Annotated in this window: 209 protein-coding genes and 1 riboswitch (1 of these 210 cut by a window edge); of the genes, 47 read left to right on the top strand and 162 right to left on the bottom strand. The window is 57.3% G+C overall.

Going from position 1 to position 230,686, the window contains the following annotated elements; translation table 11 throughout:
* The 8 genes from ELR57_RS19645 to ELR57_RS19610 form a co-directional block, all read right to left on the bottom strand.
* Positions 1-268, bottom strand: the 5' portion of a protein-coding gene (locus ELR57_RS19645) for an ABC transporter ATP-binding protein (protein WP_238162611.1). It extends 638 nt beyond the left edge of the window; 268 of the gene's 906 nt are visible here — the first part of the coding sequence; its start codon is at positions 266-268; the stop codon falls past the left edge of the window.
* 50 nt (positions 269-318) lie between these two features.
* Positions 319-1,014, bottom strand: a complete 696-nt coding sequence (tenA, locus tag ELR57_RS19640) for a thiaminase II (protein WP_370452307.1) — start codon at positions 1,012-1,014, stop codon at positions 319-321.
* A gap of 68 nt (positions 1,015-1,082) precedes the next feature.
* Positions 1,083-1,634 carry an NADPH-dependent FMN reductase gene (ssuE, locus tag ELR57_RS19635; protein WP_126960781.1) on the bottom strand — a complete coding sequence of 184 codons (552 nt, stop codon included), beginning with the start codon at positions 1,632-1,634 and terminating at the stop codon, positions 1,083-1,085.
* Positions 1,635-1,664: 30 nt separating this feature from the next.
* Positions 1,665-2,075, bottom strand: coding sequence for a RidA family protein (locus tag ELR57_RS19630; RefSeq protein ID WP_126960780.1), 411 nt, complete (start codon positions 2,073-2,075; stop codon positions 1,665-1,667).
* Positions 2,072-3,202, bottom strand: a complete 1,131-nt coding sequence (locus ELR57_RS19625) for an LLM class flavin-dependent oxidoreductase (protein ID WP_126960779.1) — start codon at positions 3,200-3,202, stop codon at positions 2,072-2,074. Before ELR57_RS19625 ends, ELR57_RS19630 begins: the two co-directional genes overlap by 4 nt.
* A 25-nt stretch (positions 3,203-3,227) precedes the next feature.
* Positions 3,228-4,505: an acetylornithine deacetylase gene (locus tag ELR57_RS19620; protein WP_126960778.1), complete on the bottom strand. Its 1,278-nt coding sequence runs from the start codon at positions 4,503-4,505 to the stop codon at positions 3,228-3,230.
* Positions 4,506-4,808: 303 nt separating this feature from the next.
* Positions 4,809-5,156, bottom strand: a complete 348-nt coding sequence (locus tag ELR57_RS19615; protein WP_158630084.1) for a Na-translocating system protein MpsC family protein — start codon at positions 5,154-5,156, stop codon at positions 4,809-4,811.
* A 786-nt stretch (positions 5,157-5,942) separates the two neighbouring features.
* Complete coding sequence (locus ELR57_RS19610) at positions 5,943-7,367, bottom strand: transposase (RefSeq protein WP_126960776.1); 1,425 nt, start codon at positions 7,365-7,367, stop codon at positions 5,943-5,945.
* Positions 7,368-7,851: 484 nt separating this feature from the next.
* Between ELR57_RS19610 and ELR57_RS19605 the strand changes: the two genes are divergently transcribed.
* Both ELR57_RS19605 and ELR57_RS19600 read left to right on the top strand, forming a co-directional pair.
* Positions 7,852-9,249, top strand: a complete 1,398-nt coding sequence (locus tag ELR57_RS19605; protein WP_126960829.1) for a SpoVR family protein — start codon at positions 7,852-7,854, stop codon at positions 9,247-9,249.
* Positions 9,250-9,302: 53 nt separating this feature from the next.
* A complete protein-coding gene (locus ELR57_RS19600; protein ID WP_126960775.1) occupies positions 9,303-10,196 on the top strand; it encodes an SDR family oxidoreductase in 894 nt (297 codons plus the stop codon).
* Between the two features lie 101 nt (positions 10,197-10,297).
* Here ELR57_RS19600 and ELR57_RS19595 read toward each other — a convergent pair whose 3' ends face one another.
* The 6 genes from ELR57_RS19595 to ELR57_RS19570 all read right to left on the bottom strand — a co-directional run bounded on the left by ELR57_RS19595 (position 10,298) and on the right by ELR57_RS19570 (position 16,233).
* Positions 10,298-10,693, bottom strand: coding sequence for a LytTR family DNA-binding domain-containing protein (locus ELR57_RS19595; RefSeq protein WP_126960774.1), 396 nt, complete (start codon positions 10,691-10,693; stop codon positions 10,298-10,300).
* 17 nt (positions 10,694-10,710) lie between these two features.
* Positions 10,711-10,836 carry a cyclic lactone autoinducer peptide gene (locus ELR57_RS19590; RefSeq protein ID WP_126960773.1) on the bottom strand — a complete coding sequence of 42 codons (126 nt, stop codon included), beginning with the start codon at positions 10,834-10,836 and terminating at the stop codon, positions 10,711-10,713.
* Entirely contained in the window at positions 10,833-11,366 is a 534-nt protein-coding gene (locus tag ELR57_RS19585; protein ID WP_126960772.1) for an accessory gene regulator ArgB-like protein, read from the bottom strand. The genes ELR57_RS19590 and ELR57_RS19585 overlap by 4 nt, the downstream gene beginning before the upstream one ends.
* A 935-nt stretch (positions 11,367-12,301) precedes the next feature.
* Entirely contained in the window at positions 12,302-13,495 is a 1,194-nt protein-coding gene (locus ELR57_RS19580) for an ornithine--oxo-acid transaminase (RefSeq protein WP_126960771.1), read from the bottom strand.
* Positions 13,496-13,680: 185 nt separating this feature from the next.
* Entirely contained in the window at positions 13,681-14,178 is a 498-nt protein-coding gene (locus tag ELR57_RS19575) for a hypothetical protein (RefSeq protein WP_126960770.1), read from the bottom strand.
* Positions 14,179-14,337: 159 nt separating this feature from the next.
* Positions 14,338-16,233, bottom strand: a complete 1,896-nt coding sequence (locus ELR57_RS19570; protein ID WP_126960769.1) for a PrkA family serine protein kinase — start codon at positions 16,231-16,233, stop codon at positions 14,338-14,340.
* Between the two features lie 216 nt (positions 16,234-16,449).
* Between ELR57_RS19570 and ELR57_RS19565 the strand changes: the two genes are divergently transcribed.
* Complete coding sequence (locus ELR57_RS19565; RefSeq protein ID WP_126960768.1) at positions 16,450-17,331, top strand: DUF2161 family putative PD-(D/E)XK-type phosphodiesterase; 882 nt, start codon at positions 16,450-16,452, stop codon at positions 17,329-17,331.
* A complete protein-coding gene (locus tag ELR57_RS19560) occupies positions 17,328-17,636 on the top strand; it encodes a Rieske (2Fe-2S) protein (RefSeq protein ID WP_126960767.1) in 309 nt (102 codons plus the stop codon). The genes ELR57_RS19565 and ELR57_RS19560 overlap by 4 nt, the downstream gene beginning before the upstream one ends.
* 30 nt (positions 17,637-17,666) lie before the next feature.
* Here ELR57_RS19560 and ELR57_RS19555 read toward each other — a convergent pair whose 3' ends face one another.
* From ELR57_RS19555 to liaF, 16 genes are all read right to left on the bottom strand, one after another.
* Positions 17,667-18,779 (bottom strand): aminotransferase class I/II-fold pyridoxal phosphate-dependent enzyme, encoded by a 1,113-nt coding sequence (locus ELR57_RS19555; protein ID WP_158630083.1) that lies wholly within the window; start codon positions 18,777-18,779, stop codon positions 17,667-17,669.
* A 340-nt stretch (positions 18,780-19,119) separates the two neighbouring features.
* On the bottom strand, positions 19,120-19,365 hold the full coding sequence (locus tag ELR57_RS19550) for an AbrB/MazE/SpoVT family DNA-binding domain-containing protein (protein ID WP_126960765.1): 246 nt from the start codon (positions 19,363-19,365) through the stop codon (positions 19,120-19,122).
* Positions 19,366-19,561: 196 nt separating this feature from the next.
* On the bottom strand, positions 19,562-20,029 hold the full coding sequence (gene trmL / locus ELR57_RS19545; RefSeq protein WP_126960764.1) for a tRNA (uridine(34)/cytosine(34)/5-carboxymethylaminomethyluridine(34)-2'-O)-methyltransferase TrmL: 468 nt from the start codon (positions 20,027-20,029) through the stop codon (positions 19,562-19,564).
* 109 nt (positions 20,030-20,138) lie between these two features.
* The gene (gene serC, locus ELR57_RS19540) at positions 20,139-21,227 is read right to left on the bottom strand and encodes a 3-phosphoserine/phosphohydroxythreonine transaminase (RefSeq protein ID WP_126960763.1); all 1,089 of its coding nucleotides are present in this window, start codon (positions 21,225-21,227) and stop codon (positions 20,139-20,141) included.
* 233 nt (positions 21,228-21,460) lie between these two features.
* Positions 21,461-22,885, bottom strand: coding sequence for a type I glutamate--ammonia ligase (glnA, locus tag ELR57_RS19535; RefSeq protein WP_126960762.1), 1,425 nt, complete (start codon positions 22,883-22,885; stop codon positions 21,461-21,463).
* Positions 22,886-23,293: 408 nt separating this feature from the next.
* Complete coding sequence (locus tag ELR57_RS19530) at positions 23,294-24,307, bottom strand: LLM class flavin-dependent oxidoreductase (protein WP_238162610.1); 1,014 nt, start codon at positions 24,305-24,307, stop codon at positions 23,294-23,296.
* A 147-nt stretch (positions 24,308-24,454) separates the two neighbouring features.
* On the bottom strand, positions 24,455-25,516 hold the full coding sequence (aroF, locus tag ELR57_RS19525; protein WP_126960760.1) for a 3-deoxy-7-phosphoheptulonate synthase: 1,062 nt from the start codon (positions 25,514-25,516) through the stop codon (positions 24,455-24,457).
* Between the two features lie 539 nt (positions 25,517-26,055).
* Positions 26,056-26,550 (bottom strand): DUF2062 domain-containing protein, encoded by a 495-nt coding sequence (locus ELR57_RS19520; RefSeq protein ID WP_238162609.1) that lies wholly within the window; start codon positions 26,548-26,550, stop codon positions 26,056-26,058.
* Between the two features lie 135 nt (positions 26,551-26,685).
* Positions 26,686-27,633 carry a 4-hydroxy-3-methylbut-2-enyl diphosphate reductase gene (locus ELR57_RS19515; RefSeq protein ID WP_126960759.1) on the bottom strand — a complete coding sequence of 316 codons (948 nt, stop codon included), beginning with the start codon at positions 27,631-27,633 and terminating at the stop codon, positions 26,686-26,688.
* Between the two features lie 49 nt (positions 27,634-27,682).
* Positions 27,683-29,233 carry a sensor histidine kinase gene (locus ELR57_RS19510; RefSeq protein WP_126960758.1) on the bottom strand — a complete coding sequence of 517 codons (1,551 nt, stop codon included), beginning with the start codon at positions 29,231-29,233 and terminating at the stop codon, positions 27,683-27,685.
* Between the two features lie 6 nt (positions 29,234-29,239).
* Positions 29,240-29,926, bottom strand: a complete 687-nt coding sequence (locus ELR57_RS19505) for a response regulator transcription factor (protein WP_126960757.1) — start codon at positions 29,924-29,926, stop codon at positions 29,240-29,242.
* A 94-nt stretch (positions 29,927-30,020) separates the two neighbouring features.
* A complete protein-coding gene (locus ELR57_RS19500; RefSeq protein ID WP_126960756.1) occupies positions 30,021-31,691 on the bottom strand; it encodes a S1C family serine protease in 1,671 nt (556 codons plus the stop codon).
* Between the two features lie 227 nt (positions 31,692-31,918).
* On the bottom strand, positions 31,919-32,332 hold the full coding sequence (locus ELR57_RS19495) for a YugN family protein (protein WP_126960755.1): 414 nt from the start codon (positions 32,330-32,332) through the stop codon (positions 31,919-31,921).
* A 57-nt stretch (positions 32,333-32,389) separates the two neighbouring features.
* On the bottom strand, positions 32,390-33,055 hold the full coding sequence (locus ELR57_RS19490; protein WP_126960754.1) for a response regulator: 666 nt from the start codon (positions 33,053-33,055) through the stop codon (positions 32,390-32,392).
* 26 nt (positions 33,056-33,081) lie between these two features.
* A complete protein-coding gene (locus ELR57_RS19485; RefSeq protein ID WP_370452306.1) occupies positions 33,082-34,092 on the bottom strand; it encodes a HAMP domain-containing sensor histidine kinase in 1,011 nt (336 codons plus the stop codon).
* A 4-nt stretch (positions 34,093-34,096) separates the two neighbouring features.
* Positions 34,097-35,173, bottom strand: a complete 1,077-nt coding sequence (gene liaF / locus ELR57_RS19480) for a cell wall-active antibiotics response protein LiaF (RefSeq protein WP_126960753.1) — start codon at positions 35,171-35,173, stop codon at positions 34,097-34,099.
* Between the two features lie 254 nt (positions 35,174-35,427).
* Between liaF and ELR57_RS19475 the strand changes: the two genes are divergently transcribed.
* Positions 35,428-36,711, top strand: a complete 1,284-nt coding sequence (locus ELR57_RS19475; protein WP_126960752.1) for an ammonium transporter — start codon at positions 35,428-35,430, stop codon at positions 36,709-36,711.
* 84 nt (positions 36,712-36,795) lie between these two features.
* Here ELR57_RS19475 and ELR57_RS19470 read toward each other — a convergent pair whose 3' ends face one another.
* The 6 genes from ELR57_RS19470 to ELR57_RS19445 all read right to left on the bottom strand — a co-directional run bounded on the left by ELR57_RS19470 (position 36,796) and on the right by ELR57_RS19445 (position 43,505).
* The gene (locus ELR57_RS19470) at positions 36,796-37,143 is read right to left on the bottom strand and encodes a hypothetical protein (RefSeq protein ID WP_126960751.1); all 348 of its coding nucleotides are present in this window, start codon (positions 37,141-37,143) and stop codon (positions 36,796-36,798) included.
* 95 nt (positions 37,144-37,238) lie between these two features.
* Positions 37,239-38,660 carry a methyl-accepting chemotaxis protein gene (locus ELR57_RS19465; RefSeq protein WP_126960750.1) on the bottom strand — a complete coding sequence of 474 codons (1,422 nt, stop codon included), beginning with the start codon at positions 38,658-38,660 and terminating at the stop codon, positions 37,239-37,241.
* Positions 38,661-38,875: 215 nt separating this feature from the next.
* Positions 38,876-39,415 carry an RNA polymerase sigma factor gene (locus ELR57_RS19460; protein ID WP_126960749.1) on the bottom strand — a complete coding sequence of 180 codons (540 nt, stop codon included), beginning with the start codon at positions 39,413-39,415 and terminating at the stop codon, positions 38,876-38,878.
* Between the two features lie 109 nt (positions 39,416-39,524).
* Positions 39,525-40,163: a 3D domain-containing protein gene (locus ELR57_RS28545; protein WP_305038237.1), complete on the bottom strand. Its 639-nt coding sequence runs from the start codon at positions 40,161-40,163 to the stop codon at positions 39,525-39,527.
* Between the two features lie 72 nt (positions 40,164-40,235).
* Positions 40,236-42,176, bottom strand: a complete 1,941-nt coding sequence (thrS, locus tag ELR57_RS19450) for a threonine--tRNA ligase (protein WP_126960748.1) — start codon at positions 42,174-42,176, stop codon at positions 40,236-40,238.
* Between the two features lie 444 nt (positions 42,177-42,620).
* A complete protein-coding gene (locus ELR57_RS19445; protein WP_158630082.1) occupies positions 42,621-43,505 on the bottom strand; it encodes a putative sporulation protein YtxC in 885 nt (294 codons plus the stop codon).
* A gap of 158 nt (positions 43,506-43,663) precedes the next feature.
* On the opposite strand from ELR57_RS19445, the gene ELR57_RS19440 reads away from it, so the two are divergent.
* The gene (locus ELR57_RS19440; protein WP_158630081.1) at positions 43,664-44,770 is read left to right on the top strand and encodes a GGDEF domain-containing protein; all 1,107 of its coding nucleotides are present in this window, start codon (positions 43,664-43,666) and stop codon (positions 44,768-44,770) included.
* A 90-nt stretch (positions 44,771-44,860) separates the two neighbouring features.
* Here ELR57_RS19440 and mqnC read toward each other — a convergent pair whose 3' ends face one another.
* From mqnC to metA, 5 genes are all read right to left on the bottom strand, one after another.
* The gene (gene mqnC, locus ELR57_RS19435) at positions 44,861-46,000 is read right to left on the bottom strand and encodes a cyclic dehypoxanthinyl futalosine synthase (protein WP_126960745.1); all 1,140 of its coding nucleotides are present in this window, start codon (positions 45,998-46,000) and stop codon (positions 44,861-44,863) included.
* 84 nt (positions 46,001-46,084) lie between these two features.
* Entirely contained in the window at positions 46,085-47,455 is a 1,371-nt protein-coding gene (locus tag ELR57_RS19430; protein WP_158630080.1) for an EAL domain-containing protein, read from the bottom strand.
* 92 nt (positions 47,456-47,547) lie between these two features.
* Positions 47,548-48,699: a trans-sulfuration enzyme family protein gene (locus tag ELR57_RS19425; RefSeq protein WP_126960743.1), complete on the bottom strand. Its 1,152-nt coding sequence runs from the start codon at positions 48,697-48,699 to the stop codon at positions 47,548-47,550.
* A 4-nt stretch (positions 48,700-48,703) separates the two neighbouring features.
* A complete protein-coding gene (locus ELR57_RS19420) occupies positions 48,704-49,864 on the bottom strand; it encodes a trans-sulfuration enzyme family protein (protein WP_126960742.1) in 1,161 nt (386 codons plus the stop codon).
* Positions 49,865-49,918: 54 nt separating this feature from the next.
* On the bottom strand, positions 49,919-50,842 hold the full coding sequence (gene metA / locus ELR57_RS19415; RefSeq protein ID WP_126960741.1) for a homoserine O-acetyltransferase MetA: 924 nt from the start codon (positions 50,840-50,842) through the stop codon (positions 49,919-49,921).
* 206 nt (positions 50,843-51,048) lie between these two features.
* A riboswitch (SAM riboswitch) is annotated at positions 51,049-51,170 on the bottom strand.
* Between the two features lie 351 nt (positions 51,171-51,521).
* Between metA and corA the strand changes: the two genes are divergently transcribed.
* Positions 51,522-52,457: a magnesium/cobalt transporter CorA gene (corA, locus tag ELR57_RS19410; RefSeq protein ID WP_126960740.1), complete on the top strand. Its 936-nt coding sequence runs from the start codon at positions 51,522-51,524 to the stop codon at positions 52,455-52,457.
* A gap of 66 nt (positions 52,458-52,523) precedes the next feature.
* Here corA and ELR57_RS19405 read toward each other — a convergent pair whose 3' ends face one another.
* Positions 52,524-53,525 (bottom strand): HRDC domain-containing protein, encoded by a 1,002-nt coding sequence (locus ELR57_RS19405; RefSeq protein ID WP_158630079.1) that lies wholly within the window; start codon positions 53,523-53,525, stop codon positions 52,524-52,526.
* 306 nt (positions 53,526-53,831) lie between these two features.
* Here ELR57_RS19405 and ELR57_RS19400 point away from each other — a divergent pair, with 306 nt between their 5' ends.
* The 3 genes from ELR57_RS19400 to ELR57_RS19390 all read left to right on the top strand — a co-directional run bounded on the left by ELR57_RS19400 (position 53,832) and on the right by ELR57_RS19390 (position 55,918).
* The gene (locus tag ELR57_RS19400; protein WP_126960738.1) at positions 53,832-54,950 is read left to right on the top strand and encodes a nitric oxide synthase oxygenase; all 1,119 of its coding nucleotides are present in this window, start codon (positions 53,832-53,834) and stop codon (positions 54,948-54,950) included.
* A gap of 27 nt (positions 54,951-54,977) precedes the next feature.
* Positions 54,978-55,274, top strand: coding sequence for a DUF3055 domain-containing protein (locus ELR57_RS19395; protein ID WP_126960737.1), 297 nt, complete (start codon positions 54,978-54,980; stop codon positions 55,272-55,274).
* Between the two features lie 368 nt (positions 55,275-55,642).
* Positions 55,643-55,918, top strand: coding sequence for a hypothetical protein (locus ELR57_RS19390; protein WP_126960736.1), 276 nt, complete (start codon positions 55,643-55,645; stop codon positions 55,916-55,918).
* Between the two features lie 26 nt (positions 55,919-55,944).
* Here the strand turns inward: ELR57_RS19390 and ELR57_RS19385 are convergent, their stop codons facing one another.
* The 18 genes from ELR57_RS19385 to ELR57_RS19300 all read right to left on the bottom strand — a co-directional run bounded on the left by ELR57_RS19385 (position 55,945) and on the right by ELR57_RS19300 (position 72,876).
* Positions 55,945-57,330, bottom strand: coding sequence for a phosphodiester glycosidase family protein (locus tag ELR57_RS19385; RefSeq protein WP_126960735.1), 1,386 nt, complete (start codon positions 57,328-57,330; stop codon positions 55,945-55,947).
* 71 nt (positions 57,331-57,401) lie between these two features.
* Positions 57,402-58,271, bottom strand: coding sequence for a 5'-3' exonuclease (locus ELR57_RS19380; RefSeq protein WP_126960734.1), 870 nt, complete (start codon positions 58,269-58,271; stop codon positions 57,402-57,404).
* Positions 58,272-58,948: 677 nt separating this feature from the next.
* The gene (locus ELR57_RS19375; protein ID WP_126960733.1) at positions 58,949-60,142 is read right to left on the bottom strand and encodes an aminotransferase class I/II-fold pyridoxal phosphate-dependent enzyme; all 1,194 of its coding nucleotides are present in this window, start codon (positions 60,140-60,142) and stop codon (positions 58,949-58,951) included.
* A 56-nt stretch (positions 60,143-60,198) separates the two neighbouring features.
* Positions 60,199-61,272: a site-2 protease family protein gene (locus ELR57_RS19370; protein ID WP_238162608.1), complete on the bottom strand. Its 1,074-nt coding sequence runs from the start codon at positions 61,270-61,272 to the stop codon at positions 60,199-60,201.
* Between the two features lie 68 nt (positions 61,273-61,340).
* Positions 61,341-61,700, bottom strand: coding sequence for an arsenate reductase family protein (locus tag ELR57_RS19365; protein ID WP_126960731.1), 360 nt, complete (start codon positions 61,698-61,700; stop codon positions 61,341-61,343).
* A gap of 55 nt (positions 61,701-61,755) precedes the next feature.
* Positions 61,756-62,712, bottom strand: coding sequence for an RluA family pseudouridine synthase (locus ELR57_RS19360; protein ID WP_126960730.1), 957 nt, complete (start codon positions 62,710-62,712; stop codon positions 61,756-61,758).
* On the bottom strand, positions 62,709-63,296 hold the full coding sequence (locus ELR57_RS19355; protein ID WP_126960729.1) for a cob(I)yrinic acid a,c-diamide adenosyltransferase: 588 nt from the start codon (positions 63,294-63,296) through the stop codon (positions 62,709-62,711). Before ELR57_RS19355 ends, ELR57_RS19360 begins: the two co-directional genes overlap by 4 nt.
* Entirely contained in the window at positions 63,268-63,957 is a 690-nt protein-coding gene (locus ELR57_RS19350; RefSeq protein WP_126960728.1) for a bifunctional adenosylcobinamide kinase/adenosylcobinamide-phosphate guanylyltransferase, read from the bottom strand. Before ELR57_RS19350 ends, ELR57_RS19355 begins: the two co-directional genes overlap by 29 nt.
* 79 nt (positions 63,958-64,036) lie before the next feature.
* Positions 64,037-64,306, bottom strand: a complete 270-nt coding sequence (locus ELR57_RS19345) for an aspartyl-phosphate phosphatase Spo0E family protein (RefSeq protein ID WP_126960727.1) — start codon at positions 64,304-64,306, stop codon at positions 64,037-64,039.
* Between the two features lie 109 nt (positions 64,307-64,415).
* Entirely contained in the window at positions 64,416-65,636 is a 1,221-nt protein-coding gene (locus ELR57_RS19340) for an aminotransferase class I/II-fold pyridoxal phosphate-dependent enzyme (RefSeq protein ID WP_126960726.1), read from the bottom strand.
* Positions 65,637-65,663: 27 nt separating this feature from the next.
* Positions 65,664-66,155: an Lrp/AsnC family transcriptional regulator gene (locus ELR57_RS19335; RefSeq protein ID WP_126960725.1), complete on the bottom strand. Its 492-nt coding sequence runs from the start codon at positions 66,153-66,155 to the stop codon at positions 65,664-65,666.
* A 195-nt stretch (positions 66,156-66,350) separates the two neighbouring features.
* Positions 66,351-66,794, bottom strand: coding sequence for a spore coat protein (locus tag ELR57_RS19330; protein ID WP_126960724.1), 444 nt, complete (start codon positions 66,792-66,794; stop codon positions 66,351-66,353).
* A 66-nt stretch (positions 66,795-66,860) separates the two neighbouring features.
* Positions 66,861-67,088 (bottom strand): hypothetical protein, encoded by a 228-nt coding sequence (locus tag ELR57_RS19325; protein ID WP_126960723.1) that lies wholly within the window; start codon positions 67,086-67,088, stop codon positions 66,861-66,863.
* 751 nt (positions 67,089-67,839) lie between these two features.
* A complete protein-coding gene (locus ELR57_RS19320) occupies positions 67,840-68,157 on the bottom strand; it encodes a hypothetical protein (protein WP_126960722.1) in 318 nt (105 codons plus the stop codon).
* Positions 68,158-68,440: 283 nt separating this feature from the next.
* Complete coding sequence (cysK, locus tag ELR57_RS19315; RefSeq protein ID WP_126960721.1) at positions 68,441-69,358, bottom strand: cysteine synthase A; 918 nt, start codon at positions 69,356-69,358, stop codon at positions 68,441-68,443.
* Between the two features lie 24 nt (positions 69,359-69,382).
* The gene (locus tag ELR57_RS19310; RefSeq protein WP_126960720.1) at positions 69,383-69,922 is read right to left on the bottom strand and encodes a hypothetical protein; all 540 of its coding nucleotides are present in this window, start codon (positions 69,920-69,922) and stop codon (positions 69,383-69,385) included.
* A gap of 107 nt (positions 69,923-70,029) precedes the next feature.
* Positions 70,030-70,431 (bottom strand): DUF350 domain-containing protein, encoded by a 402-nt coding sequence (locus ELR57_RS19305; RefSeq protein WP_126960825.1) that lies wholly within the window; start codon positions 70,429-70,431, stop codon positions 70,030-70,032.
* Between the two features lie 81 nt (positions 70,432-70,512).
* Positions 70,513-72,876: an endonuclease MutS2 gene (locus tag ELR57_RS19300; RefSeq protein WP_126960719.1), complete on the bottom strand. Its 2,364-nt coding sequence runs from the start codon at positions 72,874-72,876 to the stop codon at positions 70,513-70,515.
* A gap of 150 nt (positions 72,877-73,026) precedes the next feature.
* On the opposite strand from ELR57_RS19300, the gene ELR57_RS19295 reads away from it, so the two are divergent.
* A complete protein-coding gene (locus ELR57_RS19295; RefSeq protein ID WP_126960718.1) occupies positions 73,027-73,398 on the top strand; it encodes a phage holin family protein in 372 nt (123 codons plus the stop codon).
* A 131-nt stretch (positions 73,399-73,529) separates the two neighbouring features.
* The gene (locus tag ELR57_RS19290; protein WP_126960717.1) at positions 73,530-73,973 is read left to right on the top strand and encodes a cupredoxin domain-containing protein; all 444 of its coding nucleotides are present in this window, start codon (positions 73,530-73,532) and stop codon (positions 73,971-73,973) included.
* A gap of 67 nt (positions 73,974-74,040) precedes the next feature.
* On the opposite strand, the gene ELR57_RS19285 is transcribed toward ELR57_RS19290, so the two are convergent.
* The 5 genes from ELR57_RS19285 to pheS form a co-directional block, all read right to left on the bottom strand.
* Positions 74,041-76,059 (bottom strand): methyl-accepting chemotaxis protein, encoded by a 2,019-nt coding sequence (locus ELR57_RS19285; protein WP_126960716.1) that lies wholly within the window; start codon positions 76,057-76,059, stop codon positions 74,041-74,043.
* A gap of 154 nt (positions 76,060-76,213) precedes the next feature.
* Positions 76,214-76,918, bottom strand: a complete 705-nt coding sequence (locus ELR57_RS19280; RefSeq protein ID WP_238162607.1) for a hypothetical protein — start codon at positions 76,916-76,918, stop codon at positions 76,214-76,216.
* Complete coding sequence (zapA, locus tag ELR57_RS19275) at positions 76,915-79,836, bottom strand: cell division protein ZapA (protein ID WP_126960715.1); 2,922 nt, start codon at positions 79,834-79,836, stop codon at positions 76,915-76,917. The genes ELR57_RS19280 and zapA overlap by 4 nt, the downstream gene beginning before the upstream one ends.
* Positions 79,837-79,967: 131 nt before the next feature.
* Positions 79,968-82,424, bottom strand: a complete 2,457-nt coding sequence (gene pheT, locus ELR57_RS19270; protein ID WP_126960714.1) for a phenylalanine--tRNA ligase subunit beta — start codon at positions 82,422-82,424, stop codon at positions 79,968-79,970.
* A 24-nt stretch (positions 82,425-82,448) separates the two neighbouring features.
* A complete protein-coding gene (gene pheS, locus ELR57_RS19265) occupies positions 82,449-83,483 on the bottom strand; it encodes a phenylalanine--tRNA ligase subunit alpha (protein ID WP_126960713.1) in 1,035 nt (344 codons plus the stop codon).
* Positions 83,484-84,184: 701 nt separating this feature from the next.
* Here pheS and ELR57_RS19260 point away from each other — a divergent pair.
* Positions 84,185-84,931: an MBL fold metallo-hydrolase gene (locus tag ELR57_RS19260; RefSeq protein WP_238162606.1), complete on the top strand. Its 747-nt coding sequence runs from the start codon at positions 84,185-84,187 to the stop codon at positions 84,929-84,931.
* 333 nt (positions 84,932-85,264) lie between these two features.
* Here ELR57_RS19260 and ELR57_RS19255 read toward each other — a convergent pair whose 3' ends face one another.
* The 4 genes from ELR57_RS19255 to ELR57_RS19240 all read right to left on the bottom strand — a co-directional run bounded on the left by ELR57_RS19255 (position 85,265) and on the right by ELR57_RS19240 (position 89,268).
* Positions 85,265-85,885, bottom strand: coding sequence for a YcnI family copper-binding membrane protein (locus ELR57_RS19255; protein WP_126960712.1), 621 nt, complete (start codon positions 85,883-85,885; stop codon positions 85,265-85,267).
* Positions 85,886-85,992: 107 nt separating this feature from the next.
* On the bottom strand, positions 85,993-86,733 hold the full coding sequence (locus tag ELR57_RS19250; protein WP_126960711.1) for a response regulator: 741 nt from the start codon (positions 86,731-86,733) through the stop codon (positions 85,993-85,995).
* Complete coding sequence (locus ELR57_RS19245; RefSeq protein WP_126960710.1) at positions 86,730-87,569, bottom strand: sensor histidine kinase; 840 nt, start codon at positions 87,567-87,569, stop codon at positions 86,730-86,732. The genes ELR57_RS19250 and ELR57_RS19245 overlap by 4 nt, the downstream gene beginning before the upstream one ends.
* A gap of 22 nt (positions 87,570-87,591) precedes the next feature.
* Entirely contained in the window at positions 87,592-89,268 is a 1,677-nt protein-coding gene (locus ELR57_RS19240; protein WP_158630078.1) for a copper resistance CopC/CopD family protein, read from the bottom strand.
* 274 nt (positions 89,269-89,542) lie between these two features.
* On the opposite strand from ELR57_RS19240, the gene metE reads away from it, so the two are divergent.
* Positions 89,543-91,819 carry a 5-methyltetrahydropteroyltriglutamate--homocysteine S-methyltransferase gene (gene metE, locus ELR57_RS19235; RefSeq protein ID WP_126960708.1) on the top strand — a complete coding sequence of 759 codons (2,277 nt, stop codon included), beginning with the start codon at positions 89,543-89,545 and terminating at the stop codon, positions 91,817-91,819.
* An 840-nt stretch (positions 91,820-92,659) separates the two neighbouring features.
* Here metE and ELR57_RS19230 read toward each other — a convergent pair.
* The 3 genes from ELR57_RS19230 to pxpB are packed head-to-tail and all read right to left on the bottom strand — an operon-like array spanning position 92,660 to position 95,898.
* Positions 92,660-93,196: a gamma-glutamylcyclotransferase family protein gene (locus ELR57_RS19230; protein ID WP_158630077.1), complete on the bottom strand. Its 537-nt coding sequence runs from the start codon at positions 93,194-93,196 to the stop codon at positions 92,660-92,662.
* 29 nt (positions 93,197-93,225) lie between these two features.
* A complete protein-coding gene (locus ELR57_RS19225; RefSeq protein WP_126960706.1) occupies positions 93,226-94,020 on the bottom strand; it encodes a 5-oxoprolinase subunit PxpA in 795 nt (264 codons plus the stop codon).
* A 30-nt stretch (positions 94,021-94,050) separates the two neighbouring features.
* Positions 94,051-95,898, bottom strand: a complete 1,848-nt coding sequence (gene pxpB, locus ELR57_RS19220; protein WP_126960705.1) for a 5-oxoprolinase subunit PxpB — start codon at positions 95,896-95,898, stop codon at positions 94,051-94,053.
* A 117-nt stretch (positions 95,899-96,015) separates the two neighbouring features.
* On the opposite strand from pxpB, the gene ELR57_RS19215 reads away from it, so the two are divergent.
* Positions 96,016-96,336, top strand: coding sequence for a hypothetical protein (locus ELR57_RS19215; RefSeq protein WP_126960704.1), 321 nt, complete (start codon positions 96,016-96,018; stop codon positions 96,334-96,336).
* 7 nt (positions 96,337-96,343) lie between these two features.
* Here the strand turns inward: ELR57_RS19215 and ELR57_RS19210 are convergent, their stop codons facing one another.
* The 4 genes from ELR57_RS19210 to ssuE (ELR57_RS19195) form a co-directional block, all read right to left on the bottom strand.
* Entirely contained in the window at positions 96,344-96,937 is a 594-nt protein-coding gene (locus ELR57_RS19210) for a TetR/AcrR family transcriptional regulator (protein WP_126960703.1), read from the bottom strand.
* Positions 96,938-97,150: 213 nt separating this feature from the next.
* Positions 97,151-98,116 (bottom strand): aldolase catalytic domain-containing protein, encoded by a 966-nt coding sequence (locus tag ELR57_RS19205; protein WP_126960702.1) that lies wholly within the window; start codon positions 98,114-98,116, stop codon positions 97,151-97,153.
* 155 nt (positions 98,117-98,271) lie between these two features.
* Positions 98,272-99,282, bottom strand: a complete 1,011-nt coding sequence (locus ELR57_RS19200; protein ID WP_126960701.1) for a glycosyltransferase family 2 protein — start codon at positions 99,280-99,282, stop codon at positions 98,272-98,274.
* Between the two features lie 184 nt (positions 99,283-99,466).
* Positions 99,467-100,021, bottom strand: a complete 555-nt coding sequence (gene ssuE, locus ELR57_RS19195; RefSeq protein ID WP_126960700.1) for an NADPH-dependent FMN reductase — start codon at positions 100,019-100,021, stop codon at positions 99,467-99,469.
* A 242-nt stretch (positions 100,022-100,263) separates the two neighbouring features.
* On the opposite strand from ssuE (ELR57_RS19195), the gene ELR57_RS19190 reads away from it, so the two are divergent.
* The 7 genes from ELR57_RS19190 to ELR57_RS19160 all read left to right on the top strand — a co-directional run bounded on the left by ELR57_RS19190 (position 100,264) and on the right by ELR57_RS19160 (position 114,434).
* Positions 100,264-102,018, top strand: coding sequence for a sensor histidine kinase (locus tag ELR57_RS19190; protein WP_158630076.1), 1,755 nt, complete (start codon positions 100,264-100,266; stop codon positions 102,016-102,018).
* 248 nt (positions 102,019-102,266) lie between these two features.
* The gene (locus ELR57_RS19185) at positions 102,267-103,226 is read left to right on the top strand and encodes an ABC transporter permease (RefSeq protein WP_238162605.1); all 960 of its coding nucleotides are present in this window, start codon (positions 102,267-102,269) and stop codon (positions 103,224-103,226) included.
* A gap of 14 nt (positions 103,227-103,240) precedes the next feature.
* On the top strand, positions 103,241-104,140 hold the full coding sequence (locus ELR57_RS19180) for a carbohydrate ABC transporter permease (protein ID WP_126960698.1): 900 nt from the start codon (positions 103,241-103,243) through the stop codon (positions 104,138-104,140).
* Between the two features lie 95 nt (positions 104,141-104,235).
* On the top strand, positions 104,236-106,101 hold the full coding sequence (locus ELR57_RS19175; RefSeq protein WP_126960697.1) for a type 2 periplasmic-binding domain-containing protein: 1,866 nt from the start codon (positions 104,236-104,238) through the stop codon (positions 106,099-106,101).
* Between the two features lie 271 nt (positions 106,102-106,372).
* Positions 106,373-107,872 carry a response regulator transcription factor gene (locus tag ELR57_RS19170; protein WP_126960696.1) on the top strand — a complete coding sequence of 500 codons (1,500 nt, stop codon included), beginning with the start codon at positions 106,373-106,375 and terminating at the stop codon, positions 107,870-107,872.
* Between the two features lie 55 nt (positions 107,873-107,927).
* Positions 107,928-109,595, top strand: coding sequence for an extracellular solute-binding protein (locus ELR57_RS19165; RefSeq protein ID WP_158630075.1), 1,668 nt, complete (start codon positions 107,928-107,930; stop codon positions 109,593-109,595).
* Between the two features lie 1,185 nt (positions 109,596-110,780).
* Positions 110,781-114,434, top strand: coding sequence for a X2-like carbohydrate binding domain-containing protein (locus tag ELR57_RS19160; RefSeq protein WP_483296224.1), 3,654 nt, complete (start codon positions 110,781-110,783; stop codon positions 114,432-114,434).
* Between the two features lie 72 nt (positions 114,435-114,506).
* On the opposite strand, the gene ELR57_RS19155 is transcribed toward ELR57_RS19160, so the two are convergent.
* A complete protein-coding gene (locus tag ELR57_RS19155) occupies positions 114,507-115,172 on the bottom strand; it encodes a hypothetical protein (RefSeq protein WP_126960693.1) in 666 nt (221 codons plus the stop codon).
* A gap of 152 nt (positions 115,173-115,324) precedes the next feature.
* Complete coding sequence (gene fur, locus ELR57_RS19150) at positions 115,325-115,819, bottom strand: ferric iron uptake transcriptional regulator (RefSeq protein ID WP_126960821.1); 495 nt, start codon at positions 115,817-115,819, stop codon at positions 115,325-115,327.
* 182 nt (positions 115,820-116,001) lie between these two features.
* Between fur and ELR57_RS19145 the strand changes: the two genes are divergently transcribed.
* A complete protein-coding gene (locus ELR57_RS19145) occupies positions 116,002-116,670 on the top strand; it encodes a futalosine hydrolase (RefSeq protein WP_126960692.1) in 669 nt (222 codons plus the stop codon).
* Complete coding sequence (locus tag ELR57_RS19140; protein ID WP_126960691.1) at positions 116,667-117,497, top strand: 1,4-dihydroxy-6-naphtoate synthase; 831 nt, start codon at positions 116,667-116,669, stop codon at positions 117,495-117,497. Before ELR57_RS19145 ends, ELR57_RS19140 begins: the two co-directional genes overlap by 4 nt.
* A 132-nt stretch (positions 117,498-117,629) precedes the next feature.
* Here ELR57_RS19140 and ELR57_RS19135 read toward each other — a convergent pair whose 3' ends face one another.
* The 21 genes from ELR57_RS19135 to ilvB all read right to left on the bottom strand — a co-directional run bounded on the left by ELR57_RS19135 (position 117,630) and on the right by ilvB (position 142,551).
* Positions 117,630-118,094, bottom strand: a complete 465-nt coding sequence (locus ELR57_RS19135) for a Fur family transcriptional regulator (protein WP_126960690.1) — start codon at positions 118,092-118,094, stop codon at positions 117,630-117,632.
* A 160-nt stretch (positions 118,095-118,254) separates the two neighbouring features.
* Complete coding sequence (locus ELR57_RS19130) at positions 118,255-119,490, bottom strand: MFS transporter (protein WP_126960689.1); 1,236 nt, start codon at positions 119,488-119,490, stop codon at positions 118,255-118,257.
* 173 nt (positions 119,491-119,663) lie between these two features.
* Complete coding sequence (locus ELR57_RS19125) at positions 119,664-120,737, bottom strand: LacI family DNA-binding transcriptional regulator (RefSeq protein ID WP_238162617.1); 1,074 nt, start codon at positions 120,735-120,737, stop codon at positions 119,664-119,666.
* A gap of 126 nt (positions 120,738-120,863) precedes the next feature.
* Positions 120,864-121,826: a glycoside hydrolase family 113 gene (locus tag ELR57_RS19120; protein ID WP_483296223.1), complete on the bottom strand. Its 963-nt coding sequence runs from the start codon at positions 121,824-121,826 to the stop codon at positions 120,864-120,866.
* A gap of 22 nt (positions 121,827-121,848) precedes the next feature.
* Positions 121,849-122,805: an ABC transporter ATP-binding protein gene (locus ELR57_RS19115; RefSeq protein ID WP_126960688.1), complete on the bottom strand. Its 957-nt coding sequence runs from the start codon at positions 122,803-122,805 to the stop codon at positions 121,849-121,851.
* Positions 122,795-123,781 (bottom strand): ABC transporter ATP-binding protein, encoded by a 987-nt coding sequence (locus tag ELR57_RS19110; protein ID WP_126960687.1) that lies wholly within the window; start codon positions 123,779-123,781, stop codon positions 122,795-122,797. The genes ELR57_RS19115 and ELR57_RS19110 overlap by 11 nt, the downstream gene beginning before the upstream one ends.
* A 1-nt stretch (position 123,782) precedes the next feature.
* Entirely contained in the window at positions 123,783-124,685 is a 903-nt protein-coding gene (locus ELR57_RS19105) for an ABC transporter permease (protein WP_238162604.1), read from the bottom strand.
* 36 nt (positions 124,686-124,721) lie between these two features.
* The gene (locus ELR57_RS19100) at positions 124,722-125,684 is read right to left on the bottom strand and encodes an ABC transporter permease (RefSeq protein ID WP_126960686.1); all 963 of its coding nucleotides are present in this window, start codon (positions 125,682-125,684) and stop codon (positions 124,722-124,724) included.
* A gap of 86 nt (positions 125,685-125,770) precedes the next feature.
* Positions 125,771-127,942, bottom strand: a complete 2,172-nt coding sequence (locus ELR57_RS19095) for a peptide ABC transporter substrate-binding protein (RefSeq protein ID WP_126960685.1) — start codon at positions 127,940-127,942, stop codon at positions 125,771-125,773.
* 440 nt (positions 127,943-128,382) lie between these two features.
* Positions 128,383-129,765 carry a two-component system sensor histidine kinase NtrB gene (locus ELR57_RS19090; protein ID WP_126960684.1) on the bottom strand — a complete coding sequence of 461 codons (1,383 nt, stop codon included), beginning with the start codon at positions 129,763-129,765 and terminating at the stop codon, positions 128,383-128,385.
* Between the two features lie 152 nt (positions 129,766-129,917).
* Positions 129,918-131,300, bottom strand: a complete 1,383-nt coding sequence (locus ELR57_RS19085; protein ID WP_126960683.1) for an anti-sigma factor domain-containing protein — start codon at positions 131,298-131,300, stop codon at positions 129,918-129,920.
* Positions 131,297-132,127, bottom strand: a complete 831-nt coding sequence (gene sigI, locus ELR57_RS19080; protein ID WP_238162603.1) for an RNA polymerase sigma-I factor — start codon at positions 132,125-132,127, stop codon at positions 131,297-131,299. The genes ELR57_RS19085 and sigI overlap by 4 nt, the downstream gene beginning before the upstream one ends.
* A gap of 183 nt (positions 132,128-132,310) precedes the next feature.
* Complete coding sequence (locus ELR57_RS19075) at positions 132,311-132,736, bottom strand: hypothetical protein (protein WP_126960682.1); 426 nt, start codon at positions 132,734-132,736, stop codon at positions 132,311-132,313.
* A gap of 198 nt (positions 132,737-132,934) precedes the next feature.
* The gene (leuB, locus tag ELR57_RS19070) at positions 132,935-134,014 is read right to left on the bottom strand and encodes a 3-isopropylmalate dehydrogenase (protein ID WP_126960681.1); all 1,080 of its coding nucleotides are present in this window, start codon (positions 134,012-134,014) and stop codon (positions 132,935-132,937) included.
* Between the two features lie 246 nt (positions 134,015-134,260).
* Positions 134,261-135,268, bottom strand: a complete 1,008-nt coding sequence (locus ELR57_RS19065; protein ID WP_126960680.1) for a hypothetical protein — start codon at positions 135,266-135,268, stop codon at positions 134,261-134,263.
* Positions 135,226-135,780, bottom strand: a complete 555-nt coding sequence (locus ELR57_RS19060; RefSeq protein WP_238162602.1) for an RNA polymerase sigma factor — start codon at positions 135,778-135,780, stop codon at positions 135,226-135,228. Before ELR57_RS19060 ends, ELR57_RS19065 begins: the two co-directional genes overlap by 43 nt.
* Before the next feature lie 368 nt (positions 135,781-136,148).
* Positions 136,149-137,348, bottom strand: a complete 1,200-nt coding sequence (locus tag ELR57_RS19055) for an aminotransferase-like domain-containing protein (protein ID WP_126960678.1) — start codon at positions 137,346-137,348, stop codon at positions 136,149-136,151.
* A 92-nt stretch (positions 137,349-137,440) separates the two neighbouring features.
* A complete protein-coding gene (locus ELR57_RS19050; RefSeq protein ID WP_126960677.1) occupies positions 137,441-138,997 on the bottom strand; it encodes a 2-isopropylmalate synthase in 1,557 nt (518 codons plus the stop codon).
* A gap of 140 nt (positions 138,998-139,137) precedes the next feature.
* Positions 139,138-140,130: a ketol-acid reductoisomerase gene (gene ilvC / locus ELR57_RS19045; RefSeq protein ID WP_126960676.1), complete on the bottom strand. Its 993-nt coding sequence runs from the start codon at positions 140,128-140,130 to the stop codon at positions 139,138-139,140.
* Between the two features lie 193 nt (positions 140,131-140,323).
* A complete protein-coding gene (gene ilvN, locus ELR57_RS19040) occupies positions 140,324-140,809 on the bottom strand; it encodes an acetolactate synthase small subunit (RefSeq protein ID WP_126960675.1) in 486 nt (161 codons plus the stop codon).
* Positions 140,806-142,551, bottom strand: a complete 1,746-nt coding sequence (ilvB, locus tag ELR57_RS19035; protein ID WP_126960674.1) for a biosynthetic-type acetolactate synthase large subunit — start codon at positions 142,549-142,551, stop codon at positions 140,806-140,808. Before ilvB ends, ilvN begins: the two co-directional genes overlap by 4 nt.
* A 589-nt stretch (positions 142,552-143,140) precedes the next feature.
* Between ilvB and ELR57_RS19030 the strand changes: the two genes are divergently transcribed.
* Positions 143,141-143,737, top strand: a complete 597-nt coding sequence (locus tag ELR57_RS19030) for a GNAT family N-acetyltransferase (protein WP_126960673.1) — start codon at positions 143,141-143,143, stop codon at positions 143,735-143,737.
* Positions 143,738-143,823: 86 nt separating this feature from the next.
* Here the strand turns inward: ELR57_RS19030 and ELR57_RS19025 are convergent, their stop codons facing one another.
* The 6 genes from ELR57_RS19025 to ELR57_RS19000 all read right to left on the bottom strand — a co-directional run bounded on the left by ELR57_RS19025 (position 143,824) and on the right by ELR57_RS19000 (position 148,297).
* Positions 143,824-144,111 (bottom strand): 50S ribosomal protein L33, encoded by a 288-nt coding sequence (locus ELR57_RS19025; RefSeq protein ID WP_126960672.1) that lies wholly within the window; start codon positions 144,109-144,111, stop codon positions 143,824-143,826.
* Positions 144,112-144,332: 221 nt separating this feature from the next.
* Positions 144,333-144,692, bottom strand: a complete 360-nt coding sequence (gene rplT, locus ELR57_RS19020) for a 50S ribosomal protein L20 (protein ID WP_126960671.1) — start codon at positions 144,690-144,692, stop codon at positions 144,333-144,335.
* A gap of 51 nt (positions 144,693-144,743) precedes the next feature.
* Complete coding sequence (rpmI, locus tag ELR57_RS19015) at positions 144,744-144,944, bottom strand: 50S ribosomal protein L35 (RefSeq protein ID WP_126960670.1); 201 nt, start codon at positions 144,942-144,944, stop codon at positions 144,744-144,746.
* Positions 144,945-144,962: 18 nt separating this feature from the next.
* Positions 144,963-145,457 carry a translation initiation factor IF-3 gene (infC, locus tag ELR57_RS19010; protein ID WP_126960816.1) on the bottom strand — a complete coding sequence of 165 codons (495 nt, stop codon included), beginning with the start codon at positions 145,455-145,457 and terminating at the stop codon, positions 144,963-144,965.
* Between the two features lie 293 nt (positions 145,458-145,750).
* On the bottom strand, positions 145,751-147,013 hold the full coding sequence (locus ELR57_RS19005; protein WP_126960669.1) for a glycosyltransferase family 2 protein: 1,263 nt from the start codon (positions 147,011-147,013) through the stop codon (positions 145,751-145,753).
* A 108-nt stretch (positions 147,014-147,121) separates the two neighbouring features.
* Entirely contained in the window at positions 147,122-148,297 is a 1,176-nt protein-coding gene (locus ELR57_RS19000) for a glycosyltransferase family 4 protein (RefSeq protein WP_126960668.1), read from the bottom strand.
* 214 nt (positions 148,298-148,511) lie between these two features.
* Here ELR57_RS19000 and ELR57_RS18995 point away from each other — a divergent pair, with 214 nt between their 5' ends.
* Positions 148,512-149,039, top strand: a complete 528-nt coding sequence (locus tag ELR57_RS18995; RefSeq protein ID WP_238162601.1) for a phosphatase PAP2 family protein — start codon at positions 148,512-148,514, stop codon at positions 149,037-149,039.
* Here the strand turns inward: ELR57_RS18995 and ELR57_RS18990 are convergent.
* From ELR57_RS18990 to ELR57_RS18970, 5 genes are all read right to left on the bottom strand, one after another.
* Positions 149,036-150,712 carry an ABC1 kinase family protein gene (locus tag ELR57_RS18990; protein ID WP_126960667.1) on the bottom strand — a complete coding sequence of 559 codons (1,677 nt, stop codon included), beginning with the start codon at positions 150,710-150,712 and terminating at the stop codon, positions 149,036-149,038. The two genes, ELR57_RS18995 and ELR57_RS18990, sit on opposite strands and share 4 nt — an antisense overlap.
* A gap of 45 nt (positions 150,713-150,757) precedes the next feature.
* Positions 150,758-151,057 (bottom strand): phasin family protein, encoded by a 300-nt coding sequence (locus ELR57_RS18985; protein WP_126960666.1) that lies wholly within the window; start codon positions 151,055-151,057, stop codon positions 150,758-150,760.
* 90 nt (positions 151,058-151,147) lie between these two features.
* Entirely contained in the window at positions 151,148-151,744 is a 597-nt protein-coding gene (locus tag ELR57_RS18980; protein WP_126960665.1) for a sterol desaturase family protein, read from the bottom strand.
* 521 nt (positions 151,745-152,265) lie between these two features.
* Entirely contained in the window at positions 152,266-153,060 is a 795-nt protein-coding gene (trmB, locus tag ELR57_RS18975) for a tRNA (guanosine(46)-N7)-methyltransferase TrmB (protein WP_126960664.1), read from the bottom strand.
* 187 nt (positions 153,061-153,247) lie between these two features.
* Positions 153,248-153,433, bottom strand: a complete 186-nt coding sequence (locus ELR57_RS18970; protein ID WP_126960663.1) for a hypothetical protein — start codon at positions 153,431-153,433, stop codon at positions 153,248-153,250.
* A gap of 326 nt (positions 153,434-153,759) precedes the next feature.
* Between ELR57_RS18970 and mnmL the strand changes: the two genes are divergently transcribed.
* The 5 genes from mnmL to ELR57_RS18945 all read left to right on the top strand — a co-directional run bounded on the left by mnmL (position 153,760) and on the right by ELR57_RS18945 (position 157,329).
* Positions 153,760-154,725 carry a tRNA modification radical SAM protein MnmL/YtqA gene (gene mnmL / locus ELR57_RS18965; RefSeq protein WP_126960662.1) on the top strand — a complete coding sequence of 322 codons (966 nt, stop codon included), beginning with the start codon at positions 153,760-153,762 and terminating at the stop codon, positions 154,723-154,725.
* 1 nt (position 154,726) lies between these two features.
* Positions 154,727-155,383 carry a tRNA (mnm(5)s(2)U34)-methyltransferase gene (locus tag ELR57_RS18960; RefSeq protein ID WP_126960661.1) on the top strand — a complete coding sequence of 219 codons (657 nt, stop codon included), beginning with the start codon at positions 154,727-154,729 and terminating at the stop codon, positions 155,381-155,383.
* Positions 155,384-155,407: 24 nt separating this feature from the next.
* The gene (locus tag ELR57_RS18955) at positions 155,408-155,812 is read left to right on the top strand and encodes a VOC family protein (RefSeq protein WP_126960660.1); all 405 of its coding nucleotides are present in this window, start codon (positions 155,408-155,410) and stop codon (positions 155,810-155,812) included.
* A complete protein-coding gene (locus ELR57_RS18950; RefSeq protein WP_126960659.1) occupies positions 155,809-156,789 on the top strand; it encodes a type I phosphomannose isomerase catalytic subunit in 981 nt (326 codons plus the stop codon). The genes ELR57_RS18955 and ELR57_RS18950 overlap by 4 nt, the downstream gene beginning before the upstream one ends.
* Positions 156,790-156,852: 63 nt before the next feature.
* Complete coding sequence (locus ELR57_RS18945; protein ID WP_126960658.1) at positions 156,853-157,329, top strand: hypothetical protein; 477 nt, start codon at positions 156,853-156,855, stop codon at positions 157,327-157,329.
* Positions 157,330-157,421: 92 nt separating this feature from the next.
* Here ELR57_RS18945 and ELR57_RS18940 read toward each other — a convergent pair whose 3' ends face one another.
* Positions 157,422-157,793: a hypothetical protein gene (locus ELR57_RS18940; protein WP_126960657.1), complete on the bottom strand. Its 372-nt coding sequence runs from the start codon at positions 157,791-157,793 to the stop codon at positions 157,422-157,424.
* 403 nt (positions 157,794-158,196) lie between these two features.
* Here ELR57_RS18940 and ELR57_RS18935 point away from each other — a divergent pair, with 403 nt between their 5' ends.
* On the top strand, positions 158,197-158,793 hold the full coding sequence (locus ELR57_RS18935; RefSeq protein WP_126960656.1) for a hypothetical protein: 597 nt from the start codon (positions 158,197-158,199) through the stop codon (positions 158,791-158,793).
* Positions 158,794-158,930: 137 nt separating this feature from the next.
* Here the strand turns inward: ELR57_RS18935 and ELR57_RS18930 are convergent, their stop codons facing one another.
* From ELR57_RS18930 to ELR57_RS18900, 8 genes are all read right to left on the bottom strand, one after another.
* A complete protein-coding gene (locus ELR57_RS18930) occupies positions 158,931-159,125 on the bottom strand; it encodes a DUF4177 domain-containing protein (protein ID WP_126960655.1) in 195 nt (64 codons plus the stop codon).
* 37 nt (positions 159,126-159,162) lie between these two features.
* Entirely contained in the window at positions 159,163-159,849 is a 687-nt protein-coding gene (locus ELR57_RS18925; protein ID WP_126960654.1) for a hypothetical protein, read from the bottom strand.
* 11 nt (positions 159,850-159,860) lie between these two features.
* Entirely contained in the window at positions 159,861-160,250 is a 390-nt protein-coding gene (locus ELR57_RS18920; RefSeq protein ID WP_126960653.1) for a DUF2500 domain-containing protein, read from the bottom strand.
* A 76-nt stretch (positions 160,251-160,326) separates the two neighbouring features.
* Positions 160,327-160,473 carry a hypothetical protein gene (locus tag ELR57_RS27900; protein WP_158630074.1) on the bottom strand — a complete coding sequence of 49 codons (147 nt, stop codon included), beginning with the start codon at positions 160,471-160,473 and terminating at the stop codon, positions 160,327-160,329.
* A 16-nt stretch (positions 160,474-160,489) separates the two neighbouring features.
* A complete protein-coding gene (locus ELR57_RS18915; protein WP_126960814.1) occupies positions 160,490-160,735 on the bottom strand; it encodes a zinc ribbon domain-containing protein in 246 nt (81 codons plus the stop codon).
* A 153-nt stretch (positions 160,736-160,888) separates the two neighbouring features.
* Positions 160,889-161,368 (bottom strand): hypothetical protein, encoded by a 480-nt coding sequence (locus tag ELR57_RS18910; protein ID WP_126960652.1) that lies wholly within the window; start codon positions 161,366-161,368, stop codon positions 160,889-160,891.
* A 21-nt stretch (positions 161,369-161,389) separates the two neighbouring features.
* On the bottom strand, positions 161,390-161,644 hold the full coding sequence (locus ELR57_RS18905; protein ID WP_126960651.1) for a hypothetical protein: 255 nt from the start codon (positions 161,642-161,644) through the stop codon (positions 161,390-161,392).
* Between the two features lie 18 nt (positions 161,645-161,662).
* Positions 161,663-162,868 (bottom strand): hypothetical protein, encoded by a 1,206-nt coding sequence (locus tag ELR57_RS18900; protein WP_126960650.1) that lies wholly within the window; start codon positions 162,866-162,868, stop codon positions 161,663-161,665.
* A gap of 174 nt (positions 162,869-163,042) precedes the next feature.
* Between ELR57_RS18900 and ELR57_RS18895 the strand changes: the two genes are divergently transcribed.
* The gene (locus ELR57_RS18895; protein WP_126960649.1) at positions 163,043-163,582 is read left to right on the top strand and encodes a MogA/MoaB family molybdenum cofactor biosynthesis protein; all 540 of its coding nucleotides are present in this window, start codon (positions 163,043-163,045) and stop codon (positions 163,580-163,582) included.
* Here the strand turns inward: ELR57_RS18895 and mobB are convergent.
* The 5 genes from mobB to ELR57_RS18870 are packed head-to-tail and all read right to left on the bottom strand — an operon-like array spanning position 163,579 to position 170,230.
* Positions 163,579-164,091, bottom strand: a complete 513-nt coding sequence (gene mobB / locus ELR57_RS18890) for a molybdopterin-guanine dinucleotide biosynthesis protein B (protein ID WP_158630073.1) — start codon at positions 164,089-164,091, stop codon at positions 163,579-163,581. The two genes, ELR57_RS18895 and mobB, sit on opposite strands and share 4 nt — an antisense overlap.
* The gene (gene mobA / locus ELR57_RS18885; protein WP_158630072.1) at positions 164,081-164,698 is read right to left on the bottom strand and encodes a molybdenum cofactor guanylyltransferase; all 618 of its coding nucleotides are present in this window, start codon (positions 164,696-164,698) and stop codon (positions 164,081-164,083) included. Before mobA ends, mobB begins: the two co-directional genes overlap by 11 nt.
* Before the next feature lie 17 nt (positions 164,699-164,715).
* Positions 164,716-166,833, bottom strand: coding sequence for an assimilatory nitrate reductase catalytic subunit NasC (gene nasC, locus ELR57_RS18880; protein ID WP_238162600.1), 2,118 nt, complete (start codon positions 166,831-166,833; stop codon positions 164,716-164,718).
* Positions 166,820-168,940: a nitrite reductase large subunit NirB gene (gene nirB, locus ELR57_RS18875; RefSeq protein ID WP_126960646.1), complete on the bottom strand. Its 2,121-nt coding sequence runs from the start codon at positions 168,938-168,940 to the stop codon at positions 166,820-166,822. Before nirB ends, nasC begins: the two co-directional genes overlap by 14 nt.
* Positions 168,941-168,964: 24 nt before the next feature.
* Positions 168,965-170,230: a molybdopterin molybdotransferase MoeA gene (locus ELR57_RS18870; RefSeq protein ID WP_126960645.1), complete on the bottom strand. Its 1,266-nt coding sequence runs from the start codon at positions 170,228-170,230 to the stop codon at positions 168,965-168,967.
* A 462-nt stretch (positions 170,231-170,692) separates the two neighbouring features.
* Here ELR57_RS18870 and ELR57_RS18865 point away from each other — a divergent pair, with 462 nt between their 5' ends.
* Positions 170,693-171,922 (top strand): nitrate/nitrite transporter, encoded by a 1,230-nt coding sequence (locus ELR57_RS18865; protein WP_126960644.1) that lies wholly within the window; start codon positions 170,693-170,695, stop codon positions 171,920-171,922.
* Between the two features lie 70 nt (positions 171,923-171,992).
* On the opposite strand, the gene ELR57_RS18860 is transcribed toward ELR57_RS18865, so the two are convergent.
* On the bottom strand, positions 171,993-173,468 hold the full coding sequence (locus ELR57_RS18860) for a DHA2 family efflux MFS transporter permease subunit (protein WP_126960643.1): 1,476 nt from the start codon (positions 173,466-173,468) through the stop codon (positions 171,993-171,995).
* Between the two features lie 152 nt (positions 173,469-173,620).
* On the opposite strand from ELR57_RS18860, the gene ELR57_RS18855 reads away from it, so the two are divergent.
* Positions 173,621-174,235, top strand: a complete 615-nt coding sequence (locus ELR57_RS18855; RefSeq protein WP_126960642.1) for a TetR/AcrR family transcriptional regulator — start codon at positions 173,621-173,623, stop codon at positions 174,233-174,235.
* Here ELR57_RS18855 and ELR57_RS18850 read toward each other — a convergent pair.
* The 3 genes from ELR57_RS18850 to ELR57_RS18840 form a co-directional block, all read right to left on the bottom strand.
* The gene (locus ELR57_RS18850; protein WP_126960641.1) at positions 174,198-175,937 is read right to left on the bottom strand and encodes a B12-binding domain-containing radical SAM protein; all 1,740 of its coding nucleotides are present in this window, start codon (positions 175,935-175,937) and stop codon (positions 174,198-174,200) included. The two genes, ELR57_RS18855 and ELR57_RS18850, sit on opposite strands and share 38 nt — an antisense overlap.
* Before the next feature lie 384 nt (positions 175,938-176,321).
* The gene (locus tag ELR57_RS18845) at positions 176,322-177,668 is read right to left on the bottom strand and encodes a GH1 family beta-glucosidase (protein ID WP_192896597.1); all 1,347 of its coding nucleotides are present in this window, start codon (positions 177,666-177,668) and stop codon (positions 176,322-176,324) included.
* Positions 177,669-177,821: 153 nt separating this feature from the next.
* Positions 177,822-178,847, bottom strand: coding sequence for a hypothetical protein (locus ELR57_RS18840; RefSeq protein ID WP_126960639.1), 1,026 nt, complete (start codon positions 178,845-178,847; stop codon positions 177,822-177,824).
* A gap of 150 nt (positions 178,848-178,997) precedes the next feature.
* Here ELR57_RS18840 and ELR57_RS18835 point away from each other — a divergent pair, with 150 nt between their 5' ends.
* Positions 178,998-179,852 carry an alpha/beta hydrolase gene (locus ELR57_RS18835; protein ID WP_126960638.1) on the top strand — a complete coding sequence of 285 codons (855 nt, stop codon included), beginning with the start codon at positions 178,998-179,000 and terminating at the stop codon, positions 179,850-179,852.
* Between the two features lie 133 nt (positions 179,853-179,985).
* The gene (locus ELR57_RS18830) at positions 179,986-180,789 is read left to right on the top strand and encodes a Cof-type HAD-IIB family hydrolase (protein WP_126960637.1); all 804 of its coding nucleotides are present in this window, start codon (positions 179,986-179,988) and stop codon (positions 180,787-180,789) included.
* Between the two features lie 175 nt (positions 180,790-180,964).
* On the opposite strand, the gene ELR57_RS18825 is transcribed toward ELR57_RS18830, so the two are convergent.
* The 7 genes from ELR57_RS18825 to ELR57_RS18795 all read right to left on the bottom strand — a co-directional run bounded on the left by ELR57_RS18825 (position 180,965) and on the right by ELR57_RS18795 (position 188,399).
* Positions 180,965-181,966, bottom strand: coding sequence for a GNAT family N-acetyltransferase (locus ELR57_RS18825; RefSeq protein WP_158630071.1), 1,002 nt, complete (start codon positions 181,964-181,966; stop codon positions 180,965-180,967).
* 197 nt (positions 181,967-182,163) lie between these two features.
* Positions 182,164-183,252, bottom strand: a complete 1,089-nt coding sequence (locus tag ELR57_RS18820; RefSeq protein WP_126960635.1) for a sulfate ABC transporter substrate-binding protein — start codon at positions 183,250-183,252, stop codon at positions 182,164-182,166.
* Positions 183,253-183,356: 104 nt separating this feature from the next.
* Complete coding sequence (locus ELR57_RS18815; RefSeq protein ID WP_126960634.1) at positions 183,357-184,421, bottom strand: sulfate/molybdate ABC transporter ATP-binding protein; 1,065 nt, start codon at positions 184,419-184,421, stop codon at positions 183,357-183,359.
* Between the two features lie 33 nt (positions 184,422-184,454).
* A complete protein-coding gene (locus ELR57_RS18810) occupies positions 184,455-185,249 on the bottom strand; it encodes a sulfate ABC transporter permease subunit (protein ID WP_126960812.1) in 795 nt (264 codons plus the stop codon).
* A gap of 2 nt (positions 185,250-185,251) precedes the next feature.
* Complete coding sequence (gene cysT / locus ELR57_RS18805; RefSeq protein ID WP_370452312.1) at positions 185,252-186,058, bottom strand: sulfate ABC transporter permease subunit CysT; 807 nt, start codon at positions 186,056-186,058, stop codon at positions 185,252-185,254.
* Between the two features lie 221 nt (positions 186,059-186,279).
* A complete protein-coding gene (locus tag ELR57_RS18800) occupies positions 186,280-186,912 on the bottom strand; it encodes a YigZ family protein (protein WP_126960632.1) in 633 nt (210 codons plus the stop codon).
* A gap of 131 nt (positions 186,913-187,043) precedes the next feature.
* Positions 187,044-188,399 (bottom strand): glucose-6-phosphate isomerase, encoded by a 1,356-nt coding sequence (locus ELR57_RS18795; protein ID WP_370452303.1) that lies wholly within the window; start codon positions 188,397-188,399, stop codon positions 187,044-187,046.
* Positions 188,400-188,597: 198 nt separating this feature from the next.
* Between ELR57_RS18795 and ELR57_RS18790 the strand changes: the two genes are divergently transcribed.
* Positions 188,598-189,479, top strand: a complete 882-nt coding sequence (locus ELR57_RS18790) for an NAD(P)-dependent oxidoreductase (protein WP_126960630.1) — start codon at positions 188,598-188,600, stop codon at positions 189,477-189,479.
* Between the two features lie 236 nt (positions 189,480-189,715).
* Here ELR57_RS18790 and ELR57_RS18785 read toward each other — a convergent pair whose 3' ends face one another.
* From ELR57_RS18785 to ELR57_RS18770, 4 genes are all read right to left on the bottom strand, one after another.
* Complete coding sequence (locus tag ELR57_RS18785; protein WP_126960629.1) at positions 189,716-191,071, bottom strand: arsenic transporter; 1,356 nt, start codon at positions 191,069-191,071, stop codon at positions 189,716-189,718.
* Positions 191,072-191,487: 416 nt separating this feature from the next.
* Positions 191,488-192,333, bottom strand: coding sequence for a carbohydrate ABC transporter permease (locus tag ELR57_RS18780; protein ID WP_126960628.1), 846 nt, complete (start codon positions 192,331-192,333; stop codon positions 191,488-191,490).
* 3 nt (positions 192,334-192,336) lie between these two features.
* Positions 192,337-193,281: a carbohydrate ABC transporter permease gene (locus tag ELR57_RS18775; RefSeq protein WP_126960627.1), complete on the bottom strand. Its 945-nt coding sequence runs from the start codon at positions 193,279-193,281 to the stop codon at positions 192,337-192,339.
* A 103-nt stretch (positions 193,282-193,384) separates the two neighbouring features.
* Positions 193,385-194,689: an ABC transporter substrate-binding protein gene (locus ELR57_RS18770; RefSeq protein WP_126960626.1), complete on the bottom strand. Its 1,305-nt coding sequence runs from the start codon at positions 194,687-194,689 to the stop codon at positions 193,385-193,387.
* 443 nt (positions 194,690-195,132) lie between these two features.
* On the opposite strand from ELR57_RS18770, the gene ELR57_RS18765 reads away from it, so the two are divergent.
* Positions 195,133-196,050 carry an ArsR/SmtB family transcription factor gene (locus ELR57_RS18765; RefSeq protein ID WP_126960625.1) on the top strand — a complete coding sequence of 306 codons (918 nt, stop codon included), beginning with the start codon at positions 195,133-195,135 and terminating at the stop codon, positions 196,048-196,050.
* A 2-nt stretch (positions 196,051-196,052) separates the two neighbouring features.
* On the opposite strand, the gene ELR57_RS18760 is transcribed toward ELR57_RS18765, so the two are convergent.
* On the bottom strand, positions 196,053-197,702 hold the full coding sequence (locus tag ELR57_RS18760) for an FAD-binding dehydrogenase (protein ID WP_126960811.1): 1,650 nt from the start codon (positions 197,700-197,702) through the stop codon (positions 196,053-196,055).
* A 359-nt stretch (positions 197,703-198,061) separates the two neighbouring features.
* On the opposite strand from ELR57_RS18760, the gene ELR57_RS18755 reads away from it, so the two are divergent.
* Complete coding sequence (locus ELR57_RS18755; protein ID WP_126960624.1) at positions 198,062-199,282, top strand: IS256 family transposase; 1,221 nt, start codon at positions 198,062-198,064, stop codon at positions 199,280-199,282.
* A 1,658-nt stretch (positions 199,283-200,940) separates the two neighbouring features.
* Here ELR57_RS18755 and ppnP read toward each other — a convergent pair.
* The 4 genes from ppnP to ELR57_RS18735 form a co-directional block, all read right to left on the bottom strand.
* Positions 200,941-201,255 (bottom strand): pyrimidine/purine nucleoside phosphorylase, encoded by a 315-nt coding sequence (gene ppnP, locus ELR57_RS18750; RefSeq protein WP_126960623.1) that lies wholly within the window; start codon positions 201,253-201,255, stop codon positions 200,941-200,943.
* Positions 201,256-201,282: 27 nt separating this feature from the next.
* Positions 201,283-203,298 (bottom strand): transketolase, encoded by a 2,016-nt coding sequence (tkt, locus tag ELR57_RS18745; RefSeq protein WP_126960622.1) that lies wholly within the window; start codon positions 203,296-203,298, stop codon positions 201,283-201,285.
* A 223-nt stretch (positions 203,299-203,521) separates the two neighbouring features.
* Complete coding sequence (gene purU / locus ELR57_RS18740; RefSeq protein WP_126960621.1) at positions 203,522-204,418, bottom strand: formyltetrahydrofolate deformylase; 897 nt, start codon at positions 204,416-204,418, stop codon at positions 203,522-203,524.
* 40 nt (positions 204,419-204,458) lie between these two features.
* Positions 204,459-205,580 carry a deoxyribonuclease IV gene (locus tag ELR57_RS18735; protein ID WP_126960620.1) on the bottom strand — a complete coding sequence of 374 codons (1,122 nt, stop codon included), beginning with the start codon at positions 205,578-205,580 and terminating at the stop codon, positions 204,459-204,461.
* A gap of 129 nt (positions 205,581-205,709) precedes the next feature.
* Here ELR57_RS18735 and ELR57_RS18730 point away from each other — a divergent pair, with 129 nt between their 5' ends.
* The 3 genes from ELR57_RS18730 (at position 205,710) to ELR57_RS18720 (ending at position 208,177) form a co-directional block, all read left to right on the top strand.
* Positions 205,710-206,144 carry a DUF2621 domain-containing protein gene (locus ELR57_RS18730; protein ID WP_126960619.1) on the top strand — a complete coding sequence of 145 codons (435 nt, stop codon included), beginning with the start codon at positions 205,710-205,712 and terminating at the stop codon, positions 206,142-206,144.
* Positions 206,145-206,298: 154 nt separating this feature from the next.
* Entirely contained in the window at positions 206,299-206,751 is a 453-nt protein-coding gene (locus tag ELR57_RS18725; RefSeq protein ID WP_126960618.1) for a hypothetical protein, read from the top strand.
* 22 nt (positions 206,752-206,773) lie between these two features.
* Positions 206,774-208,177 carry an epimerase gene (locus tag ELR57_RS18720; protein ID WP_158630070.1) on the top strand — a complete coding sequence of 468 codons (1,404 nt, stop codon included), beginning with the start codon at positions 206,774-206,776 and terminating at the stop codon, positions 208,175-208,177.
* 42 nt (positions 208,178-208,219) lie between these two features.
* On the opposite strand, the gene ELR57_RS18715 is transcribed toward ELR57_RS18720, so the two are convergent.
* From ELR57_RS18715 to ELR57_RS18660, 12 genes are all read right to left on the bottom strand, one after another.
* Positions 208,220-209,038, bottom strand: coding sequence for a GNAT family N-acetyltransferase (locus ELR57_RS18715; RefSeq protein WP_126960616.1), 819 nt, complete (start codon positions 209,036-209,038; stop codon positions 208,220-208,222).
* Between the two features lie 84 nt (positions 209,039-209,122).
* Positions 209,123-210,919, bottom strand: a complete 1,797-nt coding sequence (locus ELR57_RS18710; protein ID WP_126960615.1) for a DUF6382 domain-containing protein — start codon at positions 210,917-210,919, stop codon at positions 209,123-209,125.
* Between the two features lie 21 nt (positions 210,920-210,940).
* Positions 210,941-211,525: an A24 family peptidase gene (locus ELR57_RS18705; RefSeq protein WP_126960614.1), complete on the bottom strand. Its 585-nt coding sequence runs from the start codon at positions 211,523-211,525 to the stop codon at positions 210,941-210,943.
* Between the two features lie 23 nt (positions 211,526-211,548).
* Positions 211,549-212,481, bottom strand: a complete 933-nt coding sequence (locus ELR57_RS18700; protein WP_158630069.1) for an Ig-like domain-containing protein — start codon at positions 212,479-212,481, stop codon at positions 211,549-211,551.
* A 13-nt stretch (positions 212,482-212,494) separates the two neighbouring features.
* Entirely contained in the window at positions 212,495-214,807 is a 2,313-nt protein-coding gene (locus ELR57_RS18695) for a hypothetical protein (protein ID WP_126960612.1), read from the bottom strand.
* Between the two features lie 32 nt (positions 214,808-214,839).
* The gene (locus ELR57_RS18690; RefSeq protein ID WP_126960611.1) at positions 214,840-215,514 is read right to left on the bottom strand and encodes a TadE/TadG family type IV pilus assembly protein; all 675 of its coding nucleotides are present in this window, start codon (positions 215,512-215,514) and stop codon (positions 214,840-214,842) included.
* 23 nt (positions 215,515-215,537) lie between these two features.
* A complete protein-coding gene (locus ELR57_RS18685; RefSeq protein WP_192896596.1) occupies positions 215,538-215,747 on the bottom strand; it encodes a Flp1 family type IVb pilin in 210 nt (69 codons plus the stop codon).
* A 20-nt stretch (positions 215,748-215,767) separates the two neighbouring features.
* The gene (locus tag ELR57_RS18680; protein ID WP_158630068.1) at positions 215,768-216,658 is read right to left on the bottom strand and encodes a type II secretion system F family protein; all 891 of its coding nucleotides are present in this window, start codon (positions 216,656-216,658) and stop codon (positions 215,768-215,770) included.
* The gene (locus ELR57_RS18675; protein WP_126960609.1) at positions 216,655-217,395 is read right to left on the bottom strand and encodes a type II secretion system F family protein; all 741 of its coding nucleotides are present in this window, start codon (positions 217,393-217,395) and stop codon (positions 216,655-216,657) included. The genes ELR57_RS18680 and ELR57_RS18675 overlap by 4 nt, the downstream gene beginning before the upstream one ends.
* Positions 217,392-218,633 (bottom strand): TadA family conjugal transfer-associated ATPase, encoded by a 1,242-nt coding sequence (locus tag ELR57_RS18670; protein WP_238162599.1) that lies wholly within the window; start codon positions 218,631-218,633, stop codon positions 217,392-217,394. The genes ELR57_RS18675 and ELR57_RS18670 overlap by 4 nt, the downstream gene beginning before the upstream one ends.
* Positions 218,596-219,774, bottom strand: a complete 1,179-nt coding sequence (locus ELR57_RS18665; protein WP_126960608.1) for a CpaE/TadZ family protein — start codon at positions 219,772-219,774, stop codon at positions 218,596-218,598. Before ELR57_RS18665 ends, ELR57_RS18670 begins: the two co-directional genes overlap by 38 nt.
* 197 nt (positions 219,775-219,971) lie before the next feature.
* Positions 219,972-220,946: an aldo/keto reductase family protein gene (locus ELR57_RS18660; RefSeq protein WP_126960607.1), complete on the bottom strand. Its 975-nt coding sequence runs from the start codon at positions 220,944-220,946 to the stop codon at positions 219,972-219,974.
* A gap of 164 nt (positions 220,947-221,110) precedes the next feature.
* On the opposite strand from ELR57_RS18660, the gene ELR57_RS18655 reads away from it, so the two are divergent.
* Positions 221,111-222,394, top strand: coding sequence for a WD40/YVTN/BNR-like repeat-containing protein (locus tag ELR57_RS18655; RefSeq protein WP_126960606.1), 1,284 nt, complete (start codon positions 221,111-221,113; stop codon positions 222,392-222,394).
* A 68-nt stretch (positions 222,395-222,462) separates the two neighbouring features.
* Here ELR57_RS18655 and ELR57_RS18650 read toward each other — a convergent pair whose 3' ends face one another.
* From ELR57_RS18650 to ELR57_RS18630, 5 genes are all read right to left on the bottom strand, one after another.
* The gene (locus tag ELR57_RS18650) at positions 222,463-223,398 is read right to left on the bottom strand and encodes an SPFH domain-containing protein (RefSeq protein ID WP_126960605.1); all 936 of its coding nucleotides are present in this window, start codon (positions 223,396-223,398) and stop codon (positions 222,463-222,465) included.
* Positions 223,399-223,836, bottom strand: coding sequence for an NfeD family protein (locus ELR57_RS18645; RefSeq protein WP_126960604.1), 438 nt, complete (start codon positions 223,834-223,836; stop codon positions 223,399-223,401). It abuts the gene before it with no gap.
* A gap of 163 nt (positions 223,837-223,999) precedes the next feature.
* Positions 224,000-225,037 carry a Gfo/Idh/MocA family protein gene (locus tag ELR57_RS18640; RefSeq protein WP_126960603.1) on the bottom strand — a complete coding sequence of 346 codons (1,038 nt, stop codon included), beginning with the start codon at positions 225,035-225,037 and terminating at the stop codon, positions 224,000-224,002.
* 207 nt (positions 225,038-225,244) lie between these two features.
* Positions 225,245-226,759, bottom strand: a complete 1,515-nt coding sequence (gene melA, locus ELR57_RS18635) for an alpha-glucosidase/alpha-galactosidase (RefSeq protein WP_126960602.1) — start codon at positions 226,757-226,759, stop codon at positions 225,245-225,247.
* Positions 226,760-226,870: 111 nt separating this feature from the next.
* The gene (locus ELR57_RS18630) at positions 226,871-227,794 is read right to left on the bottom strand and encodes an AraC family transcriptional regulator (RefSeq protein ID WP_126960601.1); all 924 of its coding nucleotides are present in this window, start codon (positions 227,792-227,794) and stop codon (positions 226,871-226,873) included.
* 133 nt (positions 227,795-227,927) lie between these two features.
* On the opposite strand from ELR57_RS18630, the gene ELR57_RS18625 reads away from it, so the two are divergent.
* On the top strand, positions 227,928-228,851 hold the full coding sequence (locus tag ELR57_RS18625) for a J domain-containing protein (RefSeq protein ID WP_126960600.1): 924 nt from the start codon (positions 227,928-227,930) through the stop codon (positions 228,849-228,851).
* Positions 228,852-228,916: 65 nt separating this feature from the next.
* Here the strand turns inward: ELR57_RS18625 and ELR57_RS18620 are convergent, their stop codons facing one another.
* Positions 228,917-229,510 (bottom strand): DJ-1/PfpI family protein, encoded by a 594-nt coding sequence (locus ELR57_RS18620; RefSeq protein ID WP_126960599.1) that lies wholly within the window; start codon positions 229,508-229,510, stop codon positions 228,917-228,919.
* A gap of 229 nt (positions 229,511-229,739) precedes the next feature.
* On the opposite strand from ELR57_RS18620, the gene ELR57_RS18615 reads away from it, so the two are divergent.
* Positions 229,740-229,844 carry a sporulation protein YjcZ gene (locus ELR57_RS18615; protein ID WP_126960598.1) on the top strand — a complete coding sequence of 35 codons (105 nt, stop codon included), beginning with the start codon at positions 229,740-229,742 and terminating at the stop codon, positions 229,842-229,844.
* Between the two features lie 305 nt (positions 229,845-230,149).
* Positions 230,150-230,686, top strand: a 537-nt coding sequence (locus ELR57_RS18610; protein WP_148125555.1) for an IS110 family transposase, incomplete at its 3' end; no start/stop codon positions are given.

Raw genomic sequence — 230,686 nt, 5'->3', positions numbered from 1 at the left:
GGCCGGAACGAATCGTAACGCTGCCGCTCTGCGGTTCGAGGAGCCCCGCGATCAAACGGAATATGGTACTCTTGCCAGAGCCGCTCGGAGCTAGCAACGATACAAATTCTCCGGGTTGAATGCGGAAGCTGACGTTATCAAGCAAGGTTCGTTCGACATTGTAGCCAAAGGTCATTCCATCGACCTCAAGCAGCGCGGGCGGCGCCTTCGTGCCTGTCGCTCCGGCGGAATCGCCCTTGTCCGCTGCTGCAGGATGGGATATGTTCATGAGCGTGTTCTCCTCCTTCACTCTTGCCGCTGCCCATTGGCCCGTTCGGCTTACTCGAGCCACATCATTTCGTTGTAAGCCATGTCCCAGAACATATGCTCGAACCGCGAGGCGTAAACAAAGTGCTCCTCCAGCTTCTTCTGGCGGTCCTCCGGCAGCCCGGAGCCCAGCCTCTCCATAAGCGAGATGAGCCACTCGGCCAGCTCTCCGAATTCGCTCGACGCATACGTCATTATCCAATCGCGGTACAACGGATGCTCGAGGGATTGCTCGATCGCCGAGAACCGAAGTCCGTACTCGTAATAGCTCCACGTGCAGGGAAGAAGTGCGGCCGTCAGATCAGCGAGCGAGCCGTTCTGGGCGACTCCGTACATATAATGGGTGTAAGCCAGCGTCACCGAGGACGGCTTCGTGTTCTCGAGCTCCTCCCGAGACACCCCGAATTTCTCCGAAAGCCTGCGGTGCAGTTCCATCTCCATGTTCAAGGTCGAATGGACGAGCTCCGCGAACTTCTCCATCGTCGGCAGGTCGTCCGCCTTCTGAACCCCGAGAGCGAAAAGCTTCGCGTAGTAAATCAGATACACGTAATCCTGCTTCAGGAAGAACGCGAACTTGCGCTCATCCAGCGTCCCTTCCTTCAGCTCCTTCAGGAACGGATGGTCCAGGCTTCCATTCCAGATCGGGGATGCCGCGGCATGCAATCTGCCGGTGAAGCCGCTCGTCCGGAATTTATCCAACATATTCATATAAGCTCACCTCGTATTTAATCGTGACAATCCATCGAAGCCTTCAGGTGATTCTCGTTCTTCGTTCCCTATTGGGGCTGCAGGCTCGGAGATTCGCCCAGCTCCTGAAGCAGGCTCTGCAGCGCTTCCCGCAGACGAGGCACAACTTCCTCCTTCAGCTCGAAGCCGCCAGCCTCAAGCCGATTCACCCATTGATCCACCGCGTATACGCCTTGGAGAATATGTGTGCCCCCCAACGCGGATATTACCGGCTTGAGCGCATAGTCGATCGACAGCAGATGGGCGATGGTGCCTCCAATGAAGAGAGGAAATACCTTCTTGTTCTGCAAGCCCTTCTGAGGAAGCATATCGATGAACAGCTTAAGCACCCCCGAGTAAGCCGCTTTATACACCGGGCTGGCGAGAATGACCGCGTCAGCCCGTTCAACCAGGGCAACGGCTTCCTTAATCGAAGGATCCGCGAAGTCGGCGCGAAGCAACCTCTCGGCCGGCAGATCGATCGGATACAAAACCTCGGTCTCGATCCCACGACTCTGCAAGTAGTTCAAGCAATAATCCGTGAGCCCCGTCAGCCTTGAGCTTTTGGCAGAACATCCGGATACGATCGCGATCTTGGGCATGGAAATCCCCCCTTCTACCTGTTGAAGTTATTACTCGGATGGAAGTACGGCTATCGCTTCGACCTCGATCAGGCAATCGGGATAGATAAGCGAATGCACCCTCACTCCCGTGCTTGCCGGACTGTAGTCGCCGAAGAACTGTCCTCGAACTTCCCAATAAGCCTTCACCGCTTCAGGCGTCATATCGCAGGCGTAATAGGTGACCAGCTTGACGATATCCCTCATGGACGCGCCGGCCCTCGCCAGAACCGCCTGGATATTGCTGAAGCACTGGAAGGATTGAGCCTTAAGATCGTCCCCGCCGACGATCGTTCCGTCCGGCCCCAACGCGATCTGACCGGAGAGATAAAGAGTGTTGCCCGTGCGGACAATTGAAGCGGGAGGCATGCTCCTCTCCCATTCCCACTCCGGCGGGAAGGTGACAATATGATCGTTCCTCATCTCGCAGCCTCTTCCTCGACCGAAGCGGCCTTCGAGGCGGCGAACGTCTCGATGCCGTACTTCCGAAGCAGAGGCGTAACTTCGCGACCGACCGTCTCCAGGTCGCCGATAAAGTCCGGCACGATCAGCGTAACGGAATCGATATCGCCTTCGTTCACCAGGTAAGCCAGCCGCTTCGCCAACGTCTCCGGCGATCCCGCCATCGTTCCCGGCAGCACGGCGCTGAACGTCTCGTTCTGCTTAAGGAAATTCTGCGCGGCCTGGTTGATGGTGACGCTTACGTCCGTGGAGTACTCCACCGCTTGAGTAGCCAAGGCGATCTTGTCGACTCCGGCGTTATAGTGATCCAGCCGCGCCTGGGCTTCTTCGTCGGTTCGCCCGGGAATGAGCGTTACGAGCGCATTCGTCTTGAAGTCCGGCTTGTTCATCTCCCTCGCGATTTCCTTAGCCCTTAGAGCCCGCTTGATGCTGGCGGGATCGTCGCTGCCCCAGAAGAACGCGACATCGCAATTCTCAACCGTGAAGCGGAAGCCGCGATCCGATTGGCCTGCGCAGATGATCGTCGGGTGTCGGCTCGGCTTGGGATACGACATGCAATCGTTCAGCTCGAAGTAAGTCCCTTTGTGATCCACCCGATCTTCCGTCCATAGCCGGCGAACGACCTTGATCCACTCCTCCCCGAGATCGTATCTCTGTCCATGGTTGAGGTCCTTCCAGAGCCCCATCTGGCTCAAATCGTACGGGTTCGAGCCGGAGACGAGATTCAATCCGAACCGGCCGCCCGATATTTGATCCAGCGTTGCGGACATCTTGGCTACGATCGCCGGCGGGAAAATCATCATGTGGACGGTTCCCCAAATTTTGATGCGTTGCGTCGCTTCGGCAAGACCGGCCATGGTCGTTATCGATTCCAGCGTCACATCCCAATGGTTCGTCTCTCCGCCGTAGCCTCGCCACTTCGCCATGCTGAGCGCGAAGTCGAGACCCAGCTTCTCCGCAAGCAACGTTACTTGCTTGTTGTATTCGTAGGTTGCCGGGAGCTGCGGCGAGTTCGTGGACGTAATCCATCCACCGTTGCCCACCGGGATAAACACTCCCAATTCCAGAGTTCGAGCCGATCCTGCCATATCCATCTCTCCCCGCTATCCGTTTCTATTTCCGCGTGTTCAACCATTCGTAGATGAAGGAAACCATAACCTTCGAATATTCGACTAATTGGCCGATCGACACTTGCTCGTTCACCGCATGGGCATGACGCAGATCCCCGGGACCGTAGATCACGGTCGGAATGCCCGCATTACCGAGCCACCCTCCATCCGTCACCGTTGGCGAGACATCGACGGAAGCCGCCTCGGCCGTTACGCATTCGTGCTTGGCAGCCAGAATCGCGACTCCCGGATGATCGGGGTCCACCTCCAGCGCCGGGAATACCTCTCCCCGATCCTCGATCATGGAGGAGCCTCCCCAGACAAAGCTCGGAGGGTGATCCTTCAGCCAGACGTCTCCCAGCGCGACATTCCGGATGTGCCGTTCAATATCTGCGGATACTTGCTCGAAGGACTCGTTCGGATAGGTATGAACGGTAATCCAGAGCCTGCATTCATCCGCGATAAAGGCGGCATGCCTTCCTCCCTCGATAACGGCCGGATTGATGGTCGTCATGCCCGGAGGACAGCCGGGATAGCTCTTCGTCACCGCCCAATGCCGTTCCAGCTCCTGCAGCCCTTGCACGATCTTCATCATCTTCTCGATGGCGCTAGCCCCGACAAGTTGGCCTCCCGCGTGAATCATGCTTCTTCGGTTCGCATCGTGGAACGTCTGGTCGCTCTTGACGGTAATCCATCCGGTGAACACCCCGCCTTGCCCCTGGATGTGCAGATCGGAGGTGTCCACGACGACCGCGAAGTCCGCCGCATAGCCCCGGTTGCAGCACTGCAGCGTACCCGCTTCTCCGACTTCCTCCCCGATAACGGACTCGAAGATCAGATCTCCCGGAAGCTCCAGCCCGCTCTCGCGGAGAAGCTTGATCGCGAACAGCGCGCCGGCGACTCCGCCCTTCATGTCTGCCGCTCCGCGCCCGATCACGACGCCGTCCCTAACAATCGGAGTGAAAGGTCCTCTCTCCCACACTTCTTCCTTCTCATTCACCTCGGCTACATCCACATGGCCGTTCACGATGAGGCTATTGTATCGGTCGGGCCGGGTTCCTTTCAGAACGCCCACGACGTTGGGATCGTTCGGATACACGTCCCATTGATCGATCGAGAAGCCGATCCGCTCGAGGTACTGAGCGATATATTGCTGAATGTCCTGCGTATTACGGGCCGGCGGAGCTGGCGTTCGGAAGGAGATCAAATCGCATAGTAGATCGATCATCTCCTGCTGTCTAAGATCGATTTGCTTCAGAATGTCCTGCAAGGTCGTCTCCATTTGTTTCTCCTTCAACCCCCATTCCAAGATTGACTTCACATCGGAGATAATCGCGAGCGGCTAAGTGAAAAAGAAAAGGACAAACCGTGTCTAAATAGGGACCTATTTAGTCACGGTTTGTCCTCGATCGTTCAATCAGTACCACCCGTGTTATCTTATATCAAACATGGGCTCATCACCCTTGTTCTTTGATGATATGAAGTTGTAATGTCAATATAAATTACATTTAATTCTCTGTCAACACTCATATTTTTACAAATAATTAACACAACAATAACATCGATAGTTAACCATCACTTCTGCTTACTTCTGCAAAACCACGAGCCCGATAGCAAGATCCTTATCGATATCCAGCGAGATATATTCATCGACGATTTTCTTCTCGACAATCTTCTCGAATGCTTCCAACCGCTTCGGCTTCCAGTTATTTACGATAAGAAGTCGCCCCGAAGTGACGACTTCCTTGCCTCCGTTCGTTTGCAGAATGCTTTTCTCAAGCGGGGTAAGGAGCCCCTCTACGAAGTAAATCATGATATTGTCGGTGAATTTGATCTCGACGTTGCGTGGCCCTTTGCCAATGTTGTCCTTGTAGAAGCGCGCGATAAAATTAGACAGTTCCAGCTCTTTAGCATTGATCTCTTTGCTCTTCATCCGCTTCAACTCCAAGTTATTATATTGTAAGTTATATACATAATTTTCCATTAATATTTATGGATTCCTAATAAATTTTATCTATATTATAGTAGGCCTGTCTTATCAAGCACAAGAAGGAATCGACAAAAAAATCGATATTCATGTAATTATTTATGACATGAGGTGTCGAACCTGATGATATCTTAACTTTGGACTTTTGCTAGAGTAAAGGGCTGAATTTTTTTCAGCCCCTCTGGGTAGAAGGGCCACCCAACTGGTGGCCCGAACCCCCACAGAACCCGGCGTGCAGATTTCCCGCACCGGGCTCTTCAGAAATGGATTCACAGCATAGCGTAGGTCTTCAATCGATTGTAGGGAATGAAGAGTTTCGGTCGCTTAAGGGGAAATAATGTACGAATGTGGCGGTATTCTTCCCAAGTTACATAGCTTTTCTGACTTCGCCTGCTCAGCACTTTACGCCAATAGGTAACAGCGGCGGCATAGACTTTGTTCAGACACCTCATGTTTCCCGCCATCCCGTAGTATGCGTAATGGCCCTGCAACATCTGGGTGAAAAGTAATAAAAATTTGCATGAAAACCATCATATTTGTCGAATAATGTATTTTTATGATTGAGGTGGCATCTCTCTAAATTTAACTTTTGCCTTTCGAAAATCAAATGTTTGCTTAGTTGAAATAATTAATTTTTCTCTTCCTATTATAACTTTATCTTTTTCTATCCATCTAACTAAGGGACTATAATCATAATCATTAAAATTACTGGACAGTAAAAAGTTCTAAAGCTTAAGAAGCCATTGAATTGGCGTCAAAATCGGACGAATTTTGCTTGGAACGGATTATTTTCGTTATGGATAACTGTGGATTTTGGGCAAACAGGCGAAAAATCGACTTGCGCAAGTATGCCGTTACCGTCGCCTCCGAGACGATGGACTTGGACGGCGTACGCAAATAACGGAAGAACAGTGCAGGCGTTTGACCGGAAAAGCGTAGAGCGATCAACTGTACGATGCCCGTGGCGATGACGCTGCACATGACGAAGCCTTCGATCGCCTGAAGGGTCAACCGAATCCGCTGCCGATCCGACTCGCTCGTCACTTGCTCCAGCGGATCGCTTTCGCCTTTGCGGCGGAAACGATTCACCTTGGGCATCGACGTACTCCAGAAGCGATAGCCGAACGCGCCGATCACTTGCTTCATTTCCCGAAACGTACATTCGATCTTGAACCGGTAGCCATACAATTCGACGATCTCCGCCGCCGTAAGCGACAGATCGGTACTGACGAGAATGGCAAGGCGATCACCGTGTCGAACGAGTACAAAGCGCAGTTCCTGGTAAAGGCCCAGCCCCCATAACAAATCCAGGGACAGGAAAGATACGGTCTCTTCCTTGCCGTAGAGCGTCACGGCGGCGGTTTGAAAATCGGCTGCGCGTGTTTGGAACAACTCGGCCAGTTTCAGCATCTTGCCTCTCTTCGGCGGACGTCCGCGCCCCGGCTTCTTCGGTGCAGGCTTTTCGTAGGCGACGGCATTCATTTTGGCTTTCGTGACGATGTGCATCGATCCATCGCCTTCGGCCAGCCGCTGCAGCGCGGGAATGGACAGGAAATACCGATCCAGCAGGAGCAGCGCTTCCCCAAAGGTACGCGCGGCGACGAAAGCTTGCTCGATCATCTGCACAACATGGGAGCCCTGGCGCTCCTCGGGTTCACCCGTCCACTTGAAGATGGCTTTCACGCCGTCCTGCAAGTTGAGGAACAAGGGCAGGCAGAACCACTTGTGCCGCGTGCCCGCCAGTATGCCGATGGCACCGAACAGATGACCGAAGATGTATTCGCCCTTGGCGACATTTTCGGATTCCTGGTGCAGCTTCTTCACGCCCGGCATATGCCGTCCTTCCTTGGCCTGCTTCACGCCGTCGCCGACGAACACCACTCGTCCGCGCACACGCAGAAGCGGAGCGAAACGGTGAACGACCCTCTGCCAGGCCAGTCGCAGTGATTCCAGCGACCATGCGGAAGAACGGAAGAAATGAAGCATCGATTCGTAATGACGCGGATTCAGCGCCAAATCCCGGACAATGGAAGTGACGCCGAGATGATCGGCACGGACCATCAAACCGACAACGATGACAACGAACCACTCGAAGGCGGCGGCGCGTGAGAAACAAGCACGAAAGGCAGATAAAATTTCATTGATAAATTTCAACATAGTATGGTCGGTCGCGACGAAATCGGGTAAACTAACAGAGTAACCCGATCTAGCGATCTGCTCTCCTTTCTGGCCTGAGAACCTTAAGGATACCACAGAATCGCTGATTGGGTTATTTTGCTATGCGACCATTTTTAGCGAGAACTTTTCACTGTCCAGTTCTCTAGAAACCGATAAATTGGCTCATTGTATATGAAAAATCGCATACATTACTGGTATTTTTCGTTATGCGGCCTGTTTATATATGATTTTTCGAATAGAATCTTAATTCCCGTCCTTCTTCGTCAATTAAACTCGAAAAATCAATTACATTCCCAAAAGAACTTCGGTTGACGTATGCCCCCGACCTCTCTCCGGAACGCAAGTTCGTCGCCGGGATAAGTTGAAGCGTTCCCCCTCGTCCACCTGTCACGACTTATCCGGTTCCCGCATATACATAGCGTGGTAGTACTATTGCCATCTGCGAGGGGGAACGGCCATGTACATGTCGCATCTAGACGACCAACACGAGCTGGAATCGGCGATTGCGGAGATCACCGAGATCGCTCAAGGCTTCGGACTGGATTTCTATCCGATGAGGTACGAGATCTGTCCGTCCGATATCATCTATACGTTCGGCGCTTACGGGATGCCGACCCGCTACAGCCATTGGAGCTTCGGCAAAACCTTCAATAGAATGAAGATGCAATACGATCTCGGCCTCAGCAAGATTTACGAGCTCGTCATCAACTCCAACCCCTGCTACGCCTTCCTGCTCGACGGCAACTCGCTCGTCCAGAATAAGCTGATCGTCGCCCACGTGCTCGCCCACTGCGACTTCTTCAAGAATAACGCCCGTTTCTCCGCGTCCAATCGCAACATGGTCGAGAGCATGTCCGCCACGGCCGAACGGGTGCGCCAATACGAGCTCGAATACGGCAGCGACGAAGTCGAGAAGTTCCTCGATGCGGTCATGGCCATTCAGGAGCATGTCGATCCCGGAATCGTAAGGCCTCAGGGGCTGGACAAAAGAAGATACATGGAGATGCAGAGCCGCGCGGAGAAGGAACGCCGAAACAAGAGCGGCCAATCGACTCCTTATGACGACCTGTGGTCCCTGGGAGAAGAGAACTCGGAGAAGAAAGCGGAGACCGCCCCTTCCGAAGCCCGCCGCTTCCCTCCCGAGCCGGAGAAGGACCTCATCTGGTTCATCCAGGAGTATTCTCCCTATATGACCGATTGGCAGCGGGACATCATGTCCATGCTGCGCGAAGAGATGCTCTACTTCTGGCCGCAGATCGAGACGAAGATCATGAACGAAGGCTGGGCTACCTTCTGGCATCAGCGGATCATCCGGGAGCTGAATCTGACGAGCGAGGAGACGATCGAGTACGCTAAGCTCAACTCGGCGGTCGTTCAGCCTTCCCGCAGCTCGCTGAACCCGTATTATCTGGGAGTCAAGATCTTCGAGGACATCGAGAGGAGATGGGGACGCGAGAAGATCTTCGAGGTTCGGGAGCTCGATTCGGACCCGTCCTTCCTGCGCAATTACTTGACCAAGGAACTGACGGGCGAGCTGGATCTGTATGTTTTCGAGAAAAAGGGACCGGACTGGACGATCACCGATAAGACGTGGGAGAGCATTCGCGATCAGCTTGTGTATTCGAGGGTGAACGGCGGCTTCCCCTACCTCGTCGTGACCGACGGCGATTATCAGCGCAACGGGGAGCTGTACCTGACCCATCGCTACGAAGGCTCGGAGCTGGACCTCAAGTACATCGAGCGCACGATGCCATTCGTCGTTCAGCTCTGGGGCAAACCGGTCCATCTGGAGACCAGCGTCGAGGGCAAACCCGTTCTCTTCAGCTGCGACGGCAAGAAGACCACTCGCAAGAATGTTTAAAAATGGCCATATGGTCGTAATCTACTCCGTAGGAAAGGAGTGGATTACGACCTATGTTTATTCCGAACGACCAACCGGGATGGGCTTCCCCGGCCAGACCGGATCACTTCCCGCCGCAGCATCAGGATCATCAGCCGGGACTGGAGAGCGATATGTATCCGACCCCCGAATCGGAGTCTCCGGTCTACCGGGCTGCCGGCAAGCTGTCTGGGAAAGCCGCCATCATTACCGGGGGCGACAGCGGAATCGGCCGCGCCATCGCCATTGCCTTCGCCAAGGAGGGCGCGGACGTCGCCATCGTCTATCTCAGCGAATACACCGATGCGAAGGAGACGCAGCGTCAGGTCGAGCAGGAGGGCAGAAAGTGCATCGTGATGGCCGGAGACATCGGAGACCCGGCGTTCTGCCAGGATGCGCTTAACCGGTCCGTTCAATATCTCGGCCGTTTGGACATCGTCGTGAACAACGCGGCCGAGCAGCATCCGGTCGACGGCCTGGAACTTATCAAGCCGGAGCAGCTGACCAAGACGTTCGCCACGAATGTGTTCGGCATGTTCTACCTGACCCAAGCGGCGCTTCCGCATCTAAAGTCCGGCGCAACGATCATCAATACGGCTTCGATTACGGCCTACAAAGGCAACCCGATCTTGCTCGACTATTCGGCCTCCAAGGGAGCGGTCGTCTCCTTCACCCGTTCTCTCGCCCTTAATCTGATCGGCAAGGGAATACGAGTGAACGCCGTCGCCCCCGGCCCGATCTGGACACCTCTCATCCCTTCTACTTTCAACGAGACGCAGGTGTCCAAGTTCGGCACGGAGACGCCGATGAAACGAGCCGGACAGCCGGACGAGCTGGCTCCCGCCTACGTCTATCTGGCGAGCGAGGATTCGTCTTACGTATGCGGGCAAGTCCTTCATGTCAACGGCGGAGAGATCGTGAACGGATAACCAGCAGTCAAAGGAAAAGAACCCCTCAGCCTAAGGTAAAGGCTTGAGGGGTTCTTTCCGATAAGTACACGTCTAAACATAGATGCCGGACGTCTGTGTTGTTATGTTCTACTCCTCGACCAGAACAGAGACGACTTCGGTGATGCTTGGTATTCGGACGAATCCTCTTTGACCAGGTGCATAACCTTGTGCATGTTGGCTTCGGATACGGTTGCGAAGAAACTGCCAGAAGTCCAAGCTTCTTCGAAGTACACTTTGCGCGACTTCTTGTCGAATGACTTGGCATGCGTCATGTTGACGAGATTGCCGCGGTCCAATCTCTCGAAGCCGGATTCGCCCAGCAGAGCCTGAAATTCTTCAAGCGTCGTCGGGTAGAAAAATACCCCCTGCTTGGTGTGGAATTCCGGGCCGTTAGAGGTCGGACGAATGTAGAGTACTTCATCGAGATTCACTTCGGCCGGTTGACCTTTCGCATCCAACAGGTGAAAGGTAGACATTACGCTCCCTCCACTTCTTATGCGCGCTTCAGTTCAGCAGGGATCTCCGGACGGTGCATGATCCACAGGCATGCCGTGCTTGCAACTACAACCGCAACCAAACCAAGAACCTTGCCAATCCCCAATGCCATTTGCTTTTTCATGATTGCTCAACCTCCTTTCCATTTTTAAATAAAAGAAGTACTGATTGGAATATGGAAACAATTGTGAGTGTTGGGTTCAAAATAAAGAGGTTAACCCCTACTATCACAATCGAAACCAACTTGAGAATAGGAAAATATTTCTCCGGGATTCGGGCATAGCCCTTGATATTCGATGGCGCAAAAACCGCCATCATGATAATGTTAAAGACATTTCCGAATATAATTAGTTGATTGTTCAAAGGAATAAATGGAGCGGTACACATTAAAAATACAGAAAGCAATGTACATAATAAGGAAGAATGTAAATGATATCCTCCAGAGAAAAAGCGTAATATCATAAAGTAAAGAAGACCATAGAAAGTAACCCAAGGTTCACCTAATATAAAGCTTACAATTACGATAATTATCATAGTAAACAACGTGTGCAAGATTGTAATAAGAGAGAACTTCATTACATCTATGCTTGGGGTCTGTTCTGCTTCAACTTTCTTAATAGAAGTAGCGATAGAAAGAGCTAATTTCTCGATCATATTATCGTTCCTTCCTTATTGAGAAATAGACTAGAATAAACAAAACCGCAATGATAGAAATAGCAACGATTGAAACCGAATCGATCAATTTAAAAGATGTCATATACAAAATATTGACAATGAACAGGATTATTAAGCCTAATACCAAGAATATAAAAAACAATTTATTACCTTTGATCGAATCTTTATAAAATCGGCTGCTTGATTGAATGTAGCTGAATCCGCCTTTACTCAAATAGATAAATCCAGAAATTAAGCAAACAAACAATGATGAAATGATTTGAAGTACATAGCCTGATTTCGTATAAGGAACAAAATCATTAAACACTTTAAAATAGATCAAAATCGCATACAACAACCATTGAACTAGAGCCACAGCTACGTAAACGATTACGACCATGATGAAGGAGTGAAACAACCTTACTCTAAGAATGATAATTGTTAAAAAAATTAAGATAAAAACGTTAACTACTGGCGATATATCTTGCAAAGACTCAGTTTGAATCGTATTCGACACGAAAGCAAGAATCAATGCACCAAGTACGAATTTAAAAATATTTTCCTTCACAGAAAAACGGAACAAAACCATTACAAAAATAAAAAACGAAATATACTCGAGCATGGAGGCAGCAATAAACATGATGAACGACATACGATCCCTCGCAACCTACAGTTGATAGTCCCATTTTACCAATGATGCAACATTTTTCATATCATTATTTCTGACCAACAGGCCTGAAAATGGCATTTCTCATCCCTATTTAGCCCATAATTCGATAAAATACGACTTCGGACCTAAGCAAGTTGCGTTAACGGTATGGTGCAAATTCGACGGGATGGGTCACAGAAATAAGAATAGCCGCAGTTCTCGAGTCTTTCGAGAGTCTGCGGCCCTGTTTACGAATAATCACAGAAAATCAGAAGCAAATCCAATTTTACGAAGCGAACACATGCTTGATCCGTTCCACCGCCCAGTCCAGATCGGCTTCCGAGACGACAAGCGGGGGAGCCAGCCGAATGACCCTGTCATGAGTCTCCTTGCAGAGCAGCCCGATCTGCTTCAGCATCTCGCAATAGGGCCGAGCTTGGCAGTTGAGCTCGATGCCGATGAAGAGGCCCCTGCCCCGAACCTCCGCGATATCCGGATGCCGAATGCCTTGCAACTGCCGGAGAAGTCTCTCCCCTAGAGCTAGAGAACGTTCGGCCAGCCTCTCTTCCTTCGTCACCTTGATGGCCGCGACCGCGACCGCGCTGGCTAGGGGGTTCCCCCCGAAGGTAGAGCCGTGCGAACCGGGCTCGAACACGTCGAGAATGTCCCGGTCGGCGACGACCGCCGATACCGGCAGCACTCCCCCGCCAAGCGCCTTGCCGAGGATATAGACATCCGGAGCGACGCCCTCCCAATCGCAGGCGAAGCGCTTGCCGGTTCGGCCGAAGCCGGTCTGTATCTCGTCCGCCAGCAGCAGCACCCGGCTGCGCTTGCACAGTTCGGCCGCCCCCCGAAGGTAGCCGTCCGGCGGAATGACGATTCCCGCCTCCCCCTGGATCGGCTCGACCAGCAGGGCAGCCGTGTTCGTCGTAATGGCCCGCTCCAGCGCCTTCAGATCGCCGTACGGAATCGCCGTGATTCCCGGCACGAAGGGCCCGAAGCGATCCCGATAGGCCGGCTCCGTGGAGAAGGATGTCGCAAGCAGCGTCCGACCGTGAAAATTACCCTCGCAAACGATAATCTCCGCACTTCCCTCCGGGATCCCCTTTTTCCGATAGCCCCATCTGCGCGCCGCCTTCACCGCCGTTTCGACCGCTTCCGCCCCGGTGTTCATCGGCAGCATCATGTTCTTGCCGCAATAGCGGGTCAGCGCCTTCATCAGCTCGGCGAGCGGCTCATTATAGAAGGCTCGGGACGTCATCGTCACCAGATCCGCCTGAGCCTTGAGCGCCTCGATGATCCGAGGATGCCGATGCCCCTGATTCAAGGCCGAGTAGCCGCTAAGCATATCCAGGTAACGCTGACCGTCCGGATCCTCCACCCAGGCTCCTTCCGCTCTCGCGATCACGATCGGCAAAGGATGATAATTGCGAGCGCCCAGCCGATCCGTCGTCTCCATCGCATCTTCTCGCGGACTCATAGAAGCTCATCTCACCTTCGTCTTCGTTGTCGGTGCCTTTACAGCTCCTTCGTTTACCGTTATTTAACACTTTATTCTTGAGGGGGATTTTGTAGAATTATTCCTTTGTATGAACCGCCTGCTTAAACGAAGGAAACAAAAAACCACATGGAGTTGTTTTACTCGCATGTGGCAAATAGTTTTAACTATACTTCTATTACAGTGGATTTTGGTTGGTATTCTTCTTTCGAATTATGAAGCCATTCCTCTTCCACCTCTAACCCTCCAATGTTTATTGCCAAGTAAGAAGGGTCCAAAAAAAGGACTTGGTTGTTCTGTAATTGTATTTTTAAAGCGTCACATATTAGTTGATCTATCTGCTCCTCTAGCTCATAAAATTCCATTCTGATTATCTTGTTTTTAGCTAATGGATTTTTAAAAATAAGGTAACTTATTCTTGCCTTAGACGGAACAAAATCATCCATATCAACATCGGTCAGTAAATTAGTGGAATATGTGATGCGAAGCTTAGAATATTGATCAACAGATTCAATTTTTATTAATTGTGCTGCAAACTCAAAAAATAAACAATGACTCCAAGGAGTAAACTCTACAACATCTTCCTCTTCAGGATCAATAAAACCGCTTAAATAAATATCATCGAAGCTACATGTAGAGATTATTTTTATTAATGAGTTTAACATATTACACCTCTAACTTTCCTATTACCATTCTCATTACAATTACCAACACTTCACAGTATAACTAATATTGGTAATTCCTTAAACTGTTCTAAATCATAACAAGACAACCAACGCCTCGACCTATGGTCAAGGCGTTCGCCGTTTTGTTTTCCCCTACCCTCACCGATTCAACAAGCTCCCCACGTACCGCATCAGCTCGTTGGAGCAGACCGGGCAGTAGCCGTGCTCGTCGATCAGTCGCTTGGTGACCTCGTTGATTCTCTTGAGCTGGTTCTCGTCCGGCGTCTTCGTCGAGGTCGTGATCTTCACGATATCCTTCAGGTCGGTGAACAGCTTCTTCTCGATCGCCTCGCGAAGCCGCTCGTGGGTGCTGTAGTCGAACTTCTTGCCCTTGCGGGAGTAGGCGGAGATACGGATGAGAATCTCCTCGCGGAACGCCTTCTTGGCGTTCTCGGAGACGCCGATCTGCTCCTCGATGGAGCGCATGAGCCTCTCGTCCGGATCCATCTCCTCGCCCGTCAGCGGGTCCTTCATTTTCGCCCAATTGCAGTACGCCTCGATATTGTCCAGGTAGTTCTCGAACAGCGTGCGTGCCGACTCCTCGAACGAATAAACGAACGCCTTCTGCACTTCTTTCTTGGCCAGGCTGTCGTATTCTTTGCGAGCGACGGCGATAAAGTTTAAGTACTTCTCCCGCTCTTCCTTCGTGATCGAAGGATGCTGATCCAACCCGTCCTTCAGCGCGCGCAGCACGTCGAGGGCATTGATGCACGGAAGATCGTGCTTGATCAAGGCGCTGGAGATCCGGTTGATGACGTAGCGCGGATCGATGCCCGACATCCCTTCGTCCGTGTGCTCGTTCTGCAGCTCCTTCAGGTCGGCTTCCTTGAAGCCCTCGACCTCTTCCCCATCGTAGAGCCTCATCTTCTTGACGAGGTCCATGCCTTGCTTCTTGGACTCCTTCAAGCGGGTGAGAATGGAGAAAATGGCGGCGGAACGAAGCGCGTGAGGCGCGATGTGGACATGGCTCATATCCGATTGGCCGATCAGCTTGGAGTAGATTTTCTCTTCGTCCGACACTTTCAGATTATAAGGAACCGGCATGACGATCATCCGCGATTGCAGCGCTTCGTTCTTCTTGTTGGAGATGAACGCTTTGTACTCGGATTCGTTCGTGTGGGCGATGATCAGCTCGTCGGCGGATATGAGCGCGAACCTTCCCGCCTTGAAGTTCCCTTCCTGCGTCAGCGAGAGCAAGTTCCACAGGAACTTCTCGTCGCACTTGAGCATCTCCTGGAACTCCATCAATCCCCGGTTGGCCTTGTTCAGTTCCCCGTCGAAGCGGTAGGCGCGCGGATCGGATTCGGAGCCGAATTCCGTGATCGTCGAGAAGTCGATGCTGCCGGTCAGATCGGCGATATCCTGCGATTTCGGATCGGACGGGCTGAAGGTGCCGATGCCGACCCGGTTCTCCTCGGAGAGAAGCACGCGCGCGACCGGGACATTCTCGATATCGTCGTTGAATTCCGTGCGAAGCCTCATCTGGCAAGACGGGCATAGGTTGCCCTCGATGCGGATGCCCAGTTCTTTCTCGAAGTCGGGACGCAGCTCGTGGGGGATCAGATGCAGCGGATCCTCGTGCATCGGGCAGCCATCAATCGCATAAACGGCACCCCGCTCGGTTCGGGCGAACTGCTCGAGGCCTCTCTTCAGGATCGTGACGATCGTCGACTTGCCGCCGCTGACCGGCCCCATGAGCAGCAGGATCCGCTTGCGCACGTCAAGCCTGCGAGCCGCCGAATGGAAGTACTCCTCCACCAGCTTCTCCATCGTTCGGTCAAGCCCGTAAATGTCCCTCTCGAAAAACTTATATCTTTTGTGGCCGCCGATCTCCTCTACGCCGTGCGATACGATCATGTCGTAAACCCGGGCATGCGCGGTCATCGCCGGAGCCGGATCGCGGCGCAGCAAAGCGATATAATCCCTGAAAGTTCCGGACCAAGCTAGTTTCTCGCTCTCTGTCCGATACTCCGCGAGACGTCTGAATAGATCCATGCCGCTACCTCCTCTACCCTAGTCCCTTCCCGTTACGAAACGTACTACATACCTATGCGGAGCAGAGGACGAAATTGCCCGGAAAAGCCCATGAAAACGCCACAGGACGTCCCATGGCAACGGCGTGTCAGGTTGGAAGCCGCGCCTCGCTTACGTTTGGTGCGTTCCATGATATAATTCGATAATAAGAAAATGTAATGGAGGGAGAGAAGCACGTTGGCTATCGAACGCGAGACCGAGCTGTACCCTCCGCTCAAAGCCCACTTCGTTTCTCTCGGCTACGAGGTGAAGGCGGAGGTTCGCGGGTGCGACCTCGTCGCCCTTCGTCCGGCCGATTCCAAGCTGATCATCGTGGAGATGAAGAAGACGTTCACGCTCCCTCTGCTGCTGCAGGGATTGGAACGCCAGCGCACGGGCGCCGAGGTGTGGCTCGCCGTCGAGCGGAACCGGACGAAGAAGGGCGCCCATAACCAGCGGTTCCATGAGCTCTCCTCCCTATGCGGAAGGCTGAAGCTCGGGTTTATGACCGTTACGTTCTACAAGACCAAGAAGCCGGTCATCGAGATCTGGCGCCAGCCCCGGGACGGCGCCGAGCTTCTTCCCGCGTCGGCTCCGCTTCGATCCGAGGAGCTCCTGGTCGCAGAGGCGACCGCAGCAGGCTCCTACGTCGTTAAGGAAGGCGGGCGCACCCGCCGGGGAGCGAAGAAGCTTCTGCAGGAATTCGAAGCCCGCAGCGGCGACTACAACGTCGGCGGCAGCTCCAAGCGCAAGCTCGTAACCGCGTATCGCGAGCGCTCGATTCAATGCGCGCTGGCTTTGGCTTGCGGGGGACCGATGTCGCCCAAGCGGGTTCGCGAGCTGACCGGCTGCCCGAATGCGGCGTCCATGCTTCGCGACAACTACTACGGATGGTTTCGCCGAGTGGAACGAGGCGTCTATTCGATCGCCCCGGAAGGCGTCTCCGGATTGGCTCAATTCGCCGAGGTGACTCAGGTCTGGACCGCCCGATTCGAATGGGCCTCGGGCTGGACGGCAAGAGACGAAGCCGCCGCCCACTCGGACGACGGGATAACGACAGGAGGAGCTGACCAACCATGACCATGACCCGCTTTGCGCTTGGCCCGATCGACGATTTTAAGACCTTCCCCGCCGAGGTGCTCGTGGACGGAATTCCTTATTGGCTTGTCCGCGGGGAGGAGAATCGGTACAAGCTGCTCATGGCGCTGTGTCCCCATGCGGGAGGGGAAGTCCGATGGACGGGCGAGCTCTTCTTCTGCCCGCTGCACTTCTGGACCTTCGACAAGCAGTCCGGAGACTGCCTGAACATTCGGGACGAGCGATTGGTGCGCAAGGATGTCGAGCTCCAAGAAGGCATTCTCTATGCGATCGGGGATGCCTATTGAATCCGGCAGCCTTCTTGGGCAAGACAAGCCTTATCCCCAACGGCCAAGGAAATCCGCCATCGTATCCCCCAGCTTCTGAACGCCGAGCCGGATCAGCCTCTCTTCGGTATGGACCGCCGTCGCCCTCAGCTTGAAGCGATCCGGATCCGACGCGTAGAAGGCCCCGCCCGGCTGGAACAGCAAACCGTTCATCCAAGCGGCGCGAAGCAGAGCGTCCGCGTCCAGCCCTTCGGGCAGGGAGATCCACAGATGCATTCCGTTCTGAGGCTCGTTCCAGCCAACCCCTTCCAGCTGCTGTCTCTTGAGGCATTCGACCAGCGCCCCCGTCCTAGCCCGATAAATGAACTTCATCGTCTTCACGATGGGCTCGATTCCTTCCTGCAGAAGCCCAAGAACGGCAGCCAGATCGGTTGGAGGGATCGCTTCCGGCCGAACCGCCGGCGTCGGAAGCAGCTCCCGGATCTTCTCGTCCTCGCCGTGCGCGCAGATCCAGCCGAGCCGCAGCCCCGCGACCATTCCCGGCGGGAATTCGCCTACTCTAAACACGACTCCTTCCAGGCCGGCATTCGCACTCCCCGAAGCGTATTTACCGCGAGGCGGCGCTTCGCATAGCAGCGCTTGGCGCTCATCCAGCAGAACGGCGACGTCTTCCTCCCGGCAGATCTGCAAGAGCAATTCCTTTCTTGCCTCGCCCCACACCCGCCCTTCCGGATCGGTGCAATCCGGGGCCGCATACACGAGCCGCGGGTGAAGCTGCCGGATCGATTCCGCCAGCTCGTCGGGATCGAGGCCCAGTCCGTCTCCCGGCACCGCATGGGGAATGATGCCAGCCCTGCGGAATGCCTGAAGCGCGAAGCGGCTCGTCGGCCTCTCGACCAGCACGGCGTCGCCCGGCTGAAGCCAACGCTTAATGATCCAGTCGATTGCCGCATCCGCGCCGGGCGCAAGCATCATCCGCTCCGTCCGGGTTCCCCAAGTAGGCAGCAACTCCGTTCCGGCCAGCGCTTCCTTCAGGCTCTCGGCGTCCTGCTCCAGCAGCTCTCGGGACCGTTCTGCGTACCTGCCCGAGCGCTCTTCCCATTCGGCGGCCGACACCACGCCCTCCTTCGGCCATCCGCCCATCCAATTAATCGTTTCGCCCATTGTCATGCCCTCCTCATCTTCCAGCGGCAGCGACATCTGGCTCCGTTAGTAGTCTATGCGAGGCGGCGTCAACATTTTGCGTTTTCTTTTTGGCTTGTCTTGGGTATAATAAAGGAAGTTAAGTGGAGGTGTGGAAAATGTTTCTGGGATTAACACATAATTTCTGGATCGTTATTCTCGTGTTCGTTATCCTCCTGACGGCCATCTTGACCGCCGCTTATAACGAGGACAAGACCGCAGGGATGTAATTCAGCTTTGAATGCTCCTCCTTCGTACAACAAACACCGCCCCTTCCCGTCGATCCGACGAAAGGGGCGGTGTTATTTTTGCCTTATATCGATTAGAGCATGCCTTGCATCTCGTTCATGCAGACTCCGCAGACATAGCGATCCTTAAACTCCGATACGTTGTCCATGGAAGTGCAGAAGACGCAACGCGGACGATAGCGCTCCAAGATGATATGGTCACCCTGCACGAGAATTTCGACAGGATCTCCTTCGTTCATTTGATATCTCTTGCGCAGAGACTTAGGCAATACGATTCGACCAAGTTGGTCTACTTTACGGACAACACCAGCGGGCTTCAAAACAGTTCCTCCTCGTTTTTCAAGCAATAATCTAAGTTGGTTTTCCTAATAGAAACCGTTGTACTCGTACTAACTTCGCCATCATCCGAGCATATCCTCTATAGTTAGTCGATTTGCTTAAAATTGTGTAAAGATTGGTCGGAAAATGCGGAAATTAGTCGAATTCACATTCTGCTGCCATGGTTGCAAAATGGAATCAGTCTTCAAGCCCGGGGAATCCGGTTTGACGGAGCGCCTCGTAGATCACGATGGCCGCCGAGTTCGCCAGATTCAGCGAACGGACCTTGTCCGTCATCGGCATGCGGATACCGGTGTCCGGATTCGCGTCCAGCAGCTCCTGGGGAAGCCCCTTCGTCTCCTTGCCGAAGACGAAGAAATCCCCGTCGCGATAGTCGAAGTCGCTGTAACGCCTGCTCACTCTCGTGCTGGCGAAGAAGAAGCGGGCCTCCGGATATTGCGCTTGCAGCTCGGCGAACGAATCGTGATAAGCGATCTGAACCGATGGCCAATAATCGAGCCCGGCTCTCTTCAGCTGCTTGTCGTCCGTGGAGAAGCCCAATGGACGAACCAGATGAAGATGAGTGCCGGTTGCCGCGCAAGTTCGAGCGATATTGCCCGTGTTCGCCGGAATCTCCGGTTCCACGAGTACGATATGAAACGCCATATGTATCCTCCTGACCTGGCATGGTGATTAGAACTAGGATTAACGGACCAGAGCAAAAAAAAGCGGCGAATGCCGCTTTTTCTCGTCGGTAGATCTCGCCTGGTGCCGATTACCCGTTGCGACGCTTGAAGTCCTCCATAAATTCGACCAGAGCCTTAACGCTCGCGAGCGGCACCGCGTTGTAGATCGATGCGCGAAGCCCGCCGACGCTGCGATGGCCCTTCAGGCCGACGAAGCCTTCAGCTTCCGATTCTTTGGCGAACTTCTTCTCGAGCTCCTCGCTGCCGAGGCGGAACGTGACGTTCATGATCGAACGGCTGTCCTTCTGAGCGAACCCGCGGTAGAAGTCTCCGCTCTCGTCGATCGCGCGGTACAGCAGATCGGCCTTCTCGCGGTTCGTCTTCTCGACCGCCGCTACTCCGCCTTGCTCCTTGACCCACTTGAGAACCAGGTTCGTCATGTAGATGGCGAAGGTCGGAGGCGTGTTGTAGAGGGAATCGTTCTTGGCATGAGTGCTGTAGCGAAGCATCGTCGGAACCGTCATCGACGGGGTGCCGATCAGGTCTTCGCGAATAATGACGATCGTCACGCCGGAAGGACCGAGGTTCTTCTGGGCGCCGGCATAAATGAGTCCGAACTGGGAGATCTCGAGAGGGCGGCACAGAATATCGCTCGACATGTCCGCAACGAGAGGGATGGAGCCGGTATCCGGGTATTGCGCCCATTGGGTTCCTTCGATCGTCTCGTTGGAAGTGACATGCAGGTAGGCCGAGTTAGCCGGAATGGCAATCTCGTTAAGGGAAGGAATCCGGTTATACTTGTCCGCTTCGGAGGATGCGGCAATCGCGGTATCCCCGAACAGCTTCGCTTCCTGAATGGCTTTGGTCGCCCAGCTGCCCGTTGCGACGAAGCTTGCCGTCTTGCCCGGTTGGAGCAGGTTCATCGGAACCATCGCGAATTGGGTGCTTGCTCCGCCCTGAACGAACAAGACCTTGTAGCCTTGCGGAATGTTCAGGAGTTCTTGGAGGAGGGCTTGCGCCTCTTGGTGCACGCCTTCATAAATCGCGCCGCGGTGAGACATCTCCATCAGGGACATTCCCGATTGTTCGTAATTAACGAATTGCTCCTGCGCTTGCTGCAGAACTTCCAGAGGCAGCGCCGCAGGACCGGCATTGAAGTTATAAGCTCGGTTCGTCATCTTATACCCACCTTGTCTGAGAATCATGATAGGCTTATCATATCAAAGCTATGGCTAAGCAAGCAACAAATATTCGGCCTAAAAAGGTGGCAATTGATTGAATATCCGAACAAAATCGATATTATGCATGAATAATTTTCGTCTTTGGTGGATAGGAGAAAGCAAAAAAACAGGGCCGCCCTGGAGTCATGACGACTCTCGGGACAGCCCTGTTGTCTAACAGCCGCTCGATCTTAGCAATCGTAGTAGAGGCTGTATTCGTGCGGATGAACGCGGATGGAGACGGCTTTCGCTTCAGAGCGCTTAACGGCTACATAGTTCTCGATGAATTCCTTCGTGAAGACATCGCCTTGCGTCAAGAATTCGAAGTCCGCTTCCAGAGCGTCGAGCGCTTCGTCAAGCGTTCCTGGAACGCTGCGGATTTCCTTCTTCTCTTCGTCGGAGAGCTCGTAGATGTTCTTATCGAAAGGACCATAGCCAAGAGCGCTAGGGTTGATCTTGCGCTTGATGCCGTCCAGACCGGCCATCAGCATAGCTGCGAAGGCCAGGTACGGGTTAGCCGTGGAGTCCGGAGTACGGAACTCGATGCGGCAGCCCTTCGGAGTAACCGCAGCAACCGGGATACGAACGGCTGCGGAACGGTTGCCCTTGGAATAAACCAGGTTAACCGGCGCTTCGTAACCAGGAACCAGACGCTTGAACGAGTTCGTGGACGGGTTCGTGATAGCGATCAGAGCAGGAGCATGGTAAAGGATACCGCCGATGTAGTTCAGAGCCACTTCGCTAAGGTTCGCGTATGCGCCCTTCTCCCAGAAGAGAGGAGTTCCTTCATTGAAGATGGACATATGAACGTGCATGCCGCTGCCGTTGTCGCCGAAGAGCGGCTTAGGCATGAAAGTAGCCGTCTTGCCGTATTGGCGAGCTACGTTGTGAACGATGTATTTGTACTTGAGCAGGTTGTCGGCCGTCTTCGTCAGCGTGTCGAAGCGGAAGTTGATCTCGGCTTGACCTGCCGTTGCGACTTCGTGGTGATGACGTTCAACGCGAAGGCCGGATTCTTGCATCAGGCGGACCATCTCGCTGCGGATATCTTGTTGGGAGTCAACCGGCGCTACCGGAACGTAGCCGCCCTTAACGCCAACCTTGAAGCCAAGGTTGCCGCCCTCTTCCTTGCGGTTGGAGTTCCAAGCCGCTTCTTCGGAGTCAACGAAGAAGGAAGAAGAGTTCATGGTCGATTCATAACGAACGTCGTCGAAAATGAAGAATTCGGATTCTGGGGCGAAGAATGCATCCGTACCTACGCCGGCAGCTTGCAGATATTCTTCTGCTTTGTGCGCGATCGAGCGCGGGTCGCGTTCATAGCGTTCGCCGTCCGGGGTGTGGATATTGCTCATGACGATCAAAGTCGCATGCGCAGTAAATGGATCTACGTATACGGATTCCGGATCCGGCATCATGACCATGTCGGATTCTTCAATGCCGCGGAAGCCCGTGATCGAGGAGCCGTCGAATGCTACGCCGTTAACGAAAGTATCAGCATCCACCTCGGTAGACGGAAGCGTGATGTGGTGAGCGCGACCAGCCAAATCAACGAAACGGAAATCTACGAACTCGATGTTTTTTTCCTTGATCAGTTCCAAAACTTTTTGTACGGACATTTTAGAATTTCCTCCCCATTCCCGAACATTATGAGTGTAAATCAAGAAGAACGTTCAAGTTTTACCCCAACTCACTGAAGCTATTATAATTCTCGATATAGGGAGCGTCAATAGTTATGTAAGGTATTTTTTGTGGAAGTGTGAGCTATTCTTACACTTTGACAAATGCGGATTATCCCCGTGGTTACGGCGTATTAGTGATTTGAGAAACTCAATAGCGGCGCGGGTTTTGGTTCGCTCATGTCAGGTTTGGACGTCAAAAAGAAAAGGCTTACATGACAATCTCGCCATTCGACCGTTCTTCCTTGTCATACTTAACAAAAGAAATCAAAAAGGCGAATTATTCGTCTTTCGTGTTTCTCGATTCGATAGACGAGTCCTCCTCCCCGGAATCGCGCCCATTCCCGCTCAGCGGCGATGGAAGAGTTGGGCCAGAAGCTCGTAGGAACGAAGCTTGAGCCGGAAGTCGGACATCATGCATACGGCCAGGACCTCGTCCGTTCGGTAGCTGTCCGCCAGCGACGACAAGGCGGCATGCACCTTGGCCGGCCCTCCGACGATCATCCGCTGCCGGTTCTCGGCAACCCTTGCGCGTTCCCAAGCCGTGTACGGATAGGCTGCCGCCTCTTCCGGGGTCGGGAAGGATCGGCGGCGCTCCCCCGCTTCTTGGGACAGCAATCGCAGATCCATCGCTCTCGCTTCCCGCTCCGCGACCTCATCGGTATCCGCGCAGATCACGAACACGCACACGTTCACCTGCGGCGTGCTTCCCAGCGGCCCTGAACGAAAGCTTCGCCGATAGTCCGCAGCCGCGCTCTGCCCGCCGGAGCCGTTGATAAAATGCGCGAAGGAGAACCTCGCCCCCATTCTTGCCGCCATCGCCGCGCTGAAGCCGCTTGACCCGAGCAGCCAGAGCTCGGGCGCCGTCTCCACCATCGGCGATGCCGTCAGGCCGGCAAGCGGATGATCCTTGCGCATCTGCCCTCCGGTTCCGAGATATGCTCCCAGCTCCTCCAGCTTCTCCTGCAACTGATCGTCCCGCAGCGGGGCGGGATCCCCGCGCAAGGCAAGAGAAGCAAGCGGCATTCCTCCCGGCGCCCTTCCGATTCCCAGATCGACTCTCCCCGGATACAGCCCTTCTAGGACGCGGAAGTTCTCCGCCACTTTATAGGGGCTGTAGTGAGGCAGCAGAACCCCTCCGGAGCCGATCCGAATCCGAGACGTGTGAGCGCCGATCGCCGAGAGCAGCACCTCCGGCGACGAACCGGCCAGGCTTCGGGAATCATGATGCTCGGATACCCAGAACCGGCTGTACCCGAGCCGATCCGCGAACCGAGCCAGCTCGATCGTGTGCCGCAGAGCGATAGACGCCGATTCCCCCGGTCCGATCGGCGATTGATCCAGTATTCCCAGCTTCAGCAAGAAGACCGCCCCCTCCATGGTATGCCCATTCTTTAGCATACTCGGGCATTCGGCAATCCATGAGCGGCGCCCGCAAGCAACAAAGCTGCCCAAGAACCCCTTAACAAAGAAGGTTCTCGAGCAGCCCTATTTCGATTGGATAAGTGATTAGATCTTCCAGCTGGCGAATGCCCCTGCCGGCTCCTTCGCCGTATCGAACCGCTTGCCGAGAAGCGGAGCCAGCTGTTCAAGCTCCTTCAGCAGGTTCGCGAATTGATCCGGGAACAGCGATTGCACGCCGTCGCCCGTCGCCGAGTTGTCCGGGTCCGTATGCATCTCGATGATCAGGCCGTTCGCGCCCGCGGCGACGGATGCCTTCGTCATCGTCTCGACCAGCTCGCGGCGGCCGGTCGCATGGCTAGGGTCCGCGATAACCGGCAAGTGGGACAGCTGCTGAATGACCGGAATGGCCGTCAGGTCGAACGTATTGCGGGTGTACGTCTCGAACGTGCGGATTCCGCGTTCGCACAGCATGACGTTCGGATTGCCGCCGGCCAGGATGTACTCGGCCGCGTTCAGCCATTCGTCGTAGGTTGCGCTGAAACCGCGCTTCAGCAGCACCGGGTTCTTGATCGTGCCTAGCTTGCGTAGCAGATCGAAGTTCTGCATGTTGCGCGTGCCGACCTGCATGATGTCCGCATACTCCGCGCAGATATCGACGAACTCCGGCGCCATGACCTCGGTGATGGTGATGAGGCCGTACTTGTCGCCGGCTTCCTTCATCCACTTCAAGCCTTCGATGCCGATGCCCTGGAAGCTGTACGGTCCCGTGCGAGGCTTGAAGGCGCCTCCGCGCAGAACATGGCCGCCCGCCGCCTTCACCAGGCGAGCGATCTCATCGATCTGTTCCGGCGTCTCGACCGCGCAAGGGCCGCCCATGACGACGAGGTTGTCGCCGCCGATCTTGACGCCCTTCACCTCGATAATCGTGTCGTCCGGGTGGAAGTCCCGGCTCGCGAGCTTGTAAGACTTGGAGATCTTGATGACGTTCTCGACGCCCTTCATCGAACGGATATGCTCCGCCAGATGAGGGTCCGCCTTGCCGATGATTCCGATAACGGTGCGATCCGTGCCGCGAGAGACGTGAGCTTGCACGCCGCCGGCTTCAATCTGGCGAACGATCTCGGCGATGCGCTCATCGGAGATGCTGGGAGAGGTTACGACGATCATAATAAGTTCATCCTCCTGTATTTGGCGATTCTATATTTTAATGCTTATACGCTTCGACGCTTATACGCTTTTAAGTGCTAAAGTAAATATAGCGAAAAAAATGCAGGCTGTCAATGCCTGCTCTATCTTATGTCGGGCAGCTCGGAGGAATGACAATTTCATACGCACGAGGATCGCCTCTTGATCCTTCCTGCTGAAGCTGTTGCGCTCCAATTGATATCCGCCCGCCGATTTATCGGAAGGTGCTGCGCAACCCCCATTCGAAGCTCTAAGGGAAATAACAGCCCTTATTTTCCCGAAAATCGGCTTTTAGAAAATCTAACGGAACCAGAGGCCCTTATTTTATCGTCAACCGCCTAATCGGGCGATAAACCCCCGAATAAGCGTCTCTAATTTCCGTTACAATTTGAAGTCCGTCTTTGGAAGCCGCTAAAGGTCTCTAACTTCCGTTAGAACTAATCGCGCCCTGTTCCCCAGTCCCGATCCAAACATTGCTGATGGGACGCCCCCTGGGAAAGCCTCTCTCCCGCATGCAAACCTTATCCGCCCACCGACATCCGGCGCAGCTTGCGGTTCTCCTTGCGCTTTCTCTTGAAGGCATTGACGCTGTAACGGATCGGGAAGTACAGCAGCAGCGCCAGGAGGGCGCCGTCGATCACGCCGCCGACGATCAGCTTCAGGTTCAGCAGCAGCGCGCGATTGATCCAGCCCGGCAGGAAAGAGAGCTGCACCGAGAAGTTGCTCGGCAGCACCGCTCCGGCTACGTAGGCGTTCAAGAACGACATCGGCACGTAGATGATCTTGCCGAAGACGAAGCCGACAAGCGCGGCCGCCAGGCTGCCCCGGAGCACGAAATTCAGCGGGAAGATCAGCAGGAAGGAAGTGCCGTACGTCGGAAGATTGAACATCTCCACGAACAGGCCGACGGCGAATCCCATCGCGATGACCGCCGCGCCTCCCGGCGCCCGGAGCAGCTTGTAGTATTGGAATTTCATATAACGCCACAACTTGCGAAAACGATTCTTGGGGTTCATGGGAGGTCCCTTTCTATCCGTTCGATTTCGATTGCCCCGCGGCGGATTCCACGACCGGAGCATAAGACAAGCAAGGCCGGAATCTCTGCAGCGTCGCTGGACACCGACAGATTCCGGCTTGAATGACCACCACTCTTATACGGACTTCTCCCTTACGGTCGGCAGCAACTTGTTCATATTAACCGTCCTGCGAATCTCCCAAGTATCGGGATTGGCGGGATCATATTGCTCCAGATACTGAATGACTTCCTTCGTAAGCGGAGTCGGAGTCGACGCGCCGGACGTTACGGCCACCCGTTCGATTCCTTCAAGCCACTCTTGCTTGATCTCCGAGACGTCCGATACCCGGTAGGCGGGAACTCCCGCGATCTCGGACGACACCTGCGCCAGACGGTTCGAATTGTTGCTTCGCGGATCGCCGACGACGATGCACAGCTGCGCCTCGCCGGCGTGACCGGCGACAGCCTCTTGCCTCACCTGGGTAGCCAGGCAAATCTCATTGTGGATCTCCGCGTTCGGGTACGCCTCGAGCAGCCGAGCCATCAGATTCTTGATATCCCATTGAGACATCGTCGTCTGGTTCGTGATAATGATCTTATCCGAATCCAGCTTCAGGGAAGCAATCTCTTCCTCGCGCTCGATCAGATGGACACGCTCGGGAGCGATGCCGATCGCGCCTTCCGGCTCCGGATGACCCTTCTTCCCGATGTAGATGACGTCGTACCCCTCCGCCACCTTCTCCCGGATCAGGTCATGCGTCTTCGTTACGTCCGGACAGGTTGCATCGATGACCGTCAGCCCTTTGTCCTTGGCGCGGCGCCGCACTTCCGGCGAAACTCCGTGAGCCGTGAAAATAACCGTGCCGGATTCGACTTGGTCCAGAATCTCGAGGCGGTTCGGCCCATCCAGCGTAATAATGCCCTCATTCTTGAACGAATCCGTCACGTGGCTGTTATGAACGATCATGCCGAGTATATAGATGGGGCGCGGCAGGTCCTGGTTGCGCGCCGTCTGAAGCGCCAAGACCATGGCATCCACCACGCCGTAACAATAACCTCTAGGAGATATTTTTACGACTTCCATTTTCGTTTAATGCCTGCTTTCCCGCCCATGAAGTGAGAAGCTGGAGCCATCATTCCGACTCCGTCGGGCGTGCTGATGGCTCTATTATATCGTATTCAACCGGTTCGGAAAAGTCGACAGGAAGCCAGACGATAAACTTGGTGCCTTCTCCCACCTTCGTGCGCACTTCCAATGTCGCGTGGTGCATGTCGGCAATCCACTTCGCGATGGACAGGCCGAGGCCGGTTCCCGGCGTTTGCCCGCGCGAGACGTCGACCCGGTAGAAGCGGTCGAAGATATGCGGGACCTCTTCCCGGCTGATTCCGATCCCGGTATCCGCGATCACGAGCGCCACCTTGTCGTCCTTGCGAAGCGCCTCCAGGCGGACTTCGCCAGCCGGCGTGTACTTGAATCCGTTCTCTATGAAAATAAATAGGAGCTGGACGAGATAATCCCGGTTGCCCTGCACCCATACGCCATTAAGCGCATCCAGCGAGCCCACCTTCCATTCCGCTTGGCGAGGGAGGAACACCGCTCTTCGGGCGGCTTCTTCCGCGAGCGGCTTCAGCTCGATCCGCTCTTTCTCCATGACGTACCCGGCATCCGCCCGAGCCAGAGACAGCATGTCGTTCACCAATCGGCTCATCCGGCGGGATTCGTCCGCAATGTCCTTAATGGCTTCCTTGGACAGCTGCTCCTTCTCCTCCGCCGTCAGCCGCGGCGAGCTGGCCATGCGGATGTTCTCTTCCTCTCTTGGTCCGCTTGGTTCGCTTGGTTCGTTCGTACTCGCAATAACGGGACTTTGCCATATTTTCTCCAAGAAATCCACGTTCCCGCGGATCGTCGTTAGAGGGGTCCGCAATTCGTGGGAAGCGTCGGACACGAATCGCCTCTGGGCAATGTTCGTCTCCTCGAGTCCTCGATAGGCTCCCTCGATCCGCTCCAGCATGTGGTTCAGCGTCTGCCGCAGCCTTCCGATCTCATCCTCGCTGTCTCCCGGAATCCGGGTGCTGAGGTCCGAACCGCTCTGAATCCGTTCCGCCGCCTCCGTCACCTGCTCGATCGGCCGAAGCGCCTTGCGGGACAGGAACATTCCGAGAAGGAACGCGACGACCAATCCGGCGAACGAAGTCATGACGAGAATCTGGCGAAGCTTGGCTAGCATGTCGACTTCCTTATTCATCAGCGTTGCGATCTGCATCAAGCCGACAATCTTCCCCGTGCTGATCTGCGCAACCGGTATCTCAAGCACGTAGATGGGCTCGTCTCCGATGGACCTCTGAATATAACGGTAATCAAAGTTTACGGCATCCAACGGAGGGTGGGAGAACTCCCATCCGAGCAGGTTGGTGGTTCCGTCGCTGACGATCCCGTCCGCATTATTGCGGTAGCTGATCAGTTGAGCATAGATCGAGTACCGGTCGAACCGATTGGAAGTCTGAATGATGAGCTGCGAACCGATGGAGTCCGCCTTGATTCCTCTGGCCTCCTGAGACAGTTTGGATTTAAGTTCGGAGAACGCATTATGGGCGACAATGTAATAGACAAACAAACTGAACGCCACCAGAGTAACGGCCAGCAGTCCCGAATACCATAAGGTGAGCCGGAGGCGGATCGACATGATGGATTAGCTGTCCCCTTTCAGAACGTAGCCCGCGCCGCGTACCGTCTGGATCAGGCGCTTGCCGCCATGCTCCTCCAGCTTCTGGCGCAGCATCGCTACGTATACCTCCAATACGTTGGATTCCCCGCTGTAATCGTACCCCCAGATCCGCTCCATGATCTGGTCGCGGGAGAGCACGCGCTTCGGGTTCTGCATGAACAGGTGGAGCAGGTCGAACTCCTTGGCGGTCAGTTCGACGCGCTTGTCGCCGCGGATCGTCTCTCTTCCGTCCACGTCCATGATCAGGTCCTCGAAGCGAAGCTGGTTATTGTCCTCCGCTTGCTCGGGACGGCGCCGAAGCAGCGCGCGAATCCGCGCCATCAGCTCCTCCAGGGCGAACGGCTTGACCAGATAATCGTCTGCGCCGATATCGAGCCCTTTCACGCGGTCCTGCACATCGTCCTTCGCCGTCAGCATCAGTACGGGCGATTGAATGCCCGCTGCCCGCAGGCGCCGGCACACTTCCCAACCGTCCAGCTGCGGCATCATCACGTCAAGCACCACCAGATCGGCGTGCCTCCCCTGCAGAATGCGCAAGCCTTCCGCCCCGTTCGGGGCCGTCGTCACCTCGTACCCTTCGAAGGCCAGGCTTCTTCTCAGCATGGAAGTGATTTTCTCATCGTCATCTATGACTACGATATGGGATCTCATGATTCTCTCCTTCTATTTGGAAGAATGATATCTTTTATTGTATAGAAAGAAGGGCAGCCTTGAAAGACTGCCCTTCTGACTGTTTAGCCGTTCATTATTTCTGGGATTGGGTAGCTTCCTGCTGCTGTTCGAACTCGTTCTTGTCGCCGATCTCGACGGAGATGTCGATCTTCTTGCCGGCTCGAATGACGTTCAGCGTGATCTTGTCGCCCACGTTCTTCTTCTGAATGGCGGCGATCAGCTCTTCGGTGTTCTTGTAGCTCTTGCCGTCGATGCCGGTAATGACGTCGTATTGGCGAAGGTCTCCCTTGTAAGCCGGAGAATTGTACAGGACGTTATAGACGGCTGCGCCGTTGGTGTCGCTGAGGCCGAGCTGTCTGGCCATCGATGCGGACAGATCCTGCAGCGTCGCGCCGATGAACGGAGCCGGCTTCGAAGGAATCTTCGTGTTCGTCTTCAGGTTATCGAGCACCTCGCTGATCGTGCTTGTCGGAATCGCGAAGCCGATGCCCTGCGCTTCGGAGCTGACGGCCGTGTTGATGCCGATAACTTCGCCGTTCAGGTTGAGCAGCGGGCCGCCGGAGTTGCCCGGGTTGATCGAAGCGTCCGTCTGCAGCAGATGCTCGTAGTTGCGCGTGCCGTTCGTATCCTGAATGCTGATCTCGCGCTCGTTCGAGCTCAGGACGCCGACGGTAACGGTATGGTCGAAGCCGTATGGGTTGCCGATCGCCACGACCCAGTCGCCCATGTTCGAGGCGTTGGAATCGCCTAGCTTCAGGGTCGGGAAGCCGCTGCCTTCGATCTTCAGCACGGCAAGGTCAAGATCGTAGCTGGAGCCGAGCACCTTGGCCGTGAACGGCTGATCGTAGCCGTTGACCGTTACGGTTACCTTGCTCGCTCCGTCGATGACGTGCTCGTTCGTCAGGATGTAACCCGTCGAATCGAAGATGAATCCGGAGCCCATGCCCGACTCTTGGAGCGAACCGTCGCTTCCGTTGGAGCCGCCGTTGTTATTGTTGCCGCCCTGTCCGCCTTGTCCTCCCTGATCATCGCCGAAGAATTGGCGGAAGAACGGGTCGTCGAACAGGCTGCTGCCGCCGGAAGACCGCGATTGGACCGAAGTGTACGTCTCGATCTTGACGACCGCCGGGCTGGCTTGCTCGAAGATCTTGGAGATGTTGTTCGGCCTTACCAGGTCCGTCGAGTTGCTTACCGTATTCGCTTTGGTCGCCGGCGATTGAGTCGCCGAAGCAGCGGAGCTCGTGACCGAGTTCACACCCGAGAACCAGTTGCCCCGGTCCGCCGCGAACATCAGGCCGCCTACCGCGACGACGCCTACCATGAAGGAGGCGAATACCGCGCGAAGCGAGGTGCCCTTGCGCCGAGGCGGCGCTTCCCAGTTACGTCCGCCGCCGGAGACGGTGAACGGTCTCGGTTCCCTGTTCGCGGGGACCAGCTCCGGCCGCGCGCTTCCGTTGCCCGAATCGGAACCTCCGGAAGAGCCGTTTCCGCCCGAGAACGGGCCGTACGTGTACGAGCTATTCGACGAGTTCGAATAGCCGGAGCCGTTCGAGCTCGATTCCGCCGTTCTCGGTTGGTTATCCGTCTGGGAGGAATACGGGGTATAGATCGTCTCTCCTTCGTCTTGACCGGATACGTTCACCGCGAAATCCGCCTTCTCCGCATCCGCTTCCTTATTGTCGTGGCCGTCGCCGGCATATCTGAATCCGTATAGATCTTCCGGTTTCTTGTCGTTGTTATCCATCGTCCAGTCCTCCTCGTTATCCACGCGGCTTCGGAATCGCCTAGCGTGCGTCAACTTCTTCTTGATCCTATAATCGCCTCTCAACCTTAAAACAAGATTAATCCAAAGTGAACAATATCTAAAAGATGAACGGAAGATGAACAATCGCTCTCAAGCGGACGCTCGTACAAGCTTAAATAACAGAACCCTCCGGAGGGCCCGGAGGGCGAACTCAAACTTCGCATGCTTTACGCCGGATAAATCCGCTCGACCTCTCGCAGCCGTGCCTGGGCCGCTTCCACCCATCTCGGCTCGATGCTCGCGTCCGGATCGACCGGATCCTGGAACTGGTCGAACATCGCCCCTAAAGTTCTGGGCTGCGCTTCCGAGTCAAGTCCTTCGTTGTACAAGTGCTTCAATACATAGGGTTCTTCGAAGCGTATTCTCGCGTGGTTGTCTTCGGTCTCGCTGTCCACGCTGCCGCTCGTCACGCGAAAAGGAAGCCGAAGCCACACTTTGTTCGCTTCATCGAGCGCGCAATCGAAGGAGCCGCGATCGTAATCCCAAGAACCGCCGAGAGAGAAGCCCTTCTCCGCTAGAGCGCTCTGCGCCTGAACGAAATCCTGCACATGGGAGGTTAAACGCGAAGTCAATGGAATCATGGGGAATCCCCCTTTTATTCCTTATCGTTGCCGGATTCCTCCGCTTTTATCCATCTCTTAGCGGGCCCAGCCCTTCCGGTGGGCATAAATCGCCAGCTGCGTCCGGTCCTCCGCGTCGCACTTCATTAATAGATTGCTGACGTGCGTCTTGACGGTCTTGATGCTGATATGAAGCTCGTCGCCGATCTCCTTGTTGGACTTTCCTTCCGCGATCAAGAGCAGCACCTCCCGCTCCCGGTCCGTCAGCCCTTCTTCCTCATGGTTCAAGGAGCGCTGGCGCAAGCCTCTCGTCAGCGCCTGGGACACCTCCGAGCTCATGACCGGCATGCTGCGCAAGGCGCCTTGCATCGCATAGATCAATTCATCCGCCGATACGGTCTTAAGCACGTAGCTGACGGCCCCGGCTTCCATCGCTTCAAGAACCTTGTCATCCTCGAGGAAGCTCGTCAGGATGATGATTCTCAGCTCGGGGTGTTTGGCCAGCAGCGCCTTGGTCGCTTCAACGCCGTTCATCTCGGGCATCATCAGATCCATCAGGATCAGCTGCGGCATCTGGCCGCCAAAGCCTCCGTTCGCCAGCTTCGATACCGCTTCCGCTCCGCTGCCCGCTTCCCCGATGATCTCGAATCTCGAATCTAGCATCAGATAAGTGCGCAGCCCGGTCCTCACCATCTCGTGATCGTCTACGATAAGCACCTTGCACGTTGTCGATTCCGCGTTCATTGCTTCTATCTCCTCCATGAATCCGATTAGAAATTCGGAAAACGAACCCGCACCCTTGTGCCCGTGCCCGGCTTCGTTACGATCTCCGCCTCTCCGCCAAGCTTCTCCGCTCTCTCGCGCATGCTGGTCAGCCCATATGATCCTGCCCTCACCTGCTCCGAAGTGAAGCCCGATCCGTCATCTTCGATCTGAAGGACGATCTGGCTCTCCGTCTCGCCAAGGATAAGCCGAACCTCGCTCGCCTTGGCATGCTTGACGACGTTCGCCATCGCCTCCTGCATGATAAGGAAGAGCTGATGCTCCTTGGCTTCCGAGATCGGTCGATTCACCTGAATGTCGAGCGTTCCCTGGAGGCCGTTCTGCCGGCAGAAATCCGGGAACCAGCGATCGAGAGCTTCCGTCAGGGAGCGGCCTTGGAGCTCCATCGGCCGAAGCTGCGCGATTAGCCCCCGCATCTGCTTCTGCGCGGAGGAGGACATCTCGATGAGCTGCTCCATGACCTTGCCGCCGTGCTCCGGGTTCCGCTCGACCAGCTTCGGCAGGGCGGACGCCGCCATATGGAGAGCGAAGAGCTGCTGGCTGACCGTGTCGTGCAGGTCTCTCGCCAGTCTCTTGCGTTCCTCTTGAACGGCCGCCTCGAGCGGAGGAGCTTCCTCCAATACCTTCTTCTCTCCCAACTGCTGAAGAAGCTTCATCCTCGTCTCCAGCTTATCGAGCATGTAATTGAATTCCTGGAAGGTCTCGCCGAACGCATCCCTCGATAAATCCGGCAGCCGCACGCTCCAATTGCTGGACGCGGCTTCCTTCATGGCGAGCTGCAGCTGATCCAGCCTGCGATGGATTCTCCTTCCCAACATATAAGCAACGGCGACATCGGCAACCCAGAGAGCGGCCGCCCAGCCTCCCCACCAATCGATGTTCGGGACGCTGCCGCGGATCGTCGTCCATGCCGCATAAACCAACCCGATCATGAATGCCGTAGACACGCCGGCGTATACCGCCCACTCCCACTTGCTGTTGCGCATGAGACGCATCATCTGGTTACCCTACCTTCTTGATTCGAACGTCGCCGATAAAGGTGCTGACAATGATGACGATCCGTTTCGCCGTGTCTTCGAATTGAGGGGACTGCAGGTTGATTTGGTTAAAAAATCCGCCTCGCTTCTGCTCCATCACCGTCACGTCTCCGATCAAGCTGCTCGATACGACACGGACCCCGACGGAGAAGTCGTTCGGAACGAACACCTTCACGTCTCCGATAAACGACGAAACGTAGATTCTCGTTTCTCCGACCGGAATCTGGGCCCGAGTCAGGTCTAGCTTCGTGTCTCCGATAAAGTGAGAGATGCTCATCGGACGCAGCTCGAAGTAATCGCTTCCGATGTCGAAGTCGCCGATAAACCGGGAATGGCTCCCGCGGCGGTTCGAACCGTCCCAATGGCCATGCCAATGGTGGCCATGGTGATGTTCCTTCCAATACCTGTGCTTCAAATTCGAGTCGTATCGGGAACCCGGCGCGTCGAACGGAACCTCTTCGAACTTCGTTCCTCTCGGCTGCTCGTGCTTAGACCCTCTCGGCTCTTTGAATCGGGGCTCTCCGGACTCTTCGAACTTCAGCTCTTCCGGTTCTTCGAATTTCGGCTTCTCCGGTTGCCCGAACGCTTTCTCCCATTCCGGCGGTTCCGGAGCCGGCGGCGGGCCTCTGTCGATCGGAGGCTCCGAAGGCGGCGCCGGCGGCGGATTCACGGTGTTCCATTGCGGCTCGGCCTCTTGCTTCTTCTTCGGGCGCGCTCCGCGGGCTATCAGATTGAGGCCGACAAGAATAAGGACGACGGGACCGATAAAGCGAAGCAGGTCATGCAGCTCCCAGTCGATCCACTCCAGATTGCGGGCAAGGAAAAACAAGGCTAGCAAAATAAGCAGCGGATTCCAACAGTAGCCCCCTTTTCTCTGCAGGAGCATTCCCTGGAACCCTACCAATATAAGGATGACCGGCCAATAGGTCGAGAACAGCTCTCCGATATCGATCGAGATGACTCCTGCCTGGTTAAGCAAGAAGACGCACCCGATTCCGACGAGCACGATTCCCCAGAATACCCGATGCAGCAAGGATTGCATAATGATTCCTCCGTAAGCAAACTTAGTCGCGTTAGTTCTCTTCTAATATCTACATTATAGCGGCTTTGTCACCATTGACCTAGCGGCGCGGGTTGGATGCACGCTTCCGTCTCGAGACCGAGGAACCGCTATACATGTCAGATGTAACGTATACTAACAATCTTCGTTGACATCGTTAACTTCCCACTATATAATGAGTCCGGTTTACGAGTTCTCATGTTAGGTTTCTACATTTTCCTCTCGGAGTTGAGCGCATGAAGCTAATAGAGGTCTCCAATGGTTTGGATACGGTGTGGGTTGTGCTGACAGCCGCGATGATTCTGCTGATGGAAGGCGGCTTCGCCTTGCTTGAAGCGGGCTTCGTCCGACAGAAGAACGCCGTAAGCATCATCATGAAGGTGTTCGTCGACATTGCCTTCGGCGCCCTTGTCTTCTATCTGATCGGCTTCGGCCTTATGCACGGCCGCGATCTCGGCAGCTTTATGGGATCGTCCGGCTTCCTCATGAAGGGCAGCTTGGATCATTTGCCAACAAACATTACATCCGATACCTTCTGGCTGTTTCAATGCGCCTTCGTTATCGCCGTTATCTCCATCGTTTCCGGCGCGGCCGCCGAACGGATTCATTTTCGCGCCTATATCCTGTACACCATCGTCATGACAGGCTTGATTTATCCGATCTCGGGCCATTGGATCTGGTCCGGGGAAGGCTGGTTGGCCAAGCTGGGCATGATCGATTTCGCCGGCTCCGCGGCCATCCACGCTCTTGGAGGCTTCGCCGCGCTTGCCGCCACCCTCTTCCTTGGGCCGCGCCTCGGCCGCTTCGGCTCCGACGGCAAGATCAACATCGTCCCCCCGTCCAACCTTCCTCTCGCATCCGTGGGAGCTTTTATCCTCTGGTTCGGCTGGTTCGGCTTCAACTCCGGCAGTACCCTCAGCGCGACGAACCCGGGAATCGGTCATATCGCCGTCACTACCATGCTAGCGTCGGCGGCCGGATGCGCCGCGTGCATCCTATTCACCATTCTCCGTTACCAGAAAGCCGACCCTCCGATGGTGATCAACGGAGCGCTGGCCGGTCTCGTCGGCATTACGGCCGGCTGCGCCTTCGTCTCCGACGCGGCTGCCATCGGCATCGGAGCCTTCTCCGGGATCGCCATGGTTCTGGCTTCCGAATGGCTGGAGAAGCGCAAGGTGGACGACCCCGTAGGCGCGTTCGCCGTTCACGGCGTCAGCGGGAGCATCGGAACGCTGGCCGTCGGCCTCTTCGCTCTGCCGGGAACTACCGCTCGCGCCGGGCTGTTCCACGGAGGCGGCTGGCATCTCCTGGGCGCCCAGGCACTCGGACTTATGGTCGTCGCCGCCTGGGGTTTCGGCCTGACCTGGCTCGCCCTTCGCCTGATCAACGCGTGGCGCCCGGTCCGCGTGACGGCGGACGAGGAGCGGATCGGCCTCGACGTCGCCCTTCACGGCGTTCCGGCTTACAGCAAGGACAAGGATTTTATCGATGTGGACGAGCTTCGCAATCCTTCTTCTTAAAGGCGAATACTCAAAAGAAAAAGCCTGGGATCCAAGCGCTCTTAACGAGTCTTCGATCTCAGGCTTCTTTATATGTCCGGTCCGTTATTCCGACAGGGTGACCGGCAGCGTTCCCTCTATCATCGCTTGGAGACGCTCGACCTCTTCGCGAAGCAAACGCACTCTCTCCTTCGGTTTCTTGACGTAATGAATGTACTCTACGGCAAGGTGGTGATCCGGCTTGCGTCCCGTCAGCATCCGGCGAAGCGGAGACATCGTCCGATAGGCTTGCTCTTCTCTCTGAACGCGCCGCTCGTACCGGTCAACCATCTGCTCGATCTCGCCGATCTCCGCCTCCTTCTTCTCGATCAGGGATTCCAGGAAGGAGAAGACCTCCGCGTTCTTCCGTTTGGAAGACGGAGTCGCGACTGTTGAACTTACCGGCTCATTCATGAACGATCACCTATCTATCCTTGTTAGCATTTGTGACAACTACACATATTGTACAGGATAAAAATAGGATTGAGAATGGCTATGTCAGGTTATTTTCATGAAATTGCGATATCGATCCCGATTACCCCGTTGATCCGGCCCATTTGGTCCTTAATCGGCACCGAAACCGTCAAGCAAGGCTTCTTCGTTATGGCAGATAAGTACACATCGGAGATGAAGACCTCCCCGTTCATCGCTCGTTTCCACCAATCCCTGCCCTTGGCGTTAAGAAGCCCGGCCTCCGGCTGCGAGAAGACGAAGCTGCCGTCCTCCCGATTCGACCAGATCGCTTCCAGCCCTTCCGTCTTCCTTAGCAGGGAACCTAACGTCAGCCGATGCTCCTCCTCCAGAAGCTCCGCCAAGGATGGATTCCGTTCCAGCAGTCCGGTGAGCAAGGACGTCCAAGGAGCCGTATCGACCTCTCCCTCCGCCGCCAGAACTCGCCCGCCGGCCTTCTGCACGGAGGCAGCCAGCTCATCGGCGGACTGCTTGACCGAGACGGAGACGCGGCCAAGCTTCGCGATCGCCTTGCGCTGCTGTTCGTTCTGCTGCAGGGTATCGTCCACGCCTCGCACCATCTGCCCGACGGATTCCACGACTTCCTTCAGCATTTCGTTCGCCGAGCTTGTCCGGTCCGTCTGTTCGACAGCCGCCGCAAGCGTCTTGCCGACTTGGGCGTCCACCTTCACGATATGGTTGAAGATCGAGTCCATCCGGTCCCGGGTAAGCTTCATCTCCTCCAGACCTTTGGAGACGGAGCTCTTCTCCTGATCGACGGACGCAACCACTTGACGGATGCCGTTCTCGATATCCTTCACGATCGTCGTCGAGCGCTTGACCGCGCTGCCGCTCTGCTCGGCCAGCTTGCGAATCTCCTGGGCGACTACCGAGAAGCCTAGGCCGTATTCGCCCGCATGAGCCGCTTCTATCGCAGCGTTAAGAGCAAGCAGCGAGGTCTGGGAGACGATCTCCTGAATCAGCGAGTTGATCTCGTTGATTCTGGAAGCTTGGTCGATCAGGCTGCGTACCGTCTCTTCCATCGTCCCGTGATGAACGGACAAGTCGTTCATCACTTCGTCCGTATGAGTTAACGAGCGCGCCACCTCGATAACGACGTCCCGGGCTTCCCGGCTCTGGGCGCTCATCTCTTCCGAGATCACGCGAATCTCTTCGGAGGAAGCCGATACCTCCTGCAGAGCCGAGAACGCTTCCTCCAGCTGCCCGGAAGCCAAGCGGCTCTTGTCCCGAAGCCGCTCTTCCTGCTCGGCGGAACGGCTGGCGATCAGCTCGAGCTGCCCCATGCTGGAATCGACCTCGGCAACGGCGGCCTGCAGGCGATCGGAGATGACCGAAGCTTCCTCAACCATGTGCTTGAGGGAACTCTCTTCCCCCGATTCGGATGCGGGGACCGCAGCGTCCGACGCTTGAATCCGAATGACGTTGCCGCGGTCTCGAATCCACTTCTGCCATTGCGCCATAAGGCACCTCCAGATCGTCTGAATTACCCGTTTTTTGTCATATTTTCTCATTATAAGCCCAACATCTGCAAAATAAAAGAGGAACCGCGGGGTTCCTCTCGTTCTCGCAGGGGCGCGATCCATCCGTAAAGATATCCGGTTGATCGATGGCCGAATCCGCGTTTATTCGGTTTATTCTTATTCCTCGCCGATCGCATTCGCAGGGAGAAAAATCGTTATGTAGGCCCGTTGTCTTCCTTAAGCTGCTCTTTTATTCTCTCCTTCTCCCGGTGAATCCGAGACTTGATCGTTCCTACCGGCATCTCGAAGGCTGCGGCAATCTCGGCGTCCCGGAACCCGTAATAGAATTTGTATAAGAGCAAGGTACGGGAGACCGGATCCAATCGCCCGAGCAGATCCGACAATTCCGTGAGCAGTTCGGGATCGTCATCGATCCGTCCCTTGGCCGGCCGTTCCGGTACGCTGTCATCGTATGGGGCATGCCTAGTCGAGCGGCTTCTCCCCGCCCGATTGGCATTGGAAGCCAAGTTGGACACGATAGTCTTCGCCCAAGGAATGAGCTTGTCCTCGTCTCTTAGCGTGTCCTTCTTCTCCAGGATGCGCACCCAAGCTTCTTGAACGATATCCACGGCGTCGTTCTTGCGGATGAGCTTGTGCCTGGCGACTCGCAGCATCTGCTTGTAGAGCTCCTGAAGGAGCTCCTCTTCAGAGTCCATGCTGCCGGAAGAATCTAAATCTCGAAGGAAGAACTTCATTCGGAGAGGTCACTCCTCGGAGTAACATATTAATCTTCCACAATTGTAGCATAGTCTCAATAAAAAGAGAATATTTGACATATAATAGGAATATATCGACAGACTCGTCTCAACCGGATGTCGGGTTCTCCGAATTCGGGACAATGACCTCGCTTATGCTGTCCAGCATCGATTCCGTGATCTTGCCGCTGCCCTTCTTGATGACCCTAACGTCGACGGTCTTCTTGCCCCACTCCTGGAACACTTGGCGCTTGGAGGGGAAATACAGATCGATCTTCCTGCCTTTGATCTTGGAACCCGTGTCGGCAACGACGCCGTAACCGTACCCCGGGATAAACAAAATCGTACCGATGGGAAAAAGCTTCGGATCGGCTGCGATCGTCGACAACTTGCCGCGCCTCACCTTGACTCCCGAATAAGTGATCCCGTATTGCGGATGGCCCGGACGCTTGCCCGTGGATTCCACTCCCGCCGTGTAGCCCGTTGCCACGACCCGGATAATCTCCTCCTGCCGCTTCTCCCGGCTCGCAGAAGCCCCTCGCCTCTCGGCAGCTTTGGGCGCTTGCTTCGAACGCTCCGATTCCTTCTTCTGCGCTTGCGCATGGATCTCCCGAGGCGGATGCTTGCCGTCCGGCGTCCCCGCGGCATAGGCCTGCGCTTCCGCCGGGCCGACCAGCGCGAGCATGGCGGACAGGAGCATCATTCCTCGAACGTATCGGCTGGAAAAAGGCAAAAAGCTTGCTGGCATCTTAGCACACTCCCCTGAGAGGAAGGGTACCCAGAGCCAACAAGCTTTATGCGGAACGGAATAAGCTGTCCGTTAGTCTACGCGCTTCGAAGCGATCTCTCCCGTGATGCGGGCGATGAAGTCCGAGGCCGCTTGCGCGCCCAGGTCTCCTTCGCCGCGCCGGCGGACGGAGACGGTGCCGTTAGCGGCCTCGTTCTCGCCGACGACCAGCATGTAAGGGATCTTCTCCAGCTGGGCTTCGCGAATCTTATAGCCCATCTTCTCGTTGCGAAGGTCGGCTTCCGCGCGAACTCCGGCCGCGAGGAGCTTGTCGTTCAGCTCGCGAGCGTAATCTTCGTATGCCAGGCTGACCGGAATAACCTTCGCTTGCAGCGGGGACAGCCAAACCGGAAGAGCGCCGGCGAAGTTCTCCAGCAGGAAGGCCGTGAAGCGCTCCATCGTGCTGATGATGCCGCGGTGGATAACGACCGGACGATGCTTCTTGCCGTCGTCTCCGACATATTCCAGCTCGAAGCGTTCCGGCAGGAGCACGTCGATCTGCGCCGTGGAGAGCGTTTCTTCCTTGCCGAGAGCCGTCTTGACTTGAACGTCCAGCTTCGGACCGTAGAAGGCCGCTTCGCCTTCCGCTTCGAAGAACGGAAGTCCCAGCTCCTCGACAACCTCGCGCAGCATGCGCTGGGAAGTCTCCCACATGTTGTCGTCCGGCCAGTACTTCTCCTTGTCCTGCGGATCGCGATAAGACAAGCGGAAGCGGTATTCCTTGATGCCGAAGTCCTCGTATACTTGTTGGATCAGTTGAACGACCCGCTTGAATTCTTCCTTGATCTGATCCAGACGGCAGAAGATGTGGGAATCGTTGAGCGTCATCGCGCGAACGCGGTGCAAGCCCGTCAGGGCGCCGGACATCTCGTAGCGATGCATCATGCCGAGCTCGGCGATTCGGATCGGCAGGTCGCGGTAGCTGCGCATCTCGCTCTTGTACACCATCATGTGGTGAGGACAGTTCATCGGACGAAGCACAAGCTCTTCGTTATCCATCTGCATCGGCGGGAACATGTCTTCCTGGTAATGCTCCCAATGGCCTGAAGTTTTGTAAAGCTCGACGTTAGCGAGTACCGGCGTGTAGACGTGCAGGTAACCCAGCTTCTCCTCGAGATCGACGATGTAACGTTCGAGGGTGCGGCGTACCTTGGCTCCGTTCGGCAGCCAGAGCGGAAGGCCTTGGCCGACTTCGCGGGAGAACGCGAACATGTTCAGTTCCTTGCCCAGCTTGCGGTGGTCGCGCTTCTTCGCTTCCTCGAGGAAGTGAAGGTGCTCATCCAACTGAGCCTTCTTCGCGAACGCCGTGCCGTAAATCCGCTGCAGCATCTTGTTCTTGCTGTCCCCGCGCCAGTAAGCCCCCGCGACGCTCAGCAGTTTGAACGCCTTGATGCGGCCCGTGGAAGGAAGGTGCGGCCCGCGGCACAGATCGAAGAACTCGCCTTGGTCGTAGATCGTGATCGTCGAGCCTTCCGGCAATCCTTCGATCAGCTCCAGCTTCAGCGGATCTCCTACTTCCTCGAAGATCCGGATGGCTTCTTCGCGGCTGACGACGCGGCGCACGATCGGAAGATCTTCCTTGACGATCTTCTCCATCTCTTTCTCGATGCTTGCCAGATCTTCCGGAGTGATCGATTGCTCCAGATCGATGTCGTAGTAGAAGCCGTCCTCGATGACCGGACCGATGCCCAGCTTCACCTTGCTGCCGCCGAACAGACGCTTGATCGCCTGAGCCATCAAGTGGGCCGAGCTGTGGCGCATTACTTCGAGACCTTCCGGCGAATCGAGCGTCAGGATCTCGAGGGAGCTGTCTTCTTCGATAGCCGTGTTCAGATCGACGACCTTGCCGTTTACCTTGCCTGCGACGGCGTTCTTCTTCAGTCCGCTGCTGATGGAGCCCGCGATATCTTCTACCGTCGATCCTTGCGGGAACTCTCGAACGGCTCCATCGGGGAATTTGATTTGCAGTGCCATGCTGTTTGGCCTCCTTGAATGGTTTACCTTGATCGGGAAGGACAATCGGCAAGGGACGAGCGCGGGCCTTATAACGCAAAAAAGCACCCGTCCCCGCAGGGACGAGCGCTTGGATTGATCGCATCTCGTGGTTCCACCCTTATTCAATCGGATACGGCTCAATCTCCGCATGGAAGAAAGAAGTTCCGATTCTCAGGCATGAGTAACGGTCATGACCCGGCAAGGCTTACTGATCCGACAAGCGGAATCGCGTTCGGCCTTGCAGCTCGAAAGGGGTAGATGCAGGTCGGTATCGGAAGGAACTTGCAGCCGGGGTTCCTCTCTCTGGGCCGTCCATAACGAGCATCGTTGTCTTTCTCATCGCTGTTGGTTATATCCCCGGAGCATGCTCCAGGTTCAATCAAGGTTAATTAACGGCATTATAACGCTTGCTTGACTGAATCGTCAAGTCGGCATATCCGGACATAAAGCGGCCCTCTCTCCGAAAATGCCCAGAATGGTGCGAATAACCTGAGCTTCCGGATCGGTCGTGTGAATGTAGAGATATCGCGGAGAAGCGGCAAGCAGCCGACTGACAAGCAGGCTTTCCTCTTCCTGATCGTCACGCTCTGTCGGCGGCTCCTCTTCCAGCGCCGGATCGCCCGCCGCCTCCGCTTCCTTCTCCAAAGGACGCATCTTCTCGTCAAGCAGCTTAAAGGCATGTCCTCCGGAGTGGAGAACGTGGACGGCCGGCACCCGGACTTCCTGCCACTCCACCATGCTTTGAAGCAACGACATGAATTCCTGGTATTGGCGCTCCATGATTCGCTCTTCGATCGTCGTCTCCGCCGCTTCCTTGACCTCGTCCTGATACTCCTTCATACGGAACCGAAGGAAGCCGTCGAGATGGATAAAGCCGTTCTCCAACATGAAGTCGGCGAAAGGCTGCCCCCAGCGCTTGATTCTGCGCGACCGCCCCCATCCAGCCAAGTCGGGTTCGAAATCCGTCTCCCCGTCAAGCAAAGCGATCGCTTCCGAGATCATGACGTCGGCCTCCACCTGATCGCCGCGCGGGCCGTACTTCTTATGCATCCATTGCCGCAGCAGGCAAGGTTCCCTCTCAGACACGATAAACTCGGCCAGCGCAATGCCCGTTCTGGCGCAGAAATCCTCTCTTCCCTTCTCGATGGTCAAGCTGCAGCGAACGCGGTTATCCTCCGGCGATACTTCCCAAGGACCTTCTCCCCGGCTCCCGGACAATCCCGCGAAAGATTGGTTCAGCATGGCAGCCAATCGTTCGGATGAATCGCGGCAGGAACCCGTATCGATCGTCCACTCATCCTTCTTCACCTGATCACCCCCGGCGTCTCCTTTACTTACTATATGGTGACCGAAAAAGGGATATACGATCGACAATTCGATATGGTATATTTTATAAATCGACAACAAGCGCCAATGGTACTCCAGGCAAATTCTGCTCATTCATTTGAGGAATGCGAGGCCAACCAATGATGGCATTTCCCCATGTCGAACAGGATCAGAACCAGCTGAACCGATATGTCTTGTCCGTACTCGGTTCCGTCATGCTCCTCTCTCTTGCCATCGAGATTTACATCCTGATCTTCTACATCGAGGATTCCGTCTCTTTCCTGATACAGGAAGTGCTGAAGCCGACCGCCTTGCTCTCCGCCGTGCTCTTCGTCGCCGCGCTTGCCGTTTACAAGCTGCAGAAGAATCAGGAGTTTATCCTCCTCTCTTCCGCGACCTTGATGATCGACATTCTGATCGTCAGCCACACCCCCGTTCCTTTCCTGTTAATCTCCCTTCACTTGCCCGTTCTGCTCAGTCTGATCTATTACCATCTTCCCAAACTGCTTTATGCCATTCTCAACTCCGCCGTCTCCCTGGTCGTTCTTCTGATCTTCAATTCCGATATTCGGCAGCATATTCGTTCGGACACTCTTCTCGGAATCCTCATTACTCTTCTCATCTTCAATATCGTCGCCATTGCGGTCCTCAGAAGGGCCAGAGCGCTATATGATTACTACATCGACGACAAGAACCGCGAAGGTTCGAGACTTCTGGAAAATTATCTGGAGGATCTGCGCAGCAAGACCGATCCGTTGACCGGCGCCTGCAACCATACCGCCTTCCACCTTCACCTGGAACAGATGGTCCGTCAGAGCGACTCGGGACTCATGCCGCTCTACCTGGCCTTTATCGATATCGATAACTTCTCGGGAATCAACGAATGCTACGGGCATAGGCAAGGGGACGAGGTTCTCCGCTCGATCTCGAATATCCTCGCTTCGCGTCTCGGACCTCATGATACGGCAGCCCGGTACGAAGGCGATAAATTCGCGATCCAATTCCTTCGGCCATCCAGCCAAGAAGCGTTCGACTCAATGGAGAACCTCCGCAAGAGGATCGAGAAGCTTCGCCTTCCCGGTATGGACGAAGGGAAAGTTACGATCAGCATCGGCCTCATCCCCTACGCCGCCGGTCTGGGCAAGACCGAGCTGATCGGCAATGCCGACCGAGCTTTGGCCGAGGCGAAGTCCAAGGGCAAGAACCGAACCGCGATCTCGTCTTCGCTGCACGCAATGGATGTCTAAATGATGATGGTAAGGTTAATATGCATAATAAAAAGGCGGCATCGGGTGGATTGAAACTGCATCCCGATGCCGCCTTTATTGAGATATAGATTAGTTCTGCATGACGAAATCCTTGGCGATCTTCTCGTTCTCGTCGTCAAACACCTTGAGAATGTTATACTGCGTATCGCGCTGGGCAGGAATGCGTCCCGCTTCGCGAATCAGCTTCAGACACAGCTCGATATTGACCTTGTGCGTCGTGCCCGCCGCGGAGACGACGTTCTCCTCCATCATCGTGCTCCCGAAGTCGTTCGCGCCGTATGTCAGAGACAGCTTGCCGATCTCCGGTCCCATGGTTACCCAGCTGGATTGGAAGTTCGGAATGTTATCGAGAGCGATCCGGCTGATCGCCAGCGTCTTCAGGTATTCCTCCGGCGTCGCTTTCTCGCGCTTCATGTTGGTATTATCCGGCTGGAATGTCCAAGGAATAAAGGCAAGGAAGCCTTTGGACGGATAACCGTTCTGAATGCACTCGTCCTGCGCCTCGCGGATCCGCAGGAGATGCAGCGCGCGTTCCTCCATCGATTCCCCGAACCCGATCACCATCGTACCGGTCGTCGTCATGCCTTCCTTGTGAGCCGCCGTCATGACGTCCATCCAATCGCGCCAAGAGCCTTTAAGCCGGCTGATCTTCTTGCGCGTGCGGTCGTCCAGAATCTCCGCTCCGCCGCCGGGCAGGGAATCGAGGCCCGCCTCGTGAATCTGGCGCACGACTTCCTCCAGCGTCAAGCCGTCGGAGACGTCGACCATCTTGCGAATCTCCGCCGGGGAGAACGAATGCATCGTGATGTTCGGGAACCTGGCTTTGATCTTCCTCAGCAGGTCCGTGTAATAGGAGAACGGCAGGTTCGGATTCGTTCCGCCTTGCATGAGAATCTCCGTGCCGCCCACGTCTACCGTCTCTTGAATCTTCTGCAGGATCGCTTCGTCGGGAAGCACGTAGCCCTGCTCCGAGCCCGGCGCGCGGTAGAAAGCGCAGAACCGGCAATAGACGTCGCAGATATTCGTATAGTTCACGTTGCGCCCCACCACGAAGGTCGTGATCGGCTCCGGATGCCACTTCTTCATGATCTCGTTGGCGGTCCTGCCCATCTTCTCGATCTCGTCGCTCTCGAACAAGGCGATTATCTCCTCTTGCCCGAGGCGTTCGCCGCGCAGCGCCTGTTCCAAAATACGATCGATTCCACTCATCGTCTTGCTCCTCTCCGGTTGCCCAGTTATGTATCGTTAAACCTGTCATTGCTTATGGTAGCATAAAAAGACCGCCGCAGTCACCTAGGAGGCGACTTGATCGCGGCGGTACTGGATACGTTGTTTGGTTTCTTGGAAGACATGGCGTTCATGCTCATGCAGAAGCACGTTCGGTCTGGCGAAGTAATAGCCCTGCCCCATACCGACGTTCAATCGGAACAGCACGTCCGCTTCCTCCTCGCGTTCGACGCCCTCCGCCACGACCTCGCAGCTCATCTCTCCGGCCGCCGTCACGATCGCCTTCAATAGGCTTTCCTTGACCGAGATCCGATCGACGTGTTGGATGACGGAACGATCGATCTTGATCAGTTCGGGAGCCATCTCGCCGATCCACTGGAGGCTCGAATAACCTGCTCCCATATCGTCCACCGCGAAGCGGAATCCGTGGCTGCGGAAGGATTTAAGAATGGCCAGCATCTTCTCGAAGTCCTCCACGGCATGCCTCTCGGTAATCTCGAAGATAATCTGCCGTGGAGAAAGCGAAGGATGACGCGACAGGCATTCCAGAACATGCTCGAGGAAGGCCGGATTGTTAAGCGTTACCGCTGTGATGTTCAGGAAGACGGGCTCCTGAATCTTCCGCGTGGCCACTTCCTCCAACGCAAGCTTCACGACCATGAATTCCAGTCGGCCAAGCTGCTTGCTCTGGCTGGCGAACTGGAACAGCTCGTCCGGACGGTGGAAGATGCTCCCTACGGGGCCTCGCGTCAGAATCTCCCAGCCGAAGACGTCCCCGTTCTTCAAGTTCATGATCGGCTGAGCGAGCACCGAGATGTCGCGATTCTGAAGGATCTGCTCCAGCAGGCGTCTCGCCGCGATGACCTGCGGAGATAATTGGCGGGTCGCAAGAGCCAGGGCGAAACGGTAGGACTCCTGCAGCAGCTCTCCGTTCGTCATTCCTTCCTGATAGGAAGCCGACAGCGGAACGTAGCTTCCGGTTAAAGGAATGTTCGCGTTCATTCCTTTGACGCAGCTGACTTTCGATTCGACGGAGAGCCGGAGAGACTCCAATCTATGGTAGAGCGCGGCCGGAATGAATTCCGTGCCGGCATGGCGCTCCCCCTTGATAATCATAACGAATTCTTGCGGGCCGAATTGATCCATCCCGATGATCTCGGAATCGTCCCATTGCGCGCCGGCCAAGGAAGACAAGCTTCTTCTCGTCTCCAGCTTCAGATAAGGCTGAAGCGCCTTGAACGGAACGTGATGCGATTCCGGGCAGTCCCATCGAAATAACGCAAGATAACATAAATCGCCGCGATTCAGATGTTTGTCCAGCATAGCCTCGATTGGCTTGCGGAGAGTGAAGTCGGGCGGGAATATTCGGAGCGAACGGTCGGTCATCAACAGTTTGGCACCGATAAGAAGTCGATCCAAGAAACCGCGTACTCTCACAACAGATCAGCCACCCTCGTCATGTAACCGCACCGTCATTGTAACATGAATGAAAGAGATCTGAATAGAATATCTTGACAATTTGCGGCGAATTAAATGTCGAGAGCTTGGGCTAAATCGCGAATCAAATCGTCAACATCTTCCAATCCGACCGAATACCGGACGAGTCCGTCCGTAATGCCTCGCGCCAGCCTCACCTCGCGCGGCATGGCGGCATGGGACATCATCGCCGGGTAAGAGAGAATGCTCTCGACCGCGCCTAGGCTTACGGCCACGATCGGCAGCTTCACTTTGCCCAGCAGCTTGCGGGCGCGTTCTCCGCTGCCCACATCGAAGGATACGACGGCTCCGAAGCCTTTGGACTGCTTCGCATGGATTTCGCGGCGCGGGTGATCGTCGAGTCCGGGATAATAAACTTTCTCGACGCCGGGGTGATCTTGCAGCCAAGCGGCCAGCTTCGCGGCGCTCTTCTCGCTTCCTTCCATGCGCACTTGCAGCGTCTTCATGCCTCTCATGAGCAGCCAGCTCTCCTGCGCGCTCAGCACGGTGCCGAGGCCGTTCTGGAGCTGCTTCACGCGGCGGCCCAACGCTTCGTCCGCCGTGACGACGAGGCCCGCGAGCACGTCGCTGTGCCCGCCGAGGAACTTGGTGGCGCTATGGATGACGATATCGACGCCAAGCTCGATCGGACGTTGATGATAAGGGGTCATGAACGTATTGTCCAGCATGGTCAGCAGGCCATGCTCCTTCGCCCAAGACGCGATCTCGGCGATGTCCGTGATCTTGAGCGTCGGGTTGGAAGGGGTCTCCATGAATACGGCCTTCGTATTCGGTTGAAGAGCCTGCTTCACTTGCTCGAAGTCCGTCATGTCCACGAAGGTCGAATCGATGTTCAGTCGATTAAGCACCGTCGTCAGGAGACGATAGGTTCCGCCGTATACGTCTTCGGTCACGATCACATGGTCGCCCGCCGACAGCAGCAGGAACGACGTCGAGATCGCCGCCATGCCGGAAGCGAACGCGAAGCCGCGCGCGCCTCCCTCCAGGAGGGCGATATAGTTCTCCAACGCTTCGCGCGTCGGGTTGCCCGAGCGGCTGTAGTCGTGCGCCGGAGGGTTGTCCAGATCGAAGTGATGGAAGGTCGACGCCTGGTAGATCGGAACGCTCGAAGCGCCGGTCGCCTTGTCGATCTCGCCTCCGAAGTGGATCAGCTTGGTCGAGAATTGCTTGTCTTCATGGGCCATGGGGTTACGCCTCCTTGATTTCTTGCAGAGCCGCGTCAATGGCTGCGCCCAGGTCTGCGATCAAATCTTCGATGTGCTCGATGCCGACGGAGAACCGCAGCAGGCGGTCGTCTACGCCGACCTTCTTGCGAATCTCGATCGGAATGTCCGCATGCGTCTGAACCGCAGGGTAGGTCAGCAAGGATTCGACGCCGCCCAAGCTCTCGGCGAAGGCGATCAGCTTCAGGTGGCGCAGGATCGGCTCAACCGTGCGGGCGTCCTTCATGCGGAAGGAGAAGATCCCCGTGTTGCCGGAAGCCTGGCGCTTCTGGATCTCATAGCCCGGGTGATGAGGCAATCCGGGATGATAGACTTCTTCAACGGCCGGGTGTGCCTTCAGCCACTCGGCCACCTTGATGGAGTTGTATTCATGCCGCTCCATGCGCAGCGCGAGCGTCTTCATTCCTCTCATTAACAGGTAAGAATCCTGAGGCCCGAGTACCGCTCCCAAGGAATTATGCAGGAAGGCCACTTGCTTGGTCAGCTCTTCGCCCTTGGTCATGATCAACCCCGCGAGAACGTCGTTATGCCCGCCCAAGTACTTCGTCGCGCTATGGATGACGATGTCCGCCCCGAGATCCAGCGGCCGTTGCAGGAACGGCGTCAGTAGCGTGTTGTCCACGATGGTCAGGTAACCCTTGGCCTTGGCCCAAGATGCCACCTTCTCGATGTCCGTGATCATCATCAGCGGATTCGTCGGCGTCTCGATCAGAACCGCCTTGGTGCCGCCTTGACAAAGTTCTTCCATCGCTTCGATATCGTTGGTATCCACATAAGAAGCGGTTATCCCGTAGCGGGACAGAATCTGCTCCAGCAGACGGTAAGTGCCGCCGTACAGGTCCAGCGAGACGATCAAGTGATCGCCTTGGCCGAACAGCGCGAAGATCGTCGTGAGCGCGGCCATGCCGGAGCTGCAGGCGAAGCCTCCGTCCGCATTCTCGAGATCGGCTGCGGCTTTCTCCAACACCGAACGGGTCGGGCTCTTTGTCCTGGAATAATCGAATCCCGTGCTCTGGCCGAGACGCGGGTGGCGGAACGCCGTCGAGTGATAGACCGGGAAGTTGACGGCTCCCGTATTAGGATCCTCTTGGGACCCGATTTGGGCTAAGCGGCTTTCAATGTTCATGGGTGGTTGTCCTCCTGCACTCGGCTTTATAAGGAATATCAAATACTCGCTTGGTTAGATGCCTGCTCCCATATCCAGATCATATGGCGTCGCTTGGTACACATAATAATTCAGCCAGTTGGAGAACAGCAGATTGGCGTGCGCCCTCCAGCTCGACAGCGGCATTTTGCTCGGATCATTTCCCGGAAAATAATTCTTGGGAACGTCGATACGCAAGCCCTTGGCTTTATCCCGGTCATACTCCCACTTGAGGGTAAGGGGATCGTATTCCGAATGGCCCGTAACGAAGATTTGCCGCCCGTCCTTGGTTGCCGCAAGATAGACGCCGGCCTCCTCCGATTCGGACAGAATCTCAAGCTCAGGCACCTTCTCGATATCTTCGCGGCGCACCTCGGTATGTCGGGATTGCGGCACGTAGAACATTTCGTCGAAGCCCCTGAGAAGAGGAACGTTCCGCTTCTCGATCGTATGAGGGAACACTCCGAACAGCTTGCTGTCGAGGTCGACCTTCGGAATTCCGAAATGATGGAACAGCCCGGCTTGAGCCCCCCAACAAATATGGAAAGTCGAAGTGACGTTCTTCTTGCTCCAGTTCATGATCGTCTGAAGCTCATCCCAATAGTTGACTTCCTCGAACGGCAGCTGCTCGACGGGCGCGCCGGTAATGATCATTCCGTCATATCGCTGATGGGCGATCTCGTCGAACGTCTTATAGAATGCCTCGAGATGCTCCACGGACGTATTCTTCGAAGTGTGCGTCTTGGGATGGATGAGCACCACTTCCACCTGCAGAGGCGTATTCCCGATCAGGCGAAGCAGCTGCGTCTCCGTCGTCTCCTTCGTCGGCATCAAATTTAAGATCGCGATGCGTAGCGGCCGAATATCCTGACGATAGGCCACACTCTCATCCATGACGAATATATTTTCTTCCGCCAGTATTTCCCTGGCAGGCAACGAATCCGGCACTTTAATCGGCATGCCTATAACCCCCTTCTGTCTTTGGCCATCCGGAACCGTGCGCGAATGATGCAAGCCTCAAACGCTCTCGGTTCGGCGATTTACGGGCGCTAAGGAAGCTTAGCGCGGGTTGTTCGGAATCGGATCGACATGAGCTTAGTCCGTCCGAATAACCTAAAAAGACCCTTCTGATGAGAAGGGTCGCCGCAGGTATTCTTACGTCGCCTCTCTCATCTCCCAGTGTCGCGAACGTTCATCGCGAACCGCAAGAATTAGCACCGTGCGTCTGTGATCGACGCCGGTTGCCGGGCTTCATCGGGCTAGTCCCTCCGCCTGCTCTTGATAAGGATGGCAAATCTTATTCAGTTGTAATCCATCGTTGAAACTCCTTCTAATGTAAACCAAAAGGGCTTTACCGTCAAGGAGCGGAATTGTCCTTAAATTGTCCTTGTATGGGACTTAAGAGAAGATTATACTTAACACGAATTGCGCTTATTCAACAAGGACATCGATAAAGGGGGGAGCCGGTCATGGAAGGAGATCAACCTGGGCCAAGTTGCAGCTTATCCGGGATTGAGGCAGGACGACAGGTTGCCGTTTGGCGCTCGGGCGAAGCCGGCTCCGCCGACTTATAGACTGAACTCGCTGAGCGGACGTTCGCCCTGCATGATTCACCTGTCATGCAAAGGAGCGGATTCCATTGAAAATTCGGCTGGTTAACAAAGGCGTATTCACGCCGATCGAGAACATTGAAGAAACCCTTCTCCCGCCGGAGCAGGGTTTCTACTGGATTGACGCGGACGTAGACGACCTGCTGTCGCTGCAGCCGCTGTTCGGCATTCACGATCTTGCCGTAGAGGACTGCTTGACGGAAGAAGAGCAGCGTCCGAAGCTTGAAGTGTACGAAAGCCATTATTTTATCGTTATCAACAGCATCCGGTTCGACGACGAGGAGATCTTCCTTCGGGCTCTTAACATGTTTCTCGGCCGTCATTATCTGATAACGGTCACCCGCCAGAAGATCAACGAGCTCCGCACGATCAAGCCGATCCTATGGGAGCAAGAAGTAGACAGCGCCGACCGGCTTCTATACCACCTCGTCGATAACGTCGTCGACAACTACTTCCTCGTCGGCGATCGGATCGAAGCTCGGATCGAGAGCCTGGAAGAAGACATTCTCATGCACACGAAGAAATCCCACCTGACCGAGATCATCGGACTTCGAAGCGAAATCCTGTGGCTGAAGAAGGTGCTCGGCCCGCAGCGCGACGTCATCGGCGCTCTGAACAAGAAAGAGCTTAAGCTGTTCGACGTGCAGCTGCAGAAATACTTCGGGGATATTTACGAGAACGCCGTGAAGATCACGGAAACCTTCGAGACTTACCGGGATCTGATGGCGAACTTGCGAGAAGCTTATCAATCCAGCGTCGCGAACCGCGCGAACGAAATCATGCGCGTCTTCACCGCGCTGACCACGATCTTCATGCCATTGACGTTCATTACCGGGATCTACGGGATGAACTTCGATTATATTCCCGGCATGCACGACCGAAGCGGATCCATCGTTCTTCTCTTCATCATGGCCGCCCTCGGCTTCGGCATGTTCTATATCTTCCGCAAGAAGGATTGGCTATGAACGATCCCATATGGCTATGACGCCCCCTGCTCGGCCCGATTCGGCGAGCCAGGGGGCGTCTTTGTTTTAGACGGCCGCGGTCGTGCGCTTGCGGCGGTACCGGATGCGGATCATCCGCAGGCGCTCGTAATGCTGTTCGGCTTGCCCGCCGCCCGCTGCCTCGGAGGAGTACAGTCGCTGGTACAGCGGCTTCAGGTAGCGGTCGCCAAGCTCCTTCATCGCGATCTCCGCCTGCTCGATCTCTCCCTCGGCCACGGAGGCAAGCTCCTGGTCGACGATCGGCAGGACATCGTAACCTTCTTCGTCCAGCCGATCGATACGCTCCACGAGCATCCTGCGCGAGAGACCGAGCTCCTGCTCCAGATCCGCCAACGAGCTTCCTTGGCGTATGCCGGTCAACAGCTTCTTCTTCTCCTGAACGAGTGAGACGCTCTTGCCGTACTTCTCCTCCTTCTGCAGGAAGAGCCATTCCTCCAGCTGTTCCTCGGACACCGCGTTCTCCACCCATTGAAGGGGGAACTCATGCTCTCGAGGCAGAGAGGAGACAAGCTCCAGCAGCTCCGCGCCGTACTTCTCCAGCTTCGTCTTGCCGAATCCCGGAAGCTGGGCCAGCTCTTCCGGCGTTCTCGGAACGAAGACGGCCACCAGTTGAAGCTCGCGATTGGTCGCAATCAGATAGGCGGAGCGCTTCTCTTCCGTCGCTTTCGCCCGCCGCCACTGGCGAAGCGGCGCCACTTTCTCTTCCGAGCCGTGGTGATCGGCGTAGCATTGCAGCACGGAGGCCAGCTGCTGGCGCCTCTCCCAGAACGGGGAGTCCTCCAGCATTCCGTCCAGCAGCGGACGGAAGCCAACCTTCATCTTCCCGGCCACGCCGTGACGGAAGGATGCAAGCAGCTCCTCCCAGCTCGTCCCCTCATACCAGATCTCCTGGTTATCGGGCCCTTGTTCCGGGATGGGGTGCCAGCCGGCGCTCCAGATCCCCTGATGCTCCCCGATAAACACTTGACCGCGTTCCGGTTCCGCTCTGCCCACTGCCTGTTCGAACCGATTCAGAAAAACAATCTCCATCCTGATTCCTCCTTGGCGCATGCCTGCGCGTATTCCACGTTCCGGAGCCTCCGAGGCGAGGGATGAAGACGGCAGAATAACAAAGAAGCACCCCTCCGCACTTGGCGGTGAGGTGCTTCCTCATCACGGCTACCCGAACAATGTAAGAACAGATTAGCAGATCGCCCTTATTTTGGCAATAGAGAATAGCCGTGCTTGTCACATGTTCTTCTTTTGCTGAATGGAAGGCTGTATGATACTGTTAACTTAACGACTGAGAATGGACGTTCGGACGGGTTCGGACGGAGAGGAAGTTGAAGGCACTTCATGGTTCAGCATACGGAGAAAAGGTGCCCGTTCTCGGGGGCGCTTTATAAGGAGGCGGAAGCTTTCGTCCGGACCGGGCACGGCGAGCTCGGAACGCCGGAAGCGGAAGTCGCAAGAAGGCTAGGGCAAATAGAGGCCGCCATTCGGCAAGAAGGGAACTACGCTCATTCGACCGAGGAGCTTGCCCATGGAGCCCGAATGGCTTGGAGGAACGCGAACCGCTGCATCGGAAGGCTGTTCTGGAACCGGATGCACGTTTTCGACGAGAGAGGGTGCGAGACGGAAGGGCAAGTATACGAAGCGCTTCTGAGGCATATCGAATTCGCGACGAACGGCGGGGAGATCCGGCCGGCGATCACGCTCTTTAAGCCGGAGGATTCAGACGGCGGCGAGCCGATCCGCATCTGGAACCACCAATTGATCCGCTATGCCGGTTACGAGACGGAGAACGGGATCGTCGGCGACCCCGCTTCTCTCTCCTTCACCAAAGCCTGCATGGAGTTGGGTTGGTGCGGCGAGGGAACCGACTTCGACGTGCTTCCGCTGGTCATCCAAGTCAGAGGACGGACTCCCCGCTGGTTCCCCATTCCGCCCGAGCTTGTGCTCGAGGTGCCGCTGACCCATCCGTCCGCGGACCTGTTCGGATCGTTCCGGGCGAAGTGGTACGCGGTTCCGATCATCTCGGACATGGCGCTGGAGATCGGCGGCATCCGCTATCCGGCCGCGCCGTTCAACGGCTGGTACATGGAGACCGAGATCGGCGCGCGCAATCTTGCCGACGAGTTCCGTTACAACTTGATTCCGCTCGTCGCCCGGCAATTGGGATTGGATATGAGCAGCAACTCGACTCTCTGGAAGGATCGGGCGCTCTTGGAGCTGAACGTCGCCGTTCTGCACTCCTTCCGCCAAGCGGGCGTCAGCATCGTCGACCACCATACCGCCGCCCAGCAATTCAAGATGTTCCAGCGCAACGAGGAGAAAGATGGCCGAGAAGTGACCGGACGGTGGTCCTGGCTGATCCCGCCTCTCTCCCCCGCGCTGACGCACGTGTTCCACAGCAGCTTCGAGGATAAAACGGTGATGCCGGGCTTCCTCGCCCAGAAGCGGCCTTATGAATAAGATCATTCGATCAGGGAGGTACAGACCATGCAACTGAAGGATTTCGATTTTCTGTCCGACAGCACCGAGCAGACGTCCACCCGATTCGTCACCTTCATCACCCCGGGCTTCCACCGCTTCGATCTCGCGATCGTGACGACGAATCGCTTCTACGGCAAGAAGCTGGTCATCGACCTGCAATCCGGACGCAGCGGCGTCCTCGCGGCCGACGACCTGGAAGAAGAGGGCGTCCTCGAAGCCGCTTATCGCATCGACGAGGAGCAGGCGAAGGAGCTTGCCCAGTTCCTGCACATGGTTCTGGGAGAGGTCCATTTTACGGATTGACCGGATGCTTTTTTGTTGTCTGCATAGACACCAAACTTTGAGTAACCAGTACTCATTTGGCGGCCTTATTCGACGATTGGCGGGCAATTAGGGTAACCATTACTCGTTTGTTGCCCTCATGCGGCGGTTGGCAGACATTTTGAGTAACCATTACTCATTTGTTGCCCTCATGCGACAGTTGGCAGGCATTTTGAGTAACCAGTACTCATTTGGCGGCCTCATGCGGCGATTGGCGGGCATTTTGAGTAACCAGTACTCGCTCCCGAGTCGACTGCAAGCCGGCTCTTTTTGGCGTTCCCGGCTACGACGATTGAGACCGACTTCCGCTGGGCAACCTACCGGAATCCGTATAAGGAAGGAGGTTGACCATGCCCCTGTTCCGCTCCGGAAAGAAACCGCAGCCGCTTGCCGAACTGGCGACCGTCGAATCCCAGCGCAACGAGATTATTCCCGAGGAATTCCCCGAAGGACCGTACGGGATGAGCCTGGAGTCGCCAAGCCTTGGCAAAAGCACGCCATGGGGAGAAGGCCAGCGCTCCGCCAGCGCGTTCGCCTGGGAGAACCGCGAGCTGCACGCCGGACTCGACCGCGACTATCCGGGCGACCACAAGCCCGACGACGAAGCCGATCCCGAGATGCACTAATCCAGAGCGGCTCGCGAGTCGGCTAGCTACCTGTAGCTCAGCTTGGTTCCGAACACGAGCGCGTTGCTCAGGTTCCTTCCCGGCGTCGTGATCATCTTGCCGTCCGCCGCTAATCCCGAGGAAGCTCCGCCGTCCAGGTTCATCGCCTGCACGGCTCCGAGCTTCTGCATGATCGCGCCAAGCTCCTTCACCGTCGCGCCGTTTACCGTTGCCAGAACAAGGCTTCCATCCGCCTTGATGCCGATTCCGCTTCTGGCTGCGCTTAAGCTCAGAATCTTCGTTTCCGAGAACCCTTCCTTGACCGCGTCTACCTCCACTTTTCCATCCTTAACGACCCTCGGCCCCGCTCCGATCGCCGTCGCGACTTCGCTCCAATCGACCGCTTTGCCGTTCATATCCTTGAATTCCGTCTTGTAGCTTGCCGGCCGGCCGACGCCGAAGCTGTCCGCTTGCGATTGCAAGGTGCCCGTATACACGACGACGAAGCCGGTCTTCGGAATTTGCACGTTCTCGTTCTTCGCGATTCGCGTCACGATCCCACGTTCGACTACGACGGCGGTTCCCCAGGCGAAGCCGATTCGCTCTCCGCGCTTAGACGTGAACAGCACCGCAGAGCTGCTCTTCTCCGCCGGCGTCCGGTTGATAAAGTAAGCGTACCAGCCGCGCTGTCTTCCGTCCGGGTTCACCGATTGCCCCGAGACGGAGATTCTCAGCGAGTCCATGAGCGCCTTCCCGTCCCAAGTAAAGCCGATCGTCGTGCCATAGTTGCCCGAATGAGCAATCTCGCCGTCCGCGATTACCGTGCCCCAAGGCTCCGGAATGCCGCCATAGGCTTCGAAGAACGTCCCGTTGATCGCGACGGATGCATTCTTGCGTTTGACGATCGCCGCCAGCGGCTCCGTTCCCCCGATTCGACCTCCTCCAAGCCCGACGTCGACGGGCATTCCCTTGGGAATGGCAACCGTGCGGACGGCGAACTTCTTGCCCGCGGCGGTTATTTGCTTAGACTCCGCTTTGGGTTGAAAAGCAAGTTTGAGAGGCTGAGCGGCCGTTACCGTAAGAGGTACGACGCAGGTTACCGGCTTCCCGTCCTCTTCCGCGTATACGGCTCGCAGATTCGTCTTGCCCGCCGAGACGGGGATGAGCAATCCGGTGGACGAGATACGCGCCACTTGGGGATTGCCGGTCTCGTAGTACGAGTAAAACGAGTTGTCGGGAATCTGCAGAAGCTCCTTCATGAAAATTCGAGTCCCGACGGATAAGCCCATCGAAGCCGGTTGGCAGAAAGTCGATGGGATCGACGAGCCGGCCGTTCCCTCTCCTCTAGAAACCGCAGGGACGCTGACGCCCCCAAGCGAAACGACGAGCGCAATAACCAGAAGCCGACGTACGAACGCTGAAAATAAACGCAAAAAAAACGACCCTTTCTTTTATCCGATTGTCTACCTTATTGTCGGAAAAAAGAGGGTCGTTCGTTAGCCGTTCAACTCGCGGAATCGATCATCTGCAGCAGAGTCGTCAGGCGGTACTGGTCGAATAGAGGCTTCGCCTGCTCGATCGAGACGTTCCACAGGCAATCGTCCAGCACGCAGTCGATCGGACTGTCGACATTGATCCGCGCCAGCGTCCGGGAGAGATGCAGCATGTCCAGATCGTTCTCGATCTTCGTCTTGATGCTAGCCGAGAGCGAAGACAGATTGGCCAGGATGCCGTCGATCGTCTCGTACTCCAGCAAGAGCTTAAGCGCCGTTTTCTCGCCGATGCCTTTGACGCCGGGGTAGTTGTCGCTCGTATCGCCGGTCAAGCCTTTGAGCTCGACGATCTGGAACGGCTGAATGCCCTTGTCTTCCTTAAGCAGATCCAGATCATAAACCGCGTAATTCTGCCTGCCCTTCTTCATGATAACGACGTGAACCCGCTCCGACACGAGCTGAAGCATGTCCTGGTCGCCGGTAAGCACGTAGACGTGGCCTTGCTCGCACAACCGGGTCGCCAGCGTCCCGATGCAGTCGTCCGCTTCATATCCCTCGATCCCGAGATTCGGAATGCCAAGAGCGGCAACGACATCCTTCACGAGAGAAAATTGAGGCACGAGGTCCTCCGGGGCTTCCGGACGGTTTGCCTTGTATTCGGTGTACATCTCCGTGCGGAACGTCTTGCTCCCCATATCCCAGCAGCAGAGAACATGCGTCGGCCGGAACGTATTGACCGCGTCGAACAGGTATTGCAGGAACCCGAAGATAGCGTTGGTCGGCGTTCCGTCCGGGGTCCTTCTTGCGCTGTAGGATTGGGCGAAGAACGCCCGGAACAGCAGGGCCATGCCGTCTACGATCAAAATTTTGTTGTTATTCATCGAATGGGTACCGTCCAATCTCCATAGGTTTTGCGGGCAGTCGTTTCTATCGTCACTCTCTATCTTAAAGGAGAGCCGCAGCGGTGACAATGTCCCGGGGATGGTGAATTGTGTAAGGCGGCGGGATCGTCACCAAATTGATGACTATCGGCTTACCAGTGGATTGCGTTAGCCCTGTAAAGACACTTCTGTATGTTGCCAACAAGCACGCCGAAAAGTCTACAATCGCACGTTGTCCTATACTGAGCCTGAAAAGAAGCCCCTTAACGCTTGCCCTACTTCATCGGCACTAGCAATCGGTCGATTAGCTTTGATTCTCGGCTAACGGAAATATCAGACCCTTACACGCCAGAAATTGACCAGAAAAAATTCTAACGGAAATACGCGACGCTTAGACTGTCTATTTGCCTCGAAAAGAGGGGTGTTGTCCATATAAGGGTCTGTAATTTCCTTTAGAATGCAAAATACGCCGATACAAGCCTCTAAGGGTCTCAAATTTCCGTTACATTTCGGGGCGGTGAATCCAATAAAAAAGCGAGGGATTGTCCCTCGCTCATGAATCCTCCATCTGGAGCCTGCCCTCGTCAGCAGGCCTCTACGGCCTCTTCAACCTCTACAAGCATCTCCAGCATCCCCGGAATCTCCCGCGCATCCGGATCTCAGACCTCTCAGCCCTCTCAGACCTCTCCGGCTTCCCTCAGGAACCGGCCGATCCTAGCGGCCGCCTCGAGCAGCCGTTCCTCCGGCTCGACGAGTGCGAGGCGCACATAGCCTTCGCCGCGCGAGCCGAACGCGTTGCCGGGAATGACGGCGACGCCCGTGCTCTCCAGCAGCTGCTCGGCGAAGTCCCGCGACGTCCAGCCCGAAGGAACCGGCGCCCAGACGAACATCGTCGCCTTGGAGCGCGGAATGCTCCAGCCGTGCTTGTCCAGCTCAGCCAAGAACAGGTCCCGGCGGCACTCGTACAGCTCGAAGGCTGGAGCCGGATCGGTCATGTCCTTCTCAAGCGCGGCAACCGCCGCTTCTTGAACCGCCTGGAACACGCCGAAGTCGATGTTGCCTTTGAGGCTGGCCAGCGTCTCCAGCACTTCCCGATTGCCGACGGCGAAGCCGATGCGCGCTCCGGCCAGATGGAACGACTTCGACATCGAGTGGAACTCGATCGCCACGTCCATCGCACCCGGCACCTCCAGGACGCTGGGCGGACGGAACCCGTCGAAAGCCATCTCGCTGTAGGCATTGTCGCTTACCAGCAGCACGCCCCGTTCCTTCGCCACCCGAACCGCTTTCTCATAGAACGCCAGGTCCGCCACCGCCGACAAAGGATTGCTCGGATAGTTGAGCAGCATGAACTTCGCCTTTCTCCACGCCTCATCCGGCACCGAATCAAAGTCCGGCAGATAGCCGTTCTCCTCCAGCAGCGGCAGCGGAATCGTCTCGACGCCCGCGACGGCCAAGCCTGCCTGGTATACCGGATAACCCGGATCGGGCAGCAGCGCGCCGTCTCCCGGATCGGTCACGGCCAGCGCAAGATGCGCCAGGCCGTCCTGCGTTCCCATCAGGGACAGAATCTCCTTGTCGGGATCCAGCTTCACGCCGAAGCGATGCTCGAACCAGGTCGCCACCGTTGTCCGGAAGCGTTCGGAGCCCTGCGTTCCCGGATACCCGTAATTCCTCTCGTCCATGCTGGCCGAAGCCAGAGCGGAGCGAACCTCCTCGGCCGGAGGAAGCGCCGGAGTCCCGATATCCAGCGAGATCACGTCGATCCCCCTCTGCCGCGCCTCGCTCTTCCCTCTTGAGATCTCCGCGAAGATCGACGATCCCAATTTGTCCAATCGGCTTGAACGCCACTTGCTTGCGCTAGAACTCATCCCGTTAACGTCTTCCTTCCGTTTCTGTCTATCTGGTTATGCCCTTGCTCAAGAGCTTAAGGATTCGTAAGCCCCATCTCGTGAATCGCCCACATCATATACCCGAGGAAAGCGGCCAAGCCTCCGTACGTCAAGCCGAAGCGCCAGCGAACGCTTAACGGCACTTCGTAATAGTGGTCGGATTGATAAGCCTCGCCCTCCAGCCGTACCTTGAACCGCACCCGGTTATCCTCGCTTTGGTTCTCCACCTGTACGATGCGAACGCTATGAATCGTGCAAGGCGTATCGATCTCCAGCTCGCCGCGGAACGACAACGGCTCCCACCGGAACTCCGCCACATGCTGGCCGTCCATCCGGCAGTACGCCGTGAAGGGCAGCTCCCGCCGATGGGATTGGCCGGAGAGGTACCAATCGGGCAGATCCGGATCCACGTCCGCTTCATAGATTCCTTCCACGTACACCGGCCGCTCGGCTTTCTTGCGGAAGAACTCCCGGTACATCTGCCACAGGAACCAGACCCATATGAAAGCGAACAGGATGCTATGCGTATACCAGATGACGAGAGGCGCGAGTACCGCCCCCGCGACCCACAGCCAGCGGCTGACCGCCTTGGTGATTCGTCCTCCGTCGAGAGGATGAATCGGAAGCAGATTTAATAGATTAAGGAAGAATCCAACGTAAGCCAGGGCATACCACACCTCGCTGCCGGTCCATTCCGCGAGCAGGAAGCAGAATAACGCTCCGACCGTTCCCAGAATCGGGCCGCCTATCGCAACGTACGCCTCCGTCTCCGCGTCCTTCGGATGCCTTTTCATCGTGATAAGGGCTCCCAAGAAAGGAATGAATAGCGGAGAGGATACCGGCAAGCCCCGCCTTTTCGCCGCCCATACGTGGCCCATCTCGTGAACGAAGAGAAGAGCGACGAAGCCGAGCGCGAACGTCCATGGATACAGAAGAGCGTAAGCGCCGACCGTGACCGCCATCGAGAGCAGCGGCTTGCCGAATTTAAGCAGGAGCAGCAGCAGCGTCTTGCCTTTGGACAGCAGAACCATCAATCCGGCTCCCCATGCCCATGAGCCTCGGCCTCGCTTGGTCTCCGGCTGCGTCTCTTCCTTGACTTCCAGCGACACCGGGCGTTCCCCCTCCTCGTGCACATTCCTTGGGTCCGAACGTTTATCGTCCGGCTCTTTAGGCTCGTTCACCATACTTTGGACAGCTCTTCCTCGCGGAAGCCGACCGTCGCTTGCTCGTCGTTATAAATAACGGGACGCTTGATCAGCTTGCCGTTCGAGGCCAACAGCTTGATTTTCTCCTCTTCCGTCATCGAAGGCAGTTTGTCTTTAAGGCTAAGCTCCTTGTAGACTTCGCCGGACACGTTAAACCACTTCTGGATCGGCAATCCGCTAAGCGGGATCAGCTTGCTCAGTTCTTCCGCGCTTGGGGGCGTCTCCACGATATGGCGAAGCTCCAGTTCATGCCCTCTCGAACGCAGCCATTGCACGGCTTTGCGGCACGTTCCGCAGGTTGGATAATGATAGACGACGAGCGGCTTGCTCATGCTGTAAGTTCCTCCGATACTTGTTTTCAAAAAAAAGGCGTGGACGGCTCCAATGTTACAAAGGCGGAAGCTCTTCAAGAGTGCGTTCCAGCTCCCGCAGATCGGGCGGAAGCTCGGCTCTGAGCTCTAATCTCTCTTCCGTAATCGGATGCCGGAACGCGAGCAGGGACGCGTGCAGCGCCTGCCTGTCGATCGCTCCGGCCAGTCTTGAGGCGAGCTCCGTCGCCTCCCACTTCGGATCGGCATAATACGTGTCTCCGATGAGGGGGCATCCGATCCAGCCCATATGCACGCGAATCTGATGAGTTCGACCGGTTCCGAGCTTGATGTCGAGAGCCGAAGCTCCGCAAGGGTAGGCTTCGGCGACCGTGTAATAGGTGAGGGACGGCGCGCCGTCTTCCAGAACGGCCCTTCGATGAGGGTCCGTCGGGACCCGGCCGATCGGCTCGTTCACTTCCCCCGATTCCTGCGGAGGACGGCCGTACGCGTAAGCCCGGTAGCGCTTCTCGATCGTCCCCTCCATCATCTGCACGGAGAGCTGCTGATGCGCGTACGGGTGCTTCGCGATGACGACAAGTCCCGACGTATCCTGGTCCAGGCGGTGCACCGGGCGGAAACGGCAGTTCTCGCCTTTCTCCCGCCAATAATGAACGACGCCGTTCGCGAGAGTATTCGCGTAATGGCCGGTCGTCGGGTGCACGATGATGCCGGCCGGTTTATTCAATACCAATAGATGCTCATCTTCAAATACGATGTTCAGCGGAATTGGTTGCGGAAGGATGTCGTCCGACATCTCCTGCTCCATCCGGAATTCGACGACGTCGCCAACCGCCAGCCGGAAGCTGGGGTAGGCCTTCTCGCCGTTGATGGTGAGGCCTTCCTCCGATTGCTTCAGCTTGACGAACAGCCTTCTGGAGACGCCAAGCCGGTTGCGAAGCACGTCCCGAAGCATCTTCCCTTCGTCTTTCTCGTCTGCGATGTGGACGACCGGGGCGTAATAGCTTTCCTTCATTCCGTCTGCGACCTCCGGGAGAATACGTTGGCGCCCCGCGCGTATTCCACGTCGGGAACCGACAGAAGAACGTTCGCCTTGCGGGCTGCCGTGAAGAAATAGTCCGACAATCGATTCAAGTAGCGAACGACCTCTTCGGGACAAGCTTGAGAAGAAGCCATCGTCACCGTTCTCCGTTCCGCTCTGCGGCAGACGGTGCGACAGACGTGAAGCTGGGCGGCAAGCGGACTGCCGCCGGGCAGAATGAATCGCTGGAGCGGCGGCAATCCTTCTTCATGCCGATCGATCCACTCCTCCAGCCTTGCGGCCATGGAAGCTTCGACTTTCAGCTGTTCCGGCTTCGGATCGGCGTAGGAGAGATCGGAGCCGCAATCGAACAGCTCATGTTGAATTTGGTAAAGCTGCTCAAGCAGCTCGCCGCTTCCGTTGATCTCCCGCTCCGCCAGCCAAGCCGCCGCTTGTCCGACCAAGCTGTTCAGTTCATCTATCGTTCCGTAAGCCTCGACCCTGGCATCGTCCTTGGACACGCGCGCTCCGATTACGGAGGTCGTGCCTTTATCGCCGGTTCGGGTATAAATTCTCATCGTCATGGTTCCCCCGTTTCGTTCGTGCGCTCTTTATCTCCATCGCCGTACCGGAGACGATCATCCTCATCTCCGTGCAGCGCTCCGCCAGCCGGAGGTTCGCGGCCGCAAGCTCTCGCGCGTACCATCGCTCCCATGGGTCGTCCGCAAGCCCGAGCGCCGGCTGCTCCGTGACGACGATCCTCCTGCCGTGAAAACGCAGCAGCGCGTCGACCACGGCCTGAAAATCCCTTGCGACCTTGCCGGCTCGCAAGGCGAATACCTCTTCCGTCTCGGGAAGCCTCTTGCGGCGCCCTCGGCGCGGAGGTTCCTCCGGCGGCGCCATGTAGGCTTCTTTTCTCGCTTCAAGAATCGATCTCCTAAGCCAGCCGGACAAGCTGTCGAGCACGATGACCCGATGGTCCGCCCGGAACGGATTCGATCTCAGGTTGATTTGATCCAGCCGATCGGATAGGCTCTCGTCGGCTTCCCATTCCTGCCAAGCAGCCTGGACGGCGCTCGGCCTGATTGAAGATCGCTTGTCCGCTTCCGATGCCTTATGATTCTCATAGGGCCAAGCGGGGCAGCTGAGCAGGATTGCCTCCCGTCCAAGTGACGCCGCCCACCTCTCGGCATACGCCGATTTTCCGCAGCCAACACCCCCGGTGACCATCCCCAGCATGCGCGATCCCCTCCTCGGACCCTTTCCTGAGATTTACTATAGCACAAAAGAAAAAGCCCGGTCACGGGAATGACCTGGCTTATCGGGCAGAAGACACAAGCTTCATGTATTCGATAATTTTCGTATCCAGCAATCTACTAATTTCGATAACAGATTCGGATAGGAAGGACTCTTCCTTAAGAAAAGCCTCCGTCATCCGGCCTCGAAGATCATCGATCTCATCTGCGAGATTCCCGAGATATGCGGCATATGCCGGTGCGATGTCTTTCTCTTCTTCTGAATTGGTCGAGATAAGATGGACCGCGGCATTCTGACTCGTAATGGATGATTGCTGTTCCGCCATCGCCATGCTCTCTCCCCTTTCACATGATGAATCAACATCAAGCGGGATAAAAAACAAGGGTAATTATAGCAGAACATAGAGAAAAAGCCTAACTATTTTGGAGGTTTTTGCAAGATTATCGCAATTTGTTCAAAAATTCGCCGATTCTATCCAACGCCTCCGTTAACTGTGTCACGGATGTGGCATATGAACAACGAATGAATCCTTCGCCTCCGCGTCCGAACACGTAGCCCGGTACGGCGGCTACTTTCGCCTCCAAGAGAAGCCTGGACGCGAACTCCTCCGAGCTCAAGCCCGTCGATGCGATCGAAGGGAACGCATAGAAGGCTCCTTGCGGCTCGTGGCACTCCAGCCCGATCTGGCGGAAGCCTTGAACGACAAGCCGGCGGCGTTGATTGTAGGACTCGATCATCTTCGCCATCTCTTCCATTCCGTTCGTCAGCGCTTCGAGCGCCGCCACCTGCCCCATGATCGGAGCGCACATCACGGTATACTGGTGAATCTTGAGCATCGCGCTGATCAGCTCCGGGTGCCCGCAAGCGTAACCCATGCGCCAGCCGGTCATCGCGAACGCCTTGGAGAAGCCGCTGACGACGATGGTGCGATCCTTCATGCCCGGCAGCGACGCGAAGCTTACGTGCTTTGATCCATACGTCAGCTCGGCGTAAATCTCGTCGGAGATGACGATCAGGTCATTCTCTTCGACGAGCTTGGCGATCGGCAGCAGATCCTCGTAGCTCATGATCGCTCCGGTCGGATTGCTCGGATAGCAAAGGACGAGAACCTTGGAACGCGGGGTTAGTACCGCTCTGAGGCTTTCGGCCGTCAGCTTGAACTGATCCTTGGCGAACGTCTCGATTCCGACAGGCACGCCGCCGCTTAAAGACGCGATCGGATTGTAAGGCAAATAGGTCGGCTCGGGAATGAGGATCTCGTCTCCCGGCTCGATAAGGGCGCGGATCGCGAGATCGATCGCTTCGCTGCCTCCTACCGTAACGAGAATTTCGTCGGCGGGGTTATAGTTCAGCTCGAAGCGGTCATTCAGGTATTGCCCGATCGCTTCGCGTAGCTCCGGCATGCCGGCGTTCGACGTATATTGGGTCTTGCCCTTCTCCAGGGAGTAAACGGCGGCATCCCGGTAACGCCACGGCGTGACGAAGTCGGGCTCGCCTACGCCAAGAGAGATGATGCTGCTGTCCTTGCTTGCGCTCACCAAGTCGAAGAAGCGCCGGATCCCGGATGGAGGGATGGCGCGTGCGCTGGCTGCCAAGTAATCCTGCATGCGGCTGCGCGGCGACCGGTTCATCGACTCGGGCTGTTCCACATTTCTGATCATCGGAATACGATCCTTCTTTCAGTAGGTTTACGGCGAGATTGGGAGACGATGATCGTCTTCGAATTCCTCGAAAATGATGCCGTCCTGTTTGTATTTTTTAAGGATGAAAAAGGTCTTGGTCGAGATAACGGATTCGATGGTGGACAACTTGTTCGAGACGAACGAAGCGACCTCCTTCAGGTTCTTCCCGTCGATCTCCACGCAGAGGTCGTATGCGCCGGACATCAGGTAGACCGATTTGACTTCCGGATACAAGTAAATCCGCTCCGCGATGCTCTCGAAGCCGCGTCCTCTCTCCGGGGAACATTCCACTTCGATAAGGGCGGTTACCTTCTCGTCGTCGACCTTGCTCCAGTTAACGACCGCCGCGTATTTGACAATAACGTGATCCTTCTCCATCTCGTCGATGGCCTGGGAGACCTCCGCTTCGGCTGTTCCTAGCATCGTTGCGATGGTGGCCGGAGACAAACGTGCGTCTTCCTTGAGAAGATCCAAGATTTTGGCCTTTAGTTCGTTCATTGAGATCCCTCCTGAATACCTCTCATATTACATCAAATACAGGCTTAATGGAAAGGTTGAATTCGAAGGGTTGGGCAAACGAACAAAAACGCCCGAGCCTTGGAGAAGCCTGGCGCTTGATCGTTGCATGCTTCGCATCCGCGTTATGCAAAGAAGTCCCCCGCCAAGCTTTCTTGCTCGGACGAGGGACCCCTCTTACATAAAGTAGCCCGTAGACGGTTGCGTATTCGGGTGCTGACCCTGATGGCCCGCGCTCTGCGGAACGTAGTTCGGGATCGGCCATGGAGGCGCCTGCTGATAGCCCCATTGCTGCTGGGACGGCTGGGACGCGCTTCTGCGCTGCTGGACGAACTGGTTCGTCTTCTGCTGCGTTTGCTGATACTCCTTGAGCTGCTTGTCGATCTCCTGGCGCAGCGCCGGCGAAGCCGTGTTGTACATGTTCTGCTGGCTCATCGCGTTATAGAGCTCGCCTTGCATGATCAAGGTCGTATTCAGCAATTGGGTAAAATGCTGACGGACCGTCGGGCAGACCGATTCCGTCGCCGCGGTCGCATACTCCCTCGTCACTCGCTTCAAGTCGGAGAGTACCGTATACGCCAGATCCTCATCGGGCATAAACTGTTGGTTCTGCGGGTACATGACGTTATTGCCTCCTTGTCGGGAAAATGGGGTTGGGCGTTAGTTGCGGCTGAGCGATTGGGCAGCTTAGCCTTGCGGCTGCGTCGGCGCGATCGACTGATGCTGCTGCAGGCAGTTCAACAGCGACTGATAGTGCTGCTGATGGACTTGAGCTTGATGCAGCAGCACCTGCTGAATCTGCGAATTCGTGCAGCTCATGGCGCCGGCCGTGCATTGCTTGATCAGCAGATCCTCATTGGACATCGAATCGGCAAGATATTCGAGTTCCTTGGCCGATATCGGCTTCATGTTCATGGTGTCGGTCCCCTCCTCCGTAAGTGTCCATTCGTAGGCAACACGGCTATTGTGGCTGTTGCCGGAATGGATTATTCGGGGGATTCACTGTACACCTCTTCCCCCTCCCGCTGACCGCCGATTTAGTCTCATCCGAGACTAACTCCTCCCCTAACCCTCCGCTCACCGCCGATTTAGTCTCATCCGAGACTAACTCCTCCCCTAACCCTCCGCTCACCGCCGATTTAGTCTCATCCGAGACTAACTCCTCCCCTAACCCTTCTCTCACCGCCGATTTAGTCTCATCCGAGACTAACTCCTCCCCAAATCCTCCGCCCGCCGCCGAGTTAGTCTCATCCGAGACTAACTCCTCCCCAAATCCTCCGCCCGCCGCCGATTTAGTCTCATCCGAGACTAAATCCTCCCTATGTATCTCCAGGCATGCGCACGGGATGGCCCTCCACCGACTCTTTCCATCAGATTACGCTCCGTCAGCCCGTCAAGTAAGCGGCGAGCCTTTCTGTGCCCGCATTTGAGAAAATTCTCAACTTCCGCCAACCTCACCGGACGCTCCAGCCTATGGCACAACCGCAATATTTCCTCCTCGCGGCTGTAAAGTTGATGCTTCTCCGCTTGTTCCTCGTGACCGTAGAGCTTGCCGATTAGCTGTTGGAGATTCTGCTGCCACATCCGCGGGCGCTCCTTCAAGTCGGCGTACACGATCCGGATGACGATCCATCCGTCCATGACGAGATGGAACGCACGCAAGCGCTCATTGCAGAAATCCCGCTGGGATGCATCCTTCAGATGGGGGACTCCGCCCGTCGATTTCGAAGGCGATGCGGTATGGCGGGCGAATGTAAGCGAGGTCGATGTATCGTTTCCCATCCAGAAAATCCGTCACTTCATATTCCGGGTGTAAATTCTTAAAGTGTCCGATAGCCGGATGCCAGAGTCGTTTGAGCGCTTCCTTCCATGCGTGCGATTGAGGATCTTCGATTCTTCTTTTGAGCTCTTTGTTCGCTTTAGCCATGATCTCCTTCAAGAAATCTTCCAACTCGTCTTCCGCGCTGCGCTTGGCCATATCCATTGTCATCATCTCCTTCTCTATCTTAGGACCTCTATGTAAAGCCCGGTAGGGGCGGTGAATCGTATCCCAATTGGTTGGTCGCAAAAATGCAACGTCAAGATGAGCTTCTGTACGATGGTGTTACACGAACAAAAAAAACGCCGCCCCAAGGAGCGGCGACCTTCCGATCATACGAATACGATCGACCGATCATGGATTTCTCGGCCCGAAAGCCGATCGATCCTGCCATTCCCCGGAGAGGCGCATGCTTTGCGACTCATCCAATCCATCCAGCTAATTCTGCTTAGAAAATCCCCATGCTCAAGTAACGCTCGCCGGTATCCGGGGCGATGCAGAGCACGCGCTTGCCCGGCCCGAGTCGGCGGGCGATCTGCAGCGCCGCCCAAACGGAGGCGCCGGAGGACGGGCCGACGAGCAGCCCTTCCAAGCGGGCGAGGCGGCGGGTCGTCTCGAGCGCGTCCTCGTCCGTTACGCGAATGATCTCGTCGTAGACGGAAGTGTTGAGGATGTCCGGGACGAAGCCCGGGCTCGTACCGACCAGCTTGTGCGGGCCGGGCTGGCCTCCGGACAGAACCGGCGAGCCATCCGGCTCCACGACCGCGACGTGGAGGCCGGGCAGCTTCGCCTTCAGCGTCTCGCCGGTGCCGGTTACCGTGCCTCCGGTGCCGGAAGTCGCGACGAAGGCGTCGAGACGCCCTTCCGTCTGCTCGATAATCTCCAGCGCGGTGGTGACCCGGTGAATGTTCGGGTTCGCCTGATTCTCGAATTGGTTCGGCATGAAGCTGCCGGGATTCGCCGCGAGAATCTCTTTGGCTTTGGCGATAGCCCCCGGCATCCGTTCGGCCGCCGGGGTGAGCACGACCTCCGCGCCGTAGCCGCGGACCAGGGAGATGCGCTCCTGCGTCATATTGTCCGGCATGACGAGGATCAGCTTGTACCCCTTGGCTGCCGCGTTCATCGCCAAGCCGATGCCCGTGTTGCCGCTCGTCGGCTCGACGATCAGCGAGCCGGGGCGAAGAACGCCGCGCTCCTCCGCATCGGCAATAAGAGCCCAAGCCGCACGATCCTTCACGCTTCCGCTCGGGTTCATTTTCTCCAGCTTCACGAGCACTTCGGCATCCCGCTCATCCACGAGGCGATTCAGCCTGACGGCGGGCGTATCTCCAATCAATTCGGTAACCGACTGAACCATTCTGCTCATGCGATCTACTTCCTCTCTTTGGGGTCATCTTGCCCGATTCGCCGCAAGCTTCTGAATCAGAATCGTTCGATGCTCGTCCGACAGCGAATGCTGAACCTGGAAACAAGAAGGGCATACGTATACCTTCATCGAGTAAGGAGCTTCCAGGATCGGAGCTCCCAACGACTCCGGAACGCGAGCCAGGAAGCCCGCTGCCGGAACCGTCGTCTCGCCCGCTTCCAGCATGTATTCCCGGCATTGAGGGCATTCGGGAACGGTCTCTTGCTCGTCCAGGAGTTTCTCCACCGTCTCCTCGTATTGCATAAGCGCTTCGTTCTTCACCTGAAGGTCCTCGTCCTGTTCGAACGAGATATCCTCTTCATCCGTCAGGATTGCGCCATAGGAAGACGAATCGTCGTCGTCCTCCTCGAAATCCTCATCCGAATCGTCTTCGTCTCCAAGGCCGATCCGCAGGGTGCGGTAGCCGTCCAGTTCGTTCTCGCAGACCGGGCAGTACTTCTCCGGCTCTTGTCCCTCTTCTTGGGGAATCTCGCTTTGACACCATGGGCATACGACGACAGACATGTTACCCCTCCCTCACCATATAGATAATCCCGCATACTAAAAATAACGCGGCGACCGCGAACAACGTGCCCCATAGATACTTCATCCGTATCCTCCCAATATCCTCATTATCCGTAAGTAATCGACGACCCGATGATAAATGACAGCGATATCGATACCAAGAACGATATCAGCCCCACTGCCCGGTTGTCCTTCGCGATCTCGTCGTCGACGCGGAGGACCGGAGTCAGGAATTCAAATAGGAAATAACCCGCCAGAAGCAGCACGAATCCGAGCACGGCCCAACCGATGCTCTCGTAGATGGCGCTCTGGGCCTGGATCGCATAGCGGAACACATTGCAGATACCGACGATCTTCCCACCGGTCGCAAGGGCGACGGCGACATTGCCTTTGCGGATCTCCGTCCAGCAGTTATAGCGAGTCACCCATTCGAAGCACGCCAGACAAACGATCAGCAGCAGGATTCCTACGGAGAAGTATGCCAGCGTCGCTGCGATCGGATTAGACATTAACGTTTCTACCGCATGGCTATCCTCGTTATTCGGCACGCTTGATCGCCTCCCTCTCAGACCGATGAACGTTCTATCGCGCTACTTCAGCTCGGCCACCGTAACTCCGGCTCCGCCTTCGCCATAATTGCCGAGCCTGTAGCTTTTCACATGCTTATGCTTGCGAAGAAATTCCTGAATGCCGGCGCGGAGAGCCCCGGTGCCCTTGCCATGAATAATGTAGACGCTGCCGAGATTCGCGAGGAACGCTTCATCCAGGAAGCGGTCGGTCTCGATCAAGGCCTCGTCAAGCGTGGCGCCTCTCAGATCCAGTTCGCTGCTCGTGTTCTCGTCGCGGGATCTCTGGACGGTCGTCACCGGCACCTGCTTCTTCGGAGCGGAGGAAGTCTTATTCGCCAGTTCCAGATCCGCCAGCGCTACCTTCATCTTCATGATGCCGAGCTGCACGAGAGCTTCGGAAGTCCCGGCCAGCTCCACGACGTGCCCTTTCTGGCCGCCGAGGCTATGCACCTTGACTTCGTCTCCCGGCTCGATCTTGACGGTCTTGCCGCCTTGATTGCGCCGCGGCTGCTGAACCGGATCCGGCACGGAATCCTCCAGCCTGCGCTTTGCTTCGATCAGCTTATGCTCCTTGACCGACGCGCCCTCTTCCAGTGCCATCCGACGGAGATCGGAGATGATCTCCTCGGCTTCGCGCTTCGCCTTGACGACCGCCTGCCGAGCTTCCTCCCTCGCGTCCGCCAGCAGCTTTGCCTTCTGCTCTTGGAATTTGAAGCGCTCGTCTTCGATCTGCTGACGAAGCGTCTCCACTTCCTTGCGCAGCCGCTCGGCAACCTGCCGTTCCGACTCTGCGCGCCGGCGATCCTGCTCGAGCGAAGCGATCATCGTGTCGACCTTCAGCTCTTCCTCGCTGACTTCCCCGCGAGCATGCTCGATGATCTCCTTCGGAAGGCCGAGACGGGAAGCGATGGCGAACGCGTTGCTTCGGCCTGGGACGCCGACCAGGAGCCGATACGTCGGACGCAAGGTCGCCACGTCGAACTCCATGCTGGCGTTAATAATGCCGTCCCGGTTGTAAGCGTACGCTTTGAGCTCGCTGTAGTGCGTCGTGGCCAGCAGCCGGCAGCCGATCCGGTGCAAGTGCTCGAGGATCGCGATCGCCAGCGCCGAGCCCTCCGCCGGGTCCGTTCCCGCTCCCAATTCATCGAGCAGCACCAGACTGCGGGATGTCACTTGGCCCAGCATGCCGATCAGGTTCGTCATGTGGCTGGAGAACGTACTCAAGCTCTGCTCGATGCTCTGCTCGTCGCCGATGTCGGCGAACACGCCGTCGAAGACGCACATGCGGCTGCCGTCGTCCGCGGGGATGAACAAGCCGGACATCGCCATCAGGCTGAGCAGGCCGACGGTCTTCAGCGACACCGTCTTGCCCCCCGTGTTCGGTCCGGTCACGATGATCGCCGAATATTGCTCGCCCATGTCGATGTCGATCGGGACCACTTGCTTGGACGGAATCAGCGGATGCCGGGCCCGCTTCAAGCGCAGTTCTCCTTCGTCGTTGATGGACGGCAGCGTGCCGAACATCGAATCCGCAAGAGACGCTTTGGCAAAAATAAAATCGAGATAGCCAAGCGATTCCGCGTCGGAGATCAGCAGCTCCGCCTTCGTGCCGACGAGCTCGCTGAGCCTCCTCAGAATGCGCTCGATCTCTTTCTGCTCCTTAAGCTTCAGCTCGCGGAGCTTATTGTTGGCCTGCAGCGCCGCTTCCGGCTCGATGAACAGAGTCGCGCCGCTTCCGGACTGGTCGTGCACGATGCCGCCGAAGTGCGAGCGGTATTCGGCCTTGACCGGAATGACATAGCGGTCGTTCCGAATCGTAATCAACACGTCCTGCAGCATCTTCTGCACGGAAGTGGAACGGATCAGGCTGTCCAGCTTCTCCCGCGCCCTGCTCTCGTTGATGCGGATGTCGCGGCGAATCGATCCGAGCTCGGGACTGGCGGAGTCCATGACGTCCCCTTGCTCGTCGATGCAACGGCGAATGTCGTCTTCGATCGCCTTGGCGTCGATCAGCGGTTCGACCAGATCCTCCAGAATCGGAACCTCGGCTTCGCCCGCTACCGTCTGGATATATTTGCGGATTCTCCGGGAGCCCATGATGAGCCCCGCAATGTCCATCAGCTCCGAGGGGCCGAGGACGCCTCCCAGCTTCGCCCGTCCCAGCGCGGGACGAACGTCGGTCACTCCTCCGAAGGGAGGAGCTCCCTTCAGCGAAGCGGATCTTACGGCTTCGTCGGTCGCCGCCAGCCGCCGCTTGACCTCTGTGCTGTCGGAGGACGGTCTCAGCTTGCCGGCTTCTTCCTTGCCAAGCGAGGTGGCGGCCAGCTCCGTCAGCCGGAGAATGATTTTGTCATATTCTAACGTATAGAGCGCCTTGTCGTTCACGGCGAGGTCCAACTCCTCTCGCTTCTATTATAGCTCAGCCGGAGCCGCTTGCGAAACCTTCCAGACATAGCGGCACCCCATGTGGTTACACTAATGCCAATACCAGCGGTGAGCGCTGGCATCCACTCTGAACACACAGGAGGTCCGCACATGTCATTCCTGGGTCACGTCGTCCGGTTTATCGTCTCTGCTGTGGTTCTAATGATCGTCGGTTTCCTTGTTCCTCACTTCTCGGTAGGCGGCTTCTGGAGCGCCCTTCTGCTCGCTCTTGTCATCGCCGCGCTGGGCTGGGTCATTGAAGGCATCTTCGGCAAAAGGGTCACTCCCTTCGGGCGCGGGATCGTCGGCTTCATCGCCAGCGCCGTCGTCATCTGGGTAGCGCAATTCATCGTCGGCGGGGTATCGGTTACTTGGCTGGGAGCCATCCTCGCCGCGATCGTGATCGGGATCGTCGACCTGTTCATTCCGGTCGCCAGCCCATTCCGCGCGGCGACAAACCGGGGCGGCAGAGATCACGACTGAATGACCGAATGATTCCCTTGCAAGCCGCCGCGACGGTCTTAACCGACCTCGTGGCGGCTTTCCCTTTATGTTTGAATTTGACAATCTCATGACTCCGGCCGATCTCCGTGTACGCTGGATAAGCGTATGATATGATAGGAAGGAGATGGGCGGGAGTCGCCGCCCGGGGCAAAAACAAGGAGCGGGAGGGGATTGTCATCCATAAGAAACTCGCAGCCATTCTATGCGCCGCGGCGCTGGTTCTGGCGCTGTCAGCTTGCGGAGGCAATGGCAACGGCAACGAAGAATCGGCGGGAGAAACTCCATTGGTCGCTGAACAGAATCTCGTCATCAAGGCATCCAATTGGCAATTCGATCAGCCGGAATACACGATTCCGAAGAACACGCCGGTCGAGATCAAGCTCGTGAACGAACAAGGCGCTCATGGCATTCAAATCAAGGGGGCGGGAGTCAAGCTGAACGCGGCGAAGACTTCCAAGGTCGTCAGCCTTGACGCGGGCACCTACGAGATCAAGTGCAACGTCGTCTGCGGTACCGGCCATCTAAACATGTCGGCCAAGCTAATCGTCGAATAATGAACCGCAACGCAAAAAGGATGAAGAGGGCTTACGCCCGCTTCATCCTTTTTGTTCTCCGCGCCGATCAAATCCGGAATCGCACCAACAGGTTGTTGAGCTTCTCGGCCAGCTTCTCCAGGCCTTGGGCCAAGCCGACGAGCTTGTCGCTGATCTCCGCCTGTTCCGCCGTCATGGAAGCAACCTCCTGGACCGACGCCGAGGATTGCTCCGAGACGGAGACGACATTCAAGATCGTCTGCTGCAAGGAATGCTGCGCCGTCGTCATCTCCCGGATTCGCTCGGTTGCCGTCTCCAGGCTCCCTGAGAACGCCTCCATCCGGTCATTCACTTCGCCGAAGAGGCTCTCCGTTGTCGCAATGGCTTGGAACTGCTCTTGGAACAGCGGAGCCGCCCGATTCATCTCCGCCGCCGCGCCGCGGATATCTTCGGTCATGGAGCGCATCCAATCGCCGATCTTGACGAGCTGGGCGATCGATTCGTTCGCGAGCCCGCTCATCTCGGAAGCGATGACCTGGAACCCTTTGCCCGCGGCCCCCGCTCGGCTCGCTTCGATGGAAGCGTTCAGCGCCAGAATATTGGTCTGCTTGGATTGCCTCTCAAGCTGTTGGACGATCTCCGCGATCGTCGAAGTCTGAGACTCGAGCTGCTTCAGCTTCGCATTCAACGCTTGCGTCGATTGTTCGACTTTGCCGGTCGTGTTCGTCAGGCGGGTCAGATGCTCCCTGCCCTCGGAGCCCGCTCTCCGCACTTCGCCGGCACGCATCTCCATCTCCGCATTGGAGTCGATGACCTGGCGCACATTGCCCTCGATCGCTTCGGCAAGTCCCATCCCCCGCTCCGCGTCGGCTGCCAGTTGAAGCGCTCCGCCTTCGATTTCTTTGGTGGAATGCATGATATGGCTGGTCGAAGTCGAGTTGCCCCGGGAAGCCTTCTCCAACGAGGTCGCCGTCTCCAGCACCGCACCCGCCGAGTCGACCGTTTCGCTGATCAACTGCCCCATTTTCGAGACCATCTCGTTATACAGAAGATTAAGCTGGCCGATCTCGTCACGGCGCTTCGTCACCTTCGCGCGGCCGGTCAAATCCCCGTTCGCCGCAGCCTGCAGCAATCGGGTGATGGCAAGCACCGGCTTCGCGACGTCCCGAATGATCAGCCAACCGATGAAGGCCGCGAAGACCGCTGCCCCGATCGCGCATAGAACGGTGACCAGCGCGATTCGGCCGGTATCCTTCGTCAATTCCTTCAAAGGAATCTCCCCGGCAAGCGTCCATCCGGAAGCCTCTAAGCCATAGGACGACAGCAGCATACTGCCGGTCTTGCCGGAGACGAGAGCGTCATGGCCCGTTGGCTGGCCAATGTCTTGCTCATCGCCGCTGTAAACGTACCGATTGCTCCCGTCCGCAATGAACAGGTTCGCTCCCTTCACTCCTTGAAGCTTCTCCGCGAGGGAGTCCATCTTCACCTCGAAGATCGCGACGCCGACGTCGGCTCCGCTCTTCGTGTTGCGGATCAGCCTTGCGAGCGCGATCGATGGGGGCTGCTTGTAATTATCATTCGTCTTGACGAAAGCTTGTCCGCCCGCTTCTGGAGCGAGCCAAATCGGCTGGCCGTTCGCTTGCTTGGCCTTCTCGTACCATTCCGCCTTGTATGCGTCCGCCGATATCCCTTTGCCATCACTATGGACTCCACCGCCTTCGTAAACGATCGATACCCTTGCGATCATGGAGGACTCCGCCTTGATGCCGCGAAACTCTTCCATGATCTTGGTCATCCACTCCGTTCGGGCCGCAATGTCGGAGGATTGCGCTAAGGATTGTACTCGATCGATAAGCGTCGCGTTGACCGCGAGTTTCTTGGAAGCGTTCGCAACGTTGTCCAAGGACAAGCTCACCATCTCGCCGGTCTTCTCGATCGTCTGGCCGAAGGAGCTCTGCGCTTGATCCGTAATAATCGATTTGGAGATCAGGTAAGACAATCCCCCTACAATCGCGACAAAAGTGACGATTCCCGCGAAGAAGGTCAGAAACAGCTTGCTGCCGACGCTCCATATCCGGAAGGTTTGTAAACGCTTGCTTAGCTTCATTGGCGCGTCTCCTTTGTTATTATTTTCTATTATTATATTATTAACGAGATGATCTAACAACACTAACAAAACGACTAATTTACATCACAATATTCAAAATAGAATAAAAAAAGGACGAAGCGGCGATCGCCGATCTTCATCCTTTAGTCTTTTGTTAGGCTTTTATTCGAATCTCGTTGCCGGTGCCTTGCTCCGCGAATGGCCTGCCGAACTCGGTGAAAATGAACTCGATTCCTTCGAGGTTATCGGGCAAAGGAGGAGAAATCACGTAATTGTAATGCCCGCTCCCCGCTCCGCTGCCTCCCGTATCGAATCGGCAGTCGTAGGGTTCGCCGATCGTCAGCTCGTAATGCTGCCTTTTTCTCGAAGCTATCATTGGTTCTTCGCCGTCGTTCACATCCCAATCGATATACAAAGTAACGACGCTTGCGTTGCGATATTGACGGACGGACGTCAAAGTAAAATAAAACGATCCTTGCTCGCAGGATTTCAAGACGGGGATGTGCATGCGGAAGCCGGTCGGCTCCACCTGAGGCTTGAAGAACGATTCGTTCCTCAACATCCCGAACATGCTGTTCAGGAAGTCCTCGTACAGATTGTTCTCGGCTGCCCATCTTGCGATAGCTTCCGACGGTGGAAAGCCCGGGTTGCCGTTAGAGAGCTCCTTGCGCTGCTTCAGCAGCCTGCAGAGCTGCTCGTCGATCGCGTGGAGACGCTCCTCGTAATGGTCCGTCGGACGTACGAACGGCGTTCTCTTCATCTTGATCCTTACCCCCTCGTCGCGCTTGGCGATGTCATTGCCGGTCCAAGCATAAGAACGCCCGCTTCCGCGATAACGAAAGGGGCGTTGCTTCGTCACATTTCTTCTTCCAGCATGCCGATCCACTCGTTATACTCGCTCTGGAGCTTCGAGTATTCCTCGAGCAGCGCTTCATGCTCCCTGCGGATGGATTGCAGCTCGGCGCTCAACCGTTCGATCTCCTCGCCGCCGCTGTTCGCCGACTCCTCGGCAGCTTCCGCCAAACGAAGGGCAAGCTCCTCGTCGAGCCGGGAACGCAGCGCCTCAAGCTCTTCCTGATGCCGGTCGCGCAGCTGGGCCAGGGCCAAAGCATTCTCCGCTTGGAGCTGCTCCAGCTCCGCAGCCCGCTGGCCTTCGAGCGATTCGACGGCGGCCGCTTGCGCTCTCGCGATCTCGAGCTCGCGCTCCGCATGAACCGCCGCTTCCTTCTGGCGATCCAGTTCGAGCAGCAGCTCCTCGATCTGGCTCTCCAGCTCTGGAAGCTGGGCGGCCAGGCCAAGAGCCGATCTCCGCGCTTCCTGCTCCTGTCGGAGCTGTTCGGCGAGCAGCGCCTCTTTCTCCTCGAGCAACCGCTCGGCCGCTTGCCGTCCGGCAACCGCAGCGTCCAGGCCCGCTTCTTGTTCGTCCAGCTTGCGTCTCAGCTCGTGAAGCTTCGCTTCAAGGGCTTGGCGCTGCTCTTGCGCGCCCTGCTCCTGAACCGCGATCTCGTCGAACAGTCCATTCATCTCGGCCAACTGCTTCTCAGCGGCCTCGCGTGCCGCGCGCTCCTCCAGAAGGCGCGACTCGCGCTCCCGGAGAGCCTGCTCTGTCTCTTCGGCCAGCTGCTGAAGCTCCACGCTCCGGAATTCCAGCTTCTCGACGGACAGCTGCCATTCGTCCCGTTCCGCGAGCCGAGTCTGCGTAAGCGCCTCGACGGCGGCTTGATGCTCCGAACGAAGAGCATGCAAGACGGACTCTTGCTGTTCTAGCTGCTCGTACAAAGCCGCTTCCTGTTCGGCTTGGAGGGATGCGATCCGCTCTTCCAGCTCTCGGCGGGACTCTTCTTCGGCTCGAAGATGGGCTCGCTTCAACGCCTCGAGCTCTTCAAGCCGCTGCAGCTCCAGAAGCTCCAGCGCGTCCGCGTGCTCCCGGCGCGTCTTCTCCAGCAGCGCCGAGTATTCCGTCAGCAGCGCTTCCGCGCGAGCGCTTAGGATCGTGCGTTCCTCGTCCAGCTTGGTCTCGTATTCGGCGGAGAGATCCGCGAGCTTCTTCTCCATCTCTTCGCGGGCCGTTTGAAGAGCGGCTTCCTTCTCGGCGCGGACAACGCGAAGAGCCTCTTCTTTCTCGGCGCGGAATGCTTGCAGAGAAGCGTCCTGCTCGGCGTTAGCCGCCTCCAGTGCCGCTTCCTTCTCGGCTCGGACAGCCTCCAACTCAGCTTGAAGCGACTCCAATTCGGCCTGTACCGACTCCAGCTCGACTTGAACGTTCAAGATCGCTTCTTCCTTCTCCGCGTGAGAGGCTCGAACGGCGGCTTCCTTCTCGGCATGCGCCGACTGAACGGCTGCATTCTTCTCCGCTTGAGCCGCTTGAATCGCCGCTTCTTTCTCGGCATGCGCCGCCTTTATCGCTTCTTCCTTCTCCGCTTGAATCGAGCTCAGCGCGGCAGCCTTCTCTGCGAGAGCGGATCGAATGGCTTCTTCCTTCTCGGCATGCGCCGAATGAACGGCTGCATCCTTCTCGGCTTGAACTGCCTTGATAGCTTCTTCCTTGTCGGCGAGAACAGCCTGCAGAGAAGCTTCTTTCTCGGCAAGCGCCGCTTCCAGGTCGGACCGAAGCTGCAGCAGCGCGGCTTCATGAGAAGTCTGAAGCTCTTGCAGCTTAGACTCGTACTCCGACCTCGCCGCGTTCAGCTCTTCCTCGCGGGAAGAGGTCAGCAGATGCACGAAGTCGTCATGCTCGGAGATAAGAGCCGAGACCTCCTGCTCGTGAGCCTTGGCCAATTCGGCCAGCTTCGCGTCCGAGGCGGCAGCGATCGCTTTCCGCTCCGCTTCATGCGCTTCTCTCGCCTGCTCCATCTCGAACTGAAGCTCCTCAACTTGCCGACGGTAATCCGTTTCCGATTGCTGAAGCTTATTCTTCAGTTCGCTAGCTTCGGACAAGCTCTGCGACAGCTCGGTCCGAACCGCCTCCAGCTTGCCCTCCAGCTCCGTTCGAACGCTCGACAGCTCGCTTTCCAGCTCCGCGCGAACGCTCGACAGCTCGTTCTCCGCAACGATCAGCAGCTCTTCTTGCTCCTTCTGCGCCTGCTCGCTGAGCTCCCGCACGGCGAGCTCAGCCTTCTCGCGAAGCTGCTTCTGCTTCAATTCGCTTTCTTCCCGAAGCTGCTGCATGCGCTGCTCGGCCTTCTCGCGCAGCTCGGCAATCTCCGCCTCGTAAGCCAGCTTCGCTTGCTCGAGCCGCGCTTCCTTGTCGGCTCGCTCTTCTTCCAGCAGCTCGTTGTATTCCAAAGTAAGCGACGCGTTCTCGGCCTCCAGCTTCTCCAATCCGGCGGCGCTTTGCCTGCGGATTGCTTCCAGCTCGGCCGCATGACGCTCCGCGGCCTTCCTCAGGCTCTCCTCGGCCTGCATCTTCTCCGTATCCAGCGCGATCCGATTGGCTTCGGCGAGCGCTTCCAGCTCTTGCTCGCCAAGCAGCTTGATGGCCGCCAGTTCGGCGTTCATCCGGTTCAGCTCGCCGGTCAGCCGAATTCTCTCGGCTTCTTCGCGCAGCAGACGTTCGTTCTCCCTGCGAAGCCGCAGCAGCTCGTCCGTAATATTGACGGAAGCCAACACGCCGAGCTTGGACAGGTCCAGGCGCGGCGAGCCGTTGGCGATCTGCAGCATCTTCTCGTTCACCAGCGAGGCGACACGGCGCATGTGATCCGGGTTAGAGTGGCCCGAGAGCGTATATTCCGTCCCATATATGTCAACCGTTACGCGAGCACGATCATCAGCATTCACGGCTTGTTCCTCCCAGTCTATATAAGAAAAATCGCAGCGAATCGACCACGCGCAGCTTGCGATCCGCGAAAATCGGAACGCTCCATCGCTTGCGTCATGATGTATTCGCTGCGGTTCAGAAAGTTTCCTGCTTATTTTCTAAGTTCGGCTCCGAAAGATTGTTCCAATTTTGTCAATACGCGGTTGTGGGCTTCCGTGACTTCTTCGTCCGTCAGCGTCCGCTCCGGATGACGGTAAACCGTCGAGAGAGCGACGCTCTTCTTATCGGCGCCAAGACGCTCGCCGGTGTACACGTCGAACACTTCGGCTGACTCGAGCAGTTCTCCGGCCGCTTCCTTGATCGCCGCCACCAACGCTCCTCCCGCAACCTCGGTGCCGACGACGACGGCCAAATCGCGCGCAACCGACGGATAACGCGGAAGCGTGCGGTACTTGATCGTTGCGTCGACCGCTTCATAGAGCTCGGCCAGTTCAAGCTCGGCTACGAACGTATCTCCGAGATCGAACTCGCGCTGCAGGTCCGGATGAAGCTGGCCGACGTAGCCGATGGAACGGGAGCCGTTCGCCAGCTCCAACGTCAGCTCGGCGGTGCGTCCCGGATGGAAGTTCTCCGGCTGCGCTGCCTTGTAAGAGATCCGATCCGTCAGTCCGAACCGTTCGAAGAGCAGGTCCAGAATGCCCTTCGCATCGTAGAAGTCGGCTTTCACGGCGGCGCGGTTCCAAGCGGAAGCCGCGCGGTTGCCGGTAAGCAGCAGGGCGAGACGGGTCTTCTCGCTCGGAAGCTTCGTCAGCGTCGTCTCCGCGGAATGGAACACGTTCGCGATCTCGAAGAGCGCGACATCGTTCGTCTTGCGGGCTTGGTTGTAGGCCGCCGCCTCCAGCAAGCTTGGCAGCAGCACCGTGCGAAGCACGCTGCGCTCCTCGCTCATCGGCATGGCGAGCGGGATCGGCTTCGCGCCTTCCAGGCTTCCGTTCAGGTTAGGGAACAACGCGGCTCTCGCCGGCGAAACGACGTTGTAGCAGATCGCTTCGTACACGCCTGCGCTCGAGAGCAGCTTGCGCAGTTCTCTGCGGATCGTCTGCGACTTCGTCAGCGCGCCGATCGTCGTCGGCCCTTCGATCAGTGTCGTCGGAATCTCGTCGTAGCCGTGCAGGCGGGCGACTTCCTCGATCAGATCGACGTCATGGTTAAAGCCGTTGCGTCGGGACGGCACGGTGACCTGCCATTCCTCGTCCGCCGTCTTCACCGTGTGGAACCCAAGGCGGGACCAGATCGTCTCCACTTCGGACAACGAAATCTCGGTTCCGAGGAACTTGTTGATCCGTTCGAGGCCGATCTTCAGGACGACGGGCTCGACATTAGCGGCACCCGCTTCGACGACGCCGTCCAGCACTTCTCCTCCGGCATATTTCGCCATCAGAACGGCGGCGCGGTCCAGCGCTTCCAGCACCCGACCCGGATCGACTTCCTTCTCGAACCGTGCCGAAGCTTCGGAGCGAAGCCCAAGCTGTCTCGACGTGCGGCGTACCGAACCTCCGTCGAATCGAGCGGATTCGAGGATAATGTCGACCGTGTCGTCCGTCACTTCGGAGTTCAGGCCGCCCATGACGCCCGCAAGCGCGATCGGCTTCTCCGCATCCGTGATCAGCAGCATGTGCGGCTCCAGATTGCGTTCCTTGCCGTCCAACGTCACCAGAATCTCGCCTTCGCGAGCCGGGCGGACATGGATGGCGCCTCCTGCTACTTTGGCCGCGTCGAACGCATGAAGAGGTTGACCGTATTCGAGCATGACGTAGTTCGTGATGTCGACGATGTTGCTGATCGGGCGAACGCCGGCGGCGATCAAACGGTTCTGCATCCATAACGGTGAAGGGCCGATCTTGACGCCGCGGATATAGCGAGCCGAATAATGCGCGCACAGCTCCGGATTGCCGATCGACACCTTCAAGCGATCCGCGGCCCATTCGCCGGAGGAGACAAGCTCCATCGCCGGATTCGGCAGCGTCAGCGGACGGCCGGTCAGAGCGGACGTCTCGTAAGCGACGCCTAGCATGCTGAGGCAATCGGAACGGTTGGGGGTCAGGTCCAGCTCCAGGATGGAATCGTCCAGCGCGAGGACCTCCAGAATGTCGCGTCCGATCTCCGTATCCGCCGGCAGAATGTAGAGGCCTTCCTGCTGCTCCTTCGGCAGCAGCTTGTCGTTGATGCCAAGCTCCTTCGCCGAGCAGAGCATCCCTTGGGATTCCACGCCTCTCAGCTTCGCACGCTTGATCTTGAAGCCTCCAGGAAGCTCAGCGCCGATGATCGCGACCGGAACCTTCAGGCCTGCCGCCACGTTCGGCGCGCCGCAGACGATCTGCAGGTCTTCGCCGGTGCCGGCGTCAACGGTACAGACGCTCAGCTTATCGGCGTCCGGGTGCTTCTCCTTCGTCTTCACGAGGCCGGCCACGACTTGCGTGACGCCCAGGTTGCGGGAAGGAACCGAGTCGATCTCGATGCCTCCGCGCGTCATCATCTCGGCGAGCTTAGCCGGTTCGATCCCGCTGAGATCGATATAATCTTGCAGCCATTTATATGATACGTTCATGATGGATGGTCGTCTCCTTTCCCGTTACATTCGAGCGAACTGCCCGAGGAATCTAATATCGTTGTTATAGAAATGGCGAATATCGTCGATGTCGTACTTCAGAAGCGCGATCCGCTCGACGCCCATGCCGAACGCGAAGCCGGTCACTTCCTTCGGATCGTAGCCGCCGTATTCCAGCACCTTCGGATGCACCATGCCGCAGCCGAGAATCTCGATCCAGCCGGTGTGCTTGCACATTCTGCAGCCGTGTCCGCCGCATTGCGCGCAGGTCACGTCGACCTCGGCGCTCGGCTCGGTGAACGGGAAGAAGCTCGGACGCAGGCGGATCTGCGTCTCCGGACCGTACATCGCTTGAACGAACTGCAGCAGAGTTCCCTTCAGGTCGCTCATGCGGATGTTCGGGCCGACGACGATGCCCTCGATCTGATGGAACATGAACGAGTGCGTCGCGTCGTCGTCGTCGCGGCGATAAACCTTGCCCGGGCAGATGACCTTCAGCGGGGTTTGGCCGTTCGCGGCGCGCATCGCGCGGATCTGAACCGGCGACGTATGCGTGCGAAGCAGAATGTCGTCCGTCAGATAGAAGGAATCCTGCATGTCGCGGGCCGGATGGTTCTTAGGCAGGTTCAGCGCTTCGAAGTTGTAGAAGTCGGTCTCGACCTCCGGACCTTCCGCCACCTGATACCCCATCCCGATGAAAATATCCTCGATCTCCTGGGTCACCTTCGTCAGAGGATGAATAAGCCCTTCGCTGGGCTTCTTGCCGGGCAGCGTGACGTCGATCGTCTCCGAACGCAGACGGCGGGCCGTCTCCTCGCGGTCGAACGCCTCCTGCTTCTCGGCGATAACGGCCTCGATAGCCGCGCGAACGTCGTTCGCCACCTGGCCGATCAACGGACGCTCCTCCGCGCTTAACGCTCCCATTCCGCGCAGAATCTCCGTCAACTGGCCTTTTTTGCCCAGATAATGAACCTTAAGCTCATTCAATTGATTCGGATCGCTAACTTCCTTCAGCCGCTCAAGCGCTTCGCCGCGCAGCCCTTCCAGACGTTCCTTCATCTTGCTCGCTCCTTCTCGTCAGAAATAAAAAAGGCCCTTCTCCCCCTAGAAAGGGACGAAGGACCGTGTTACCACCCTTGTTGGATCGTCCACACCGCCGCTAAGCGCACGAACGGAGACGATCCCACTCTTACGGCGTAACGGGCCGCTGCCGGTATCCTCTAGTGCCGCGTCTCCTGTACGGGATCGCGCGGGTTCAAGGCACTGCTCCGGAGTGAATTTGGGCAGCCTGATTTCTTAGGAACGCTTCCAGTCTCCGGCGTTCCCTCCCTGTTAAGAAGGCGCTGCTTACTTGTCTCCATCAAAGCATTTGAATGAATGTTAGCTTATATTATAGGGGAACGGCTGTGCGATCGCAAGTGCGGCAGACGCCGCCGGGAACTTGAATGGAATTGTCGGAAAAGAAATCGGGAGATTCTCGGCGGATAAGAGGTTTATCGGGTGTTTAAGAGGTGCGCCTGGTGCAACAAATCCTCGTAAACTCCTCGCCTGCCGCTCAGTTGATGTACCTGATGCAACAGCTGAACTGTTCTCGTTATCCTGCCGGTTAGGGCGCATGTGGTAAGTTTTTTACTCATTGACAAATAAATATTTTTGTGTTATAATAAAATATTTACTTATTTACATGTAATATATTCTTCGATAAGATGTTCACACAGACCCCGGCCGGGTTCCTTTATTATAAGGAGTGTGAATCCCTTTTGCTAATCGACCAAGGAATCGCCCTGCTCCCGATCAGCGCTCCGGTGCTCGGACGCATGGATACCGTCTACCCCGTCGTCCTCTGGGACGAGCATAATGCCGTGCTCGTGGATACCGGCTATCCCGGTCAGTTGAGCCAGCTGCGCGACGCGCTGGAATCCGTCGGAGTACCGCACGACAAGATAACCCGAATCCTGGTCACCCATCAAGATATCGACCATATCGGCAACTTGCAAGCTTGGATGGAGGGCTCCCAAGTTCCGATCGAGGTTGCCTCTCACGCGCTGGAGAAGCCTTACATCGAAGGAGAGCGAAGGCTGCTCAAGTTCACGGACGAAGCGATAGCCAGCATCGATCGCATGCCCGAGAGCGTGCCGGAAGCTTTCCGGAACGGGCTGAAGAGGCTTATGCTTCATCCTCCGAAGGCGCCGGTCAAGCGCGTCGTTGCCGGAGGCGAGCGCCTCCCCTGGTGCGGCGGCCTTGTCGCGATCGACACTCCGGGGCACACGCCCGGCCATATCAGCCTTTATCACGAGCCTTCGCGCACGCTCCTCGCCGGAGACGCGCTCGTCGTGTTGGACGGCCGTCTTCAAGGGCCGGATCCGGCAACGACTCTCGACCTGGAAATGGCTCATGCGTCGATCGCCCGTTTCGCAAGCTTCCCGATCGAGAGAGTCGTTTGTTACCACGGAGGTCTCTTCCGGGATAACGTGATGGAGCGGTTAGCCCAGCTGGGATCCGCATGATGACTATCTTGCAATGATTTAGGCTAAGCACTATCCATTCCAAAATAAGCGCGAAAATGCACTTGTTTTTCATTAAAAATCGAATTTCAACGAAACTAAGTGCATGAATACCCTTGTTTTCTAATATTACCTGAATAAGGACGAAATTAAGTGCATTTTCGCGCTTAGTCCCCGTTCCCACAGGGCTCACGGTGCCCACAGAACTCACAGTTCTCCAGAGCTTACAGTCCCTGCAGCGATACTCGAACACTTGTAACATGCCCCAATACTAAGCTAAAAGGAAAAAGCCGACCCCAGCGTCCATCGACGCGGGATCGGCTTTTTCCATTATCCTTATGCCTTGCGGCGGCGAGTCAGCGCGACGATCAGCGCGAGAGCGCCCAGCACGACGCCTGCGATTCCAAGGCCCAAGGCCAGGCCGTTATTGTCGTCGGATTGTTCTCCAGATTCGGCCGCGCCCGTTCCATGACCATGGTCGTCTCCCTCGACCTTAGGCGTGACGGCCGTTACGGAAGCCGGCTTATCCGCGTCAGCCGCGCCGATCCAATCGACCGTGCTGCCATCGGACATGATCTGATGGGACTTCCAGTTCAGCTCGGTCGCGTCGTCCGCTACCTTGCCCTGGAAGTTGAACTGCGCGAATTCCGTACCCTTCAGGCCGACTCCGTCGGCTGCCGTCCAGGTGAAGGAAGTGATCTTGCCGTCGGCGTTCTTCTCCGCTTCGTAGGTCCAGCCCGCCTTCGGCTCGAAGCGCGAGATGTCGACCGCGTCGGGAACTTCAACCTTAACTTGCGTCGTTGTCAGCGTGTCCGATTCCGTCGGCACGCGAAGCGTGAACACTTGGTACGAGCCCGCCGCGACCGAACCCGGCTGCACGGTAACGTGAGCGCTCGCGATGGACGCGAAGCTCACCGTCAGGAATAACGCAAGCAGGATGGATATGCTTTTTTTCATTCTAACCTCAACCTCTCTAGGATCCCTATGGGACTTCTCGGATAATCCTAGTATAGTACCGCCCGCTTGGACGGACATGACTAGAAAGGGCTATTCGAGTCACGAATTTATGTTTTTCCTCCGAAATCTTCCCGCGGGTCAACCAAGCCGCGCTCGTAGGCATACCTCGTCAGCTGAACGCGGTTATCGAGATGCAGCTTCTGCAGGATGTTCTTCAGATGATTCTTCACCGTATGCTCCGACAGGTTAAGAACCAAGGCAACCTCCCGGTTCTTCTGCCCTCGCGCCACCTCTTGGAGAATCTCCTTCTCCCGGGGGGTCAGTTCTTCCCGGTATTCGTCCTCTTGCGAATGACGATCCTGCGGCTGCGAAGAGGCAAACGTCTCTCTGCCGTTCCATGAAGCGGAATTCCGCTCCGGCCTGGCAGCGAATTCTCTCAGGATCGACAGGGCAAGCTCGGGATTAAGCGGCGCCTCGTCATACGCGATCGCTCGCAGATACTCTCTCCAGGATGACGGATTGAGGTTCTTCAGCAGGAACCCCTGCGCCCCCTTCTTCAGCGCTTCGAACAGATGAGCCGGGTCGTCGGACACGGTGACCATGACGATCTTGACGGACGGATGAGCTCCCTTGATGGCCTTGGCCGCTTCCAGCCCGCCGATTCCCGGCATCTGGATATCCATCAGCACGATGTCCGGAGCCGCCGTCTTCATAAGCGATAACGCCTCCTCGCCGCTTGCCGCTTCTCCTGCAACGACGAATTCGCCTTCCTCGGATACGATCTCTCTCATCCCCTGCCGCGCGTACTTGTTATCGTCGACGATAAGAATTCGGAACGTCTCGCTCATGCCGCAGCACCCGCCTTCCTCAGTTCCACCACGGTCCTCGCTCCTCTTCTCTCCGCCGTGAAGCTCCAGCCCATTTTGCCCGCTCGCTCCCGTATCATCTTGAGACCGAACCGGTCCTTCGCCTGCATGGGATCACCGTTGAACCCAACCCCGTCATCTTCGACCGAGCATCGGAAGCCGCCGCCCTGTTCCGTCTCGCCGACGACGAGCACCTCGCTGGCCCGGGCATGCTTGCGCACGTTGATGAGCGCTTCGCGGAGGCAGGCATGCAGCTCCACCTTCTCCTTATCGGTCAAGCTGGATTCGGGGATGTTCCAGCGGAACTCCGCCTTCGCTTCGATTACTCCCGCCGTATCGCCTAGCAGCTCGCGCAGCGGAACGACCCAAGCGTCTCCCGCCGGAGAAGGCGGCTGCTGCAGATTCGCGATCGCTTGCCTAACGTCGTCATGTACGCTTCGGATCGTCTCGCGAAGCTGTCCCGCGAGCTCCCGAACCGGCTCCTCCTTCGCTACCCGATCCAACTGGTCGAGCTTGACGGCGAGCAGGAACAGAGACTGGGCGATCCCGTCATGAAGCTCCCTGGCCAGACTTTCCCGCTCCTCGAGCGCGGCCGTGGCGGACTGCTGCCGGCGCAGTGCCCGCTGCGACTGCTCCAGCCTCCGGAACAACCCGAGAACGAGCGTAAGCGTGACGGCGAGCACAATGAAGGGAGCCAGGAAATTTCCCAGCTCCATCGATAGGTACGGCAGCAGGAACGCATGCCGGATATATTCCCATAAGCCGATCGTCAACGTCGGGATCAGCAGGATGAGCCATTTGATTCTCTGGTCGCTCATTGAGACCACGCTCCTTGCCCGTTCAATAGATGCGGAAGGTCGTGCTTCTGACCAGCTCGTTATCCTCCGACGTCGTGACGCGAATCTGGGCTTCCCACTTGCCCGCGAACGGCAGGTACGGCCCTTCCGCCTCGAAGGTCGCTTTGACGAAGCCCGGGAAATCGTCCAGTTCGCTGTCCTCGTAAGCTTGAAGGGGAACGTCGATGTAAGCGACATCCTTCCGGTCGACCGGCTGCAAGCGAAGCACCGTCGCCTTCGGCTGGCCCAGATTCTCCGGCAGCCAGACCTTGAGCTGAACCGAATTGTCTCCCGGCGCGTTCGGCGAGATCCGCAGCGTCACGTGCATGTCCTCTCCCATGTCATGATAATGGAGAGATTCATTCGCCGGCAGCGGGTTCTGATAGGTCAGAATGCCGACGACGACGAGGATCGCCGAGAGCAGGCCGATATCCGACAACAGCAGGCTTTTCTGCGGGAGGTTCCCTTTGCGCAGCCTCAAACGAATGAAGAAGGCGACCACGACGACAAGCAGGGAGATCGCCGCTTTGACGATCAGCCACGTGCCCCAATTCGTGTAGAGGATGTACTTCCACGACGGCAGAAAATGCAGGGTGCTCAGCACACCGGTCAGCCACAGAACGAGGAAAGAGAGCAGCGCCCACTTCGAGAACAGCAGAGCGAACCGCCCCGCTTCCGGTCGCTCCTTGCGCCAGACGAGCAGGAGCAGCACGAGTCCGCCGGTCCATAGGGAAGCCGCCAACAGGTGGGCATAATCCAGGACGATCGAGTAGCTGAGCGGATCGAACGCGGCGGCGTGGCCGTTCCAGGCTTCCACGAAGAGCGCGACCGCTACCCAGAACAAGCGGCCCGGAGCGGTTAGGCTAGTCACCAGAGGCGCGGCCAGGGCCAGAAGCAGCCCAGCCGAGTACAGCTGGCCGACCGTCGTCTCCGACAGGACCCTCCACCATTCCGATAACGGTTCGCCTTGCGTCAGGTTGTTCAAGCTTAAGACCACGTAGACTAAAGTCGCGCACAGGACGAACTTGCCGCCGAAGCGCGTCACGGACTCGCGAACGTCCCGGACAACGGGCGATGCGGAACGCTGCAGGCTCCAGAGCAGGAGACCGGCCAAGCCCAGCAAGCCCGCATAGTAAGCGATCCTCGCCGCATAGAGCAGGAAGTCCAGAATCGTCAGATTCCCCGAGCCTCCGTGGTTATGGGCATGTCCGACTTGGGCATGCGGGTCCAGGCTGCTCGAATCCGGGAGCGGCGGCGGGTTGCCCACCGTGAACACGTAAGCTCCGGATACCGGATGGCCGTCCGCCGAGATGACGTCGTAGCTGACGGTGTAATGATCTTCCTTCAAGGCGGGCAGCTTCAGCCGGATCCCCTTGCCTTCCGAGAATCTCTCCGCTTTGCCGTCCGCGACGGTCTCCGAAGAACTGTTCAAGACAATGATTTTCGGCTTTGAAGAGGCATCCAGCCTTTCGTTGAACAGCAGTTCTACGAAGCTCGGGCTAGTCCCCAGCTTCTCGTCCTGCGCCGGCGTCGCTTTCTCCAGCACGGCATGGGCGGATGCCCTCCCCGGAATCAGGCTGATGATCAGAAGCGCGGCGAAAAACGCGAAGCAAATTCTCTTAAGCGCTCTATTCAATGGGGAATAAGATGACTTTCTATGATGGACTCCAATGGCAAACACGACACTGCCCCCTCCTACGAACACTCTTAACTAACTAATCGTAACGAAAAGTCGACTGTTGTTCAACTGGCCGAAAGACACAGGCAGCGTTCGACGACCTGCAGAGCGGCAAGGGCGAAGTCCATGGCCGAAGTCGCTATAGCTTCTAGCTATATCCAGATATAACTTTTTGGGATTATCGATAAGAGTTTTCGGCGTGGTAAGCTCATCTCAAGAAAACGGCTCGGCCGCGTTCGAGTCGTTGAACAGGACAAGAGGAAAGGTGTGGGAAGCGATGGCAACGGTAAAAACAGCAGGTCTCGGCTACCCCCGAATCGGGGAAAAGCGCGAATGGAAGCTCCTGCTCGAAAGCTATTGGAGCGGCAAGACGGAGCGCGAAGAGTTCCTAAATCAGATGAAGGAGCTCCGCATTCGCCGGCTTCGGCGGCTGCAAGCAAGCGGGATCGACTACGTTCCGGTCGGCGACTTCACTCTATACGACAGCATGCTCGATCATTCGACCGCGTTCGGCCTTATCCCGGAGCGCTTCGCGAGCCTCCCTTCGAGAGATGCCCTGGATGTCTACTTCGCGATGGCGCGAGGCGCGACGGGCGCTCCCGCAAGCGAGATGACCAAGTGGTTCGATACGAACTATCATTATCTCGTCCCGGAATGGACCGCGAAGAGCGCGCCCTCACTGGTCCGTAATCCTTGGCTCGAAGCGTTCAGCGAAGCGAAGCAGGAGCTCGGCATCGTCGGTCGTCCGGTTCTGATCGGCCCTTACACGTTCGTGCGCTTGTCGAAGGGAATCGCTCCCGGCGAGCTCCAAGGCAAGTTGAAGTCGCTACTTCCGGCTTACATCCAAGCGATTACGGAGCTGACGAATGCGGGAGCGGAGTGGATCCAGATCGACGAGCCTTCCCTGGTCACCGACGTTCCGGAGGAGCATGCCGAATGGCTTCAATCGGTATACGGGCAGCTTAAGGCTTCCGTTCCGGCCGCCAAGCTTCTGGTTCAAACGTATTTCGGACCGGTTGCCCGCCTGGAGAAAATAAAGCTGCTGCCCGTAGACGGAATCGGACTGGACTTCGTGCGGGACGGCGGCGCGAACGCGGAGGTTATCGAGCGGACCGGCTGGCCGGCGGACAAGGTTCTTGGCGCCGGCGTCGTCGACGGAAGAGGAATCTGGCGCGTCGATCCCGACCTTGCCCTTGGCAAGCTGAATCGTTTGGCGGCCCGAACGGCGCCCGGCCGCCTGATCGTTCAGCCTTCCAGCAGCCTGCTCCACGTACCGGTCAGCTCGAGGCTCGAGACGTCCGGCGATGAAGTCGTCCGCCATGCCTTCGCTTTCGCGGACGAGAAACTGGAGGAGCTGGTCGCTCTGGCGAAGGACTTGGAGAACGGAACCAAGTCGCCTCGCTTGGAAGAGAACCGCCAAGCGCTCGCCGCGCTGCAGGCTCATCCCGCCCGCAACCGCGTCTCTTCCGTCGCTTCGGAATCCGTTCGCGCGCCCCGCGCTTCATTCGAAGAGCGCCGCGTCCTGCAGCAGAAGAAATTCAACCTGCCGCCGCTGCCGACGACGACGATCGGAAGCCTTCCGCAGACGGCCGATATCCGCCGCGCCCGCGTCGAATGGCGCAAGGGCCATATCGACCAAGCGAAATATGAAGAGATTCTTCGCGAGAAGACCGCTCTATGGATCCGCCGGCAGGAAGAGCTGAACATCGACGTTCTCGTTCACGGCGAATTCGAACGCACCGACATGGTCGAGCATTTCGGCCATCTGCTGGACGGCTATCACTTCACCGGCAACGGTTGGGTGCAATCATACGGTTCCCGCTGCGTGAAGCCTCCGGTCATCTACGGCGACGTCGTCGCCCGCGACGCCATGACTGTCGCCGACACCTTGTACGCCCAATCCTTGACCTCCCGTCCGGTTAAGGGCATGTTGACCGGCCCGATCACGATGCTCGCCTGGTCGTTCAGCCGCGATGACCTGTCGAAGGCGGAGATCGCCTTCCAGATCGCACGAGCCCTCAACGTAGAAGTGCTCCGCCTCGAAGAAGCCGGAATCGGCATGATCCAGGTCGACGAGCCTGCGCTTCGCGAGATCGCTCCGCTTCGCCGCGGCGAATGGAAGGAGTACCTGGACTGGGCGGTCGGCGCGTTCCGCGAGAGCGTCGGCGGCGTGAAGAACGAGACGCAGATTCATACGCATATGTGCTACTGCGACTTCCACGAGATTCTTCCGGCTATCGAAGCGATGGACGCCGACGTCATCTCGCTGGAGACGTCCCGCAGCCACGGCGCCCTCGTCGAAGCTCTTCGCGAAGAGCCTTACGCCAACGGCATCGGTCTCGGCGTTTACGACATCCACAGCCCGGTCGTCCCGGACACGCAGGAGATGCTGGGCGTTATCCGTTCCGCGCTCTCCGTCGTTCCGTCCGACCGTCTCTGGGTCAATCCGGACTGCGGCCTCAAAACCCGCGGCGAGACCGAAGCGCTGGCCGCGCTCCGAAACATGACGGAAGCCGCGGTGCTGGCCCGTCAAGAGCTGGCGGCCGGCAAGTAAGCCGTAAGCGAGAGCACCAGAGTCCATAGCTACCCAGGTGGTTCGCGTCCACCCAAGTAGGAGGGCTTGCGCAAGTACGCGCAAGCTATCGTCTCCTTGGCACATGGAAGATGCATTCTAGTGCAAGCTAGCGCCTCCAAGGCGCATAGAACTTCTGCCAATTGCGAGTTATTCCCGGCCCCTGCGAAGGGGCTTTTCTAGATGCCTTCATAACCAACTGACCCGTAAACGGAGCGTTTACGGGTCATCGAGAGTTGTTCGGCTGTCGGATTACAGCTCACGGCTTATTTCTCGCGGCTTACAGCTTATTGCTAACTGGTTAGAGCTTATCGCTCAGGGCATATGGCTTTCTGCTGCTCGACTTTCAAGTGCTCGGCTTTGCTCTCGGCTCTCGGCTCTCGGCTCTCGGCTCTCGGTGCTCGCTACTCGGCACATCGGCACATCGGCACATCGGCTCTCGGCTCTCGGCACTCGGTGCTCGCTGCTCGGCTTTCTACTCTCGGCTAACGGAAATTTCAGCCCCTTACACGACCAAAAAAGAACTGTTTAAATTCTTACGGAAATTAGCGACGCTTAGATTGTGTATTTGCCTCGAGGAGAGGGGTATTACTCATATAAGGGTCTGAAATTTCCCTTAAAATCCAAATGGCGCCATTCCGGGCTTCTAAGGGTCTCAAATTTCCGTTAGATAAGGCATGATCCATGCGGTCAGTCGAAGCTCGCGCTATGCTGATTATCGTACTCATCCTGCTTATCCTGCTTATCCCGCATATCCTGCTTATCCTGGTTATCGTACTCATCCTGCTTATCCGGCTTGTTCTACTTATTCTACTTGTCCTACTAATCCAGCTTGTCCACCATGTCCTGCTTATCCTTCTTCTTGTCCAGCTTGTCCACCATGTCCTGCATGCCCTGCTTGTTCGGCCACCAATCGGTTCCCGCATCCGGGTATCCTCTGGCGTTCGGCCAGGCATAAACCCAACCGGAGACTTCGGGCCGGTCGGCGTCCGAGATCCAGATCCTCTCGTAGTCGTTGAGCTCCTCAATTCCGTAGAACTCTTCGTAACGATCCGCGACGGCAAGCCCTTCCCGGGTGATCTCCACCCAAAGGCCGCGAACGAAGGCGCTCTCGTCCTTCGATCTCTCCCCGTATGCAGGAATCAAGACGCTCGCAGCCTCCGATCCCCCTCCGCACTCAGGAATCAAGATGTTCTTCTCCTTCGTATCCTCCCAACAAGCGGGAATCAAAGCGGGATAGCTCCCGGCATCGACGAGCTTGCCTCTCACCCGTCCCTCGTACGCGTCGGACACATAAGCCGAGATCATTCGGGAAGCCTGGAACTGCGGCAGCAGCGTTCCGTAAACGAACAGTCTCATGCGCTCGCCCGCCTCCATCCTAAGACAAGTCAACGTGTTCCCGGCGAACGAATCAGATACCCGCGCTCCCTCAGGCTCCGATTCAAAGCCGCCGCGAAGGAGGCCGCTCCCGGCGTATCTCCGTGCAAGCAAAGCGTCTGGGCGCGAACGGCCGCCGTACCGCCGTCCAACGCCTTAACCGTGCCGCGCTCCACGATCGAGAGAGCTTGCTCGATCGCTTCGCGTTCGCTTGAGTGAACCGCTCCATCGAGCGATCGCGGCGCCAAGCTTCCGTCCGCCAGGTAAGCACGGTCGACGAAGCCCTCCTCGATAACGCGCAGCCCGGCTTCGCTCGCCGCGTTCAGCAGCTCGCTTCCCGCCGGTCCGACGATCGCCAGCTTCGGGTCGACGGCTTGCGCCGCGCGAACGATCGCTTCCGCCAGCTCGCGGCGGCGCGAAGCCATATGGTACAAGGCGCCGTGCGGCTTCACGTGAACGAGAGGCACTCCCGCCGCCGTCGCGAAAGCATGCAGCGCCCCGATCTGATAGATCGTGTCCGCTTCGAGCTCTCGGGCCGTCACCGCCAGTTCCCTTCTGCCGAATCCCTGCGGGTCGGGAAGACCCGGATGCGCTCCGACGGCAACGCCCAGCTCGGCGCACCATTCGACCGCGCGGCGCATGACTTGGGCGTTGCCCGCGTGGTAGCCGCAGGCGATGTTGGCCGAGCTTACGCGGGAGAGGAGGTCGCGTTCGCTCTCCATGCGGGAAGAGTCCGCCTGCTCTCCCGCGTCGACATTCAGGTCGATCGAACGAAGCTCCTCCGGCTCCGTCTTCGAATCGTTCATAGCTCTTTCCCTCCTCTTACTGACACCGGCCTATAGGAACCACTTAAGCCGAATTCCTTGCTTTAATCGGGACAGCCGAATTTCTTGCTCCCGGGAAGCCTGCAGCGCCTCGCCGAGGCTGACGGCTTCGAAGCTCGCCTCGTCGCCCGGCCGAAGCTGAGCGAGAACGCCGAGATCCGCCGCCGCGACATGGGCGATGATCGGATAGCCTCCCGTCGGCTGGCAGCCTTGCCCGAGCACGATCGGCTGGCCGGATGCCGGCACCTGAATCGCCCCCGGGCAAACGCCGTGAGACAGAAGCTCCTCCTGACGGGCAAGCTTCAACGGCTCGCCGCTCAACCGCAGGCCCATCCGATCCGAATTCGGTTCGATCCGATAACCTCCTCGGAAGAAATCCCTGCGGGACTTCTCCGTGAACCGGCTCCAGCCGGAGCCTTCCAGCACCCGCAAGGTGAATGACCGGCTCTCCCCGACGCTTCCGCTTGCTCCAGCCCGCGTTCCGGCGGCTAAATACTCCTTGCCCGCACTCCAATTATCTTCTGGCTGCCCGCTCCTCCGCAGCCGCTCGATCAGCCGCCGCGCAGCAAGAGAAGGTTCCCCTGTCCGGAGCCTATCCCCTGCCGCGAGAGCCCTGCCTTCGATCCCGCCGATTCCGGCACGCAGGTCCGTGCTCCGGCTGCCGAGCGTCGGCCACGCCTCAACGCCGCCAGCGACCGCCAGATAGGCGCGGCAGCCGCTGGCCGCTCCGCGGAAGCGGACGACGGCTCCGCGGCGCAGCAGCACCGGCCGATCCAGGGGGAACGGCTCGCCATCGATCTCGGCTCCGAAATCCGCACCCGTTAAAGCAACGAGAAGCTCCTTCTCGATGCGATATTCTCCGCCGGACAACGTGAGCTCCAGGCCTGCCGCGTTATCCGCATTGCCGACAAGCCAATTCGCCGCTCGAAGACGATCGGCGTCCATCGCTCCGCCGACGGAGACGCCGAACGCCTGCCAGCCTCCCGTTCTCCCCAGATCCTGGACGGTCGTCTGCAGGCCCGGGCGAACGACGGTCATCGCCGGCCGTTCCTCTCCGAACGCTTCTTGAGCCGATCTCGCTTCTTCGATTGCGCCGTCTTCGCCCGCGTTCCTTCGTCCGGCACCAACAACGGCTGCTGCCCCTTTCGCTTCCTGCCAAGAGGCGTCGCCTTCTTCGATAGGCACGAACCTCACCCGGTCGCCCGGAAGAATCGGGAACGGCTCGTCCGACTCCGGCCGGAACAGGCGCGTCGGCGTTCGGCCGATCAGCTGCCAGCCTCCCGGCGATGCCACCGGATAGATACCGGTCTGCGTCCCCGCGATGCCGACCGAGCCGGCCGCCACCCGCAGACGCGGCGCGTCGCGGCGGGGCTGCGCCAGCTCCGGCGGCAAGCCGCGCAGATACGGGAATCCCGGAGTGAAGCCGATCATCGCGACCTCGTAGCTCGCGGATGAATGCCTATCCTTAAACGCGGCTTCCGTCATTCCGCTGCGCCGCGCGGCCAACACAAGATCGGGCCCGGCTTCCCCGCCGTAGACGACGGGGATTCGGATCTCCCGCCCGGACGTCACGGCTTCATCCCGCTCCGCTTCGGCCAGCCCTGCAAGAATCGACGAGGCTTGCCCGAAGCGGAATTCCGCCTCATCATCCGCTACGTCCCCGAACAGATCCTTCCTATTCAGATAGACGGCTACCGACTCGTAAGCCGGCACCGTCTCCGTCACCCAGGGCAGCCCCGCGCCGGCGATTCGTTTCGCGGCCGCTGCGGGAAGGCCGCTGCCTTCCGCCTTGGAGGCTGCATCCCGCAGAGTCAGAAGGATCGCTTTCTCCCCCAGCGGCATCGTGCTCCAACTTCCCATTTTACCCCCTCCAGACTTCTTCGGGTTGCATTCCAAAGCCGGCAGCGGCTACAATCTTGACATTAGCGTCTCGCATGCTGCGAACCGAGAAATCATCACAGGAGCTGATCCCTTATCATGGAAAATTACGATTTGGCAACCCTTCGAATGCGGCAAGCGGACAACGCCTGGACGATTCTGTTCGATACCGCCAAGCTGATGGTCATGGACGAATACGGAACTCGCTCGTGGTTTATCGATGTGGAAGGAATACCGGACGCCGCCCTGCTGGACCGCTTCGCCCATACGGTGGATATCGACGTCACGGTCGAGGCGGTTACCATTGGAGGCAGGACGCTGAAGGGAAGCGGTTTCTTCCATCCGAATCCCAAGCATCGGGCGGCGGCCATCCGAGGACAAGGAGAGCTCGAGGGTTACGTCCCCGGAACTTCCCGGTAGAGGAGTGTTACGGACGCTGCTCTCTGCAGCGAATGCCTTCGATGAACGTCGTATACACCGAATTCATTCGCTCAAGGAGCGGCGTATCGTCCAAATCCAGCGACCAGATCATCAGGACGCCGTAATGCGCTTCGACGGCGGTTCTCGCGATCTGTTCGGCCGACAGCTCCTTGTCCACCTCTCCGTTCTCTTGCGCCCTCTTGATCAATGGAACGAGATAATCGATGAATTGGGTGCTGCGTTTGCGTTGAACGTCGCCGATCTTGGCGCTTCCGAACATCCCTTGAAGCACGGCCCGGGTCGTCGATTTGTACATCGGATATTTCCTCGCGTAGTCGAGCATCCCCTCGAACAATTGGGCGAGGAACGGTCCCTCCGAACCCAGCCGCTTCCCGATCACTTGAATCATCGTATCGGATTCCAGCTCCAGAATCATATCTTCCTTGGACGCGAAATAATTAAAGAAAGTTCCCTTCGCCACTTCCGCCCGATCCGTGATCTGCTGGACCGACGTCGATACGAATCCCCGCTCTTCGAACAACTCGACGGCCGACTCCATGATCCGCTGCCTGGTCAGCAATTTCTTATCCGCTCGATTCATGTCAGTTTCCCCTCTGACTTTATTCTTCTGGCTCAAGATCCGTTTGAATTTTCTGCATTCGCCAAGATGCCCCTACCATGAACAATATCGAGTTTCAATCCATAACGACGATACGGGCAACGATAAGCGCAGAACTCATCGTCCGGTACCGTGTACAAAAAAACGGCTCTGTAAAGAGCCGTTGTCTTGCCTATCCAACTTCGGACGCACGATTTACTTGTGGAAGACCTCGGGCGTCGTCAGCTTGTCATAAAATTTCAAGTATTCGTCCTTCTCGTCGGAAGCGCGCCATGCCATGGCCGAGCGAGGATGCTCATCCAGCACGCCTGTCACCATGTAAGGAATCAGGTAGCCCCACTCTTCCTTCTCGCGGAGCGTTACCATATGCTTCTCGATCATGCCGAGCAGCGGACGAAGGCTGTATTCCGGCTTGGCGAGCTTAGCCAGCAGCAGTTCGGTATGACAGTTGCCTGCCGCGCGCCCCATCCCATATACGGAGGAGTCTAGCAGTTCGACGCCCATCTCGACAGCGACAAGCGTATTCGCCAGGGCCAGCTGCATGTTGTTGTGCGTATGCACGCCTAGGCGCTTGTCCTTAAGGACGCTTTGGAACTTCTTGATCAGGTAACGGAAGTTATCCGGGTCGAGGCTGCCGTAGGAATCGACGACGTACACGTAGTCAACCGGGCTCTCGTTGATCAGCGTCAGCGCTTCGATCAGCTCGTTGTCCATGACGTTGGACAGAGCCATGATGTTGATCGTCGTCTCATAGCCGCGTTCGTGGAACAGGTTCACCAGCTCGATCGCTTTCTCGGTATCGCGGGCATAGCAGGCAACGCGGATCAAGTCGAGCATCGATTCGCTGCGCGGAAGGATGTCGTCCGGGTCGACGCGGCCGATATCGACAAGCGCGGAAAGCTTGGTGCGCTTCTTCTCTGGGATTACCTTGCGAAGGAAGTCGTCGTTCAGGAAGCGCCATGGGCCGGCATCCTCGGATCCCTTCAGCAGGCGAGGAGAATTCTTATAGCCGATCTCTATATACTCGACGCCGGCCTCATTAAGCGACTCGTACAAGTCTTGCACGAATTCCACGCTGAAGTCCCAGTTGTTGACGAGTCCGCCGTCGCGAATCGTGCAATCCACGATCTGGCAATGGCGGTTTTTGCTTTGTGCGGTCATCTTGCGCAAGCTCCTTTGCTCTTCTCCGTCGAATGGGAGGTACATAGTACATAGTTTATAACGAAAACGACTATTTTATCAAGCGGGAACGCTTCGACGCGGTGCAGTAGGGGAGGAAACTGCGTTTTCTGCCGTCCTGCCGTTGGGGTGTCGGCTCATTCCGCTGCCGGCTGAGCTTGCCCTCCGGCAATCGGCTTTCCGGCTGTCATCCCGATTAATAGAGCCGCCAGAACGGCCAATCTTCTCGGCGGGGGGAATCCGAAGCCGAGACGGAACGCCTGCGCCGCGCACCGAACCGCTTCTCTTCTTCTCTTCTCGTGACCGTACGCGATCGCGCACTCGATGACCGAGGCTATGATGTATTGCTTCTTGAGCGTCCGGCTCTCGCTCTCGACCAGAGAATGCCGATAGATCATATGGATCTCTGCGAGGCATTCGACCTTGCTCAGCGAATTCTCGAGCCTTCTCTTGGTCTGCTGTCCCTCGTGCACTCTGGCGTATCCGAGATCATCCCCGATAAAAATCGCCTTCTCGCGCCTCGCGCCCAGTACGAGCATGAGCGTATAGTCCGGAACTAGGCCTCCGAAGCTCGCGAAAAACCCTGCCCGCTTCAGGACTTCTCTGCGAAACAGGGTGAATTGCAAGGAGTAAATGCAGGCTTTGTTCTCCAGCGTCGTCAAGAAGACTTCGCGATCGACAGCTCCGGATACCAGCCGGTCTCTGCCGCTGTAGATCAAGAATTGCCGCGATTGCTCTTCGAGAGGCTCGCCGGATGAATTCATGAAGCCATGGTTGCTCGAACAGAAGCCGCAGTCTTCGCGGGCGGATAGCGCGGCGAACGTCTTCTCCAGGAATTCTCTCCCCCAGGCGTCGTCGTCGTCCAGCATGGCGACGTATTCGCGGGTGGCCAGGGAGAAGGCTTGGTTCCGGTTGGCTAGCTGCCCGATCGGCGTTTCGTTGACGACGTGAACGATCTGAACGTCGCGTCCGTGCCTCTCGCGGAATCGTTCGACGACCTGCTTGGTCTCGTCGTCTTCTCCGTCCTCGCTGACGATGACTTCGCTCGGCAGCAGCGTCTGGTCAAAGATCGATTGCAGGCAAGCCCTCAAATAGTCGGGTCTCCGGCGAGTCGGAACCGCTACGCTAATATCGCCTTGATTGATCATCTGCGTCCACTTCCCTCTTGAATATCATCGCCCAACGACGCGAGATTCTAGTTAGCGGACCGGCGATACGTTCCTCTAAATTCTACCACTTTCAGCATGACGTGAGGAGCTTTGCCGGCAAAAAAAGGCAGCCTGCCGATCAAGCGACCGCGCAGGCTGTCGATATTGCGATGAACCGGAGCTCTTATGCCTTCAGCTTGCTCGTCTGCCAGCGGGCTTCTTCGACGAGGAGGTCGACCGCGTCATCCAGCCGCGAGGCGATCTCGTCCGCGAGCGTTGCCGACCCGTCGTCGTTCCAGGTCACCTGGCTGTCGATGACGAACACGCCGCCTAGAATGTTGCGCGGCGCCATCGTGGAGAGCACCGGCTTCATCGCGAAGTCGATCGAGAGCAGGTGGGCGATCGTTCCGCCGATCGCGATCGGAAGGACGATCTTGTTCTCCAGCCCTTTCTGCGGGAGCAGGTCGATGTACGCCTTGAGCACGCCCGGGAATGAAGCCTTGTAGACGGGAGTCGCGATGATGACCGCGTCCGCCTCCGCGAACACCTGGTTCGCGGCTTGGATCGCCTCGCTGGCGAAGTTGGCGCGAAGAAGATCCTCCGCCGGAAGATCGCGAACGGAGATGGTCGATACCTCCACGTCGGACGTCGTTCCAAGACGCTGCGCAATGCGGTCGACGACGCCGTTCAGTCTGGACTTCACCGAAGGGCTGCCGATGAGAATAACTACTTTCGCCATATCGAATCACGTTCCTTTGCTATCGGGATCAATATAACCAACCTATGGACTCGGAAAATATCCGATTCATACACTCGGAATTATTCCCATTATATGCTTCTTCCGCGGAAGCCGTCAAGCATCCGACTATCCGTGTCCGGAACTCCATTCCTTATGGCAAGCCCTTTGCCGCACTGGACGAGTTTTACTTTTATGCTATAATACGGTGCAAACGGTTCCAATCTCAAGGGAGACCCGATTCCATGTCCGCGATTCCCTCCGTGCGCCGCCGCTTCGAGGTTCGTTCCCTTCGTCGCATCCTTGTCGTCTATCTGATGATCGCCTGCCTGCTTCCTCTCGTTTTTATGTTCGCGCTCACGTACTCGTCCATCTACTCCATCCTCTCGGGCAAGATTCAGAGCGGCATCCTCTCCAGCTTGACGCAGGAGGCCGACAGTCTGGAGAACACGATCAATAATCTCGATTTCGCCTCCAAGCAGTTCGCCCTGGACGGGCAGATCGCCAACGAGGTGTCCGCGTTCCTCGAGGAGCCGAAGATTTACGCCAAGTCCCAGATCATGGACTCCATCAACGAGAAGATCAATCTCGTCAACTTCACGAACCCCTATCTCGGGCTGACCGCGTATATTCTGCCCGGCGCGTCCGATCCGATCCTATTCTCCAACCTGACGATGGACAGCCGCTTCGACAGCTCCGCTCTCCCTCGCTTCATCGAATATAACGGAGCCGCTTATTACGGGCCTCATCGCACCCTTTATACCAACAGCAGCAACATGGTTTTCTCCGAACAGCGAATCGTTCACGTGAATGGCGACGAGACGGTCTATATCTATCTGGAGTCCAATTACGATCTCTTCCGCAAAATATTGGGGCAGCAGGCGTACGGCATGAAGGTGGCGCATCTTCTCGTTAACGAGCAAGGCGGCATATCCTTTATCGAAGATGTCCGTCTTCCCGATAAGGTGAAGGGCGCCATCCGGCCCGACGACGCAAGAACGCACTTCGTAGCGGAAGGGTACCATTTGTTCCGCTATTCGAGCCCTCAGGGCTGGCAGCTGCTGGCCGCCGTGAAGAAGTCCGACTTTGACAGCGAGATCCGGGTCTGGTTCTACAAGATGATCGCGTTGGGGCTCGCCACGCTAGCCTTCGCCGGGGGCCTGGCATTCCTTATCTGGAAGCAGGTGTACCGTCCGCTGCGGAAGGTTAACGTCGAGATCGTGCGGATGGCCGAGAATCGGACGACTCCGGTATCTTACACGAAGGTCGAGGAATTCGACTTCGTGCTCAGCAACTTCCAGGAGATGAAGGACAAGGTCAACGAGCTGATTCTTGAAGTGGAGGACAAGGAGAAGCAGAAGGGCCGGTTCGAGATCGAGAAGCTGCTCAGCCAGATCAATCCGCATTTTCTCCATAACACGCTCAATACCGTCCAGTGGCTGGCCCGCATGAACGGGCAGAAGGAGATCGACAAGCTGGTGACCCTGCTCGTCAAGGTGCTTCATTACAATCTGGGCAAGCAAAGCCTGATCGTGACGGCGCGGGACGAGATCGAAGCGATGCGCAATTACATGGAGCTGCAGCGGATCCGCTACGACTACGAGTTCGAGTTCCACCTGAACGCCGAGCAGGAGATCCTCGACGTCGCGGTGCCTCGCTTCCTGCTGCAGCCGCTCGTCGAGAACGCGATCTATCACGGCATGAGCGAGCGGAAAGGACGCATCGAGATTACGATTGCGGCAAGCGGAACGGAGCGCGCGCTGTTTCAGGTCGAAGACAACGGTGCCGGTCTCGAAGCGAAGGATATCGAGCGGCTGCTGTCGGAGGACGACGCCGAATCGAAGCGCAAGGGCATGGGCATCGGCCTCTCCTATGTCAAACGGATGCTGCGCCGCTTCTACGGATCCGATATGAGCTTCGCCATCGAGAGCGAGCCGGGAGTAGGAACGAAGGTGTCCATCGTCATCCCGCGGCGAACGATCGAGGAGTTGGAAGAATAGGCCCGCTTCTCTTCTTCTCTTCTTCTCTTCTCCCCTTTTCGCCTCCCCCGCTCCCTATTCCCAGTCTCCTCGCCTTTTATCTCCCCATCGCTTTATAGGGTGAATTTGGTTCGGAACGGTACGAATTCGGTGCGCGAAGTGCAGACAGCCCTCCTGGGAAGGAGGGCTTTTTTCGCTCTCGGGGGAGAGCGCCCATCGCTTACAATGAGAGCGCGAAACCGATTCCAATAGCGATTGGGGACTTCGATATGTCACCGACTACCGGCACGAACGCCGCTCTGCAACCTTCCCTGCCGACCCGGCGCAAAGGGTTGGCCAACAAGTACAAGCTGTTCCTGATGGCGCTTCCTCTTCTGATCGTCACCTTCATCTTTTTCTACCTTCCCATCTATGGATGGATTTACGCGTTCTATGACTACTTCCCCGGCATCCCGCTCTCGCAAACCCCCTTCGTCGGGTTCAAGTGGTTCAAGTCGATCGCCTCGAACCCCGTTCAGACCGAAGAAGTCATACGGGTCATGAAGAATACGATCGCGATGAGCGGCCTCGGCATCGTGACCTCCTTCTTCCCGATCGTGTTCGCGATCCTGCTCACCGAGGTGCGGACCGGCTGGTACCGGCGGATCGTCCAGACGCTGACGACCATCCCGAACTTCATCAGCTGGATTCTCGTCTACGCCATCGCCTTCGTCCTCTTCTCGGTGGACGGCGGGCTCGTCAATACGATTCTGATCAAGCTTGGAATCATCGATCAAGGCATTAATTTTCTCGCCAGCGGCAACAACGTCTGGATACCGATGATTCTATGGTATTGGTGGAAATCGCTCGGCTGGAGCGCGATCATCTACCTGGCCGCGATCACCGGCATCGACCAAGAGCTCTACGAAGCCGCCGAAGTCGACGGCGCCAGCCGCTTCCGCAAAATCTGGCACATCACCGTTCCCGGCCTCGTCCCGACGTTCTTCGTCCTGCTCTTGCTCTCGATCGGCAACCTGGTCAACAACGGGATCGAGCAGTACTTCGCCTTCCAGAACGCCATGAACAAAGACACGATCGAGGTTCTCGACCTGTACGTCTACAACATCGCCTTCGCCAACAACTTCCCGTTCGCCACCGTCGTGAGCATGCTGAAATCGATCATAAGCGTGACGCTTCTGTTCCTGGCGAATCGCCTGTCCAAATGGGTCCGCGGCGAATCCATTATCTGAGAGGAAGAGTATCCATGAGATCTCGCAAACAAAGCATCGGCGGAATCAGCTTTCAGGTGCTGAACTACCTTTTCCTAGGCCTGTTCACGATCAGCTGCGTATTCCCCTTCTACTACCTGTTCATTAATACGATCAGCGACAACAACCTGTCCTCTACGGGATATATAACCTTCTACCCGAGAGGCATCCACTTCGATAACTACCTGGACGTTCTCAAGATCAAAGGTCTCGGACATGCGGCGGTCGTCAGCCTGTACCGTACCGCGGTCGGAACTTTCCTGACCGTAGGCGCCTCGGCTTTCCTCGGGTATCTGTTCACGAAGAAGGAGATGTGGGGCAGAAAATTCGCCTACCGGTACGTCGTCGTCACCATGTACTTTAGCGCCGGCCTCATTCCGTGGTACCTCACGATGCACAACCTCCATCTGACGAACAATTATCTGGCGTACGTGCTTCCGTCCATCATCTCCCCTTTCAACATCATCTTGGTCAAAACGTTCGTCGAGTCGCTGCCGCCCGCCCTGGAGGAATCCGCCTCTATCGACGGCGCCGGGTACGCGAGGATCTTCTGGAGCATCGTCCTGCCGCTGAGCGTTCCGATCCTGGCGACGATTACGATCTTCTCGGCGGTCTACCAATGGAACGCCTTCGTCGATACCGCCTTCCTCATGACCGATCCGAAATACTATACCCTTCAGTACTTGCTCTACCGGTACCTGAACGAAGCCAACTCGCTCGCCGCCTTGATCAAGAGCACGCAGGACTTCAACTCGCTGAACCTGCAGAACATGCAGACGCCGACTTCGGTGCGCATGACCGTCACGATGATCGTCGTGCTTCCGATTCTGTTCGTTTATCCGTTCTTCCAGCGTTACTTCGTCAAGGGCATTCTGATCGGCGCGGTCAAAGGCTGAGCCTCGGCGATTCCCCCACTTGGGTTTAACTCCGTTTACCGGGCGGAGCGAAACTATAGATACTCCATTAACGGAACAAAGGGAGGCAATCTTCAATGAAAGGCATTCGGAAGGTCAAACGTTTCACGGCCGGGATTCTGGCAGCGGCGCTGCTCGTCGTGCTGGCCGCTTGCAACGGCAACAACTCTGGCAACAGCTCTTCTCCCAGCAGCAGCCCGTCCAAGAGCGCTGCGGCGTCGCCGTCGTCATCCGCGGACACTTCGTCGCCTAGCGCGGAACCGTCCTCGGAATCCGGGCTCGACCACTCCAAGGAGCTGACGCTCACCGTCTTCTCGACGACGGCTAACTACGCGGGAGAACAAACCGGCTGGTTCGCCAAGATTCTCAAGGACAAGTTCAACATCAAGCTGAACATTATCGCCTCCAACCTGGATGGCGGAGACGCGAAGATCGCCGCGATGATGGCTTCCGGCAACATGGGCGACATTATCGTCTGGGGCGATGACAAGGGCAACTACCCGAACGCCATCAAGGCAGGCCTCTTGCTCGACTGGACGAAGAACGATCTGCTGAACAAGTACGGCAAGGACCTCGTCGCCAAGTACCCGAAGGCGATCGAGAAGGCGAAGATCTCCTTCGGAGGAGGCAGCGCCGTTTACGGTATCGGCAACAACGTCGCCTCCAACCCGAACGGACCTTCCGAAGGCAAGGATATGACATGGGGCCCGGACCTGCGCTGGGATCTATACCAGAAGATCGGCGCTCCCGAGATCAATTCCGTCGAAGACTATCTGCCGGTCCTCAAGAAGATGCAAGAGCAGGAGCCGACGAACGACCAAGGCAAGAAGACGTACGCGTTCTCGCTCTGGTCGGACTGGGACGGCAGCTATAAGATGACGCTTGCGAAGCAATTCGCCAACATGTACGGCTACGACGAGATCCCCGACACGGCGGTCTACGTGAAGGCCGATGAAGACAAGTACTACGACTTCCTCTCCGAAGACAGCTGGTACATGAAGTCCCTCAAGCTTTATTTTGACGCCAATCAGATGGGGCTCGTCGACCCGGATTCCCCGACGCAGAAGTTCGACGACGTCACCGGCAAGTACAAGGACGGCCGATTGCTGTTCTCCTGGTTCCCGTGGCTCGGAGCCGCCAACTACAATACGCCGGAGAGAACGGCGGAAGGCAAGGGCTTCGCGACCGTTCCTTTCAAAGGCGAAGTGATGTACTCGACCGGCTTCAACATCTATGGAGGCAACGGAGTCATCTCGATCGGCTCCAAGGCCAAGGATCCGGAGAGAATCATGGAGTTCCTGAACTGGATGTACACGCCGGAAGGCGCGATGATCTCGGCGGGCAGCGGAACGGCCGTTCCGAACGGACCGAAGGGACTTCTCTGGGATATCAACAGCGAGGGCAAGGTATATGTCACCGACCTCGGCTGGCAGGCTTATGCCGACCAGAAGGGCACCGCTATCCCGGACGAATACGGCGGCGGCAACTTCTCCGACGGCAACAATCAGATCAACTTCTCCTTTATCGTTCCGGCCGAAGTGAATCCGGAGACCGGCGAAGCTTATGACCATAACCTGTGGGAGACGTCGCTCAAGCGCAACCCGTCCAAGCTCGAGAGCGACTGGCGCGAGAAGATGGGCGTGCTGACCGAGAAGGAATACTTCGTCAAGAACAATCAGATCGCCGTCGCTCCTCAAGGCTTCACCGGCAAGGAGCCGCTGCAGATGGACCAATCGCTGCTGCAGAAGAACAAGCAGATCGGCACGATCATCCAGCAATACTCCTGGAAGATGGTCTTCGCGAAGAACGAAGCGGAATACAACAAGCTTAAAGACGAGATGCTCAAGAAGGTCAAGGGTCTCGGCTACTACGACGAGATCATGGACTTCTCGATCAAGAAAGCGGAGGAGCTGTTCGAAGCCCGCAAGAGCGTATCCCAATAACGAGCTTCTAGAAGGTCTGGTCAATCGGCCTGCATAGGTCATTGGTCTCTCACAAGCCTCCTCAGCCCGCGCGTACGCGCCGGTTGGGGAGGTTTAAGTCTACTCTCTTGCGACGACCCTCTCGTTCCGGTTCGCAAGTTGGAGTCAATAGATTGGCGCCATCAAGCGATCGTTTTGTGGTAAAATTCCCTTAAAGTGACAGTAACGCGGCAGCTCGGAATGCCTCTCGGATCTCTCTTAATCTTTTTGCGATGAAAGCGGGGGATTAATCATGTTAAGAGCCGTCGTGGTGGACGACGAGAAATTGGTTCGCAAAGGGTTCATCTCGATGTTCGATTGGCCGTCCTTCGGAATCTCGATCGTCGGCGAAGCTGGCGACGGAAGAACCGCGCTGGATCTGCTCGAACGGACCGAAGCCGATCTTCTCTTCACCGACATCACCATGCCGGGCATGTCCGGCTTCGAGCTGATCAAGGCGGTCCGCCAGCGGCACCCGCATATTCGTTCCGTTATCCTGACCTGCCACCACGAATTCGACTACATCCAGGAAGCGCTTCGGCTGGGCGCGATCGACTATATCGTAAAGACGCTGCTCGAAGTCGAGAATGCCGACGAGGTCATGGGCCGAATCGTCGAGAGAATCGGCTGGGAGAACATGAACCGCCCCTCCCAAGTCCAGGAGGAGGCGAATCAGCCTTTCCCTTCTTCCTCCGGCTTATTGTTCGTTCCGCTCTTGGAAGAGGACATCGACGCGGAGCTGCTTCGGCTGCCTTCGGTCACGAGAAGCCGCTTGATCCGGCTGGGTAAATACCGACTGGCTCCTCTTCAAGGCTCCCCCTCGTCGGAGGAATTGTTCAAGGAGATGCGCGGCGCCTCCCATGGGCGATGGCGCACCATCCAGTTGAACGGCATCTCGAATGAGCGACTGCAGGATCTTCAAGAGACGTTGGAGGCCGGACTCGGCGGCACCCTCTTCTATTCGGAGGACGAAGACGGCGGAATATCCAGACTTTCTTATGAAGACTTGATCCGTTGCGTGCGGGATGCCGGACCCGGAGGAGACCGAGCGGCTGCCGATTGGCTGGAAGCCGGCCAGGAGCTGCGCTGGACGCTCTACAACCGGGAATGGGAGGAGTTCACCCGAGGAATCGTTCGCCATCGCATCGCTCCGCCGAAGCTTCGGGATTTCGCGCATGAGCTGTGCCGAATTTGGGCGGATGTCCTGCTGGAGCCGAGGGACGCCGATAAGCTCGCTGCCGCCGCGGCCGGCAGTTCGAGCTGGAAGGACTGGGAGAGCTGGCTGCGCCATTTCTCCGATCGAGTCCGCAACCGAATGATCGACTTATCTCTCTCCCGGGAAGTGATGGCCTGCCTGATCCGGGCGATCCGCTTCATGACGAGGAATGCCGGAGACAAGATCAACCAGAACGACGTCGCCGCCCACATCAATATGAGCCGAAGCTACTTCAGCCAATGCTTCGCCCGGTTCGCGGGGCAGCCGTTCGGGGAGATTCTGCGCAATATCCGCATCGAGCGGGCCAAGTGGCTGCTGTTGAACACCGCCTCCCCCGTCTACGAGATCGCCGCCGCCGCCGGCTTCGAAGACGACAAGTACTTCAGCAAGTTGTTCCGCGAGCGGGTCGGCAAGCTTCCGACCGAATATCGCGCGGACAGGGAGGAAATCCGTTCGAAGCGGTACGAGAACGGTGCGCAATCAGCGGGCGGAATATCCCGAATGCAAGGCGAATTTCACTCTCTTCTCCGAGACTAGACGGATTAAAATGAAAGCGCGATCATCCGATGGCGCTGTTCAACGGAGGTTGCCCATGTCCACCTTGTCCACCACCAAGCTCGCGCTCCCCCTGCTGCTCGCCCCCGTGCTTCTCAGCTCTTGCGCGGGGCATGCGTCCCCGTCCGATGCGACCGCTCTGGTCAAGGAGACCGCCCCCGCGTTCTCGAGCTATGACGCTCCCGTAACGCTGCGGATCGGCTTCAAGATCCCGGATGCCCGGCTGACCACGGGAGACACCAACGACAACAACCCGATGTCGCGCTATTTCGAGGAGCTGACGAACATCAAGGTCGTTCATTCGTGGGAAGCCAAGGGCGACGAAGCCTTCGGGCAGAAGGTAAGTCTCGCCATCGCGAGCAGCGACATTCCGGACGCGATGGTCGTGGACCGCTCTCAACTTCGCAAGCTGATCGAGTACGGCATGATTCAGGATCTGACCGACGCTTACGAGGACTACGGCTCCAGCCTCGTCAAGGGAATGTACGACGCGACCGAGGGAGCCGCGCTGGAGGAAGCGCGCTTCGGCGGCAAGCTCTACGGCTTGCCGAACATCGCAATCGAAGCCGACGCGACCTCGCTGCTGTGGGTCCGCCAGGACTGGCTTGACCGGCTGAACCTGAAGCCGCCTCGAACCCTTGACGACATCGCCGCCATCGCGAAGTCGTTCATCGAGAGGGATCCCGACGGCAACGGCAAGAGGGATACGGTCGGCCTTGCCGGCTATAAGTCTCTCGTCTACGGACAGAAGCTGAATGTCAGCGGCTTCGACGCCGTCTTCAGCAGCTTCCATGCCTTCCCCAAGAACTGGGTCCGGGACGCTTCGGGCAACGTCGTGTACGGATCGATCATGCCCGAGAACAAGCTTGCCCTGGAGAAGCTGGCGGAATGGTACAAGCTTGGCTTGATCGATCCGCAGTTCGCCCTGTACAAGGAGGCTCAAGAGCCGATTACCTCCAATCGGACCGGCATTTTCTTCGGTCCTTGGTGGATGCCGTATTGGCCCCTCTCCGAAGCGGTCGCCTCCGATACGAAGGCGGAATGGCGGGCTTACGCGGCCCCTCTGGATGCTGACGGCCAATACGTGACGCATATGGCGCCGGTCACCGACCGCTACTTGGTCGTACGGAAGGGCTATGAACATCCCGAAGCGGCGATCAAGCTGCTGAACGCCTTCACCCGGCTCGAGCGCAGGCAAGATCCCAACGAAGCGGCCGTCAAGCAGATCGACGAGTTCGCGGCGAAGACCGGCGTTCAGCCGAGGCAGTACTATCCGTTCGACCTGCTGCTCGATTATACCGACGCGATCGAGCAGCGGTATCTCGGGGTCAAGGACGCGTTGGACGGCAAACGAACGGTCGCCTCCCTCGATCCCGATACCCGCAAGATTTACGATTATTGGCTGGCCGAGCAAGCCAGCCCGAAGAAGGACATGGACGGCTGGAAAGCCGCCAAGGCTTATGAATACGGAGGAAGCGCGCTGCTGTCCAGGCCGATGGAGAAGGTCAAAAGCGTGTTCTACGGCACGACGAGGACGATGGAGAAGCGCTGGGCGGATCTCGAGAGGCTGGAGAACGAAACGTTCTTGAACATCGTGGTCGGAGACCAGCCGATCGACGCGTTCGACGGCTTCGCGCAGGAATGGAAGCGGCAAGGAGGCGACCAGATCACCCGGGAAGTTCAGGCTGTCGTCGGCAGCCACTAATCGATGACGATGAAAGGAGGTGAAATCGCGAGGAAGCAAGACCCGGCAAGCCGTTAGTCGATTCTATCGGCTATCTATCATCCTCACGGCGCCTTTTTGGGCCCGATAGTCGATATTGTCGACGATCTCCCGCTCATTCGGCGCTCATGAAGGCTCGTTAGTCGATTTTGTCGACGATCTCTCGCTCGTCCGGCGCTTGCGAGGGCTCGATAGTCGATATTGTCGACTATCTCCAACCCTTCTGGCGATTGCGAGGGCTCGTTAGTCGATATTGTCGACGATCTCCCGCCCGTCGGCGCTTGCGAGGGCCCGATAGTCGATATTTTCGACGATCTCCCGCTCATTCGGCGCTCATGAGGGCTCGATAGTCGATATTTTCGACGATCTCCCGCCTGTCCGGCGCTTGCGAGGGCTCGTTAGTCGATATTGTCGACGATCTCCCGCCCGTCGGCGCTTGCGAGGGCCCGTTAGTCCTGTCGAGGACCGGGGACTTGGAGATGATTTAGTCTCGGTTGGGACGATATCTGCGGTGAGCCAGGAGGCTGGAGCAGAGTTAGTCTCGAATGAGACGATCTCGGCGATGGCCCGAGAGTCTGGAGCGGAATTAGTCTCGAATGAGACGATCTCGGCGATAGCCCGAGTGTCTGGTGCGGAGTTAGTCTCGGTTGAGACTATTTCGGCGATGGCCCGAGTGTCTGGTGCGGAGTTAGTCTCGGTTGAGACTATTTCGTCGATTACCGGGAGGCTGGAGCGGAATTAGTCTCGAATGAGACGATCTCGACGGTGGCCCGAGTGGTTGGAGCGGAGTTAGTCTCGAATGAGACTATCTCGGCGGTGGGACGGGGGATTGGAGCAGAATTCGTCTCGAATGAGACTATCTCGGCGAGCAGCCGAGTGTCTGGTGCGGAATTAGTCTCGGTTGAGACTATCTCGGCGGTGGGACGGGGGGGGTGGAGCAGAATTAGTCTCGTTTGAGACTATCTCGACGGTGAGCCGAGAGGCTGGTGCGGAATTAGTCTCGAATGAGACGATCTCGTCGATCAGCCGAGTGTCTGTTGCGGAATTAGTCTCGAATGAGACGATCTCGGCGGCGGGCCGGGAGTCTGGAGCGGAAGTAGTCTAATCGTACGATCGGTTATTTTCCCACTCTGCATTTATCTTAATATCCCGGAGGTCTTAACCGTGATCAACAAACGTTGGAATCGCGCTGTTTCGTTATGCCTTGCGGCGGCTCTCGTTCTGACCGGAGTCCCTCTCTTCGGGGGATCCAAAGCGCAAGCGGCGGGAACCGAAGCTTATAATTGGCGGAATGTCGTCACCGGCGCGGGCGGGGGCTTCGTTCCCGGCATTATCTTCAACGAGACGCAGCCCAACCTGATCTACGCAAGGACGGACATCGGCGGAGCCTACCGCTGGAATCAATCGACGAGCAGCTGGGTGTCGATCTCCGATTCCGTAGGCTGGGTAGATTGGAATAAGAACGGCGTCGACGCGCTGGCGACCGACCCGGTGGACCCGAACCGTGTCTACATGGCAACGGGTACCTATACGAACGATTGGGACACGAACGGCCAAATCATGCGTTCTACCGATCAGGGCAACACCTGGCAGGTAACGCCCCTTCCCTTCAAGGTCGGCGGCAACATGCCGGGACGTTCGATGGGCGAGCGGCTCGTCATCGACCCTAACAAGAACAGCGTCCTCTTCTTCGGAACCCGCAGCGGCAACGGCCTCTGGAAGAGCACCGATTATGGAGTCACCTGGAGCAAAGTGACCAGCTTCCCGAATCCGGGCACGTATATCCAGAACCCCGATCTGGAGTACGGCAACGATCCCGTCGGATTGGCGTGGATCACCTTCGACAAGTCGACGGGCAGCGCGGGCAATGCGACTCAGACAATATACGTCGGCGTCGCCGATACGGGCAACAGCGTGTACAAGAGCACGGACGGCGGAGCGACCTGGGCGGCCGTACCCGGACAGCCGACCGGCTACCTCCCTCACCACGGCGTCCTGGCTTCCACGGGCTATCTCTATATCTCTTACAGCGACGGAGTCGGGCCCTATGACGGCGCCAAAGGCGACGTCTGGAAGCTCAATACGGCGACGGGGGCATGGACGAAGATCAGCCCCGTGCCGAGCTCAAGCACCGACAACTATTACGGCTACGGCGGACTCGCCGTCGACAAGCAGCACCCGAATACGATCATGGTCGCTACACTGAATTCCTGGTGGCCGGACGCGAACATCTTCCGCAGCACCGACGGCGGAACGACCTGGACCGGCATCTGGGAATGGAACGGCTATCCGAGCCGGACGCTGCGTTACGCGCAGGATATCTCCGCCGCGCCGTGGCTGACGTTCGGCAAAGCGGACAATCCGCCGGAGCCGGGCCTGAAGCTGGGCTGGATGATCGGCGACCTGGAGATCGACCCGTTCAATTCGAGCCGGATGATGTACGGCACCGGAGCGACGATCTACGGCACGAACAACCTCGCCGCATGGGACAGCGGAGGAACCGTGAACATCTCCGTCATGGCCAAGGGCATCGAGGAGATGGCCGTGCTCGGCCTCGTCAGCCCTCCTTCGGGCGCTCACCTGCTCAGCGCGATCGGCGACGTCTCGGGCTTCCGGCATGACGATCTGACGACGGCACCGACCGCGTACCAGACGAACCCGAGATGGGCGACCACCTACGGCATCGACTTCGCGGAATCGAATCCGAGCTTCGTCGTCCGCGTCGGGATGGCGGATTACCAGGACACGACGGAATACAATCCGAGGTCCATCGGCATCTCCACCGATGGAGGCACCACCTGGTACAAGGCCAACTCCGAGCCTTCCGGCACGGCCGGAGGCGGGACGGTCGCCGTTGCGGCTGACGGAAGCTCGATCCTCTGGAGCACCTCGGATAAAGGCGTCTATTATTCGAAGACGAACGGCAATTCGTGGACGGCCAGCACGGGCGTACCGGCTCTGGCGAAGATCGCCTCGGACCGCGTGAACAAGAACAAATTCTATGCGTTCTATGAGGGCACGTTCTACATCAGCACGGACGGCGGCGCCACCTTCGCGGCTACCGGCGCTACCGGCTTGCCTACGAATAACGTCGCCGGCCTGCTGCCGAACGAAGCGCAGATCAGCCTCAAGACCGTCCCCGGCATCGAAGGCGACATCTGGTTCGCAGGCGGCAACGAGACCGAAGGGATCTACGGCCTTTGGCACTCGACGAACTCCGGCTCCTCCTTCACCAAGCTGAGCAACGTGCAGGAAGCGGATCTGATCGGCTTGGGCAAGGCCGCTCCCGGCCAAACCTATATGGCTCTCTATACGGTAGCGAAAATCGACGGAGTGCGCGGCGTGTTCCGCTCCGACGACGCCGGCGCAAGCTGGGTTCGCATCAACGACGACCAGCATCAATATGCGCGGATCAATATGGCGATCACGGGGGATCCGAGGGTTTACGGCCGCGTGTATCTGGGAACGAACGGCCGCGGCATTCTGGTCGCCGACCCGGTTAACGCGCCGGTTACCGGCTCCAGCATCAGCCCGACGACGGCAACGTTCGATAAGAACGCGGCCAATCAAGCCGACGTCGGCGTCACGCTCACCTTGAACGGCAATACGCTGTCCTCTATCAAGAACGGCTCGGCGACTCTCGTCTCCGACACGGATTACGCCGTCTCCGGTACGACGGTGACGATAAAGAAGGCGTACCTCGCCGCTCAGCCGGTCGGCACCACGACGCTGACCTTCGCCTTCAGCGCAGGCTCGAACGCTTCGCTTGCCGTGACGGTCGTCAACACCTCCGTCGCGAACTCGACGATCAGCCCGACGACGGCAACGTTCGATAAGAACGCGGCCAATCAAGCCGACGTCAGCGTCGCGCTCACCTTGAACGGCAATACGCTGTCCTCTATCAAGAACGGCTCGGCGACTCTCGTCTCCGGCACGGATTACGCCGTCTCCGGTACGACGGTCACGATCAAGAAGGCGTATCTCGCCGCTCAACCGGTCGGCACCACGACGCTGACCTTCGCCTTCAGCGCAGGCTCGAACGCTTCGCTTGCCGTGACGGTCGTCAACACCTCCGTCGCGAACTCGACGATCAGCCCGACGACGGCAACGTTCGATAAGAACGCGGCCAATCAAGCCGACGTCGGCGTCACGCTCACCTTGAACGGCAACACGCTGTCCTCTATCAAGAACGGCTCGGCGACTCTCGTCTCCGGCACGGATTACGCCGTCTCCGGTACGACGGTGACGATAAAGAAGGCGTACCTCGCCGCTCAGCCGGTCGGCACCACGACGCTGACCTTCGCCTTCAGCGCGGGCTCGAACGCGGCATTGGCCATCTCCATTGCGGATACGACGCCCTCCTCGGGCGGAGCCCTGAAGGTCCAGATGTTTAACGGCACCACGGCAGCGTCCACCCAATCCATCAACCCTCGGATAAGGCTGGTCAATACGGGAACGACAGCCGTCTCGCTAAGCAATGTCAAGATCCGGTACTACTACACGATCGACGGAGACAAAGCCCAGAGCTTCTTCTGCGATTGGGCGACGGCAGGCAGCGCCAATGTGACCGGCGCCTTCACCAAGCTGACGACCGCCAAGACCGGCGCGGACTACTACCTGGAGATCGGCTTCGCGAGCGGTGCCGGTTCTCTTGCGGCAGGAGCCAGCACCGATCTGCAGATTCGCTTCTCCAAGACGGACTGGACCAACTATTCGCAATCGGACGACTACTCCTACGACTCTGCCGATACGGCCTATGTCGATTGGACCAAGGCCCCGGCCTACCTGTCCGGATCGCTTGCATGGGGAGTCGAGCCGTAAGCAAGCTTTAACATCCGCGATAAACCGATCAGGGGCGCTCGGAGCCGGCTTGGCTCCGAGCGCCCCTGATCTCTACTCCGCGTTGCGCGGCCGATGGTCCGCTTCCAGCTCCTCGATCCGTTCCTTGCTCGTATCCAGCGTATCGCCCTTGCCGAATACGACAAGCCCTTCCCCGTTCGACAGCCGAAGCTCCAGCTCGTTCGTCTCCGGAATATATCGAATGCCGAGAATAAACGTCATTTTCGGATCGGTTGCATTGACCGTTAATCCCCCGTACACGAGCGTCTTGCCCTCGCTTAACGGATCCGAATGCATGACCGAGACCTGGTCGATCTTGAACGGAACGGTGGAGCCTTGTCCGTTCTTCAGCTCGCCGGTCCCTTGCGCCAGCAGAAAATCCCCTCGCTTGTCCAAGCTCAGGTTCAAGCTTACGCTTGCCTCCTTGCCTCCGGACGCCACATAGATCGGGCTATCCTTCGCAAGCGGATCCGGCTTCGTCCCCTCCGGAGTCTGCTCGAAGCTTTCCGCTTGCAGCTCGTAATGCTCGCCTTGCTCCTCTTGCGACGAATTGCCCGCCGCGGACGCGGAGGCTGCCGTTGCGGCAGGGGAGCCCGCCGCTTCCGAACCGCCTTCGCTCTTATTCTCCGAGCATGCGGATAAAGAAACCGCCAGCAGCACGATGGCCGCCGCTTCAAGGGGGTACCTCTTCCATGTCTTCTTAGCGCGATGACCGCCCATTTCCCGAACCTCTTTTCCAAGACAATCGATGTTGCCTTCCCGTATGATGTCGAAGCGAACCGAGTTATATTTTACCACTAGGATGGAGAACAAATCCCCCGGTTATAACAATAACGACCCGATCCCGTACGGGGATCGAGCCGTCATTCCCTTCAGGATACCGCCTTGCCGCAGTCTCCCTCTTGCCCGTTGTCCTTCTTCGCCTTCTCCTTCGCGTTGCACTCCCGGCAGATGCCATGGAAGTCGAGGCGGTGATCCGTAACCCGGAAGCCCAGCTCCTTCTCGATCCGATTCTCCATCGGAAGCAGCCAGTCTTCCTTGATCTCTTCCACCGTCCCGCAGCGAGTGCAGATCAAATGATGGTGCATGTGCGGCTGATCGTCGCTGCGCAGGTCGAACCTCGCCCCGCCGTCGCCGAAGTTCACCTTCTCGACGACATGAAGCTCGGCAAGCAGCTCGAGCGAGCGGTAAACGGTAGCAAGCCCGATGTTCGGATAATTCGGCTTGATCAGCATGTATACGTCTTCCGCTGTCAGATGGTCCTTCTCGTTCTCCAACAGAACCCGGACCGTCGCTTCGCGTTGCGGCGTTAATTTGTAGCCTTTATCTATCATCTGCCGGTTGATCTTCTCAATCTGTTCCGTTATCGTCATGGGTCCACCTCTCTGACCGCAGTTACGGAGCTATCGTCCCGGTAAAGCGATTCGCTTGTTTAGAATAATTCTAATCTAATTGTACCCGAAAACCCCAATCTACGCAAACCTTTTGTCATTCGACATTCCGTTTGTTAAAGTTAGAATATCGAGTGATTGGAGATGAACAGATTCCGATGAGCCAGACCGTTCCCTACAAGAACATTCTAATTATGACCGCCGTCTCCATGGAGCGCGATGCGGTGCAGCGAGGCCTTGAGCTCGCGAACGCGGAAGGATTCACCGTTCGGGTGGCCGGTGTCGGCCCGGCTGCCGCCGCCGCCAGCACGGCGTTCGAATTGGCCAACCATCCATACGACCTCGTGATCAGCGCCGGAATCGGCGGCGGCTATCCGAACCATGCCGAGATCGGCTCCATCGTCGTCTCGAGCAAGATCGTGGCCGCCGACCTCGGAGCGGAGACGCCGGACGGCTTCGCCAGCGTGGACGAGCTCGGGTTCGGGTCCGCCACGATAGACTCGGATCCGGAGCTTGCCGTACGGTTGGCGGACGAGCTGCGGAGAGCCGGGATCGTCGCCGTTCAGGCGCCGGCTCTGACCCTGTCTACGGTGACGGGATCGGCCGCAACCGCCGAGAGATTAGCCGCTCTGTACCCTGGAGCAGCATCCGAGGGAATGGAAGGCTTCGGCGTTGCCGCCGCCGCCCGGCATCTCGGCATTCCGGCGCTCGAGCTGCGAGCGGTCTCGAACCCCGTCGGGCCGCGCGACCGCTCGGCGTGGCGTATCCCGGAAGCCCTTCAGTCGCTGGAGAAAGCTTCTACCATTCTTTCGGAGGTACTGAGATGAATATAGCCTTTTCCCCTTGTCCGAACGACACTTTCGTATTCCATGCCTGGGTTCATGGCCTGATTCCGGGCGCTCCCGAGCTGAACGTGACTTACGCCGACATCGATCTGACGAACCATTGGGCTGCCGATGTCGCCGGTCCCGAAGTCATGAAGATCTCATACGCCGCCTTGCCCTGGGTTCTTAACGATTATGCCCTCATTCCTTGCGGCGGGGCTCTTGGCCGAGGCTGCGGTCCGCTCGTTCTGACCAAGTCCGAGCAGGTCGATCCCGCTTCCCTGTCCGGCAAGCGGATCGCCGTGCCGAGCGAGCGTTCGACCGCCTATCTGCTGTTCCGCCTCTGGGTGGCTCAGAAGATTCCGGGCGGCGTCGGCGAGATCGTCGTGATGCCGTTCCATGAGATCATGCCCGCCGTGCGCGACGGACGTATCGACGCGGGGCTCGTCATTCATGAAGCCCGCTTCACGTATCCGAATTATGGCCTGAACCTGGTCGCCGACATGGGCAGCTGGTGGGAAGAAGATACGGGCCTGCCGATTCCTCTCGGCGCCATTATCGCCCGCCGGCACCTGGACCTCAAAGCGATCGAGAACTGGACGCGCGCGTCCGTGCAGTATGCTTGGGCGCATCCGGAACAATCGCAGGCTTACGTGGCCGGCCACGCGCAAGAGATGGCTCCGGAAGTGACGAAGCAGCATATCGAGCTGTACGTGAACGAGTTCACGGAGAACCTCGGCCAGGACGGATACGCCGCGGTTGAAGCGTTGCTCGGGCGGGCTGCCGAAGAGGGGCTTGTCCCGGCCTTTGATTTGTCTTTGCTGCGCTGACTGCGCTGACCAGGAAAGAGACTTGCAGGAGAACTGCAGGTCTCTTTTTATTGACTTGATTCCGGAAAGCAGAGTTTGGACAGTAATTATTACGATTATTAACCGTGGAATAGCAGGCTGTTCAGCCCTCACCTATTCCGTTTGCGCCCCCGAGCCGGCGTCCATTTCTTTCTGGCATTCCTCGCAAATTCCGTAGATCTCAAAGCGATGGCTCATGATTCTATAGTTCCCCGGAAGGTTAAGCGTATCCTGCATCGGGCAAAAATCGAACGTCAGCGTCTTCTCGCAGTTCGTGCAGATCAGATGGTGATGATGATGATCGAGGCATGAGGATTTGAACTTGAGTCCGCCTTCCATGAAGTAGAACTGCTCCAGCACGCCCATCTCGCTTAACATCCGGAGGTTGCGGTAGACCGTATCGAAGCTGACGCTCGGATACTTCTCCGTAAGCTGGTCGTACACATCCTTCGGAGACAAATATTGTTCGGTAGACGAGAAAATCGTCGCGAGGGTCCGGCGTTGATCGGTGATTCTCCAGCCGTTGCGCGACATCACGCCAAGCATATCCTGCGCCTTCATTAGGTGATGTTCAGACATCTTGATCTCCTCCCTACCGGGATGGGACTTTATCCGGCATGACGCCGGCAAGCCCAGCCGATAATCTTCGATTCCTTAATAATAGCAGTTCTCCCGACGAGCCGACAAGCCGACGGCCCGGCGATCCGGCGAGAGAGAAGATACCTGCTATAAAGCGGTTCTACACGGCTTCGCTCCCGGCCGCATCGTTCCCGGCCTGGACGGAACGGACAGCCGAGGGCTTACGGTGGACAAGCCAGATCAACAAAGTAAGAACGATAGCGCTGCCGCCCGTCAGGCACACTCCGGTCCAGCCCCACTCCTTCCAAGCAAAGCTGCCAAGCGAAGACCCGATCGCCCCGCCGAGGAACGTCGTTACCATCTGAACGGTATTCAGCCGGCTTCTCGCGGTCGGCTCCAATGCGTAAATCCGGGTCTGGTTCGATACCTGCGTCCCTTGAACGCCTAGGTCCATTAAGATAATCCCGACGAAAAGAACCCATAGAGAAGTTCCCATCAACCCGAAGCCGAGGTAGGAGAGCAGGGACAGGACGGTCAAGCCGCCGATCATCCGCTTCGGAGAGACTCGGTCGACCATCCGGCCGATGAGCGGCGCTCCCGCCGCTCCGGCTACGCCGATCAAGCCGAATAATCCCGCGATCTGGCTGCTGTAATGGTAAGGCTCTCCTTCCAGATAGAAGGATAAAGTCGTCCAGAACGCGCTGAAGCCAATGAAGTTCGCCGCTCCGATAAGAGCGGATTCCCTCAGGGTGGAATACTTGCGAACCAGCGTTCCCAGCGATCTCAGCAATTGGCCATAGCGAAGCTGCGATACCGGCCGGCTCTTCGGCAGCAGCGACCTCAGCAGGATAAGAAGGGCAAGCATCGCGGCCGCCGCTATCCAGAACATGATGCGCCACCCCCAGGTGCCGCCGATCAGCCCGGATACCGTTCGAGCCGACAGGATGCCGAGCAGAAGGCCGCTCGATACCGTTCCTATCGCTTTGCCTCTCTCCTCCGGCGATGCGAGCTCGGCCGACAGCGGGATCATGATCTGCGGCACGATCGTCGTCATCCCGACGGCGAAGCTTGCCGCGTAAATCCAGGCCAAGCTCTGGGCGGTCGCTACGCCGATAAGAGACAACGAAACGAGCGCAAGCAGCGTCGTGATGAGCATGCGACGCTCCTTGATGTCCCCGAGAGGGACAAATAGAAGCATCCCCAGGGCATAGCCGATCTGGGTGCAGGTCGAGATCAGCCCCGCCGCATCCGGACTAACGCCGAAGGAACGGGAGATATCCGCGAGCAGGGGCTGGCTGTAATAGAGATTGGCGACGGTCATTCCGGCCGAGAAGGCCATCGTCAGTAGAAGTTTCTTGGACAAGCGGGGGCTTGCAGGGGCATCCGAAAACGTCATGAAGCCAATTCCTTTCCTTGAGTCGAACAGTTGATTTTCAATTGATTTTCCCATTATAGCACCCGACGGATTCCTGTGTATCTTATCGGTAAGATTTTGTCGGAATGACGAAACGATAACCGCATAAAAAAAACGCCCCCCTCTCGTCCCTAACGGACGAAGCGGGGGATCGTTTATTCCGCCGATTCAACCGGCAGCCTCTCGTATTCCTTGGCGAACGATTCGCGAATCAGCAACTCGCCGTGAAGCAGAGTCTTCTCGTAAGGGCGATTCCGATCGTCCAGCCGGGCGAACAGCATCTCGACCGCTCGCCTTCCCAGGATCGCGTTCGGGACATGCACCGTGCTCAGCTTAGGCAGATCCTCGGCCAATTCTTCGTCGGTGTGGTCGAAGCCCGTAACCGCCACTTCTTCAGGCACCTTAACGCCGTTGGCAACGAGAGATTTGAGCACCAGGTAAGCGAAGAAGTCGTTCGCGCAGACAAAGGCGGAAGGCAGCTTCCGCTGGGCGACAAGCTGCGGGATCTCCCGGTCGACGATCCGATAGGCCTCGTCCTCCATCTCCAGCAACGGGTCTTCTCCCAGCAGGGGAGCTCTCTCCCCCGCTTCCTCCATCGCCATCCGGAAGCCGAGCCAACGATCGTGGAAGCTGCGGGAATAGCTAGGGCTTCCGGCGAACCGGAGATCCCGTCTGCCCGACTGAAGGACGAGGGACGTCAGCTGCTTCATAATGTCGTAATTGTTCATGAACACCGTGTCGGACGGAATCATGGCGTCCTCATGATCGACAAGCACGAACGGGATTCCGGAATAGCGAATCTCAAGAAGCAGCTGCGTCGCGATATATCCGATTCCGATAAGGCCGAGAACGCCTTCCGGATTGATGCTCTTAAGCGTGCGCTCCGAGAAGCTCTCGGTTACCATCAAGACGCCGACCTCACGCTCGGCCAGCGCGGCGACGACGCCGTCGATAATTTTGCCCCAGAACAACGATTCCCGGCTCTGGAACCGGACATTCGGCATCAGAATGATAACGGTGCTCTTCGCCACGGAAGCCTTCCCGCGCGGTTCGGCTCCGCCGTTCTTCTCTTTCTTGGCAGCCTTGGTCTTCCAGGAGTACCCCAGTTCATTCGCCGCTTGAACGATCCGCATCCTAGTCTCTTCGGCGACTCCAGGCTTGCCGGACAACGCTTGCGATACGGCAAACTTGGATACGCCGACTTGGTCGGCGATTTGCTGCATGGTCACTTTCTTCAATCGAGGTTCACCCCGTTTGATCAACTTCTACCATTGTAGCAAAAAAAATAGGTTTGAATAGCCGTTTGCGATCAAAAATAGGGTTAATGGTAGGCGAATGAGACTAGAATGTCGAACTCACCTCGGTCTCGCGTACCATTCCTTCAGCACCCGTTCCGCCTGCTTGCCGTAAATGTCGAAGCCGGTATTCGTCCTTGCTTCCTCCGGCGGATAGAGCTCGACGCTCCAATCCCACCAGAAGAATCCCGCGAACCAGGGCTCCTCCCAGAACGTTCGGATGACGGAGCCGTAGAAGTTCGCCTGCTCCTCTTCGCTGGCCGGCAGCTCCGTGTGCGTGAAATCCCACGGCATCGTCGCGCATCCCAGAGCGCTGCGGCAGCCGATCTCCATGAAAGCGATCGGCTTGCCGAATTTGGCATGCAGCCGCTTCAACTTGTCCCTTACCGGAAGCCAGTTCCGGATCATCGCTTCCTCGCTGTCGCCGGGCCTGTTCGCGATCGGATAATAAGCGCTGGTCCCGATAAGATCGACCTGGTCGAACCAAGCGATTCCCTCTTCCGAGCCGTGATTCGCATTATAGGTAATCGGACCGCCATAAAGCTGACGTACTCGCCCGATCAGAGCGGTCCAATGGCTGGTCTTCTTCTCCGTTGCGACCATCTCGCAGCCGATGCAGAACATCTCGCAGCCTAATTCCTCCGCCAGTTCGGCATAGTGGCACAGGAAATTCTCATAGGAACGGAACCATGCATCCCAATACGGCTGCGCCCCCTCCTCCTCCGGAAACCCGATGTGGGCTCGCCAGATGCCGTCCGCCGAATTGACGACCGGCTTCAAGCACACCTTCAATCCCAGGGCATGCGCTTGCCTGACGGCATATTCGATATCCCGGTCCGTCATCGTCGTTCCATAGTCGAAGGGGATCACGGTAGAATGAATGCTAGGTTGAAGCGTGTAGAAAGCAAGAGCGATCCACTCGCTTCCGGTGTCCTTCAGCTTCCGGAGCGATTCCACGGCATAAGGCTGCCGATAAGAGCCGCGCTTGCTGTTCCAGCCGTAAGTCATGCCTTTGATAAACAAATCGGTTACTCCCTCTCCTGACTTATTCGACGAGATGGCAAGCGGCATAATGCCCTTCCGAGACTTGGCGGCGCTCCGGCTTGACGGTTTTGCAGGCGTCCGTCGCGAAGGAGCAACGCGGATGGAAGGCGCAGCCGCTCGGCGGGTTAAGCGGCGACGGGATCTCTCCCTGGATGGACAACATCTTCTGTCTTTGCTCCGGACTGTTCGGGATCTTCAGAATCGAATTGAGCAGCACCTGCGTATACGGATGGCTGGGCTTCCGGAACAGCTCGTCGGCGGGAGCCTGCTCAACGACTTCTCCCAGATACAGCACGGCAATCTCGTCGCTCAGGTATTCGACGACCGCAAGGTTGTGCGAGATGAAGATGTACGTCAGGTTGAACTCTTTCTGCAGGTCGCGCAGCAGTTGAATGACTTGAACCTGTATCGATACGTCCAGAGCGGATACCGGTTCATCGCAGATGAGCAGCTTCGGATTCAGCGACAACGCCCTGGCGATGCCGACGCGCTGCAATTGCCCGCCCGACAACTCGTGAGGGTAAGCGTACTTGACCTCTTCCGGCAGGCCGACCTTCTCCAGCAATTCGCTCACCCGTTGCTGCCGGCTTGCCTTGGTTCCGATCTGATGGATCGCCATCGCATCCTCGATGGCTTCTCCCACCGTCATTCTCGGGTTCAAGCTGGCGCTTGGATCCTGGAAAATAATCTGCATGTCCCTGCGCAGAGCGCGCAGGTCCTTCTTCTTGAACTTGGTAATATCCGTCCCGTCGAAGACGACTCTTCCCTTGTCGGAATCCAGAAGCCTCAACACCAGCCGTCCCAGGGTCGACTTGCCCGAGCCGCTCTCGCCGACCAGCCCCAGCGTTTTCCCCGCTTCCAGGGCGAACGATACATTCTCGACGGCATGCAGCTTCTTGCCCCGCACGCGAAACGTCTTGGAAACATTCTCTACTTGAAGCAACGAATTAGACGGCATGGCGGGCGACCTCCTCGGCATGATGGCAGGCGATATGATGATCTTCTCCGTAAATGCGAAGCGCCGGCGTCTCTTGGAAGCAGCGTTCGGTGGCGAACGAGCAGCGAGCGGCGAACGGACAGCCGACCGGCTCCTCCGTTAATGCCTTCGAAGCTCCCGGGATCGGCAGGATCTCCTTGCCCCTGTGGCCGACCTCGATAATCGAGCGCTTGAGTCCGATCGAATAAGGATGTGCCGTCCGGCGGATGAATTGATCGGTTCGGGCCATCTCCATGATCTGCCCGCCGTACATGACGATGATCTTGTCGCAGAAGTTCGTGGCGACCCCGAAGTCGTGCGTGACCATGACGACGCTCATTCCGCGTTTGCGGCGCAGATCCTGCAGCAGGGCAAGAATCTGCATCTGTACCGTGACATCCAGCGCCGTCGTCGGCTCGTCGGCGATCAGAAGCTGCGGCTCGCAGGCCAGCGCGATGGCGATCATGATGCGTTGGCGCATGCCCCCGGAGAATTCATGCGGGTAATTCTTGAACCGGGACTTCGGATCGGGGATTCCGATCTCGTGCATGAGCTGAAGCGTACGCTCGAACGCTTCCTTGCGGCTTGCGTAGCGATGCGTCAGCATGGCCTCCATGATCTGGTCGCCGATGCGCATGATCGGGTTAAGGCTGGTCATGGGATCTTGGAAAATAACGCCGATGTCGCGGCCGCGAATGTCCTCCAGCTGCCTCGGCTTCAGCTTCAGCAGATCTTTTCCTTGAAAATGGGCTGTCCCCGAAGAGATCTTGCCGTTCTCGCGGAGCAATCCGATCGAGGACATCAGCGTGACGGACTTGCCGGACCCGCTCTCCCCGACGATGCCCAGCGCTTCGTTCTCGTAGACGTCGAAGCTGATGCCGTTAACGGCGTAGACCTCGTCTTCGCTTCTGGCGAATCTCACATGGAGGTTATCGATGGAAAGCAACGGCTGGCTCATGTTAGTTGCCTCCCTTCGGGCTGAATGCTTCTTGGAGTCCGTCCGCTACGAATAAGAAAGCAAGCAAAGTGATCGCGAAGATTCCCGCCGGGAAATAAAGCAGCCACGGGAACCCGAGGATATTGTCGCCGGCCGCGGCCAGCATGTTGCCGAACGAAGGAATCGGCGGCTGAAGGCCCATGCCGAAGATGCTGAGGCCCGCGATCTGCGCAAGGTCGCCGGGAATGCCGAAAGCAAGGGACACCGCCATGCTGCCGACGACGTTAGGCAGCATATAGCGCCTGGCGATATGCGCTTGCGAGGCGCCGAGCGCCGTGGCCGCTTCGACCATCTCGCCGTTGCGCATGCCAAGGACCAAGCTTCGGATCAATCTCGCATAGCCCGCCCAGCCCGGAATTCCGATAGCCAGGATTAACGACCAATAGCCGCGACCTAAGAGAACGACCAGGATCAAGGCGAACAGGAAGCCCGGGAGCGTCATCATGAAGTCGACGCCGCGCATGATGATCACGTCCGCGAGACCGCCTCGCAAGCCTGCCCACAATCCCAGAATGACCCCGATAACGAAGCTGACCAGCGTCGCTCCCAGGGCGATAATCAGAGCGCTTCGAACGCTGTACAGGATCTGGCTGAACATATCGTGGCCCACGTTGTCGGTGCCGAAGATGTGCTGCCAAGACGGGCCTTGGTTAATCGCGAGGAAGTCGCCGACCCGATAATCGTATGGGGCCACCCACGGGCCGATGATGCCCGCCAGGAAGAACAAGACCACCCAGACAAGGCCGACGACGGCAAGTCGATTTCTCTTGAAGCGCTTCCAGCCTTGATACCAAGAGGACCGGTGCCTGTTCTTTATTTTCTGATTTAATGCGTCCGATCGAGCTGCCGCTACTGTTCCAGCCAATAGCTCCCCCTCCTATGTTTGCGAAAGTGCGGGTTGTTATAATTTCACGCGAGGATCGATAAAGGCATATATGATGTCAACCAATAAATTCATGATCATGATCATGGAACCGAGCAGGAAGACGGAAGTAATGGCCAGCGGGTAATCGAAGCTGGTGAAGGCCGTCTGCATGACCTTGCCGAGTCCCGGTATTCCGAAGATTTGCTCCACCCAGATCGTCCCCATTACCGTAAAGGCGAATTGGGGGCCGATGACGGTAATCATCGCCGTCAGCGAGTTCTTCACGCCGTGGTTCATGACCATCGGCCAATATTTGACGCCTTTTGCTTTGGCTGTCCGAATGTAATCGAGCCGGAGCGTTTCGATCAAGCTTCCGCGCATATAGCGGGCTACCACGCCGATATTGGCGGCGGACAAGCAGATGACCGGCAGAATGGCATCCTTCCAGGCTCCCCAGCCGGCAATGGGCAGGATGCCCGGGAACACGACGCCGAACAGAAGAACCATAATAACGGCAAGCACGAAGGCCGGAATCGCTTGGCCAGCTAAGGACACGGTACCTACGACATAGTCGATCCAAGTGTTTCTTTTCAAAGCGGCAACGATGCCGAGGGGAACCCCTACGATAACCGACAAAACAACCGAACCGACAGCCAGGTCGACGCTGACCGGCAGCGTTTGCTTCAACTGCGACATGATGGACAGCGACGGATTCTGCATCGAATTGCCGAAATCGAACGACAATTCGTGCCACACGTACTTGGCGATTTGCTGCCACAGCGGCAGATTAAGCCCGTAGCGGCTGTTGAATTGATCCATGACTTGCTGATAAAGGATAGGGTTCTGGCTCTGGAGAGGCGCCAGCACCGAAGCCATCACGGTCGTATGCATGAAGCCGCCCGGCGAATAGTACATCAGCATGTAACTGACCGTCATGACCAGGATCAAGGTGATGATGATTTGAATGAGGCGCTTTGCGATAAACTTGACGACAGCCATGATCCATCCTCCTAAGCCAATCATAGGGGGGCACCTGGATCGGTGCCCCTCGATGATCGATTTATTGATTTCCGAATGATTACCGCTTACTCGACATTCAGGTATTGGAACTCATAGAAGTTGCCCCATGCCCAAGGGTTGGACATGACTCCCGTTACGTTCGGCTTCACCAGGAAATATTGCTTCTGATAGAAGAGAGGAATGGCATAGGCATCGTCCAGGAGGCTGTTGACGACCTTGGCGGCGTACGGAGCCGCATCTTCGACCGTCAGGGCATTGACGAACTGATCCTTCCACATTCTCAGATCCCGAAGATTATCCGAGGTGTACTCGTTGTAGTACACTTTAACGTCCAACGCATTCTGATTCACCTTGCCGCCAGGCGCGTTCGGCGCGATGAACGTGAACGCGTTAACGAACGCAGTGTGCTTCTCTTCGTTGCTCTTCGCGTTCTTCCAGGAGTCGACGATCTCCTGCCATTGCTCGGCGGTTGTCTTGCTCCCCGGAGGATTCAGATAGATCTGCCATTCTTGCGGCTGCTTGGCATTCCATGCTTCCAGCTTGGCGATGTCGTCCTTGGCCGCTTGCTCGAGCGCGGCCCAATCGCTCCATTCCACGCCGGCTTTCGAATTGTCCGGGTTGCCGTATTTATCGATGGCAGGCTTGTAATAAGTTTCTTTGCCCCAGTCGATGAACTTCTGCGTCGCTTCCAATGGGGCGTCAAGCGTTCCCATCGAATAAAGCTGTTGGGTTGCGCCCATATCGAGGCTTCCGGGCTCGCTCCAGTTCGTCGCTCCGGATGCCAGGATAAAGCCCGGCGCCGAACCCGCTTGCGGACCTGCGTACTGGTAGTTGTTCCACTCCGTCTCGCTGAGCTGCTTGATCTCCGTTTGAATGCCCAGGTTCTGCTGCAGTTCCTGTCCAAGAGCCAATGCGATGGATTCGCCTTGAGGATCCTTATCCTTAATGCCGATATACAGCATTAATTTAGGCAGGCCCTTGCCGTTCTCGTAGCCGGCATCCTTGAGCATCTTCTTGGCTTCCTCTACGTTCTCGTCGATCCCTTTCTCCAGCTTCTCCGTCGGCCATCCGGTGGATGCGAAGATGTTGGTGGCGCCGCCCATGCCGTTCAGAACCGAATCGACGATCGGCGAGCGCTGGATCGCTTTGGCGATCGCTTGGCGCACTTCCTTCTTGTCGTACGGGGATTCCGACGGCGGATTGCTCCATTCCAGATAACGAATCGAATAGTTCGGCGCCGTGTACAGCTGAGATTTAAGATCATGCGTCTTCACGTATTGCAGGTCGGACGTGCTCTGAACGAGAGAGACATCCGTCTTGCCTGCCATATACACTTCAACCGGCACGCTCGACTCCGGAAGGATATGGATGGTTTCGACATTGCCGTGGTTCAGTTGTCCCGCCGCGCCTACGTAATTAGGGTTCGCCACCATGACGAGCTCTCCGTTCGGCGTGAACGACTTCACCGTGTACGGGCCGTTGCTTACGAAGTTCTGAGGCTCGAACCAATCCGTCGGATGCGCTTCAAGGTTCTTGGAGTTGATCGGCATCGCGCCGGCCAGAACCAGACTGCCAAGAATGGCGTGCGGCAGGGAAGTCGTAATCTCAAACGTATAATCGTCGACGACCTTCAAGCCGACCTCTTCCTTGGCCACCGAGCCCGCGTGGTAGGCGTACGAGTTCTTCACGTAGTTAAGAACGCTAAGCCAGAGCTGCGCGGTCGTATTCTTCGGATCCAACTGGTACATATAAGCGTTATAGAAATCATGGGCCGTGACCGGGTCGCCGTTCGACCACTTCGCGTCCTTCCTCAGGGAGAAGGTCCACGTCAGTTGGTCTTCGGATACCTTATAACCCGTTGCGATCTTCGGAACGATCTGATGGTCTTGGTTATAGCCGTAAAGCCCTTCCAGCAGCGTTCCTTGCTGAACAAGAATCTGGCCTTGCCACTGCGTCGGATCCAGCGTCGGGATCTTCGGGTTAATGACCGTTACCGAGCTTCCGGCCTTGATGGTCGGATCGGAAGCGTTTGCATTTTTGACCGCCGTTTGAGCGCCGTTGCTGTCGCCGCCGGATTTGGTGCCGGACTTGTCGCTTCCGCCGTTCGAAGCGGACGCCGTACTGGCGCTGCCGCTGTCGGGCGCCGAATTGCCGGAATTGTTGTTGTTTGAACAAGCGGCCGTAGAGAGCAGAGCCGCCGATAGGACGAGAGCCGAAATCGCATTCTTCTTATTCATTCTTGGGAAATCCTCCTCAATCTTCGTTTGATTTTTTTGAAGATTCCGAATAATGATAAACCTACTGCCCAACTCTCATTTCCATCCCCCTAACAAAACAAAACACTTGTAGTTTGTCGCCAAACAAAACCTAATTCTAATGCCCTAACACTTATTAATGTTATCGCTTACATTCTAATTTTTGGTTTTATCTTTGTCAATAGCAAAAATAATGGCCCGTTATTTAAATTTATCGTATAAATATCAACCTAACTCAATAATGTTATTAAAAAATATTATCATTTTAGGTAACAACCAAATTTCATTTGATTGCCTATTATTTAAACTAATTTTTAATTAATTGCATAAAATAAACTAACAAAAAAAAGAGAGATCGTTTAGATCCCTCTTCCTCGATCTTTTATTATCCACGACTTCGGATCAGACCGGTGCAGCGGACTCTACTCTCTCTCCTCCGCCAAAGGCAAATAAATGATGAATTCGGTCCCTTCTCCCGGGGTACTCTTCACTTCTATCATTCCCCCATGGTTGCGAATGATCCGATAGCTTACCGATAATCCTAAGCCGGTGCCTTCTTCTTTGGTCGTGAAGAACGGATCGAACAGCCTGCTTAACGTCGAACGATCCATTCCCTTGCCGTTGTCCCGGATCCGGATGACCGCGTAACGACCTTCCTTGCGCGAAGAAAGCTCGATTAGCCCCTTGCGGTTATCCCCCGCGGCTTGGATGGCGTCGATCGCATTCTTAACCATGTTGAGGAGAACCTGCTTGATCTGCTTCACGTCGATCGCGATCATGATCTCTTCGTCGAAAATTTCCGTCTGCATCTCGCAGCCCTTCATGTGAGCTTCGCTCTGGGTCAGGAGATTCGTTTCTTTCAGCAGTTCCGCTACGGTGAGCTTCTTCTTCATCGGAGCCGACGGCTTGGAGGAATTCAGAAACTCGTAAATGATCTCGTTGGCGCGATCGATCTCGGAGAGAATAATGCGAACGTATTCCTGCTTGCCTATGGATTCCAGATAGGGCTTCAATAATTGAATGAACCCCCGAATGGAAGTGAGAGGATTGCGTATCTCGTGGGCGATAGAAGCCGCAATCTTCCCCAGCATCGCCAGTTTATCATTCTGGAAGGCGGTTTGCTCGATCTGCTTGTATTCCGACACGTCCTTCACGCTGACGAGATAATCCCCTTCCAGCTCTTCGATCCGGGAGACGCTGATAAGCATGATTCTTCCGTTCTCATCTTCGAATTCGCGGTGGTAACGGCGATAATAAGCGAATTCCTTGTACATGCGCAGGAAAATAAGCCGGAGCGAACGGCGAAGCGCGGGGTGATACAACAGCTGCCGGAACGATTGGCCGATCAGCGAGCGCCTGGGCATCTGCAGCAGCCTGGCCATCTGCACGTTCAAGAAACGCAGATGCCCGTCGGAACCGAACAGGGCAACTCCGGTATCCATGTGCTGCAGAACGGTCTCGAACTTGCTGGGCGGCCCGTGCTCGATCGGAATGGAATCGATGACGGCCTCTTTTAACCGATCCGAGTCCCGATCCTCGACCGTCGCAGCCCCTTCGGACTGCTTCAGGGCGGAGATCACTTCCATTAGAAACAAAAGAGACCGGTGCATAATCGACATCCGGTCTTCATCTTCGGCGTTGGAGAGCAGCATCCTGACGCTGTCCTCGTGATACTTCAACATATCCTCGGTGGAGGTGTTCTGCAGCCAAGTTTGAAGTTCCGCCATTTTTCTATCGTTTGCTTCTTCATTCCCCATAACGAAAGCTACAAGAGTGGCGAAGTAGCGAGTCTCCCAACGGTACATAAGAGAACCCCTTCCGGAATGTTAGATGAAGGGCGTTTATGCAAAATTTCACATCTATCATAGACGCGACAAGATCGCCCTGTCAATGAGAGATCTTGTCGATTCAAGGCGGGTATATCGCTTGTTGTCGGAGAAGCCTGCCGCTTGTCGTTTTACCGGTCCCTGTCGCCGCTTGTCCGGCCGTTCAGTCGATCGCCGCCCTCGCGATCTTCGCGGCCGGACTCCTTGTCTTCCTTCTCCTTGTCGTCCTTCTTGCCGTTCTTCCCGTTGTCGTCCTTGCCGCCATCCTCTTGTCCCCAACGATTGCCATGGGAGGATGAATCTTGGCCGTTTCCGCTGTTGTTGCCGTTGTTCCTGCCGTTGCCGTCGTAGCTGGCATTGCCGTTCTTGTTGGCATTGGCGTTCTTATTCGAATCGCCGTTGTTGCCGTTGTTGGCATGGCTATTGTTCTGGGCATGGCCGCTTCCGATAGGTTTCCGTCCGTCCTCGAGTTTGGCCTTCCCCGAGTCCTTCGAGGAGGCCGGGCCAGCGGACGCGCCCGGAGCGGATTTGGCCGGGGTTGCCGTCTTATCGTCGTCGGAATCGGGATTATGCTTGGAGCCGCTCGCATGAGGCTGCCCCGCCCTATTCGCTTCGTCCTTCTTCTGCTGCTTGGCTTTCTTGATCTTGTCTTCCTTGGCCTTCGCCTTGGCGACAAGCTCTTTCCATTCTTCGTCGGATTGCTTCTTATCCTTCGCTTCCGCATCCTTCAGCACCTCGTGGACGCCGCCCCAAGAGGAGGAGATCTTATTCATCGACTCCTTCTGCAGCTTCTGCAGAGGGACGCGGTGTCCCTGGCTCTCGGCCTTAAGCCAGAATGCCATCTTGCCCGCGGAGACTCCCTTGGCGTTCGCTTCCTCGCGAACCTCCTTGGGCACCGAGACCGTCGTCACAACCGGAGCCGACGCTTCCGCCGTTCCCGAAGACGCCTCTTCGGAGGAGGCTCCCGCTTCCTCGATGGATTGCTTCATCATGGAAGAGACCTCTCCCTCCCAACTCGCGTCGACCTTGCCGACCGGAACGGTCGTCAGGACGACTTCGGTATCCTCGCCATCGAGCAGGTGCAGCGAAGCGAGCTTATCGACAAGCTGGTCCGTCACTTTCTTCAGCGACTTGCCCTTATAGTCGATGCCTTCAATGATCGGGACGGCATCCGGATTGACGGCGCGAAGCTTCTGAACGCGTTCCTTGCCGTCGATGCCGAGCTCTACGCTCGGATTCACGTCCATCGTCACGTACGCCACGACGGACGGCGTATGCAGCCACATTCCCCCGAACAGCAGGAGGCACAGCAAGGCCGCGGTTCCCGCTCCCGCCATCCAGCGAGTACGCCTCCGGCTCGCCGTTCGGGGGAGGGAGCGTCCTTCCTCGGACTCCAATTCGATCTCGTCTCCGACTTGGTAATGCTGCTCTCGCGGAACCCTTACGAAGCGCCCTCCCGGAGCAAGGACGACCGCGCGTTTTCCTTCGATCGACATGACAATCGCCTTGCTCATATCCGTTCCTCCTTCATGTCCGCGGGTGCTCCGGCTATGTATTGTTGAAGCAGGGGATACGTTCCCGCTGCGATCAATGCAATCGTGATCAAGTATTTGCGATGCCGCTCCAGCGTCTTGCGCGATACGTTCTCCAGTTCGCCCAGCTCCTTCAATGGGAGTTTCTTTTTATCCTTAAGCAGAGCAAGAAGAGGCGCCCGATTGGCCAGCCGCCAGCCGATCTCCAGCAGAGCGTCTCTGGAGTCCTGGTGCTTCGGGGACTGCTCGCTTAGCTCGAAGAAAGAAATGCCGTAAGGCTCAAGCTCTTCCGTCAGCGCCCGGATCTCGTCCCTTCGATCCTGCGCCACCTGCTCTCTGGAGTATACCGATATCGCTTCTCTCGCTTCGATCTTGCTTAACACGGATCCTTCGTCTTCCGAATCCGATTGAAGCGAGCTATAGGGAACCGAGCTGAGATGACGCTGTTCCTTGCGGGCGTAATCGATCAGCCGGCGGTTCATCACTTGAGCGGCGAAGCCGATGAAGCGGCTTCCCGCCTCGGGCGAGTAGCGCGTGATCGCTTCGTCAAAGGCTAATAAGGCGACACTAAACTCATCGTCGCGATCCGGATCGATGTACCGCTTGCTGAAGCGGCTCGCCGTCGTTACGATGAAGGGTCGATATTGTTTAATCAGATCGTTGCGCAGCTCCTCACGGCCTTGCTGAATCGCTTCGACCGTCTCCTCCGGATTGAGTGCCTCCGTCTCGGGAACGGCCGCCGTGCTGCCACGTCCTGTCCATTTTCTCCACAATAAGAGAAGCAAGCGCTCACCCCACGTTAATAACATTCGCAGCTCTTCCATCGTTTAGGGGGTAGAAGCAAAAAAAGCCATCTCTGCGCCGTTGCCCCATATCCCTTCCGTCCGGACCGCGTCGACGCATGCGCATCGCTTATCAGGTCAGATGGTCGGGTATCCGGATTCCAACGCAGAGATGGCGTTCGTTCCGCAGCATATCCTCCAGGACGCCCTTCAGAAGGCGCCTCCGGTCATCCGCTTCGTCTTCAGCTTGTGCTTCCTCTGAGCCAGCACGCCGAGTCTCCGCTTCAGCTGCTGCTCCCACTCCGAATCCTTCAATTGCTTCGAGAAGGATAGAAGATCGAGAGCCATATCGATCTGACTTTGGACGATGTGCATCGGGTCCTCGTCTTCATTGTTCACGCAGTTCTCGTGCAGGGCTTTGTCCGATTCGTCAACGTAATCGTGGAAGTCGACTTCGGACGCGCCGTCTCCATGGGCGTACTCGGCCAGAATCTCGTACTCGTTCTCCACCAGGTAATGGACTTCCACCCGGTGGCACACCGGACAGAACAGGATGGGCACATTATGGATCCGTGTCCGGTAATGCTTCAATGTTCCTTTGGTTCCGATCATGCTTGCGCCGCAGCAGAAACTCATCGTCTTCCCTCCTTAGAACCTTACGTCACGCTATCGCCAATGCGTTATTCACTATATTCTCTTCGATCCGTTCGAATTCCTGCCGCTTGCTTTATTCCCCTCTAGCATTGATTTTGACGCATTTTGACGAAAAAAGCAAAGACGCATGCGGAAACATGCGCCTATTGCCAATGATTCGATAGACTGGAACAAAGAGGATTAACGAGCCATGGCGGCAACGATCAGATCGCCCATCGCCGTCGTTCCGATCGCCTTGCTCTTATCCACGGCGATGTCTCCGGTGCGGTGACCCGCGTCCAGAACTTCCTTCACCGCGCGCTCGATCACGTCGCCGGCTTCTTGGTAGCCGAACGTCAGCTTGAACATGAGTGCGACCGACAGGATCGTCGCGATCGGGTTCGCGATGCCTTGGCCCGCGATGTCCGGCGCCGAGCCGTGAACCGGCTCGTACAGGCCGAAGCTGCCTTCACCGAGCGATGCCGACGACAGCATGCCGATCGAACCGGTCAGCATGGCGGCTTCGTCGCTCAGGATATCGCCGAACATGTTCTCCGTCACGATGACGTCGAAGCTCGAAGGACGGCGAAGCAGCTGCATCGCGCAGTTGTCGACGAGCACGTGCTCCAGCTCGACGTCCGGATATTCCGGAGCGATGCGGATAACCGTCTCGCGCCACAGGCGGGACGTCTCGAGAACGTTCGCCTTGTCGACCGAAGCCAGACGCTTGCTGCGGGTCTGGGCGATCTCGAACGCTTGGCGCACGATGCGCTCTACTTCTACGACGTTGTAGACGCAAGTGTCCACGGCTTCTTGGCCGTTCGCGCCTTCGCGGCGGAACTTGTCGCCGAAGTAGATGCCGCCCGTCAGCTCGCGGACGACGATCAGGTCCGTGCCTTCCAGCACTTCAGGCTTCAGCGTGGATGCATCCTTCAGGCAATCGAATACGACAGCCGGACGGATGTTGGAGAACAGGCCGAGCGCCTTGCGGATTCCGAGCAGCCCCGTCTCCGGACGAAGCTCCTTCGGATTGCTGTCCCACTTCGGGCCGCCGACCGCGCCGAGAAGCACGGCATCCGCGTTCTTGCAGATCTCAAGCGTCTCTTGCGGAAGCGGCGTGCCCTTCTCGTCGATGGCGATTCCGCCGAACAAGCCGTGCTCAAGCTCGAACTTGTAGCCGAACAGCTCCTCGGTCTTTCTCAGAACTTTGATGGCTTCTCCTACGACTTCCGGTCCGATTCCGTCGCCGGCGATGACGGCGATCTTCTTCACTTCTGACATGGTATAAATTCACTCCCGTTTGCGTTTGTCCGAGCAAAAACGACTTGAGCGGCAATAGAAGCCAAAGAAGTTTTTGCGTCGGTATCTGATGGGAGTAAGGACTTTCCCCCCATACCCCATCTGATAGTCCAATTAGTGTCCTATAACAGTTGTAGCATACTTGGGGGTGTAGGCAAAATAGATAAAAGCTATTTGCTTCATAGGTGGAGACTATAGAGGGGGATACGGGGATACGGGGATAAGCGTCTATCGCTTCTCCGCCGCTTGAACCAGGCTCTTCCCGATTTTCAACATCTCTTCCCTGGTAACCGTGTTGTCCGCGTAGATGGAATAAAAAGTGTTGGAGGTCTCGTCATACCAGCCAAGCGAATTGGAAGACGCCCCTCCTTGACCGTTATCTCGAACGTAAATGGCTTGCTGAGTGTTACTCAGAGTTACCGTTTCTGATCGATCCGCCCCCCGCTGCGAGAACGTTGATTTGGCCTCTCCATTCTCCGCTCCAGTCGTCGCAAGAAGCGAAAGCTTGGCATTCTGCTTGCTGAATACGAGCTTGGAATTCAAGATCTTCTTCCATTGGACGATCTCCATAAACAGCACTTCGTTATTCTTGGCGTTCTGTGCCGCCGTCAGGAGACGCCCCCGTATCTTCTCGAATTCTCCTCCTGCCTCTCCCCGCAAGGGCGGTCTCGGTGTCAGTTCGCCTCTCTCGAACGAATAGCCCTCCGGCAGATAGCTTGGCACGGTCAAATAAGGAGCCTTCGTCTTCTTCATCTTCTCCTCATAGTCTCCGTACACATCGTACTCCAGCTTCGACTCAAAATCGATCTGTTCCATCGCGGCATACGCGCTGACCTTGTCGTCCTTGACGTAATACGCCGCCATCTCGTCCTGTTTCAGCTTGTCATGCACCCGGTTTCGATACTCGAGTATCCTCTCGCTTATCTTGTTCGGCAATGTGTATCCGGAAGCTGGGACCGTCTCGAATACGACTTTGCCCTTTGAATCCTTCAGCTTCGCGTACTCCGTTGCGGCGTAGCCCACCACTGATCCGAACAGCAGGATGCTTCCCGTTGCCGCCAATACCGCCGCCTTCGTCAGGCGTCGAGGAGGAACAGTCCTTCGCTGGCCCCTATTCATTGCCCGCACTCTGTCCATTACAGCGTCCACGATGTCGATCTCGCGGAACGGTTCCGTTTTGCCCAAGGTCGCCCTCAGCTTCTCGTCTGCATTAAAGTGTCCTGCTGTGCGCTCCATATTCCAACCTCCCTTTCTTCTACCAACATCGTTCTCAGCTTGCGTTTGGCTCGTCCGATCCGTTTTTTTACCGCTTCCGGGTTCTTGCCCACGATGGCCGCGATCTCTTGGCTTGTCCTCTCTTCGAGAATGTTAAGAATGAGCAGACTTCGCTCTGAAGCCGACAATCGACCCAGCGCAGCTTCTATGTTCGGGCTTAACGTTCGATTGTCCACGATCGTCTCCGGTCCCGGAGTTTGTTCTTCTCGTTTCAACAAACTCTGGAGCTTCAAGTGAAGCTTGCGCCTGCGAAGAAGGTTCAGGCAGTGGTGGTAAGCGATGCTGTAAAGCCAAGAGGAGAAGCTCCCCGTTGGCTTGTACCGTCCGATGGACTGATAAGCCTTGACGAAGATGTCTTGAGCCGCGTCCTCTCCCTCCGAATCGCTCCCCAACAGCCTGCTGCAGTAAATGTAGATGGGTCGTTGGAATTGCCGGACGATGTGCCCGTACTCCTCCGCGTTGCCGTTCCTCACGGCTTCTATCGCTGCTTGAATCGACAGTTGTTCCGTGTGCGATCACCTCTCTTGCGTCTTTGTTCTATATAACACATGAATGGGGTTAAGCAGGGACTTTCCTCGGAGAATAATTCAAAAGAAGGCGGATAGCGGGGAGGCTTGCGGGTGATGCGGGGTTCTGGGTGAGCTGATGCGGGGTGTTAGCTAGTTGCAATACTTTGTAATATTTTCTGGCCGGGGGGTGACGCCAATGCAGGGTACTGGGTGCACTACTTTTTTGGTTACTGGAGTTAACGAGCTAATGTGAGCCAATGTTGGCCAAACGGTGCCCTAATAATGAAAATAGCCGGCAGGACAACAGCCTGCCGGCGAACTTACAACCAATCTTACCCCTTCACCAGAACGCTCTGAAGAGCCCGGTCGAGGCGCTTCATGCCTTCGATCGTCGTCTCGGTGTCGTTGTAGGTGAAGTTCATGCGCAGCGTGTTGAGCTCGGGCTCCTCCGCGAAGAAGGAGACGCCCGGAACGAACGCCGCGCCTTCCGCGACCGCGATCTTGAGCAGAGCTCCCGAATCGATGCCCTCGGGAAGATGCAGCCAGATGAACATGCCGCCCTTCGGCTCCTCCCAAGTGACGCCCGGCCAAGCATATTGCTCAAGCAAGGAGATCAGCAGGTTCTTGCGCTCTTCGTATTCCTTGCGCACGAATTCGATGTGCGCGTCCAGGTCGAAGTGCTCCAGGAGCTGATGCAGCGTCTGCTGGTCGAGCGAGCTCGACTGCAGGTCGGCCGCCTGCTTCGCGCGAGCCATGCCCGCGATAATCCCCGGATCGGCGAGCACCCAGCCGGTACGAAGCCCCGGAGCGACCGTCTTGGAGAACGTGCTCGTGTACACCACGCAAGAGCCTTGCGGATGCTTGTCGAGCGAGAACAGCGAACGGTACTCCACGGATGCGTCGCCGAACTTGAGCTCTCCGTACGGGTCGTCTTCCAGAATGAGCGTATTGTGGCGGTGGCACAGCTCCAATACGCCGCGGCGGCGTTCCTCGCTCCAAGCCCTGCCGGCCGGGTTCGAGAACGTCGGAATGACGTAGATCATCTTCGGATTGTACTGCTTCAGCTTCGCTTCCAGATCCGCCAGATCGAGGCCGTCCTTGTCTCCGTTAACGGAGATCGGAACCGCGCCGTACGAACGGAAGACCTGCAGAGCGGACAGGTACGTCGGACGCTCGACCAGGATGATGTCGCCCGGATCGATATAGATGCGGGTGAGCAGGTCGATCGCTTGCTGCGATCCCGTCGTGATCAGCATGTCGTCCGGCGTAACGCGGACATGCTTCTTCTCCATACGGCGGCAGAGCGCCTGCCGAAGCGGCAGGTAGCCTTCCGTCAAGCCGTATTGAAGCGCTTTGGTGCCTTGCTCCATGACGCGCGCGAACGCATCCGAGATCGCTTGCACCGGGAAGTGTTCCTCCGCGGGCAGGCCGCCTGCGAACGAGAGAATCGAATCGCCTTGCGTCAGCTTCAGGATCTCGCGAACGGCAGACGAAGAGAAAGTCCCGAGACGTTCGGAATATCGATAATTCATAGAGAGTTCCCCATTTCTTTGCAGCGAGGGCCGATATGGCCTCTGCTTCCTATATTGCCGTCGTCCATGGGGCGGCGGAGCTTATCTTCCTATTAGATCAATGTGACGTTGTCACGGTCGCGGCGGCTGCGTCTCGGAGCGTTCTTCTTGTCGATCAGGCGGTTCAGCGCATCCACGTAAGCGCGGGCGCTGGCTTCGAGAATGTCGGTGCTCACGCCGCGGCCTTGCGCGCTCTCGTCGCCTTGCTTCAGCACGACGTGAACGTCGCCGAGCGCGTCCGTGCCGTCGGTTACCGACTTGATCGTGTAATCGTCAAGAACGACTTCTTCCTTGGACAGCGCGTCGATCGCGCGGTAGACCGCATCGATCGAACCGTTGCCTTCCGAAGTGGTCGTCTGCACGCCCTGAGGCGTCTTCAAGCGAACGGTCGCGCTAGGAGTCGCGTGGCTGTCGAACGAGACGACGAGCTGCTCGAGCGCGAACACCTCCGGAGTCTCGACCATCTTCTCTTCCAGCATCGCGATAATATCCTCGTTGCTGACGTCCTTCTTGCGGTCGGCCAGGTCCTTGAACTTGCCGAATGCCGCATTGATCTGGTCCTCGGTAAGGTCGTCGAAGCCGAGATCGACGAGCTTCTCGCGGAACGCATGGCGTCCGGAGTGCTTGCCGAGCACGAGCTTGCTGTCCTTCAGGCCGATCGTGTCCGGCGAGATGATCTCGTACGTCGTCTTCTCCTTCAGCATGCCGTCCTGGTGAATGCCGGATTCGTGGGCGAAGGCGTTCGCCCCGACGATCGCTTTGTTGCCAGGAACGGGCATGCCGGTCAGCTTGCTGACCAGACGGCTGGTCTTCGCGATCTCCTTAAGGTTCAGCGTCGTGTGGGCTTGGAAGAAGTCGGCGCGGGTTGCCAGGGCGAGAGCGACTTCTTCGAGAGCCGTATTGCCGGCGCGTTCCCCGATTCCATTGATCGTGCCTTCCACTTGGTCGGCGCCGTTCAGAATCGCAGCCAGCGAGTTCGCGGTCGCCATTCCGAGGTCGTCGTGGCAGTGCGCGGACAGCTGGATTCGCTCGATACCCGGTACCGTTTCTTTAAGCGTCTTGAAAATATTGCCGAATTCCTGAGGATTGAGGTAGCCGACCGTATCCGGAATGTTGACGACCGAGACGCCTTCGCGTACGGCCAATTCCGTGACTTGGCACAGGAAGTCCAGCTCCGTGCGTCCGGCATCCTCGGCGGAGAACTCGACGCGGGAGAAGTACTTCTTCGCGTAGCGGATCGCGCGTTCCGCCGTTTCCAGCACCTGCTCCTTCTCCATGCGAAGCTTGTGCTTGCGGTGAATAGGAGAAGTGGCGAGGAAAATGTGAATCGCCGGATCGGCCGCGCCCTTCAGCGCTTCCTTCACGGCATCGATGTCCTTCTCGACCGAGCGGGCCAGCCCCATGACGGAGGCGTTCTTGACCGCGCGGGCTACCGCGTTGACGGCGGCCAGGTCGCCCGGAGAGGCGGCCGGGAAGCCGGCTTCCATCCGGTCGACGCCGAGCTTCTCCAGCTGGAGAGCGATTTCAACTTTCTCTTGGGTATTCAGGTTAACGCCGGGAGATTGCTCTCCGTCACGCAGGGTCGTGTCGAAAATATAAATTTTCCTCATGGCAGGGGTTTACCCGCACCTCCTGAAGCTGACAGTTTAATACTTGAATTATAGCACACATGAAGCAGAGTCTTGGATATAACAAAGGCTGTCCTAGGAGCAGAGCCTGCCCCCGGGACAGCCGGTGCCTTCAAGCTATCTTATTTCTTGATCCAGTGCATCAGGCCGCGGAGCTGGCCGCCGACCACTTCGATCGGATGCTCGGCTTCGTTGCGGCGGGTAGCCGTCAGGAACGCGCGTCCGGATTGGTTCTCGAGGATGAAGTCGCGAGCGAACTTGCCTTGTTGGATGTCGGACAGAACAGCCTTCATCGCCTTCTTCGTCTCGTCCGTTACGATGCGAGGTCCGGTGACGTAGTCGCCGTACTCAGCCGTGTTGGAGATCGAATTGCGCATGGAAGCGAGGCCGCCTTCGTACATCAGGTCGACGATCAGCTTCAGCTCGTGCAAGCACTCGAAGTAAGCCATCTCAGGAGCGTAGCCTGCTTCAACCAGAGTCTCGAAGCCAGCTTTGACGAGGGCGCTAGCGCCGCCGCAAAGTACGGCTTGCTCGCCGAACAGGTCGGTTTCGGTTTCTTCGCGGAAGGAAGTCTCGATAACCCCTGCGCGGGTACAGCCGATGCCCTTGGCATAAGCCATGCCGATCTCGAATGCCTTGCCGGTTCCGTTCTGGTGAACGGCGATCAGTCCCGGTACGCCGAAGCCTTCGACATACGTGCGGCGAACCATGTGGCCCGGGGACTTCGGAGCTACGAGCAGAACGTCAGCGTCTGCCGGAGCAACGATCTGTCCGAAGTGAACGTTGAAGCCGTGGGAGAACATGAGAGCAGCGCCCTTCTTGAGGTTAGGCTCGATCTCGTTCTTGTAGACCGCAGCTTGCGTCTCGTCCGGCATAAGGATTTGAACGACATCCGCTTTGCGGGTAGCGTCGGCGACGTTCAGAACTTCGAAGCCGTCGTTGCGAGCCGCTTCGGCAGATTTGCCTTCGCGAAGGCCGATGATAACGGAAAGTCCGCTGTCACGCAGGTTTTGAGCTTGAGCATGGCCTTGGCTGCCGTAGCCGATGACCGCGATTGTCTTGCCTTTCAGGGCGCCGAGATCGGCGTCTTTCTCATGGAATAACTTGACTGCCATTGGATGTGTTCCTCCTTAATAGATAGAGCAATATTGGCAACCCTCATGGAACGGGCGTTCCAAGAGAGAAGAGCAGGACAAGCCAGGTTCGCAGCCTGCCGCTCCTCTCCTCGAACACCCGCTCCAGCGGGCAGCGTTCGGAAAATAATGCCTACTTGATGCGAAGCGCTAAAGCGTCTGGATAAACTTTAGTTTAGCGGGCCCCGCGAATCATCGCGGTGACGCCGGTACGGGACAGCTCGCGAATGCCGTATGGCTTCAGCAGCTCGATCATGGCGTCCAGCTTGTCCGAATCCCCGACCACCTGAACGATCAGGCTGTTCGGGCTGATGTCGACGACGGCCGCGCGGAAGGTCTCGACGACGCCGAGAATCTCCGGACGGGAAGAGGGCTCGGCGTTGACCTTGATCAGGCCAAGCTCTCTTCCGACCATCGGGCTAGATCCGATGTCGATGACTTTGATGACGTCAATGATCTTGTAGAGCTGCTTCTGTATCTGTTCTAAAGTATGGTCGTCTCCGGTGGTTACGATAACCATCCGGGACAGGCCGGGCTCTTCGGAGGCTCCAACCGTAATGCTCTCGATGTTGAAGCCTCTGCGTCCGAACAGCCCAGACACCCGTTGCAGAACGCCCGGCTGGTCGTTCACGAGAATGGCAATGGTATGTTTGCGGTTCATTCGGAATCCCCCATGAGCATTTGATCGATGGTGCTGCCTTGCGTAACCATCGGGTAGACGTTCTCTTCCTTGCGTACGACGAATTCGACGAGAGCAGGCCCTGGATGATTAAGCGCCTCTTCCCAAGCGCGGCGAGCTTCTTCCTTGTTCGTTGCGCGGAACGACTTGACGCCGTAAGCTTCGCCCAGCTTCACGAAGTCCGGGCTGCCGGCCAGATCGATGTGGCTGTAACGATTCTCGTGAATCAGCTCCTGCCATTGGCGAACCATGCCGAGTACCTGGTTGTTCAGGATCGCGACCTTGACCGGGATGTTGTTGATCGCGCAGATCGCGAGCTCTTGGGCGCACATCTGCATGCCGCCATCGCCGTTGATCGAGACGACCGTGCGGTCCGGGTTGCCCATCTGAGCTCCGATCGCGGACGGGAAGCCGAAGCCCATCGTTCCCAGGCCGCCGGAGGTAACCAGCGAACGAGGCTTATTGAACGGATAGTACTGCGCGGCCCACATCTGGTGCTGTCCGACGTCCGTCGTGACGATCGCGTCGCCGTTCGTCGTGTCGTGAATCAGCTCGACGACCCATTGCGGCTTCAATTCCGTCTCGGAATCGATGTACTTGAACGGCTTGCTTGCCTTCCATTCCGCAATCTGGCCGCGCCATGCGTCCGCATGTTCGGTCTTCTTCACCAGCGTGTTGGCCAGCTGCAGAACGGCCTTCACGTCGCCGACGATCGGAATGTCCGTCGGCACGTTCTTGCCGATCTCCGCCGGATCGATGTCGATGTGGACGATCTTCGCCTTCGGTGCGAAGCCCGAGAGTTTGCCCGTTACGCGGTCGTCGAAGCGAGCGCCGATATTGATCAGAAGGTCCGCGTTCTGGATCGCCGTGTTCGCCGTCCAGGTGCCGTGCATGCCCGGGAAGCCCATATGAAGCTCATGGCCGGTCGGGAATGCGCCGAGTCCGAGCAGAGTCGTCGTAATCGGAATTTGCGTCTTCGTGACGAATTCGTAAAGTTCTTCGTGCGCTCCCGAGTAAACCGCTCCGCCGCCTACGAGCAGAACCGGGCGCTCGGACTTCTCGATGGCGCGGATCATCTTGTCGACTTGGTTGCGATTCGGGTTGACCGTCGGATGGTAACCGCGAAGATCGATCTCGTTCGAGGGCTGGAACAAGGCTTTGGCTGCGGAGACATCCTTCGGGATGTCGATAAGCACCGGTCCCTTGCGGCCCGTATTCGCGATATGGAACGCTTCGTGAATGACGCGAGGCAGCTCCTTGACGTCGCGAACCATGTAGCTGTGCTTCGTGATCGGCATCGTGATGCCGACGATGTCGGCTTCTTGGAACGCGTCCGTGCCGATCAGCGAGGAGATGACGTTGCCGGTGATGACGACGAGCGGCACCGAGTCCATATAGGCGGTTGCGATACCCGTTACCAGGTTGGTCGCTCCCGGACCCGAAGTGGCGATGCAGACGCCGACTTTGCCCGTGCTGCGGGCATAGCCGTCTGCCGCGTGAATGGCCCCCTGCTCGTGGCGGGTGAGCAAGTGGTTAAAATCGCTGAAGCCATACATGGCGTCGTAAATATAAAGAACCGCCCCGCCCGGATAACCGAAGACGCAATCCACACCCTCCAACAACAGGCTGCGCAGAAGCATTTCCGATCCCGATATGACCTCCGGTTTGCTCCACTTCTCAATCAATTCTTCTTTGGATTTCAGCGTGGCACTTTGTGCGCTCATCCGTCATCCTCCTTCCGGAATGTAAAATGTTAAGGTTGTCGTTTACGATCGTAAAAAAACCAAAAAGCCTTCCATCCCGAACATCAGTCTCGATGTTCTGGGACGAAAGGCTGTTCCTTCCGCGGTACCACCCGGATTCACCGTGCACCTCGCGGTGACGGTCTCATAAAGTATGGCTGCAAGCTTGAGCGCTCAAGAGGCAATCGCATACCTTAGGCACGTTAACGAGCGCCAATCCGTTTCACCCTACAATGCCGATTCCGGCGGTTCAGGCGAACAGCTCCAAGGAGACCCAGCGTACAGGGATTAAGGCATCGGTCTCAGCATATCCGACGCTCTCTGAGCTCAAGAGCCCTCTCGCTTCTTCCTTATCATTGCTGTTGAATGTTCGGTTGAATAAGCTTAATTATATGCTTCCCCATCGCATTCGTCAATACAACCGAGCTAATTCTTATTGGGAATCCCCGCACGTCTCCATTTCTCCAACAGAGACATCGGCCATTCGTGGAGAGCAACCGCGAGGACGTATACATACCATATAGCAATCCGCCGCCCTGTCCCCGCATCGATCTCTCCTGGAGGTGACATCATGATTCGCTGGAAGCAGCCCCGGGATATCAAAGGAATCGTCAAGCTCGTCCGCACCCAACTGGTGCCGAAATCGCCGTGGCAGCATCCTCGCGACGGCAGGCTGCACAGCGAGATTGTCGATCGCCTTAGAAAAGGCGCCACGCTTGTCGCTTCTCGCAGCCGAAGCGAAGAGCCGTTCGGATTCCTCCATCTGATCGTTCAGGACAAAGTCCTGTTCATCGATCTTCTTGCCGTCGATCCGACCCATCAGAATCGCAGATGGGGCACGGAGCTGATGAGCCGCGCGGAAGAGTACGGACGCAAGAAAGGCTGCATCAAGAGTATCCTCTATGTCGACAAGGACAACGCCAAAGCCCAGCGCTTCTACTCCAAGCTAGGCTACTCGAACGCGCAATACGTGGAAGCCCTGGTCTGCTATCGAATGGAGAAGAAGCTCGATATCGATCCGGGCTGGATCTGGCATTTCGCCATTGGCAACGAGGAGAACCAGCTTCAAGAAACTCGCGGGAACAGGTCCTTCCGTGAATCGCACAAGTCCGGTTACGGCAACGGACCGAGCGCGGCCGGCGACGACTGGCTTTATCGCCCCCTTTAACAAATTAGCCTCCAGGCCCGAGGCGCGCTAGCGCGCCTTCGAAGCTTGGAGGCTATTCGTTTAATCATGGAGCTGTCGGAAGGAGATTACCACCAGCCGCCATAGAAGCCGTCATATCCATAGCCGTACCCTCCACCGTAGTAGCCGCCATATGCGAAAGGAGCCGTGCCGATGGCGAGAAGATCGAATAGCGCGAGCGGAAGGATCGCTTTCGTCTGGACCTTCTTGCCTTTGGATGCTTTCGGTGCTTCAAGGATCAGCTGATCGCCGCTAACCCGAACCAGCTTGCCGCTGACGACGCTGCCGTCCTTCAGCTTCGCATAGATCGATTTGCCAACCAGCTTAGAGACCTGATCGCGAGAAACTCGTGACATTTTCCCCCTCCTCCCCTCACGGAGCGCCACTCTTGATGGCCGCTGAAGGCCTCGAGAGTCCGTCCCCGTTGTCCTATAACATATGAAGCCGTTCGAGCCGCCGACTGCACCCTTGTCCGTGGCATTCAAAAGGGGCTAGGGCCGCAAAATCGCATTCGGAAATGCAAAAAGCCGCCTTCTTCCGCATACGGAAAAAGACGGCCTTCGATGACTAACGCGAATTACGCGTTGATCTTCTCTTTAGCAGTGCCAGCCAGCGTGTTGAACGCAGCGATGTCGTTCACAGCCAGGTCGGCCAGGATCTTGCGGTTGACTTCGATGCCGGCCAGCTTCAGGCCGTGCATCAGCTTGCTGTAGGACAGGCCGTTCTGACGAGCAGCCGCGTTGATGCGCACGATCCACAGCTTGCGGAAGTTGCGCTTCGTTTGACGACGGTCGCGGTATGCGTACGTCAGGGACTTCAGGACTTGCTCGTTAGCTTTCTTGAACAGGCGGTGTTTCGCGCCCCAGTAACCTTTGGCGAGCTTAAGAACTCGATTGCGACGGCGGCGGGTTACGAATCCGCCTTTAACTCTTGCCATTGCTCATTACCTCCCGGAATATGAATATCGCTTGCGCGATCTTGTAGTCGATTATTTCAGGTTTGCGATTTGTTGTTGCAGACGACGGTAGTCGCCTTGCGCAAGGTTCGGCTGCGAAGACAGAACGCGCTTCTGGCGGCCGGACTTGTGGGACAGCAAGTGGTTCTTGTAAGCCTTGAAACGCTTCACTTTACCCGTTCCGGTAACTTTGAAACGATCCTTCAGGCTGCTGTGGGTCTTCATCTTAGGCATCTGTTTTTCCTCCTGTCATTAGTGGCTCTTAGGAGCCAGAATCATGATCATGCTGCGGCCTTCCAGCTTCGGAACCCGCTCAACGGTGCAGATGTCTGCCACTTCGCTGGCGACGCGTTCCAGAATCTTAAGGCCGATGTTCGCGTGGGCAATCTCACGACCGCGGAAGCGAACGGAACATTTGACCTTATCGCCTTCATTCAGAAACTTCACGACGTTGCGAAATTTCGTCTGGTAGTCGTGCTCCTCGATATTCGAACGGAACCAAACTTCCTTCAGGTCGACGATCTTCTGATTCTTCCGGGCTTCCTTTTCTTTCTTCTGCGACTCGTAACGGAATTTGCCGTAGTCCATGATGCGGCATACCGGCGGCTTCGCCTGCGGCGCCACGTTCACCAGATCCATGTTCGCATCAATAGCCATCTGCATAGCTTCGCGGAACGGCTTAATGCCGAGCTGCTCGCCTTCCGGTCCGACGAGACGGACTTCCTTCGCCCGGATTTCCTCGTTGATTTGATGATCCTTGCTGATAATGTTCCACCTCCATATAGGACTGAGTTGCCTTGTTCTTCTCTTACACAAACAAACAAAAAAAATGCGAGTCGTTGAAGACCCGCATTCCGTCGCAAACGTTAGGTTGGCTCGCGAGGAATCGCTCCGTCGCTGCCGGTACGTCGGCTACGCAAAAACCAGCCGACGCTTGCCGGGCAGGTGAGAAGCGGGTGCTTCTGCTTGTGCGTGCTGATGATTAGAACAGTCACTCGATTACTATATCACGCTGCCGATAACGTGTCAACTTGCTTTGCTTATGCCGTATTCGTCCCTTCCGCGCCCATTCGCTTGCCCTGAACCTCTTCCAAGCGAAGCACCCGGGAATGCTTCGTATGGCTCCAGGTTTTGTTGTTCTGGGTGAAGAACGCCCAGACAGTCACGGGCCACCACGACAGGAAGAACACGGGGAAGGTCGCGAGCCGCAGGTAGCTTCTCCAGTTCACCTTCTCGAGCAGCATGGCCAGAGGGCATTGCAGATAGATGTACAGGGAGATCGGTACCGCGAGCCAGTTAGGCATCAATGCGTAAATCGACTGGAAGTGGGGATCTCCCGGCAGGAAAGCGTCGATCCACAAGACAGAAGTGACCAGGAAACCGATCAGAAAGTTGTACGCGTTGAAGATATACAACGCCGCGTCCAGCTTGATCCAGCTGCGTTCCTTCAAGCCTTGCCACAGCATGGACGGCAAGTATCGGCGGGCGACGTCGAAGTGGCCTTGCATCCAGCGCAGCCGCTGGCGGGAGGAAGCCGCGAAGGTTATCGGCTTCTCGTCGTATACCCTGGCGTCGAAATTGAACTTCGGATACACGTTCCGCTGGATGCAGCGGATCGTAAACTCGAGATCCTCCACCAGGCTCGTCGCTCCCCACCCCATCTCCTTGAGCAGGGCGGCGTCGAAGCACATACCCGTGCCCCCCAGGTAATTCGCCAGCCCGACGTTATGCCGAGGCAACTGCCACAGCCGGTTGCAGAACCAGTAATTAATTCCGTTGGCGGCGCTCACCCACGAATCGTGAGGATTCTTCGTGTCCAGATAGCCCTGGATGACTCGGTATCCGTTGCACAGATCCTCGTTCATGTATTCCAGGAAGTTCGTCGCCGCCAGATTGTCGGCGTCGAACATGACCACGGCATCGTAACTCCTCGGCCGCTTCCACAGCTCCTTCAGCATCCATTCGATGGCGAAGCCCTTGCCTCTCTTGCCGGGCATCGCGCGTTCGTACACATAAACGCCAGGATAGCTTCTGACGACCTCCGCCGTACGGTCGCTGCAGTTATCGCAGATCACGAATAGATCGTACAGCTCCCGCGGATACTCCTGCTTCAGCAGGTTCTCCACAAGAGCTCCGATAACCGCCTCTTCATTGTGAGCGGCCACAAGAATAGCGAATGTTTTCGTCGGCGGTCGCGTGATCTTCTCCTTCTGGCGATGCCAACCGAACAGCGACAGAACCACCTGGTAGGCGCCGATCAGGAAGAAGATCAGCTGCAGAGCGAGAAACGCTTGATTCCACATATTCAGTTTTTAACCCCCTGAACCCCTTTTTCTTCGCGGCTTCTGCCATGACCTTCGTTTTTTTGTCGTTTGAAGGTTCCCGGCGCCGCTTTCTAATTGTGTTGCCGATTAAACGGAAATAACGGTTTGTTCCTTTGCCTTACGGGAGGAGACTTGGGCTATGCAGGCAAGCAGGCCGCCGAACACTTCATCCCATGACTTCGAGCGCGCGGTGTCCAGAGCGGCTCCGGACAGCTTCTCCCGAAGCCGGGGCTCTGCGTGCAGCTCGGCTAAAGCGGCCGCGAACTCGTCCGCTTGCCCCGGCGCGCAGAGAAGGCCGTTGACTCCGTGCTTGAGCGTGTCGGGCACGGCCCCTCCGTTGGCGCCGATGACGGGAAGTCCGCACGCCATCGCTTCCAGGACGACGTTGCCGAACGTCTCGGTTGCCGAAGGAAACAGCATGACGTCCGCCGCCGCCATCCACTTCTGCAGCTCCGATTGCGGAACGGAGCCCAGGAAGCGAGCGTTGACGTTCCGCTTGGCCGCCAGAGACCGAAGGCTCGCTTCGGCGGGGCCTTCCCCCGCCAGAACAAGCTCGACGTCCGCGCCGGTAAGCGAAGCGAAGCGGGCGACGGCTTCGACGGATACCTCCGTCTGTTTCTCCGGCGCCAGCCTGCCCGCGCTTAGCACAAGGAACCTCGACGCGGGAATTCCCGCCTGCTCCAGCAAGCGATTCCGATCCGTCTCCGGATGGAAAACGGAAGTGTCGATCGCCCGGCTCCATACCTCCAGCCCGCTCCAGCCTTTCTTGCGGCATTCCTCCAGAACGGAAGGCGAAGGAACCAGAATCCGTTCGCACGGACGGTGAAACCAATACAAATATCTCCATAACAGTGTACCCATCCACTGAAGGTTGTAATACGGAAGGTATCGGACAAAGTGAGTGTGGTGAGAGGCGATAAGGGGAATTCCATGCTTCAGGGCAAGATGCCTTCCGGCCATGCCGGTTCCGAACGGGGTCGCCGCATGAATGACGGTCGGTCGGAATTTCAGCAGCTTGCGTTCAGCCGCCGGAGAGACGGGGACCGACAAGCGCAGCTCCGGGTACAGGAAGAATGGAATGCTCGCAAGCCGCTCGGCGGATCCTGGAGAGGCGGCCTCCCTTCGCGGCCTAGAGGGGGCGAACACCTGAATGGCTATCCCTTGCTTGCGCAAATACGCGGTCCACCGTTCCAGCGTCTTGGCGACGCCGTTAACCTCCGGGGTGTACGTGTCGGTGAACAGCGCGATTCGAAGCTCTTCCATACGCTCATCGCCTCCTAATCTTATCTCCATCGTAGAGGAGAGAAGTTATCGGCGTGTCACGCGAATGTCAAGCGAGTATAAGGCCGACGGTTCCGCAATGGTTCCCGGAAGGTTAACAATCCGCTGCTTTTCCGTTGATCTCCTCAGAACAAAGCTGCGTTAGGATGGAGGGGAAGTTGATAATCGTCGGATGATGGCGAAGGAGAGTGAGGACGTGAGCCAAATTTACCGCCTTCTCGATCAGGTGGAAGGCCCGATCTTCCTGCATGTGAACCAGAGGTGGAACCGCGCGGCTTTGAATCGGTTGTTCGCTCTTCTTACCCTTATGGGAGGGGCTACCTTCAGCCTGCTGGTCTCTGCCGCGATCGGCTTCTTCGCTCCCGGGCATTGGAGTACGGCGGGCTGGCAAGCGCTTGCGGCCGTCGCGCTGAGCCACGTGCCCGTCTTCCTCGCGAAGCGGAGCGCTCCCCGCAAGCGGCCCTATCAGATTTATCCCCAAGCGACCACGGGCAGGAGCCCGCTGAAGGACCCCTCCTTCCCTTCCGGCCATACGACGGCGGGCTTCGCCATGCTCACGCCGTGGATGATCGCGGAACCGCTGCTCATCCCGCTGCTGCTGCCGATCGCGGTCGGTATCGGCCTGTCGCGCATCTACTTCGGCCTGCATTTTCCAAGCGATACGCTGGCAGGCGCGCTTCTGGGAAGCGCAACGGCAATGCTGGTCTCCCTCTGGATCGTCTAACGGCCGGAACGGAAGATCGAGAATAAGAGCCAGAGAAGCATCGCGCCCGCTGCCGCGAACCCGATCTCGATCGCCGGGATTCGGCCGATGGTGATGCTTTCGCTATTAATAGAAGAACCGATCATGATTCCGACCATCAGAATGCTGAACGCCAGCAGAACGATGCTGATGGACAGCCTGTTGCCGATCCGATCCAGCTTCCTCATGAACGCCTCCGTCTCCGGCACGGTAAGCTCCAGCTTGATCTTGCCCTGCTTGGCGAGCGTCAGCAGCTCCTTCAGCTTGCCCGGCGTATCCGTCAGCCAGTCAAGCAGCTCCGGCAGCCTCTCCCCCGCCTGCTTCAACACCCGAGCCGGATTGATCTTATGCTTCAGCAGCCGCCTTCCGAAAGGCTCGGCCACCTTCAGAATGCTGAAGGTCGGATCGAGCTCCGATGCGACTCCTTCCGTCGTCAGCAGCGTCTTGGCCAGCAGCGTTAATTCGGAAGGAAAACGAATATCGTGCTTGCGCGCGACGTCCATCATCCGGCGAATCGAATCCCCTATGCTGATCTTGCTCAGCGGGACTCCATAATAGATCTCTCTAAGCTCGTCCACGTCTTGGTACAGCGATTCCCTATTCACGTTCTCGGGAATAAGGCCCAGCCTGGATATCGAGCGCACGATCCCCTGGGTATTCTGGCCTCGAAGGGCGATGACCAGCGAAGAGAAGTAGAGCTTCGTCGTGGTGCTCAGCTTGCCGACCATCCCGAAGTCAAGAAGCGCGATTCGGCCGTCTTCCAGGACAATCGCGTTCCCCGGATGCGGATCCCCATGAAAAAAACCGTCGAACAGCACCTGATGCAGAATAATCGAGACGAAGCGGTCCGCGACATCCGTCGGGGAATGCCCGGCCAGCGTCAGTCCTTGCTTGTCGGAAAGCTTGATGCCGTCGATTCGCTCCATCGTCAGAATCTTGGCGCTGGACCGCTGCGAATACACTTCGGGAATATACAGATGAGGAATCGACGCCCCAAGGACGGCGAATTTCTCCGCGTTGCGTCTCTCTTGCCCGTAATCCAGCTCGGCCAGCAGCGATCTCCCGAGCTCTTCCGCCATCTCCCGGATCCGATAGCGCTTGGCCCACTCCATTCGTCTCTCCGCCATCCTCGCAAGCTCGTCGAGAATCTCGAGATCCGTCTCCACGATCGTCCGGATGTTCGGCCTTTGCACCTTCACGGCGACGGGTTCTCCGGTGCTCAGAACGGCCAGATAGACTTGTCCGATGGAAGCCGCCGCCACCGGGCGGTCGGCGAATTCGGAGAAGAGGGCATCCATTCGGTCTCCGAGCTCGGCCTCGATGATCGCGACCGCCTCTTCGAAAGGGAAGGGGGCAACGTTATCCTGCAGCGACTTTAGCTCGGCCGCGATGTCCTCCGGAAGCAGATCGGAACGCGAGCCCGCCATCTGGCCTAGCTTCACGAAGGTCGGTCCGAGCTCCTCCAGGAACATCCGGATGCGGATGCCGAGCGACTTCTTGTCGACTCCCTTCTTCTTCCCGCTCCATGCCGCCCGATAGGGAACCAGCTCGGCCAGCCCGAGATCCTTGATCAGGTAGCCGAAGCCGTAGCGAACGAACGCCGACGCGATCTCCCGATACCGGTGAAGATGACGAAATCTCCGCCCCACGTCCATTCTGCCGCCCCCCTAGCTTGCTTTTTTCAACGAAACAACCGGTCGTCAGCTCTTCTCCAGCCGATCCAGAAGCTGATCCAGCCGGCGTTCGATCCGCTCCAGATCCTCTTTGGTCGCCCACTTCCTGTCGCCCACCGCCTTCTGGACCTTCTCCTGAATGAGAGCCTCCACCTTACGTTGGGCTTCCTCTCCCTTCTTGAGCAGATCGTCGATGAAGGCGAACGAATCCGCGCGGCTCATCTCTCCCTTCTTGACCAGCTCGTCGACCAGCTTCTCGACCTGCTCCTTGCTCGCGACCGCGATTCCAAGTCCCAGCGATACGGCCCTGTTAATGAGATCTCTCATCTCGACAGCTCCTTCCTTCTTCCTGTGGCATCTCCGATTTCTTGGTTAGTGTGGATAATCCGATATCCGATCATTCGGGGAAAAGAGGGTTCAGCGGACAGCGGGCGGCTGCTTGCCTTGCTCCCCGCGGTTCTTCGGCTGCGGCTTGCTCGTGCCGAGCAGGTAATCCATGACGGGATGGGACACCCCATACCAGGCATGTTCATCCAGATAATGATGCAGCAGATGCTTTTTTCTCATCCATCTCCCCCACGGAGTGATGAGCTTAATGGGGCGGTGGGAGGAATAGTGCATCCATTGGTAGTAAAGCTGGAACAACGCCGATCCGGCGACGACCGCGCTTGCCAGCCGCCAATCGCGGAACACCGCCAGGTTGAACAGGGAATAGCCCAAGTACAGGATCAGATCATAACGAAGGGGGCTGAAAAGGTGCTCCATCTCCGTCGGATGGCGATGATGCTCCGCGTGCCCTCGGTGCATCGCCGGGGCAATGCGCGGGAGCTGATGCAGCAGGAAACGATGGACGAGGTACTCGAAGATCGCGTACACGGCCGCGCCTCCAAGCAAACAGATAACGCTGGGCATCCCCCTGTAACCGGCGATCGATATCGCCAGCATGCCGACTCCGACCCCCGTTATGAAAGCAATCATAGGATTCGTCCAGAATTCGCGATGGGCGAGCTTCATCTTGTCCGCTCCTCTCCGGCCGGCCGTGGCAACCTGGCCTATTCTAGTCTATGCGGTCAACTCGCAAAGCTTGATCTATTTAAGAGCGGAGTGTATTCGCGAGTCCAGATGTTGCCCTACGACACTATCTCCATGCCGCTCAGCGCCTTAACTCCTCGAGATGTTGCCGTACGACACGATATACGCGCGATTTAGCACCGCCCCCGCAAGCCTCGCAAGCAGATAGTCGAAAAAATCGACTATAGCGCACCGCAAGCGACCTAGAACGAGCCAGATAGTCGATAAAATCGACTATCGAGCTCCGAAAGCGATCTAGAACACACCCGGTAGTCGAAAAAATCGACTATCGTGCACCCCAAGCGACCTAAAACACGCCAGATAGTCGAGAAAATCGTCTATCGACCTAAAAAGCAGCACCTATGCCCTTAACGCACCAAAAAAAGACCTCACCCAAGCCCGTAAATGGGCTAGGATGAGGTCTCTCTTCTATAGATGATCTTCGCTATCGTAATCAGATCCGCTTATTGCTCGGATCCGCCTTCCGCATCCGACTCGTCCGGCTCGTCCGCATCGTCTCCGCCATCGGACGGACCGCGCCTTGCGGAGGGCTTCATCGACTCGGCGACCCGCTGCCGGTGCTTCTCGATCGCCTCGCTGCCGATGACGGCTTCCAGGCGATAGATCGGCATCCCTTGGCTGGAGAACTTCGTCTCGTATTCCGTCAGGACCAGGTCTTCCCGCAGTCCGTTGCGATGGAGATCAAGCGAGATGTTCTTCATCTGAAGCAACGAATCCGAGAAGCTGTTGAGCGAGAACTCGAATAGGCTCAGCGAGTCCGTCTTGAAGTGAATCTCTCCCCGCTCGTTGAGCACGTTCTTGTACATGCTCAGGAAACGGTGATACGTCAAGCGCCGCTTCGCGTGCTTGGACTTCGGCCACGGATCGCTAAAGTTCAGATAGATCCGCTCCAGCTCCCCCGGCTCGAACATCTCCTCCAGATGCTCCACGTTGCCTCGAACGAGGAACAGATTCGGCACCTCGTCCGAGTTCTTTTCTTCCTTCCATAAAGTACGGGCCTTCCGGCTGCCGATTCGGAGCAGCTCGTCGAACATGTCCATGCCGAGATAGTTGATCTCCGGATTGTTCGCGCTCATCCGGCTGATGAACTGCCCCTTGCCCATTCCGAGCTCGATATGTATCGGATGGTCGTTGCCGAAGAGCTCATGCCACTTGCCCTTGTACCGCTTCGGCTCCAGCACGACCAGATCCGTCTGGGTCTCCAAGCTAACTCTGTTTTTCTTGCCGCGCAAACGCATCGATTACCCTCCTGTCGCCCCTCCACGGGACGAATATCCGTTCTGAACAACCGACACCTATTGTGCCGAATCTCGCCGGAAAAGTAAAGGGATTCGCGTTCGCCTTCCAGACAACGAAGACCGCCGTACGCTCCAAGCGGAGAGCAGGCGGTCTCAAAGGGCTCTATTCCATTCCGTCAACGGCCGCTTAGTTCAGCGGACGGGATTCTTCAATATGATACTGAGCGTCCAGGGCCTCTTGCAGCTTCTTCTTCGCGGAAACTTCGACATTGTTGTTGTGGAACTTGATGCCTGCGAGCGCCATCACTTCCTTGATGGTCAGCTCTACCTTCATCGTATCGTCTCCTTGCGGGATCTTAACGATAGAAGTCATGATCCTCACCTCTCGCTTTCTCCTGATAAAATGATTGTGGGAACGGGTTCCCTTCTTCGCGGAGCAGCTGGAAATTAAATTGCTGAATTTATCGAGCGATGTCAGCTTTGTTTGTTGATTTGGCGCACTTTTAAAATAACACATCATGTTAGCTTTTTCAAGTTGAAAGCGCTATTTTCCACTGGTTCCCAGGTAAAAACCTCTTTATCGATTCCCCTCCGGGCACCAAGGAGCTTTTATCGGGCTGCCGCCCTCTTCTCGCCAATCCACCTTTTTTTCGGTACAATGGGGGTACGGTAGGAACAAGCAAGGAGCGGTTATGAACAATGCCAATCGCGGAAAAACCCCGGGGAGGGGAGCTTCTGACGTGGAGCGATAACAAAAGGTTTCATACGTGGAACCACGAGATGCGAGAACAGTTCGGCGCGAAGGTCTTCAAGGTTACGCTGGATGCCGGCTTTACTTGTCCGAATCGGGACGGATCGATCGCGGCCGGCGGCTGCACGTTCTGCAGCGCGAGGGGGTCCGGCGATTTCGCCGGGAGCCGGCGGGACGACCTTGCCGTTCAGTTCAACAAGATCCGCGACCGGCAGCACCTGAAGTGGCCGAACGCCAAGTACATCGGGTACTTCCAGGCTTACACGAATACATACGCCCCTCTGGCGACGCTCAAGGAGTATTACGAGACGATTCTCGCTTTGCCCGGCGTCGTCGGCCTGTCCATCGCGACCCGTCCGGACTGCCTTCCCGACGATGTCGTCGATTATCTGGCCGAGCTGAACGAGCGCACCTATCTGTGGGTCGAGATGGGGCTGCAGACCGTCCACGAATCGACCTCGGCGCTGATCAACCGCGCCCACGACACCGCCTGTTACCTGGACGCGGTTAGGCGGCTGAGAGCTCGCGGCATTCGCGTCTGCGCCCATATCATCTACGGACTGCCGGGCGAGGATCGGGAGATGATGCTGGAGACCGGACGGCAAACGGCTCGCATGGACATTCAGGGCATCAAGATTCACCTCCTCCATCTGATGCGCAAGACGCCGATGGTCCGCCAGTGGAAGAAAGGGCTGCTGCGCTTCCTCGAGAGGGACGAGTACATCGGCCTCGTCGTCGACACGCTGGAGATGCTGCCGCCGGAGATCATCGTTCATCGGCTGACGGGCGATGCTCCGCGCGACCTGCTGATCGGCCCCATGTGGAGCCTTGATAAGTGGCCCGTCCTGAACGGAATCGACGCCGAGCTCATACGCCGCAACAGCTGGCAAGGCAAGCTTTGGGAGGGACGCTAAGATGGGCTTCCTCTCCGTACTGACCATGGCCCAGCGTTGGGCGGCCGAGCAAGCCCCGCCCGGCTCGGTCGTCATCGACGCGACGGCCGGAGGCGGCGTGGACACGCTGTTTCTCGCCCGAACGGTCGGCTCCGCCGGTCATGTCTATGCCTTCGATGTCCAGAAGGAAGCGCTGGACGCGACCCGACAGCGGTTGCTCGACGCTTCGGCGGCAGACAAGTCGACGGAGACCGAGCAAACGGAAGGCGGCGTCCGCGATCCTCGCGGGAAGCCTTATCGCCGCGCCGGCCTCGCTCCTGTCCAACTGCTGCATGCCGGCCACGAGCGAATGGGCGAGCTGGTCGCCACCGAGCATAAGGGCAAGGTTAGGGCGGTCATGTTCAATCTCGGCTACTTCCCGGCCGCAAGCGAGGAAGGCCGCAAGCTGATTACGTTGACCGAGACGACGCTTGCCGCGCTTACGGCTGCTCTCGATCTCCTCTCCCCAGGAGGAATTATTACGATCGTACTCTATCCCGGCCACGAAGGAGGCGGCGAGGAAGCGGCGGCCGTGGCCGATTGGAGCGCGGCCCTTCCGGCCTCTGCCGCGCAATCGGTCGTTTATCGGTTCCAGCAGAAGCCGAATGCCCCGTACCTCGTTGCCATCCAGAAGAGATAACGATAAGAAGGAGTTGGAGATGCCATGGCTGTACGCAAAATCGAGCATGTCGGCATTCATTCGAGCAACCTGGAAGCGTCCATCGAGTTCTATACGCAAGTAATCGGGCTCGAGTACCTCGAGACGCTCGATCATACGAACGGCGTGATCAAGCTGGCTTTCCTGTCGTTCCCCGGTTCCCGAGACACCGAGATCGAGCTGATCCAAGGCTACGACGGCGACGTGCATCCGGAGGGCCTGGTGCATCATGTCGCTTTCGCCGTGGACGATATCGAGGAGGAATACGCTCGCCTATCCAAGCTGGGCGTCGACGCGATCGATCCCGAGATCACCCGTCTGCCGAACGGAAGCCGCTACTTCTTCTTCCACGGCCCCGACGGAGAATCCATTGAATTTTTCCAATCAACAAGAGGAGGACATGTACAATGACAATCAAACCTTATCCGCTGCACTTCAAGCCGGAGTTCAAAGAAAGAGTATGGGGCGGACGCGCCCTCGAGCAATTCGGGTTCGACGTTCCGGAAGGCCACATCGGCGAAGGCTGGATGATCGCCGACCACGCGAACGGCGTCTCCCACGTCCTGAACGGCGAGCTCGCCGGCCAAGGCCTCGACCAGATCCGCGAGAAGCTCGGCGACGACTGGTTCGGGTCCGCCGGAAGCAAGTCCGGCAACGGACGTTTCCCGCTTCTGATCAAGCTGCTGGATTGCAACGACGACCTGTCCGTCCAGGTTCACCCGAACGACAGCTACGCCGGATTGCCGAAGGGCGAGCTTGGCAAGACCGAGATGTGGTACGTGCTCGATGCGAAGCCGGGAGCCAAGATCATCTACGGCCTTCAACCCGGCGTCACCCGCGAATCGTTCGCGGCGGCGATCGAGGAGAATCGCATCATGGATACGCTCCAAGAAGTATCCGTTCAAGCGGGAGACACGTTCTATATCCCGGCCGGAACGGTCCATGCCCTCTGCGCGGGCGTGCTCGTCGCGGAGATCCAACAGAACTCCGACACGACTTACCGCCTGTACGACTACGACCGTCCGGGTCTGGACGGCAAGCCTCGCGAGCTTCACATCGAGGATTCCTTGAACGTGACCGCCTACGAAGGCGCCGGGGCGACCCGCATGAAGACGGACGGAGCCAAGCCGAACGAATGGCTGACGCTTGCGGAATCCCCTTACTTCATCACCGATAAAGGGGTCGTGAACGGCTCTTGGAAGCAAGAGACTTCCCCGGAGAGCTTCGACATCGTGATCGTGGCCGAAGGCACCGGCTCTATCGGCTGGGGATCGGATCGGATCGGCGCGAAGGCGGGTGACTGCTTCCTGCTTCCGGCTCCGCTCGGAGCTTATACGCTGGAAGGCAGCCTGACGGTACTCCGCAGCCGCGTTCCTAGCTCGAAGTAATCTTGCTCTGCATGGAATTGTCCCATCACTAGGATGCGCCTAGGCGCGAAAGGGAGTCGTACGATGCTGCGTCAAAATTTGATCTTAACCGGACTCGGCCTTGCCATGTGGGCGGTCGCCCTTCTGTTCTTCCTGCTCTTCGGAGACTGGCTGCTGGTGAGCACGGAGGACGACCACTTCGGCTCCTCCTTGTTCCTCCTCGAAGTGCTGACCGTGCTCGTGCTGATCGGAATCTCGCTTGTCGTTCGCCTGCGGATGTTCCGCGTGTCCGGCTCGGCGACTCGCCTCGGCTTCATCAGCACGTTCATCGGCCTGCTGCTCAACACGATCATCGTATGGAACCGGGACAGCGTGTTCACGAAGTTCGACGAAGGACAACACCACGCCTATACGGTCTGGATGACGCTCGCCTACGCCTTCTTCCTTATCGTGCCGGCGATCACGGATCGCCTGATCCGCACCAAGGACGAGCCGGTTCCATCTAACGAGATCGCGCCCACTTCCGAGGATCCGGTGCTGGATACCGAAACGGTTGAGTAAACAAATGGGTACAAGCATACAAAAACGACACCTCCCGAGCATCGGGAAGGTGTCGTTTTTGGCTTTGCACAGGGATGACTTCTATCGATTCTTTAAGAGAAGTGCGGATAGCTGCTCAAGTAGCTCAGCGAGCCGCCATACGAATATTTGATCAGATAAGTGCCTTGGGTAAACGACGTGTTGAAGTTAATGCTGTAGTTGACCGTCGTCGGATTGCTGAAGATGTTGGAACGGCTGCTCTCGACCAGCGTCTGCACGCCGTTCTCGACGCGATAGACGTCCGCGAAGATGACTCCGGCGCCCATCGAACCGCTGAAGTACGCCGTTCCGGCAATCGTCAGATGGCCCTGTCCCGTAATCGTATCCGTGGAGGACAGCGGAGTCGGATCGGCGCTTGCGGCCGAAGCGAACATGAGCAGCATCACGACGGACAGCATGAATGCGACCAGCTTCTTCGATTTCATTAATATCCCTCCTTTCGCACATGGAATGGAGAAGGGTATTCGAATTAATGAATGTTGGAGTGCCGCAAGGTAGGGCTTGTACCCTTCTGCCGTCAGTATAGCACTTTATCGCAATAGAGGTAACCATTTTTTGGTTATTTTTTCCATCAAAGAACGTTTACAATGACCTCCCCTCGCTCCACCCTTCGCCCACCTTTTGCCAATAGCCGAAACACTTTCTGCCTTATACAATGAATAGGTTACTTGAAAAGCTAAGGTGGGAGCCTCATCGACCATGGACCAGGCGCAGTCAACGCATAACGGGAAGAAAAAAATCGGTAGATGGCTCCTCGGAGCTGCGCTCCTGATCATCCTCTCCCTTTTCCTCCACGACAGATCGGAGTATTTAGACAAGAATTCCAAGATGAACGATGAGATTCAGGAGCTTCAGGCTTTGAACGGCGAGAGCTTCCTACGGCTCCTTGAGAGATCGCCATCCTTTCTCCCATTGGCTGAGCAGATAGACGATCTGAGGAATGTGCCGAACGGCCAGAGCCCGACCCGAGTCGTCAAGCTTATCGAGCAAGTCAAGGCTTCTTCCTTCGAGATGGAAGAAGAGCTCTCCGTTCTTATAAGCCGTACAGGGAGCGGCGAAAGCGATCCTGACAAGCGGATGGAAGAACGCAATGCCGCCCTATCCCTAGCCTATGGCGGGAATCCGTTAAGCGTGGTTACCAGTCTTAGCTTTCAATATTGGAAAAGCGACCCGAAAGAGCTGAGCGAGCTGGCGCTGTATCATCTCGGACTTATGGCCAAGGAAATTCGTCTGATGGACAAGGATCTCGATAAACTTCGCCATTATGTTAACGAAGCCTTGCAGGAACCGCGATTGAAGGAGGACTCGTATCGTATGAGCGGTTATGCCATTATGAACGAGAACGAGTTCTTGAAAACGATTCTCGTGCATTTGAAGAAAATAGCCGTCATAAGCGACAACTATCAGACCGCATTATACTCTTAACGAAAAAGGTGTCTCCAACGTCCGATTAGACGGCTGGAGGCACCTTTCGCTCATAGACGATCACTTGTTTATGGCCCCATGGCTTGACGGCCGCTTCCTTGAACCCTTTGCTTCTCCAGAAGCGATAGGCCGGTTCGTTATGTACGGTTCTCCGGGATCGGTCTCTCGAAGATGATCTCGCATTTGCCCGGTTTGCCCTGTTCATTGTAGTTCGTCGGAAGAACCTGAACAAGCCTCCAGCCTTGCTTCGCGTACTTGACGATGATCTCTTGATGCGCATCCGGCGAGAAGAAGGCGCCGAACTTCGACTCCACGAAGAAATATTCGTACATCGCGTTTCCCCCTCGAACATCCGATTTCTTATATCGATCAAGCGGATTTCACCCAATACCAATGCGACGAATACTTCTTGGATTCGATAAATTCCTTCCCCAATGAATCCGGGAACGAGCCGTCCTTCGTGTAGACGAATCCGGAGTAATTATCCAAGATTCCGCGGAAGGTATAGAACAAGATCTCAAGCTTCTCCCCTTGCCCCCGAACCGTCACCTCCCCGCCGCCTTTGGACAAATGCCGATATTCGCTTGGCAGCAGCACGGTTGATTGAAGTCCGTTACCTATCCATTCGTTCGCTTCCAGGTATTCGACCGCTGCATTGCGCTCCTTATTGTTGGAGCGGTAATCGTAATCGATCATATAGGCGGGAAGCGGAAGGACGTTCGCCATTAAGAGAACGGCGACCCCGATCAGCGCAGGAATCGCGTTCCGCATCCGCCTGCCCTTGGTCCAAGAGAATAGCGCGTACAGCAAGGAAAGAGTAAGTATTCCATAGAACAGGACATAAATAAACATCTGAAAAGCCGCGGCGACGAATGCCGTCACCTGATCCGCCAGCGTCCAGCGATAGAGTTGGAAAGCCGCCATCATGACGCTGCTCACGAGACTCAGTACCAGCATAAGCCGGTAGGAGGCGCTCGCCTTCTCTTCCCGCACCCAGCGATTCGCCTCTTCGTCTCCCAGCTCCGGATTCCACAGCTTGAATGTTCTCGATCCCATTCCGCAATCTCCTAAAGATCTCGATTGAATTGCTTGAATCGCTTGCCTTGGTAGGTAAGATCTCCGGTATCCCCGATCGTGATCAAGCCGAATTGCTGCGGCCGAACATACAGCTCGATCCGGGTTCTGTCCTCGAATTCGAATGTGATGTAATAGTTCGTATTGGCGCTGGAATCGCCGGAGCCCCCCCATACCTCGGTGCGCTTATCGATGACCTTGCATGTTCTCCGGGCAAGCTCGGCCGCGTTGTTCGAGATCCACATCGTTAGCCCGCGAATGATGATGTACAGAAATCCGCCGAAGACCAATGCAAAAACCAGACCCCCGAAAATCTTGAAAAAGACAGGAATATCATCTAACAAATCAAAGAAGCCATTGGATTGGCCGAAATTCGAATTCATTGCACCTTCTCCTTGAGTTGGGGTTGTTAGCGTTCTGCTTGCCTCTATTGAAATAACGTTTAGAAAATCCTCGGAATCATGGTTTTTTGTCCTCTTCCTCTTCTTCTCGGATAAAGAATTGTCCACCCGGCTGATTCCAGTTCTCCTGCATCTTCCGATAGTTTCTCTTGATATGCTCGGAGTTCTCCCCGATCTCCGCCCATAGAAGATAGAGGATCCCCAATCGCCCCTCCCTGAGGCTAAACCCCAAACAAGATGTCCATCACCGTGCCCAACCGTCCCGACTTGTATCCGTTCAGGATATCCGGATTGTACACCTCGACGAATCCGCAATTCGTGCACGAGACGAACAGAAAATGATTGTGCTCGATATCGAACAGCTTGCTGAGGCCCGTGCCCGTCATCGCGACTTCCTTGGTCTCGCATTCCTCGCCTTGGCACTTGGAGCAGCGGAATCTGGCGATAATCATATCCTCCGCGCTCATGGAGGCTTCTTCGGACGTCTCGTCGAAGTCCTCTTCGCCTACCTCGGCCAATCGCCGCTTGCATTCCGGGCATCTGCCGTTCGTAATCTCGATCTCGCTCGAACAATAAGGACATTCGATCATATGCATGCTTCCCTTCTTTTCCTAATGGCATTAAGGCGGAGATGGGTAATCCAGGACGATTTGCGACGGATTCCCTAAGCTTCCCGGCTGCTTGCCCAGAACTTCGCCGGAGACAGGTTCGATATACACGCGGTACGGTTGGTAGGATAGATTCGAATCCTCCTGAAGCATCAGCTTAAAGCCAACGGCGACAATCTCCTTCGGAAGCGAATCCGCTTGCAGATGTCCGGCGTGAACGATGGCTCCAATCTCGGCTTTGCTCAGATCGCTTACCTCCGCTTGCTTCCAAACGTCAGCCGGAGCCTTATTGTAGATCAACGTCACGCCAGAAGGCTCAAGCCTATGCCCGATATCCACCTTGGCCCCGACGACATCGTCTCTAATTCCCTGTTCGAGAGAACTCCAGGCCAGCTCCTTGATCCGCTCTTCGCTTAGACGATCCGGCTTATCTGATAGGCATCCGCTTAGCAAGAAGCAAACGACGAGCACAACCACCGAGATTCTTTTCATTTGCTATTTCTCCTGTCCTTGTTAATTCCAGCGATCGTCTCTCTTGCGGAACAAGTAGATCACGTAGGCGATAACCGACAACGAGACCATGACGTTAATAGGCGTTCGGTTGAAATTCTCCCAAACCCCAAGCGCGTTATTCACTCGATTCACGCAGTACAGAACGGCAAATACGACAAACGATAACAAGAAATCCTGGCCACGTTCATCTGAGTTGAGTAACAGCGCAAGCAGGGCAAATAGGCAACCCAGCGCAAAAATGAAATAAGTGATCATCCGAATGCCGCCCCCTCGTTATGCCCGGTTCCAAGTGTAAGTAAGCGTCGTTTTCCCCGTCCCTTGGAGCGCCTTATGCTCGAAGGTGAAGACGTTCCCCTCTCTCTTCACTAGAACGAGATTATCCGTCTTGTATTCGTTAAAGCTCCCTTCCCAGCTGTCCAGCCAAGCCTGTTCCTCTTTGGAGAGTAGCTCCTTATAGAGGGACACCGCCGTTCCTTTCTTCAGATCGACCAACAGCAGCATCCCATTCGTATACGGACGTATCAACGCGACTCCCGCCTCGACCGATGCGTATTCCACGGTAAAATTGGTGTCCTTGCCTAGAAGCGAAGCGGCATTGGCCCGGCTCGCCACCTTGGCGCTATCGTCCAACAGCAGGAGCTCGGTTCCGTTCACCAGGACAAGATAGCCGTCTTCGGACTTATCGATGCTCTTCGCCGAACCGATGCCATAGTAGGACGCTTTGGACTGACGCCCCAGCTTGCCGTTCTCGATAACGAGCTTGTAGATATCCGTCCCCATCGACGGTTCGCCGTAAGTGTGAGTAACCGTCAGCAGCACGTTGCCCGTGTCGCCCATCGGGACGGCTGTCAAGTTGTAGTACATCTCGGCACGCGCGATCGACCATCCGATCGTATGAGGCAAGTCATATCCTCTCGCCTCATAGACGATTCCGTTGTCCCTGCGCACCCAGTACCAGTTCTTCCCGTCGCTGGCCCTGACGCTGAGAGGAGAATAATTGACGAGAACTTCTCCCTTGGCGCCAAGCTTCATCTCTCCGCCGGCCCAGGCGACCATGGACTTCAACGGGTAGAACCATGCGCCGTTCTTCTTCACCGGGGCGGCCGCCATCGTTCGGTTGCCGGCATTCGTCTTCGCGACCTTGGAGCCGGGTTTCCACGTCAGCCTATGATTCGGACCCGACACGGTCAGAATGCCGCCGTCACCGATGGTCCAGAGGTAATCGGGATAGATCAGCCTCAAAGTGTCCAGATTCATGTAGGCAATCCCGTTCTTGATAAAGACGGTGTCTCCCATCGTACGAGGATCGTATGATGACCATCCTGACGGATACAGGCTTTGTTCCGAGCTTGCGGGAACCGTCGCCGCAGCGGCCGAAGCCTTGAGTTCGCCCCCGAAAGGAGCGGCCTGAGGATAACCCGCGGCCATTATCATTCCTGCAAGCAGACCTGCGGCCAGCTTCTTATAGCCTATCTTCACGAACATTCCTCCAGAACTAGTAGAAATATACAAAAACCGCTCCCCCTATTTAACGAGGCGAACGAACCAATAGTTGCGCTGCTCGGGGAATGCGGCGAACCTCAAATTTTGTTAAACTGACCCTATCGACGAAAAAAAAGCCTTCCGCAAAGGAAGCCCCGAGGAGAGAACGAGATGTCCGACCTGCCTTCAACCGAGCAGCATAGGCGAGAGGCGCCCGCTTCCGCCGCCTGCCTCATCCTTACCGTATCGGATACCCGCACGATGGAGACCGATAAGAGCGGCCAGCTCGCCGAGACTCTTCTGCTGGAGAACGGGTACCGCGTCGTCGCCCGGAGAATCGTTCCGGACGAGTACGAGAACATTCGTAAGCTGCTGCAGGATGCCGCGGCCGATCCTGCCGTCGAGGCGGTGCTGTTAAACGGCGGCACCGGCATAGCGGGTCGGGATACGACCTACGAAGCCGTTCGCGATGTCCTTCAGAAGGAGATGCCCGGCTTCGGGGAGATTTTCCGGATGCTGAGCTTCACCGAGGATATCGGCTCTGCTGCGATTCTGTCCCGGGCCATCGCCGGAACGATCGGCACGACGGCCGTGTTCTCCATGCCGGGCTCGACGGGCGCCGTCAAGCTTGCGATGACGCGGCTGATCCTCCCGGAGCTTCGCCATGTGATGCGAGAGTTGTACAAGGACTCGCCGCGCCGAGAGAGCTAATCGTTGGCGAAGCGGAGCAGATGACGAAGAAGGCCCTCTTCATCCCCGATGGAGAAGAGGGCTGTTCGGCGTGGGAGAGGGAGGAACGCGGCCAGCTTCTCCGCCTCCGGCCACCAGGCGATCGCATCGACATGGCTCAGCTTCAGCAGTTCCTCCGCTTCGTTCGGATGGCGAATCAGCAGCAGCTTCGGATAGTCCTCGTTCTTGAAGCCTTCGACGAGGACAAGATCGCAATGCTTCTCCGCCTCCCGAATAAGCTCGCGCAGAGGAGACGGGCGCTCCATCATGATCGCGGTTCGATCCCCGGAGGTGATCGCCGTGAAGACGGAGCCGGAATTCCGATGCTTCCACGTGTCGGTATCCGGAACGTCCGCTTCGAACCCATGCGCATCATGCTTGACGGTGCCGACGCGCAGCCCCTGCTCCGTAAGAAGGGGGAGCAGCTTGCAGATCAGGGTCGTTTTGCCGCTGTTCTTGTAACCGACAACCTGGTACGCCTTAGCCGCCACATCCATCATCCTCTCCAGCTCGCGATACGATTCGGAGGTAATCCTCCGCCGTGTTGATATTGGCGACGAACCTCGGGTCGATTCCCGCTTCCTTGAATTCCGCTTCTTCCACGACCAGCGGCCGGATCGCCTCCAGCAGGTCCATCATTCTTCGAATCCCGCGCGATAGGCAGTCCTGCGTATAGAAGGAGCATTCCGTCCGATAGATCGCTTGCAGGGGATGCAAGCGTCCATCGATGAACGGCGCGACCGCGCCTGCGCCGCTCTCTTCCAGCCTGGAGGCCATCCACATCGCCGCATGCGGGCTGACATAGGGCATGTCGCACGCCGACACCCATACGAAGGGCTCAGACGCACTCGCAAGCGCGGAATGAAGTCCCGAGAGAGGGCCGCTTCCCGGAACGGCGTCCAGTCCGATCGGAAGCTTAAGGGAAGCAAATCCCCTCGCTTGCTCCTCCGCCGCGACCACGATAGAGACGCGCTCGCAGCAGGAAGCCATCCGGTTCGAGATCGCGGCGATCAAGGTCGAGCCATGGAAGGGCAGAAGGCTTTTGTTCCTTCCTTCCATCCGTCTTCCCAGCCCTCCCGCCAGAATAGCTCCCTCCATCCGAATCCCTCCGTTGTTCACGACCAAGGCTCGATGCGGACGGCGCTGACCTTGAAGTCGGGCATGCGGCATACCGGATCGAGCAGCGGATTCGTCAGAAGGTTCACGTTCTGAACGCCTCCCCAATGCATCGGAATAAACAAAGTATCCTCGCGAATGCCGTTCGTCACTTTGCTGCGGAGAACCGCCGTTCCTCTGCGGGAGTGAATCCGGACAAGCGCTCCATCCTCGACACGGTACCTGCGGGCGGTGGACGGGTGGATCTCGACGACGTTCTCGATGGCCCGAGCGGAGAGCGCCGGGCTTCTTCTCGTCTGGACCCCCGTCAAGTAATGAGGCAGCAGACGGCCGTTCGTCATCAGCAGCGGATAGTCCCCGTCCGCCTCTTCGCCCGGGGACAAGCTCCCGACGGCTATCAGCTGAGCCTTGCCGTCCGAATGCGCGAACCGTTCCTCGAACAGCCTTTTCATCCCGGGATGATCGAGGTCAGGGCACGGCCAATAGATGCCTTCTTCCTTCCTCAGGCGTTCGTACGTGATTCCGTAATAATCGGCGACGCCTCCCCGGCTCGCGATCCGAAGCTCTTCGAAAATCTCTTCCGCATGGAAATAGGAGAACTTCTCCTTCCGGCCCCATCGTTCCGCCAGATCGCAAAGCCATTGCCAATCGTGCCTCGCTTCTCCAGGGACAGGCCTCGCCGCTTCCCGGAGCAGCACTCTCCCTTCCAGATTCGTAAGCGTGCCCTCGTTCTCCAGGTAGGAAGTAACCGGAAGCACGATATCGGCGAGCTCGGCCGTCTCCGACAGGAACATGTCGGCCACCGCGAGGAATTCCAAGCTCTTGAGCCCTTCCTCGACCGCACCCGCATTCGGATTGGAGACGATTGGGTTCGAGCCCATGACCAGCATTCCGCGAATGTCGCGGCTGATTGTCAGCTCCATCATCTCGTAAGCCGACACCCCCTTGCCGGGAAGCTCGGCGGGATCGACTCCCCAGACGCCGGCCACGTATTCCCGATCCGCCGGATTCTCGATCAGCCGGTAGCCCGGAAGCTGATCCGCCTTCTGTCCGTGCTCCCTTCCTCCCTGGCCGTTCCCCTGTCCGGTAACGGCTCCGTAGCCGCAGCCCGGACGGCCGATCTTGCCCGTTGCCAGCACCAGATTCAGGTAAGCGCGAACCGCCATATGGCCGTCCCGATGCTGCTCGACTCCGCGAGCCGTGAAGATCATTCCCGTCGCCGCGCGACCGTAAGCGATCGCCGCCTTGCGAATGCTGACCTCGTCGATCCCTGTCAGCTCCGAGATGTCCTCCAGCCGGACTCGCTCCAGATGCGCCTCTACGTCCTCGAATCCGTTCGTCCTCTCTCTAAGGAAGAGGCGATCCTCCAGCCGTTCCTCCAGCAGAACCTTAAGCAGCCCGTTCGCCAGCGCCGCGTCGGTGCCCGGACGAACCTTCAGATGAAGGTCGGCGATGGCGGTCGTCCCGGTCTCCCGAGGGTCGACGACGATAATATACGTTCCGTTCTCTTTGGCTTTATTAAAATAAGGCATGAGAGTCGGCTGGCATTCCGCGATGTTCGTCCCTACCAGGAGGAGGCAATCCGTCTCGGGAATCTCCGAGAGCCGATTCGTCAAGCCCCGGTCGATGCCGAAAGCCTTGACTCCCGCGGAAGCCGCCGCGGACATGCAGAAGCGGCCGTTGTAATCGATATATCTCGTGCCAAGCGCCACTCGGGCGAACTTGCCGAGCAGATACGCCGATTCGTTCGTCAAGGAGCCCCCGCCGTAGACGCCGACCGCATCGCGGCCATGCTCGCGCTGAATCGTCCCCAGACGTTCGGCGATCGTATCGACCGCCTCCTCCCAACTGATACGGACAAACTCTCCGTCCTTCTTCGCCAAAGGATACAGGATCCTCTCCCTCGACAAGGCGTGCTGATGGGCGTTCATTCCCTTCACGCACAGCCGGCCTTCGGATGCGGCATTCTTCTTGCCTTCCGCTCGATAGCTTAAACGTCCGGAAGGCAGCGTCTCCGGAATCACGTTCATCTTGCACTGCACGCTGCAGAACGGACATTGCGTGCTCATCGCGGCCAGAACCGGCAGCGCCTTGCGTTCCACCTTAGCCTCCTGCATGATCTTCCCCCCATCCCGCTCCGATGGCGATACGCGTCTCCTTCGCGATCGCCGCTTTCTCCAGCAGCAGCTCGATCCTCGCTTCCGGATCGAGCAATCTCTCTCTAACTTCGATCAGTCCGATTCTCTCCAGCCATCTCCACATCGTTTCTCCGTAATCAGCGCTGTCCCTGTACCAGACGGAGCAGGCCAGGATGATGTCCATGGCGCCGGCGAGCGTCGGCTCCACCGCAAGCAATTGCGCTTGCCGGACCGGATGGGTCTCGCTCCCGCCCGCATAGATCTCCCAACCGGCAGGGGCTTTGGAGATGCCCAATTCCCGGACGAGCAGTCCGCCTCTCCCCTTGGAATCGACATCCACGGCAATCGTAAAAGGCGTCGGCATGCGCAATTCGTTCATCGAATGCTCCAGCGTCAGCCCGATACTGGATGCTTGTTCGAAATCTCCTCCAAGCCCGTAGGAGATCCTCACCGCATGCCGCTCCCCGGCCTCCTCTTCCAACCGGCTCTCCTTGTTTCCTAAGTAATAGAGAACGGCCGGCCTGCAACCCGAGCAGCCGTTCGGAGTGCGCCAGCCAAGCGACTCTATCGCTTGAGAGAATCGCTCGAAGCTCCCTTCCGCCAGAAGCGACTTCAGCCGCGCATGGCTAAGATCGGTGCAGCCGCACACCGCCGGTTCCGCTTCGGCAGGCGCCTTGACCGCTCCGCTCATCGCCAGCTTTAAGACGGCCGCGACCATCGGCTTGCAGCCGCCGCAAGAACCGGACGCCTTCGTGCGCTGCTTGACCTCCTCTACCGTCTTGAGGCCTCCCTCTTGTACGGCCCGAACGATCGCAGCCTTGCTCACGCTATTGCAATTGCAGACAATCTCCGGATCCGGCATGGAGGCGGCGGCTTCCTCGCCGCGGTCTCCTCCCTCGCTCGAGAAGAGACGGCCTAGCGCGGACGCATCCGTCCCGCGCTTCAGATGCTGCAGCAGCTTGCTGCCGTCCGCGATGTCGCCGTACAGGATGGCTCCGGAGATTTTCCCGCCGCTCGTCATGATCTTCTTGTACGTTCCCCGGATTCCGTCGAAGCTCTGATAGGCGACCTCGCCGTCGGTCTCGGCAATCTGCCCGACGGAATAGACGTCGACGCCGGATACCTTCAATTGGGCGTATGGGATCGAGCCCCGATAGGGCTCCGTCTCGACGTCGCAAAGCTTCCTGGCGAGCACTTTGCCTTGCTCGTATAGCGGCGCGACCAGTCCGTATACGACGCCTCTATGCTCCGCGCATTCGCCGACGGCATACACGTCCGGCACGCTCGTCTGCAGGTAATCGTCGACGACGAAAGCCCGGCTCACCTGGATGCCGCTTGACTTGCCCAGCTCGACGTTCGGCCGGACGCCAACCGCCATGACGATCAGGTCCGCCCGCTGCTTCGTCCCGTCCGAGAATTGGATGCCCTCCGCTCGCTTGCGGCCCAGGACTCTCTCGGTTTTTTTGCCCATCAGGAACCGCATGCCTTGACTCTCCAGCTCCCGGCGCAGCATCTCGGCAGACGTCCGGTCGAGCTGGCGATTCATCAAGTGCGAAGCGTTGTGAACGACATGGACCTCCATCCCCAGATTCAGCAGCCCCCTCGCCGCTTCCAAGCCGAGCAGCCCGCCGCCGATGACGGCTGCCTGCCGGTACTGCCCCGCCGCCTCCACCATGCTTCTGCAATCGTCCATGCTCCGGAAGGCGATCACCCCCGGCTTGCCGATGCCGGGCAGCTGAGGAATGAACGCCGAAGAGCCCGTGGCTAGAATTAAACGGTCATAGGGCAGCGACGCGCCGGCACTCGTCTCGACGTTCTTGCCTGCGGTATCGACCCGCACGACCTTCTGACCGGTCAACAACCGGATTCCCCGGTCGGAATACCATTGCCGCGGATTCAGAATGATATCCTCCATCGAGGCGTCTCCTTGAAGCACCTTCGACAGCATGATCCGGTTGTAATTCGGATGCGGCTCGCTGCCGACGATGGTGATCTCGTACCGATCGGGATCCAGCTCGCAGATCTCCTCCACGCAACGAACGCCCGCCATTCCGTTGCCGACGACAACCAGCTTCCTTCTGTTCATGAAGCGAATTCCCCCTAACCAAGCTTATGCCAACCGAATCCAGCGGACGCTCTGTCCCGCAGCCGCTCCTTGCCCGCCGGCCGGAACGACGGCCAAGGCGTTCGCTTCGGAGAATGCGGCAATGTTGCCGGACCGGTCGTTGGGCAGCGGCGTCAGCCTCCAACCGTCGGCGGCGCAGCGAACGCGGGAGCGAATGTACCTCGGATACGGGCACGGCTTGCCGACTCCATCCTCGAGCACTCCCGTCTCCCATTCGTTCCGGTACTTGGCGCAGCCAAGCGCCGCTCGCGCATACGGCTTTACCAACAATTCCAATCCCGCGAAGCAGGCCGAAGGATTGCCCGACAAGGCAATCAACGTCTTCGTCCCCCTGGCGTATGCCGATGTCGGCGTTCCCGGCCGCATCAGCACCTTGGTGAACAATGGCTCGGCACCCACCGTCTCCGCGGCCTTCTTCGCGTAATCGTATAAACCGACGCTTACGCCTCCGGTCGTCACGACGAGGTCCGCGCGGTCCCATGCCTGTTCGATGCGGGAAGCGATCGTCTCGGCCGAATCCGCGCAAGGAGGCAAGCGATAGACGGTCGCGCCCATCTCCTTAAGACTCGCCTCCACCATAAAGCCGTTGGAATCGTAGATTCGCCCTGGAGGAAGAGGCTCTCCCGGCAGCGCTAGCTCATCGCCGATGGGAAGCACGACGACGGCAGGCCTGGCAAGAACGCCGACCCGCTCGAACCCGAAGGAAGCCAGCAAGGCCAGCTCCTTCGCCCCTATCCTCGTCCCTTGCTTCAATAGAAGGCTGCATTCCGGGATATCCTCGCCCGCTTCGGCGATATGCTGGCGGGCCTCGGCCGGACGGTCGATCTGAACGACGCCGATTCCGTCGTTCCCGGCGACTTGCGTCACTCTCTCCTGGATGATGATCGAATCGTAGGGCATCGGAACGGGAGCGCCCGTAAACACGCGGATGGCTGAACGTGCGCTTAGAGGCTCCAGACTGTCGTTCGCAAGCTGGCCCGCCTTCCGCTCCGACTCGACGAACAGAAGAATCGGGTTCTCCGCGGATGCGCTCCGCGTATCGATCGCCCTTACCGCGTACCCATCCATGGCCGCTCTGCGGAACGGCGGCATGGAGAAGGGGCTGACGCACGCTTCCGCCAGCACCCGACCCAGCGCCTGAGCCAGTTCCACTTCTTCCCTTCCCGGCGGGATCGGCCGCAACCCCAGCAGCTTCTCCGCTTCCTCTACGGATACGACGCCTTCCCTTGTTCTCTCTCCCGCTCCGATCACTCGATCTCCCCCTTATTCGAATTCCAAAAAACGCATAAAAGCCCGTCCCTTGCAGCAAGGGTACGGGCTTCATCGCCAAGGTCGGGCACGTCATTGTGCCGCTCGCTATTCCATTGAGATCAGAGTAAGGGCAATTTACGGCAAAGTCAATACTTATGTAATAATTCATGACACAAAATATATCAATTTCGGAGTTTATCCCTTCAACAGCCATTTACTCGATAAATTTTATGTTATGTATATTGACATTAAAATGACGATTTTCTATAATTCAGCTTGGGTTCACAATGATGTGACCGAAAGATGACCGGCGAGCACAGAGGCGTGCCGTCGTTAGGCAATGGGGCCGCGACTTCTCCTACGGGGAGGAGTGCGGCCTCTTCGTGTTCCGATCGCCATCGCGCGTTCGGTGAGACCCGGCCTTCATGGCTCTGGGATAAGATGAAAGGGGAGATTGGATCGATGGAAAAACAAAGCTTCTGGAAAAGCGGGCATAAGCCCACCCTGTTCAGCGCCTTCCTCTACTTCGATATGAGCTTCATGATCTGGGTTCTTATCGGCCCGTTAAGCGTCATTATTATGAAGGACTATCCGATGGACCCGGTGCAGAAGGCCAATCTCGTCGCCCTGCCCGTTCTCGGCGGCTCCATTCTCCGGCTGGTTCTCGGCTTCCTGACCGACTATATCGGAGCGAAGCGAACGGGGCAGCTCGGCATGCTGCTGACGACGATTCCTCTTATCTGGGGCTGGCAATTCGTCAGCTCGCTGGATCAGCTGTATATCGTCGCCCTGCTGCTCGGCATTGCCGGCGCATCGTTCGCCGCCGCCCTGCCCCTCGCCAGCCAGTGGTACCCGAAGCAGCACCAAGGGCTTGCCATGGGAATCGCGGGAGCCGGCAACAGCGGAACCGTCTTCTCCACCTTGTTCGCCAACCGGATCGCCCAGCATTTCGGGAGCTGGGAAGTGGTGTTCGGCCTTGCGCTCATCCCCATTCTGACCGTGTTCGTTCTCTTCACGATCTTCGCCAAGAACAGCCCGAACCGACCTGCCCCCAAGAAGCTGTCCCATTACGGCAAAGTATTGAGCCAGAGAGATGCGTGGCTGTTCTGCATCCTGTATAGCGTAACGTTCGGCGGGTTCGTCGGCTTATCCAACTACCTCACGATCTTCTTCAACACCCAGTATGACCTCTCCGCCGTCAGAGCCGCCGACTTCACGACTGTCTGCGTGATCGCCGGCAGCTTCTTCCGACCGGTCGGCGGGGTTCTGTCCGACAAGCTCGGCGGGGTGCGAATGCTATCGCTTCTGTATGGAGGGGCTATGATCATGCTTGCCTGCGTCTCTTCTATCCCTCCGCTCTCTCTCGTCATCGTCCTGCTCTTTATCGGCATGATGTGCCTCGGAGCCGGCAACGGAGCGGTGTTCCAGCTCGTGCCCCAACGGTTCGGCAACGAAATCGGTATCGTGACGGGGATCGTCGGAGCCGCCGGCGGCCTCGGTGGCTACGCGCTGCCGCTGATCCTGGGCAGCTTGTACAAGTCGACGAACTCCTACACCCCCGGCTTCCTCATCCTTAGCGGAATCGTCCTGCTCTCCTTGCTCATGCTTACGGCCGTACAGAGAAGCTGGAAGAAGTCTTGGAGCGGGAACGGCGGAATGGCAAGAATCGAAACGATCGGCCAAGCAAACTGATTTCAAATCAAAAAAAGGGACCAAAAGGAGTAACTCCTTTTGGTCCCTTTGCGATTGTCGCGGCTTCGGATCAGTGACCCATTCCGCCGTAATTCTCGCCCTCCGGCGCCTTCGTCCTGCGGATGAAGAGGCCGACGACGAGCGCGACGATGCCGATCACCAAGCCGATCCAGAAAGCGTTGTTGACTCCCGATACCAATGCCTTGGCTTGTTCCAGCGGGGAGGATGGGTCGCTGGACGTATTCAGGTAATCCTTCTGCCCGTTCGACATGATGCTGATGAACAGCGCCGTTCCGATCGCTCCGGACACCTGCTGCAGCGTGTTCAGGATTGCCGTTCCGTGCGGATACAGATTCCGCGGCAGTTGGTTGAGGCCGGTCGTCTGCGCGGGCATCATGACCATCGACAGACCGATCATCATGACGATGTGGATGAAGATCAGATAACCCATGCTGGACGTTTCGTCAAGCGTCGTGAACAAGAATACCGACAGAACCGTGATGACCAGGCCGGGAATAACGAGCACTCGCGGTCCGAACTTGTCGAAGAGCTTGCCCGAGATCGGGGCCATGATTCCGTTGACCACGCCGCCGGGAAGCATCGTGAGACCCGACTTGAAGGGGGTCATGAACAAGGCGAACTGCAGGAACATCGGAAGCAGCGTCATCGTGGAGAACAGCGTCATCATCAAGACGAGCATAAGCACCGCGACGAGCGAGAACATCGGATACTTGAACGCGCGCAGGTCCATGACCGGCGACTTGACGATCAACTGCCGCCAGACGAACAGGAGCAACCCGATTCCGCCTGCGATAATCGACCAATAGACCTCGGGATCGGACCAGCCGATCTCGCCGGACTTGCTGAATCCGTAGACGATGCCGCCGAAGCCGATCGTCGAGAGCAGGATGGACAGGATATCGACCTTCGGCTTCGTTACTTCCGACACGTTCTTCAGGTATACGGCCGCGAAAGCGACCGAGAAAGCGGCAAGCGGGATAACCAGGTAGAACAGCCAGCGCCAGGACAGCGAGTCCAGGATCAGACCGGAGATCGTCGGCCCGATCGCGGGCGCGAACATGATGACCAGACCGATGAGCCCCATCGCCCCGCCCCGCTTCTCCGGCGGGAAGATGACGAGGATCGTATTCATCATGACCGGGAGCATGAGTCCGGTTCCGGCCGCCTGGATGACGCGTCCGATCAGCAGCACGCCGAATTCGGGCGCTGCGGCGGCAACGATGCTGCCGATGAGGAACAGGATCATCGCGGACAAGAACATCTGTCTTGTCGTAAACCATTGCTGCAGAATGGCCGTTACGGGAACGAGAACGCCGATGACGAGCATGTAAGCGGTCGTCAGCCACTGGATCGTGGATGCGGATACCGCGAATTCCCTCATAAGATCGGGAAGCGCGTTCCCGAGCAACGTTTCGTTAAGAATGGAGACGAAAGCTCCGATGATCAGAGCGACGACGATTGGCCCTCTCTTGATGCGGCTAAGATCGATTCCGGAGCCGCCTTTGGCAGTGCTTGAAGCATTCATGGTGAGTGGTTGCCTCTCCCTCTCTATTTACTTTTTCTACACTTGTATGCCTATCTCCACAAATGTATAGTGTCTAATATACAAGTTAGCGCGCCCTTCGCTCAAGATTCAAAATAGACCAAGATGTAGAGTAATCTACAGAAAGGAATTATATGTCGAAAAAATTACAAACTTCGTCTTCAACAGATTTGAGGGTGCGCCGCACTCATAAACTGTTATGGGAAGCCTTGCTCGCCTTATTGAAGGATCATCCGTATGAATCCATCACCGTTCAGGAGATTTGCGACAAAGCGATGGTTCATCGAACGACCTTTTACAACCACTTCGAGGATAAGGATCATCTGCTCCAGCATGGACTGAACATGATCAATGATCTATTCGCCAAGAGGTCCGTCAGGGAACGAATCCTGTATCCGATCCAGACGGCGGAGTCGATCATGCGGGAGCATAACCTTCAGTCCCTGATGGCCTGCGAATCGAACGGCGTCATCTCGCGCCTCATGTACAAGCAAGGGATGGACGGTCTCCTTAAGGATCTGCGGGAGATCGAGAGCCAAGGCACGCGTTTTCCTCTCCCGTTGGAGGTTATCGCTTCCTTCTATACCGGAGCGAGAATCTCCCTGATCGCGTGGTGGGTCGACAACGGACAGCAGGAATCCGCCGCTCAGATCGACCAATACCTGCAAATGCTGATTAACCAGAAGCTGTTCGATCGGGAGGAAAAGACGGTCACGGCGTTGCCGCAAACGAAAGAGGAAGAGAAATAAGCTTCGTCGGTTCCTCCTCCCCGCCATAAACAACGGCGAGCAGCGTCGGCTTCCCGGTTGTGTATTCTCCCCTGTCGGTCCAAGCTTCGAAGTCGAAGGGGAGACGCTCCACGCCAATTTTCTTCGCCGCATCCCGCTCCTCCATCCCAAGCGCCAGAGCCGCGACCTTCAGGTCCGCCGACCGGTCCGCTTTGTCCAACCCGCCGTCCTCCCACCATCTCTTCCTCGGCTTGTATTTATGTTGGAGGAAGTAATCCGCCTTTAGCAAACCAAGGGCAAGCTCCGGGTTAAGCGCGGGGTTGGCGTCCGCCTGCAGGAACATCCACAATCGAGCGAACAGGTCCTCCAATTGATGGCCGATACGCTGCCAGCCTTGATCCTCCCAATAATCGCCGAACCTCTGGAAAAAGTCGTACGGAGACGGATAAGCCTTCTCCACCAAATACTCGATTGTCCGATCCATGCGGTGCGCGTTCCAATATTTCTCCAGGATATCCTCTACCCGCTTGATTCTCACGATATCCGAGAACGGCATGAGATCGTTGCTGAGCATCTCGTACGGAGCCCGATCCATGAAGACGTAGCCGTGCTTCTCCGCTTCCAAGCGCAGTCCCGTTCCCCGCAGCATCTTGAGGAAGCCGAGCTGAAGCTCCTCCGGACGAAGCGCGAACACGTCGTTGAACGTCTTGCGGAACGTATCGTAATCTTCATGCGGCAATCCGGCAATCAGGTCTAGATGCTGATCGATCTTGCCGCTCGCCTTCACCTTGTTTACCGTTCGGGTCAGCTTGCTCCAATTCTGGCGCCGCTTGACGGCCAGGTTGGTCTCGTCGTTCGTGGACTGCACGCCGATCTCGAAGCGGAAGATGCCGGGAGGCGCCTTCTCCGCCAGAAAATCAAGCACCTCCGGGCGCATGATATCCGCGGTAATCTCGAACTGGAACACGCAGCCGCGGTGGTTGTCGATGAGGAATTGGAAGATCTCCAGCGCATATTCCCGCTTGATGTTAAAGGTACGGTCGACGAACTTGATCAGCTTGGCCCCGCTGTCGATGAGATAGGTTAGGTCCGCCTTCACCCGCTCCATATCGAAATATCGAACCCCGACCTCGATGCTGGACAAGCAGAACTGGCAGCTGAACGGGCAGCCTCGGCTCGTCTCGAAGTAGACGACCCGATTGGCCAGCGTAGGCACATCCTCCTCGAAACGATAAGGCGAGGGAATCTCGTTCAGGTCCAGCTTCGGGCGTCCCGGGTTCACGACGACTTCCCCGTTCTTGCGGTAGGCAAGACCGAACACGAAGTGGAACTTCCGGTCTCCCGCCAGCTCCCGCAGCAGATCGCGGAACGTCTCCTCGCCTTCTCCCACGACGATATGATCTACCGAAGGGAGCCGCTTCATCCAGTATTCGGTATCATAGGAGACTTCCGGGCCTCCGAGCACGATCGTCGTCCCGGGCAGCACCTTGCGGAGCATGTCGATGACCGTGATGGTCTCTTCGATGTTCCAGATGTAGCACGAGAAGCCGACGACGTCCGGCTTACGCTTGTACAGATCCGAGACGATGTTCATCGCCGGATCCTTGATCGTATATTCCGCCATATCCACCCGGAACTCCGGCTCGGCGAACGCTTTGAGGCAGCGAAGGGCGAGCGAGGTGTGGATGAACTTGGCGTTCAGCGTCGCGACGACGACGTTCATATGCATAGTTCCTTCTTTCCATTTAGTAAGCTTCTATTTATTGTAATGGATTTGCGGGAGCGTGTCTAAACGCCTCAAGAAATGCCTTCCCCGCGCCGTTTGCCTCTAACGGAAGTATCAGACCCTTAAATGCCTTATATAAGACGATGCAAATTCTAACGGAATTGGAGGATCTTATTCTTAGAGAATCCTCCTTTAGATTGGCATATTGCGGGAAATAGAGGCCCTCAGTTCCGTTAAAATAAAAAAAGCTTGGAATTCATCAATATAACGTCTCTCAGTTCCGTAAGAACATTCTAGAGGAATCAGGAATGGGATTAACTCTTAAAAATAACAAAACGGCCCCCGGATCGTAATGATCCGAGGAGCCGGCTTTATCAACTCTTATGCTTCTAATCCGCCGTCGGCGATGACCTTCTGGATGAAGTAGTAGCTGTCCTTCGGGTGACGCTCGAGCGTCTCGTAGTTCGTGTACACGATGCCGAAGCGCTTCTTGTAGCCTTCCGCCCACTCGAAGTTGTCGAGCAGCGACCAAGCGAAGTAGCCCTTCAACGGCACGCCGGACTCGATCAGGCGGTGGCACTGGATGAAGTGCTTCTTGTAGTACTCGGCGCGGAGCGCGTCATGCACGCGCTTGTCTGCCGTCAGTTCGTCTTCGTAGCAAGCGCCGTTCTCGGTGATGTAGATCGGAATGTCGCCGTACTCGTCGTGTACCCAGGACAGGACCTTGTACAGGCCGTCCGGATAGACGTTCCAGTCCATGAACGTCTTGTCGAAGCCGACTTGGACGTCCTCGCTGTCGAACAGGCCTTCGTCCTTCTTATAGCGGGTGAAGCCGCCGCTGTAGAAGTTGACGCCGATGAAGTCGATCGGCTGCGAGATCGTCTCCATGTCTCCCTCTTGGATCGGCACTTCGGCGCCCTTCGAGCGGTACCAGTCGACCAGGAAGTCCGGGTACGAGCCCTTGAGCGTAGGCTGCATGAACCACTCGTTGTAGTAAGCGCGGCTGCGGCGAGCGGCTTCCACGTCCTCCGGCTTGGTGGTCAGCGGCTCATACCAGTACAGGTTGTGAGTGGTACCGATCTTGCCGTCGATGCCGAGCTCGCGGAACTTCTTAACCGCTTCCCCGTGGGCGACCATGCAGTTGTGGGCGACGGTTACGGCGAGCTGCAGATCGGTGTTGCCCGGAGCGTGCGCGCCGATGTAGTTCGACAGGAACGATACGCACCAGGTCTCGTTGAACGTGATCCACTGCTTGATTTTCCCGTTGAACGCTTTGAAAATGACTTCCGCATACTTCACGAACGCATCGATCGAATCGCGATTCGCCCAGCCGCCCTTGTCTTGGAGCGCTTGCGGAAGATCCCAGTGATAGAGCGTTACCGCTGGCTCAATGCCCGCTTCGAGCAGCGCGTCGACGACGCGGCGATAATAATCGAGCCCCTTCTCGTTCACTTCGCCCGTTCCTTGCGGGAAGATCCGCGGCCATGCGATCGAGAAGCGGTATGCCTTGACGCCCAGCTTCTTCAGCAGAGCGACGTCTTCCTCGTAGCGATGGTAGCTGTCGCACGCGACATCGCCGTTATCGTTATTGACGACCTTGCCCGGCGTATGGGAGAACGTATCCCAGATCGACAGACCTCTTCCGTCTTCTTGGTAGGCGCCCTCGATCTGATAAGAAGCCGTTGCCGTGCCCCACAGGAAGTCAGACGGGAAATTTAATTTAGCCAACTTGAACCCCTCCGCGCGATAAAATGAATTGCTGCATATAAAACGTTTTCCTTGCTTCATTGTAATTCATTTCGTCGCAAAAGGCATACGGTAAAGGTGTGCAAAGTTGGCGAGTCTTTATTCATATTTGGCCGTTCCTGCGGAGCGGCTCGTTTAACCGATCAACGACTTGGCTTGCGACTCCAATTGCTCGCGGAAAGCCTGCACTTCCGGAAGGTTCGTCTGGCTTCCGTCTTTGCCTTTGCGGAACACGTAGCCGTCCGTCTTGTCGAGAACGTCCAGGAACTGCCCGGCCAGCTTCGCCGTTACGGTGTCCGGATGCTCGCTGACGATCTTCTTATAAAGTTCGGTGATTTCCGGCTTCGCTTTATAGGTATCGAAGTCGAAGATCGGCGTATTATCCAACCCGTAGAGCAGATCGGTCAGGTATTGCATGTATCTCTGGGCTGCCGCTTCTCTCTCCGGCGAATCCGGATAATCCTTCACATACCGCTCGGCGGCCAGCGTACGGTTCGCCAGCTCCTCCCAGGAGATGACAAGCCCTCCGTCGGAAGCCGTCTTCTGATTCGACTCGACGGCCAGCAGAGCGATATAATCCTTCATGGCCGGAGTCGCGTAAGAATCGTATTTATTCAGCTTGCCGTAGTCCACCACGGGGAAAACAAAGCCTTCCGCCGTCTCCAGCTTGAAGCCTCCGTCCAGAGCCTCTTGAACCTGCTTGCGGGCGGCTTCGTCTTCGATCGCGCCCGTTATGGCGGTCAAATCGCCAATCGGCAGCGGCCACTGAAGCTTCTGAAGCTGCTGCTGCAGCGTATCCGATTCGAACTGCTTCTGCAGTTCCGGCAGCTGCGCTTCGTAATAGGAGAGAAGCTCCCGCAGCAACTCTTCCGCCGTCCCGTCGGATACCTTCGGCAGATCGCTGTCGAGTTGAGCGTTCAGATCCGCAAGGGCAGCCTTCTGGGCTATCTTTGCTTTAAAAGCTTCCAGGATCGCGGCGTCCTCCGATTTCTCGGAAGGGGCAGGGCCCGAAGACGTAGGGACAGGCGCCGTAGCCGAAGGCGAGCCGGACGCCGTAGCCGCCGTATCGTTGTTATTCCCGCAGGCGGACAGTCCGGCCGCGATAAGCGACGAAGCCATGACGACGGCCAGCAGCTTGGTCTTGCTTCTGTTCTTTTTCATTTGACCTAACCTCCTCTGTCCTAAACAGACGATGCCCCGCGGCGGAAGGTTGCTATCGCATGCCGAGATGCCTCGGGATTGCAATTGTTCGTTTTTTGGGCTACAAAGAATAGAGGAATACGGAACAAAGGAAGAGAGGTGCAGGGAAGGATGAGCTATAGGGAGACGGAATGGCGAACGCGGGACAATACCCCGATGTTCGCCTGCGAGTGGCTGCCGGAGGATCCCGCGCAAGCCAAAGCCTTCATCGGTCTGGTTCATGGAATGGGCGAGCATACCGGACGCTACAGGCATGTCGCCGAGATGCTTGTCCAGAAAGGTTATGTCGTCTGGGCCTTCGACCAGTACGGCCACGGAAGGACTCCCGGCAAGCGAGGCCATGCTCCCAGCTACGACGCTTTGCTTGAAGGTCCCGAGTATCTGCTCGCGGAGGCCGCTCGCCGCTATCCCCGCTTGCCTGCCTTCCTTTACGGCCACAGCATGGGCGGCAACTTGACGCTGAACTACCTGCTTCGTCATCAGCCGAACATCGCCGGCGCCATCGTCTCGAGCCCGTGGCTGAAGCTCGCGTTCAATCCGCCGCCTCTTCAGGCTATGCTGGGACGCTTCGTCGAACGCATCTACCCTCATTATACGAACCATCGCCCGCTCGTCGCCGAGAGGCTGACCTCGGATCCCGCGATGATCCGGCGAATCGCCGAAGACCCCGAAGGCCATGGCTATATTACCGCTCGCTTCTTCTTCGGGGTCAGCCGCGCCGGCCAGTGGGCGATTGCCAATGCGAGCCGGCTATCCGTTCCCGTTCTGCTCATGCACGGCGGCGACGACAAGGTCACCTCGCTTCAGGCGAGCCGGCAGTTCGCCGAGAACGCCGGGGCGAACTGCAAGCTGATCGAATGGCCGGGGTACCGTCACGAGCTTCACAACGAGACGGAGCGCGGCGCCGTGTTCGCCGTCATACGGAAGTGGCTGAGCGAGAAGGTCGAAGCCTCCCATCGCGCTTGAATATGAAGCCGCCAACCGGCCGAGGACGTTGCCTCGACCGGCTAGGCGGCTTGTTCGCGCTTGTCGGACGGCAAGCGAATGCTATACAATTCTTGAAGATCAGATAGAAGCTATCGGATAAGGAGAGATCACCATGACGAAATACCGTTTGATTGCGATGGACCTGGACGACACCCTTCTGACGGACGATCTGACCGTCTCGGAGAAGACTCGAAGCGCCATGGCGGAGGCGATCGCGCAAGGTGCGCATCTGACGATCGCGACGGGCCGCATGTTCGCTTCGGCGAAGCGGGTAGCCGCCCAAGTCGGGCTCAACGTCCCGATCATTACGTACCAAGGCTCTCTCATTCGCAACCTGCTTGACGAGGAAGTGCTCTACGAGCGCTCCGTCCCTTACGAGAAGGTTCGTTTCCTGTATGAATACACGCGCAAGCATAACCTTCACCTGCAGACCTACATCAACGACCAGCTTTATTCCTTCGATAACGGCGACAAGCTTGCCGCCTACGCGAAGCAATCCGGCATTCCTTATATCGTCGAGCCCGAGCTGGACCGTCTTCCCGAAGGCAATCATACGAAGCTCATCATTATCGACGATCCGGCCAAGCTGGACGCTCTGATTCCGGTTCTTCGCCCCCTGCTCGGCGAAGGCGTCCACCTCACGAAGTCCAAAGCGAACTATCTCGAATTCCTGCATCCCGAAGGAACGAAAGGGCATGCGCTCCGGTTCCTGGCGGCCCACTATGGGTTCCCGATGGAGGAGACGATCGCGATCGGCGACGCCTGGAACGACCACGAGATGATCGAAGCCGCGGGACTCGGCGTCGCGATGGCCAACGCCATCCCGGAGCTGAAGAACATCGCGAACTACGTCACCTTGAGCAATAACGACGACGGCGTGGCTCACGTCCTGGAGAAGTTCGTGCTTCAGGCGTAAGATTTCAGCTCACGCCAAACAGGGGTTGCACCATAAGTAAAATCTTATGGGCAACCCCTGTTTTTTTCATTCGCTTAATGTTTCTACTTCAGCGGAGGTGAAGCTGTAACCCGACAAAATCGGGTTACAGGGTTCACCAGGCGGCCGTTCGGTGTTGCAACCCGACAACATCGCGTCACAGCCCGATGTACTTCTCCAGCTTAAGCGACGTTACCGAGCCTTCCGGGCGGACGAACAGCTCCTGTCCCGTCACTTCGTAGCCCATGTTCTCGTACATGACCAGGTTGCGGTGAACCGTCTGGCGCACCATGCAGGTGCTGCGGGACATGCCCTTGCTGCGCCCCTTCTGCTCGATCCATTCGACCAGCATGCGGGCGAGACCGCGCTTCCGTCTTGCCGGAACGACCGACAGGCGGAAGAAGTAAATCGCGTCTCCGTCAAGCTTGTAGCGAATCATAGCGGACGGAAGGTTGTCTTCGTAGAGAATCGCGGCCGATTCCTTGCCGGATTCGAGCGCTTCGCGAATGCCTTCCGCCGTCTCGTTAAGAGCGCTGGAAGGCGGCACCGCCTTGCGGAACTCCTCGAACGCTTCCATCATCAGCGAGTGAATGACCTCGGCATCCCCCGGAGCCGCCTCTCTGATCTCGATAACCGGGTCGGCGCTCGGCTTCGGCTTTTTGGCGGCCGAGACGGCAGCCGTTGCCTCCCCTTCGCGTTTCTCGCCTCCAGGCAGAGCTTCCTTCCCGGAGGAAGGCTCGGCTGCGGCCTCGTCCGGCTCGACGGTCGCTTCCGCCTCGACCGGATCGACGGTTGCGTCGATATCGATCGCTTGCGCTTCCTCGCCGAGCCTGTCCGATACGTTCCGCAGGTAATCGCGGCTCTTGCGATTGAACAGGAACAGCAGCGACGCGAACGACAGCACCATCGTGACCAAGTCGATCGAGCTTAACCATAATACAAAGAAACCCATGATCAACGTAGGCCAATATTTGCGCTTGTTGAGGAAGAACAAGGCCAAAGCGATCGGAAGAATGAAACGAACGATAAGCAACGGGATGACTCCGGCGTTAAAATCATCCGAATTGTTGCTTATCGACATCACCACATTGAACATGATGTAAAGCAAATCAATATACAACAGAAAAGTAGCTGTTCTAATACTGCTCGGTTTCGACAAGTGAGGACCTCCTGGGCGGTTGATGTTACCATTCATTATAGCTTATCCTTCCGGGGAAAATCGACTGTTCCTCTTCTTAGGCGGAAGAACCCGATCTGTTAATACGAATGAAGCGGTATCGCGTTCCAGTTTAGCGGCCAAAAAAAAGAAGCCCGAAGGCTTCTCTTGCGGTCCGGTCCGGTCCGGTCCGATCCCGATCAGATTCCGGCGAGCACCTGGTACCAGACGCCCTTGTCGGAGTACAGCTTCTTGCGAACCTCGCTCCATCCGCCCAGGTAGCCGATGTCGAACAGCTTCTCCGGCACCGCGAACTTGTCCGCCCACTTCGCCGCCACGTTGTCCGAGACCGGACGGAAGCCGTTCTCCGCGAAGATCTCCTGCGCTTCGTCTCCGTGCAGATACTCCACGAACGCATCCGCGGCCTGGCGAACGCCATGCTTGTCGGCGTTCGCCGTGATGACGGCAGCCGGGTTCTCGATCCGAATCGTATGGCTTGGCGTGATCACTTCGTAGTCGACTCCCTGCGCGATCCTCGCGAGCAGCTCGTTCTCATAGGTGACGATGACGTCGCCGACTCCGTATTCGAAGGCGGCCATCGACGCCCGGCCGCTCTTGTCCATCGATTCGATGTTCTTATGAATGTCGACGAGGAACTGCTTCGCCGCCGCTTCATCCTTCTTGCCCGTCGCTTCCTCCGCCTGCATCAGCCCCGCGCCGTAGAGCGCGTTGATATCCCATTGCGCCCCGCCGGACGTCTGCGGATTCGGATAGAGCACCTTGACTCCCGGCTTGGCCAGATCGCCGAAATCCTTGATCCCGAGAGGATTGCCCTTCCTCGTCCCCATTACGACGATGGATCGGGTTACCATGCCCCCGTTCTCCCCGTCCCTCCACTCCGTGCCCATGAGGCCGGCTTTCGTGATCTTGTCCATGTCTCCTTCCATCGACAAGACCGCGACGTCCGCCTCGAAGCCGCCTGCGATCGCCCTAGCCTGCGTTCCGGACGCCTCGTAGGATTCCTGGAATCGAACGTCCTGGCCGGTCTTCTCCTTCCACTCCTCGCGGAACTTCGGAAGAATCTGCTGCAGCGCGTCCTTCGCCACGGAATAGGCGCCGATGACGAGCGTGATCGTTTTGCCTTCCGGCGCGGCTTCCGACGAATCCGCCGGCACGCCCGCCGCTTGATTCCCGCAGCCGGCCAGAAGTCCGGCCAGAAGCAAGAATGGCACCCATCCGGCTAATCCGGTTCTGCGGCGCCGAGGCGATTGCTCACTTGCGAGTCGCATTGCGTATGCCCTCCCCGTAGTGCCTCCGTAGGCTCCTACTCTCGTTGCCTTGTTCGGCAAACCGCCGGAGCCGTCCTTATTCCGACAGCTCCGGCGGCCTATCCTTAGATATGGACCGGAAGAGGATCCACCTTGAGCGAATTCTCCATGACCCAATTGTCTTTGCTGTTGAATAGATAAGCGCGATGAATCAGAACGTGCACTTCGTCGCCGACCTGCAGGACCCGCTTCTCGAGCGAACGGTAAGTGACCAGCTTGATGTCTCCGATCTGAATCTCGACGAGCCATTCGCTGCCGCGGAAGTGGATGTGGCTGACCTTGCCCTTCTCCGTCGCCGACAGCAAGGTGAACTCGTTATCCTTGCCCACTTCGATATACTCGGGACGAATAAGCCCCTTCGTGCCCGGCCAATTCGCCGCTTCCTTAAAGCCCTTCAGGGCGGAGATGTCTTCAACCAGAGTCGATTCGCCGATGAAGCCTGCGACGAACGGCGTCTTGGGATCCTTATAGATTTCCCAAGGGGAGCCCTTCTGCTCCAGTACGCCTTTGTTGATGATCATGATCTCGTCCGCCACTTCGATCGCTTCGTCCTGGTCGTGAGTGACGAAGATCGACGTGATGCCGAGGCGGTCGATCATCTCGCGTAGCCAAGAGCGGAGCTCGTGACGGATCTTCGCGTCGATCGCCGCGAACGGTTCGTCAAGCAGCAGCAGCTGAGGCTCGGGAGCGAGCGCTCTCGCGAACGCGACGCGCTGGCGCTGCCCGCCGGAGAGCTGATGCGGATATCGCTTCTCGAAGCCGGACAAGCCGGTCAGCTCGACGAGCTCCGCCACCCTCTCCTTGATGCGGGCCTTGCTCCACTTCTTGACCTCCAGTCCGAACGCGATGTTGTCGGCGACGGTCATGTGCTTGAAGAGCGCGTAGTTCTGGAACACGAAGCCGATTCCTCGCTCTTGGGGAGGCAGATCGTTCACCCGCTGCCCGTGGAAAACGATATCGCCGCCGTCCGGAGTCTCCAGGCCGGCGAGCATGCGCAGAATCGACGTTTTGCCTCCGCCGCTCGGACCGAGCAGCCCGATGAGCTGACCCTTGGCAATGGAGAAGCTCACGTCCGAGACCGCTTGAAATTCTCCGAACCTCTTGTTTAAGCCGGTTACTTCCACATGCATATACACGCACCCCTTATCGATAATGATCGATCCTTAGCTCTCTTTGCGGGATTTGATCCATTCCATGAACAGAAGAAGACCGATGGAGCAAGCGGCAAGCACCAGCGCGACCGAATTGGCGGCCGTCACGTTGAAGTTCTCTACGTCCTGGTAGACCAAGGTCGTAGCGGTCTGCGTCTTGAAAAGGATGTTGCCCGAGACGACGAGCACGGCTCCGAATTCGCCGAGCGTACGGGCGACCGTCAGGACGACCCCGTACACGACGCTCCAGCGAATGGAAGGCCAAGTCACCCTCCAGAACGTCGTCCATGGATAGGCGCCTAGCATATGGGCAGCTTCCTCCTGAGAGGCTCCGATCTCCTGCAGCACGGGCATGACCTCGCGGATGATCAGAGGGAAGGTCACAAACAGCGTCGCGATGACCATTCCGGGAAGCGCATAAACGATATCGATTCCCGCCTTGTTCAGCAGGGCGCCGAGAGCGGCATCGGGACCTAGCAGGAGCACGATCATAAGGCCGCCGATAATCGGGGACACGGCGAACGGAAGATCCACGACGCTGTTGAGCAGCCGCTTCAGCTGCTTTCCTAGCCAGTTGGCCCGTACCAGATACAGGGCCAGCATGACGCCGAACACGGCGTTGATCGCCGTGACGATCACCACGATGATTCCCGTCATCATCAGCGCATGCTGCGCCTCCGGCCTTCCGATTCCGTCCGCGAATCCGCTCCAGCCGTCATCGAACGCGCCGATCGCGATTCGAATGACCGGAATGCCGAGCAGCAGGGCGAATAAAACAAAGGTTAAACCGATCCATAGCCTTCTTATCGTCATCTTCCCGTCCTCCTCGTCTGCACGTAGTTCACGAGCCAGAGAATGAGGAACGAGAAGGTAAGCAGCAGAACGGACACGGCGGCCGCGGCGGCCGGATGATCGCTCTCGATCTGGCCGAAGATATACACCGAAGCGACCTGCGTTCTTCCCGGAATGTTGCCGGCGACCAGCACGACGGCCCCGAATTCGGCCAGCGCTCTGGAGAACGCCAGCATCGCGCCGCTCACGATGCCAGGCATCATGTTCGGCAGAAGGACCCGGAAGAACGTCTTCGCCTTCGTCGCCCCCATCGTGTAGGCGGCCTCCTCCTCGGAAGCGTCGATCTCCTCCAGCAGGGGCTGTACCGCCCGGATGACGAAGGGGAAGGTGACGAACACCATCGCGATGACGATCGCCGGCTCATGGAACAGGATCGAGAATCCGAGCGAGTCCGCCCAATGGCCGACCGAACTCCGAGGGCCGAGCAGCAGCAGGATCATCAATCCGACGACGGCGGTCGGCAAGGCGAACGGAAGGTCGACCAAGCTGTTCAGCAGCTTCCTCCCGGGGAAGCGGTAGCGCGTCAGGACCCAGCCCGACATCGTGCCGATCAGGATATTGATCGCCGTGGCGACGATCGCGAGCTTGACCGTCAGCAGGACAGCCTTCCAGGCAAGAGGCTCCGTTATGTTGTCGATGAACGAAGTCCAGCCGTCCGAGAAGGATTGGCCGTAGATTCCGAGAATAGGGAAAACGATTAGGACAACGAAATAAAGCATGACGGCGCTGCGAAATCCCCAGCTCCACCATCGGCTCCGCAGCATGTTGGTCACGTATGCGAACCTCCCGAGTTGTGGGACAATGTTATAATTCCTATTAACTTAGTTGGTATTAATACTTTAGCAGATGCCAACTTTTCCGTCAATGAGGAAATGCCGAAATATTTGCCTATTAATGTCATGTTATGGCCGTAGGGGCTGGGCGGGAACCTTCCTTATCCAGCCAACAAACGAAAGGAAGGAGAACAAAAGGGGCCTTGCCCCCTTCATTCTCCTTCGATAAAGTACTTCTCTTCTCCCAGCTCGATAACCGTCTGGCCTTGAGTTAAATCCGTCATCCAAGCGGCGAACCGCTCCGCGTCTCCCGCTTCCGGAAGGCAAACGACGCGCACCCGGTCCGTGAAGCCGACATCTCCGACCCGGACGGCCCGATTCCGCAGCTCGTTCTCGATCTTGCCGTACCACGTGTAATCGGCATCGACGATCACCTCGCGATGGAGCACGTTGACGATAAGGCCGGCGGCATCGGTTCCGACGACCGCTCCGTCCGTGTAGGCTCGTACAAGTCCGCCCGCTCCCAGCATGATTCCTCCGAAATACCGGGTCACGACGACGACCGTATTCTTGAGCCCGCGGTTCTTGATGACCTCCAGGATCGGCTTGCCGGCCGTTCCGCTTGGCTCCCCGTCGTCAAGCGCCTTCTGGAACTGGTCCCTCTCCCCGACCACGTAGGCGGAGCAATTGTGCGTGGCGTTCCAATGCTTCTTCTTGATCTCCTCGACGAAGGCGACCGCTTCCTCCTCGCTCTCCACCGGCTTGGCATGGCCGATGAACCTCGACTTCTTGATCACGATCTCCGCTTCGCCATACTGCCTCACGGTTGCATACTTCGGTAACATCCCTTTTCCTGCCTCTCCCGAATACTTCCTTCTGCCTATCTTAACATGACCCTTCCCGCGGGGAAAAGAATACGGCCCGAGCCTCGGAAGGCCGGACCGTACGCGATTGCGCAGCTTATGCGATCGTTGAATTACAAGCGAGCTTCAAGCTCCTTCTTCTTCTCTTCGAACCCCGGCTTGCCGAGCAGCGCGAACATGTTCACCTTGTAGGCCTCCACGCCCGGCTGATCGAACGGATTGACGCCGAGCAGGTAACCGCTGACGCCGCAGGCGATCTCGAAGAAGTAGACGAGCTGTCCGAAGGAATGCGGCGACAGGTCCGGAATGTTCACGACGAGGTTCGGCACGTTGCCGTCCGTATGCGCGAGAATCGTTCCTTCGAACGCCTTCTTGTTGACGAAGTCGATCGTCTTGCCCGCGAGGAAGTTGAGGCCGTCCAGATCGTCCGGGTCGCTCTTGATCGTGATCTGGTCCTTCACTTCGCCGACCTGAATGACGGTCTCGAAGATGATGCGGTTGCCTTCCTGGATGAACTGCCCCATGGAGTGCAGGTCGGTCGAGAAGTCGACGGAGGCCGGGTAGATTCCCTTGAAGTCCTTGCCTTCGCTCTCGCCGTACAATTGCTTCCACCACTCCGACACGAAGTGCAGACCCGGCTCGTAGTTCACGAGAATCTCGACCGTCTTGCCCTTGCGGTAGAGCGCGTTGCGGATCGCCGCGTACTGGTAAGCCGGGTTATCCGCCAGATTGCCGTTATTGTAGAGAGCCGCCGCGTCCTGCGCGCCCTTCATGATCGCTTCGATGTCGATGCCGGCCGTCGCGATCGGAAGCAAGCCGACCGCCGTCAGCACGGAGTAACGGCCGCCGACGTCGTCCGGAATGACGAACGTCTCGTAGCCTTCCTCGTCGGAGAGCTTCTTGAGCGCGCCGCGGGCCTTGTCCGTCGTCGCGTAGATGCGTTTCTTCGCCGCTTCCTTGCCGTACTTGCTCTCCAGGGCTTCGCGGAAGATCCGGAACGCCACGGCCGGCTCGGTCGTCGTTCCCGACTTGGAGATGACGTTGATCGACCAGTCCTTGCCTTCCAGAGCCTGCAGCAGGTGAGTCATGTACGTGGAGCTGATGTTGTTGCCCGCGAAGAACACTTGCGGAGTCTTGCGCTGCTCTTTGGACAGCGTATTGTAGAACGAATGGGACAGCATCTCGATCGCCGCGCGGGCGCCTAGGTAGGAGCCGCCGATGCCGATGACGACGAGGACGTCGGAGTCGGATTGGATCCGCTTCGCCGCTTGCTGGATACGAGCGAATTCTTCCTTGTCGTAATCGAACGGCAGGTTGATCCAGCCCAGGTAATCGGAGCCCGCTCCCGTTCCGTTATGTAATTGCTCATGCGCGAGCTTGACGGCAGGCGCAAGGTTGTCGATCTCATGCTGGCCGACGAACTTCAGGGCTTTGGAATAGTCGAGACGAATGCTTTGACTCACTTTCATGTGCTCCCTTCCGAATTGCCAATTTTTTCACCGATAGTGGCTTAGAACTAGAATACTCCATGCGGGGTGTCGGGTACAAGCGGAGGCGGCCCCGAAGCAGCCCCCCGTTCCCCGGGCAAAGCGCCGGCTAACCTTTATTAACGAATCCCGGTCATCTATAATGGAAGCAACATAGATAAATGAAGGAGAGAGACTCGAATGCCTACTATCGGATTCATCGGCCTGGGAACGATGGGCGCGCCTATGGCCGCCAACCTGCTTCGCAAGAATTACGCCGTCACCGTCTATAACCGCACGCCCGGCAAGGCGGACGAGCTGGTCAAGCTGGGGGCCGCCGAAGCCTCTTCCCCGCTTCAGCTCGCCCAGAGCGCGGACACGATTATAACGATTATCAGCAATGACAGCGCCGTGGAGGAAGTGTTCTATGGCGAACAAGGAATTCTCGCCGGGATCAAGCCCGGAGCGACCGTGATCGACAGCAGCACCATCTCCAGCGGTCTGGCTGTCCGGCTCGCTGCGGATACGGCCGCCAAGGGAGCTTCGTTCCTGGACGCGCCCGTTACGGGCAGCAAGGACGGCGCAACCGCCGGAACGCTGCTCTTCATGGTCGGCGGCGATCCGGCCGTCGTCGAAGCGAATCGCGACATCTTCCTCTCCATGGGCAGGGAGATCGTCTATATGGGCCCGAGCGGAAGCGGCGCAACCGCCAAGCTGTGCCATAACTCGATCGTCGGCATCAACGCCGCCGGCCTGATCGAAGGAATGGCGATCGCCGCCAAGGGCGGCCTGAACATGGAGTCGTTCCTGCGGGTCGTTCAAGGCGGAGGCGCCGCGAGCAAGCAAGCGGACCTCAAGGGAGTCAAGGTCATCGGAGGCGACTATTCCGTCCAGTTCTCCCTTGCCCTGATGCTGAAGGACCTGAAGCTCGGCTCCGTGCTGTCCGACGGCATGAGCGTTCCGACTCCGATGCTGGAAGCGGCCAAGAGCCTGTTCCAAGCCGGTCAGACGAAGGGCTACGGCGAGGAAGACCTGGCCGCGCTGGCGAAAGTATACGAGGAATGGATCGGGAAGAAGATCTAATCGCTTCCGACGTAGAATAGGGCTGGCCGCCGGTCTTCGCGACCGATGGTCAGCCCTTCTTAAGCAGTCTCGGGCAAGGCAAGCAAGCTGGACCCTGCGGGACAAGAGCCGCTAAATGAATGGCAGGGGATACGAGCACAAGCCTTCGAGCCTTCTTCCGCATACTCTTTTGGTGTACATCTTAAATCCACATTCCCTCTGGCCTTCCTTTGAAGGTCTTTTTTTTTGCGTTCTATCTAGAATATCCACGATACCCACGCCGCAAGCACCACCAGCGTAAACAGAACCGTGAGCGGAACGACGGTGACCGTCACCTTGACGTAATCGCCCCAGCCGATCCTGACCTTGTCCTTCCGGACGATATGCATCCACATCAGCGTCGCCAGAGTGCCGATCGGCAGCAGCAGCGAGCCCATGTCGCTTCCGATGACGCTGGCAAGGTAGGAGATCTTGATCGTCAGGGGATCGAGGCCCATATTCGTCAGGGTAAGGGTCCCTACCATCAACGCCGGGTGATTGTTGAAGATATTCGAGAGCAAGCTGATCAGGAAACCCATCGATAGGCTTGCTTCGAGCAGTCCGCCCGAGGCGATCGGCTGCAGATAATGAATCAGCTGCTCCGTTAAGCCGATGTTTTTGAGTCCGTAGATAATGACGTACATCGAGAAAGCGAAGGCGAGAATATACCAAGGCGTCTTGCGGATCATGTCCTTCGGGGAGATGCGAAGATAATGCCAGCGCCAGGCCAGCAAGCAGACCGAGCCGATAACCGCCATAAGCGAAACGGGAAAATGAAAATAGGATGCGACGAACAGGCTGACACGGACAAGAAACACGAAGATGAGAATGTTGCGGATGAAGCCTTTGCCCCTTTTCACGGGAAGCGGAGCGTCGAGCTCCATCAAGGGATGCTCTCTCCGTCCGGGGACAGGAGATTTCACCGGGTACATAGAGACGGTCGGGATTCGGCGGGGAAGAGTCCGATAGAATACGAGGAAAAGAAGAAACGAGAGGAGTACCAGCCCTAGGGTGGCGGGAACGAACATCATGGCCGTGTGCATATAGAGCGACATATGAACGATCTTCAGCGCGATCAGATTCACGATGTTGCTGACGCCGATCGGCGCGCTGGACGCCGTCGCGATGAGGGCTCCCGACAGCAGATACGGAATTTTCTGATGGTTCTTCAGTCGAAGCCGCCTTAGCAGCATAAGCAGGATAGGCGTCGTGATCAGGATGCTTCCGTCATTGTTGACGAACAGCGTCATCAGGAAACAGAGCAGATTCGTCATCCAGAATAACCGGATCCCCGAGCCCTTGGAGGCTTCCATCACTTTCTCGGCGGCCCACTGGAAGAAGCCGAAGCTCTCCAGCACGATCGCCATCACGATAGTAGCGATAATGGTAATGGCGGCGCCGCCAATCGTCTCCGCAATGGTGCCCAGCTGGGAGAACGATACGGTACCGCTTAACAGCACAATTGCTGCCCCTATTGAGGCCGGAATCGCTTCATTCACGCGAGGACGCCAGAAGATGAAGCCGATCGTCCCCAGGAAGGCCGCAATCGTGATCCAAGCCGATGCGTCCAACATTGTTGTTCTACCTCTTTTCACCCTCCATTAAGAAATCTAGCATTGCGGGAATCGATGCTATTAACGTTGGAATGCGCAAGTGCTCTCCTATTACTCACCTCTCCTCTTGATTTGTCTTGTCCTTACACTTGCAATGTATGTTCCCGCAAGCCAGCCTGCGCTCCACTTTGTCCTCATTCGCTGCAATACCCACGATTCGCTCTCCTTTATACTTAGCTAGGGATGATAGATGGTTGCGAAAGGCATTGACCCTTCTGCGCGAATCCTCCGAGGGGACAAATCGCCGGGAGGTAAGTTTGTCGGGTAAACAAAGAAACGTTCCCCTTTATCCCAGCAAAACGAAAAAAGCCCCGAGCAGCAGGTCCGATCATGAACCTGGCCGGTGCTTTTTTTGCGATTCTGGTTTGGCGTCTGGCTTAGCCTTTCACTCCGCCGACGGTCAAGCCCGACACGAAGTAACGCTGGAAGAATACGAAGATGATCAGAATCGGAACGATTGCCAGAACCGAGCCCGCGATGAGGATGTCATAGTTATTGCCGTAAGGGGTCAGCAGGCTGGCGAGGCCGATCGGCAGCGTCAGCATCTCGTTCGTCTTCAGCACGATCATCGGCCAGACGAAGCTGTTCCAGCTGGCTAGAGCTTGAAGAATCGCCATCGCCCCGAACGCCGGCGTCATGAGCGGCACCATGATTCGGAAGAAAATGCCGTACTCGGAGCAGCCATCGATTCGGCCCGCATCGAGGAAGTCCTTCGGAAGCCCGGAAGCATATTGCCGGAAGAAGAAAATCGGCAGCGGAGCCACGATAAACGGAAGAATGATGCCGCGGAACGTATCGATCATATGCAGGTTGATCATCAGCTTGTAGAGCGGCAGCATGATGATCTCTACGGGTACCATCATGACGAAGAGGACCGCCACGAACAGCAGGTTGCGGCCGACGAAGCGGTACACGGCCAATCCGTACCCTACCATGGAGGAGAGCAGCAAGCAGCCAGCCGTATAGACGATCGTTACGATAACGCTGTTCCGGTACCAGAGCAGGTACTTTCGGGCCGATTCCGAGAACAGGAACTTGTAATTGTGCAGCGAGATCAGATCCGGCTGAAGCTTGACATTGAGGCCGAGCCGAAGCAGTTCCTTCGAGGGTTTAAGCGAACCGAGAAACAGGCAATAGAACGGGAATAAGGCCAATGCCGCCAACACGATAAACAACAGAAGCAGGAGGATCCGTTCCCACGCCGAGGAAGATTTGAGCGCCATTCGTTAATCCTCCTCCTTCTTGAACATGCCGAAGAACTTCAGCTGGATGATATTGATGATCATCATGATGGCCAGCAAGGTCAGTCCGATCGAAGAGCCGAAGCCAAGCTCGTTCTTCTCGATCCCCGAACGGTAAATATAGCCTAGCATCGTAAGGCCGATATCGTTAGGCGAATGGTTGCCGCTCCACAGCATATAGCTCTCCGTGAACATCGCATAGCCGCCGTAGATGCTGATGGTGATCACGTAGATGGTGACCGGCTTCAGCAGCGGAACGGTGATCCTCCAGAATTGATTCCAGCGGTTCGCCCCGTCGATCGCGGCGGATTCGTAAAGGTCGTGCGGGATATTCTGCAAGCCGGACAGGAAATAGATCAGGTTGATCCCCGCATACCTCCATGTCGCCAGCACCACCAGCACGAACATTCCCGTCGACGAGCTCGCAAGCCAATTAATCGTCTCGAAGCCGAAGGCATGGCGCAGCATGTTCATGACCGCCACGTCCGTCTGTCCGAAGATCAGGCGGAAGATGGTGCCTGCGACGACAACCGATGTCAGCGTCGGAATGAACAAGGCCGAACGGAAAAATCCGCTCCAGCGCATCGCCTTGGAATTCAGGAACACGGCCAGAACAAGCGGCAGGGGAATCAGGATCAGCAGCGTCCAGATCGTATACCGGGTGTTGTTCTTCATGGCCGTGAAGAACGAATCGTTCCAGAGATTCTTATAATTGTCGAAGCCGATGAAGTGCGTCTGCCCCGGCAGCACCTCCTGGAAACTCATCAGGATCGTGTTGATGACCGGATAAATGAAAAAGATGAGAAAAGACAGGATAAACGGGAGCACGAATACGTAAGGGGCAACCCTCTGCGAATAAAACAATTGCCTGAGCGCTCCGCCCTGCCGCTTCGGACGTGGTTGAATGAGCGGTGTCATCTCCGTCTTCATCGGGAGTCTCCTTCCTTCGCCTTCAAACGTTCGTCGCCTGCTCTGCCGTGCCCTTGCGGGTTCGGCAGAGCAGGCTTCGGCTCTTGCGTTCGCGTTCTATCTGCTATTGAATGCTCTTCGCGGCATCGTCCAGCACGGTCTTCGGATCCTTCAAGTCATTGAAGACTTGGAAGACGACCTTGGTCTTGACGACATCGGAAGCGGCCGGCGTTTTCTCCTTGATGTTGACCGGAGCGATCTCGTCCTTCAGCTTCAGAAGATCTTCGAAGATCTGCGTTCCGAAGTAATCGGTGAACTTGTTCGCTTCCTTCATCGCCGGGTCGCCCCAGACATCCGTACGGATCGGATCGAAGCCGAGGTCTCTCCAGATCTCGATATTGCCTTCTTTGGAGATCTTGGCGTACTCCAGGAACTTCTTCGCAAGCTCTTGGTTCTTGGACTGGTTGGTAATGACCGTACCCGTACCGCCCATCCCGGAAGAGCGCATCTCGCCTTCCTTGAATACCGGCGTCGGACGAATGATGATCTTGCCCTTCAGATCGGGCATGTAGTCGGTGAAGCGGCCCATGTACCACATCGGCATCCAGACGGCGGCCGCTCCGCCTTGGTTCATGAACCCGTAATATTCTTCGGCGTGATGTCCTCCGCCCGGAGCGACGACGGCCACCTTTTCCTTCACTAGATTCTGCAGATAAGTAAGCACTTCTACGTTAACGGCATCGTTGATCGTCACGTTGCCGTCTTTGTCCAGGAAATCGGACCCGTGCTGAGCCACAAGCGGCCAGTACGACCATTGATCCGTCGTCTCCAGCGTCGTCATCGGCTTGCCGGTCTTCTCCAGCACCTGCTTGCCTGCCTTCTCGAAGTCGGCCCAAGTCTTGATGTCGTCGGCATTGACGCCCGCTTGGTCAAGGATCTCTTTGTTGTAATAGATCACTTCCGCGCCGACGTGATAGTCGATTCCGTAATACTTGCCGTCCTTGGCATAATTATCGAGACGGGATTTGACCAGGTTCGCCATCTCCGGCTCCACGATGTCGTTGAGCGGAACGAGCTGCGGCTCTCCCTTCAGGAAGTTGCCGATCTTGCTGATTTCGATGTCGGCCATGTCGGGCGCGCCCTTCCCCGATTGAAGAGCGACCAGAAGCTTGCTATGCGTATCTTCATAAGGAAAAGTCGTCGCTTCCAGCTTGATCTGCATGTCCGGATGCTCTTTATTCCAGTTGCCGGCCATCTTCTCGAAAAATTTCTGATGAAGCTCATTGAAGGTCCAGAAGACGAGCTTGGTCGTTCCCGACTTGGAACCGCCGCCGGAGGAAGACGATTCTTTGTTCTTGTTGTCGCTGCAGCCAGCCAGAACCAACGTTGCAGAAATCATTAACAGGATTACTAATTTAAGCGATTTCATAAATGAAGAGTGCCCCCTCATATCGAGATGTAAATCTATACTTTAACCCTGTTCGGGTAAAAGCCGAGCTTCGTTTTGGGTTTACTTCACATTATTGCGAAATAAATGTCAGTTGAAGTTCATTCGGATTTAACACCTATGAAGGCGGAATTCTGAGTTGGGAAGTCGTCCGTTCCTTGCGAACGTTCACGAAACAAAGCGGGAGATTCAAGTGAAGAGGTAGAGGCGCAAACGCTTATCACGCTTGTTAGCGCTATTATATAAGCGCTTACAATTTTTATCAAGCGCTATTTTTAGTTTTCATTAATCGTTTCGTATTTGACTGAATCAAATAACATTCTGCGTATATTTTCTCGGATGAAGCCAACTGCTCGTTTCCAATTGAAGCGGTTTCATTTATAATTAAGCGAAATAAACTATTACGTTCAAGCGAGGAGCGCGCCATGATCTATATCAAGGATCTCAAATCAGGAATCCATATTTACAAGGCGCTAAGCTCCGAGATCCGGATTCAGATCCTGGAGCTCTTGGCGAACAATCAAAGCCTGAACTTGAACGATATCGCCACTAGGCTGAACCTCAGCAACAGCGTCATCACCATGCATATCAAAAAGCTGGAAGAGAGCGGGCTGATCGATATCAATACGGCGGTCGGCAAGCATGGAATCCAGAAGATTTGCTACCTCAACGAGGAGAAGCTGGTCATCGATCTGCGCAGCAAGGAGATCGCCAACCGCTACGAGGTCGAGATTAAAGTCGGTCACTACAGCGACTATTCCGCCTCTCCTACCTGCGGACTCGCAACGAAGGACAGCATTATCGGCGACTTCGACGATCCGCGTTTTTTTGCCGATCCGCTCCGCATCGATTCCGAGATCATCTGGCTGTCCGAAGGGTTCCTCGAGTACAAGATCCCGAATTACCTGAAGGCCAACCAGAGCTTCGAAGAAATCCAATTCTCCATGGAACTGAGCTCCGAGGCGCCCGGCTACAACAACAGCTACCCTTCCGACATCTTCTTCTACATCAACGGCACCGAGATCGGCTCCTGGACGAGCCCGGGCGACTTCGGAGATATCCGCGGAACGTTTAATCCCGATTGGTGGCCGCCCCACTTGAACCAATACGGTACCTTGAAGCTGATCCGCGTGACTCGCGAAGGAAGCTTCATCGACGGCTGCCGGATCTCGAACGTTACGCTCGACGACATTCGTCTCAACTATCAAAGCGAGATTGCGTTTCGTATCGAAGTCGGTGAACGCAGCGTGAACAAGAGAGGCCTGACCATCTTCGGCCGGCATTTCGGCAACTACAGCCAAGACCTCCTCGTTCGGGTACTCTATCAGGTTCAAGAAAGCTGATTCTATTCGAGATCCTTCACGATCGCTTGACCCGTCGTCCTTCCCGTGAAAAGACAGCCTCCCAGGAACGTTCCCTCCAGAGCCCGATAGCCATGCAAGCCTCCGCCGCCGAAGCCCGATGCTTCTCCGGCCGCATAGAGACCCGGCACCGGCGAGCCGCTGTCGCTTAGCACTCTGCCGGACAGGTCCGTCTGCAAGCCTCCCAGCGTCTTGCGGCTGACCAGATGAAGCTTGACCGCGATCAACGGCCCGTTCTTCGGGTCTAGGACGGCATGCGGGGAAGCGGCGCGAATGAGCTTGTCTCCCAGGTATTGCCGAGCTCCGCGCAGTGCGGTAATCTGGAGATCTTTCGCGAACTTGTTGACGATCTCCCGGTCCCGGGCGACCAGCTGTCTCTCGATCTCCTCCAGCTTCAGCAGATTTGCGCCCGTCAGGCGATTCATTCCTTCCACCAGTTCCGGCAGATTGTCCGCGATGACGAAGTCTTCCCCATGATCCATGAACGCCTGAACCGGCCCGGGGGCTCCGGGAAGCACCCGGCTTAGAACCTTGCGAATGCTCTTGCCCGTCAGGTCGGGATTCTGCTCGGAGCCGGATAGAGCGAACTCTTTCTTGATGATTTTCTTCGTTAGGATGAACCACGAGTAATCGTAGCCCGTCTTCTGGATTGCCTCAAGCGTCCCGAGCGTATCGTAGCCCGGGAATACGGGAGCCGGAAACCGCCGTCCCTCGGCATCCAGCCATACGGACGACGGGCCGGGAAGAATGCGGATTCCATGATTCTCCCAGATGGGGTTCCAGTTCTTGAGCCCTTCGGTGTAATGCCACATGCGGTCTCGGTTCACGATCCGTCCGCCAGCCTCCTCCGTAATGCCCAGCATGCGGCCGTCCACATGGGCGGGAACGCCGGCCAGCATATGCTCCGGCGGCGCCCCCAGGCGCGCCGGCCAATTCTGCCGAATCAGTTCCGGGTTGCCGCCGATGCCTCCGCTGGACACGAGTACCGCCTGCGCCCGATACTCGAACGTGCCGACCGCGTCGCGCGAGCTGGGTTCCCCTCTTGCCGCCGAGCTCGGAGCGAGAACGGCCCCGCTGATCCCGACCACTGCGCCGTTCTCGGTCAGAAGACGATCGACCCGATGGCGCGGAAGATAGGTCAACGTTCCCTTTCTCCGATGTTCTTGAACCCTCTGCTCGAATGGCGCTACGATGGCCGGTCCCGTTCCCCACACGATGTGGAAGCGCGGGACCGAATTCCCGTGTCCATCCGCCAGATAGCCCCCCCGCTCCGCCCAGCCGACGACGGGGAAGAAGCGGACGCCCATGCCGCGCAGCCAAGCGCGTTTCTCGCCGGCGGCGAAGTCGACGTAAGCTTCCGCCCAGCGCCGTCCCCAGCTGTCTTCCTCCCTGTCGAAGCCTGCCGAACCGAGCCAATCCTGCCAAGCGAGCTCGCGCGAGTCCTTGATTCGGAGCCTGCGTTGCTCTGGCGAATCGACAAGGAACAAGCCGCCGAAGGACCACCAAGCCTGCCCGCCAAGCGAAGCCTCCGGTTCTTGGTCCACCAGCAGCACCTTCCGCCCCCCGTCCGCGATCTCGGCCGCCGCAACCAGCCCGGCCAGCCCCGCGCCTACCACGATGACATCCTGCTCCACCTCGATCTCCTCCACCTATCGTTAGTCATCCGTCTGACTGAAGCTGCTCTCAGCCATCGGAGTCGAATCCCCTCGAATAAAGCGTTTTCTTTTCTCTATAAAAGATTAAACATCGGGTACGATATTCCTTCCAATCGATATAGATTAGCGATGCGCTAGGGAGAGCGCAACAGGCCGCATGCCAAAACGGGCGCTCTTAGTTAGTCGATTCTCTCGACTATCTCGGCTCGGGGCATGCCCATTTGGACTCCGTTAGTCGATTCTCTCGACTATCTCGGCTCGGGGGAGAGTCTGTAAAATACTTTGTGTAAACTCTCAAACCTACTAAAATGGAATTACTAGAAAGGTTGGGAGCACACATGGGATTATGGTCAAAGGAGCAGCTCAGATCGTTTATCAAGGAGAATAATCTGGTTACCGCTCAGGACGCACAGAATGCCTTGAAGGACTTGTTTGCAGAAACGCTGCAGGAGATGCTTGAGGCCGAGATGGACACCCATCTTGGCTACGAGAAGCATGACATGCAGAACAAGCAGACGAGCAACAGCCGTAACGGGAAAAGCAAGAAGAAGATCATGAGCGAGTACGGCGAGCAGGAGATTGCAGTCCCTAGAGACCGTCTGGGCGAGTTCGATCCAGTCGTTGTTCGGAAGCATCAATCGAACGTAACGGGCATCGAGGACCAGATCATTGCGCTCTACGCTAAAGGCGTTAGCACGCGAGAAATTCAAGATCATCTAAACAACCTGTATGGCATCGATGTCTCGCCGACCATGATCTCGAACGTAACGAACAAGATCGTTCCAATCATCAAAGAGTGGCAGAATCGACCGCTGCAAACCGTCTACGCGGTCGTATTCCTGGACGCCATTCACTTCAAAGTGAAACAAGACGGCGCCATCGTGAATAAAGCCGCCTACATGGTTATTGGCATCGATCTGGATGGTAACAAGGACGTGCTGGGGATGTGGATCGGCGAGAACGAATCGGCAAAGTTCTGGCTCGCTGTTCTCAACGACCTGAAGAACCGCGGCGTTCAGGATATCCTCATCACCTGTGTAGACAACTTGTCCGGCTTCTCTCAAGCGATCGCAGCCTGTTATCCGAAGACCGAGATCCAAAAGTGTATTATCCACCAAATCCGTAACTCGACGCGCTACGTGTCATACAAGGACCTCAAGAAAGTAACGGCGGATCTAAAGCCCATCTACAAGGCTGTTTCAGAAGAGATGGCGCTTGTCGAGCTGGACCGCTTCGAAGAAACGTGGGGAACCAAATACCCGCTTATCGTTCGCTCTTGGCGCACCAATTGGGACGAACTGGCGACGTTCTTCAAGTATCCACCAGAAATCCGTAAGCTCATTTACACGACGAATATGATCGAGAGCTACCACAGGCAGCTTCGCAAGGTGACCAAGGGTAAGAGCATCTTTCCGACGGATGAAGCGCTGCTCAAAATGCTGTATCTAGTCACAATGGACGTCACCCGCAAATGGACAGGCCGAGTCCAAAACTGGGGGCAAATGCTGCTTCAGCTCTCCGTCTTCTTTCCGGAGCGGATCGGTCAGCATTTACCGTGAGGGCCGATCTCCCCCTCGGGGGAGATTCTCTATAAATGAGTTTACACAAAATTATTGACAGACCCTCGGGGGATGCCCATTCGGACTCCGTTAGTCGATTCTTTCGATCATCTCGGCTTTTGGCATGCCTGTTCGGGCTTCGTTAGTCGATTCTCTCGACTATCTCGGCTCGCTGCATGCCTGTTCGGGCTTCGTTAGTCGATTCTTTCGATCATCTCGGCTTTTGGCATGCCTTTTGGCTCCAATAGTCGATTCTTTCGACAATCTCGGCTCGGGGCATGCCGTTGGCTCAGCTGCAGCGAAATTCTGCTAACGCGAAGATAGGTAACTCTTGTCCCACCTGTTGAGCATTTCAATTTGAGTAGTCTGGTTACCTTCTTCCGCACACTGTCACTCTTTCCCTCCAATGTGAGTAATCTTGTTACCTTCCTCCGCACACTGTCACTCTTTACCGCCAAATGTGAGTAGTCTGGTTACCTTCTTCCGCCCACTGTCACTCTTTCCCGCCAATGTGAGTAGTCTGGTTACCTTCTTCCGCCCACTGTCACTCTTTCCCGCCAATGTGAGTAGTCTGGTTACCTTCCTCCGCCCACTGTCACTCTTTCCCGCCAATGTGAGTAGTCTAGTTACCTTCTTCCTCCAACTGTTACTCTTTCCTGCCAATGTGAGTAGTCTGATTGCCTTCTTCCGCCCACTGTCACTCTTTCCCTCCAATGTGAGTAATTTGGTTACCTTCCTCCGCCCACTGTCACTCTTTACCTCCAATGTGAGTAGTCTGGTTACCTTCCTCCGCCCACTGTTACTCTTTCCTGCCAATGTGAGTAGTCTGGTTGCCTTCTTCCGATCACGGCCACTCTTTGCCGCCAATGTGAGTAGTCTAGTTACCTTCTTCCGCTCACTGTCACCCTTTGCCGCCAATATGAGTAGATTGGTTACTCCCTAACCCGATTGCAGCGCATTTCCATCTTGCGAGTAGTCCCGTTACTCTCTCCATTACCTCCGATGGAAGCCAGGCCTGCTAATAGGTTAAACGAAGCGCCGAAATGACGAAGCACGACCAGCCAACAAACAAAGCTTCCGTTATTGCACTCTATTCAATAACTCCCGCCATTCTGCCGCCTCCAAGCCCGAGTTATTGAACTCTATTCAATAACTCCCGCCATTCTGCCGCCCCCAAGCCCGAGTTATTGAACTCTATTCAATAACTCCCGCCATTCTGCCGCCGCCATGCTCTAGTTATTGAACTACATTCAATAACTCCCGCCAAACTGCCGACTCCCAGACCAAGTTATTGAACTCCATTCAATAACTCCCGCCATTCTGCCGTCTCCCAGCCCGAGTTATTGAACTCTATTCAATAACTCCCGCCATTCTGCCGTCTCCCAGCCCGAGTTATTGAACTCTATTCAATAACTCCCACCATTCTGCCGTCTCCCAGCCCGAGTTATTGAACTCTATTTAACAACTCCCGCCAATCTGCCGCCTCCAAGCTCGAGTTATTGAACTCCATTCAATAACTCCGGCCCAGCTCGGCGTCAGCCCAACAAAAAAAAGCCTCACCCAGAGGTCGGCAGACCTACAGGTGAGGCTTAGGTGAGGCTTAATCGAGGAGGAACGCCGGCCGGTACGCTTACCGCCGGACCGTTCCGCCAACATTCTTACAGGTAGGAGCAAACGTAGTCGGTCGTTTGAGTGATCTTCAGCTTGAACTTGGAATCGCCGGGAACCGTGAACTCGCCCGTTCCGGAGATCGCGATCCATTCTTCGCTGCCCGGCAGTTGAACCGTCAGCTCGCCGGCGAGAATCTCCATGAGCTCCGCTTGGCCGGTGCCGAATTCGTATTCGCCCGGAAGCATGATTCCGAGGGTCTTGCGGGTGCCGTCCGCGAACAGCACCGTGCGGCTGGTTACCTTGCCGTCGAAGTAGATGTTGGCTTGCTTAACGACGGATACTTGATCGAATTGTTGCGACATACGCGGTTGCTTCCTCCCCAGGTCGATTTAGATCAGCTTCTTGAATTGCTCGATAACGTTCTCAACGGTAAAGCCGTACTCCTTGATTACGCGGTCGCCAGGAGCGGAAGCGCCGAACGTGTCGATGCCGAGGATCGCGCCCTCGTCGCCGACGAAGCGATCCCAGCCGAACGGATGAGCCATCTCGATCGCCAGACGAGCCTTGACGGACTTCGGCAGAACGCTCTCCTTGTACTCCTTGGATTGCTTGTCGAACAGATCCCAGCTCGGCAGGCTGACAACGCGAACGTGGATGCCTTGCTCGGCGAGAGCCTTCTGCGAAGCGACAGCGAGTTGAACCTCGGAGCCGGTCGCGATCAGGATGCCTTGCGGCGCGCCGTTCGCCGCTTCGGAGATGACGTAGCCGCCCTTCTTGATCGCTTCGCGAGCGTTCTCTTGCGTGCCTGGCAGAACCGGCAGGTTCTGACGGGTCAGCACCAGGGCAACCGGGTTAGAGTTGTTCTCTACCGCATAAGCCCATGCTGCGGAGGTCTCGTTCGCATCTGCCGGACGGATGACCGTCAGGCCCGGAATGACGCGGATCGAAGCCAGCTGCTCGATCGGCTCGTGAGTCGGGCCGTCTTCGCCGACCGCGATGGAGTCGTGAGTCAGGACGTAGACGACCGGCTGCTTCATCAGCGCGGCCAGACGAACGGCCGGACGCAGGTAGTCCGTGAAGACGAAGAACGTGCCGCCGAAGATCTTCACGCCGCCATGCAAGGACGCGCCGTTCATCGCAGCCGCCATTCCGAACTCGCGGATGCCGTAGTAAACGTTGCGGCCTTCGTATTGGCCGGGCTTGAACTGAGGCAGGCCCTTCAGGTGAGTCATCGTCGAGCTTTCCAGGTCGGCGGAGCCGCCCAGCAGGTGAGGCACGTTCTTCGCCAGACCGTTCAGCGCGTTGCCGGAAGCGACGCGAGTGGACAGCGGCTTGTCTTCCGTCGAGTAGGAAGGAAGATCGGCATCCCAGCCGGCCGGAAGCTTCGAGCCGACAGCGTTGTCGAATTGCGTTGCCAGTTCAGGATAAGCCGCTTTGTACTTGGCGAACAGCTCGTCCCAAGCCGCGTTTGCCGCTTCGCCTTGCTTCTTCACTTCCGCGAAGTGAGCGCGAACCTCTTCCGGTACGAAGAAGTCTTCGCCTTCCCATTCGTAGAAGCTCTTCGTCAGCTTCGCTTCTTCTCCGCCGAGCGGGGAGCCGTGAGGACCGGCATGGCCGCCCTTGCCGCCCTTGTTCGGAGAGCCGTAGCCGATGACCGTCTTCACTTCGATCAGGGTCGGCTTGCTCTTCTCGGCTTGCGCTTCCGCGATCGCCTTCGCCAGAGCGTTCAGGTCGTTGCCGTCTTCGACGCGCAGAACTTGCCAGTTGTAGCCTTCGAAGCGCTTAGCTACGTTCTCGGAGAACGACAGGTTCAGCTCGCCGTCCAGCGAGATGTCGTTCGAGTCGTACAGCATGATCAGCTTGCCGAGCTGCAAGTGGCCCGCCATCGAAGCCGCTTCGTTGGAGATCCCTTCGGACAGGTCGCCGTCGCCGCAGATTCCGTACGTATAGTGGTTGATCAGATCGTAGCCTTCGCGATTGTAGGTAGCTCCGAGATGAGCTTCCGCCATCGCCATGCCGACCGCCATGCCGAAGCCTTGTCCGAGCGGTCCCGTCGTTGCGTCGACGCCTGCCGTGTGGCCGAACTCCGGATGTCCCGGGGTCAGGGAGCCCCATTGGCGGAAGTTCTTGATCTCTTCGATCGGAAGATCGTATCCGCTCAGGTGCAGCAGAGCGTACAGCAGCATGGATCCGTGTCCCGCGGACAGAACGAAGCGGTCGCGGTTGATCCAGGACGGATTCGACGGGTTGTGAGTCATCGACTTCGCGAAGAGCTGGTAGCCCATCGGAGCGGCGCCCATCGGCATGCCCGGGTGGCCGGACTTCGCTTTCTCGATGGCGTCGATCGCGAGGGTACGGATCGTCGTTACGGATAATTGTTCAATCGTTTTCGAGCTGGCAGTCATGAATCTTTTCCTCCTCCATACTTTTGCAACGAGGGTTTAAGGAATCCTTTTCCCAAGCTGATCTCTTTAAACAAAAACTTATATGATAAAACATCTCGGCCATGCCGGAGATCCGGCAGGGGATGCCTTATATCGAGCCTTCGGGATCTTGCCTATTGTACCACGACACCCCCGCCTTTGCCATAACTTGTACGGACAAGCGACAGGGGCCCAAGCGACCCCATTAATCGAAGACAACCGTCTTATTGCGGAAAACGACCAATCGATCTTCGACGTGCCAACGAACGGCGCGGGCCAGAACGATCCGTTCGATGTGGCGCCCGATGCGCTTCAGCTCGACCGCGTTGTCGCGATGGCTGACCCGCTGAACGTCCTGCTCGATGATCGGTCCTGCATCCAATTCCTCGGTCACGTAATGAGCGGTCGCTCCGATCAGCTTGACGCCGCGATCGTAAGCACGGTCATAGGGCTTCGCCCCGACGAAAGCGGGAAGGAAGGAATGGTGGATGTTGATGATCCGATTGGGGAATCGCTCGATGAACTTCGGAGTCACGATCTGCATGTACCTGGCGAGCACGATCAGGTCGACCTTGCCTTCCGTCAGCTCCAGCTGCTTGCGCTCCGCTTCCGCCTTCGTCTCCGGCGTAACCGGTATGTAATGGAACGGAATGCCGATCGATTCCACGAACGGACGGCTGTTCTCGTGGTTGCTGATGACCATCGCGATATCGGCGTCGAGATCTCCGGATTGCCATTGCCACAACAGCTCCAAAAGACAGTGATCTTCCTTGGATACGAAGATCGCGATCCTCTTGCGCCGGCTTGCCCGGTAGACGCTCCACCTCATGTCGAAGCGGTCGGCTACCCGGGTGAAGTCCTCCTGCAGCGTCGCCAGCTTGCTCTCCAGATCCTCCAAGTCGAATTCGACCCGCATGAAGAACATGCCGCCTTCCGGGTCGATCGTATATTGGTCCGAAGAAACGATATTGGTTCCTTGGTCGAACAGGAATTGCGATACCGTCGATACGATCCCCGCGCGATCCGGGCAGGAGATCAGCATTCGAGCGCGGTTCGCCTTATCGGCGAAGTCGCGCGCGTTAAAAGATGGATTCGAACTCATTCTTGATCTTCTTCCTCTCAGCTATACCCGTTAGGTCAGATTAAAGCTTGGCGAGCCATTCTTTGCCGGCAAGCGCGACGGTCAGACGCTGGTTCACTTGCTCCTCCGAATACTCTCCGGACAGAATCGAGTTCTCCAAAATCAGATCGTACAGGCGCTCCATCGGCTCGCGCGGGTCGGCTTTCTTCGCCTTGGCGTCGGACTTGAGCAGCTCCCAAGTGTTCAGCACGTACAGGCGGGGTTCGATATTCTCCTTCTCCAGAAGGAAGTGAATGCGTTCGACGTCTTCCAGGAACTCGCCGCCGAATCTCTCTTCCACGTCCCCGCGAAGAAGCGCGATCTCCGCCTCGTACATCGGCCTTTCGTTTTTGCCGATCCATGGGGTCTCGAGAATGAACGGACGTCCCTGCAGCGCATCATGGTGCACGACGCGATGAATGCCTTCGAAGCCGATCCACCCCGAACCGATCGGGGAGTGACGGTCCTTGGCCGCGCCCTGCGGGTTCTTGCTGTCGTTGACGTGAACGACCGCCACGCGGTCCAGCCCGACGATATCGTCGAACTTTCGCAGCACGCCGTCGATATCGTCCACGATCGCATAACCGGCGTCGTGCATGTGGCACGTATCCATGCAGACGGTCAAACGGTGGTTGTCCTGCACCTTCTCGATAATGGAAGCAATCTCCTCGAAGCTGCGGCCGATCTCCGTTCCTTTGCCGGCCATCGTCTCGAGAGCGATATTGACTTCCGTCTCCTTCGTCCCGGAGAGCACCTCGTTCAAGCCTTCGGCGATCCGTTCGATTCCATACTCGGGATCCTTCTCCGTATAAGCGCCGGGGTGCAGCACGATGTTGCGAACGCCGATCTTGTGGGTCCGGTGAATCTCCTCTTGCAGGAAGTTCACGGCCAGATCGAACGTCGATGCCTTATAAGAGCCCAGATTGACAATGTAAGGAGCGTGAACGACGATCTCCCCGATTCCGTTCTGAGCCATCAATTGTTTGCCTTCGTCTATGAAGAGATCCTCGATCGGCTTACGACGGGTATTCTGCGGAGCACCCGTGTAAATCATGAAAGTACTGGATCCGTAAGTTAAAGCTTCTTTGGTTGCCGTCAGCAATCCTTCGCCTGAGAACGACACGTGAGACCCGATTTTAAGCATGGCTGGCTCCTCTCGATAGGCCTCCCGAACGCTTGTCCCGAGATCGCCCGAATAATCCGTCCTTATTGTAACTTGAAGATCGAAATAAATCTAGAAATCAGATATAATTTGAAAATGAGGTGATCTTTGGTGAACGGTACGCCGGATTGGTTTCTCTACATTATAGGTTTCTGGACGATCGTGATGGTCGTCTTCATGTGCATCGGCGGCTTCTTCATGTTCCGCAAATTTCTCAAGGTGCTTCCTAAGCAGGACGGCAAGTCCAAGCTCGATTGGCAGAATTACTGGGTCGAACGCAGTCGCCCGCTCTGGACGGATCATTCCAAGAAGCTGCTGGACAAGCTGGCTTCTCCTGTTCCATCGGCCTTCCGGGACATTGCCAAGCATTCCATCGCGGCGAAAATAGGGCAGTTGGCCGTGGAAAGCGGAGCGCAAGAGGTAACGGAGGCACACTGCATCGAAGGCTACATCTTGGCGACGCCGAAGCGCGATCACAGCTTCCTGATCAGCTTCCTGGAGGAGAACAAGATCGACTATTCTTCCTATCGCCACTTGCTGGGTTAACGGGCTGGCGCTGAAGTTTTCGGCAGTTGACGGCGGGAGCGAACTTCGGCATTCGCCGCGAATTTCGAAACCTTTGGTCCATCTTGCCGTCTAACCTCTTGAGGGAACTCTACATCAGCCTAGATTGACAGATAACTCCTGGAGGTGTTCACCTATGAAAAGACTTGGCAAAAATACCGCTTGGACGGTCGGCGTGCTTTCCATGCTACTTCTGGCCAGCGCTTGCAGCAACGACAACGATTCGAAGAACGCGAGCGCGTCGCCTAGCGCGAGTTCGCCGCCCGCGGCAACGGCCAGCGCGTCGCCTGAAGCGAGCAGCCCGTCCGAACCGAGCCCATCCGCTTCCCCATCCGCCCCTGCTTCTTCCTCTAACGAGCAGAAGAAGCTGGAAGGAACCGGCGTCTATAACGGTCAAGTGGACAATCATTCGATCGAGATCGAATTCAATGGCGAACCGACGGTTTTCCAGATCGGCTCCGACGTCTCGGATCGAATCTCGAATTGGAATGAAGGAATCAAGATCAAATTCGAATATACGGAATCCAATATCGATTCCGGAGGCCAGACGTTCAAGCAATACACGATCGTTACCATCGACAAGCAATAGATAAATGAAGGAGTGCGTGCCCATGCGCCTTATGCTGTGCGGCGGAACAGGTTTTATCGGGAACGCTCTCGCGCGAGAATTGCAGCAACGCGGAGATGAAGTCTGGATTGTCACGCGCCATTTGCCCGCGGCTCCCGTCGCGGGCTTGCATTATGTCACCTGGGAAGAATGGTCCCAGAAGCCTTGGCAGTGGAACGGCATCGACGCGATCGTCTCTCTCGTCGGGGAGAGCGTCGGGAAGAAGTGGACCCCGGAGAGGAAAAGGGAGATCCTTGTCTCCCGCACGCTGACCGCCTTGCGCATCGAAGATATCGTGCGAAGAATGGATCAGCCGCCCAAGGTGCTTATCAACGCCTCGGGAATCTCGATTTACGGCCATTCCTATTCCCCGCTCCTGAAGAGAAAAGGCCGGGCTGCCTCGTCCAGGCTGTCCCGCAAGCGAAGCTTGTTCTCCGGTTTTAAGAAGCCTTCCCGCCAAGAAGAGGAAGAGCAGCCCCTTGAGAGCTCGATCGCCAGCGCTCCCGCGTCGGCGCAGGCTAAGGCGCCGGTTACGGCAGAAAGCGTAGGCATCCGCGGCTTCACTCCTCCCGACGATCTGGAGGGAAGAGAGAGCCAACCGGCTCCGCGGCTGGACCTCGACGAGCGGCCAGCGCCGATCGAACGGGAAGAGCGCGCTTACCGGGCGGAGAATCGGTTTGCCATCGAGGACAATGAGCAGACCGAAGAAGAAGCGGCGGCGACAGGCCGCTCCGATAGGAACGACTCCGTGGACGGAACCGACGAAGATCTTATGGAGCTGCTAGCTAAGCTGCGTTCCTCGTCCGGAACGGAAGAAGAGTTCGAACCGGAAGACGACGAAGCTCCCCTCTCCGGGAACCGGCATTCTTCCGAGACGATGACTCTATTCGACGAATCCTCTCCGGCGAATCCGGAAGATTATCTCGGCCAGGTCGTCGTCGCCTGGGAAGAGGCGGTCGACCGGATCCCGGTGGAGCGGATCGTCAAGCTTCGCATCAGCTTGGTCATGGGACGCGATGGAGGGACGTTCCCGCTGCTGCGGCTGCCTCACAAGCTGTTCGCGGGAGGACGGATCGGCTCCGGGATGCAAGGGTTCCCTTGGATCCATATCGATGACATGGTCGGACTCATTCTGTTCTGTCTCGATCATCCCGGGATTTCCGGCGCCGTGAATGCGGTCGCTCCCGATCCCGTCAACAGCGACGAATTCGGTCGCACGCTGGCGCATGTCGCGAAGAGGCCTTATTGGTTCCATGCCCCAGCCTCGCTCGTCGAGAAAGTGCTCGGCGAACAGTCGGCCTTGCTGCTTACCGGACAGCATGCCTACCCTCGCAAAGCTCTGGAGCACGGATTCGTATTCTCTTATCCTAGGCTGGAAGATGCGCTTAGGGATTTATTGCACCGATAGAATAGTAACAAAGGACGCCGGGATCGATCGGCGTCCTTTGTTTTAGTCGTATGAATAATAGTCCTGCGAATGCACCCTTCTGAATCCGACGGATTCATAGAGGCCGAGAGCGTTATCGTTCATGGCTTCGACCTCCAGGTGTACCGAATGCCCCTCGGAGCTAAGCTCCTCCACAATAAGGCTGAGCGCTCGCCTGCCGATTCGCTGCCCTTGCTTCTCGGGCAGAACGCAGAACCCATAGATCCAGGCTTCGTTCTCTTCCTTGCTGACCCGGATCTTGCCGACGGTCTCCCCGTTCGCCTCGATCATGAAGACCTTGCTGTCGCCTCTCTGATCGATCTCCTTCTCCATGGCAAGAGCGTCCTCTTCTTCCATGCCGAATGCTTCCACGTTCAAGCGCAGCCTAATCCCTTCATCCGCCGCCTCCGCCGGACGAAGGCGAACCCCGCTCGCCTGCTGGAGCGGCTGCTTCTCCCACTTCATCTGGTGCTCGGTGAACGCATAGGCCGCACCCGTCCGACTTAAGAAGGCTCGAGCCGCTTGCGACCCTGCAGGCGCATTCAGCAGAATCTGTTGGAAGCCCAACTGCCTGCTCCGCTCGATTCCCTGTCGAAACAAGCTCGTAAAATGCCCCTTCCTGCGACGGTTCGGCTTCACCATGCCGCACACTTCAACATTAGGAGCAAGATCGTACAACCCCAGGAATCCGATCAACTCTCCGTCCTCATAGAGAAGAAAATCCAGTTGATTGCTTTTCCGCGTTCTCAGCATCTCCCAATTCAGCTTCAGCTGTATATCATCATAAGTTTCGCATTCTTGCTGCAATCGTTGAATGTCTTGCAATTGCTCGTTCGATAACATGGCATCTACCGCCTTCCGCCGCTTGGCAAACTACTAATTGCCATTCTAGCAGGCGCTTGGCCATTGTCAAAACAATTCGCCGGCTTATAAACGATCCAGCTTGGCCCCTTCTTGGAATCGATATAGGGACGAGGCGATCTGCAGACTGTCTCCCTTGGTCAGCGGATACGCTTCATAAGGGGCCATCGGAACCCCGTTCAGCCAGCTGCCATTCCGAGAGCCCAAGTCTTTGGCCCGCCAGCTTTCTTCCTCTTGCAGAAGCTCAAGATGCGCGCGAGAGACGCCCGGCGTCTCATCCACGTGCTGGGCGGCTTCGCTGGATCTGCCGATAACGAGGGATTTGCCCGTCAGCCGGATTCTCTGCCGGCCCCCGTCCTGCTCCCATTCCAGGTAGCAATCCGTTCCCCGATCCAAGAGAGACTCCGGCTCCGCGAGCAGCATCGTGCCCTCATCCGCATGCAGCCAAGCGGTAGCGCGCCCTTCTGCCTCTTCCCGCCCATTCGAGAATGCTAATGGCGCAGGCCCACGAGAAGGAATGGACCCCGCCTGAGCGGCGGCAATAGGAAGGCCGAATCTTCCGTTGCCCGATGACGGTTCCCGATCGGACGTACTCCAGCCTTCTTCGTCTGCCTCCCATGGCCCTCCGCTGCCGCTATTGCTGCTGGTTATCCCTGCCGTCCGCTTCGGCCTTCTGCTCTTCCAGCCATTCCAGAGAAAGACGCAGGCTCCAAGCGCCAGCAGCGTGACCCCTATGGAGAGAATGAACTCTCTTCGGCCGGGATGCGGCAGATAAATAAACCTCCAGGCAATTGCCGTCGCTGCCCCCGCACCGGACAACAACCACGTCCGCCATCGGCCAGGGCTTGCCTTCTCTTTGCCTTCCTCCTCGGATGGATCCCACTCTCCGGGCTCCCGTCCAAGCAAGCCGGATAAGCTCTGAGGCTCCCCTGCGTATCCGCGATCCTGGAACGATTGCTGCGGCTTGGCTTGAGGCTCAATCGGAGGAATAACGGTTTGGTTCTCCGTCTTGAACGACCTCTCATCTGCAGGAAATTCAGGGTAAACCGAACGTTCAGTCCCAGCAGACGGATCTTCTTGGGAGAAGCGGCCTCCGGCCGATTGTCCATTCCCCGCCTCCCTGTTCCGATAGAATGCAGGCGCCTGCCGTAAGTTGAGGCTTGCAACGGAGCTCGCCGCTTCATTCCCGGGAGTCGGATGAGAGCGATGGGACGCCGCGGCAAGGGAAGCAGGCCTCCCATGTCCGGCGGCGAGATGCAGCCCCGAGTCGACTTCCTGCTCCTTCTCGCCCGAATTCGCCAGCAGATGCCTCACCAGTCTTCTTAACTTGGAGGGGGAGAAGTCCATGCTCCCCGCCTGTCTCAGCAGCTTCTGCAGAGTCGGCCCATCCGGCCGCTCGACGTTCATCATCCAACGCACGATCAGCCTCTCCAGTTGAGCCCCGAAGTCCATCGTCCCTGCCTTTCTCGCCACGGGCACATAGGTCAGAGCCAGCTCTCCCCAGCCGCTGCCGACAAAAATAAATTCGTCCTCGAGCGAGAAACGTTCAAGATCCAACATGTATTCGTTCGCTTGCTCCAGCGTATCCGCCATCTGGCCGAGCGCTTCCAGCGCCTCTTCCATCGTCCATCGTTCGACGCGGAACGATTGAGCGAGCATTCGATAACCCGTTAACGTATAACGAAGAGAGACGCTGCCATCGATTTCTTCCGCCTGAACCGGCAGAAGACCGGGAACTCCCTCCTGCCGCGACAGCATCCGGTATTGAAGCCGATCCAATTCGTCCGATTGGACCGGCGGCTCCCCGACAAGCACCATCTGATGCCCCCTTCCTTGTTCGAACCGGGTGCGATAACCTTGCATGCTTTTCCCGCTCCTTCCCCATCACCATTGTCCGTAGAACACGTAAACGAAAGCAGGGGCGACCGCTGCCATAAAAGGGAATGTCGCCTTCATAGCCCCCTTGGTTGTGCTGGCCGTTCTAGCGATGCCGGCGGCAGCTGCCGATACGGCGACGCCAGCGACGGCGTCGGTTGTCCTCTCGGCTTGTCCCTCATCTAGGTTCTCGGAATGGATCTTGCCAATGATTTCTCCTCGTCCCGCCTCTTGCCGCTTAAGCCTTCGGAACAGCAGCAGCCCCAGAGCAATGACGCCGGCCGCCAGAATCGAATGAACGACGAGCTGCAAGGCCAGCTGCGCTCCCGCCCATACGCCGAAAGCAAAGAACCACTTGACGTCCCCTCCCCCAATCCCCCGCAGAACATACATGATCAATAGAGGCGCCATCGCAGCCGCCCCTCCAAGCAAAGCCTGCGTAAGTCCGCTCCAACCGTGGGCGACTCCCTGATAAAGAAAGCCAGCGCTAGCGTAAGCAACCGTCAGCGCGTTAGGAATCAGCCTCCGGCGAAGATCGGTCCAACAAGCAGACCCGGTCAACGAGATCAAGGCAATCATTAGAATGACATCCATAACCGGCTAATCTCCTTATCAAGTCAGCTTCTTGAGACGAGGAAGGACTGGTTCCAAGCGCTTCCGTCGCTCGTCTTGGCTTCCCAATTCCAAGTCCCCGACGTCGTGTTGCCGGACACGAGCCAGGTCCAGGATACGAGACCGTCGGAATCCGCCGTCGCTTGTCCCAGATGCTTGGCCGCGCTCTCCCCGCTCTTGTAGAAAACAGATAGATCAACCGTCTCTCCCGGCACCGTCTTGAGCGTCAGAGTGACCCTCCTTCCGGGCCTTGCCGGACTCGGCTCCATCGAGACGAAGCTTAACGGGATCGAATTCCCTTCTTCGCCGCTCTCCAGCAGAGCCGTAGAAGGGCTTCCTCCGATCCAGGCCCGTTCCCGGGCGGAAGAGCGAAGAACCAAGCTGCGGCCCACAAAAGGCACTTTCATCGGCAGACGATACTCCGCCTCAACAGTCAGGTAACTATCGCTGTCCGTACTGCCGGGCAGCTCTACCGAGACGATAGAGAATCGGTTCATATCCAGAGCCCTTCGATCGGCGACCTCCCCGGCTAGAGTCTCGAACAACGGAATAGCCGCGTTCTCTTCGAGCGACCAGGACCGGCTTGCGGCTTCGCTAGCCCACTCGGACAGAGGGGAGGGGAGGAAGTCGGCATGATCCCGAAGGAAGTCTTGGATGTCAGCCAGCTTCTGATTGATCCGCTCGACGGCTTGCCCCGCATCCGTCTTCGAGAACGACTCCTCGGCCATGGACACGGGATACCACATCGAAGCCGCTTGGCGCACCGTCTGGGATAACGTCCCGTGAAGCGCCATCGTCGTTACGGAGGCCTGTATGAGGAAGACGAGGAAAAGGACGAACAGAAGGAATACAGGCATCACCAGAGCAGCCTCCAGCGTGACGGAGCCTTCTTCCCTCCTTCGTTTGCCATGGAACGGCCTTCGTCCGGCTCTCTTCACCTCTCGGAATCTTTTATTGATAAGCATCGTCCGCTTGATAGGTCGCCTCGTATCGATTCCCGTTCACCGTCCCGCCCCATTGGCCGGATAACCCGAGCACCTTGACCAGCCCGGGGAAGAACCAGAGCGAGACAGAAGCCGTGCCTTGCCCGCTCATGTACGTGTATAATCGCTCGAAGCTCAGACCGCTCTCCTGTTCCATCACCGCCGTCATTCGCGACCAATTCTTCGATGAGCCCCCGTGCAGAAGCAGAAAGAGCCTCATATAGTCGGCATAGGTCGTGGAAAATGCAACGTACTTGGAGAACTCGACCGTACCCTTCGAGAGTAAATTCTGCATGTCCTGGACTGTCGCGCGTACGGCATAAAGGGTCGCGGCCGCGAGCACGACCAACGGATGGCCATACTTGCTGCTCTCTATCAGACCTTCTACCATCCGAATGGAGAATCGCGCCGCGAAGATCTCGGAATAAGCAGCCGCAAGATTGCTCTTCGGATTCGCGAAGCCGTATAGGATGTATTCCACTTGCTGAGAAGCCGGAGAGGCGGGCAGCTCGCCGCTTCCTTCCAGGAACTCCTTGACCTCGGACGGCTCGCTGTGCACGAAACGATCGATGATATACTCCGATCCGTAAAGCCGATCCCGAGTCCCTAGCGCGGCGTCGGACAGAGCGGACATCCAGCCGCTGGATTTCTCGAGAGCTTCCTGCCGGCCTGTTCCCAAAGAGGTTGACGAACCCGCCGATTCATCGGTATCTACGGGTTCCCCGTTATCCGCGGAATCTTCGGTAACTTGAGCCTCATCCATCGCCTTGTTCCACTCCAGATTCGCCCGGTATAATGTCTCCAGCTCCCGGAACGCTTCCGCCTCCGACTCTTCCGCTCCCCCCGACAGCTTGCTCATGCCGCCGACAGCCTTCTTCCACTCCTTGTCTGCTTCTTGTTCAAGCTGCTTGCGCTCCTTATCGGCGGAACGATGCTCCTCGACTCGCTCCTTCCAAGCGACCATAACGGTACCGGATTCGCTATATCGGGCTCGATAGCTTTCGGCATGAGATTGGAGCTGGCCCCCTTCGGAAGCAAGCCGGGCCGTTAAGCCGGAGGATCCCGGAATCGTTCCAACGGTTCCGGCGAGCAGCAAGGTGGAATCCCTAACGTTCTGTCCAGCCAGTCTCTGCTGCTCGATCTCTTGCTTCGAAGAGTCAAACCAGTCATCGCCTAATACAAGTTCGTTCAAGGGTCGGTTAAGATCCGCGAAGGTCTGGCCTGCTTCTTCCCGGAGAGAAGTCTCGTCCGAAGAGAAGGAAGCTCCATCGTTATCGTCGGCCGTGTCACCGCTGTCGCTCTCTTCTTCCGCGATGCTCTGCATCTCCCGATCCGCAAGCCTAGCCGTCTCAAGCGATCGAGCCGCTTTCTCCAATCGGGAATCCGCCTTGCCCGCGGCCGCCTCGATCTCCAACAACGCCTTTCGCACCTTCTCCGCCCCCTCCAGATAAGCGCTGATCTGTTGAGCGTACAGAGGAGGAGAAGAGGCCGGCGGCGGTTCTTCGAATTTGGCTCCGGAGCGTTCCGCCGCTTTCTTCCTCTCTTCCCAGGCTTGATAGGCCGCTCTCTGCGCCTCCGCCCGCTGCTCGTCTTGGATTCTCTTGTTCACGTAATCCCCGTACATCAGAACGACGTCCGGAACGGTCGCCGCTCCTCCCGCGCTCCTCGATCCGCCTAGCTCAGCGGGCGGCGAAGGAAGAATAGGATCCATCGCATGGACGATTCCGTTCCCGGCCTCGCCGAGCTCGCTAATCGCTTCGTCAAGCGAAGCTTCCCTGCGCACGTAAGCCTGCTTCATGCGCTCCAGCCGGTCCACCGTCGTCTCGGCGTCCTTCATGACGGAGGCGACGCCCTTCCATCGGGTGACCAGTTCGATCGTCAGATCGATCGGGGCTTTGTACTTCATCTCCTCCAACACCTGGCGCTGCAGCACTTCCTTCGTCGCAAGAGGACGGCTCTCGATCGCGGCGGACGCCGTCAACTGCATGTCCAGCATGGAGAAAGCTTGACCTCCCGGTTGAGGCTGATTCCCTTCCAGCGCCCGCAGGAACAATTCGTCCGCCGAGTCGCCGCCTCTGGCGAACAAGCCATACCTGGAATAGAGATAGGGATCGTAGGCAGCCAGGACGGAGCGCGTGCCGGACATGACCGCCAGCTCCGCCTGCTTGCGGAAAGCCGCGACCCTGGCGTAGTCGATGAGCAGTCCCGTCAGCAGAACGAACCCCGCCGTCGCCGTTATGAAGAAGATCGATACCGAGCCTAGTTCCCGCCGGTTGTTCAAACCCGCCGCACCTCCTTTTCCTTGCAAGCCGTCTAGGATGGCTGCCTGGCCTTCAGAACGGCCAGCGCCTTCGAACGGTAGGGTTCCTCTCCCTCTGACGAGCCTCGAATCTTGAGCGTATAATAGCGAACCAGATCGACCGTACGGATGAATTCCGCCGGCTCCACGACGACCGCCGCCGCCTCGGTTCGGATCTCCGCCGCGGGCCACAGGATCCTGAGCGCCTCCGGCACCGAGTCGTTCGACGCTTCGCCGGCAAGCCTGCGCACGAGAACCGAATTCGAATAGCTCCATTCTCCGGCCGCCGAAGCCTTCAAGCTGTTCGCAGCCGCGGCCAGCTTGCGTTCGGCCAGCCCTCCGCCGTCCGCCTTCCCGCCGCCGTTCCCCGGAACGGAGACTAGAGCCTTCGTCTCCAGCCCGAATAATCCGGCCAGCATCCGATCTTCCGTCAGCCGCCAATAGAGACCCTCGTATCGGCCGCTCGGATAGGCGCCCGTGCGCAGCTCCTTGGCCGAATTCGACCAGGAGAAGGCCGCTCTCTCCGCTGCGGCCGAAGCCTCGTAGTAGACGATTGCCTTCTGCGCGACATACAAGGCGAAGAGAATCACCAGGAACGTGACCATCAGAATGACGGGGAACACCATGGTTGCTTCGAGCGTGAAGGAGCCTCCGGCATCCCGCCAGCCTCTCCGCAGCCGCTTCTTCATCCCGTCCGGAATCCGTCCCGCGTTCAGTTGAACACCTCATCCGAACTGCTCTCGACTTTGCCGAACAGGCTCTGCAGGAAATCGATAATCCAGTCCTTGAACAGAATCGCTATCGCGATGATAACGGCCGCGATCAGAACGATCTCCAGCGTCCCTAGCCCGCTCTTGTCCTTCCATAACATCGTCAGCCCTCTTGCGCTCCAGCGTTGGAGCCGCTTGCTTCTCTCCAGCATGTACCTTCCTCCTCGTATCGTTAAGTAGACATCATCAGCAGCGTCGGGGCGCCGACCAGCACCAGAATCAGCAGAAAAATAACAGCCAGAGGGAAAGCCATCTTCGAGGATGCCTGCTCCCCCAGCGTACGTGCCATGGCTTTCCTTCGCTCCCACAGCGTTCGCGCCAGCTCCTGCAGGGAAGCCACGAAGGTCTCGCCGCCGCGCCGGGAATTCAGGATAACCGTCGTCGCGAACAGCTTCGCTTCCGGCACCGCGCAGCGGCGGCCGAATTCCTCCAGCGCTCCGGCGTAAGTCTCCCCCCGCTTCATCGATTCCAGAGCGAACTCCAGCTCCAAGTAAAGCGGGTGGTCCCGCTCGATTCCGTTCCTGCGACGCAGGCACTTCTCCAGCGCCCTCATCACGTTCTCTCCCGCATTCACGAGGAGCAGCAGACGGCTCAGAAGCTCCGGGAGCTCCAGCACGATCCTCCTTCTCCTGTTCTCGGCCCGCTTGCTTAACTCTCTCGCCCGCAGCGGAGGCAGCAGCAGGGCAACAACCCCTCCCAAGAGCGCCAACGATGAACCGCTGTTCGCAACCGCTCCCAGCAACCCGGTCAGAAGCAAGGTCAGATAGGACAGGCTAATCGCGTGAGCCGCCCAGCCCAGCAGCCGTTCCTTGGAGCAGATCCCTCCGTGTAGCTGAGCCAGCTGCGCCTGCGGCTTCTGAAGCCAAGGGAACACGGTTCGATAGACGCCGGGAAGCTCGAGCAAAGCCAGGAACGGCTCCGCCAGAGGATGCAGGCTGATCTTCCCCTTTCCTCCTCTATCCCGTCTCCTCAACGATCTCCAGCTTCCTGTCTTCCATAGCGCCCATGCATAGAACAGCAAGAGCAGCGCCAGCAACGCCAACCAGCAGACAACGGCGCTCATAGGCGAATCTCCATGATCCGATACATCCACCAGCAGCATCCCGCCAGCAGCAGCAGGCAAAGCGTCAGAACCAGCCAGCCCGCGCCCTGATGCAGCCCTTCCATGTAATCTCCCGCGAAGAATCCGAGGAGTCCGACGAAGGCGAACGGCATTCCCATCATCAAGCGCGATTCCAGCCGCTTCTGCGCCATCAGCACGCCGAGCTCCTGCTCGACCTCCATCTTCTCCCCGATCATCCCCGAGCTTCTTCGAACGACCTCGATCAGGTCTCCGCCCGATCTCTTGCAGATAGCGAATACTTCCGCGAAGCTCCTCACCTCCTCCAATCCGCTTCGTACCGCGAAGTCCATCCATTGGGCTTCGACGGGCTCGCCGCTTCGCGCCCGAATCTTGACCGCCCGGATCTCCCGGATCAAGTCGGCGTTCGGGTCTCCGAAGAGCAGGATCAGATCTCCTTCCAAGGCGTCAAAGGCATTCTCGACGGAGCGGCCGGCGGCCAGCAAGGATCCGAGGGCCTGAAGCATGCTCTTGAAGTGAAGGCGAAGCCTCTCCTGGCGCTTCCGCTTTAACCGGTTCCGGAGCCATCTTGGACCGAGCAAGCCGAACGGCGCCGCCAGCAGCGCCGCCACCGGCTGACGGTACATCATCCACATGACGAAGCAGGACATGACGGCTGCCGCCGCGATAGATCCGATCCGCTGCTTACGGCTGAGCTCGTACTCGGCATAATTCGTCATGGCTCCGTCTCCCTCCCGAAGCCCGCGAATCTCAGCTTCTCGGTATTCGCCAGATCCTCGCGCTTGACCAATTCCCCCAACACCATTCCGTCTTTCTCCCCCGTCTCCTTGAACCGATACAAGGTGCGCAGCTCCACCTCGCCGTTACGGCAGCCCGTCACCTCGCAGATCTCGGATACCTTGCGGCTCCGGTCCCTGAACCGGCTGAGATGAACGACGATATCGACGGCGGAAGCGATCTGCTGCCGGACGACTTCGATCGGAAGATCGGCTCCGCCAAGCACCATCGTCTCCAAGCGCGAGATCATGTCCCGAGGGCCGTTGGAATGGCCGGTGGACAGGCTTCCCTCATGCCCGGTGTTCATCGCCTGCAGCATGTCCAACGCCTCCTCGCCCCGCACCTCGCCGACGATAATGCGATCCGGTCTCATCCGCAGAGATGCTCGGATAAGCTCGCGCATGGCGATGCGGCCTTTGCCCTCCGAGTTCGCGTTGCGGGTCTCCAGCGAGACCAGGTTCGGTATGCTTCGCAATTGAAGCTCCGCCGCATCCTCGATCGTGATGATCCGTTCATCCCGCGGAATCCATTGGGACAAGGCGTTGAGAAAGGTCGTCTTCCCGGAGCCGGTTCCCCCGCTGATGAACAGGTTGTATCTGGCTTTGACGAGCCGCTGCAGGAACTCCGCCGCTTCGCGGGTCAGAGATCCGCGTTCGATCAAACCTTCCATCAGCAGCGGCTGAACGGGGAACCGTCGGATCGTTACCGTCGGTCCTTTCAACGCGACCGGGGGCAGCACGACATGGAGCCTCGATCCGTCCGGCAGCCTCGCGTCTACGATCGGGGAAGCCTCGTTCACCATCCGATTCACCTGGCCGACCATCGATTGAATGAGGTCCTCCAGCCTCTCCCGGCTCTCGAAGCGGATCGTCGATTCGAACAGCTCCCCCCTTCGCTCGTAGAAAATCTCCCGATGCCCGTTGATCATGATCTCGGTTACGTGAGGATCGTCGAGCAGCGGCTGCAGCGCGTCCAGCCCGCGGAAGGAGTGGAACAGCCGGCTCACCGCCGCCTGCCTCTCGGCCGCGGTCATCGAGCGAACCTCCCTGCTTCCGAACAGCTCGCTCTCGATGACCCTGCGAAGCTCTTCGTCCGTCAGGTCCGTCTCCCACGAGAGCCTCGACTTGACCGCCTCCCGCAGATCAGCTAATTCGGCTGGAGACAGCGCCGGCGTGCCCACTCGCTACACCTCTCCTTCTGCTCGCCCTTGATGGACGATCCTCCTTCACCTGGCATCCCCATTCATCCAGAATTCGTTCCACCGCGGCGCTGAAGGCGGGCGCCTTCAGAAGCTTGTCCGTCTCCTCCAATCCCTTCCACTGGGGCATGTAGGGGAGCTTCTCCAGCACCCGAGCCTGAGGCAGTCGCTCTCGCAGTTCCTCGTTGCCCGATGCTTTGTTGATCAGCCACGACACCTTCTCCAGCACGCCGTCCGTTCTTCCCTGCCAATGCCTCAGCAGCTTCTCCGTCTTGCGAACGCACATCGCCTCGGGAGTAACGAGCCAAGCCACCCGATCGCTCATCGCCAGAAGCTCCTGATGCCACTCCCCGCTTCCGCTGTCCGGATCGATCACCACCGCCTCGTAGCGTCCGCTGCGGGTTGCGATATCCAGCAGCTCCTTCAGTCGCGAGCCGCTCATGCCCAAGCGCTCCGCGGGATGCTCCGGAGCGTCCAGGTAATCGCCGAGCAGGATCGAATGCTGCCTTCGCCGCTTCTTCCATTCCTCCTCCGCTTTGTCCGGACGCGCCTGCATCTCGTACAGCAAGCCGGACAGGCTGTCCGGATCGCCTATACCGAACAGAAGGTCCGTCGCGTTCAGCGGCTCCAGGTTCAAGTAAAGCGCCCGGTAGCCTCTCTCCCCCAATTGACGAACGAGATTAAGCGCAACCGTCGTCTTGCCCGCCCCGCCGGATGCCGAGAACACCGTCCAGACCCTCGCCCTTCCGCTGCCGCCGCCGTCTCCGCCGTTTCCTTTGGCGCCGAGAAGCTCTTCGTTTAACGATGCCAATAGGGCGGAAAGAGGCTGATACATGGGAAGAGACGCCGTCTTCGCTTCCTCCCCTCCCGGGGCCTCTCCCGATTCCCGAAGAACGATCAGCTTCCCGATAAAGCCTCCCCGCTTCGCGGCATCCTGCGCGGCACCCAACATCGATTCGTGAACGAGCGCCGCATCGGCCATGGTTCCGGAAGCCAGGCAGTGCGCCAAGGCAAGCTCCTGCGTGAACGCCTTTACCTCCCACTGAGGCAGCTTCTCGTTCATGTACCGGGCAAGCTTCGCCGTATACTGCGATTCCGGCGCCGCCAATAACAATCGTTTCACTTGGCCCCTCTCCCTCCTTGAGCCTGCTGCCTCCGGATAACTTGAACGTCATCCCCGGAACGCAAAAAAGCACCGCAATCTCCGAGACGCTCTCGCGCCGGAAATTGCGGTGCTTCCGCAAGCCGATTTGAATGTATGGATAAGATACCATTTTGAGGAAATTCCGTCAACCCGTTTTTTTCGCCTGATTATTCGCCTTAGCGGCTGGGAGCGAACCCTTCGACTTTCTTAAGGATGGCATCCACTTGAGCAAGCAAGCCGTCATCCAGCTTAATCTCCGCCGCCTTGACGTTCTCCTCGATCTGGCTGGGCTTCGTCGCCCCGATAATGGCCGAGCTGACCCCGGGCTGACGCAGCACCCACGCCAGAGCGAGCTGGGACAGCTTCCAGCCTTGCTCTGCCGCCAAAGCCTCCAGTTCCGATACGACCGTGAGCACATCGTCCCGAATGTAGCTGCGGATGACCCCGTTTACGCTATCGTTAGCTGCCCGGCTGCCTTCCGGAAGCCCTTGTCCCGGCTTGTACTTGCCCGTAAGCACCCCTTGCGCCAGAGGCGAGAAGACCACTTGCCCGATCCCCTCCGCTTCCGACAGCGGCAGGACTTCCTTCTCGATATACCTCTCGAACAGATTGTAGATCGGCTGGCTCGCGATGAGCGGACGAAGGTTCAACCGGCGCCCGATGCCCGCCGCTTCGGCGATCTGGGCCGGCGTCCATTCGCTGATGCCCGCGTAGAGGATTTTGCCTTGGGCCGTCAGGTCGTCGAGCGCTCGCAGCGTTTCGTCCACCGGAGCCGTCGGATCGAACCGATGGCAGAAGTAGACGTCGATATAATCGGTGCCGAGACGCTTCAAGCTTGCCTCGCATTGCTCCATGATGTGCTTGCGGGACAGTCCCCGATCGTTCGGCCCCTCCCCCATCGGGAAGAAAACCTTCGTCGACAGAACGTAGCTGGAACGGGCGTACGAACGAAGCGCGGCGCCCAGCGCCTTCTCCCCTTCGCCCCGGTTGTAGGCATTCGCCGTATCGAAAAAATTGATTCCGTTCTCGAAGGCCGCCCGAACGCAGGCGTCCGCCGCTTCCTGCTCCGCCGCCGTGCCGTAGGTCAGCCAGCTTCCCAGCGAGATCTCGCTTACTTTGAGGCCGCTTCGGCCAAGCCGTCTATACTCCATGCGATATCCTCCTCGTCTCTTCGTCGATACAAGCGTAATTATACGGTTTTGCAATCGCTTTCGGAAGATCGTCGCGGCAAATTTTACGGATCTTTGATTAGGAATGGGAAAAGAAGGGAAAACCTAATGGCTGGCGCAAGACCAACCGATGAGGAGAGATCCCGATGAGAAAATATGCGCATCTGCCGGCGATCCTGCTGGCTATTGCTGTCCTGACGGGAGAGGCCGCAACCGCTTCTGCCGCGTCAGCCCCAACCCCGAGTCCGACCGTCAGCCCGAGTCCCGCTCCAAGCCCTGCCGCAAGCCCAAGTCCGTCTCCAAGCCCGTCCGCGAATCCGAATCCGAGTCCTTCCGCCGCGCCCGCGCCTTCGGCGGCTCCGCAAGCGACGGCCTCCGCGCCGAAGCTGAACCGGGTCCAATTCGTCGACTCCGAGCACGGCTGGACCCTCGGAACAAGCGGGAACGACTCCCGAACCCGGGTTTGGCGAACCACGAATGCGGGCAAAAGGTGGACTTCGGATCTTCTCCATGACGACGTGCGCGATGCCGCGTTCGAGATGGCCGATGCCAAAAGAGGCTGGGCGGCGGGCCCGGGGAAGTGCAAGGAGGAATCCGGGCAGACCGTCTGCTCCAAGCTGTCCATTCTGAATACCCGCAACGGCGGCAAGAGCTGGTCCGTCCAATGGACCAAAGACGACGCGAAGGCCAGCTCCGACAATCAGGTAGCCGCCGTGGATGACAGCCACGCCTTCGTTCGCCTGGGAACGAACATCTGGCGGACCACGAACGGCGGCCGGGAATGGACGGATATCTCGCTCCCAAGCTCCGAGGCTTCCCCTTACCGGATCTCGTTCCCGGACGACCTCATCGGCTATGCGGCCGGCCGACTCGGCACGGCGTGCCCCGGCAAAGGCCTTGTCCCCTCCGACACGAATGCCGACTGCCGAACGGCGGTCTGGAAGACGAAGGATGGCGGGCACCGCTGGACGCTGCTCTCCAGCGCGCCTCGGCTGAACGGCGAATGGTATCCCGCCGACATCCAGTTCACCAATCCGCGCAACGGCTTCCTGCTGCTCGTCAATCCCAACACCCACGGATCGATGCTCTACGCGACCGTCAACGGCGGCGAGTCCTGGAAGCTTCGGAACAGCAAAATTCCGGGCATCCGGCCTTACCCGGTGAAGCTGGACTTCGTCAACCACAAGTTCGGCTATATCCCGCTCAGCGTAGGCGCGGGGCCGGTCGAAGGCGGACTGCTCCGCACGATGGACGGAGGCAGCTCGTTCGCGAAACTCGACGACCCTCGCCTCGTGAGCGTCGAGGATACGAGCTTCCTCACCCCGCGGAACGGATGGGTCGTGGCGCTCAACCCGCAGAACCCGAATGCCAGCCTGCTTCTCGGAACGACGGACGGCGGCCGAAAGTGGGACGACCTGACCCCCAAATGAACGCGAAGAAGCCCATCTCCCGGCGATCCGGAGATGGGCTTCTTGCGCTTGCCTTGCTTTCTTGCGCTTTATTTGGCGTCCTTCGCTTGCTTGAACACTTCGCCGATCGCGCCGACGCTGCCAAGCGCCTCCACGGCGCTCGAAGGAAGGAAGATCTTGTTCGCCGGCCCTTTCGAGATCTCGGTGAGCGCTTCGAACGATTTGTACGCCAGCACGTTCTCGTCCAGCCCCGCCGCAACGAGCAGCTCGACCCGCGTTTTCTCCGCTTCCGCCACGGCTTGAATCGCCTTCGCGCGGCCGAGAGCCTCCAGCTCCTGGGCCTGCCGGAGACCTTCCGCCTCGCGGATGCGGGCTTCCTTGTCGCCTTCGGCCTTCAGGATCTTGCTCTGCTTGTCGCCTTCCGCGCGCAGGATCATGTCCTGCTTCGCCGCTTCGGCTTCCAGCACGATGGCGCGCTTGCTCCGCTCGGCCTTCATCTGCTTATCCATCGCTTCCTGGATGTCGGCGGGTGGCTTGATGTCGATGACCTCGACTCGCTCGATCCGCACGCCCCACTTCTCCGTCGCTTCGTCCAGCGCCAGCCGGATGTCGATCGAGATTTTCTCCCGTCCGGACAGCGTCTCGTCGAGCTCCATCTTGCCCAGGATCTGCCGCATCGTGGCGGTCGTGATGTTGCTTACGCCCGATACGTAATCCGAGATGCCGTATGTAGCCTGCTCAGGCGCGACCACCTGATAGAAAATAATCGTATCGATCTGGACCTGAACGTTATCCTTCGTAATGACGGACTGCGGGGGCACATGCGCTTGCTGAATCCGCAGATCGTGGGTGACGCGAACGTAATCGATGAACGGTACCAGGATGTTGACTCCCGGGGTGAGCAGCCGGTTGAACTTGCCGAGCCGCTCGACGACGCCGACCCGCTGTTGAGGCACGATCTTGATCGAGAAGCCGATGAACACGACCGCCAGCAATAGAATCAGAACGATAATGACAATAGCCACCTAGCGATTCCCTCCCCATTTTTGCACCTCTACCTGCGCCGTTCCCCTGCGAATAATGATAACGGTATCATTGCGGTCCAGCGTCTCGTCGGAGACCGCGCTCCACATCTCGCTTCCCACTTTGACGATACCGGGCTTGCCCTCTTCGATGGCCTCGACGACGATCCCTTGCTTGCCGACCAGATGGTCGATCGCATCCTCGTAGCCCTTGCCGGATCGGCGAAACTTGCGCGTCAGCGGCCTCGTGAATCCGGTCAGCGCCGCCGCGACGATCACGGCCGCCAGCGCTTGAACAAAGAAAGAGTCCGGAGCCAGCCATGCGGCCAATGCGCCGGCGAAAGCCCCCAAGGCCAGCCACAGCAGGAAAAACGTCAGCGACAAAATCTCCGCGATGAGAAGCACGAATCCGACGATTAACCAAATAATTGGCGCGCTCATTGGTGTTCACCGCCTTTTCTGCCATTATATCACATCTATCGAATATCTTGTCTACGATTCATCCTAGGCATATATACGTACTTGCGCCCTAGATCATTCCACAAAAGAAAAAGCCCCGCTATCCGGGGCTAATAGAAGACTAGTACTTAAGAATGGCTGGCAATCAGGATTCCAGCAGCTCCTCTATCCGCACCTTGCGGCCCGTGCGGGCGCTCTCGATCGAGCCGAGCACCATCGCGATGCTGTAGAGGTTGTCCCGGCAATCCGTCTCGGCGCGGCGGCCTTCCTTCAAGGCGGCGAACATCTCGTCCAAGCAGCCGGCATGTCCCTTGCGGCCCGTCCAATCGAAGGCGGCTTCGACCCGTTCGTATTCGCGAATAAACCGGCCTTCCTGATCGCCGTCCGCGACGACCTCGGCATACGGAGCTTGGTCGCCATCCCACATGGCGGTTCCGCGTTCGCCGTTGATACGCCAGGAAGCCTCCCACGAGGTCGGCGCTCCTTCCGCGCACCAGGATCCCCGGTAGCTGAACACGGAACCGTCCGACATCTCGAATAAACAGACGGCCGCGGCGTTGCCCCGGTACCAGGACCCCGGAGGGTTGAACTCCTGGCAGTAGACGGATACCGGATCCGCACCCGCCAGGAATCTCGCTTGATCGAACGTATGGATCGCCATATCCAGAATAAGGGGGCTCTCCATCGCATCGCGGAAGCCGCCGAAGTGCGCCCCGATAAAGAAGTCCGCGCCGATAAAGCCGACGCGTCCGATGGTTCCTTGGTCGATAAGGCCGCGCAAAGCCCGAATGTTCGCGTCATACCGGCGATTCTGCATGACGGCCATCGCTCGCCCGGTTCGATCCGAGATTCGGATCAGGTCGAGCGCTTCCTTCATTGCGGCCGCCATCGGCTTCTCTCCGAAGACGTCGCAGCCCGCTTCCATCGCCGTCGAGGCGATGGCATAGTGGGTCGCCGGAACGGTCACGTCGAACACCAGGTTCGCCCCCGTCTCCCCGATAGCCGTGCGCAGATCGGCGTACGCGCCGCAATCCAGGTTATATTGGGAGGCCATCTTGGCTGCGGCTTCCGGGTTGACGTCAACCAAGCCGACGATCTCCGTATCCTGCCGCTCAAGCGCGTATTCCGTCCATACTCTTGCCATGCCGCCGCATCCGACGACGATTACCCGATGGTTACTCATCCCGCTTCTCCCTTCGTTTCCAGCATCTTAGAGGTACATGCCGATTATAGTCCGATTGCCGGGCGATTTCGCTTCCTTATCCTGTGATTTCTTGGTGCGATCTTGCTCACATGCCGACAAGCCTGAGGCGTTCCCGGGCAGCTCCGCCAGGGCAACGCCAGCAAGCCGAACCCGGCGGCTCTGCGCGCGGGAACGGCTTGCTTCGTCTTAGATGTCGGTCGGGAGCTTGTGGCGATTCTTGCCCTTGTCGGACTCGCCGGCGTTGCGGTTGGCTTCTTCCCGATCCAGCTGCATCTGCTCGACCGTCTTGACCGCTTGGCGAGCGGCGCCCTTATAGCCTTCTCGAGTCGGCACCAGATTGCCGGAGGCAAGGCGGTCCTTGGCTTCGGCGATGGCGGCGGCGTATTGCGGCAGCCATTTCTCCTGGGCGACGAGCATCTCGTCCACCATCTGCCAGATCTCCTTCGGGTTGCAGACGGCTCCGACGAGCGGATCCATCATGAAAGCTTGGCGCAGCAGCTTGTCGTCGCCGCTGACCGCGGCTTCGACCGCGAGGCGCTGCACGGAGATGCTGGCGCTGCACACCGCGGCCGGCCCGAGCGGCAGGTCGCCGACCTGCGGCATCGAGATGCCGTTGCGGTCGACGTAGCCCGGGGCTTCGATCACCGCGTCCTCCGGCAGATTGCGGATGACGCCGTTGTTGATGACGTTGAAGTGCCCGCGGTATACGCGACCCGTCTCGAGCCCTTCGATGATAAAGGAGCCGTGCTCATGGCTGCGCTCGGACGACTTGTACTCCAGCGCCGGGTCCTTCATCCAGTTCGGGAAGTCGGTCTCGAACCAATTGCGGCCTTCAGTGCAGACGCGCAGGTAACCGCCCGTCTCCCCGTTGATCCAGCTCCCGAGATCGATCCAATCCTTGATCTCGTCCGGACGCTTGCGGTACCAAGGAACGTACTCGCTGAGGTGTCCGTTCGACTCCGTGCTGTAATAGCCGAAACGGCGCAGCATGTCAATGCGGACCTTCTCGGTGCGGCTGAAGTCCTCGTGCTTCTCGAACGCTTCGAGCAGCTTGCCGGTCAGGTCCTCGCCGTTATGCTTGACCTGGATATACCAGGTCTGATGGTTGATGCCGGCGCAGATGATGTCGACGTCTTCCATCTCCAGGCCGAACGCCTGGGCGATCTGCCAGTGGCCGCCTTGGACGCCGTGGCACAAGCCGATCGTCCGCACGCCGCCGTACTTGTTGCACGCCCAAGTGAGCATGGCCATCGGATTGGCGTAGTTAAGCAGCAGCGCGTCCTTCGCCGCTACCTCGCGGATATCCTTGCAGATATTCAGCATCTCGTGGATGCCGCGCTGTCCGTACATGATGCCGCCCGCGCAGAGCGTATCGCCGACGCACTGGTCGACGCCGTACTTCAGAGGAATGTCCACGTCGGACGCGAACGCTTCGAGCCCGCCGACGCGGATCGTGCAGATGACGTACTTCGCGTCCTTCAACGCTTCCCGGCGATCGGTGGAAGCCTGGATCCGAATGGACAACCCGTTCTCCTCGATGTCCCGCTGGCACAGCTCCGTGACCATCTCCAGGTTATGGGCATTGATGTCTGTAAAAGCAACTTCAATGTTATGGAACTCCGGAACGCTGAGCAGGTCCCGCAGCAGTCCCCGCGTGAAGCCGATGCTTCCCGCGCCGATAAAAGCGATCTTGAATGCCATGATAGAATACGCCTCCTACGTGTCTCGTCTTCCCTGTATCGCTACTCCTCTATTGTAGCGGCGACGGCGGACAAGCGTTATCAATATCGTGACTTCCTGGCCGGATTGCTGTCAGAAATCCGAACTTTTATCGATATCCCAGCGATGGGTGTCCCGCAAGCCGCGAAACTCCACCGGAGTGAGTCCCGTATATTTCTTGAATAGCGCGTGGAAGTATTGCCGGCTTCCCACCCCGACATATTCGGAGATGTCGGACACCGGGATGTCCGTCTGATGAAGCAGCATCTTGGCTTTCTTGATTCGCAGCTCCGTCAGATACTCGCTCAACGTCCTTCCGGACCGGGCTTTGAAGATTCGCTGGAGATACCCCGGATGCAGATTGACCGATGCAGCGACGTCCTTCACCTGAATGTCCCGGTCGTAATTCTGATGCAAGTACTCGATCGCCTGCCGGACATACGGCTCCATCGGAAGCGCTTCTCTTCCGGCCGCCTCCGAGCGCAGGCGCCCGATGCGAATGAGCAGCTGGGAGAGCAGAAGCTGGGCCATCGTCTCGCCCTCCCCTCCGTTCCTGTCGAGCTCCAGCACGAGGCTCCTCATGTTGTAGTAGACATCCTCCGGATCCCTGAGCACCACGTAGGGCTTCGGCTCGGATAGCAAGCCGCGCAGCGCTTTATCCTCTTCGGACAGCTTCTTCAAGGATGGAAGCTGCTCGATACGGTCCGCCTGGTTGAATTCGATGTTGAGCATCCGGCACTTGTCTTCGACAAGGAGCCGATGGTCCGTGTTCGCGTTCAGAACGATGAATTCGCCTTTCTTCAGCGCGATCGAATCCGGCTTGTCCGAACGGCTCGCCTTAAGCTCGACCCGGCAGTTGCCGGACATGACGTACATGATCTCCGTCGAATCATGGCAATGGAACGCCATCTCGAACCGGCTCCACTGCTTGAAGTAATACGCGTGGACTCGAGGGCGATAGTCTCCTTCGAGCCACTCCGCGGGAAACAGGCTTCTGCTTTTCTTGCCGCTCGCCATGCCGTTCTCCTTTATTCGGGTTTCTTATCATTCTAACCGATCGCAGTCCATGACAAGAAGCCCCGGTGGAACGGCTTCTCGGAATCACGTATACTAGAGATTGTGTTGAAGACGACGACAGAGGGTGACCGAATTGGAAGATTTAAAACAGGCTTACGAATCGCTTGGTCTTCCTGAGACCGCTACCAAGGAAGAATTAGAGAATCGCTATTATTTGCTTATGCGCAGAGCACGCTCCCAGAAGATGCGGGAGAATCCGGACTCCGCGGCCGAGACGGCCGTGGATATCGACAAGATCAGCGAAGCCTATCGATTCATTCGCGACTACGAGGAGAATCAAGCCAAGGCGGAATTCACCGCGCAGGAATACGGCAAGTTCAAAGGAATGGCGGAGAAGGCCCAGAAGTGGGATCACTTCTTCCACTATTATAAATTCCACCTTCTTATCGGGATTGTCGTTCTCGTCGCGATCGGGTTCGGGATCAAGGCTTACGTGGACCACCGGGAGGAGCAGGAGCGGCTGGCGAAGCTGCCGCCGATCGACCTGTCCGTCATGTTCTACGGGGAATATTACTACGGGGAAGGCTTCGGCAGCGACACCGATCCTCTGGGGGAAGCGATCCTGAGCCAATTCCCCGACTGGAAGCGGGTCAAGGCCGACTTGAACTACGTTCCGAGCGAGATCAGGAGCTCGCAGGATACGGCGCTGCTCGAGAAGAGCGTCATCATCCTGATCGACAACAAGTCGGATCTGTTCCTGGTGGACAAGGCCAACTTCGAAAAGCTGGCCGCGCAGGATTTCTTCCTGCCGCTGGATACGTATGCGGGTGCGGGAGCCGGCGAATTGCCGAAGGCCGGAGATCCTCGAGCCTTAAGCATGAAGACCGAAGACGGGGACGCGGAGCACGTATACGGAATCGACCTATCGAATACCCCGCTCGGCCGGCAGCTCGGCGTGAACGGAAGCAAGGAGTTCATCGCGGGGATCAAAGTTACGGCTGCCAGGCCGGAACAGGCGACGAAGTTCATTCTGCATTACCTGAACGAAGCCAAATAAGCTCGGCACGGAATACGAAAGGCTCCCTGAGAAGAAGGATTCTTCTTCCTGGGGAGCCTTCGCCGTTATTGGACGGAGGAAGCCGCTTCCTTATCCGAGGTACGTCCAAGCAGGCTGAGGAACTCGCGCATGAAGCCGGGCAGATCGGGCCAGGCGTGTCCGGACACCAGATTGCCGTCGACGTGGAGCGTCTCGCTTGCGTATTCCGCGCCGAGCGATTCCACTTCCAGCTTGCAGGCGTTATAAGCCGTCATCGTTCTGCCTCGGAAGTACGTGCGGTCCTTCAGCGACAGGAATACCTGAGCTCCGTGGCAGATCGCCCCGATCGGCTTGTCGGCGTCAAGGAAGTGCTGAAGGATTCGCGGTAGCTCCGCGTCGTTGCGAATGAATTCGGGTGCCCGGCCTCCCGGGATGAGCACCGCGTCGAACTGCGAAGGATCGACGTCAGCGAAGGAGATATCGGCCGCGAGCAGATGAGCCGGCTTCTCCGTGAAAGTATCCCACCCGTCGATAAAATCATGGCAGACCGTGTTCAGCACCTTGCGCCTCGGGGCCGCGACGACAGCCTCGTAGCCTTCTTCCTTCACCCGATACAAAGGATAATAAACCTCGAGAACTTCCGCTCCGTCTCCGGTCAGAATCAGCACGCGCTTGGACATTCAATCCCCTCCAAAGGACAGTATGGCAATTGCCACTATCAGTATGAGGTCGTTCTGAAAGCGCAGTCAATGAGCCTGGGGAACGGGTAGATCCTGTCGAAATCGCGGTTCCGGCCGGGCAAGCGCGGAACCTTGAGGGATCTGGACGTTTGCCTCGGTCATCCATCTGTCCCCCGACATAACATGACATGGTGATACACAATCCTATACTCTCACGGTGGTGATACGCATGGGTTACGGTGTTGGCAGCTGCGGAGGAGGCTATCTTGGAACGGCAACTTTCGCGCTCGTTCTGTTTATTCTTCTGGTCATCATCCTTAGAGCAGGCTATTAATTCCCGCAGATAAGCCAGGTTTTCCCCTCGGCCCCTCGCGCCATCCCGGCGCGGCGGGCTTTTCGTATTATTAGGTCAGCCAGAGATTTCTGGTTGGCCTATTTTTGTGGTCGTTCTATGATGGCGGTAGCCGGGAGAACGTCGGGCTTTTAGGGACATCGATCCCGTACTAAAAACTGTTCTCCCACTACCTCCAATGACCATGTTTGAGCTGGTTGGGGCAATTGACCTCGTATCACAAGCGAAGCTATGGGTTTGGAACCATCGTGGGATTGCCGGCTAGATTTACATCAGGAGGAGCTGACATGGAACCGGTTATCGGATTGGATGTTGCGAAAGGATTTAGCGTATTACAAGCGTTCACGAAGCGTGGTGAGGCGTACGGGAAACCGGAAACCATTCGACATGCCGGTGGACTTGAAAGGCTAGACCATATCATTCGTCAGTTAGAAGAGCAAACAGATATCAAGCCCGTTGTTATTTTGGAAGCAACCGGACATTACCATCGGGTGGTTGTAGCCTATTTGCAGCAGATGAATATTGAGTATTTTATCCTAAATCCCTTGTTGTCCAAACGCTCAAAAAGCGCACAGTTACGCAAAGTTAAAACGGATGCGGCAGACGCCTGGCATTTGGCTGAGATGTACTATCGTGGCGATGTAAAGCCTCACCGAAGTTGGGAAGATCGAATAACAGAGATGCAACACTTGACGAGGCAGCATGAGTTTATGACGGCTCAATTCGTGCAGTCGAAATTGAACGCGAGAGCGTTATTGGATCAAGTTTGCCCGGCATATGAAGTCGTGTTTCGTTACCTGTTTTCCAAGTCTACGTTGCGTGTG

Source organism: Cohnella sp. AR92, from assembly GCF_003990975.1.
Lineage (GTDB): Bacteria > Bacillota > Bacilli > Paenibacillales > Paenibacillaceae > Cohnella.
This window is presented reverse-complemented; position numbering and strand designations above follow the sequence as displayed.

What these genes read in the sequence shown, in the direction of transcription:
- tenA (WP_370452307.1), bottom strand. Translation starts at nt 1,014, where the DNA reads ATGAATATGTTGGATAAATTCCGGACGAGCGGCTTCACCGGCAGATTG.
- ssuE (WP_126960781.1), bottom strand. Translation starts at nt 1,634, where the DNA reads ATGCCCAAGATCGCGATCGTATCCGGATGTTCTGCCAAAAGCTCAAGG.
- ELR57_RS19630 (WP_126960780.1), bottom strand. Translation starts at nt 2,075, where the DNA reads ATGAGGAACGATCATATTGTCACCTTCCCGCCGGAGTGGGAATGGGAG.
- ELR57_RS19625 (WP_126960779.1), bottom strand. Translation starts at nt 3,202, where the DNA reads ATGGCAGGATCGGCTCGAACTCTGGAATTGGGAGTGTTTATCCCGGTG.
- ELR57_RS19620 (WP_126960778.1), bottom strand. Translation starts at nt 4,505, where the DNA reads ATGGAGACGACCTTGCAGGACATTCTGAAGCAAATCGATCTTAGACAG.
- ELR57_RS19615 (WP_158630084.1), bottom strand. Translation starts at nt 5,156, where the DNA reads ATGAAGAGCAAAGAGATCAATGCTAAAGAGCTGGAACTGTCTAATTTT.
- ELR57_RS19610 (WP_126960776.1), bottom strand. Translation starts at nt 7,367, where the DNA reads ATGTTGAAATTTATCAATGAAATTTTATCTGCCTTTCGTGCTTGTTTC.
- ELR57_RS19605 (WP_126960829.1), top strand. Translation starts at nt 7,852, where the DNA reads ATGTCGCATCTAGACGACCAACACGAGCTGGAATCGGCGATTGCGGAG.
- ELR57_RS19600 (WP_126960775.1), top strand. Translation starts at nt 9,303, where the DNA reads ATGTTTATTCCGAACGACCAACCGGGATGGGCTTCCCCGGCCAGACCG.
- ELR57_RS19595 (WP_126960774.1), bottom strand. Translation starts at nt 10,693, where the DNA reads ATGTCTACCTTTCACCTGTTGGATGCGAAAGGTCAACCGGCCGAAGTG.
- ELR57_RS19590 (WP_126960773.1), bottom strand. Translation starts at nt 10,836, where the DNA reads ATGAAAAAGCAAATGGCATTGGGGATTGGCAAGGTTCTTGGTTTGGTT.
- ELR57_RS19585 (WP_126960772.1), bottom strand. Translation starts at nt 11,366, where the DNA reads ATGATCGAGAAATTAGCTCTTTCTATCGCTACTTCTATTAAGAAAGTT.
- ELR57_RS19580 (WP_126960771.1), bottom strand. Translation starts at nt 13,495, where the DNA reads ATGAGTCCGCGAGAAGATGCGATGGAGACGACGGATCGGCTGGGCGCT.
- ELR57_RS19575 (WP_126960770.1), bottom strand. Translation starts at nt 14,178, where the DNA reads ATGTTAAACTCATTAATAAAAATAATCTCTACATGTAGCTTCGATGAT.
- ELR57_RS19570 (WP_126960769.1), bottom strand. Translation starts at nt 16,233, where the DNA reads ATGGATCTATTCAGACGTCTCGCGGAGTATCGGACAGAGAGCGAGAAA.
- ELR57_RS19560 (WP_126960767.1), top strand. Translation starts at nt 17,328, where the DNA reads ATGACCATGACCCGCTTTGCGCTTGGCCCGATCGACGATTTTAAGACC.
- ELR57_RS19555 (WP_158630083.1), bottom strand. Translation starts at nt 18,779, where the DNA reads ATGGGCGAAACGATTAATTGGATGGGCGGATGGCCGAAGGAGGGCGTG.
- trmL (WP_126960764.1), bottom strand. Translation starts at nt 20,029, where the DNA reads ATGGCGTTTCATATCGTACTCGTGGAACCGGAGATTCCGGCGAACACG.
- serC (WP_126960763.1), bottom strand. Translation starts at nt 21,227, where the DNA reads ATGACGAACCGAGCTTATAACTTCAATGCCGGTCCTGCGGCGCTGCCT.
- glnA (WP_126960762.1), bottom strand. Translation starts at nt 22,885, where the DNA reads ATGTCCGTACAAAAAGTTTTGGAACTGATCAAGGAAAAAAACATCGAG.
- aroF (WP_126960760.1), bottom strand. Translation starts at nt 25,516, where the DNA reads ATGATCGTCGTAACCTCTCCCAGCATCTCCGATGAGCGCATCGCCGAG.
- ELR57_RS19520 (WP_238162609.1), bottom strand. Translation starts at nt 26,550, where the DNA reads ATGAACCCCAAGAATCGTTTTCGCAAGTTGTGGCGTTATATGAAATTC.
- ELR57_RS19515 (WP_126960759.1), bottom strand. Translation starts at nt 27,633, where the DNA reads ATGGAAGTCGTAAAAATATCTCCTAGAGGTTATTGTTACGGCGTGGTG.
- ELR57_RS19510 (WP_126960758.1), bottom strand. Translation starts at nt 29,233, where the DNA reads ATGTCGATCCGCCTCCGGCTCACCTTATGGTATTCGGGACTGCTGGCC.
- ELR57_RS19505 (WP_126960757.1), bottom strand. Translation starts at nt 29,926, where the DNA reads ATGAGATCCCATATCGTAGTCATAGATGACGATGAGAAAATCACTTCC.
- ELR57_RS19500 (WP_126960756.1), bottom strand. Translation starts at nt 31,691, where the DNA reads ATGGATAACAACGACAAGAAACCGGAAGATCTATACGGATTCAGATAT.
- ELR57_RS19495 (WP_126960755.1), bottom strand. Translation starts at nt 32,332, where the DNA reads ATGATTCCATTGACTTCGCGTTTAACCTCCCATGTGCAGGATTTCGTT.
- ELR57_RS19490 (WP_126960754.1), bottom strand. Translation starts at nt 33,055, where the DNA reads ATGAACGCGGAATCGACAACGTGCAAGGTGCTTATCGTAGACGATCAC.
- ELR57_RS19485 (WP_370452306.1), bottom strand. Translation starts at nt 34,092, where the DNA reads ATGATGCGTCTCATGCGCAACAGCAAGTGGGAGTGGGCGGTATACGCC.
- liaF (WP_126960753.1), bottom strand. Translation starts at nt 35,173, where the DNA reads ATGCAATCCTTGCTGCATCGGGTATTCTGGGGAATCGTGCTCGTCGGA.
- ELR57_RS19475 (WP_126960752.1), top strand. Translation starts at nt 35,428, where the DNA reads ATGAAGCTAATAGAGGTCTCCAATGGTTTGGATACGGTGTGGGTTGTG.
- ELR57_RS19470 (WP_126960751.1), bottom strand. Translation starts at nt 37,143, where the DNA reads ATGAATGAGCCGGTAAGTTCAACAGTCGCGACTCCGTCTTCCAAACGG.
- ELR57_RS19465 (WP_126960750.1), bottom strand. Translation starts at nt 38,660, where the DNA reads ATGGCGCAATGGCAGAAGTGGATTCGAGACCGCGGCAACGTCATTCGG.
- ELR57_RS19460 (WP_126960749.1), bottom strand. Translation starts at nt 39,415, where the DNA reads ATGAAGTTCTTCCTTCGAGATTTAGATTCTTCCGGCAGCATGGACTCT.
- ELR57_RS28545 (WP_305038237.1), bottom strand. Translation starts at nt 40,163, where the DNA reads ATGCCAGCAAGCTTTTTGCCTTTTTCCAGCCGATACGTTCGAGGAATG.
- thrS (WP_126960748.1), bottom strand. Translation starts at nt 42,176, where the DNA reads ATGGCACTGCAAATCAAATTCCCCGATGGAGCCGTTCGAGAGTTCCCG.
- ELR57_RS19440 (WP_158630081.1), top strand. Translation starts at nt 43,664, where the DNA reads ATGATGGCATTTCCCCATGTCGAACAGGATCAGAACCAGCTGAACCGA.
- mqnC (WP_126960745.1), bottom strand. Translation starts at nt 46,000, where the DNA reads ATGAGTGGAATCGATCGTATTTTGGAACAGGCGCTGCGCGGCGAACGC.
- ELR57_RS19425 (WP_126960743.1), bottom strand. Translation starts at nt 48,699, where the DNA reads ATGGCCCATGAAGACAAGCAATTCTCGACCAAGCTGATCCACTTCGGA.
- ELR57_RS19420 (WP_126960742.1), bottom strand. Translation starts at nt 49,864, where the DNA reads ATGAACATTGAAAGCCGCTTAGCCCAAATCGGGTCCCAAGAGGATCCT.
- metA (WP_126960741.1), bottom strand. Translation starts at nt 50,842, where the DNA reads ATGCCGATTAAAGTGCCGGATTCGTTGCCTGCCAGGGAAATACTGGCG.
- ELR57_RS19405 (WP_158630079.1), bottom strand. Translation starts at nt 53,525, where the DNA reads ATGGAGATTGTTTTTCTGAATCGGTTCGAACAGGCAGTGGGCAGAGCG.
- ELR57_RS19400 (WP_126960738.1), top strand. Translation starts at nt 53,832, where the DNA reads ATGGTTCAGCATACGGAGAAAAGGTGCCCGTTCTCGGGGGCGCTTTAT.
- ELR57_RS19395 (WP_126960737.1), top strand. Translation starts at nt 54,978, where the DNA reads ATGCAACTGAAGGATTTCGATTTTCTGTCCGACAGCACCGAGCAGACG.
- ELR57_RS19390 (WP_126960736.1), top strand. Translation starts at nt 55,643, where the DNA reads ATGCCCCTGTTCCGCTCCGGAAAGAAACCGCAGCCGCTTGCCGAACTG.
- ELR57_RS19380 (WP_126960734.1), bottom strand. Translation starts at nt 58,271, where the DNA reads ATGAATAACAACAAAATTTTGATCGTAGACGGCATGGCCCTGCTGTTC.
- ELR57_RS19375 (WP_126960733.1), bottom strand. Translation starts at nt 60,142, where the DNA reads ATGAGTTCTAGCGCAAGCAAGTGGCGTTCAAGCCGATTGGACAAATTG.
- ELR57_RS19365 (WP_126960731.1), bottom strand. Translation starts at nt 61,700, where the DNA reads ATGAGCAAGCCGCTCGTCGTCTATCATTATCCAACCTGCGGAACGTGC.
- ELR57_RS19360 (WP_126960730.1), bottom strand. Translation starts at nt 62,712, where the DNA reads ATGAAGGAAAGCTATTACGCCCCGGTCGTCCACATCGCAGACGAGAAA.
- ELR57_RS19355 (WP_126960729.1), bottom strand. Translation starts at nt 63,296, where the DNA reads ATGAGAATTTATACCCGAACCGGCGATAAAGGCACGACCTCCGTAATC.
- ELR57_RS19350 (WP_126960728.1), bottom strand. Translation starts at nt 63,957, where the DNA reads ATGCTGGGGATGGTCACCGGGGGTGTTGGCTGCGGAAAATCGGCGTAT.
- ELR57_RS19345 (WP_126960727.1), bottom strand. Translation starts at nt 64,306, where the DNA reads ATGGCGATGGCGGAACAGCAATCATCCATTACGAGTCAGAATGCCGCG.
- ELR57_RS19340 (WP_126960726.1), bottom strand. Translation starts at nt 65,636, where the DNA reads ATGATCAGAAATGTGGAACAGCCCGAGTCGATGAACCGGTCGCCGCGC.
- ELR57_RS19335 (WP_126960725.1), bottom strand. Translation starts at nt 66,155, where the DNA reads ATGAACGAACTAAAGGCCAAAATCTTGGATCTTCTCAAGGAAGACGCA.
- ELR57_RS19330 (WP_126960724.1), bottom strand. Translation starts at nt 66,794, where the DNA reads ATGTACCCGCAGAACCAACAGTTTATGCCCGATGAGGATCTGGCGTAT.
- ELR57_RS19325 (WP_126960723.1), bottom strand. Translation starts at nt 67,088, where the DNA reads ATGAACATGAAGCCGATATCGGCCAAGGAACTCGAATATCTTGCCGAT.
- ELR57_RS19320 (WP_126960722.1), bottom strand. Translation starts at nt 68,157, where the DNA reads ATGGATATGGCCAAGCGCAGCGCGGAAGACGAGTTGGAAGATTTCTTG.
- cysK (WP_126960721.1), bottom strand. Translation starts at nt 69,358, where the DNA reads ATGAGCAGAATGGTTCAGTCGGTTACCGAATTGATTGGAGATACGCCC.
- ELR57_RS19310 (WP_126960720.1), bottom strand. Translation starts at nt 69,922, where the DNA reads ATGTCTGTCGTCGTATGCCCATGGTGTCAAAGCGAGATTCCCCAAGAA.
- ELR57_RS19305 (WP_126960825.1), bottom strand. Translation starts at nt 70,431, where the DNA reads ATGTCTAATCCGATCGCAGCGACGCTGGCATACTTCTCCGTAGGAATC.
- ELR57_RS19295 (WP_126960718.1), top strand. Translation starts at nt 73,027, where the DNA reads ATGTCATTCCTGGGTCACGTCGTCCGGTTTATCGTCTCTGCTGTGGTT.
- ELR57_RS19290 (WP_126960717.1), top strand. Translation starts at nt 73,530, where the DNA reads ATGATAGGAAGGAGATGGGCGGGAGTCGCCGCCCGGGGCAAAAACAAG.
- ELR57_RS19285 (WP_126960716.1), bottom strand. Translation starts at nt 76,059, where the DNA reads ATGAAGCTAAGCAAGCGTTTACAAACCTTCCGGATATGGAGCGTCGGC.
- pheT (WP_126960714.1), bottom strand. Translation starts at nt 82,424, where the DNA reads ATGAACGTATCATATAAATGGCTGCAAGATTATATCGATCTCAGCGGG.
- pheS (WP_126960713.1), bottom strand. Translation starts at nt 83,483, where the DNA reads ATGAAGGAACGTCTGGAAGGGCTGCGCGGCGAAGCGCTTGAGCGGCTG.
- ELR57_RS19255 (WP_126960712.1), bottom strand. Translation starts at nt 85,885, where the DNA reads ATGAAAAAAAGCATATCCATCCTGCTTGCGTTATTCCTGACGGTGAGC.
- ELR57_RS19250 (WP_126960711.1), bottom strand. Translation starts at nt 86,733, where the DNA reads ATGAGCGAGACGTTCCGAATTCTTATCGTCGACGATAACAAGTACGCG.
- ELR57_RS19245 (WP_126960710.1), bottom strand. Translation starts at nt 87,569, where the DNA reads ATGAGCGACCAGAGAATCAAATGGCTCATCCTGCTGATCCCGACGTTG.
- metE (WP_126960708.1), top strand. Translation starts at nt 89,543, where the DNA reads ATGGCAACGGTAAAAACAGCAGGTCTCGGCTACCCCCGAATCGGGGAA.
- ELR57_RS19230 (WP_158630077.1), bottom strand. Translation starts at nt 93,196, where the DNA reads ATGAGACTGTTCGTTTACGGAACGCTGCTGCCGCAGTTCCAGGCTTCC.
- ELR57_RS19225 (WP_126960706.1), bottom strand. Translation starts at nt 94,020, where the DNA reads ATGAACGATTCGAAGACGGAGCCGGAGGAGCTTCGTTCGATCGACCTG.
- pxpB (WP_126960705.1), bottom strand. Translation starts at nt 95,898, where the DNA reads ATGGGAAGTTGGAGCACGATGCCGCTGGGGGAGAAAGCGATCCTTCTG.
- ELR57_RS19215 (WP_126960704.1), top strand. Translation starts at nt 96,016, where the DNA reads ATGGAAAATTACGATTTGGCAACCCTTCGAATGCGGCAAGCGGACAAC.
- ELR57_RS19210 (WP_126960703.1), bottom strand. Translation starts at nt 96,937, where the DNA reads ATGAATCGAGCGGATAAGAAATTGCTGACCAGGCAGCGGATCATGGAG.
- ELR57_RS19205 (WP_126960702.1), bottom strand. Translation starts at nt 98,116, where the DNA reads ATGACCGCACAAAGCAAAAACCGCCATTGCCAGATCGTGGATTGCACG.
- ELR57_RS19200 (WP_126960701.1), bottom strand. Translation starts at nt 99,282, where the DNA reads ATGATCAATCAAGGCGATATTAGCGTAGCGGTTCCGACTCGCCGGAGA.
- ssuE (WP_126960700.1), bottom strand. Translation starts at nt 100,021, where the DNA reads ATGGCGAAAGTAGTTATTCTCATCGGCAGCCCTTCGGTGAAGTCCAGA.
- ELR57_RS19190 (WP_158630076.1), top strand. Translation starts at nt 100,264, where the DNA reads ATGTCCGCGATTCCCTCCGTGCGCCGCCGCTTCGAGGTTCGTTCCCTT.
- ELR57_RS19185 (WP_238162605.1), top strand. Translation starts at nt 102,267, where the DNA reads ATGTCACCGACTACCGGCACGAACGCCGCTCTGCAACCTTCCCTGCCG.
- ELR57_RS19180 (WP_126960698.1), top strand. Translation starts at nt 103,241, where the DNA reads ATGAGATCTCGCAAACAAAGCATCGGCGGAATCAGCTTTCAGGTGCTG.
- ELR57_RS19175 (WP_126960697.1), top strand. Translation starts at nt 104,236, where the DNA reads ATGAAAGGCATTCGGAAGGTCAAACGTTTCACGGCCGGGATTCTGGCA.
- ELR57_RS19170 (WP_126960696.1), top strand. Translation starts at nt 106,373, where the DNA reads ATGTTAAGAGCCGTCGTGGTGGACGACGAGAAATTGGTTCGCAAAGGG.
- ELR57_RS19165 (WP_158630075.1), top strand. Translation starts at nt 107,928, where the DNA reads ATGTCCACCTTGTCCACCACCAAGCTCGCGCTCCCCCTGCTGCTCGCC.
- ELR57_RS19155 (WP_126960693.1), bottom strand. Translation starts at nt 115,172, where the DNA reads ATGGGCGGTCATCGCGCTAAGAAGACATGGAAGAGGTACCCCCTTGAA.
- ELR57_RS19145 (WP_126960692.1), top strand. Translation starts at nt 116,002, where the DNA reads ATGAGCCAGACCGTTCCCTACAAGAACATTCTAATTATGACCGCCGTC.
- ELR57_RS19140 (WP_126960691.1), top strand. Translation starts at nt 116,667, where the DNA reads ATGAATATAGCCTTTTCCCCTTGTCCGAACGACACTTTCGTATTCCAT.
- ELR57_RS19135 (WP_126960690.1), bottom strand. Translation starts at nt 118,094, where the DNA reads ATGTCTGAACATCACCTAATGAAGGCGCAGGATATGCTTGGCGTGATG.
- ELR57_RS19130 (WP_126960689.1), bottom strand. Translation starts at nt 119,490, where the DNA reads ATGACGTTTTCGGATGCCCCTGCAAGCCCCCGCTTGTCCAAGAAACTT.
- ELR57_RS19115 (WP_126960688.1), bottom strand. Translation starts at nt 122,805, where the DNA reads ATGCCGTCTAATTCGTTGCTTCAAGTAGAGAATGTTTCCAAGACGTTT.
- ELR57_RS19110 (WP_126960687.1), bottom strand. Translation starts at nt 123,781, where the DNA reads ATGAGCCAGCCGTTGCTTTCCATCGATAACCTCCATGTGAGATTCGCC.
- ELR57_RS19100 (WP_126960686.1), bottom strand. Translation starts at nt 125,684, where the DNA reads ATGGCTGTCGTCAAGTTTATCGCAAAGCGCCTCATTCAAATCATCATC.
- ELR57_RS19095 (WP_126960685.1), bottom strand. Translation starts at nt 127,942, where the DNA reads ATGAATAAGAAGAATGCGATTTCGGCTCTCGTCCTATCGGCGGCTCTG.
- ELR57_RS19090 (WP_126960684.1), bottom strand. Translation starts at nt 129,765, where the DNA reads ATGTACCGTTGGGAGACTCGCTACTTCGCCACTCTTGTAGCTTTCGTT.
- ELR57_RS19085 (WP_126960683.1), bottom strand. Translation starts at nt 131,300, where the DNA reads ATGAGCAAGGCGATTGTCATGTCGATCGAAGGAAAACGCGCGGTCGTC.
- sigI (WP_238162603.1), bottom strand. Translation starts at nt 132,127, where the DNA reads ATGTTATTAACGTGGGGTGAGCGCTTGCTTCTCTTATTGTGGAGAAAA.
- ELR57_RS19075 (WP_126960682.1), bottom strand. Translation starts at nt 132,736, where the DNA reads ATGAGTTTCTGCTGCGGCGCAAGCATGATCGGAACCAAAGGAACATTG.
- leuB (WP_126960681.1), bottom strand. Translation starts at nt 134,014, where the DNA reads ATGTCAGAAGTGAAGAAGATCGCCGTCATCGCCGGCGACGGAATCGGA.
- ELR57_RS19065 (WP_126960680.1), bottom strand. Translation starts at nt 135,268, where the DNA reads ATGGAGCGCACAGCAGGACACTTTAATGCAGACGAGAAGCTGAGGGCG.
- ELR57_RS19055 (WP_126960678.1), bottom strand. Translation starts at nt 137,348, where the DNA reads ATGAATTATCGATATTCCGAACGTCTCGGGACTTTCTCTTCGTCTGCC.
- ELR57_RS19050 (WP_126960677.1), bottom strand. Translation starts at nt 138,997, where the DNA reads ATGAGGAAAATTTATATTTTCGACACGACCCTGCGTGACGGAGAGCAA.
- ilvC (WP_126960676.1), bottom strand. Translation starts at nt 140,130, where the DNA reads ATGGCAGTCAAGTTATTCCATGAGAAAGACGCCGATCTCGGCGCCCTG.
- ilvN (WP_126960675.1), bottom strand. Translation starts at nt 140,809, where the DNA reads ATGAACCGCAAACATACCATTGCCATTCTCGTGAACGACCAGCCGGGC.
- ilvB (WP_126960674.1), bottom strand. Translation starts at nt 142,551, where the DNA reads ATGAGCGCACAAAGTGCCACGCTGAAATCCAAAGAAGAATTGATTGAG.
- ELR57_RS19030 (WP_126960673.1), top strand. Translation starts at nt 143,141, where the DNA reads ATGATTCGCTGGAAGCAGCCCCGGGATATCAAAGGAATCGTCAAGCTC.
- ELR57_RS19025 (WP_126960672.1), bottom strand. Translation starts at nt 144,111, where the DNA reads ATGTCACGAGTTTCTCGCGATCAGGTCTCTAAGCTGGTTGGCAAATCG.
- rplT (WP_126960671.1), bottom strand. Translation starts at nt 144,692, where the DNA reads ATGGCAAGAGTTAAAGGCGGATTCGTAACCCGCCGCCGTCGCAATCGA.
- rpmI (WP_126960670.1), bottom strand. Translation starts at nt 144,944, where the DNA reads ATGCCTAAGATGAAGACCCACAGCAGCCTGAAGGATCGTTTCAAAGTT.
- ELR57_RS19005 (WP_126960669.1), bottom strand. Translation starts at nt 147,013, where the DNA reads ATGTGGAATCAAGCGTTTCTCGCTCTGCAGCTGATCTTCTTCCTGATC.
- ELR57_RS19000 (WP_126960668.1), bottom strand. Translation starts at nt 148,297, where the DNA reads ATGGAAGAGCTTCGAATCGCGCTGTTCACCGACACGTACACCCCGGAG.
- ELR57_RS18990 (WP_126960667.1), bottom strand. Translation starts at nt 150,712, where the DNA reads ATGGACGTGGGGCGGAGATTTCGTCATCTTCACCGGTATCGGGAGATC.
- ELR57_RS18985 (WP_126960666.1), bottom strand. Translation starts at nt 151,057, where the DNA reads ATGAGAGATCTCATTAACAGGGCCGTATCGCTGGGACTTGGAATCGCG.
- ELR57_RS18980 (WP_126960665.1), bottom strand. Translation starts at nt 151,744, where the DNA reads ATGAAGCTCGCCCATCGCGAATTCTGGACGAATCCTATGATTGCTTTC.
- trmB (WP_126960664.1), bottom strand. Translation starts at nt 153,060, where the DNA reads ATGCGTTTGCGCGGCAAGAAAAACAGAGTTAGCTTGGAGACCCAGACG.
- ELR57_RS18970 (WP_126960663.1), bottom strand. Translation starts at nt 153,433, where the DNA reads ATGACTTCTATCGTTAAGATCCCGCAAGGAGACGATACGATGAAGGTA.
- mnmL (WP_126960662.1), top strand. Translation starts at nt 153,760, where the DNA reads ATGCCAATCGCGGAAAAACCCCGGGGAGGGGAGCTTCTGACGTGGAGC.
- ELR57_RS18960 (WP_126960661.1), top strand. Translation starts at nt 154,727, where the DNA reads ATGGGCTTCCTCTCCGTACTGACCATGGCCCAGCGTTGGGCGGCCGAG.
- ELR57_RS18955 (WP_126960660.1), top strand. Translation starts at nt 155,408, where the DNA reads ATGGCTGTACGCAAAATCGAGCATGTCGGCATTCATTCGAGCAACCTG.
- ELR57_RS18950 (WP_126960659.1), top strand. Translation starts at nt 155,809, where the DNA reads ATGACAATCAAACCTTATCCGCTGCACTTCAAGCCGGAGTTCAAAGAA.
- ELR57_RS18945 (WP_126960658.1), top strand. Translation starts at nt 156,853, where the DNA reads ATGCTGCGTCAAAATTTGATCTTAACCGGACTCGGCCTTGCCATGTGG.
- ELR57_RS18940 (WP_126960657.1), bottom strand. Translation starts at nt 157,793, where the DNA reads ATGAAATCGAAGAAGCTGGTCGCATTCATGCTGTCCGTCGTGATGCTG.
- ELR57_RS18935 (WP_126960656.1), top strand. Translation starts at nt 158,197, where the DNA reads ATGAACGATGAGATTCAGGAGCTTCAGGCTTTGAACGGCGAGAGCTTC.
- ELR57_RS18930 (WP_126960655.1), bottom strand. Translation starts at nt 159,125, where the DNA reads ATGTACGAATATTTCTTCGTGGAGTCGAAGTTCGGCGCCTTCTTCTCG.
- ELR57_RS18925 (WP_126960654.1), bottom strand. Translation starts at nt 159,849, where the DNA reads ATGGGATCGAGAACATTCAAGCTGTGGAATCCGGAGCTGGGAGACGAA.
- ELR57_RS18920 (WP_126960653.1), bottom strand. Translation starts at nt 160,250, where the DNA reads ATGAATTCGAATTTCGGCCAATCCAATGGCTTCTTTGATTTGTTAGAT.
- ELR57_RS18915 (WP_126960814.1), bottom strand. Translation starts at nt 160,735, where the DNA reads ATGAGCGCGGAGGATATGATTATCGCCAGATTCCGCTGCTCCAAGTGC.
- ELR57_RS18910 (WP_126960652.1), bottom strand. Translation starts at nt 161,368, where the DNA reads ATGAAAAGAATCTCGGTGGTTGTGCTCGTCGTTTGCTTCTTGCTAAGC.
- ELR57_RS18905 (WP_126960651.1), bottom strand. Translation starts at nt 161,644, where the DNA reads ATGATCACTTATTTCATTTTTGCGCTGGGTTGCCTATTTGCCCTGCTT.
- ELR57_RS18895 (WP_126960649.1), top strand. Translation starts at nt 163,043, where the DNA reads ATGTCCGACCTGCCTTCAACCGAGCAGCATAGGCGAGAGGCGCCCGCT.
- mobA (WP_158630072.1), bottom strand. Translation starts at nt 164,698, where the DNA reads ATGGAGGGAGCTATTCTGGCGGGAGGGCTGGGAAGACGGATGGAAGGA.
- nasC (WP_238162600.1), bottom strand. Translation starts at nt 166,833, where the DNA reads ATGCAGGAGGCTAAGGTGGAACGCAAGGCGCTGCCGGTTCTGGCCGCG.
- nirB (WP_126960646.1), bottom strand. Translation starts at nt 168,940, where the DNA reads ATGAACAGAAGGAAGCTGGTTGTCGTCGGCAACGGAATGGCGGGCGTT.
- ELR57_RS18865 (WP_126960644.1), top strand. Translation starts at nt 170,693, where the DNA reads ATGGAAAAACAAAGCTTCTGGAAAAGCGGGCATAAGCCCACCCTGTTC.
- ELR57_RS18860 (WP_126960643.1), bottom strand. Translation starts at nt 173,468, where the DNA reads ATGAATGCTTCAAGCACTGCCAAAGGCGGCTCCGGAATCGATCTTAGC.
- ELR57_RS18855 (WP_126960642.1), top strand. Translation starts at nt 173,621, where the DNA reads ATGTCGAAAAAATTACAAACTTCGTCTTCAACAGATTTGAGGGTGCGC.
- ELR57_RS18850 (WP_126960641.1), bottom strand. Translation starts at nt 175,937, where the DNA reads ATGAACGTCGTCGTCGCGACGCTGAACGCCAAGTTCATCCACACCTCG.
- ELR57_RS18840 (WP_126960639.1), bottom strand. Translation starts at nt 178,847, where the DNA reads ATGAAAAAGAACAGAAGCAAGACCAAGCTGCTGGCCGTCGTCATGGCT.
- ELR57_RS18835 (WP_126960638.1), top strand. Translation starts at nt 178,998, where the DNA reads ATGAGCTATAGGGAGACGGAATGGCGAACGCGGGACAATACCCCGATG.
- ELR57_RS18830 (WP_126960637.1), top strand. Translation starts at nt 179,986, where the DNA reads ATGACGAAATACCGTTTGATTGCGATGGACCTGGACGACACCCTTCTG.
- ELR57_RS18820 (WP_126960635.1), bottom strand. Translation starts at nt 183,252, where the DNA reads ATGCGACTCGCAAGTGAGCAATCGCCTCGGCGCCGCAGAACCGGATTA.
- ELR57_RS18815 (WP_126960634.1), bottom strand. Translation starts at nt 184,421, where the DNA reads ATGCATGTGGAAGTAACCGGCTTAAACAAGAGGTTCGGAGAATTTCAA.
- cysT (WP_370452312.1), bottom strand. Translation starts at nt 186,058, where the DNA reads ATGCTGCGGAGCCGATGGTGGAGCTGGGGATTTCGCAGCGCCGTCATG.
- ELR57_RS18800 (WP_126960632.1), bottom strand. Translation starts at nt 186,912, where the DNA reads ATGTTACCGAAGTATGCAACCGTGAGGCAGTATGGCGAAGCGGAGATC.
- ELR57_RS18795 (WP_370452303.1), bottom strand. Translation starts at nt 188,399, where the DNA reads ATGAAAGTGAGTCAAAGCATTCGTCTCGACTATTCCAAAGCCCTGAAG.
- ELR57_RS18790 (WP_126960630.1), top strand. Translation starts at nt 188,598, where the DNA reads ATGCCTACTATCGGATTCATCGGCCTGGGAACGATGGGCGCGCCTATG.
- ELR57_RS18785 (WP_126960629.1), bottom strand. Translation starts at nt 191,071, where the DNA reads ATGTTGGACGCATCGGCTTGGATCACGATTGCGGCCTTCCTGGGGACG.
- ELR57_RS18780 (WP_126960628.1), bottom strand. Translation starts at nt 192,333, where the DNA reads ATGGCGCTCAAATCTTCCTCGGCGTGGGAACGGATCCTCCTGCTTCTG.
- ELR57_RS18775 (WP_126960627.1), bottom strand. Translation starts at nt 193,281, where the DNA reads ATGAAGACGGAGATGACACCGCTCATTCAACCACGTCCGAAGCGGCAG.
- ELR57_RS18770 (WP_126960626.1), bottom strand. Translation starts at nt 194,689, where the DNA reads ATGAAATCGCTTAAATTAGTAATCCTGTTAATGATTTCTGCAACGTTG.
- ELR57_RS18765 (WP_126960625.1), top strand. Translation starts at nt 195,133, where the DNA reads ATGATCTATATCAAGGATCTCAAATCAGGAATCCATATTTACAAGGCG.
- ELR57_RS18755 (WP_126960624.1), top strand. Translation starts at nt 198,062, where the DNA reads ATGGGATTATGGTCAAAGGAGCAGCTCAGATCGTTTATCAAGGAGAAT.
- ppnP (WP_126960623.1), bottom strand. Translation starts at nt 201,255, where the DNA reads ATGTCGCAACAATTCGATCAAGTATCCGTCGTTAAGCAAGCCAACATC.
- tkt (WP_126960622.1), bottom strand. Translation starts at nt 203,298, where the DNA reads ATGACTGCCAGCTCGAAAACGATTGAACAATTATCCGTAACGACGATC.
- purU (WP_126960621.1), bottom strand. Translation starts at nt 204,418, where the DNA reads ATGAGTTCGAATCCATCTTTTAACGCGCGCGACTTCGCCGATAAGGCG.
- ELR57_RS18735 (WP_126960620.1), bottom strand. Translation starts at nt 205,580, where the DNA reads ATGCTTAAAATCGGGTCTCACGTGTCGTTCTCAGGCGAAGGATTGCTG.
- ELR57_RS18725 (WP_126960618.1), top strand. Translation starts at nt 206,299, where the DNA reads ATGAAAAGACTTGGCAAAAATACCGCTTGGACGGTCGGCGTGCTTTCC.
- ELR57_RS18720 (WP_158630070.1), top strand. Translation starts at nt 206,774, where the DNA reads ATGCGCCTTATGCTGTGCGGCGGAACAGGTTTTATCGGGAACGCTCTC.
- ELR57_RS18715 (WP_126960616.1), bottom strand. Translation starts at nt 209,038, where the DNA reads ATGTTATCGAACGAGCAATTGCAAGACATTCAACGATTGCAGCAAGAA.
- ELR57_RS18710 (WP_126960615.1), bottom strand. Translation starts at nt 210,919, where the DNA reads ATGCAAGGTTATCGCACCCGGTTCGAACAAGGAAGGGGGCATCAGATG.
- ELR57_RS18705 (WP_126960614.1), bottom strand. Translation starts at nt 211,525, where the DNA reads ATGGATGTCATTCTAATGATTGCCTTGATCTCGTTGACCGGGTCTGCT.
- ELR57_RS18690 (WP_126960611.1), bottom strand. Translation starts at nt 215,514, where the DNA reads ATGAAGAAGCGGCTGCGGAGAGGCTGGCGGGATGCCGGAGGCTCCTTC.
- ELR57_RS18685 (WP_192896596.1), bottom strand. Translation starts at nt 215,747, where the DNA reads ATGCTGGAGAGAAGCAAGCGGCTCCAACGCTGGAGCGCAAGAGGGCTG.
- ELR57_RS18680 (WP_158630068.1), bottom strand. Translation starts at nt 216,658, where the DNA reads ATGAGCGCCGTTGTCTGCTGGTTGGCGTTGCTGGCGCTGCTCTTGCTG.
- ELR57_RS18675 (WP_126960609.1), bottom strand. Translation starts at nt 217,395, where the DNA reads ATGACGAATTATGCCGAGTACGAGCTCAGCCGTAAGCAGCGGATCGGA.
- ELR57_RS18660 (WP_126960607.1), bottom strand. Translation starts at nt 220,946, where the DNA reads ATGGAGTATAGACGGCTTGGCCGAAGCGGCCTCAAAGTAAGCGAGATC.
- ELR57_RS18655 (WP_126960606.1), top strand. Translation starts at nt 221,111, where the DNA reads ATGAGAAAATATGCGCATCTGCCGGCGATCCTGCTGGCTATTGCTGTC.
- ELR57_RS18645 (WP_126960604.1), bottom strand. Translation starts at nt 223,836, where the DNA reads ATGAGCGCGCCAATTATTTGGTTAATCGTCGGATTCGTGCTTCTCATC.
- ELR57_RS18640 (WP_126960603.1), bottom strand. Translation starts at nt 225,037, where the DNA reads ATGAGTAACCATCGGGTAATCGTCGTCGGATGCGGCGGCATGGCAAGA.
- melA (WP_126960602.1), bottom strand. Translation starts at nt 226,759, where the DNA reads ATGGCATTCAAGATCGCTTTTATCGGCGCGGGAAGCATCGGCTTCACG.
- ELR57_RS18630 (WP_126960601.1), bottom strand. Translation starts at nt 227,794, where the DNA reads ATGGCGAGCGGCAAGAAAAGCAGAAGCCTGTTTCCCGCGGAGTGGCTC.
- ELR57_RS18620 (WP_126960599.1), bottom strand. Translation starts at nt 229,510, where the DNA reads ATGTCCAAGCGCGTGCTGATTCTGACCGGAGACGGAGCGGAAGTTCTC.
- ELR57_RS18615 (WP_126960598.1), top strand. Translation starts at nt 229,740, where the DNA reads ATGGGTTACGGTGTTGGCAGCTGCGGAGGAGGCTATCTTGGAACGGCA.